Annotated in this window: 238 protein-coding genes, 7 tRNA genes, 3 rRNA genes, 3 pseudogenes, 1 riboswitch and 2 other annotated features (2 of these 254 cut by a window edge); of the genes and pseudogenes, 54 read left to right on the top strand and 197 right to left on the bottom strand. The window is 42.4% G+C overall.

What is annotated here, in order from left to right:
- From pruA to NST39_RS01855, 3 genes are all read right to left on the bottom strand, one after another.
- Positions 1–477, bottom strand: the 5' portion of a protein-coding gene (gene pruA, locus NST39_RS01865; protein WP_341026678.1) for an L-glutamate gamma-semialdehyde dehydrogenase. Its footprint begins 1071 nt before the window's first position; only the first 477 of its 1548 coding nucleotides appear in the window; its start codon is at positions 475–477; its stop codon lies beyond the left edge, outside the window.
- A 23-nt stretch (positions 478–500) separates the two neighbouring features.
- Positions 501–1418, bottom strand: coding sequence for a proline dehydrogenase family protein (locus NST39_RS01860; protein ID WP_113768523.1), 918 nt, complete (start codon positions 1416–1418; stop codon positions 501–503).
- Positions 1419–1578: 160 nt separating this feature from the next.
- Positions 1579–2382, bottom strand: coding sequence for a nucleotidyltransferase domain-containing protein (locus tag NST39_RS01855; protein WP_283924136.1), 804 nt, complete (start codon positions 2380–2382; stop codon positions 1579–1581).
- 60 nt (positions 2383–2442) lie between these two features.
- On the opposite strand from NST39_RS01855, the gene NST39_RS01850 reads away from it, so the two are divergent.
- The gene (locus NST39_RS01850; protein ID WP_113768521.1) at positions 2443–2757 is read left to right on the top strand and encodes a hypothetical protein; all 315 of its coding nucleotides are present in this window, start codon (positions 2443–2445) and stop codon (positions 2755–2757) included.
- 35 nt (positions 2758–2792) lie between these two features.
- On the opposite strand, the gene NST39_RS01845 is transcribed toward NST39_RS01850, so the two are convergent.
- Complete coding sequence (locus NST39_RS01845) at positions 2793–3749, bottom strand: acetylxylan esterase (RefSeq protein ID WP_341026673.1); 957 nt, start codon at positions 3747–3749, stop codon at positions 2793–2795.
- Positions 3750–3984: 235 nt separating this feature from the next.
- On the opposite strand from NST39_RS01845, the gene NST39_RS01840 reads away from it, so the two are divergent.
- Complete coding sequence (locus tag NST39_RS01840; RefSeq protein ID WP_113768519.1) at positions 3985–4770, top strand: carbon-nitrogen family hydrolase; 786 nt, start codon at positions 3985–3987, stop codon at positions 4768–4770.
- A 45-nt stretch (positions 4771–4815) separates the two neighbouring features.
- Here the strand turns inward: NST39_RS01840 and NST39_RS01835 are convergent, their stop codons facing one another.
- The gene (locus tag NST39_RS01835) at positions 4816–5721 is read right to left on the bottom strand and encodes a LysR family transcriptional regulator (RefSeq protein ID WP_268453468.1); all 906 of its coding nucleotides are present in this window, start codon (positions 5719–5721) and stop codon (positions 4816–4818) included.
- Between the two features lie 117 nt (positions 5722–5838).
- Here NST39_RS01835 and NST39_RS01830 point away from each other — a divergent pair, with 117 nt between their 5' ends.
- Entirely contained in the window at positions 5839–6051 is a 213-nt protein-coding gene (locus NST39_RS01830) for a hypothetical protein (protein ID WP_341026670.1), read from the top strand.
- An 83-nt stretch (positions 6052–6134) separates the two neighbouring features.
- On the opposite strand, the gene NST39_RS01825 is transcribed toward NST39_RS01830, so the two are convergent.
- The 5 genes from NST39_RS01825 to NST39_RS01805 form a co-directional block, all read right to left on the bottom strand.
- The gene (locus NST39_RS01825) at positions 6135–7511 is read right to left on the bottom strand and encodes an MFS transporter (protein ID WP_113768516.1); all 1377 of its coding nucleotides are present in this window, start codon (positions 7509–7511) and stop codon (positions 6135–6137) included.
- A 120-nt stretch (positions 7512–7631) separates the two neighbouring features.
- Complete coding sequence (locus NST39_RS01820) at positions 7632–8639, bottom strand: LacI family DNA-binding transcriptional regulator (RefSeq protein WP_003213988.1); 1008 nt, start codon at positions 8637–8639, stop codon at positions 7632–7634.
- A 77-nt stretch (positions 8640–8716) separates the two neighbouring features.
- Positions 8717–9664: a dihydrodipicolinate synthase family protein gene (locus NST39_RS01815; protein WP_341026667.1), complete on the bottom strand. Its 948-nt coding sequence runs from the start codon at positions 9662–9664 to the stop codon at positions 8717–8719.
- Between the two features lie 396 nt (positions 9665–10060).
- The gene (locus tag NST39_RS01810; RefSeq protein ID WP_106066515.1) at positions 10061–10618 is read right to left on the bottom strand and encodes a shikimate kinase; all 558 of its coding nucleotides are present in this window, start codon (positions 10616–10618) and stop codon (positions 10061–10063) included.
- Between the two features lie 85 nt (positions 10619–10703).
- Positions 10704–11477 (bottom strand): IclR family transcriptional regulator, encoded by a 774-nt coding sequence (locus NST39_RS01805; protein WP_341026665.1) that lies wholly within the window; start codon positions 11475–11477, stop codon positions 10704–10706.
- Between the two features lie 148 nt (positions 11478–11625).
- Between NST39_RS01805 and NST39_RS01800 the strand changes: the two genes are divergently transcribed.
- Entirely contained in the window at positions 11626–12984 is a 1359-nt protein-coding gene (locus NST39_RS01800) for a hypothetical protein (RefSeq protein ID WP_341026663.1), read from the top strand.
- Positions 12985–13029: 45 nt separating this feature from the next.
- On the opposite strand, the gene NST39_RS01795 is transcribed toward NST39_RS01800, so the two are convergent.
- From NST39_RS01795 to NST39_RS01755, 9 genes are all read right to left on the bottom strand, one after another.
- On the bottom strand, positions 13030–14346 hold the full coding sequence (locus tag NST39_RS01795) for an MFS transporter (RefSeq protein WP_341026661.1): 1317 nt from the start codon (positions 14344–14346) through the stop codon (positions 13030–13032).
- A 45-nt stretch (positions 14347–14391) separates the two neighbouring features.
- Positions 14392–15594: a CaiB/BaiF CoA transferase family protein gene (locus NST39_RS01790; protein WP_341026659.1), complete on the bottom strand. Its 1203-nt coding sequence runs from the start codon at positions 15592–15594 to the stop codon at positions 14392–14394.
- Positions 15595–15718: 124 nt separating this feature from the next.
- Positions 15719–16099 (bottom strand): cupin domain-containing protein, encoded by a 381-nt coding sequence (locus NST39_RS01785; RefSeq protein WP_268484864.1) that lies wholly within the window; start codon positions 16097–16099, stop codon positions 15719–15721.
- A gap of 22 nt (positions 16100–16121) precedes the next feature.
- On the bottom strand, positions 16122–17882 hold the full coding sequence (locus NST39_RS01780; RefSeq protein WP_003217143.1) for a thiamine pyrophosphate-binding protein: 1761 nt from the start codon (positions 17880–17882) through the stop codon (positions 16122–16124).
- A 34-nt stretch (positions 17883–17916) separates the two neighbouring features.
- A complete protein-coding gene (gene aroD, locus NST39_RS01775; RefSeq protein ID WP_341026655.1) occupies positions 17917–18693 on the bottom strand; it encodes a type I 3-dehydroquinate dehydratase in 777 nt (258 codons plus the stop codon).
- Positions 18694–18702: 9 nt separating this feature from the next.
- Positions 18703–20136, bottom strand: coding sequence for an aldehyde dehydrogenase family protein (locus NST39_RS01770; RefSeq protein ID WP_341026653.1), 1434 nt, complete (start codon positions 20134–20136; stop codon positions 18703–18705).
- Positions 20133–20990, bottom strand: coding sequence for a citryl-CoA lyase (locus NST39_RS01765; protein ID WP_341026652.1), 858 nt, complete (start codon positions 20988–20990; stop codon positions 20133–20135). The genes NST39_RS01770 and NST39_RS01765 overlap by 4 nt, the downstream gene beginning before the upstream one ends.
- Positions 20991–21514: 524 nt before the next feature.
- Positions 21515–22336 (bottom strand): ammonia-dependent NAD(+) synthetase, encoded by an 822-nt coding sequence (gene nadE / locus NST39_RS01760; protein WP_341026651.1) that lies wholly within the window; start codon positions 22334–22336, stop codon positions 21515–21517.
- Between the two features lie 196 nt (positions 22337–22532).
- Entirely contained in the window at positions 22533–23129 is a 597-nt protein-coding gene (locus NST39_RS01755) for a DUF1989 domain-containing protein (protein WP_106066523.1), read from the bottom strand.
- 79 nt (positions 23130–23208) lie between these two features.
- Between NST39_RS01755 and NST39_RS01750 the strand changes: the two genes are divergently transcribed.
- A complete protein-coding gene (locus NST39_RS01750; protein WP_044139264.1) occupies positions 23209–24561 on the top strand; it encodes an amino acid permease in 1353 nt (450 codons plus the stop codon).
- Here the strand turns inward: NST39_RS01750 and NST39_RS01745 are convergent.
- From NST39_RS01745 to NST39_RS01715, 7 genes are all read right to left on the bottom strand, one after another.
- On the bottom strand, positions 24556–25314 hold the full coding sequence (locus tag NST39_RS01745) for a YqcI/YcgG family protein (protein ID WP_003216950.1): 759 nt from the start codon (positions 25312–25314) through the stop codon (positions 24556–24558). The two genes, NST39_RS01750 and NST39_RS01745, sit on opposite strands and share 6 nt — an antisense overlap.
- A 179-nt stretch (positions 25315–25493) precedes the next feature.
- Entirely contained in the window at positions 25494–25877 is a 384-nt protein-coding gene (locus tag NST39_RS01740) for a UPF0715 family protein (protein WP_341026650.1), read from the bottom strand.
- Between the two features lie 100 nt (positions 25878–25977).
- Positions 25978–26607, bottom strand: coding sequence for a LysE family translocator (locus tag NST39_RS01735; protein ID WP_003217164.1), 630 nt, complete (start codon positions 26605–26607; stop codon positions 25978–25980).
- Between the two features lie 112 nt (positions 26608–26719).
- The gene (locus tag NST39_RS01730; protein ID WP_065098751.1) at positions 26720–27907 is read right to left on the bottom strand and encodes an MFS transporter; all 1188 of its coding nucleotides are present in this window, start codon (positions 27905–27907) and stop codon (positions 26720–26722) included.
- 54 nt (positions 27908–27961) lie between these two features.
- Complete coding sequence (locus NST39_RS01725) at positions 27962–29008, bottom strand: Gfo/Idh/MocA family protein (RefSeq protein WP_126741576.1); 1047 nt, start codon at positions 29006–29008, stop codon at positions 27962–27964.
- Positions 29005–29871, bottom strand: coding sequence for an HAD-IIB family hydrolase (locus NST39_RS01720; RefSeq protein ID WP_341026646.1), 867 nt, complete (start codon positions 29869–29871; stop codon positions 29005–29007). Before NST39_RS01720 ends, NST39_RS01725 begins: the two co-directional genes overlap by 4 nt.
- Complete coding sequence (locus NST39_RS01715; protein WP_341026643.1) at positions 29846–31171, bottom strand: DegT/DnrJ/EryC1/StrS family aminotransferase; 1326 nt, start codon at positions 31169–31171, stop codon at positions 29846–29848. Before NST39_RS01715 ends, NST39_RS01720 begins: the two co-directional genes overlap by 26 nt.
- 109 nt (positions 31172–31280) lie before the next feature.
- On the opposite strand from NST39_RS01715, the gene NST39_RS01710 reads away from it, so the two are divergent.
- Complete coding sequence (locus NST39_RS01710; RefSeq protein ID WP_065098747.1) at positions 31281–32270, top strand: LacI family DNA-binding transcriptional regulator; 990 nt, start codon at positions 31281–31283, stop codon at positions 32268–32270.
- A 39-nt stretch (positions 32271–32309) separates the two neighbouring features.
- Here the strand turns inward: NST39_RS01710 and NST39_RS01705 are convergent, their stop codons facing one another.
- The 3 genes from NST39_RS01705 to NST39_RS01695 form a co-directional block, all read right to left on the bottom strand.
- Entirely contained in the window at positions 32310–33932 is a 1623-nt protein-coding gene (locus tag NST39_RS01705) for an L-lactate permease (protein WP_065098746.1), read from the bottom strand.
- Between the two features lie 39 nt (positions 33933–33971).
- A complete protein-coding gene (locus NST39_RS01700) occupies positions 33972–34919 on the bottom strand; it encodes an L-lactate dehydrogenase (protein ID WP_003217251.1) in 948 nt (315 codons plus the stop codon).
- 216 nt (positions 34920–35135) lie between these two features.
- Positions 35136–36566: a YfcC family protein gene (locus tag NST39_RS01695; protein ID WP_113386686.1), complete on the bottom strand. Its 1431-nt coding sequence runs from the start codon at positions 36564–36566 to the stop codon at positions 35136–35138.
- 153 nt (positions 36567–36719) lie between these two features.
- On the opposite strand from NST39_RS01695, the gene NST39_RS01690 reads away from it, so the two are divergent.
- Entirely contained in the window at positions 36720–37847 is a 1128-nt protein-coding gene (locus tag NST39_RS01690) for a M20 peptidase aminoacylase family protein (RefSeq protein ID WP_113768663.1), read from the top strand.
- A 47-nt stretch (positions 37848–37894) separates the two neighbouring features.
- Here NST39_RS01690 and NST39_RS01685 read toward each other — a convergent pair whose 3' ends face one another.
- The 15 genes from NST39_RS01685 to NST39_RS01615 all read right to left on the bottom strand — a co-directional run bounded on the left by NST39_RS01685 (position 37895) and on the right by NST39_RS01615 (position 53073).
- Positions 37895–38617 (bottom strand): SDR family oxidoreductase, encoded by a 723-nt coding sequence (locus NST39_RS01685; protein WP_050943293.1) that lies wholly within the window; start codon positions 38615–38617, stop codon positions 37895–37897.
- Between the two features lie 119 nt (positions 38618–38736).
- Positions 38737–39495, bottom strand: a complete 759-nt coding sequence (locus NST39_RS01680) for an alpha/beta fold hydrolase (RefSeq protein WP_341026639.1) — start codon at positions 39493–39495, stop codon at positions 38737–38739.
- Positions 39496–39604: 109 nt separating this feature from the next.
- The gene (locus NST39_RS01675; RefSeq protein ID WP_341026637.1) at positions 39605–40486 is read right to left on the bottom strand and encodes a glycine betaine ABC transporter substrate-binding protein; all 882 of its coding nucleotides are present in this window, start codon (positions 40484–40486) and stop codon (positions 39605–39607) included.
- On the bottom strand, positions 40486–41331 hold the full coding sequence (opuAB, locus tag NST39_RS01670) for a glycine/proline betaine ABC transporter permease subunit OpuAB (RefSeq protein WP_044139281.1): 846 nt from the start codon (positions 41329–41331) through the stop codon (positions 40486–40488). The genes NST39_RS01675 and opuAB overlap by 1 nt, the downstream gene beginning before the upstream one ends.
- 10 nt (positions 41332–41341) lie before the next feature.
- Entirely contained in the window at positions 41342–42610 is a 1269-nt protein-coding gene (gene opuAA / locus NST39_RS01665) for a glycine/proline betaine ABC transporter ATP-binding protein OpuAA (protein ID WP_044139249.1), read from the bottom strand.
- A gap of 401 nt (positions 42611–43011) precedes the next feature.
- Entirely contained in the window at positions 43012–44106 is a 1095-nt protein-coding gene (locus tag NST39_RS01660) for a toxic anion resistance protein (RefSeq protein ID WP_044139248.1), read from the bottom strand.
- Positions 44107–44120: 14 nt separating this feature from the next.
- Positions 44121–45737, bottom strand: coding sequence for a YceG family protein (locus NST39_RS01655; RefSeq protein ID WP_113768660.1), 1617 nt, complete (start codon positions 45735–45737; stop codon positions 44121–44123).
- Between the two features lie 70 nt (positions 45738–45807).
- Entirely contained in the window at positions 45808–46623 is an 816-nt protein-coding gene (locus NST39_RS01650) for an HAD family hydrolase (protein ID WP_113768659.1), read from the bottom strand.
- Entirely contained in the window at positions 46620–47729 is a 1110-nt protein-coding gene (locus tag NST39_RS01645; protein ID WP_113768658.1) for a cysteine protease StiP family protein, read from the bottom strand. Before NST39_RS01645 ends, NST39_RS01650 begins: the two co-directional genes overlap by 4 nt.
- Positions 47722–49053 (bottom strand): phosphoribosyltransferase family protein, encoded by a 1332-nt coding sequence (locus tag NST39_RS01640; RefSeq protein ID WP_113768657.1) that lies wholly within the window; start codon positions 49051–49053, stop codon positions 47722–47724. Before NST39_RS01640 ends, NST39_RS01645 begins: the two co-directional genes overlap by 8 nt.
- Positions 49043–50233 (bottom strand): HpcH/HpaI aldolase/citrate lyase family protein, encoded by a 1191-nt coding sequence (locus tag NST39_RS01635; RefSeq protein WP_044139242.1) that lies wholly within the window; start codon positions 50231–50233, stop codon positions 49043–49045. Before NST39_RS01635 ends, NST39_RS01640 begins: the two co-directional genes overlap by 11 nt.
- 98 nt (positions 50234–50331) lie before the next feature.
- Positions 50332–51111, bottom strand: a complete 780-nt coding sequence (locus NST39_RS01630; protein ID WP_111912406.1) for a TerC family protein — start codon at positions 51109–51111, stop codon at positions 50332–50334.
- Between the two features lie 137 nt (positions 51112–51248).
- Positions 51249–51827, bottom strand: coding sequence for a TerD family protein (locus tag NST39_RS01625; RefSeq protein WP_003216935.1), 579 nt, complete (start codon positions 51825–51827; stop codon positions 51249–51251).
- A gap of 41 nt (positions 51828–51868) precedes the next feature.
- Positions 51869–52450 (bottom strand): TerD family protein, encoded by a 582-nt coding sequence (locus NST39_RS01620; protein WP_034664247.1) that lies wholly within the window; start codon positions 52448–52450, stop codon positions 51869–51871.
- Positions 52451–52470: 20 nt separating this feature from the next.
- Positions 52471–53073, bottom strand: coding sequence for a TerD family protein (locus NST39_RS01615; RefSeq protein ID WP_044139240.1), 603 nt, complete (start codon positions 53071–53073; stop codon positions 52471–52473).
- A gap of 421 nt (positions 53074–53494) precedes the next feature.
- On the opposite strand from NST39_RS01615, the gene NST39_RS01610 reads away from it, so the two are divergent.
- Complete coding sequence (locus NST39_RS01610; protein WP_341026632.1) at positions 53495–54487, top strand: LLM class flavin-dependent oxidoreductase; 993 nt, start codon at positions 53495–53497, stop codon at positions 54485–54487.
- A gap of 184 nt (positions 54488–54671) precedes the next feature.
- Complete coding sequence (locus tag NST39_RS01605) at positions 54672–55712, top strand: acyltransferase family protein (protein ID WP_341026630.1); 1041 nt, start codon at positions 54672–54674, stop codon at positions 55710–55712.
- A gap of 21 nt (positions 55713–55733) precedes the next feature.
- Here NST39_RS01605 and NST39_RS01600 read toward each other — a convergent pair whose 3' ends face one another.
- Together NST39_RS01600 and NST39_RS01595 are read right to left on the bottom strand one after the other, a co-directional pair.
- Positions 55734–56513 carry a glucose 1-dehydrogenase gene (locus NST39_RS01600; protein ID WP_111912412.1) on the bottom strand — a complete coding sequence of 260 codons (780 nt, stop codon included), beginning with the start codon at positions 56511–56513 and terminating at the stop codon, positions 55734–55736.
- 119 nt (positions 56514–56632) lie between these two features.
- Positions 56633–57061, bottom strand: a complete 429-nt coding sequence (locus NST39_RS01595) for a cell wall hydrolase (protein ID WP_003217242.1) — start codon at positions 57059–57061, stop codon at positions 56633–56635.
- Positions 57062–57598: 537 nt separating this feature from the next.
- Between NST39_RS01595 and NST39_RS01590 the strand changes: the two genes are divergently transcribed.
- From NST39_RS01590 to NST39_RS01575, 4 genes are all read left to right on the top strand, one after another.
- Entirely contained in the window at positions 57599–58660 is a 1062-nt protein-coding gene (locus tag NST39_RS01590; protein ID WP_341026627.1) for a DUF4352 domain-containing protein, read from the top strand.
- Between the two features lie 733 nt (positions 58661–59393).
- Entirely contained in the window at positions 59394–60281 is an 888-nt protein-coding gene (locus NST39_RS01585; RefSeq protein ID WP_341026626.1) for a S8 family peptidase, read from the top strand.
- Positions 60282–60295: 14 nt separating this feature from the next.
- Positions 60296–61165 (top strand): SAR2788 family putative toxin, encoded by an 870-nt coding sequence (locus NST39_RS01580; RefSeq protein WP_341026625.1) that lies wholly within the window; start codon positions 60296–60298, stop codon positions 61163–61165.
- A gap of 16 nt (positions 61166–61181) precedes the next feature.
- The gene (locus NST39_RS01575) at positions 61182–61733 is read left to right on the top strand and encodes a hypothetical protein (RefSeq protein ID WP_341026624.1); all 552 of its coding nucleotides are present in this window, start codon (positions 61182–61184) and stop codon (positions 61731–61733) included.
- A gap of 56 nt (positions 61734–61789) precedes the next feature.
- On the opposite strand, the gene NST39_RS01570 is transcribed toward NST39_RS01575, so the two are convergent.
- Complete coding sequence (locus tag NST39_RS01570; protein WP_341026621.1) at positions 61790–62965, bottom strand: ABC transporter permease; 1176 nt, start codon at positions 62963–62965, stop codon at positions 61790–61792.
- The gene (locus tag NST39_RS01565; RefSeq protein WP_044139233.1) at positions 62965–63705 is read right to left on the bottom strand and encodes an ATP-binding cassette domain-containing protein; all 741 of its coding nucleotides are present in this window, start codon (positions 63703–63705) and stop codon (positions 62965–62967) included. Before NST39_RS01565 ends, NST39_RS01570 begins: the two co-directional genes overlap by 1 nt.
- Positions 63706–63865: 160 nt before the next feature.
- Between NST39_RS01565 and NST39_RS01560 the strand changes: the two genes are divergently transcribed.
- On the top strand, positions 63866–64567 hold the full coding sequence (locus NST39_RS01560; RefSeq protein WP_044139232.1) for a LytR/AlgR family response regulator transcription factor: 702 nt from the start codon (positions 63866–63868) through the stop codon (positions 64565–64567).
- An 11-nt stretch (positions 64568–64578) separates the two neighbouring features.
- A complete protein-coding gene (locus NST39_RS01555; protein WP_341026620.1) occupies positions 64579–65544 on the top strand; it encodes an ATP-binding protein in 966 nt (321 codons plus the stop codon).
- 30 nt (positions 65545–65574) lie between these two features.
- On the opposite strand, the gene NST39_RS01550 is transcribed toward NST39_RS01555, so the two are convergent.
- On the bottom strand, positions 65575–66504 hold the full coding sequence (locus NST39_RS01550) for an aldo/keto reductase (protein ID WP_341026619.1): 930 nt from the start codon (positions 66502–66504) through the stop codon (positions 65575–65577).
- A 396-nt stretch (positions 66505–66900) separates the two neighbouring features.
- On the opposite strand from NST39_RS01550, the gene NST39_RS01545 reads away from it, so the two are divergent.
- The gene (locus NST39_RS01545) at positions 66901–67941 is read left to right on the top strand and encodes a DUF4352 domain-containing protein (protein ID WP_044139229.1); all 1041 of its coding nucleotides are present in this window, start codon (positions 66901–66903) and stop codon (positions 67939–67941) included.
- A 53-nt stretch (positions 67942–67994) separates the two neighbouring features.
- On the opposite strand, the gene NST39_RS01540 is transcribed toward NST39_RS01545, so the two are convergent.
- The 3 genes from NST39_RS01540 to NST39_RS01530 all read right to left on the bottom strand — a co-directional run bounded on the left by NST39_RS01540 (position 67995) and on the right by NST39_RS01530 (position 71504).
- Complete coding sequence (locus tag NST39_RS01540) at positions 67995–69080, bottom strand: SEC-C metal-binding domain-containing protein (RefSeq protein ID WP_113768649.1); 1086 nt, start codon at positions 69078–69080, stop codon at positions 67995–67997.
- Between the two features lie 191 nt (positions 69081–69271).
- Positions 69272–70213 (bottom strand): response regulator, encoded by a 942-nt coding sequence (locus NST39_RS01535; RefSeq protein WP_113768648.1) that lies wholly within the window; start codon positions 70211–70213, stop codon positions 69272–69274.
- A 4-nt stretch (positions 70214–70217) separates the two neighbouring features.
- Positions 70218–71504 carry an ATP-binding protein gene (locus NST39_RS01530; protein WP_113768647.1) on the bottom strand — a complete coding sequence of 429 codons (1287 nt, stop codon included), beginning with the start codon at positions 71502–71504 and terminating at the stop codon, positions 70218–70220.
- 518 nt (positions 71505–72022) lie between these two features.
- On the opposite strand from NST39_RS01530, the gene NST39_RS01525 reads away from it, so the two are divergent.
- Together NST39_RS01525 and NST39_RS01520 are read left to right on the top strand one after the other, a co-directional pair.
- Complete coding sequence (locus NST39_RS01525; protein ID WP_185108594.1) at positions 72023–73003, top strand: glutaminase; 981 nt, start codon at positions 72023–72025, stop codon at positions 73001–73003.
- Between the two features lie 33 nt (positions 73004–73036).
- Complete coding sequence (locus NST39_RS01520; protein WP_065098724.1) at positions 73037–74464, top strand: alanine/glycine:cation symporter family protein; 1428 nt, start codon at positions 73037–73039, stop codon at positions 74462–74464.
- 39 nt (positions 74465–74503) lie between these two features.
- On the opposite strand, the gene NST39_RS01515 is transcribed toward NST39_RS01520, so the two are convergent.
- The 4 genes from NST39_RS01515 to NST39_RS01500 form a co-directional block, all read right to left on the bottom strand.
- A complete protein-coding gene (locus tag NST39_RS01515; protein WP_106029660.1) occupies positions 74504–75364 on the bottom strand; it encodes an alpha/beta fold hydrolase in 861 nt (286 codons plus the stop codon).
- Between the two features lie 309 nt (positions 75365–75673).
- Positions 75674–76039: a VOC family protein gene (locus NST39_RS01510; protein ID WP_065098723.1), complete on the bottom strand. Its 366-nt coding sequence runs from the start codon at positions 76037–76039 to the stop codon at positions 75674–75676.
- A gap of 100 nt (positions 76040–76139) precedes the next feature.
- Positions 76140–77522, bottom strand: a complete 1383-nt coding sequence (locus tag NST39_RS01505) for an amino acid permease (RefSeq protein ID WP_044139222.1) — start codon at positions 77520–77522, stop codon at positions 76140–76142.
- Positions 77523–77588: 66 nt separating this feature from the next.
- Positions 77589–79097 (bottom strand): class I adenylate-forming enzyme family protein, encoded by a 1509-nt coding sequence (locus tag NST39_RS01500; RefSeq protein WP_341026616.1) that lies wholly within the window; start codon positions 79095–79097, stop codon positions 77589–77591.
- 261 nt (positions 79098–79358) lie between these two features.
- Between NST39_RS01500 and NST39_RS01495 the strand changes: the two genes are divergently transcribed.
- A complete protein-coding gene (locus NST39_RS01495) occupies positions 79359–79796 on the top strand; it encodes a MarR family winged helix-turn-helix transcriptional regulator (protein WP_044139220.1) in 438 nt (145 codons plus the stop codon).
- 177 nt (positions 79797–79973) lie between these two features.
- Here the strand turns inward: NST39_RS01495 and NST39_RS01490 are convergent, their stop codons facing one another.
- The 4 genes from NST39_RS01490 to NST39_RS01475 form a co-directional block, all read right to left on the bottom strand.
- A complete protein-coding gene (locus NST39_RS01490) occupies positions 79974–81107 on the bottom strand; it encodes a zinc-dependent alcohol dehydrogenase (RefSeq protein ID WP_341026615.1) in 1134 nt (377 codons plus the stop codon).
- Between the two features lie 149 nt (positions 81108–81256).
- Complete coding sequence (locus NST39_RS01485; protein ID WP_340960257.1) at positions 81257–82279, bottom strand: quercetin 2,3-dioxygenase; 1023 nt, start codon at positions 82277–82279, stop codon at positions 81257–81259.
- Positions 82280–82359: 80 nt separating this feature from the next.
- Positions 82360–82923 (bottom strand): TetR/AcrR family transcriptional regulator, encoded by a 564-nt coding sequence (locus tag NST39_RS01480; protein ID WP_003217172.1) that lies wholly within the window; start codon positions 82921–82923, stop codon positions 82360–82362.
- A 37-nt stretch (positions 82924–82960) separates the two neighbouring features.
- Positions 82961–84442 carry an amidase gene (locus NST39_RS01475; RefSeq protein ID WP_340962276.1) on the bottom strand — a complete coding sequence of 494 codons (1482 nt, stop codon included), beginning with the start codon at positions 84440–84442 and terminating at the stop codon, positions 82961–82963.
- A 168-nt stretch (positions 84443–84610) separates the two neighbouring features.
- Here NST39_RS01475 and NST39_RS01470 point away from each other — a divergent pair, with 168 nt between their 5' ends.
- The gene (locus NST39_RS01470) at positions 84611–86242 is read left to right on the top strand and encodes a S8 family serine peptidase (protein WP_445662374.1); all 1632 of its coding nucleotides are present in this window, start codon (positions 84611–84613) and stop codon (positions 86240–86242) included.
- 37 nt (positions 86243–86279) lie between these two features.
- Here NST39_RS01470 and NST39_RS01465 read toward each other — a convergent pair whose 3' ends face one another.
- Entirely contained in the window at positions 86280–86819 is a 540-nt protein-coding gene (locus NST39_RS01465; RefSeq protein WP_181462025.1) for a DUF402 domain-containing protein, read from the bottom strand.
- Positions 86820–86934: 115 nt separating this feature from the next.
- On the opposite strand from NST39_RS01465, the gene NST39_RS01460 reads away from it, so the two are divergent.
- Complete coding sequence (locus NST39_RS01460) at positions 86935–87138, top strand: hypothetical protein (RefSeq protein ID WP_044139216.1); 204 nt, start codon at positions 86935–86937, stop codon at positions 87136–87138.
- Between the two features lie 47 nt (positions 87139–87185).
- On the opposite strand, the gene NST39_RS01455 is transcribed toward NST39_RS01460, so the two are convergent.
- Positions 87186–87734, bottom strand: coding sequence for a GNAT family N-acetyltransferase (locus NST39_RS01455; protein WP_044139215.1), 549 nt, complete (start codon positions 87732–87734; stop codon positions 87186–87188).
- Positions 87735–87947: 213 nt separating this feature from the next.
- Between NST39_RS01455 and NST39_RS01450 the strand changes: the two genes are divergently transcribed.
- Positions 87948–89165 (top strand): multidrug effflux MFS transporter, encoded by a 1218-nt coding sequence (locus NST39_RS01450; protein ID WP_065098717.1) that lies wholly within the window; start codon positions 87948–87950, stop codon positions 89163–89165.
- Between the two features lie 62 nt (positions 89166–89227).
- On the opposite strand, the gene NST39_RS01445 is transcribed toward NST39_RS01450, so the two are convergent.
- The 4 genes from NST39_RS01445 to NST39_RS01430 form a co-directional block, all read right to left on the bottom strand.
- Positions 89228–89398, bottom strand: coding sequence for a hypothetical protein (locus NST39_RS01445; protein ID WP_181462024.1), 171 nt, complete (start codon positions 89396–89398; stop codon positions 89228–89230).
- On the bottom strand, positions 89395–89982 hold the full coding sequence (locus tag NST39_RS01440) for a DUF1700 domain-containing protein (protein ID WP_065098716.1): 588 nt from the start codon (positions 89980–89982) through the stop codon (positions 89395–89397). Before NST39_RS01440 ends, NST39_RS01445 begins: the two co-directional genes overlap by 4 nt.
- Positions 89975–90292, bottom strand: a complete 318-nt coding sequence (locus NST39_RS01435) for a PadR family transcriptional regulator (protein WP_003217253.1) — start codon at positions 90290–90292, stop codon at positions 89975–89977. The genes NST39_RS01440 and NST39_RS01435 overlap by 8 nt, the downstream gene beginning before the upstream one ends.
- Before the next feature lie 103 nt (positions 90293–90395).
- Positions 90396–91226 (bottom strand): YitT family protein, encoded by an 831-nt coding sequence (locus NST39_RS01430; protein ID WP_034320763.1) that lies wholly within the window; start codon positions 91224–91226, stop codon positions 90396–90398.
- Positions 91227–91558: 332 nt separating this feature from the next.
- Between NST39_RS01430 and mmuM the strand changes: the two genes are divergently transcribed.
- The 4 genes from mmuM to NST39_RS01410 all read left to right on the top strand — a co-directional run bounded on the left by mmuM (position 91559) and on the right by NST39_RS01410 (position 96437).
- Entirely contained in the window at positions 91559–92497 is a 939-nt protein-coding gene (mmuM, locus tag NST39_RS01425) for a homocysteine S-methyltransferase (protein ID WP_340960254.1), read from the top strand.
- A 46-nt stretch (positions 92498–92543) separates the two neighbouring features.
- The gene (mmuP, locus tag NST39_RS01420; protein ID WP_044139211.1) at positions 92544–93947 is read left to right on the top strand and encodes an S-methylmethionine permease; all 1404 of its coding nucleotides are present in this window, start codon (positions 92544–92546) and stop codon (positions 93945–93947) included.
- A 123-nt stretch (positions 93948–94070) separates the two neighbouring features.
- Complete coding sequence (locus NST39_RS01415) at positions 94071–94691, top strand: hypothetical protein (RefSeq protein WP_044139210.1); 621 nt, start codon at positions 94071–94073, stop codon at positions 94689–94691.
- Between the two features lie 393 nt (positions 94692–95084).
- The gene (locus NST39_RS01410; protein ID WP_341026608.1) at positions 95085–96437 is read left to right on the top strand and encodes an IS1182 family transposase; all 1353 of its coding nucleotides are present in this window, start codon (positions 95085–95087) and stop codon (positions 96435–96437) included.
- A gap of 170 nt (positions 96438–96607) precedes the next feature.
- Here the strand turns inward: NST39_RS01410 and NST39_RS01405 are convergent, their stop codons facing one another.
- Complete coding sequence (locus tag NST39_RS01405) at positions 96608–97090, bottom strand: hypothetical protein (protein WP_044139209.1); 483 nt, start codon at positions 97088–97090, stop codon at positions 96608–96610.
- A 106-nt stretch (positions 97091–97196) separates the two neighbouring features.
- A complete protein-coding gene (locus tag NST39_RS01400; protein ID WP_341026606.1) occupies positions 97197–99866 on the bottom strand; it encodes a S8 family peptidase in 2670 nt (889 codons plus the stop codon).
- 242 nt (positions 99867–100108) lie between these two features.
- Between NST39_RS01400 and NST39_RS01395 the strand changes: the two genes are divergently transcribed.
- The 6 genes from NST39_RS01395 to NST39_RS01370 are packed head-to-tail and all read left to right on the top strand — an operon-like array spanning position 100109 to position 107598.
- Entirely contained in the window at positions 100109–100567 is a 459-nt protein-coding gene (locus tag NST39_RS01395) for a PTS sugar transporter subunit IIA (RefSeq protein ID WP_044139206.1), read from the top strand.
- Positions 100564–100893: a PTS fructose transporter subunit IIB gene (locus NST39_RS01390; RefSeq protein WP_034620720.1), complete on the top strand. Its 330-nt coding sequence runs from the start codon at positions 100564–100566 to the stop codon at positions 100891–100893. The genes NST39_RS01395 and NST39_RS01390 overlap by 4 nt, the downstream gene beginning before the upstream one ends.
- 36 nt (positions 100894–100929) lie before the next feature.
- Entirely contained in the window at positions 100930–102048 is a 1119-nt protein-coding gene (locus NST39_RS01385) for a PTS fructose transporter subunit IIC (RefSeq protein WP_003217114.1), read from the top strand.
- A 28-nt stretch (positions 102049–102076) separates the two neighbouring features.
- Positions 102077–104740 carry a mannosylglycerate hydrolase gene (gene mngB / locus NST39_RS01380; RefSeq protein ID WP_341026604.1) on the top strand — a complete coding sequence of 888 codons (2664 nt, stop codon included), beginning with the start codon at positions 102077–102079 and terminating at the stop codon, positions 104738–104740.
- 57 nt (positions 104741–104797) lie between these two features.
- Positions 104798–105682, top strand: a complete 885-nt coding sequence (locus NST39_RS01375; protein WP_044139204.1) for an ROK family protein — start codon at positions 104798–104800, stop codon at positions 105680–105682.
- A complete protein-coding gene (locus tag NST39_RS01370; RefSeq protein WP_341026602.1) occupies positions 105679–107598 on the top strand; it encodes a BglG family transcription antiterminator in 1920 nt (639 codons plus the stop codon). The genes NST39_RS01375 and NST39_RS01370 overlap by 4 nt, the downstream gene beginning before the upstream one ends.
- Before the next feature lie 58 nt (positions 107599–107656).
- Here the strand turns inward: NST39_RS01370 and arr are convergent, their stop codons facing one another.
- A complete protein-coding gene (gene arr / locus NST39_RS01365; protein ID WP_341026600.1) occupies positions 107657–108073 on the bottom strand; it encodes an NAD(+)--rifampin ADP-ribosyltransferase in 417 nt (138 codons plus the stop codon).
- A 436-nt stretch (positions 108074–108509) separates the two neighbouring features.
- Here arr and NST39_RS01360 point away from each other — a divergent pair, with 436 nt between their 5' ends.
- Entirely contained in the window at positions 108510–108851 is a 342-nt protein-coding gene (locus tag NST39_RS01360) for a hypothetical protein (RefSeq protein WP_341026598.1), read from the top strand.
- A 15-nt stretch (positions 108852–108866) separates the two neighbouring features.
- Here the strand turns inward: NST39_RS01360 and NST39_RS01355 are convergent, their stop codons facing one another.
- Positions 108867–109604, bottom strand: coding sequence for a hypothetical protein (locus NST39_RS01355; protein ID WP_341026596.1), 738 nt, complete (start codon positions 109602–109604; stop codon positions 108867–108869).
- Between the two features lie 676 nt (positions 109605–110280).
- On the opposite strand from NST39_RS01355, the gene NST39_RS01350 reads away from it, so the two are divergent.
- Positions 110281–111431 (top strand): IS3 family transposase gene (locus NST39_RS01350; RefSeq protein WP_341026593.1). Its coding sequence is split into 2 segments (ribosomal slippage): positions 110281–110554 and positions 110554–111431, totalling 1152 coding nucleotides; the frame shifts between segments, so codons are not numbered across the junction.
- 62 nt (positions 111432–111493) lie between these two features.
- Here NST39_RS01350 and NST39_RS01345 read toward each other — a convergent pair.
- From NST39_RS01345 to licT, 3 genes are all read right to left on the bottom strand, one after another.
- Complete coding sequence (locus tag NST39_RS01345; RefSeq protein WP_341026590.1) at positions 111494–112915, bottom strand: glycoside hydrolase family 1 protein; 1422 nt, start codon at positions 112913–112915, stop codon at positions 111494–111496.
- A gap of 19 nt (positions 112916–112934) precedes the next feature.
- Entirely contained in the window at positions 112935–114794 is a 1860-nt protein-coding gene (locus tag NST39_RS01340) for a beta-glucoside-specific PTS transporter subunit IIABC (protein ID WP_283924109.1), read from the bottom strand.
- Between the two features lie 233 nt (positions 114795–115027).
- The gene (gene licT / locus NST39_RS01335) at positions 115028–115864 is read right to left on the bottom strand and encodes a BglG family transcription antiterminator LicT (RefSeq protein WP_034664343.1); all 837 of its coding nucleotides are present in this window, start codon (positions 115862–115864) and stop codon (positions 115028–115030) included.
- A 185-nt stretch (positions 115865–116049) separates the two neighbouring features.
- On the opposite strand from licT, the gene NST39_RS01330 reads away from it, so the two are divergent.
- Entirely contained in the window at positions 116050–116250 is a 201-nt protein-coding gene (locus NST39_RS01330) for a hypothetical protein (RefSeq protein ID WP_268454156.1), read from the top strand.
- A gap of 34 nt (positions 116251–116284) precedes the next feature.
- Here the strand turns inward: NST39_RS01330 and NST39_RS01325 are convergent, their stop codons facing one another.
- Both NST39_RS01325 and trhO read right to left on the bottom strand, forming a co-directional pair.
- Entirely contained in the window at positions 116285–117904 is a 1620-nt protein-coding gene (locus NST39_RS01325; RefSeq protein ID WP_106066569.1) for an APC family permease, read from the bottom strand.
- Positions 117905–118247: 343 nt separating this feature from the next.
- Positions 118248–119216 carry an oxygen-dependent tRNA uridine(34) hydroxylase TrhO gene (gene trhO / locus NST39_RS01320; protein WP_126741729.1) on the bottom strand — a complete coding sequence of 323 codons (969 nt, stop codon included), beginning with the start codon at positions 119214–119216 and terminating at the stop codon, positions 118248–118250.
- Positions 119217–119405: 189 nt separating this feature from the next.
- Between trhO and NST39_RS01315 the strand changes: the two genes are divergently transcribed.
- Positions 119406–120479 (top strand): iron-containing alcohol dehydrogenase family protein, encoded by a 1074-nt coding sequence (locus tag NST39_RS01315; protein ID WP_065098834.1) that lies wholly within the window; start codon positions 119406–119408, stop codon positions 120477–120479.
- 50 nt (positions 120480–120529) lie between these two features.
- On the opposite strand, the gene NST39_RS01310 is transcribed toward NST39_RS01315, so the two are convergent.
- The 5 genes from NST39_RS01310 to NST39_RS01290 form a co-directional block, all read right to left on the bottom strand.
- The gene (locus NST39_RS01310) at positions 120530–121357 is read right to left on the bottom strand and encodes an aldo/keto reductase (protein ID WP_341026583.1); all 828 of its coding nucleotides are present in this window, start codon (positions 121355–121357) and stop codon (positions 120530–120532) included.
- An 81-nt stretch (positions 121358–121438) separates the two neighbouring features.
- Positions 121439–121789, bottom strand: a complete 351-nt coding sequence (locus NST39_RS01305; protein ID WP_341026579.1) for a DUF5301 domain-containing protein — start codon at positions 121787–121789, stop codon at positions 121439–121441.
- Positions 121790–121883: 94 nt separating this feature from the next.
- A complete protein-coding gene (locus NST39_RS01300; protein ID WP_341026577.1) occupies positions 121884–122345 on the bottom strand; it encodes a DUF523 domain-containing protein in 462 nt (153 codons plus the stop codon).
- Entirely contained in the window at positions 122342–122587 is a 246-nt protein-coding gene (locus NST39_RS01295; protein WP_217013224.1) for a hypothetical protein, read from the bottom strand. Before NST39_RS01295 ends, NST39_RS01300 begins: the two co-directional genes overlap by 4 nt.
- A gap of 111 nt (positions 122588–122698) precedes the next feature.
- Positions 122699–123157, bottom strand: a complete 459-nt coding sequence (locus tag NST39_RS01290) for a MarR family transcriptional regulator (RefSeq protein ID WP_044139189.1) — start codon at positions 123155–123157, stop codon at positions 122699–122701.
- A gap of 216 nt (positions 123158–123373) precedes the next feature.
- On the opposite strand from NST39_RS01290, the gene NST39_RS01285 reads away from it, so the two are divergent.
- Positions 123374–124141, top strand: coding sequence for a GNAT family N-acetyltransferase (locus tag NST39_RS01285; protein WP_065098833.1), 768 nt, complete (start codon positions 123374–123376; stop codon positions 124139–124141).
- A gap of 42 nt (positions 124142–124183) precedes the next feature.
- On the opposite strand, the gene NST39_RS01280 is transcribed toward NST39_RS01285, so the two are convergent.
- Positions 124184–125356, bottom strand: a complete 1173-nt coding sequence (locus tag NST39_RS01280) for an MFS transporter (RefSeq protein WP_003217034.1) — start codon at positions 125354–125356, stop codon at positions 124184–124186.
- Between the two features lie 77 nt (positions 125357–125433).
- Positions 125434–125533: riboswitch (purine riboswitch) on the bottom strand.
- A 394-nt stretch (positions 125534–125927) separates the two neighbouring features.
- Here NST39_RS01280 and proS point away from each other — a divergent pair.
- Together proS and NST39_RS01270 are read left to right on the top strand one after the other, a co-directional pair.
- Positions 125928–127361: a proline--tRNA ligase gene (gene proS, locus NST39_RS01275; RefSeq protein ID WP_113768624.1), complete on the top strand. Its 1434-nt coding sequence runs from the start codon at positions 125928–125930 to the stop codon at positions 127359–127361.
- A gap of 143 nt (positions 127362–127504) precedes the next feature.
- Positions 127505–127681: a hypothetical protein gene (locus NST39_RS01270; protein WP_167331440.1), complete on the top strand. Its 177-nt coding sequence runs from the start codon at positions 127505–127507 to the stop codon at positions 127679–127681.
- A gap of 51 nt (positions 127682–127732) precedes the next feature.
- On the opposite strand, the gene NST39_RS01265 is transcribed toward NST39_RS01270, so the two are convergent.
- The 7 genes from NST39_RS01265 to NST39_RS01235 form a co-directional block, all read right to left on the bottom strand.
- Complete coding sequence (locus NST39_RS01265) at positions 127733–128509, bottom strand: sulfite exporter TauE/SafE family protein (protein ID WP_113768623.1); 777 nt, start codon at positions 128507–128509, stop codon at positions 127733–127735.
- Between the two features lie 58 nt (positions 128510–128567).
- Positions 128568–128798, bottom strand: coding sequence for a sulfurtransferase TusA family protein (locus tag NST39_RS01260; protein ID WP_003216954.1), 231 nt, complete (start codon positions 128796–128798; stop codon positions 128568–128570).
- Positions 128799–128831: 33 nt separating this feature from the next.
- On the bottom strand, positions 128832–129959 hold the full coding sequence (locus NST39_RS01255; RefSeq protein WP_113768622.1) for an MBL fold metallo-hydrolase: 1128 nt from the start codon (positions 129957–129959) through the stop codon (positions 128832–128834).
- 14 nt (positions 129960–129973) lie between these two features.
- Positions 129974–130534, bottom strand: coding sequence for a sulfurtransferase TusA family protein (locus tag NST39_RS01250; RefSeq protein ID WP_341026563.1), 561 nt, complete (start codon positions 130532–130534; stop codon positions 129974–129976).
- A gap of 47 nt (positions 130535–130581) precedes the next feature.
- Positions 130582–130935, bottom strand: coding sequence for a rhodanese-like domain-containing protein (locus NST39_RS01245; RefSeq protein WP_113768620.1), 354 nt, complete (start codon positions 130933–130935; stop codon positions 130582–130584).
- Between the two features lie 14 nt (positions 130936–130949).
- Positions 130950–131432: a DsrE/DsrF/DrsH-like family protein gene (locus tag NST39_RS01240; RefSeq protein ID WP_113768619.1), complete on the bottom strand. Its 483-nt coding sequence runs from the start codon at positions 131430–131432 to the stop codon at positions 130950–130952.
- Between the two features lie 123 nt (positions 131433–131555).
- Positions 131556–131816, bottom strand: a complete 261-nt coding sequence (locus NST39_RS01235; protein WP_003217059.1) for a metal-sensitive transcriptional regulator — start codon at positions 131814–131816, stop codon at positions 131556–131558.
- Between the two features lie 173 nt (positions 131817–131989).
- Between NST39_RS01235 and NST39_RS01230 the strand changes: the two genes are divergently transcribed.
- Positions 131990–132496, top strand: a complete 507-nt coding sequence (locus NST39_RS01230) for a hypothetical protein (RefSeq protein WP_268484242.1) — start codon at positions 131990–131992, stop codon at positions 132494–132496.
- A 141-nt stretch (positions 132497–132637) separates the two neighbouring features.
- On the opposite strand, the pseudogene NST39_RS01225 reads toward NST39_RS01230, so the two are convergent.
- A pseudogene (locus NST39_RS01225) lies at positions 132638–132846 on the bottom strand (hypothetical protein).
- Between the two features lie 418 nt (positions 132847–133264).
- Between NST39_RS01225 and NST39_RS01220 the strand changes: the two are divergent.
- From NST39_RS01220 to NST39_RS01200, 5 genes and pseudogenes are all read left to right on the top strand, one after another.
- Positions 133265–133756, top strand: a pseudogene (locus NST39_RS01220) (thioredoxin domain-containing protein); the annotation flags it as partial.
- An 84-nt stretch (positions 133757–133840) separates the two neighbouring features.
- Entirely contained in the window at positions 133841–135328 is a 1488-nt protein-coding gene (locus NST39_RS01215; RefSeq protein ID WP_341029924.1) for a thioredoxin domain-containing protein, read from the top strand.
- A gap of 152 nt (positions 135329–135480) precedes the next feature.
- Positions 135481–136251: a SurA N-terminal domain-containing protein gene (locus NST39_RS01210; protein ID WP_065097715.1), complete on the top strand. Its 771-nt coding sequence runs from the start codon at positions 135481–135483 to the stop codon at positions 136249–136251.
- 225 nt (positions 136252–136476) lie between these two features.
- Entirely contained in the window at positions 136477–137811 is a 1335-nt protein-coding gene (gene glpT, locus NST39_RS01205; RefSeq protein WP_050943401.1) for a glycerol-3-phosphate transporter, read from the top strand.
- Between the two features lie 92 nt (positions 137812–137903).
- Entirely contained in the window at positions 137904–138785 is an 882-nt protein-coding gene (locus NST39_RS01200; protein ID WP_268454125.1) for a glycerophosphodiester phosphodiesterase, read from the top strand.
- Positions 138786–138825: 40 nt separating this feature from the next.
- Here NST39_RS01200 and NST39_RS01195 read toward each other — a convergent pair whose 3' ends face one another.
- The 33 genes from NST39_RS01195 to NST39_RS01035 all read right to left on the bottom strand — a co-directional run bounded on the left by NST39_RS01195 (position 138826) and on the right by NST39_RS01035 (position 163398).
- Complete coding sequence (locus tag NST39_RS01195; protein WP_268454124.1) at positions 138826–140214, bottom strand: amino acid permease; 1389 nt, start codon at positions 140212–140214, stop codon at positions 138826–138828.
- A gap of 218 nt (positions 140215–140432) precedes the next feature.
- Positions 140433–141191: a DUF4097 family beta strand repeat-containing protein gene (locus NST39_RS01190; RefSeq protein WP_341026555.1), complete on the bottom strand. Its 759-nt coding sequence runs from the start codon at positions 141189–141191 to the stop codon at positions 140433–140435.
- A 24-nt stretch (positions 141192–141215) separates the two neighbouring features.
- Entirely contained in the window at positions 141216–141899 is a 684-nt protein-coding gene (locus NST39_RS01185) for a bacitracin ABC transporter permease (protein WP_341026553.1), read from the bottom strand.
- A 50-nt stretch (positions 141900–141949) separates the two neighbouring features.
- Entirely contained in the window at positions 141950–142612 is a 663-nt protein-coding gene (locus NST39_RS01180; protein ID WP_341026549.1) for a TetR/AcrR family transcriptional regulator, read from the bottom strand.
- 204 nt (positions 142613–142816) lie between these two features.
- Positions 142817–143764, bottom strand: coding sequence for an alpha/beta fold hydrolase (locus tag NST39_RS01175; RefSeq protein ID WP_185108642.1), 948 nt, complete (start codon positions 143762–143764; stop codon positions 142817–142819).
- A 55-nt stretch (positions 143765–143819) separates the two neighbouring features.
- Positions 143820–144119 (bottom strand): hypothetical protein, encoded by a 300-nt coding sequence (locus NST39_RS01170; protein ID WP_003217102.1) that lies wholly within the window; start codon positions 144117–144119, stop codon positions 143820–143822.
- Positions 144116–144331, bottom strand: coding sequence for a helix-turn-helix transcriptional regulator (locus NST39_RS01165; protein WP_003217221.1), 216 nt, complete (start codon positions 144329–144331; stop codon positions 144116–144118). Before NST39_RS01165 ends, NST39_RS01170 begins: the two co-directional genes overlap by 4 nt.
- Before the next feature lie 188 nt (positions 144332–144519).
- Complete coding sequence (locus tag NST39_RS01160; RefSeq protein ID WP_126741718.1) at positions 144520–145125, bottom strand: ABC-2 transporter permease; 606 nt, start codon at positions 145123–145125, stop codon at positions 144520–144522.
- Positions 145109–145984, bottom strand: a complete 876-nt coding sequence (locus NST39_RS01155; RefSeq protein ID WP_003216953.1) for an ABC transporter ATP-binding protein — start codon at positions 145982–145984, stop codon at positions 145109–145111. Before NST39_RS01155 ends, NST39_RS01160 begins: the two co-directional genes overlap by 17 nt.
- 5 nt (positions 145985–145989) lie before the next feature.
- The gene (locus tag NST39_RS01150) at positions 145990–146361 is read right to left on the bottom strand and encodes a GntR family transcriptional regulator (RefSeq protein ID WP_003217079.1); all 372 of its coding nucleotides are present in this window, start codon (positions 146359–146361) and stop codon (positions 145990–145992) included.
- A gap of 162 nt (positions 146362–146523) precedes the next feature.
- Complete coding sequence (locus tag NST39_RS01145; RefSeq protein ID WP_341026544.1) at positions 146524–147651, bottom strand: DUF418 domain-containing protein; 1128 nt, start codon at positions 147649–147651, stop codon at positions 146524–146526.
- Positions 147652–147786: 135 nt separating this feature from the next.
- Positions 147787–147984: a hypothetical protein gene (locus tag NST39_RS01140; protein WP_341026543.1), complete on the bottom strand. Its 198-nt coding sequence runs from the start codon at positions 147982–147984 to the stop codon at positions 147787–147789.
- Positions 147985–148158: 174 nt separating this feature from the next.
- The gene (locus NST39_RS01135) at positions 148159–148674 is read right to left on the bottom strand and encodes a HEAT repeat domain-containing protein (protein ID WP_050943428.1); all 516 of its coding nucleotides are present in this window, start codon (positions 148672–148674) and stop codon (positions 148159–148161) included.
- 19 nt (positions 148675–148693) lie between these two features.
- A complete protein-coding gene (skfF, locus tag NST39_RS01130) occupies positions 148694–150115 on the bottom strand; it encodes a sporulation killing factor system integral membrane protein (RefSeq protein WP_341026541.1) in 1422 nt (473 codons plus the stop codon).
- Positions 150108–150830: an ABC transporter ATP-binding protein gene (locus NST39_RS01125; RefSeq protein ID WP_126741715.1), complete on the bottom strand. Its 723-nt coding sequence runs from the start codon at positions 150828–150830 to the stop codon at positions 150108–150110. Before NST39_RS01125 ends, skfF begins: the two co-directional genes overlap by 8 nt.
- 200 nt (positions 150831–151030) lie before the next feature.
- Complete coding sequence (locus NST39_RS01120) at positions 151031–151420, bottom strand: RidA family protein (protein ID WP_341026538.1); 390 nt, start codon at positions 151418–151420, stop codon at positions 151031–151033.
- Positions 151421–151535: 115 nt separating this feature from the next.
- Positions 151536–152300, bottom strand: a complete 765-nt coding sequence (locus NST39_RS01115; RefSeq protein ID WP_341026537.1) for an ABC transporter permease — start codon at positions 152298–152300, stop codon at positions 151536–151538.
- Positions 152297–153214 (bottom strand): ABC transporter ATP-binding protein, encoded by a 918-nt coding sequence (locus NST39_RS01110; protein WP_326848228.1) that lies wholly within the window; start codon positions 153212–153214, stop codon positions 152297–152299. The genes NST39_RS01115 and NST39_RS01110 overlap by 4 nt, the downstream gene beginning before the upstream one ends.
- A 14-nt stretch (positions 153215–153228) precedes the next feature.
- Positions 153229–153420 carry a PLD nuclease N-terminal domain-containing protein gene (locus tag NST39_RS01105; RefSeq protein WP_341026533.1) on the bottom strand — a complete coding sequence of 64 codons (192 nt, stop codon included), beginning with the start codon at positions 153418–153420 and terminating at the stop codon, positions 153229–153231.
- Positions 153421–153585: 165 nt separating this feature from the next.
- Positions 153586–153942 carry a DUF2200 domain-containing protein gene (locus tag NST39_RS01100; protein ID WP_341026530.1) on the bottom strand — a complete coding sequence of 119 codons (357 nt, stop codon included), beginning with the start codon at positions 153940–153942 and terminating at the stop codon, positions 153586–153588.
- On the bottom strand, positions 153929–154288 hold the full coding sequence (locus NST39_RS01095) for a hypothetical protein (RefSeq protein WP_341026529.1): 360 nt from the start codon (positions 154286–154288) through the stop codon (positions 153929–153931). Before NST39_RS01095 ends, NST39_RS01100 begins: the two co-directional genes overlap by 14 nt.
- A 61-nt stretch (positions 154289–154349) precedes the next feature.
- Positions 154350–156152 (bottom strand): glutamine--fructose-6-phosphate transaminase (isomerizing), encoded by a 1803-nt coding sequence (gene glmS, locus NST39_RS01090; protein WP_185108656.1) that lies wholly within the window; start codon positions 156150–156152, stop codon positions 154350–154352.
- Positions 156153–156727: 575 nt separating this feature from the next.
- On the bottom strand, positions 156728–158074 hold the full coding sequence (glmM, locus tag NST39_RS01085) for a phosphoglucosamine mutase (protein WP_044139154.1): 1347 nt from the start codon (positions 158072–158074) through the stop codon (positions 156728–156730).
- 25 nt (positions 158075–158099) lie between these two features.
- A complete protein-coding gene (locus NST39_RS01080; protein WP_341026527.1) occupies positions 158100–159509 on the bottom strand; it encodes a CdaR family protein in 1410 nt (469 codons plus the stop codon).
- Positions 159502–160323, bottom strand: coding sequence for a diadenylate cyclase CdaA (gene cdaA, locus NST39_RS01075; RefSeq protein WP_003217057.1), 822 nt, complete (start codon positions 160321–160323; stop codon positions 159502–159504). The genes NST39_RS01080 and cdaA overlap by 8 nt, the downstream gene beginning before the upstream one ends.
- A 216-nt stretch (positions 160324–160539) precedes the next feature.
- Positions 160540–161166, bottom strand: a complete 627-nt coding sequence (gene rsiW / locus NST39_RS01070; RefSeq protein WP_034664492.1) for an anti-sigma-W factor RsiW — start codon at positions 161164–161166, stop codon at positions 160540–160542.
- Between the two features lie 14 nt (positions 161167–161180).
- Positions 161181–161744 carry an RNA polymerase sigma factor SigW gene (sigW, locus tag NST39_RS01065; RefSeq protein WP_003217112.1) on the bottom strand — a complete coding sequence of 188 codons (564 nt, stop codon included), beginning with the start codon at positions 161742–161744 and terminating at the stop codon, positions 161181–161183.
- Between the two features lie 183 nt (positions 161745–161927).
- Positions 161928–162839 (bottom strand): arginase, encoded by a 912-nt coding sequence (gene rocF / locus NST39_RS01060; RefSeq protein WP_341026524.1) that lies wholly within the window; start codon positions 162837–162839, stop codon positions 161928–161930.
- 136 nt (positions 162840–162975) lie between these two features.
- Positions 162976–163047: transfer RNA gene (locus NST39_RS01055), tRNA-Gln, on the bottom strand.
- 4 nt (positions 163048–163051) lie between these two features.
- A tRNA-Tyr gene (locus NST39_RS01050) sits at positions 163052–163136 on the bottom strand.
- A 28-nt stretch (positions 163137–163164) separates the two neighbouring features.
- Positions 163165–163237 (bottom strand) — tRNA-Thr (locus tag NST39_RS01045).
- 3 nt (positions 163238–163240) lie between these two features.
- Positions 163241–163316: transfer RNA gene (locus NST39_RS01040), tRNA-Val, on the bottom strand.
- A gap of 7 nt (positions 163317–163323) precedes the next feature.
- Positions 163324–163398: transfer RNA gene (locus tag NST39_RS01035), tRNA-Glu, on the bottom strand.
- 221 nt (positions 163399–163619) lie between these two features.
- On the opposite strand from NST39_RS01035, the gene murQ reads away from it, so the two are divergent.
- Genes murQ through NST39_RS01005 form a run of 6 tightly spaced genes read left to right on the top strand, consistent with a single transcriptional unit; the run spans position 163620 to position 171352 of the window.
- Entirely contained in the window at positions 163620–164531 is a 912-nt protein-coding gene (gene murQ, locus NST39_RS01030; RefSeq protein ID WP_341026521.1) for an N-acetylmuramic acid 6-phosphate etherase, read from the top strand.
- A 14-nt stretch (positions 164532–164545) separates the two neighbouring features.
- Positions 164546–165415, top strand: a complete 870-nt coding sequence (locus NST39_RS01025) for a MurR/RpiR family transcriptional regulator (RefSeq protein WP_341026520.1) — start codon at positions 164546–164548, stop codon at positions 165413–165415.
- Positions 165412–166785 (top strand): PTS transporter subunit EIIC, encoded by a 1374-nt coding sequence (locus NST39_RS01020; RefSeq protein ID WP_341026517.1) that lies wholly within the window; start codon positions 165412–165414, stop codon positions 166783–166785. Before NST39_RS01025 ends, NST39_RS01020 begins: the two co-directional genes overlap by 4 nt.
- 19 nt (positions 166786–166804) lie before the next feature.
- Positions 166805–168160, top strand: coding sequence for a penicillin binding protein PBP4B (pbp4b, locus tag NST39_RS01015; protein ID WP_341026516.1), 1356 nt, complete (start codon positions 166805–166807; stop codon positions 168158–168160).
- A 13-nt stretch (positions 168161–168173) separates the two neighbouring features.
- On the top strand, positions 168174–170093 hold the full coding sequence (locus NST39_RS01010) for a glycoside hydrolase family 3 protein (RefSeq protein ID WP_341026514.1): 1920 nt from the start codon (positions 168174–168176) through the stop codon (positions 170091–170093).
- A gap of 50 nt (positions 170094–170143) precedes the next feature.
- Positions 170144–171352, top strand: a complete 1209-nt coding sequence (locus NST39_RS01005) for an exo-beta-N-acetylmuramidase NamZ family protein (protein ID WP_445662389.1) — start codon at positions 170144–170146, stop codon at positions 171350–171352.
- Between the two features lie 39 nt (positions 171353–171391).
- On the opposite strand, the gene NST39_RS01000 is transcribed toward NST39_RS01005, so the two are convergent.
- From NST39_RS01000 to NST39_RS00970, 7 genes are all read right to left on the bottom strand, one after another.
- Entirely contained in the window at positions 171392–172357 is a 966-nt protein-coding gene (locus NST39_RS01000; protein ID WP_044139145.1) for a bile acid:sodium symporter family protein, read from the bottom strand.
- A gap of 57 nt (positions 172358–172414) precedes the next feature.
- Positions 172415–173857, bottom strand: a complete 1443-nt coding sequence (locus NST39_RS00995; RefSeq protein WP_341026510.1) for a SulP family inorganic anion transporter — start codon at positions 173855–173857, stop codon at positions 172415–172417.
- Positions 173858–174212: 355 nt separating this feature from the next.
- A tRNA-Thr gene (locus NST39_RS00990) sits at positions 174213–174285 on the bottom strand.
- 1 nt (position 174286) lies between these two features.
- Positions 174287–174361 (bottom strand) — tRNA-Asn (locus NST39_RS00985).
- Positions 174362–174403: 42 nt separating this feature from the next.
- Positions 174404–174519, bottom strand: a 5S ribosomal RNA gene (gene rrf / locus NST39_RS00980).
- 61 nt (positions 174520–174580) lie between these two features.
- A 23S ribosomal RNA gene (locus NST39_RS00975) occupies positions 174581–177511 on the bottom strand.
- 182 nt (positions 177512–177693) lie between these two features.
- A 16S ribosomal RNA gene (locus NST39_RS00970) occupies positions 177694–179242 on the bottom strand.
- The 16S, 23S and 5S rRNA genes sit together here with 2 tRNA genes alongside, the layout of an rRNA operon.
- Positions 179243–179666: 424 nt before the next feature.
- Here NST39_RS00970 and pdaB point away from each other — a divergent pair.
- On the top strand, positions 179667–180431 hold the full coding sequence (gene pdaB, locus NST39_RS00965; protein WP_341026508.1) for a polysaccharide deacetylase family sporulation protein PdaB: 765 nt from the start codon (positions 179667–179669) through the stop codon (positions 180429–180431).
- Here pdaB and NST39_RS00960 read toward each other — a convergent pair.
- Positions 180424–181026, bottom strand: coding sequence for a KinB-signaling pathway activation protein (locus NST39_RS00960; RefSeq protein ID WP_341026506.1), 603 nt, complete (start codon positions 181024–181026; stop codon positions 180424–180426). The genes pdaB and NST39_RS00960 overlap by 8 nt on opposite strands.
- A gap of 90 nt (positions 181027–181116) precedes the next feature.
- On the opposite strand from NST39_RS00960, the gene gerD reads away from it, so the two are divergent.
- A complete protein-coding gene (gene gerD, locus NST39_RS00955; protein ID WP_003217144.1) occupies positions 181117–181701 on the top strand; it encodes a spore germination lipoprotein GerD in 585 nt (194 codons plus the stop codon).
- A gap of 38 nt (positions 181702–181739) precedes the next feature.
- Here gerD and NST39_RS00950 read toward each other — a convergent pair whose 3' ends face one another.
- From NST39_RS00950 to NST39_RS00940, 3 genes are all read right to left on the bottom strand, one after another.
- Positions 181740–182798: an Mrp/NBP35 family ATP-binding protein gene (locus NST39_RS00950; protein WP_044140732.1), complete on the bottom strand. Its 1059-nt coding sequence runs from the start codon at positions 182796–182798 to the stop codon at positions 181740–181742.
- A gap of 103 nt (positions 182799–182901) precedes the next feature.
- Complete coding sequence (gene cwlD, locus NST39_RS00945; protein WP_065097629.1) at positions 182902–183615, bottom strand: N-acetylmuramoyl-L-alanine amidase CwlD; 714 nt, start codon at positions 183613–183615, stop codon at positions 182902–182904.
- A 58-nt stretch (positions 183616–183673) separates the two neighbouring features.
- The gene (locus NST39_RS00940; protein WP_319610839.1) at positions 183674–184117 is read right to left on the bottom strand and encodes a YbaK family protein; all 444 of its coding nucleotides are present in this window, start codon (positions 184115–184117) and stop codon (positions 183674–183676) included.
- 147 nt (positions 184118–184264) lie between these two features.
- Here NST39_RS00940 and NST39_RS00935 point away from each other — a divergent pair, with 147 nt between their 5' ends.
- On the top strand, positions 184265–184834 hold the full coding sequence (locus NST39_RS00935; RefSeq protein WP_341026503.1) for a DUF4825 domain-containing protein: 570 nt from the start codon (positions 184265–184267) through the stop codon (positions 184832–184834).
- A gap of 37 nt (positions 184835–184871) precedes the next feature.
- On the opposite strand, the gene NST39_RS00930 is transcribed toward NST39_RS00935, so the two are convergent.
- From NST39_RS00930 to gltX, 64 genes and pseudogenes are all read right to left on the bottom strand, one after another.
- A complete protein-coding gene (locus NST39_RS00930; protein ID WP_341026501.1) occupies positions 184872–185870 on the bottom strand; it encodes a serine hydrolase in 999 nt (332 codons plus the stop codon).
- Positions 185871–185980: 110 nt separating this feature from the next.
- A complete protein-coding gene (locus NST39_RS00925; RefSeq protein ID WP_341026500.1) occupies positions 185981–186454 on the bottom strand; it encodes a GNAT family N-acetyltransferase in 474 nt (157 codons plus the stop codon).
- 20 nt (positions 186455–186474) lie between these two features.
- Positions 186475–187221: an amidohydrolase family protein gene (locus tag NST39_RS00920; RefSeq protein ID WP_341026498.1), complete on the bottom strand. Its 747-nt coding sequence runs from the start codon at positions 187219–187221 to the stop codon at positions 186475–186477.
- 97 nt (positions 187222–187318) lie between these two features.
- Complete coding sequence (locus NST39_RS00915; RefSeq protein WP_106066803.1) at positions 187319–187834, bottom strand: GNAT family N-acetyltransferase; 516 nt, start codon at positions 187832–187834, stop codon at positions 187319–187321.
- A 188-nt stretch (positions 187835–188022) separates the two neighbouring features.
- Positions 188023–188415 (bottom strand): 30S ribosomal protein S9, encoded by a 393-nt coding sequence (gene rpsI, locus NST39_RS00910; protein WP_003217273.1) that lies wholly within the window; start codon positions 188413–188415, stop codon positions 188023–188025.
- A gap of 20 nt (positions 188416–188435) precedes the next feature.
- Positions 188436–188873, bottom strand: a complete 438-nt coding sequence (rplM, locus tag NST39_RS00905; protein ID WP_003217042.1) for a 50S ribosomal protein L13 — start codon at positions 188871–188873, stop codon at positions 188436–188438.
- Positions 188874–189039: 166 nt separating this feature from the next.
- Positions 189040–189783, bottom strand: a complete 744-nt coding sequence (gene truA, locus NST39_RS00900) for a tRNA pseudouridine(38-40) synthase TruA (protein WP_341026497.1) — start codon at positions 189781–189783, stop codon at positions 189040–189042.
- 11 nt (positions 189784–189794) lie between these two features.
- Positions 189795–190592 carry an energy-coupling factor transporter transmembrane component T family protein gene (locus NST39_RS00895; RefSeq protein ID WP_044139647.1) on the bottom strand — a complete coding sequence of 266 codons (798 nt, stop codon included), beginning with the start codon at positions 190590–190592 and terminating at the stop codon, positions 189795–189797.
- Entirely contained in the window at positions 190589–191458 is an 870-nt protein-coding gene (locus tag NST39_RS00890; protein WP_065097637.1) for an energy-coupling factor ABC transporter ATP-binding protein, read from the bottom strand. The genes NST39_RS00895 and NST39_RS00890 overlap by 4 nt, the downstream gene beginning before the upstream one ends.
- Complete coding sequence (locus tag NST39_RS00885) at positions 191434–192276, bottom strand: energy-coupling factor ABC transporter ATP-binding protein (protein WP_008356549.1); 843 nt, start codon at positions 192274–192276, stop codon at positions 191434–191436. Before NST39_RS00885 ends, NST39_RS00890 begins: the two co-directional genes overlap by 25 nt.
- Before the next feature lie 124 nt (positions 192277–192400).
- The gene (gene rplQ, locus NST39_RS00880) at positions 192401–192763 is read right to left on the bottom strand and encodes a 50S ribosomal protein L17 (protein ID WP_003216944.1); all 363 of its coding nucleotides are present in this window, start codon (positions 192761–192763) and stop codon (positions 192401–192403) included.
- Between the two features lie 76 nt (positions 192764–192839).
- Positions 192840–193784 (bottom strand): DNA-directed RNA polymerase subunit alpha, encoded by a 945-nt coding sequence (locus NST39_RS00875; protein WP_003217009.1) that lies wholly within the window; start codon positions 193782–193784, stop codon positions 192840–192842.
- Positions 193785–193959: 175 nt separating this feature from the next.
- Positions 193960–194355, bottom strand: a complete 396-nt coding sequence (gene rpsK / locus NST39_RS00870) for a 30S ribosomal protein S11 (protein ID WP_003217231.1) — start codon at positions 194353–194355, stop codon at positions 193960–193962.
- Positions 194356–194375: 20 nt separating this feature from the next.
- A complete protein-coding gene (gene rpsM, locus NST39_RS00865) occupies positions 194376–194741 on the bottom strand; it encodes a 30S ribosomal protein S13 (protein ID WP_003217023.1) in 366 nt (121 codons plus the stop codon).
- A gap of 21 nt (positions 194742–194762) precedes the next feature.
- Positions 194763–194876, bottom strand: coding sequence for a 50S ribosomal protein L36 (gene rpmJ, locus NST39_RS00860; protein ID WP_003156543.1), 114 nt, complete (start codon positions 194874–194876; stop codon positions 194763–194765).
- A 31-nt stretch (positions 194877–194907) separates the two neighbouring features.
- A complete protein-coding gene (gene infA / locus NST39_RS00855; protein ID WP_003217190.1) occupies positions 194908–195126 on the bottom strand; it encodes a translation initiation factor IF-1 in 219 nt (72 codons plus the stop codon).
- Positions 195113–195411, bottom strand: a pseudogene (locus NST39_RS00850) (KOW domain-containing RNA-binding protein). The gene infA and the pseudogene NST39_RS00850 overlap by 14 nt, the downstream one beginning before the upstream one ends.
- Positions 195412–195438: 27 nt before the next feature.
- On the bottom strand, positions 195439–196185 hold the full coding sequence (gene map, locus NST39_RS00845; RefSeq protein ID WP_003217210.1) for a type I methionyl aminopeptidase: 747 nt from the start codon (positions 196183–196185) through the stop codon (positions 195439–195441).
- Positions 196182–196835 carry an adenylate kinase gene (locus tag NST39_RS00840; RefSeq protein WP_341026493.1) on the bottom strand — a complete coding sequence of 218 codons (654 nt, stop codon included), beginning with the start codon at positions 196833–196835 and terminating at the stop codon, positions 196182–196184. Before NST39_RS00840 ends, map begins: the two co-directional genes overlap by 4 nt.
- Positions 196836–196890: 55 nt before the next feature.
- Positions 196891–198183, bottom strand: coding sequence for a preprotein translocase subunit SecY (gene secY, locus NST39_RS00835; RefSeq protein ID WP_044139651.1), 1293 nt, complete (start codon positions 198181–198183; stop codon positions 196891–196893).
- 1 nt (position 198184) lies between these two features.
- On the bottom strand, positions 198185–198625 hold the full coding sequence (gene rplO / locus NST39_RS00830; protein ID WP_003216888.1) for a 50S ribosomal protein L15: 441 nt from the start codon (positions 198623–198625) through the stop codon (positions 198185–198187).
- Between the two features lie 30 nt (positions 198626–198655).
- On the bottom strand, positions 198656–198838 hold the full coding sequence (gene rpmD / locus NST39_RS00825; RefSeq protein WP_003217067.1) for a 50S ribosomal protein L30: 183 nt from the start codon (positions 198836–198838) through the stop codon (positions 198656–198658).
- Between the two features lie 13 nt (positions 198839–198851).
- Entirely contained in the window at positions 198852–199352 is a 501-nt protein-coding gene (gene rpsE / locus NST39_RS00820) for a 30S ribosomal protein S5 (RefSeq protein ID WP_003217179.1), read from the bottom strand.
- Positions 199353–199376: 24 nt separating this feature from the next.
- The gene (rplR, locus tag NST39_RS00815) at positions 199377–199739 is read right to left on the bottom strand and encodes a 50S ribosomal protein L18 (RefSeq protein ID WP_012008708.1); all 363 of its coding nucleotides are present in this window, start codon (positions 199737–199739) and stop codon (positions 199377–199379) included.
- Between the two features lie 32 nt (positions 199740–199771).
- Positions 199772–200308, bottom strand: coding sequence for a 50S ribosomal protein L6 (gene rplF / locus NST39_RS00810; protein ID WP_126741734.1), 537 nt, complete (start codon positions 200306–200308; stop codon positions 199772–199774).
- Positions 200309–200339: 31 nt separating this feature from the next.
- A complete protein-coding gene (gene rpsH, locus NST39_RS00805) occupies positions 200340–200738 on the bottom strand; it encodes a 30S ribosomal protein S8 (RefSeq protein ID WP_003217040.1) in 399 nt (132 codons plus the stop codon).
- Between the two features lie 31 nt (positions 200739–200769).
- Entirely contained in the window at positions 200770–200955 is a 186-nt protein-coding gene (gene rpsN / locus NST39_RS00800; RefSeq protein ID WP_008356542.1) for a 30S ribosomal protein S14, read from the bottom strand.
- Positions 200956–200977: 22 nt separating this feature from the next.
- Positions 200978–201517: a 50S ribosomal protein L5 gene (rplE, locus tag NST39_RS00795; RefSeq protein WP_003217159.1), complete on the bottom strand. Its 540-nt coding sequence runs from the start codon at positions 201515–201517 to the stop codon at positions 200978–200980.
- Positions 201518–201542: 25 nt separating this feature from the next.
- On the bottom strand, positions 201543–201854 hold the full coding sequence (rplX, locus tag NST39_RS00790) for a 50S ribosomal protein L24 (protein WP_003217151.1): 312 nt from the start codon (positions 201852–201854) through the stop codon (positions 201543–201545).
- Between the two features lie 35 nt (positions 201855–201889).
- The gene (rplN, locus tag NST39_RS00785) at positions 201890–202258 is read right to left on the bottom strand and encodes a 50S ribosomal protein L14 (protein WP_003216882.1); all 369 of its coding nucleotides are present in this window, start codon (positions 202256–202258) and stop codon (positions 201890–201892) included.
- A gap of 39 nt (positions 202259–202297) precedes the next feature.
- Positions 202298–202561 carry a 30S ribosomal protein S17 gene (rpsQ, locus tag NST39_RS00780; protein WP_003216906.1) on the bottom strand — a complete coding sequence of 88 codons (264 nt, stop codon included), beginning with the start codon at positions 202559–202561 and terminating at the stop codon, positions 202298–202300.
- 25 nt (positions 202562–202586) lie between these two features.
- A complete protein-coding gene (gene rpmC / locus NST39_RS00775) occupies positions 202587–202787 on the bottom strand; it encodes a 50S ribosomal protein L29 (protein ID WP_003217155.1) in 201 nt (66 codons plus the stop codon).
- Positions 202777–203211 carry a 50S ribosomal protein L16 gene (gene rplP, locus NST39_RS00770; protein WP_003217039.1) on the bottom strand — a complete coding sequence of 145 codons (435 nt, stop codon included), beginning with the start codon at positions 203209–203211 and terminating at the stop codon, positions 202777–202779. The genes rpmC and rplP overlap by 11 nt, the downstream gene beginning before the upstream one ends.
- A gap of 1 nt (position 203212) precedes the next feature.
- A complete protein-coding gene (rpsC, locus tag NST39_RS00765; RefSeq protein ID WP_003217241.1) occupies positions 203213–203869 on the bottom strand; it encodes a 30S ribosomal protein S3 in 657 nt (218 codons plus the stop codon).
- A 3-nt stretch (positions 203870–203872) separates the two neighbouring features.
- A complete protein-coding gene (gene rplV, locus NST39_RS00760; protein ID WP_007496316.1) occupies positions 203873–204214 on the bottom strand; it encodes a 50S ribosomal protein L22 in 342 nt (113 codons plus the stop codon).
- Between the two features lie 17 nt (positions 204215–204231).
- On the bottom strand, positions 204232–204510 hold the full coding sequence (gene rpsS / locus NST39_RS00755; protein WP_003216920.1) for a 30S ribosomal protein S19: 279 nt from the start codon (positions 204508–204510) through the stop codon (positions 204232–204234).
- 57 nt (positions 204511–204567) lie between these two features.
- Positions 204568–205401: a 50S ribosomal protein L2 gene (gene rplB / locus NST39_RS00750; RefSeq protein WP_003217065.1), complete on the bottom strand. Its 834-nt coding sequence runs from the start codon at positions 205399–205401 to the stop codon at positions 204568–204570.
- A gap of 28 nt (positions 205402–205429) precedes the next feature.
- Positions 205430–205717, bottom strand: coding sequence for a 50S ribosomal protein L23 (rplW, locus tag NST39_RS00745; RefSeq protein ID WP_003217016.1), 288 nt, complete (start codon positions 205715–205717; stop codon positions 205430–205432).
- The gene (gene rplD / locus NST39_RS00740; protein ID WP_003217216.1) at positions 205717–206340 is read right to left on the bottom strand and encodes a 50S ribosomal protein L4; all 624 of its coding nucleotides are present in this window, start codon (positions 206338–206340) and stop codon (positions 205717–205719) included. The genes rplW and rplD overlap by 1 nt, the downstream gene beginning before the upstream one ends.
- Before the next feature lie 27 nt (positions 206341–206367).
- Entirely contained in the window at positions 206368–206997 is a 630-nt protein-coding gene (rplC, locus tag NST39_RS00735) for a 50S ribosomal protein L3 (protein ID WP_113768750.1), read from the bottom strand.
- A gap of 37 nt (positions 206998–207034) precedes the next feature.
- Entirely contained in the window at positions 207035–207343 is a 309-nt protein-coding gene (rpsJ, locus tag NST39_RS00730) for a 30S ribosomal protein S10 (RefSeq protein WP_003156464.1), read from the bottom strand.
- 218 nt (positions 207344–207561) lie between these two features.
- Entirely contained in the window at positions 207562–208521 is a 960-nt protein-coding gene (locus tag NST39_RS00725) for an alpha/beta fold hydrolase (RefSeq protein ID WP_044139652.1), read from the bottom strand.
- A gap of 111 nt (positions 208522–208632) precedes the next feature.
- Positions 208633–209823 (bottom strand): elongation factor Tu, encoded by a 1191-nt coding sequence (gene tuf / locus NST39_RS00720; RefSeq protein WP_044139653.1) that lies wholly within the window; start codon positions 209821–209823, stop codon positions 208633–208635.
- 118 nt (positions 209824–209941) lie between these two features.
- Positions 209942–212020, bottom strand: a complete 2079-nt coding sequence (gene fusA / locus NST39_RS00715; protein ID WP_319610844.1) for an elongation factor G — start codon at positions 212018–212020, stop codon at positions 209942–209944.
- A 54-nt stretch (positions 212021–212074) separates the two neighbouring features.
- Positions 212075–212545 carry a 30S ribosomal protein S7 gene (gene rpsG, locus NST39_RS00710; protein ID WP_003216884.1) on the bottom strand — a complete coding sequence of 157 codons (471 nt, stop codon included), beginning with the start codon at positions 212543–212545 and terminating at the stop codon, positions 212075–212077.
- Positions 212546–212665: 120 nt separating this feature from the next.
- The gene (gene rpsL, locus NST39_RS00705; RefSeq protein WP_003216962.1) at positions 212666–213085 is read right to left on the bottom strand and encodes a 30S ribosomal protein S12; all 420 of its coding nucleotides are present in this window, start codon (positions 213083–213085) and stop codon (positions 212666–212668) included.
- A 112-nt stretch (positions 213086–213197) separates the two neighbouring features.
- On the bottom strand, positions 213198–213446 hold the full coding sequence (locus NST39_RS00700; RefSeq protein ID WP_003216985.1) for a 50S ribosomal protein L7ae-like protein: 249 nt from the start codon (positions 213444–213446) through the stop codon (positions 213198–213200).
- A 145-nt stretch (positions 213447–213591) separates the two neighbouring features.
- Positions 213592–217191, bottom strand: coding sequence for a DNA-directed RNA polymerase subunit beta' (rpoC, locus tag NST39_RS00695; RefSeq protein ID WP_044139655.1), 3600 nt, complete (start codon positions 217189–217191; stop codon positions 213592–213594).
- A 61-nt stretch (positions 217192–217252) separates the two neighbouring features.
- Entirely contained in the window at positions 217253–220834 is a 3582-nt protein-coding gene (gene rpoB / locus NST39_RS00690; RefSeq protein WP_341026489.1) for a DNA-directed RNA polymerase subunit beta, read from the bottom strand.
- Between the two features lie 255 nt (positions 220835–221089).
- The gene (locus tag NST39_RS00685) at positions 221090–221695 is read right to left on the bottom strand and encodes a class I SAM-dependent methyltransferase (protein ID WP_341026488.1); all 606 of its coding nucleotides are present in this window, start codon (positions 221693–221695) and stop codon (positions 221090–221092) included.
- Positions 221696–221791: 96 nt separating this feature from the next.
- On the bottom strand, positions 221792–222157 hold the full coding sequence (gene rplL, locus NST39_RS00680) for a 50S ribosomal protein L7/L12 (RefSeq protein ID WP_341026487.1): 366 nt from the start codon (positions 222155–222157) through the stop codon (positions 221792–221794).
- Between the two features lie 41 nt (positions 222158–222198).
- Entirely contained in the window at positions 222199–222699 is a 501-nt protein-coding gene (rplJ, locus tag NST39_RS00675; protein ID WP_003217048.1) for a 50S ribosomal protein L10, read from the bottom strand.
- Between the two features lie 69 nt (positions 222700–222768).
- Positions 222769–222909 (bottom strand) — a sequence feature (ribosomal protein L10 leader region).
- A 48-nt stretch (positions 222910–222957) separates the two neighbouring features.
- On the bottom strand, positions 222958–223656 hold the full coding sequence (gene rplA, locus NST39_RS00670) for a 50S ribosomal protein L1 (protein ID WP_065097642.1): 699 nt from the start codon (positions 223654–223656) through the stop codon (positions 222958–222960).
- A 99-nt stretch (positions 223657–223755) separates the two neighbouring features.
- The gene (gene rplK, locus NST39_RS00665; RefSeq protein ID WP_003216956.1) at positions 223756–224181 is read right to left on the bottom strand and encodes a 50S ribosomal protein L11; all 426 of its coding nucleotides are present in this window, start codon (positions 224179–224181) and stop codon (positions 223756–223758) included.
- A gap of 171 nt (positions 224182–224352) precedes the next feature.
- A complete protein-coding gene (gene nusG, locus NST39_RS00660) occupies positions 224353–224886 on the bottom strand; it encodes a transcription termination/antitermination protein NusG (RefSeq protein WP_034323246.1) in 534 nt (177 codons plus the stop codon).
- 170 nt (positions 224887–225056) lie between these two features.
- Positions 225057–225233 (bottom strand): preprotein translocase subunit SecE, encoded by a 177-nt coding sequence (gene secE, locus NST39_RS00655; protein WP_003216942.1) that lies wholly within the window; start codon positions 225231–225233, stop codon positions 225057–225059.
- A 35-nt stretch (positions 225234–225268) separates the two neighbouring features.
- The gene (gene rpmG / locus NST39_RS00650) at positions 225269–225418 is read right to left on the bottom strand and encodes a 50S ribosomal protein L33 (RefSeq protein WP_012008694.1); all 150 of its coding nucleotides are present in this window, start codon (positions 225416–225418) and stop codon (positions 225269–225271) included.
- A gap of 76 nt (positions 225419–225494) precedes the next feature.
- Positions 225495–226151, bottom strand: coding sequence for an RNA polymerase sporulation sigma factor SigH (gene sigH / locus NST39_RS00645; protein ID WP_341026484.1), 657 nt, complete (start codon positions 226149–226151; stop codon positions 225495–225497).
- A 63-nt stretch (positions 226152–226214) separates the two neighbouring features.
- Complete coding sequence (rae1, locus tag NST39_RS00640; RefSeq protein WP_044139659.1) at positions 226215–226727, bottom strand: ribosome-dependent mRNA decay endonuclease Rae1/YacP; 513 nt, start codon at positions 226725–226727, stop codon at positions 226215–226217.
- Between the two features lie 2 nt (positions 226728–226729).
- Complete coding sequence (rlmB, locus tag NST39_RS00635) at positions 226730–227479, bottom strand: 23S rRNA (guanosine(2251)-2'-O)-methyltransferase RlmB (protein WP_003217141.1); 750 nt, start codon at positions 227477–227479, stop codon at positions 226730–226732.
- Positions 227463–227894 carry a Mini-ribonuclease 3 gene (locus tag NST39_RS00630; protein ID WP_003217007.1) on the bottom strand — a complete coding sequence of 144 codons (432 nt, stop codon included), beginning with the start codon at positions 227892–227894 and terminating at the stop codon, positions 227463–227465. Before NST39_RS00630 ends, rlmB begins: the two co-directional genes overlap by 17 nt.
- A gap of 3 nt (positions 227895–227897) precedes the next feature.
- Positions 227898–229298, bottom strand: a complete 1401-nt coding sequence (cysS, locus tag NST39_RS00625) for a cysteine--tRNA ligase (RefSeq protein WP_065097643.1) — start codon at positions 229296–229298, stop codon at positions 227898–227900.
- Entirely contained in the window at positions 229295–229948 is a 654-nt protein-coding gene (cysE, locus tag NST39_RS00620) for a serine O-acetyltransferase (RefSeq protein WP_012008691.1), read from the bottom strand. The genes cysS and cysE overlap by 4 nt, the downstream gene beginning before the upstream one ends.
- Positions 229949–230029: 81 nt before the next feature.
- Positions 230030–230261: a binding site (T-box leader), on the bottom strand.
- A protein-coding gene (gltX, locus tag NST39_RS00615) for a glutamate--tRNA ligase (protein WP_044139661.1) crosses the window boundary here: on the bottom strand, positions 230261–230686 show its final stretch. The gene runs 1026 nt beyond the window's last position; the window shows 426 of its 1452 coding nt (coding positions 1027–1452); its start codon lies off the right edge, out of view; the stop codon is at positions 230261–230263. It overlaps the preceding feature by 1 nt.

The raw sequence follows: 230686 nt of genomic DNA, 5'->3' as shown, positions 1-230686 counted from the left end.
GCTGTTCACTGGTTTGCCTTTCGCCAGCTCCAGCATTTGACGAGCATAATATTCAAGGAAGTCGATCGCTTCTGCTGTATCTGCGTCCGCTTCATTCCAAGGCTTACCTGCTTCTTTGACAAGAAGGGCTGAATACTCATGCTTTTTACGGCGAATGCTTGCCGCAGCACGGAAGATGACGCTGGCTCTTTCTTCTGGAGACGTATAGCGCCAAGTTTCAAATGCTTTCGCCGCAGCCTGAACCGCTTGTTCTGCCTCTTCTTTTCCGGCCTTTGATACGGTTCCAACAACTTCATCCTTTTTCGCTGGATTGATCGAGACAATTTGATCTTTCGTTTCGATTCTTTCTCCATTAATCACGAGCGGATAGGTTTGACCCAGTGATTCTGTTACCTTTGCTAATGCTTGTTCAAACGCTTTACGATTTTCTTCCTGGCTAAAATCCGTGAATGGTTCATGTTTGTAAGGTGTTGTCATTTTTGTCACGCTCCCGTTTCAAATTATTTTCTCGTCATCCCTTTTAAAGCAAAGGCAATGTTTGCCGGCCGTTCTGCAAGACGTCTCATGTAGTAGCCATACCACTCTCGTCCATATGGGGTATAGACCCTCATTTGATAGCCCTCTTTCACAAGTGCCTGCTGCGTTTCTGACCTCATGCCATACAGCATTTGAAATTCGAACTGACTTGTCGGTATATTGTGTTTTTTCACAATATTTTTCGTAAACTCGATCATATGATCGTCATGTGTCGCAATGGCTGTATAGTTCCCTGTGAGTAATTGCTTTTCGATCAGTTTCTTGTAATTCTGATCAACATCTTTTTTGTTTGGATACGCCACTTCGGCGGATTCCTTATAGGCACCCTTTACAAGTCGTAAAAATGGTTGCAGCTCATTGAGGTCATCAAGATCCTTTTCTGTTCTGTACAAATACGCCTGCAGGACCGTACTGACATACTCATATTGAGATTTCATCTCTTTAAAAATGTCCAGCGTTTTTTGACAGCGCTGTTCATCCTCCATATCGATTGTCACCATGATACGGTGTTTTTCTGCCGTATCTAAAATACGTTTCATATTGCGATACACAAGGTCATCGTCAATATCCAGGCCGAGTGATGTCATTTTGAGTGACACGTGGGAATTGAGTCCCGCCTCAGCAATCCGCTGAATGGTTTGAATACACTCATCCGTCCGCTCATTTGCAATCTCTGCCTTTGTGACAAACTCACCAAGGTGATCGACTGTTACAGCCATTCCTTGATCATTTAATCGTTTAATGACAGAGATAGCGCTCTCAAAATCTTTCCCACCGATGATTTTCTTAGATGCAACAGCACTTCCCCAATTACGAGCAATATGGTTCAAGAGACTGCTTTTTGACAAAAACAAGAAGAAATTTCTTGTGACCGACTCCATAAAGGGCACCTCCCACTCTTTGTAAGCTATGTCTTTATTGTAAGGCTCATAAGCTGTCCGCTACAATATTTGAAGATGACAAAAATTCTGACTTTTTTTGTGGTTTTATCACAATAAGAGAAAAAAAAGAGCCTGCCGCTATCCGGCTGGCTCTTCCCTCCTACGCCCACACCTCATCAAGGGTAGACTGCAGCAGCTCATTTAATTCTTGTATCAGATTGTCTTTCGGCTGATTGTAGCTTTTCACCAATTCATCAAAACGCGCCAGTTCTTTATCAATAAATGGATGGACATGAGCGAGACGGTTCTCTACATTCATTTCTTCTCCATCCATTTTACGTTTGAGCAGTTCGTGAATTTCTGCTAAAAGCGGGCCTTCCTCCACTAGCTCCTTGAGCAATTCATGAAAGTCCATTGGTGGAACTGTTCGGTAACGTTCAATCCACTGACAGGCAAGAAGCGGACGAAGCACATAGAAATACTTCTTGATTTGCACCTGCTCTCCTCGTAAATGCCGGCTCTCATTCCGCTTCGCCATATTGAGGTAATGATACATCAAAGCCGCAGGGTAAAACGCTCGATCCTTTAATTCTCTTAGCTGCTTTGCCAAAGAGAAAGATTCAGCATAGATAATATCAGAAGACAGCCATTCCATAATGGATGGATTTGATTTATTGAATAAGCGAAGTGCCTTTCTAAGCTCCCAGCCGCTGATATCAAGCACGTCATCAATCGGTCGTTCAATGACATCACGATGCTCTGCCATCGCCCAATACCATTCTTTCCGGGGAACATATAAAAAACGAACATCATAATCACTATCGGTCGAGGGAAATCCCCATGCCCTACTGCCTGATTCGACGGCAAGACAAATCTTTACGTCATACGTTTCTTCGATGATTTTCAGCTCTTCCTTAATACTCTCTCTCAAGCGTCCATCAACTCTTTCTATAGAATTCTGCATGACTTCTTCACGTTTTGGGAAAATACGAATAAGACATATATGAAAAAGGAGTTGGATCTGATGTCTATATCTCGCATTATGAAATGGATCACTGGGATTTTTGAAGCTTGCCTTGCCATCCCTGTGATCGGAGGTCTATTCGTTATCAGCAATGGCTATTCACCGCTTATGGTCATGCTTATTCTGCATATTATCACACTCGTCTTATCGAGGCGAGACCAGGGACCAATGATTGGAAGCATCATTGGAATTGTCACATCCTGCCTTGCATGGATTCCGATTCTCGGATTCATTCTTCATATCATCACTGCCCTTGCCCTGATTATCACCGCGTTAGTGCATGATGAAAAAACGAGACAGAATACGAGCTATTAAAAAAGAGGCCCTCCTAGAGAGGCCTCTTTGTTCTGTTAATTCGTTAAATGCTTTTGTAAGAAGGCAAGCTTCTCTGTTTGAAAAGCCGGGATGTACTCGTGTCCAAAGTAGCGATACACCTTTAAATCTTTATCTGTTTCTAAATGGTTATATACCGCAAACACAGTAGATGGCGGGGTGATTTGATCGATCAAACCGATGGCCATCAATGTGGGCTGTTTCACCCATCCGGCTAAATTGATCAAATCAAAATAGCTTAACGTCTCAAATACCTTTTTTTCCGCTTCTGGATCGCTGTTTCTGCGAAAGTATGAATTGATTTCTAAATAAGGCTGCTCCAATGCCACATCTACTGCACGTTCAAAATTCGATAAGTACGGATAATCTGCCACGACGACCTTCGGAATGTCTGAAAGTGCTGCAGCTGCAACCGCTAATGCACCATCCTGGCTCCCGCCCACCACGCCGACCCGGTGTTCATCCACTTCCGGGAAGGACTGAATCACGGCGAGCGCTCGAACCGCATCTAAATAAACACCCCGATAATAGTAGGTCTCTTTCGATAAAATGCCTTTTGTCATCCACCCCAAAGCCTGCGCACCTGGTGTCACTGTCTTATCTTCACTGCCGCCTTGACCGCGGACGAGCATACCAAATGTCGCATAGCCATGCAGTGCCCAGTTGACGATGTCATGAATGCCGCCGTCATAGCTGGCATTATAGCCATGAAAATGAACGAGTGCTGGATGTGGACCTGTTTGATCTGGTACTGCATACCAGCCTTCAATTCGAGAATGACCAAAGCTTTGATACGTCAGGCGGTACACCTTCACTCCCTTTACTGGATAATCATAAGGTTCAAGTGCTGGCTCTGCCTCCACTTGGTTCAGTTCTTCAAGCGATGCCTTCCAAAAGTCTGAGAAATCAGGACGTGCTGTTTTCTTCGGTTTATACTTTTTTAGCTCATCTAATGGTAAATCAAACAATTGCATATCCTACTATCCCCCTTTGTTTTATTAGTTGTGTGTATCATATCACTGTTTTCTTGACGAAGAAAGCCATTTTCTACACAAAAGACAAAACCTTCTGACATTTCTATTGGCAAAGAAGTTTGAAACCTTTATGATAAAGAAACTGGCTTGAAAACTAGAGATTCTCAGACAAAAAAATCGATCGATCCATTCATGGATTTCATATTTGCAATCATCGAATAAAGGAGGAACCTGTATGAAAATCGCCCTTGTCCAGATGGACGTACAAATTGGAGAACCTGATGTGAACTTTCAAAAAGCAGAAGCATTTTTAGAAGAAGCGATCAGCGAGCAGCCCGATCTGATCATTTTACCCGAAATGTGGAATACCGGTTACGCTCTTGAACAAGCCGATCAGCTTGCAGATGTAAATGGTGAACGCACAAAACAGCTTTTCTCTTCCTTTGCCCGTAAGCACCAAGTAGTTCTCATTGCAGGAAGTGTATTGAACAAGCGCTCAGAAAGTGACAACATCACCAACACGATGTATGTCTTTAACCGCCAAGGTGAGCTTTTAGTCGATTATGATAAAATTCATTTATTCCGCTTAATGGATGAGCACAACTATTTAACCGCTGGTGATCAGCTTGGTTTATTTGACTATGATGAGGATGTGAAGATCGGGGCCATGATCTGCTATGACCTTCGCTTTCCGCAGCTTTCCAGAACACTTGTCAACAAAGGGGCGAAGGTGCTTATCAATACGGCGCAATGGCCTTCAGCAAGAGTGGATCATTGGCGCAGCTTGCTCATCGCAAGAGCAATTGAAAATCAGTCATTTATGATTGCTGTTAACAGAACAGGCACAAGTAGAGACACTGAATTCCCTGGCCACTCCATGGTGATTGATCCACTTGGCCGTATTTTACTTGAAACAAACCATGAGGAAGATATTTATTATGCGGACATTGATCTTGAGCTAGTGGATGAAGTGAGACAGCAGATTCCTGTGATGACAGATCAGCGGCTGGATATTTATTAAAAAGCAGGGTGCTCCCCTGCTTTTTGCATTTAATTAAACGTTTGTTTAAGCTTTTTCTTGATTTTGATAAAGGTCCATTAGGGCTTGAGCGGCTTTCGTTAAATACCTTTCTTCCACATATGCAAACACAAGTGTGCGGGTTGGACTTGAATCAATTTTCAAATAAGCGACTTCGTTCCTTTCCTCTTGTGCCACCATTTTCGGCACAACTGTCACACCTAGCCCATTTTTGACCAATGCCTGCGCTGTTTGAATATGACTTGTTTCAAAGGTTATCTTCGGCTGAAAACTATGATGATGACAGAGTTCTGTGACCACTTGCCGAAAGCCATATCCCTCTTTCAGCATAATAAATGCGGCATCTTCCAGAAGGCGAAACGGAACAGTCCCTTTCTGATCTGCTTGATTGATGATATCGTTCAATTCCGCCTGTAACCAAGGTTGAGCAGATGGCGGAACTGCAAGAAGAAGCGGCTCTGTCAGCATGTGTTTCGTTTTCAATGATTCATGCTCGACCGGCATAGATAAAATAGCCAAATCCAGCTGACCAGCCAATAGAAGTTTTTCTAGCTCACGAGGTGATTCTTCTATTAGTTGAACGTGAACATGAGGATACGTTTGACAAAAGGTTTTTAATAAACCGGGTAAGACATATCCCCCTGTGACGGCTGGCGCTCCAACGTTCAGCTCTTTCCCCACCTCATAAGCTGCTTCTCCCATTTCACGCAGCAAATCATCTCTTTCCTTCAAAATGTTCTCAGCCCTTTTAATGAACCGAATCCCTTGAGGTGTGGGTGTGACTTGTCCATACTTTCGAATAAATAGGGGGGTGTCTAATTCCTCTTCCAGCTTCTTTATTTGTTGGCTTAAAGAAGGCTGTGCAATGTGAAGCTGATCCGCTGCTTTTGTAAAACTTTTCTGCCGGTACACTTCCATGACATATTCCATCATCCGTATATCCACTTTCATCACCTCATAGGTTTTAACTATTCAAGTCATATCTTTTATGTCTTAGACAAATAACAAAAGGAATTCTACGATAAAGAGACAATAAAAGGGGGAGAAGAAATGTATCCATATACGAAAGCCGAAAACCAATTCTCACAAAATGCTGAGAACTATCGCGATTCACCTATATTTGCAGCCGGAGAAGAGTTGGAATGGATAAAAGCGGCAGCAAATACGAAGGGTCACGAGTATTTACTTGATATCGGTTGCGGAGCTGGACATACCGTTTTTTCCTTTTCAGACATCATTTCTAAAGGAATCGGCATAGATTAGGCATTTTAAAAATTGTACATAGATCCTCTGAATAAAAAAAGAACCTACCCTCTTTAGAATAAGTTCTTCACTGCGTGCGTAAATCACGGTGCAATATCCTCTAATACTTTCTCGCGCGTTTCGATCATTTTAAAAGCAAGAATTGCTCCCACTACAGTCACACTTGCAAAAAGAATAAAAATAGTTGAAACACCGCTTACCTCTAAAATAAAGCCTATCATAATAGGAGCGATCGCTGAGGCCAGCCTAAGCCATGCTGTAGCAAATGCCGTTCCAATCACCCTCATACGTGTTGGATAAATTTCAGGTGTATATAGATAGAGAAGAACTGTAATCGTCCCCATCATTCCGTAAGCAGCGGACCCTAAATATATCACACTTTCTGGAGAACTCGCTCCGCTGATCCATAAAGCAGTTAATAAAGCACCTGTTACGATAAATGCAATGGTTGCCCAGCGCTTTCGTCCTACTTTATCAATTAAAAATGCACAAGCGAATACCCCTATGGTCTGTAAAATATTTGTGAGAGAGGCTGCCCTTAATGAATCTCCAACTGGCAAATTGTAAACCGTATTATAAAGACTTGGTAACCAGTTATTTAAACCATTTGATACAAAGTAGGCAGAAAACCATAGTCCCCATACAATCAGTGTTCTTTTACGGTAGAAAGTTGAAAAAAGCTCTTTCCAGTCGCCCTTTTCAGTACTGCTAAATACTTGCTTTGCTACAGGCATTCGTTTGTCGGTACTAGCTTCAATTTCTTCAATAATTCTTTCGGCCTCATCTAACCTGCCTTTCGAAATAAGCCACCTTGGAGATTCACGTAACATAAAAAAGAATACAAAGACGATTAAACCTCCAATGCCTCCAATCAAAAACATCCACTTCCACCCAAAGCTAGGTACAACAAATGCGCCGATTTGAGCTGAGATCATTAAACCTAAAGGAAAAATCATCTCATAAAGCATAAAAAATCTGCCTCTCCCTTGAGCCCGGGACAGCTCATTGATATATGAAGCCGCTACCGGCACCTCTCCTCCTACCCCAATCCCTTGTATAAAACGAAAAATAAACAGTGCCATAAAATTACCTGAAAACACACATGCAATACTCATGACGGACATGAGGAGTATAGTCCACTTTGCACTAAAAACACGGCCACGCCTTTCTGCTAACCATCCAAAGAAAATGGCACCAATCGCTTGTCCTATATAACCAGACCCAATAAGAAGACCAATTTGAGCAGGTGATAAACTCCACATGCCGATGAGAACTGGGAGAACAAACGCTAAAGACAGAGCATCAAAAGCATCAAAAAAGGTGGCAGATCCCATAATGATACGAGGCTTTAAATGCCATCTAGAAAAAGGTACACTTTCCATTCTCGTCAATAGTTGTGAAGCTCTATCAACAACTTGCCCATCATGAGAATTTGAATTTCCGCTGACTTCTAACGTCATGATATCTCCTCCTTATTAGAGGAAATGATGCAAAAGTACATGCCGAAGAGCGCTAAAGAAATCGCTTACATTTCAAATCAAGAGACATTCTAAAGCGTTCATACGAGTTTTCAGCATCTATCATTTCTTTTTTGGCGTTCCCGTGGTGCCCCGATCTATGTAGTACATAGGGAAGATATGTTCCATCGCCTCTAACTGTTCTCCTTCTAATACCTGTGTTAATAAAGAAACAGCTTTTCTCCCCATTCCAACTAAATCTACATGAACTGAAGATAAAGAAGGGGTTAGAAAACTTGCAATGGGCACATCATCGGCACCAACGACTGACAAGTCATGAGGTATGGACACATTTGCGTGATCTGCAGCTTTCATGACCCCCATCGCCAAAAAATCTGAAGAGCAAACAACTCCAGTCATGTGCTGGTTTCCTTGGAGAAATTGAGAAACCACTTCTACTACTTTTCCCCCATCAAATTCATCTAACTCAAACACAAGTTCTTTGTTCATTGTTAACCCTAAATTTTTAAGTGTGCGCTCATATCCCTTGTAGTACCTCACACTATGCATCGAACTCATTGGACCATTGACCAGCCCAATGGTTCGATGACCTTTCTCAAATAAGGCCGTTACGGATTGACACACACCTTCTTCATCATCTGGCCTGACACATGGGAAAGGAGAATCCTCTAAGTAACTTCCAACAACAATAATGGGAATAGCTAAACTTTTTAACCAATCCATACTCAATTCTTCATTTCTTGGAGAAAATAAAATGGCACCATCTACAGCCTGTGTTTCAAGTAATCGCTGCTGCTGTATAGATGTAAATGACATCAACATATTGAATTCAGTTTCATCTAATTCCTTCGCAATACCATCTAAAATCGTCGAAAAAAATGGATTATTCAAAATATATGAACCACGCGGAACCACGACAGCTATATTGCCAGTCTTTCTTTTAACGAGCCCTCTAGCTCCTAAATTAGGGCGATAGCCTAACTCATCAATCACTTGTTTGATTCTTTCAGCCGTTTGAGCACCTACTCCTGGTTTACCACTTAATACTCTGGAAACAGAGGCGATAGACACTCCAGCTTTCAATGCGACATCTTTAATACTTACTGACACATTTCATACCTCCGGGAGTCTGTTGTTTTATACACTATTATAACCTGACTCACCTTCATCATGAAATCAATGGTCTGTTATCTACCGACGTTTTCCTTAAACAAACCAACACTTTGAAGGCCCTGACGAATTTCTTCTTTCTCCTCATCAGTTAAAGGTAGTACCGGCTTCCTAGCAAGCGAACTACTGATCAAACCTCGCTGATACATCGCTTCCTTCATGCGCAGATGAGAAGTAGATGAAGGTTCATCCATTTTATACACAGCATGCTTTAATTCGAATATTCTATCGTAAACTTTATTGGCCGCTACAAGGTCTTTTTCTTCCACACATTTCACAAGTTCAGCGATCAAATCTGGCACGAAACAGCCGAAACCTACAAGTGCTCCATCAATGCCTTGAACCAATGTTGGCAATAAATATTCATCATGACATGTGAGTAACGATACATCTGGTGCATGTTTTTTCAATGCCCGTACATCGACCTCGTATTGTGCCATGTCTCTTTGACCAATTTTAAACGAAACAACATTCTCAATTTCCGACATTTCTAGTAATTGACTGGTTGTATATGAGGTTTTTGTCCATGTTGGATATTGATGGACAATGATTGAAATATCAATCGCTTCTGCAACATCTTTAAAGAATTGGACAGGTGATTCAGGCTGCATACCGAATCTTAGCCATGAATGTGGCGGCATGAGAAGTATACCTTCACCACCAGCTTCTTCAACGGCTTTTGCATGCTGGATTGCTTCAATTGTCCCTTCAGCAGAAACCCCAGAAATGACAGGTACTTCCCCTTTTAATTCGTCGGCTGCAATGCGCACAGCCTCAGCTCGTTCATGTGGCAGTAAGGTCATAATCTCGCCAGTATGTCCATTGACAACGATCCCGTTAATCCCTTTGTGGTCCGCCACCCAACGGACAAGCTTACGAAAAGCAGGTTCATCAATTGAATAGTCATCTTTAAAAGGAATTAAGACAGCCGGGAATACACCGCTCCATTTTTCTTTATTTTTCATAAACAAATTCCTCTCCATTCGGTTATAGTAAACGTTTACGGTAAGCGTTTACGTAAACAATCATAGAATGATATTGTGAATGATGTCAACATTATTTTTTAATAATTACAATAATTCAAAAAACTCTTGTTGAATTTTAGATACTATTTTATTTTTCCAAAAAAGAAAATGAGGGATATATTTTGTTTACCACATCAACCAAAAAACCTCATCTTTGTAAGTATTATACTTCTTTTTCCAAACGGCAACATACCAAAAAAAGGATAAATAAATTTTTATGGTCAAAACATCAAAAGGTTTTCTATCACGCTGAAAAGAAAGAAGACAAAGGGCTAAAATAAAGATCATTTTAGCCCTTTGTCAACAATCTGAGTCTACCCTAAACGGTAGACTTTTTTATTTCGAATATAAATCCCAGCCAAGCTTGAGTGTGTCCACAATATAATTGGCGACTTCCTCAGCCTCTAAATGATCTGTTTCCACTCTGGAGTTATGAAGAGAATAAATCTCCCGGCGTTCTTCAAACAGCTCTTTCATTTCATCAAGCGTCCGGTTGTGAAGAACAGGACGGTTTTCAATTAGAATATCAAGTCGCTGCTTCCAATTCTCCCAAGATAGGTCAAGGAAAAGAACCGTACAATGCTTCAAGCAGGCACGTTTGATTTCTTCCTGTTTGAAAGCACCGCCTCCAAGTGAGACGATCTTGAGCTGTGTATGTTCACATAAATCGACGATATAATCCTTTTCAGCCTGCCTGAAGAATGCTTCTCCTTTATGCTGAAACATCTCTGGAATCGTCATGTTGTATTTTTTCTCAATCTCCTGATCGACATCAATAAAATCTCGATATAGCTTTTTGGCAACCAGCTGCCCAATGGTTGTTTTCCCAACACCCATAAAGCCAATGAGAACAATATTCCGCTGTCTTACAGGGATTTCTCTATTGATTTTCATGATCTTGACACGTCCTCCTTACGACAAGGAATGCTACATAATGTTTCTATTATATGATAAATGGAGCGCGAAAAGATAGGCAATCTTAAAAATTGTGTTTGACGACGTAGCCGAGCTGTTCAGAAAGCCTCTGTGCCTGTTCTTTCACTTTTTGCTGCAGCAGGGGAATGACTTCTTCAGTAAACCGGTGGGTTGGACCAGATATGGATAAACAAGCCTTCACTTCCCCATGAATGTTAAAGACTGGTGCCGCTACTGCCGCAGATCCTACCTCTCGTTCATCGATGCTGCAAGAAGTATACGTGTCAAGAATATGTTTACATTCCTTTTGCCAGTCATCTCTCATCACATGATCAGCCTCAGACGCTAATACTTTTTGTTGAAATTCTTCACTTTGAAATGCCAATAATACCTTTCCGCCTGCACCTGCGTATAACGGCAGCTTCTCACCAACCTTGACAAGATGTCGAATCGATTGCAGCCCTTCCGCCTGTTCAATACAGACCCTGCTTGTTGCATCCAGTACATACAGGTTGACGGTTTCTTTTGTTTCATCACGAAGTGCGTACATGAGTGGTTTAGCCAGTTCTCTCAATTTAATGGACTTCCCTGCAATGTATCCAAGGAGATAAAGTCTTTGACCCAATCGGTATTTCATTGTGTCTGGATTCTTTTCCACAAAATGATTCATTTCAAGTGCCTTGAGCAGTCTCGTTGTAGTAGACATTGCTAAATTCATCTCTTTTGAAATATCCGTTAGCGTCAGCTCTTGACGTTCTTCACTAAAACAATAAAGAATATCCAAAGCGCGCTGAACTGTGCGCAGTCCTGATTCTTCTTTTGACTTCTTATCAGCCATGTTCAGTTTCTCCTTTTCCCCTTTGATTTCTTATCGACATAAACGATCGATTTTGCTATAATCCATTTTAAACGTTCCACTAAAAGAAAACAAATTCCACCAGTCGGAATAAAATCGATTGGAGATGTTTGATGGAGGAGATATTTGAATGTACCTGCTCGTTTTTACACTTCTTATTAGCCTATATATTGTTCATCAACTATTTCCCGCTCCCATACTCTCCTATTTTGTTGGTCTGCTGGCCGCTGCTTCGCTCATCATTTCTTTTAAGAAAGCAAGTGGGCTTTATTTGAAAACAGGTGCTATGTTTCTCATGATTGGCTTAATCTTATTTTTCTTATCCGACGAGCCATTGCACACGTTGTTTCTTCACTTTCATTCCATGCTAGGTTTGCTTTCTCTATTTTTCATGCTGCCTTTTATTCATTCTCTCATACATGTTGGACATTTCGATACACAATTAAATAAACTACTCACACTGCATACAACGAGCACAAACCAGCTTTATCGCAAGAGTTCATTTGTCACTCATATTCTTGGCATGTTTTTAAATATCGCGACGATCCCCTTACTATATACATCGCTCAAACCGTCGCTGGATTCCCTAAAAGAACAAGTGAAACAACATCTTTATACACGCAACCTTTTAAGGTCATATGCATTATGTTTAAGCTGGAGCCCTGTTGAAGTGCTCGTAAGCGTCACCATTGATGCAACCAAACTCAAATATTATCAAATCGCACCCGTTACTTTTGGTTTAATGGTCATCGTGCTGGCGACAGATTGGATGCTCTTTTCTCGTCAAAGCAAACGACACCCAAACATCATTCAGTTCGCAGAAACAAACTCCAATCCTCGTCGAATTAAGCGAAAAACCCTTCAGCTTGCTTTCATGCTGCTGAGTTTTATGACAGCCGTCTCACTTGTCGATGCATGGATTGGGAAAGGCTATTTATTCGCTGTTGTGCTAACCATTATTCCATTTGCTCTATTATTCTCTTCTGTCATCAAAAAAAGAAAACAATATATAGCCGTCTCTGTCCCTCATTGGAAAGAAAGAACCCGTCAGCTCTCCAACTATATGTGTCTATTTTTAAGTGCTGGCTTCTTTGTCGATATGCTGCTTGCCACAAACAGTATGCAGCCGATTCAAGCATTTATTGTCAGTATATCAGACCATGCCATTTTGGTTTATTGTGTCATTGGGTTATATTTTCTGATCACCGCTCTTTGCGGTTTTCACCCGCTCGTCTCGCTTGCTTTGTTAGTCAGCATGATGGCACCTGTCATCCAAGAACTTCCTGCTCTTCCCATTGCAATCATGCTTATCGTTGCTGGAACATCAACTGTCATGTTTAGTCCTTTTAATGTTTCTGTCTCCCTGTTAGCTGATTTGATGAAGGTCAACCCTTACCGTATCACTCGCTGGAATATATGGTTTGCTGGCTTTTATATCAGCATGGGTATCGCATGTGCAACGATCATCACCGTTATCTTTTATTCATAAAAAAGAGAACTCATCTTGGTTTGAGTTCTCTTTTGCTTCGCTTTCTCACTCTGGTTTTAATTGAATACGTTCAATTTTCCCTACGATAAAAATGTACGACAATGCCCCGCCTAATGCGACTAAACTGACGAACAAAATCCCCCCGTTGTAAGAGCCTGTCGCCGACACGATGAATCCGATAATAAGCGGAGTGATGATCCCAGCTAAATTAGCAAAAAAGTTAAATACACCGCCAGCCAGCCCAACCATTTCCCTTGGTGCCACTTCAGACAGCATCGTCCAAGAGATATTAGACAGTCCTTGTGCAAATGAAGCGATGGATAAAATGGTCAGCACAAGCGGAATATTCGTTGTAAAGTTCGCTAAAACAATGGTACTCGTCAAAAGCAAGCCAACCACTACCGGCAGCTTCCTCGCTACATTAACGGATACGCCCTTTTTAAGCAGCCAATCAGACACATAACCTCCAAACAATACCCCAAAGAATGCAGCAATATAAGGAAGAGAAGCCGCAAAACCTACCTTAAGAAATGCCATATTTTTCGCCTCTGCCAAATAGGTCGGAAACCATGTTAAAAAGAAAAAAAGTGTAGACGCTACAGAGAATTGGCCAATATAGAGCCCAATCAATTTACGATATTTTAGAAGGGCGGCAAAGTCTGCCCATTTCAGCTTCCCCTGTGATGCTACTGTCAGTCCATCGCCTTGCCGAATCAATTCTAACTCCTCTTCATTCATCTTCGGATGCTCTTTCGGTTCGTGATAATACTTGTACCAAAAGAAAGCAAATATGATACCGAGCGCACCTGCCGTAATAAAGACGGTTCTCCAATCGAAAGTCGTCATGATCCAAAAAAGAAGAGGTGTCGCAAATGCAAGACCCACATACTCTCCAGCAGTATAAACACCTGTTGCAAAAGCCCGTTCCCGCCTTGGAAACCATGTGGTGACAATGCGGTTATTCGCAGGAAATGCGGGAGATTCTGTAATCCCAATAAACAAACGACAGCCGAATAAAAAGGCAAAGCTGTTCGCAAACGCCTGCACGCCTGTGAAAATAGACCAGGTAATGAGTGATATCCCATACGTTACCTTTGAGCCAAATTTATCGAGAATAAAACCGCCTGGTATTTGCATCGCTGTATATGTCCAGCTAAATGCTGAAAAAATGAGGCCTAATAAGGCAGGATTTAATTGCAATGAAGATTGAATAGCAGGTGCAACAATGGATACACTGGCTCGATCAATATAATTAATGGCGGTAATAAAAAACAACAGAATCAATATGCCAAAACGGGCTTTCGTTGGCTTTATATAAGCGGGCCGCAATTCATTCCCCTTCAGTTCTGAATGCACTTTCATAACCATCCTCCTTTGTTTCCGCAGCGTGCGCTTCGGTTGAGTGTCTTAAATAACCCCTTTTTCTTCCAATCGTTTACACTCTTCTTCTGTTAAGCCAAGCATATTTGTTAAAATCTCATAATTATGTTCGCCTAAATCAGGTGCAATGTGCCGGATACTTCCGGGTGTCTTTTCAAACTTTGGAATGATCCCGGGCACCTTTACTTTTCCAAGACGAGGGTGATGCACCTCGACGATATTCTCTCGTGCTTTAAATTGCGGATGCTCGAAAATATCCTGAATACTTAAAATTGGGCTCACAGGAACGCCATGAGTATCTAGAATTTCTAATACGTCATCCCTTGTTTTCGACGCGATCCATTGAGAGACGATCGCATCCATCTCTTGGTTATGCTTCAGCCTAGATGCATTGACCGCGAATTTTTCATTCTCTAATAAATCTAAGCGATTCATCGCCTCTGCCAATCTATTGAAGGTCGAATCCGTACTCGTCACAAGAACCAAATAATGCCCATCCTTTGTCACATAGGTGCCGGCAGGGCTTGAATGACCGCTTAACCCCGGTGAACGCTCACGCACCTTCCCAAGCTTGTCATATTCTGCAACCAAAAATTCTAACATACGAAACACAGATTCATAGAGGGCCAAATCCACCATTTGCCCAGTTCCTTCTGAATGTGTATCTCTGTAATACATCGCTGTCACAGTAGCAAACGCCACATATATGCCTGCAATATAATCAGTTAAAGAAAAGGAAGGACTGACTGGATGCCGGTCTGGAAACCCTTGAATATATGTAAATCCGCTAAACGCCGTCGCAGGTGTTCCAAATCCGGCCTTGTCCTTAAACGGACCCGTTTGTCCATAACCCGATACACGAATCATAATTAATTGAGGGTTGATTTCTTTTAATACGTCGTACCCTACGCCCCATTTTTCGAGTGTTCCAGGGCGGAAATTTTCAATCAACACATCGACCTGACCTGCAAGCTTTTTAAAAATGTCTTTTGCTTCGTCTTTGTGCAGATCCAGTGTTAGAGATTTCTTATTCCGTGAGAGACCTGACCATCTAAGTGGTTCACCTTCTGCAAAAGGGCCAACATGCCGCAGCGTATCGCCTTTACCAGGAATCTCGACTTTGATGACCTCTGCACCAAAATCCCCTAGAAGCACCGCGCCATAGGGTGCAGCGATCATCGTAGAGACGTCTAATATTTTCATTCCTTCGAGCGGTGTATTCATATTCATTGCTTGACTCCCTTTCATTCAAGTGATGAAGGGCTAAATAACTTTCTATTTTAGCCCTTGTCATCTTTCTGATTGACCCGGAAGACCCTGATGATTCAAAAGGAGGGCTTACCGGAGCAGTTTGTTAATCCTTCGGAAGCTGCCCTTGCGGTGTGTAAAGCCAAATGAGCCATAAAGGTTCATCTCCTGTATTTACATGCTGGTGCGAGACACCGTCTGGAATGAACATAAAATCATTTTGTTTAAAGGGCTGCCTTTCTCCATCACAAATGACTTCGCCAGATCCTTTAATCACATAATCAAATTCCTCTGAACCTGGGTGATTGTGCACTGAACTTGCTTCTCCCGGTTCAAAAATGGTGAGACCTGCCATCATATGCTCTGACCCAACAGTATCTGGTGTAATGGTTTGAAATACCTTTCGAATCATTTGCTCCTCTGGATGATCTAAACCTAACCATAATGGGTTCCCATCTTGAAACGGATTCAATACTTTAATTTTCATTGTTACTTCCTCCTCGTTATGTTTAATTCACGCTGACATGTGAGCGTTTTGAATTTGGTGAATAAATATCATTAATATTCCAATGTCCATCTGTAGGGACAGGATCATTTTTCATTGCTACATCAATGACGCAAGGCTCTTGAGATGCAATGGCTTCAGCTAAAGCTTCTTTGAATTCAGAGGCAGAGGTGATTTTAATCCCCTTCATCCCGTAACCTCTTGCAATGGCAGCAAAATCCGGAGAATAGCTTTCTCCACCTTTTCTGAAAACAGTACCGTACGTCGTTTCATAGTGCGCCATTTGCAAGCCAGCTATTGTTCCAAATGCACTGTTATTCATCACAATCCACACAACAGGAATGTTCTCTTCAACGGCTGTTGCGAGAACGGATGGATTTTGACCGAATCCGCCGTCCCCAACGAGTGACACAACGACACGGTCAGGCTGGGCAATCTTTGCCCCAAGCGCGGCAGGGGCTCCAAATCCCATCGTTGCAAAGCCTCCCGGAGTTAGAATGGTCCCTGGCGTGAGCACAGGAAATTGCTGTCCGACCCCATTTTTATTCCAGCCAACATCCGTTGTAATAAAGGCATCTGGTGGTAATACTTCCCGCACTTCCTGCAAAATACGCTGCGGCTTCATTGGGAAGGATTCATCTTGAATGTTCGTCAGGTTGCTCGCCTGAAACTCCTTACGATATGCCGCAATTTCCTTTTTCAATTCAGGTCGATTCAGCCCTTCTGGCAATCTTTCTCTCGCCACTCGATTGAGTACAGTCAAGGCCTGCTTCAGATCGGCTACTGCTCCAATGTCAACAGGATAGTTACGTCCAATTTCATTCGGATCAATGTCAATATGAATGAGCTTGGTTGACGGGAAACGGAACGTATATTCTGATTCCCACGAACTCGCATCAGCTTCAGCAAAACGGGTGCCTAAAGCCAATATATAGTCCGCCGCTTTGCACTGATCATTGATAAATTTTGTCCCCCAAAATCCTGTCATTCCAAGGGTCATTGGGTGATCATCTGGCATGGCTCCTTTCCCCATCAAAGAATGGGCGACAGGGATACTTAGATGATCAGAGAATGCCTTTAATTCTTCAGCTGCATCAGCTAGTAAAATGCCTCCCCCTACATATAAAAGCGGCCTTTCTGCCTGCAGCAATCGATCTAATATCCGATTGGCCGTTTGATCATCAATTGAAGGTTTTTCAATGGTCTGTGTATGATGGTTGATTTGTTCAAACAAGGACACATCTAGGTCTTTTGAGAACACATCCATTGGAACAGATATCAGTACTGGGCCAGGACGGCCGCTTTCAGCTAACTGAAATGCTTTTGATAAAATCTCTGGAAATAATTCTGGAATATCGACTCGCCATGCTCTCTTCACAAACGGCCGGTAAATTTCGTATTGAGAGGCATCGGAATGAAGATTGATCTCTTGATGTGGGTGCTTTCCGTAGTAATGACTCGGGACATCTCCTGCAATGACAACCATTGGAATGGAATCAAGTGCTGCATTCGCTACCCCTGTTGCCGCATTGGTGAGTCCAGGACCTAGATGACTGAGAACAACAGCTGTCTGTTTCTTTGCTCGCGCATAACCATCTGCTGCATGTGCCGCTATCTGTTCATGTCTGACATTTACAAATTGAATCGAGCTTTTTTCAAGCGCTGATAAAAAAGCAATATTCGTATGACCGCAGAGACCAAAAATATGCTCGACTCCCCGATTCTCTAAATACTGAATAACCTGTGTAGAAATATTCTTCTTCATGTTTCTCTCCTCTCACGGTGCAGCTATGAATCTGCTACTCACTTATTCTTTGAAAAACAATCGATAGAACGCTGTTCAAATCCTGTATCGCCACTTGCCCGGGAGCTGAGCTTTCTTTCCCTACAGCAAAGGTCATGACAGATCCAAAAAGTCCACCAACCATTCTTGTAAAAGCCCCATATTCCCCCATTGCCATCGAAATAACGGGAATCGACAGCTGCTTGTTCGCATGGCTGGTCGCCGAGAGCAGTGTTAATGCATCCTCATAGGAATGCGGCATCACTGCAATCTTTGCGATGTCGGCGCCGACTGATTCTGCATTGACGAATAGCTGCACGAGACGATCCAACTCAGGGGTACGCAGGAAATCGTGATACGAAACAATCAAGGTGACCCCATTACTTTTAGCCGCCTGACTGACTTGCTGTAAATGTGTCACATCATGCATCAATTCATAATCAACGGCGTCCACAAGCTGTGTGGAACAAAGCTCGACAAGCAAAGAAACCTTCTCATTTTCTGAGAGTGATATACTTTCGCCGCCCTCCTTTTCAGAGCGGATAGTGAATAAAAATGGTATGTCCTTTGCCTTTTCTACCATTCCCTTAAGGGTTTCTATGACTTGTTCCTTGTCATGAAGGTGATGAAAAAAATCCGCCCGCCACTCTATCACATCAGGCTTCTTCTCAGTTAATACCTCGATCTCATGAAACAATTCTTCCTTTGTTTGCCCGATGAGCGGCGTACAAATCATTGGCTGACCGCCTGTCTGCACACTTTTTACCTTTTGCTGAAATGCATTCACATCCATACGCCCCTTTCACAGACCCTGTGGAAGCACGATCATTTTGGTTTCGGTCATCTCCTCGATAGCGAAACGCGGACCTTCTCTTCCAAGACCACTTCGCTTAATTCCTCCATAAGGCCAATGATCTAATCTAAAATTTGATGTCCCATTGATAACAACACCGCCAGTTTCAAGCTCTTTTGCTGCGTGCAGTGCAACATCCAGCTGATTCGTAAAGATTCCTGCCTGCAAACCATATCGACTATCATTTGCTTCTTTAATTGCCTCTTCCAGCTCCGCATAAGGGAGAATGCTGACAACTGGGCCAAACACTTCCTCACAGACGACCTTGGCCTGTTTCGGAGGGTTCAGCAAAATAGCCGGTGTGATGCTCGCTCCATTTCTTTTTCCTCCACACAAAAGCTGTGCCCCCATACTCTCTGCCTCTTGTATCCATGTCTCAACTCGCTGCGCGGCCTGTACATCGACCATACAGCCGATATCACTCTCACTGGACAGCGGATCTCCAACAACAAGCTGCTCTACTTTTTGTTTTAATACCTCAGTAAACGACGGCATTATTTCCTGGTGGACATAAATTCTTTGAACAGAAATACAGCTTTGACCAGAATTACTAAAGCCTGTCTTGGCACAAAGGGATGCGGCTTGTTCAATATCAGCATCGTGATGAACAATCGTCGCGCCATTCCCTCCGAGTTCGAGCAATACTTTTTTTAATCCCGCAGAAGTTGTAATATGCTCTCCTCCGGCAGCCCCGCCGGTAAAAGAGATGAGATTTGTTCTTTCATCAGTGACTAACTGTTTCCCAGCGTCGACCCCGCCAATCACAAGCTGCAAACTCGCCTCAGGAAACCCTGCTTCGAGAAGGAGTTTGACAAACGCTGAGGCAACAGCTGATGTTTGCGGTGCAGGCTTCAAAATAATGACATTCCCTCCCGCAAAAGCTGGACCAACTTTGTGACAAATTAAGTTGAGCGGTGCATTAAAAGGGGTAATCGCCAGCACAACTCCGACTGGTACTTTAAATGTCATGGCCATTGCTCCCTGCCCACGCGATGATACATTGCCTGGAATGGTCTCACCTACTAATCGATTCGCTTCTTCCGCCGACTGCGCTAGCGTCTCAATTGATCGTGAAACTTCATCTCTTGTATTTTTAAGCGGTTTGCCTAGTTCTAACGAAATCAGTTTTGCGAAATGGTCTTTTTGTTCTTCAAGCAAGGTGGCTGCTTTCGTTAGAAGCTTTGAGCGTTCGATTGCCGATATTCCCGCTATTTGTTTTTTAGCATGCTGCGCAATAGAAAGTGCCTGTTCTATGTCTTCTGATGAGGCGAGATATGATGTACCGATCCTTTCTCCTGAGTAAGGATTGATGATATCTGTTTTCACACGATCGGTATCCATCCACTCGCCGTCTATATATGATAACGCTTTCAAGCTACTCAAATTTTCTCTCCCTCCTTTAGGTGCCGCGTTCCATGTCCTGCATAACGAACCAATCTTTCTTCGTTCGGACAAGGTCCCTTCACGAGGGCTCCCTTTGTCAGCTCCTCATATGCATGCGCCACGATGCCCATTCCTCTGGATAAGGAAAAAATGCCTTTTGCTGCTTCTGCTGGAATGTTTAATTCACATTGGATTGCAGCAGATACACCGTCTATATTCATCGTGATTTTCTTCCCTTTCAGGTGTTCAAGCTCATGTCTAATCGCTTCGGCTAACCGTAAATATATCCCACTGATAAGACCTTGCTGGACATATGTGTGACTCAGCTCATATAGACGTCTCACCCTCGGATCATCATCATGAAGCTGATGGCCGATCCCCGGAATTTTTTCCTTACGAGTTAACCATGTGTGACATACTTGCTTGGCCGCAGACTGTATATCCTTTTGATCATCGTAGATCGCTTTGGCTTCGTATAACATACGCATGGCCTTCTCACCGGCTCCGCCATGAATATCACCTAATAGATTCACCCCTGTTGCAACAGAGGAATTAAACGAAATGCCGCAAGTCACTGCCATTCTGGCTGCTGCAATAGATGGCGCTCTTGGTCCATGGTCCGCACCTGCGACAAGAACACTTTCAAAAAGAGTTGCTTTTGAATCATCCAATAATTCACCAACAAGCAGTAAATAAAGCATTTGTGGATACGACAGTTCGCCAATCAGTTCTTCAATCGGATAACCTCGAAGTTCAATTGAATTTTTTTGAATATGACTAATCTCAGTTTCCCACCAAGCGCCTCCCTCTTTGTAAATTTCCAGTGCACTTCGATTTTTCATTGTGTCAATCATTCCTTTAGCTTCTTATTTGGAGGTGAACCACCCCTTTATTCCATCCAGTGGAACCTAATTTCACTTTTCGGAATGTGATTTCATTGTAAGCGCATTCTTTTTCTTCGTCAATCATTTTTTCTGAAAATACTGTAAATAGCAGTGAAATTAAGTGAATCGAACTAATTATGCTTGCTTTTTTTGATCAAAAAAATCTTTATTTAGTTAAATGGACTTAAGTAGATCGTTCTACTAATTTAATGAATTTTTGGTTATTTTGTCAAACCCACTTAAAAATTCAACATAAATAAACCTCTCCGTCTACTGGAGAGGTCTCTGATTGTTGACAAAGGGCTAAAATGATGTTTATTTTAGCCCTTTTTTTTTTCAGCGTGATAGAAAACCTTTGCAGCCCTAGGAAGGGTGAGCACCGGAGCGGAGCGAATTTGACATTCGTTCGTGAGCACTGGAGCGCAGACCTGACAACGAATGCGAGGATTTGTCTACACGCTGAAACCTCTCCATCTTCTGGAGAGGTCGCTTTTTTATTTCCACCAGTCATCAAACATGGAAGCGGGTACTTGGCGTTTATGCTCTGATTGAACATAGCGCTTTTCAATCGCTTCTGCTGCTTGTTCTGACACGGGGTTACCTTCTAAGTAATCATCAATTTCATTGTACGTAATGCCTAGTTCTGTTTCATCCGTTTGCTGAGGTTTGTCATCAAGCAAATCAGCTGTCGGTTTCTTTAAATATAAGCGCTCTGGTGCTTGCAGCGCTTCTAGCAGCGCCCGGCCTTGGCGTTTCGTCAGACCTGTGAGCGGGAGAACGTCTGCACCGCCGTCACCATACTTCGTGAAGAACCCAGTGACTGCTTCGGCTGCATGATCTGTACCAATGACAAGTAATCCTTCTTCTCCTCCGACAGCATATTGCGCGATCATTCTCATACGTGCTTTGACATTCCCTTTATTAAAGTCAGACAACGGTCCGCCTGTGTCTTTTTGATATTGTTCACTGAATGCTGTCACGGCAGGCGCAATATCATATTTCCACGACTTGTCCGGCTGAATAAATGATAAAGCGAGCTGTGCATCATCTTCATCCTGCTGTACACCATGCGGGAGACGCACCGCAATAAAGACTGCCTCTTCCTTTCCTTCTTGACGCAGTTCAGATGCAGCGAGCTGTGCAAGACGGCCAGCGAGCGTTGAATCCTGTCCGCCGCTAATGCCGAGAACGAATCCTTTCGCGCCGGTTTTTTTCAAGTATTCCTTTAAAAATCCAACCCGTTTTTCAATCTCCTGCTTCGGGTCAATTGAGGGCTGCACATGCAACTCTTGGCTGATCTTTTTTTGCAAACTCATACACTTTTCCTCCTAAGCATCCTCTACATGAAGAGAACAGGTTTTACTCTAAATTCATTGATTTGACAACGTTTTTTGAATCTTCATTATACCATGTTTTCAGTAAGAACATTTTGTAAGACGTTCCCCTATTTCATCAATGATCAAACATTCACAAATGAAAAAGACCCTGTCTATAAGGACTGGCCCTTTTTTTTCAATCAATTTCTACCCGTATAGATGTACAGCTTGCGCCATTACACTTCCCAATATCAGCAGGGCATGCGGATACGGCCACAATGAGATCCATTTCGGCTCGCAGACGAATGTAATCACCAGGAAGCGATTTTGGCTGCTCCACAGACAGCTTTCCTTTTTCATCAATGACTGTATTCATAAAGGCATTAAAAGGATAGTACATATCCTCCTTCGGAATCCCAAATGGTTCGAAGGCAGTCCTTAAATTATCGTAGCATGTATGCATGACCTCTAAATGCGTCCGTCCGTATAAAAGCTGGTACATTTCTTGGCGGCAGGCGGGCATATATAAATCATGGCACTCGACTGTATCTTCAATGACCGTAAACATCGGTTTGTATAAATTAGAATAGAGCTTATCGCCTTTTTTCACTTTGGACGAAAATAGGCTGTCCATTGTCGCGCCTTGGTCAAATTTTTCATAAAAATCCTTTTCGTGATAGGCCATGACATCTGCTACTTGCTGGCCTTCAACATCAACCACCCGCATACATTGGCCTTTTCCTAAACGAAAGCCATGTCCATCCTTTGGTAAAATCACGTATTCTCCGTTCAACACATGCACTCCTTTCCTTAACAGTATGCCCAAAACGTCCCCTTGATCATGTATAAAAAAAGGAGCCAGTCACAAGCTAATGTCATTGAAACAGAAAGGTGTTGCACATGCATTGAAAGAAGAACAATCTTTATCTTGGTGGCAGCTTTCTCTCATCGGAGTAGGCTGTACAATTGGTACCGGTTTCTTCCTTGGTTCCAGCATCGCCATTACAAAGTCCGGTTATTCCGTCTGCATTTCTTTTTTGCTTGCTGCGGTTGGAACCTATCTCGTCTTTAAACATTTGGCTGCGATGACGGCTGATAACCCTGATAAAGGGTCGTTTTGCTCCTATGCTCGTAAAGCATATGGACGCTGGGCAGGGTTTAGCAATGGCTGGGTGTATTGGTTCGCAGAAATGCTGATTACAGGAAGTCAGTTAACAGCGATTTCTCTTTTTACCCGCCACTGGTTTCCATCTGTGCCGCTCTGGGTGTTTTCTGCAATTTATTCCGCTCTTGCCCTGCTCGTGATTATCATAGGGCTTTCTTCTTTTCAAAAGACAGAAAATGTCCTTGCGGTACTGAAGACAGCGGCGATTTTTCTATTTATGATCCTTGCTGTGCTTGTGTTATTCGGTATTCTGACAGATCATAAACCGACCCTGCATCTCCCAAACAAAGATCACGAATGGATGCCGCTCGGTCCGCTTGGTCTTTGGAATGGATTGATTTATGCGTTTTATGCATTTGGGGGAATAGAAGTCATGGGGCTGATGGCGGTTCATTTAAAGGACCCGAAGGATGCAGCAAAGTCTGGACGCGTCATGCTGATCATTCTAGCGGTCATCTATATCGTCTCAATTGGACTTGCTCTCTTGCTTGTCCCAGTGACAGCCTTTAATGAGAACAGCAGTCCATTTATTACATCATTAGAGCCATTTCATTTATCAATCTTTCTTCATATCTTTAATGGCATTTTCATTATTGCCGGCTTTTCGACATTGGTTGCCTCACTCTATGCAGTCACGACGCTGCTTGGCACGATGTCGGAGCATCAAGATGCACCTGCTTGTTTTAAACAAAAAGACCCATCTCATGTCGGATGGCCTTCGATTATTTTAACTGCTGCTGGATTAATTGTCTCGATTTTGCTTGCACTCTTTTTGTCCAAACACATCTACGAGCATCTCACAACAGCAGCCGGTCTTACCCTTCTGTACACGTGGGTCTTCATTCTGTTCTCAAGTAAAAAGCTATCAAAGCCATCCACTCGCCAAACGTGCGAAATGTTTCTTGCACTTCTCCTGATTGGAGCCGCCATTTCAGGCACTTTAACAGAGGCAAGCGGACGACCTGGCTTTTTTATCAGCCTTGGGATCATTGCAGTGATTGCCATCATGGTGCTATTTATGAGGAAAAAGTGGAAGCAGCAGGATCAGACCGCATCATAATTTCATCATGTTTCTTAATGCAGTAAAAGGACATTTGGCGGAGGCTGGTTTCTCCGCCTCTTCATCTGGGAGAAAGTATTGCTTCCATTCATGATTGGTCGGATCACCGTACCATTTTAATGATGGATGAACGCCGACCTCATCATACGCTTTGAGCCGCTTGCGAACGAGCTGGCTCATTTTTTGACCAAACTTGGTCGATCCATTCAATTTCTCAAACACCCATCTAGGCTGAAATGCCATTAAGACATAAGGAAAGTGGCGGCTTTTTCTGAGCTTATGAGCCGGTGTGGAGCATAAAATAAAATACGCTTCCCCGTGAAAGCAATACTCCCACTCATGATGATGAGCATCTAGCGGAATATCCTCAGGCCATGGCACTTCATCTTTCTGGTGCAGTCGTTGAAGCAATGACCAAAACTGCTGCTCAAGCTCTTCAAGCGAACTTTCCTTTAAATCCTGCGGTGTTTCAAAAAAGCATATAAATGAAGCATATTGACCCGTTTCTTTCGCACAGCTTTGATATTCTCTCAGTAGCTGCGCTAATTCCTCAACAGCTTCCTCTTTTCTCGGATCACCCACAAACCCATAGCGTAAATGATCGAGAAAAAACCCCTGTCTTCCTGGTACACAAGGGAATGTATCTGCCTCATCTCCTACCATCTCTCCAAATAGCGTAAAAGCATCCTGCTTCCATTCTTCTAGTGATCGTAGATTTTGATCAAGGCAACTTTTTGCATACAACTGGGCCATTTCCTTCCACCTCGTTTTAGCGTCTTCTCCATAGCCTATGAGAAAAAAAGGCTGTGGTGACTGTCCCTAAGCGACTTTCCTTGCGCATTCCAGAGGTGGATGTTCTCGTTCAAATTCAGCATGTATGTGCGTCTTTCACTCCATGCTGCTTCTTTTAATAGAGCGCTTTTGTATCTTCCCTATGATCGGTTCTTCATCAAAAAGACAGAATTGAGCACCCAATAAATGAGGGCTGAGCAAAAACTAAACAGATAGACTTTGTAGCTAATGAACACAACCAGTCCATAATCAATCCATAACGCTAACGCAGAGCAAATCACCCACGCCGCAAGAAAATAAACAAGTAAGTCACGGCCTCGAAACCTTCTAGGATGCCTGTGTAAAACAAGCTGAATCGGTGCAGCAAACACTACATAAGCGATTAAAATCAGCAGACTTGTCATCTCCACATAACCAAAGCCTGATTCAGTCGGGATAAATAGCATGGTATATACGAATGTTGCTGTGATGACTGATAAGATCAGCATGCACAAATAGTTGAATACTGGAAGAAAAATACGCATGGCAAAGCTCCTTGAATCCATTTTATATCTCACCATTATTCAAGAATGTGTTATGTCTGTCAATCCTTACAAAAAAGCAGACTGACATGAGTCTGCTTTTCTACCCAATCAACGCCATGATCCCTTGATACCCAAAATAAGCGCCGAAACCAAGTAAAGATAAGCCTGCAAGCACGGATAAGCCATGTAAGACACGTTCACTTAAATAGCGCCTAAACGAACTAGCAAGCAGTGCCATGCTGAAATCCCAGATCAACATGCCGATAAAAATAGCCAAGCTGTACATCAGCATTTGAGATGCTCCATACTTTTCGATCGTATTGGCCAAAATACTGCCGTAGATACCAAGCCAAAATAAAATACTGAGCGGATTGGAAAGAGAAATGAAAAACCCCGTCATAAATGACTGACCCATCGAAGTGTTTCCAACATCCTTTTTCGGGCTCTCCTGCAAATTGATTTTACGTAGGCTCTCAATGCCGGTATAGGTCAAAACAAAAAAGCCGAATAGCCACAAAAAGGTTTTCACAAGAGGTGCGGTCAAAAGCTGGGCGACACCAAAATAGATGAGGAGCATATAGACAATATCCGCAGCCATTGCCCCCACACCAAAAATCCACGCGTGCCAAAATCCACTTTTAATCCCTCTGTCGATTTGAGCTGCATTGACTGGCCCAACAGGCGCTGAAAGTGACAACCCTAAAAAGATATAACCAAAAAACACCGCCACATAGACGTCCTCCTTTTGATGCTGACTTGTACATATTATTCAAACGTTCTATGGTTTAGTACAAGTCCTTTGCCATCTTTTCAGGTGGACTCAAGGAGACATTGGATATTGCTTAACGATCGGCTTTCAGCGCCGATTGTTGCGGCAAGACCGTTTCCTTTTTCGTAGCACGTTTCATTTGAATCGCAGCTGCAAACAGAAGAACAGCTAAGAAGGCGAAAACAAAGACGGCACTTGCTGCTCCTGCCCATTCAAGACTAAAGCCGATCAAGAAGGACAAGCAGGCTCCGCCTAAACTTGCGGCTGCAATAAAGTAGCTTGTGGCCTCGTCGATGGCATTTTCAATCATTAATGCAGATGCAGTCAGTGCGATTGGGAACATACCAGCTGCGCACAAGCCGATGAAAAAGATGAGAAGCAGCTGGGCGGCAATGTGGGTTGTCATGGCAAAGACCACGAGCAGCAGAATCATGAGTGCTGCACTTAGCTTTAAAAAACGCAGCGGGTGCAGCTGATCTGCTTTTCTCGCAATGACAGTTCTGCCGATGACAATTGCTGTCCAGAAAGTGGAGACTGCAAAGAGACCCCAATTGTCTCCCCCCTTCTCCAGCATGATCGACGGCAAAAAATTCGCAAAGTTCGTTTCAATCCCTGCGTAGAAAAAGGCAAAGCAAATCATGATCACCACAATGATTCGATTGTTTCGATCAACAAGTAAGGACGGTTTTCTCACCCCATTGGAGGAAGAAGTCATCTGTCCACGAGGCAATTTGTTCATAAAGGCAAGCCAGAGCATCAGGAAGAAAGTCAGTGCACCGACTTGAAATAAAAACACATAGTGCCACGTCTGTTCATTGACAGTCAGTAAAATCACAAGTGGAAACAGCAGCGCTCCTAACCCAAAGAAGACCTCCATGATACTGATTCGCTTCGCACTGTTTGCCATCGAAATCACATACGCTCCGGCTGTTGTCTCAAGACTGCCTGCCCCGTTCCCAAGAAAAAAACCTGCCAGCACAAGTGTTGACCAGCCAGGAACCAAAAGCCCAAGCAGAAGTGATCCGATCATCAGCAAAAGACCCATAGTCAGAACAGCGCCATAGCCTTTTTTCCTCACAAGGATGGGTGATAACAGAACCCCTGTCAAAAAACCAATAAACTGAAAAAAGATTAAAGAAGATAATTCCCCAGGACCCTTATCGTAACTAGACAGTAAATAAGGAGTTAAGCTGCCAAAAAACACATGAATGGTCCCAATAAAAAAATAAAAGACACAGCCAAAATAAAATATTTTTTTCATCTTTTCACTTCCTCTAAAAAGGAGCGGAGTTTTGACATCCTCCGCTCCACCTCTTTAATATGCCCGGGCAGACTCGACAGCCTCTTCCCTCTCGAAGCATGTATTAAGCGCAGCCTGTGCGCGATACCCGTCTACAAAATCAGCAACTTTCATATGAGATGGATATGGATCTGTATTCACCCAGTGCATCAGCTGATCACGGAACGTATCAGACCATCCGTAAAATTCATTTGGCGGATCTGTCAGCAAGGTTTGCGGCATTTGATGACGCTCCACACACAAGCCATCGCTGATCTCATATTCGTTTTGCATGTTCGTATGGTATTTGAATACCTTGTCATGACCAACGACTTCTACACTAAATCCGCATTCCTCAGGCTGCGTGCTTTTGGATGTGACCAAGTGAAAGAACACTTGATTCTCCATCTGACCGAAAATTTCGGTATGATCATCCACCTGTACCTTTTTCTCTTCCTTTTCCTTTACATGCGTCAGCATCTTGGTATTAAGTGATTCTTTCTTCATTTCACTGCCAAATAAGTACCACAGCATATCAATTAAATGAATGCCCAGATCCCCTAATGCACCGCTCGTACGCAGACTCTCACCGCTGTCTCTCCATGAAAATGTCTTTCTTCTGAGGGCACTGTTTTTCTTAAAATGAGTCCTGACAGTCAAAATCCGGCCTAATTCACCATTGGCAATCAAGTTCTTCAAAATATTCACAAAGGATAAGTAACGATAGTTAAAGCCCATACTGGCTTGAACCTGGAACTGTTTGGCTGTCTCCACCATTTCCTTCGCTTCCTTCAGCGACACAGCCATTGGCTTTTCACATAAAATGGGCTGTCCTGCTCTTAGTGCCTGAAGGGCATGGTCTTTGTGACAAAAATTAGGGGAGGCAATGATCAACCCATCAGATGCATCTGCTAAAGTTTCGATACTTGAATACACGCGTCCGCCGTACTGTTTAATGAATCCCTGTGCAACTGACTCGTGTAAATCATAGACACCGGATAACTCTGCACCTTTGATCGTTGATAATGCTCTTGCATGTGCTTCTGCAATATTCCCTGCTCCAACAATTCCAATTTTCTTCATGAATGTGCCTCCTCATGTTTATACATCACTGTTTTCAGTGTTTCATAGATTCCTTTTGCATACCCATGATGACAAATTTGATGATGGTGCCGCTTGGCTTCGGCCGTCGCATTTTGGACGAGGAAACCGTGCGTGACGGATTGAAGCATCCGCAAATCGTTCCCACTATCTCCAAAGGCAAAGCCTTGATCTTTCGATAAATCATATTGGTTCAGCATAAAGCGGACAATTTCATCCTTCCCAGTGCCGACTGGTAAAAAATCAACATCATAGCAATCAGCAGGGTCTCCTGCAAGCGGATTGCATTTGTTGATGTTGACCGCCACCCCGCGCTCTTTGGCAAGTGTTTGGATAAATGATAACTGATGAAGATCTGTCCGTTCATCCTGCTCCTGATAATAGAAATTCTTCTTATACCCTGAACTTCCCAGCTGCGTTTGCGGTCTGAGATGAATTCCCTTTTCACGTATAGTTTCGAGGATGTCTTCAATTTTTTCATCTGAGAAGCCCTGCGCATCCAGCCGCTTCATCCACTCCGCATCTGGCTGTCCAAAATGAGCATCTGATGTATACACAATCTCAGTCCCTAAGTTCGACGCAATGAAATGCGGGAATTGATGAAAACCATCTTTTTCCATTTTACTTGTCACAGAATCAAGGCTGCTTCCCGTCACCCAGCCAAGCATAAGCTGTCCTGCTTCACTCTTTTCTGCCACAAAGGCTTCCAGCCGCTTGACATCCTCTCTCTGCTCATCGGTCATTCCGTGAGAATAATAGGTTTCATCAAAGTCACAGAAGACGATCCACTTCGGATTATTCGGCTGATTCAGCAGCTTTTTATTGAATGGAAGACTTGATAACATGATGAACCCCCTCGATGACCTTCTCCTGATCTTGCAGCGGCATGCCTGGATACAGCGGCAAGTGAAGTAATTCCTGTGCTGCTTTTTCCGTTTGTGGAAGTGTCGTTTGTTTATACTTTTGAGAAACAAGATTTGTTTGATGCTGATGCGATAGAATCGGGTAATAAACATCCGTTTCTATGCCCATTTTCAGCAATTTCGTTGCAAGCTTATCTCGTTCTCCCTTCAGCACTCTGATCGGGAACAGATGCCAGACATGATCATCCGTCAGCTTCGGAAGCTTCAAGTATCCTTCATCCTCAAGCGTTTGCAGCTGGTCAATGTATCGCTTTGCTAAGTAAAAGCGTTTAAAGTTTTGTAATCCTAAATACTTCATGCGTTCGAGTCCGATCGCTGCCTGCAAATTATCAATTTTCGAATTAAAGCCGTAGTCACTGCGTTTGACATTTTTCTTTCCTACTTCAAAGCCGTGATAGCTGATCTCCATGCATTTTTCTGCTAAGGCTTCATCATTTGTCGCGATGGCTCCTGCCTTGCCGCAGACACCAAGATTTTTGTATGGATTAAAGCTGAGAACAAGCCCATCTCCATATGCTCCAAGGTCAGTGCTACCGATCGCCTGACAGCCATCTTCAATGATTTTCAGCCCATGCTTTTTCGCAATCGCCGAAATGGCCTTCATATCCGCTTGTTTTCCATATAAATGAACCGGAAGAATGCATGCCGTTTGATCTGTGATATGCTTCTCTATTTCACTCGGTGCCAAGCAGTAAGTATCTGGATCAATATCGGCATAGACAGGAACAGCCCCAATCGCAAGCACTGCATTTTCTGTTGCAGCAAAGCTATTCGCTGGCAAAATGACCTCATCTCCTGGAGTGACGCCTGCTGATATAAGGCTGATCATTAGAGCATCTGTTCCACTTGACGTGGCAATGACATATTTCTTCCCTAAGTACTCAGCGAGCTGCTTTTCAAACGTCGGGATATATGGCCCTGAAGTAAAACGGCCAGAACTCAATACTTCTTTCAACACCTGCATAATATCATCGATTTCATCCTCTGAAATCAGTCTATCAACTGGCAGAAACGGTATCTTTTTTTCCTTATTTTGTTTATAATGGAAGAGAATTTTTTCCAATCCTGTGTGCCCTATATCTTGCTCGAGGAACGTCACCAGCTTTTCATTTGCTAGGTGCTTCTCAACTGAATCAGACTTTACTTGAACACCTTGATTGATCATATCCAGCAAAGGTAGATAATCCTTGCTTTTACCTGATATCTTCGTCAATATTTGCATTCCATTCCCTCCAATTAATCAATTCCATTTGTTAATATTTAACTTGTTTCACATTGTAAATGATGTTATCGATTTCAGAACAATAACTTTGTGTAAAGGATTTGTTAATATGTGTACAATTTATGAAATTGCCAAACGCTGCGGGGTTTCAACCACCACCGTTTCCAGAGTGCTGAATCATCATCCATATGTGTCAGAGGAAAAGCGCCAGCTCATTTTACAGGTGATGAAAGAAATGGAATATACACCGAGTTCAGCGGCTCGCACCCTTCGTTCACATCAGACAAAAACCATTGCTGTGTCTGTCCCGGCTGTGGACCATCCTTTTTTTGCACAATTCATTAAAGGAATTTCAAAAGAAGCACTGGATCAAGGCTATAAAGCCATCGTGCTTCAGACGTTTTATCAGGAATCATTAGAGCTTGAAGGGCTTCAATTATTAAAAAGAAGAGAAGTAGATGGGGTCATATTAGGGGCATTAGAAAATCCGTGGGGAAAGATCGAGCCATTTTTAACGAACGGCCCTATTGTCATGGCGAATGAATATCATCAAACAGCAGACATCCCGATTATTGGATACGACGAGCGGGAAGCTGCCTATAAAGCAGTTGACTACTTGATTCAGTCGGGGCGGAAATCGATCGGGTTTTGCTTTGATACAGAAAGCAGTGAAGCACAGAAACAAAGGAAACAGGGCTATCTCGACGCTCTTTCTGCACACGGCTTGCCGCTGCATGACGATTGGCTGTTCGGCGAGGCCTTCACCATTGAAGACGGTTTTCGCTTAATGGATGTCATCCATGACATGAAGAATGCACCTGATGCCATTTTCACCGGTAATGACCAAGTCGCAGCAGGGCTCATTAAACAGGCCATTTCATATGGTTATCAAATTCCTAAGGATCTAGCGGTGATTGGCTATGACAATCAAGACATTTGCGAGGTGACGGCTCCAACGATCACCACAATCGACATCCCGATCGTAGAGCTTGGCCAGCGGTCTGTGCAGCAAATAATCGAGATCCTGCAAGACCAAAAACCATTACAGCGTGAACATATCCAGCTGCCTACCCGGCTCGTAACAAGGGAATCGACATAAACAAAAAAAGACTGAGAGCTGTCCAGTCTTTTTTTAAACCTATATAAATTGAGCAAGAATGAATGTCCATACACACACTATGCCGAGCAGGATGAAGCTGTACTTCACAGTCTTTTGGAAGAGCTCAGATTCTTTACCTGTTTCTCCAACTGCTGCTGTAGCAATGGCGATAGATTGTGGAGAAATTAATTTCGCCATGACCCCGCCTGTTGTATTTGCTCCGATTAACAAACCTGCTTGTGAGCCGATTTGAGAAGCAGTGACCGCTTGAAGGTTACCGAATAAGGCGTTGTTACTCACGACAGATCCTGTAATAAACACCCCGATCCAGCCAAGCACTGGGCTGACAAGCGGGAACAAATCGCCTGTTTTGGCAAGTGCAAGCCCAATGGCTGAACTTAGTCCAGCGAAGTTCGCCAAGTTGGCAAAGCCCATGACAAAACAAATGGTGAGAACTGGTACCCAAAGCTCTTTCACTGATGCTTTTAAGCAGGCAGCGCCTTCTGTTAATGTAATATGTCTGCTAAACAAACCTGTCAGCATCACCGCAATCAGAATGGCAGTACCCGTTGCACTGATCACATCAATTTTAAAGATCGCATCAATAGGTGTTGCTGTTTGTGCAATTGGTGGTAATTTCACAATTTGCTGATGCAAAAATGGCATTTTCACTAAAATGGTTGTCCAGTTGAGCGGGCCTCCTACAGCAAACAATGCTTTAAATGCTGGCAGACTCCATACCGTAATCACGGCAGTTAAAATATAGAACGGAGACCATGCTTTCAGCACTTCAACGCCGCGATACGTTTGTTTCTGTTCAATGGCTGGTGCTCCTTCTTCACGATAAATATGTTTCGGCTGCCATTTTCGAAGAAATAAAGCCAAAATCCCCATACTTGCTAAAGCTGAAATAATATTGGCAAGCTCAGGACCCATTGTCACCATTGTGACAGCTTGCAAAATGGCATAGCTTCCACTCACAACAAGCAAGGCAGGGAGCGTTTCTTTAATCCCTTTGAATCCGTCCACAATGAGAATGAGTAGGAACGGAATACAGAATGAAATAAATGGAATCGTAAACACAAGGGTTTGAGATAACGCAAGCGGCGTCATATTGCCCATTTGCGCCCCTGTAATGACTGGGATACCCACAGCACCAAATGCGCCAGACGCAGCATTGGCAATTAAGCAGAGCATCGCAGCTTTCAGCGGTTTAAACCCAAGCTCTGTTAAGAGAGCGGCACTAATCGCAATCGGTACACCAAACCCAGCGGCTCCCTCTAAAAATGCGTTAAAACTAAAACCAATTAATAAGAGCTGAAGACGTTGATCTTGAGAGATTCCTGCAATACTAGAACGAATAACATCGAATTTACCAGATTTCACAGCAATTTTATAGAGCCACACCGCCATGATGACGATATATCCAATCGGCCACAGCCCATTAGATATACCGAGCAGCACAGCAGATAATGCTTTTTCAATTGGCATATGAAAGAAGAAAACCGCTGTTACAAAGCTGACGATTAAGGTAAAACAAGCGGCTAAAACACCTTTTAACTTAAATACGGTTAATGCAAGTAGGAAAAACAAAATTGGAAGCATTGCTACCAACGCACTCACGAACTCATTACCAAACGGATTATATATTTGCTGCCACATAGTGATTCATCCTTTTCTGCTCAGATAGGTTGCTTTTGATTAAAAATGAGGAGCCAAAATCTCTTTTAACACATTCACACTGTGCGCGAATTGTTCTTTTTCTGTATCATTCAGTGCAAGCTCTATCACTTCTGTTGCGCCATTTCGATTCACAAGGGCAGGTACACCAATGTAGACATCTTCTGCTCCGTACTCTCCATCTAAGTAAGTGCTGACAGTCAAAATACTGTTTTCATTGTGCAGAATCGCTCTTGTTATGCGGGCCAAACTCATCGCTACGCCGTAGTAAGTAGCGCCTTTTTTCTCAATGATTTGATAAGCGGCATGACGGACATTTTCCATCATCTCATCTAAATCTTCTTGTTTGTATTGATCATTTTTCTTCATTAATTCTGTAATCGGTACACTTCCGATATTCGCATGACTCCAAACAGCAAGCTCTGTATCGCCATGCTCTCCAATGATATACGCATGCACATTGTGTGCCGCTGCGTCAAAGTACTCACTAAGCATGTATCTAAACCTTGCAGTATCAAGTGTAGTTCCGCTGCCGATCACTCGTTCTTTTGGCAGTCCACTGAATTTCCAAGTCGCATATGTTAAAATATCAACAGGGTTTGTGGCGACTAAGAAAATACCATCGAATCCACTTTTCATCACATTGTCTACAATGCCTTTAAATATATTTAAGTTTTTTTCAACAAGGTCAAGTCTCGTTTCACCTGGCTTTTGGTTCGCTCCAGCACAGATACACACAATGTCCGCATCCTTACAATCCTCATAATCTCCATACCATGTGTTCACCGGATGCGGAGCAAATGCTTTCCCGTGGTTTAAATCCATGACGTCACCCATTGCTTTATCTTGATTCAAATCGATGACAACCAATTCATCTGTGATCACTTGATTTATTAATGTAAAGGCATAACTGCTACCTACAAAACCTGCTCCAATAAGTGCTACTTTGTTTACTTTTTCGTTTGTCATTTATCTCATCCTCCTGAGTAAAACTAGGTTGTTTTTCTTATGTGAAGTATTTCACATTCTTATTGTGCAATACTTCACAAACTTTTGCAAGGGGGTTTCGGAAAAAAAATATGTAGCGAATTTGTGAACACACTTATTGTGCTTTCAAAGAGCTGTATCCATGCATATTTCCACAAGAAAAAAGCTGCCAAGCCATTGTCAGCAGCTTTATACATGTTAATAAGGTCCCCAATTGATCATCACGCCGATACAAATAAAGACAAGGCCAATGACAAACCAAATGAGCGCAAGTGGCACCATAAAACGAAGCCACTTCACATAAGGAATACCACTTGCAGCAAGCACAGCCATGAGCACACCTGACGTCGGATTGATACAGTTAACCACCCCTTCGCCAAGCATCACCGCTTCTACAGCGACCTGTCTTGTGATGCCCATTAAATCAGCCAGCGGCGCAAGAATTGGAATAAAGACAACCGCTTCTCCTGAACCTGATGAAATCAAAAAGTGAAGAAGTGCACTCGCAATATACATCCCGATCGCACCAGCAATTGGACTAAATCCTGTCAGCATACTCGCCAAGCCATTAACCACGGTATCAAGCAGCTTACCATTTTCCAAAATGACAGAAATGCAGCGTGCCATTCCGACAATGAGTGCGCCGTAAACAAGGCTTTGACAGCCGACAATAAACGTTTTCGCAATATCATTGGCTGCTAATCCGCCAAGCAATCCAGCAGCAATCGCCATGAAAATGAAGACTCCTGCCATTTCCTTATCGGTCCAGCCAAGCTGAAGCGCGCCATATAAGAAGCCCCCAAGAGACAATCCACACACTGCTAAAATCAGCTTATGTCTGCCCGTAAATGCAGGCTTGTCCACAGATTCTGCATCAGATCCGCCAAGCCCCTTCGCAGGAAACCATTGATCACCAAGAAGACTTCCCTTTTCTTTATTCTTTAGGCGTCTTGTATATAAATAGATGTACACAATACTAGATATAAGAAAACAAAGATAAATAATGACACGCAGGCCAATGCCAGAAAAAATCGGCAGCTCTGCAATCGTCTGAGATAACCCCAGTGGAGATGGAGACAATATGGTTGCGTTAAACCCGGCATAACAGCCGATGTAAATCACCGCCGCTCCTGCCACAGCATCCCATTTCAAGGATCTTGCCACAATGATCCCGATTGGAATAAATCCTATAACAGAGTTCACGACAATTCCGGTCGTTCCAAGCACTGAAAATAATCCTCCAACGATACAAATAAACAATAATTGCTTTGTTTGAAACCTGCTGATGACATGGTGAATCATTCCGTTAATGGCACCTGTTTTCTCCAAAATGGCTATGGTTCCACCAGTAAATAGAATGAGAAAAATAATAGAAGAAGACCCTACCATCCCTTCCTGAATGGCTGTAAAAAAGCCCACTGGACTTACGGGTGATTGATCAATGCGATGATAGCTGCCAGGAACAGCTGTTGTAATTTCCCCTGACGTCTTTCGGTCAAATTCACCTGCTGGCACAAAATACGTTGCAACGGTACAAATGAGCGCAATGATAAATAAGAGAACATACGCATCTGGCATTTGAAGTTTTCTTTTTTGTTTCTCTGGTGGTAATACTGCTGCTGTTTTCATGTGTCAAAACCCCTTTGTCCCGATCGAGATTTCACTTAATTTTCTGAATAATCAAATGATGTGTTATATTATAAACACTGATGATATTTAAGATCAATATTATTTCACTAAAAGAATATTTTGACAGGTTTTCTGTCAGCAAGGAGGCTATTCATGACAACTTTGACAAACGACATGCAGCAAACGGTGAAAGACATCTTTGATCACCTGCACGCCCACCCTGAAATCAGCTGGGAAGAAACGAATACGACGGCTTATCTTGAGGACTTATTAAAGAAAATGGGCTGTCAAACTCGAACATTTGACGACTGTACAGGAGTGATCGGTGAAATGGGAGAAGGTTCACCAGTGGTCGCTGTAAGAGCCGATATTGATGCACTTTGGCAGGAAGTAGGTGGTGAGTTTCAAGCCAATCATTCATGTGGTCACGATGCACACATGACAATGGCTCTCGGCACCTTCATGGCATTAAAAGAAAAGGAACTTCCAAACGGCACCATCCGGTTCATTTTTCAGCCTGCTGAGGAAAAAGGCGGCGGTGCGCTGAAAATGATTGAAAAAGATGTGCTAGCAGACGTTGATTACTTATATGGAGTGCATGTGCGTCCAATTCAAGAAACATTAAACGGACGCTGCGCACCTGCGATCTTGCATGGATCGAGTAATCATTACATCGGCACAATTATTGGTGAGGAAGCCCACGGTGCACGCCCGCACCTAGGGGTCAACGTCATTGAAGTGGCTTCTACCCTCGTGCAAAGACTCGCGCATATTCATGTCGACCCAAGAGTTGCACATTCTGTGAAAATGACCAACCTACATGCTGGCGGAGGCAGTTCAAACATCATCCCTGGCAAAGCTTCTTTTACATTAGATGTCAGAGCACAAACAAATGAAGTGATGGATGAACTAGAAAAAGAAATTGAAAGAGCCGTACATGCTGTAGCGGATGCCTTTGGTGCTTCCATTACACTTTCAACAGATCATCGTCTGCCTGCCGCCACCTTAAATGAAGAAGCCGTTCAGATGATGTCTCAAGCCATTGAAAAGGTTTTAGGCAAAGAGCAGCTCGATCCTCCGCTCGTAACGACAGGTGGAGAGGATTTTCACTTTTATGCAGCAAAGGTTCCGCATATCAAATCGACGATGCTTGGTTTAGGCTGTGACTTAAAGCCCGGTCTACATCATCCGTATATGACATTCGACCGCTCTGCTATTTTTACCGGCATTGAGATTTTGACTGAAGCTGTTTATCAAACGCTTCAGCAGCATTCATCATAAAATCAAAAAACCACCCGTTTTTTCTTTAAACGGGTGGTCTGATTGTATTACGCATTCAAATCTGTCATTGCTGGGACGTTGATTTCTTTTACACAGGATACCCTTGATAAATGAATCACACATCTCGCAAGTTCTACTATATCCTGTACAGGAATTCTCGTTTCATCATATAGAGCGATGGCTTTTTCGGCACCATCTTCATATGGTACCTCCGCTGCCAGCTCTCCTGGATTGATACAGGTGACAGATATTTTATCTTTTCTCACATGCTCTCTTAGTGCATTCACAATTCCGCGCAGGCCAAATTTAGATGCAACAAAAGAAACTTGCGGTAGGTTTGTATGATCGAGTCCCGCCGTTGAACCAATCACGATGATTTTTCCATTCTCCGATTTTCTTACGTGCGGAAGCAGTGCTTGGATGTAAGTAATCGTAGACGTGACATTCACATTGATTAAATGAGCGATATCCTCTGGCTGATCGTGATCAAATGAATAATCATCTTCAAAGCCTCGTTTTTCCCATAAGCCGACGTTATAGATGAGGACATCAATGGTTTTGTCCCCCAATGCTTCGATCATGTATGGGATATGAGATTGGCTTGATAAATCAATTTTCAGCCAAATTCTATGTACACCGTCATCTAATTTCAAACTGCTCGGTTCACTTCGAGACACAATCCAAACTGTATCTCCGCTTGAAGGAAGACCTTTAACAAAAGCATCCCCTAATCCTTGACTTGCACCGAATATGATATAGTTTTTACTCATAGCTCCTCCTTCTACGTCTCATGAGCTTTCAGTCAGACAGTAGCTCATCTGTAAGCGTTTTATACCTCTATCATATAGGTTCTAAGATTTGGCTGCCTCTTTTATGCCTGTCTTTACTTTCAGTTACTTGATTCCTTTAATTCCACTGGTAATGTGCGTTCCTCTATAAAGCATTGAACCATATCCATAAACAGTTCTTTCTTCTCAAACGTAAATGTATGTCCAATAGCGGGAACGACGACACCTGCTGCCTGCGGATGTGAATTCGTTATTTTCTTTGCTGACCGTTTCATGATGCCTTTTTCCTTTTCCCCCACTGTGACAAGAATTCGTGCCTTCGCTTGTTGAAACGTGTCTGGGAGCTTGTAATGGAGATTTTCTTGAAACATCGTCAGAAGGGTTTTCTTCTGCAAATTCTTCGAATCCGCCACATAGTGATTGAGTACATCGTTTGGAAGCCCCATTTTTTCAGCTTGGAGCTCGATAAACCAATCTTTCTTTAATAATGGATACGTAAGAGGTAAAAGAGGTCTCACCATCAAGTAAAGCCATGGCAGCGGCATCACAAGAGCGCTATTGATGACGGCTATGTCTACGATGTCAGGCTCTTTTGATAACACCTCAACGGCAACCTGTGCACCTAGAGAGAAGCCAATAAGTATCACTTTACGTCCATGCGTATGCTGCTTGATCCACGAGATGACTTCAAGAGCACTTTCTCTCATGGAAAATGACTGTTCATCTGCTCTAGTCCCGTGACCAATGAGATCAGGCGTATAGCATTCATACGCTTCCTTGAATGTTTTTATCTGCTCCTGCCACATCCAGCTACTTACTCCTCCACCATGCAGGAAAATCATGATCGGCTTAACCATCATCGACAACTCGTCCACCTTCCTTATATATAAGAAAAAAAGCAGCCGCTTTTTGAGCAGACTGCTTTTTCATATGCTCCCTTCTATTATAAGGGAATCTCATCATAATTGGCTATTTTTTCAAATCCTCAATCGAGTTGACGTTCTTCATATATGTCGGAACAACTAGACCCATGCGAAGACCTTTCATACTTGTGCCTAGATCATCATATTTCCCTTTAAACTTCGCTGCATACGTTTTATGCGTATTTGGTAGCCAAGCAGATAACGAGGCATCCGCACTTCCAGTTGCAATTGCTGTCCACATTGGACCTGCTTCCACCTGAGTCAAGGTTACTTTAAATCCGAGCTCACGCAGTACTTCTGCAGCAACATTGGTACTTGCAATCTCACTATCCCACGCAACGTAGGCAAGATTGACTTTGTCACCATTCGACTTTTTCACGCCTTTTGTCCATTTCGCTACTTGGTCTTTATGTTTCTTCACATATTTAACGGCGGCATCCTTTGGATTGATACCATCTTGGATATCCATCATGACTTCGCCCATGTCATCTTGAGACCATTTAAACTGACCAAGCATTTTGGCTGCATCCGGCTGATCCTTTGCAAACCCTTTACGTGAAATCGTATGAATCTCTTCCGCTTCACCGTAAGATTTCTTTGGATCATCTAAATATTTTAAATCATAGCGAGAAAACATCCAGTGTGGATTCCAGCCAGTGATGATGATTGGCTTTTTACGGTCGTAAGATTTTTTGAGAGTTGCAGTCATGGCTGCACTTGATGCAGACACAACCGTCCAATCCTCTAAGCCGTAATCCTTTTTCGCTTGATCCGTTAGCGCCATAATTCCTGAACCGGGATCAATGCCGATAATGGTTTTATTCACCTGCTGTGCTGCACTCGCATTTGAGTCCGACTTTGTGCCACAAGCGGCTAGTAAAAAGACAAGCAGGGCGGTCATCCCAATGTAGAGAGACTTTTTCCACATTAAGCATTCCCCCTGGTTTTTTTCGTTTTAATGTTTTGTGTAATACGGTCAAGTGTAATTGCCACAATGACAATGGCAATACCTGCTTCAAATCCAATTCCTGTTTTCAGCTGCGTTACCGCACTATATACTTCTGAACCAAGTCCTGGTGCACCTACCATTGCCGCAATGACGACCATTGATAGAGCAAGCATGATACTTTGGTTAATACCAGCTAGGATGGTTTTTGTTGCAAGTGGAAGCTGAACTTTGAACAAACGCTGGAATGTCGTTGAACCAAATGCTTCTGTTGCTTCAATTAAATCAGCTGGTACTTGTTTAATACCGAGAATCGTCATACGAATCGTTGGCGGCATAGAGAAAATAACCGATGCCACAACTCCAGGCACAACGCCAATGTTAAAGAAGAAGATGGCTGGTAATAGATAAACGAATGCAGGCATTGTCTGCATTAAATCTAAGATAGGTGTCACAATTTTACGCACAGTTTCCTTCTGTGATGCCCAAATACCGATCGGAACCCCGATTACGATGGAAATGACCACAGCTGTTAAAACGAGCGCAAGTGTTTGAAGCATTGGATGCCAGTAGCCTAAATAGTCAATCAGCAAGAATCCAATAAGTGTAAAAAGAGCAATTCCTCTTGTACTGATCCACCAAGCAATGCCTGCAAAAATAAGGGTTAAAATAATGGATGGAATCACACCAAGTACTGCCACAATTCCATTTACTGTACCTGCTAATCCATTTGTGATCCCATCAAAGAAACCACCAAAGGTTAATGTTAACCAGTCAACAAATCGATCGATATAATCCGCGAACGGAATTCTAGGTAAATCACTCATACTAAACATCTTATTCTACCTCCTGTGCAGAAGGCTCTTGTGTTTTAATTTCCTCAAGCTTGTTAGAAGACATGTTGATATACTCATCATTTCCTGATAACGCACCAATTAATGCACCTCTGACCACAATACCCTTCATTCTGTTTTTCTCATCGACAACGGCAATTGGAATGTTTGCCGCATCAGACACCGCATCAAAGATTTCTGTCAAATACGTTGATTCCAATACTGTCGTGAATTCTTTATCAAGAACAGTTTCAAGCGATGCTCCCATTTCTGCCGCCTTTTTCGCTGCTTGTGCAGAAATAACACCTAATAAATGCTTTTTCTTATCGACTGCATAGATTGACGAAATTCCAAGGTTTTTCATGAGCGTAAGTGCAACACGAGCCCCTTTGTCGATCTGAACTGTTTCTGCACGTTTCATAATATGACCAGCGGTTAATACTTTAGAAAGGTCGACATCTTCAACGAAACGTTCAACATATTCATTCGATGGGTTCATCAAAATTTCTTCTGGTGTTCCGATTTGGACGATATTCCCGTCCTTCATGAGCACAATGCGGTCGCCAATCCGAAGCGCCTCATCTAAATCATGGGTAATGAAAATGATCGTTTTTCCTACAGATGTGTGAAGCTCAAGCAATTCATCCTGCATGTCTTTACGAATTAATGGATCGAGTGCGCTGAATGCTTCATCCATTAATAAAATGTCAGGATCATTTGCTAATGCACGTGCCAATCCAACACGCTGCTGCATCCCACCACTTAATTGGTTTGGATATTGCTCTTCAAAGCCTTCAAGTCCAACAAGCTTTAAAGATTCAAGCGCTTTTGAGTGGCGCTCTTCTTTGTCTACACCTTGTAATTCAAGACCATACTCTGTGTTCTCAAGAATGGTGCGGTGCGGGAACAATGCGAAGTTTTGGAAGACCATGCTGATCTTTTTCCGTCTAACTTCACGCAATTGATCCTTTGACATATTTGTTATCATATCCCCATCAATATATATTTCGCCGGAGGTTGGTTCGATTAACCTGTTTAGCAGCCGCACAAGTGTGGACTTTCCGCTCCCTGATAGCCCCATGATGACAAATATCTCGCCGTCATACACATCAAAATTTGCTCGATTGACACCAACTGTTGCGCCGGTCTCTTTTAGGATCTCTCTTTTTGTTTTCCCTTTTTCAAGCATTTGAGTTGCTTTTTTAGCATTTTTACCGAAAATTTTAGATACATTATTTATCTTGATTTTGATATTTCTCTCTTCAGAATTCATATTTTCCCTCCAAATTAGCATCTTTATAACCGTAACATAAGCGTTATGATGCGAACAATCTTTAGAATTCGCTTATTTCTGCACAATATGTATGAATTCCCTATAAGAGGTCTGGTGATTAGAGTTTATACGCCGTATTACTCGTAAATCCTATAGAATGCTTCATAAACAACATAATTTACGGGGTATTTCCTCTCATCAGACAATATTTTACTGGAAATTCCTAATTGTGCTAAAAAATAACTCAAATCCTCACCATAGCGAACTTTTTCAAACATGGGTGAACCATTCCTCTGAACAGGATTTACCCGAAAATGGTCACATAGAAACCTTTTTCATTCAAATTTTAATTAAAATATTAAAAAACTGCCTGCAACTTTAGTTACAGACAGCTTATTTTTTTAGGACTCTAGGGCAGCTCGCTTAATATTATCTTGCAATTCAAGCATACGCTTTGTTCCATCTTCGCGTAATCGTTTGTTTTCTTCTTCGATCTGTTTTGTCTCTTTCATCCCTTGTACAATCGTATTAAAGGAAGATTCGATCGTTTCAATGTCGATACTTGGACGTCCAGACAATTTGGCAATCTCCACACTTTGGCTTGAGATGTTTTCAGCATTTCGTTTCAGCATTTCATTTGTTCTTCTATCCAGCTCACTCATTGAATCAGCCACAAGCTTTTGTCTTTTCGCTGTCACAGCTTGAATGATGCCATTTTTAAAGATCGGAATCGTGATAATGAACGCTGAGTTGATTTTACCGATTAGTTTCGTATTCCCACGCTGCAGCAAACGAATTTGCGGTGCTGTTTGAAGAGCCACCATCCGTGCCATATCAAGGTCATATACACGCTCTTCCAACGCTTGAATGCCGTTACGAAGTGTATCAAGCTCCATTTGTGCGAGCTGGTTTCCACTAGCTGCTTTTTCTTCATAAGAAGGAACCAATTGCTTTAATTCCTCGATTTTCATTTGACCTGCAACGACATACTTTTCAAGCTCCATATAGTATTGAATGTTATGCTCATACATTTCTTCAAGCGTCACAGTCGATTTGGTCATTTCGTCTTTATATTTACTGATTTCCACATTAATTTTTTCAATCTCTGCACCGAGCGTTTGATATTTACTGAAAATCTTTTCAATCATGCTGCCGCCGCGTTTAAAGATTTTTGACAGTAAACCACCCTTTGGCTCGTCAAAATCATTTTTATCAAAACGATCCATAATTTTTCCAAGCTGCGTCAGCATCGTTCCTGAGTCAGTGACACTAGTTGAACGCATCATCGAAAGAATACGATCAGAGAACTTAGAGATTTCAACGGCCGGCTGTTTTCCGTATTCAAGCAGATCCAGCTGATTTTTCGCATCGATCTGTCTTGCAATATTTTGCACTTCTGGTTCATTTCGAAGCTGAACGCGAATATCGTCTGCCTTCTCAATGGAAATTTCCTCTTTATCAATTGAAATGATGTCATTTCCGTTTGTATTTGTCATAAGCTTTGATCTCCTTATCGGTTTTTAATGGATTGAAATAATTTTCTTACGATGGACGGCTCTTTAAACTCCTGGTTCATAACCATCTCATCAAGCCAATGGGTATCAAATAATTGGTCATCTATATACCGCTCGATACACTGGTATCCCGCCGGATGATACACGAAGAGATCCACACCCATTTCATTTAGGAAAATGAGGGCAGCCGCATCAGAACGAGTCAGCTCACCATTATATTCCGTATGATATAAAATCACTTTCGGTACAGTTTGTGCATAATCAAAGGTTTGAATGAGTTCAATGAGCTCCTGGCCGATATGCAGTACCTGTTTGAATAAATAAATACGGACATCTAATTCAGTCTCATTGCCTTCTTTTAATAGCTTCGGATGCTGACAGATTCGAGATATCGCCTCTGCTATCGCACGCTGCGTCCCCTCATATAGATGAGAAAACTGCCACACGTTGCTTTTCATTAATAATTCAGGATCAATCTCTCCAGCAGAAGAAAGGGCATGCTGATAATGAAATTGATAATTCGAAGACACTTCTTTCGTAAAAGGAAAATGGCGAATGGTCTTCGTCTCTTTCCATTCCATTAACGTGTGGATACGATCCCAGTATTCACGCTTGTCTCGAGTGACCCCCATCATTTTCGCAAAGAGATTCGGGATCTGTATCGTGTCGCGGTCTGCTTGAAAATTAGGGCGGATAAAGGAACGTTCCTTTGCAATTAAAAACAACTCATCATACGTTGTCTTCAGCGTAATAGAATGAGGAGTATGATCTCTGAATTGCCAAGGCTTATACAGCATTGAATCTTCCGTGTGGAGCACCTCTTCAAGCTCTCTTGTCGAGCGGTACGCCACCGTTGACTTCCTCTCAGGCTTTTCAGTAGGGAACGGTTCCAGCTTTGAAGTCCCCGGATACTGATCAATAAAAGTCAGCTTTTCTTCTGGATCTAGTTCGCGGAACGAATCCTCGCCCTCTGGATGAAATAGCACAACATCACAGCCAATCAGCATGACATAGTAAAGAAAATAAAGCTGACTTTTATTCGCCTCTCCATACCAAATGACAGCCGGCATTTTTTCTTCTATATTGACTTCCTTCAGCCATGGACCTAGATGATTATTTGAGAACTTTACTACATCCAGCAAAACCCGGCGGAAATCGGGATGCTGAAATCCCCCTTCATGCAGCTGTTTGAAATGCTCAAACACCTTGATCAATGAAAGGCGGATATGCCGGTTCATTATAGGGTTTGGATGGCGTACAATCAGCTGTTCACCATCTAAGAAAGCCACAAAGCGATTCACAGATAATCCTTTTTCTTCTTGGTTAATCAAATGAATGCGTTGAAGCGCTTGAAAATGCTCCGGCTCAATATGACGATTGAGCGTTTCACTTAAAATATGAATGCCATCTGTTTCATATAATTCATGTAAATAAATAAAATAATCGGTTGCATCATGCGGAGTTCCAAGGACCCGGGCGGCGAGACGCGGCAAGGACAATGTATGCTCGTCCTTGACATAACCGTCTCTTTCAGGGAGCGGCTTTTTCAGCACGTTTTTCCAGGCTTCCTGCTCCGCCCGTGTTTGGTTAACATTGATTTCTTTATAACTCACGCCGCTCCTTCCCTTCTCCTATATTTTCTCGAAAGCTACTACTATCATATCATTCACCCTTCTACTTCTGCTATCGAATCGAAGGCTTTTTTGCGGTCGTCATCTGCTTCATGACACAAGCGGTGATTTCATCTGCTGCTGCCATGCCAGATGCTGCTGTCGGCTCAAGTAATGAATCAAAGTCGAGCACTTCTCCATGCCTTGGGGCAAAGCCCATATCTGCCTGACGAATGAGACCTGCATCTAAGAGGGAATCACCCGCACCGTATACATATTCAAGCTCCAGCCGTTCCTTTAGAAAAGCAACAGCATCCCACTTATTGAGCGGTTCCGGAATAAAGTAAAGCTTCCGTCCTTGTAGAGACACCTGCCAGCCTCTCTCCTCGCCCCACTGCTTCAATTCAGCAAGTGGAATGCGAGACAGATACTCATCTTTCATAATCAAATAAAGAAATCTTCCCTCTGCTGTCCGGGTACGCTTCACCCATGCCGCAACTGGAAGTTCGGAGATGGCTCTTAGCATCTCTCTGACTGACATACACGCTTTGAGCCTCTCATCAACGATGACCTGCCAATCCTCAAGCGGCTTGCCGCGATGAAGGATACATCCCCCATTTGTCGTGATAGCATACTCCGGTTTGAGCTCTTGCTGAAAGAAGGTGATCCGTTCATACTGAGCGGTCGTTCTTGTCGTCACTGGAATGAACCAGCCCAATTGATGAATCGTCTGCAAAGACTTCTTCGTTTCAACCGACATATAGGAAAGCGGACGTTCATCCAGCATTTCAACTAAAGCATAATCTCCTTCATACGTATACTGATCCAGCACTCGATGTGAGTAAATCAGTGTGCGGTCTAAATCACTGGCAAACGCACTTGTCTTCATGACGTCTGCTCCAGCGGACGAATGAGTCCACAGCACGTATAGGACATATTGGCATATTCAATGACAGGAACGCCTCTGTCCTCTGCCAGAAGCAAAATATGCTTTAGCTTCTCCTGAGACCCAGGCTGTATCAAGATTTTCCAAGGGATTCTTCTCAGCAGCACACGGGTCGTCTCACCAACACCCGGCTTAATCAAATGGGTATTTTCAATTTGAAACTCCTCACCGATCGCTTCAATGGACGCCATCCCCCGCCAATCCGCAGGCATTCCTTGCGCGAGGATGGTCTCTGCTTTCTCTTCTACATTTGGTTCGAGGCTAGAAAATGCTTCTTCGATTGTATCCACATACAGATTGGACACATCCTCTTCAAGCAGCTCTTCATAATATTTTGCCCCATGGAAATCATCGGCATTGATCCAGCGGTTGTTTAGTACCGTACGACTAACAAGTCCAGATACAGTCGAATTCAGGCAAGCACTTGGAATGAGAAAGTCCTCTCTCGTTCCGTAGACATGTGTACAATAGCCAGGATCAGCGAGTACAGCTAGTTCACTAGAAAGACGAATACCGTACTTTCTTTCAAAATCAATCACCGCTTTTTGGAGCTCTCTCGAAATCGCACCTTTTCCGGTCCATCCATCAATAAAGGCAATCTCATAGCCCGGATGTTCCTTGAGCATATAATGTAGCGCATTCTCATCTATTCCTCGATCACGAATAATCGAGATGCTGTAATGAGGCAGTTCAAGACCATATGTCTTTCGAATATATCGTTTGATGAGTACCCCGATCGGCGTTCCCGCTCTAGCCAAACTGCAAAGCACCGTTTGGAAGCCTCGCTTTTTCACAATCTGTTCTGCTACAACAGCTACCGCTTCTGCTACCTTCTCCTTACTTTCTTTCAGAGATTCATAGAATAAATCCATATAAGATTCGGTTGGTTTATATTCAATCGGCAGCATTTCTGAATAATGCGCACCACTCTGAATCGAACGTTCCCGCTCCTCTGTACTTTTCTCCATCTCAATGGATGATAAATCTTTGAGTAAGAAGGTTACATCCTGCTCTGGATAGCTTCCCATCTTTGTATACACATTAGCCATTCACCTTCACCTCGTCTGATAAAGTCACAATATGCACATGCTTCACATGCCGCTCGGCAAATAAATGAACAAGCGGAAGCAATGCCTCCTGAGAGACCTTTTTCTCAAAGAAGAGAAATACATCATCGTATTGACCTTTTGGTATGTTGTACACGTAGTGCTGAATTCGAGCATCCTCTGGACTCACAAAGGTGAACCCATTTTGAACAGCGTATCCATCCTTTTCAACGGGATGAATTGGGCTTCTCGTCGTTGAATGAAAGAGAACACCTTCTCCCATATGTGCAGCCACTCTCATCGGTACATACATCAGTTCACCTGTTCCTAAACAAAGTGTCTGCTTTCCTTTGCGTTCCTTCTTCAGTTTCAGTCCAGCCTCTGCAGCTGCTTGGTCGATGGCTGCCGTATCTGCTGCGTTTAAACCAAAACGACCCGTTTCATGTATATATGGCGAATGACCAGCCGAATTGGTTGCATGAGAACGTGCATACGGCTTTTGCTGAAAGAAGGATTGAAGGGAGTGAACAGAGAGACTTGGCAGATCCTTTTGCTCAGCTATCTTATACGAATAAGCTGGTTCATCCAGCGTTTTGCCTCGAAAGACCATTTGCCCTTTTAATAAAGACAATGAGGTGATGTGAATACCAAGCTCCTTTTCAAGCTCACACATGGCTTTCTCGTGCTCCTCTGTCCGCCAGTCTAAAATAGAAAGAATCGTGTAAGAATGCCGTGGGTGCTTTGCATGAAGGTCCCGAATGATATTGATATTCGTACGGCCTGTCGTGACTTCATCATCTACTAGCACGATGGGACGGTCTGTGCGAAGTAATGCTTCGTCTGCATAACAAAGCTGATCCGTTGCATGCGAATGCTCTTCTTCAAATACCAATGAAGGATCAAGATCCAGCAGCTGTTCACGTGTCGTATGAATGTAAGATGCTCCTTCTAATACGTCATACACACCGTGACCAAGAGCTGTGGCTGTTTCTGCAAAGCCGATCACGATCGGCTGTTTTCCTATTGAAAGCTTCTCTTTTTTGAGCGCTTCGTAGGCTTTAGTTAATACCGTGTGGTCATCCGTCTTGAGTGCTTCTACTAAAAGCTCTTGATGCGGAAACGTCTTGCCTGTTTGCTCTTTGGCATACGCCATGGCTAAAAGACCCGAGACAAGGAGCGGTTTTACTGGATGAACAGGAATGTGCTTACCGAGCACCTTACTAACGAATAAAAAGGCTCTTTTTTTGTTCACCCTTGCTGCCATGTCAAAGAGATGCTCTTTTTCTAGCTGAAGCGCACCTTCTTTGAGAACAAGCTCAACTTCCATATGTTCCAAGATGCTCAGCGTATGCGGCTTCTGCTTCTGTGAGTATGTCGATATAGCTTCTATTTTCATGAAACACCCCGTAAATATCTGACTTCATTATAATGTGCTCTGCCCATCTGTAATGGGGCTTCGTTTCATTCATTTTATTAGAGAAGGTACTCTTCATTACGCCAACTGTGCCGTCTGCATGTTCAAGAATGCTTAATGCATCCATATACTCTTCCTTCGTTACAACATACATGCTTTGAACCGGCTTGAGATGTGTTGGATGAATGACCGTCTTTCCATGAATGCCGTTAGCCACATCGAGTTTTGTCTCCTTGAGTAAACCTTGTACGTCATCAAATTCAGATGAAGACGATTCACCACTCTTATGAGAAAGTGCCCGGATGAATGGCTTTTGTTCCTTTCGTGCAGGGCCAAAATGCTCCCACACAGCACCTGATACCACAAAGGAACGGCCAAAATAATTGGTGATATCTGTGATCAAATCAGCAATCAAATTAATCTCATAAATGGTCGTGTTACGATCACGGCGAATTCCGTACAAACCGCAAAGATCCGTTGCCCCAATGCGAATATTCAAAATATATTCTTCGTCATTCAGCAAGATCTGCTTTAACTCTGACAACACCGTATATCTTGTTTCTTTTTCTAGTAAATCGGGTGTTTCCAAAATGGGCATCCCATAAAGGGTTGTCTGCGTTTGGGACGATGCCTGTTTCAGACTGTCCAAATAATCCTTCGCATTATGAACCGAGCACTTCGGGAACACAAAACCGGTAAGTAATTGAAGAGAGGAACCGAGCAAGTCTGCCATTTTGAGCAGCTGTTTCGGCGAACGAACGCGAATAAATATAAGAGGCAAATGTTCAGCCGTTTCAGGCGCATGCGTGACTTTCTCTTTGAGACTGGCCAATTGTGCCACTAGATTCTGTTCAGCCATGTCCACTTCTTGATCACCGATGGCATCCTCCAAGCAAAATACAACAGAGCAAAGCGCTTCATATTTCTGCGACAGCAGCATATCTGCTATATCTTGTCTTGTCGCAGGCATATACAAAGTAGCACCTAATGCATGCGCAAGTACATGCCTCGGTGTCAGTGAATGCATCGCCCCCGGCCGCTTGAAAAAAAGATCGTGCTGCATCGCCTCTGATAAAAATCGAAAATACCGCATGCTGTGCCACCTCCTGTTGTTTAGAGAAAATCAATAACCTGATGATTCAAAAAAGATGGAGCCGCTAGTCAACTCCATTCCTTTTTGATCGTCCTATTCTATTCTTCTTTTGAAGCCGCAGCTTCGTTTGTCACATCTTGATGTTTCTTCTTATTGATTTTATGAACAATAAACGTTCCGATAAACGCTAGAATAATAATCGCAAAGAATGCAAGATGCGGAATTTCAATAAGAGCAGCACTTAAGCCCATTTTGATGGCAATAATCCCGATGAGAATAAACGCGGTATTCTCAAGCTCTGGAATACGGTCAATGAGGACAAGGAATAACTGTGCCACTGTACGCATCATGAGAATGCCAAGCATTCCGCCTAATAGAAGAATCCATACTTCCTCAGATACAGCGAATGCCGCAAGAATACTGTCCACCGAGAAGGCAAGGTCCATAATTTCCACAGAAATAACGGTTGCCCAGAACACGCCAAATACGCGAATCATCCAGCCTTCTTTTTTCAATTCCTTCGCTTCATCATCGCCGTCACCTAACCAGAAATGCTTAATGACAAGCCATGCTAAATATGCAGCTCCGAGAACCTTAATCCACCAAAACTTAATAAGCAGCATCCCTACGCCAATGAATAGAAAACGGAAGAAATAAGCGCCAATTAATCCGTAGGTTAATGCCTTTTTACGCTGCTTTTCTGGTAAATGTTTCACCATGACAGCTAATACAAGTGCGTTATCTGCTGATAACAATCCTTCAAGCACAACAAGGGTCCCAATGAGCCCCCAAGAGACAGGGTTTGTTAATACCTCTGCCCACATATGCCAATCAAAAAACGAGGCATACGTGTCCAACATATGTTTCAAAATATCCAACTGGTTTTCCTCCTATAAGTGTAGAAGCATCAGCAGGCTTTCGCCTGCTGTTATTCTTGATCGCTGTTTCTTTCTCACTTTGGAAAAGGCCCTCATATGAGTCATTGGCAGCGCCTCTTGAATTTTGTTTCTCTCGTTTATACTTCTAACCCATAATTTTGACAAAGAGCTGCAAGTCCGCCAGAGAATCCGCTTCCGATCGCGTTAAACTTCCAATCGCTTTCGTGTCGGTACAATTCACACACTACGACAGCCGTTTCAATTGAGAAGTCTTCCCCTAAATCAAAGCGAATCAATTCTTCCCCGCCCTCTTCATTTACAACACGAACAAATGCATTCGAGACTTGTCCAAAATTCTGGCTGCGCGTCTCTGCATCATGAATCGTCACTGTAATTCCGATACGATCAATGTTAGCAGGAATTTTTGAGAAATCAACGAGAATTTGCTCGTCATCTCCATCTCCTTCACCTGTCCGGTTATCACCTGTATGAGTGACACTGCCGCTTGGGTGCTGAAGGTTATTATAGAAAACAAAATCTGTGTCTTGCTGACAACGATTGTTTGCATCCACTAAGAATGCCGAAGCGTCCAAATCAAATTCGGCTCCGCCAGAATATTTATTCGTATCCCAGCCAAGACCAATCATCACTTTCGTCAGCCCTGGGTTGGTTTTTGTTAAATCGACACGTTGTCCTTTTGAAAGCTGAATCGCCATATTCGTCCCTCTCCTGTCTCCTGAAAATATAAAACTAGCCGTTACCCGATATCTAAACCGAAGTCCGTTGCAATGCGGGCAAGTCCGCCTTGATAACCCGATCCGACAGCTGAGAATTTCCATTCCCCGCCATGACGGTATAATTCACCTACAATAATCGCTGTCTCGATGGAGAAGTCCTCTGCCAAATCGTAGCGAATCAGTTCTTCATTTGATGCCGCATTTAAAATACGTACATATGCGTTCGTGACTTGTCCGAAATTTTGACTGCGCGCTTCCGCATCATGAATCGTAATGACAAATGAAATCTTCTCAATACTCGCTGGTACAGCTGATAAGTCGATATTGACCTGCTCGTCATCTCCGTCGCCTTCACCAGTGCGGTTATCGCCTGTATGTACGACACTGCCGCCTCCGCCAGTTGTTTGATTGTAAAAGACAAAATCCGATGGAGAGCTTGCCTTACCTGCCGCATCTAAAAGAAATACACTTGCGTCTAGATCAAAGTCATGTCCGCCGTCATACTTATTGACGTCCCAGCCAAGACCTACGACCACTTTCGTTAAACCTGGATTCGTTTTTGTTAAATCAATTTTTTGACCTTTCGCTAAAGAAATTCCCACTAGGAACCTCTCCCTTCTAATTAAATGTAGTTTCTCGTAATATCGGCAAGCTTCGCATCATTTGTACCGTCCCCAACAGCCGCAAACTTCCACTCATTCTCGTGACGATAAAGCTCTCCGACGATTAATGATGTTTTCCCTGCATACTCATCTTTTAAATTATACTTCACTAATTCTTGATTGTTTGAACGATCAACGATGCGAATGTACGCATTTTGAATCATACCAAAATGCTGATTTCTTCTAAGTGCATCATAGATGTTCACAACAAACACCAATTTATTCACATTGCCTGGCACCTTGCTCAAGTTGACGAGAACTTGTTCATCATCTCCGTCTCCTTCACCAGTCAGGTTGTCACCTGTATGCTCGACACTGCCGCATTTGCTTTTCAAGTTGCCAAAATAAATCAAATCTTTATTTTCCGTAAATTTATCATTTTTCAGCATGAGCACTGAAGCATCACAATCAATATCAGCGCCGCCTCCGCCGCCAAACAGCTTTCCTAAAAATCCGCCGCCTTGTGATACAGGGTCCCAGCCAAGTCCAACAAGAATATTCGTTAGCCCTGCTTTGCCTTTTGTTAAATCAATACGTTGACCTTTTTCTAATGTAATCGCCAAATCAATCACTCCTCCAGCATAATAAAAATCTATTTATTAAGCGATGGACCCTATTAAAATCATCATACATGAAAATTCGACAAAATTCATGAAATGACATTGGAGCCTCTTACTCTTTTTTCTATTTACTAGTATATACGATCTACGTTCAAGATAGGTTTCAAACAAATGATATTTTTTTAACGAAAGATCCATGTAGAAAATGGTTCATGTCGTAAATGAAGTGTTTCATGTGAAACATTGTCGAAAATTCTCGTCCACAGAACTTGCTGATAAATAACGTATTGATGTGTTTTCGTATGTTGATATAGAAAAGATAAAGCATGAAATCAAAGGATAAACCCTTTCGTTTCCTTCTATTCAAGGATTTCTTTATACTGAAATGAAGAACATTGACCGTGTAAATGAAAGGATGTTGATGATGCCATCACTTCACATATTAGATCAAGTCGCTATTCCTAAAGGTCAGACAGCGCAAGAGACATTGATTCACACAACACAGCTAGCTCAGCTTGCGGAAACTCTTGGATATGAGCGTTATTGGTTTGCTGAACACCACAGCACAAGAGGGCTCGCTAGTACAGCACCTGAAATATTAATGGCACATATCGCCGCTCATACATCGACCTTACGTACCGGGTCTGGCGGCATTTTACTTCCGCAGTACAGCCCCTTTAAAGTAGCAGAGGTCACGCGGCAGCTTGAGGCTCTGTATCCTGGACGAATTGAAATCGGTGTCGGCAAATCTCCGGGCGGGATTGAAAGGACGAGACTTGCTTTGACAGACGGCGTGCATAAAGATCTATCTCAGTTTGACCGACAGCTGAAGGATCTTCTATTTTACTTATCAGACAGCCTGCCTTCTAGGCACCCGCATGCAGGAGTCAAAGCTTCTCCGCTTGTTGATGCTCATCCGCCAGTTTGGCTACTTGGTCTCGGAGAAAATAGTGCCGTGCAGGCAGCGGAACTTGGGATCAACTATATTTTTGGTCACTTTATCCACCCAGCGCGCGGCAAACAAGCATTTGAGACGTATCGGTCTCACTTTTCTCCATCTGTCTTTTCCACGCAGCCGCACGCTATGTTTGCTGTGTTTGTCATTTGTGGTGAAACCGATGAAGAGGCCGAACGGATCGCCAGCAGTACAGATTTATGGCTGCTGCGTGTTGAAAAAGGACTGGACAGCCGCGTCCCTTCTATAGAAGAAGCCAGTACCTATCACTACACCTCGCAGGAAAAGAAAAAAGTGTTACAAAACCGCCAGCGGATGATCGTCGGCTCAAAGGCAACGGTGAAAGAGCAATTACTTAGCTTGATGGAACGCTATCAAACGGATGACATCATGATTCTAAACAATTCATTTGATCCGATAGAAAAACAGCGCTCCTTCAAACGAATCGCCGAATTATTTTGAAGCCAAAGGGCTGAAATGGGAAATGTAACATCAAGATGTCAAAATCCTTCCGCCTGTCATCTGATCGCAAATGTGTCTTCTAATCGTTAGCGAACTGTAAACGCATAAGGGGTGTACCTTTTATATAGTAGAGGTACATATAAAAGAACCGTTTACGACGCTAGAAGGAAGGAGATGACAGGCCATGAATAAGAGACTCGAATGGGTCGATGCTGCTAAAGGGATCGGGATTCTGCTCGTGGTCATGGCGCATGTGCCCATTCCAGATCCGCTCAAGCAATTCATTTACTCTTTTCATATGCCGCTTTTCTTTTTACTATCCGGCATGATGTTTCGATCATCCTCACGCCCTGCTCTGTCATTTATTCAGAAGAAAGCCAAAAGCTTACTCTTGCCCTATCTCTATTTCTCCATCATTTCGTATGTTTTCTGGTTCACCGTTACTCGTTTTTTTGCCTTTAAGGGACAAACGGATATTGACCCTTTCGTTCCGTTTACAGGTATTTTTATATCCAATGCAGATGGAGCTAGACTCACGCATAACCCAGCCATCTGGTTTTTAACGACACTCTTTTTAGTGGAAATGATCTTTTTCTTTATGCACCGTCTGACAAAAGGGAAACCTGCTGTCTTGATCTTACTGACCGTCCTTTGCGGAGGTGCTGGATATGCCTCTACCTTGCTTTTAGACCAAAGTCTACCGTGGAATGCCAATGTCGCCTTGACGGCTGTTGTGTTTTATTCAATTGGATTTTTGGCAAAGCAATGGTTTGTGGAATTAAAGACAGACCCAACCCTTCTTCTATGTACAGGTCTGCTTATACTGACGGCTTACATGCAAAGCTTTAATTCACGTGTCGATATGCGCGTGAACGACTATGGTGATCTTTTTCTTTTTTATGCATGTGCACTGCTCGGTTCAGCTGCCGTGATTTATTTAAGTTTTAAATTCAAAACGTCCCCTATTTTGACGTATCTCGGTCGAAATTCCATTGTGATTCTCGTCTTACAGTTTGCCGGCATCGATATCATGAAAGCATTTGTTTATTATGGACTTGGCATCAATATTGCAGATACAGCGCAGCTCTCTTGGACTCTCTTTTACACGATCGGAACATTGCTGCTCATGGTGCCATGTATCTCCTTCCTAAGCAAATACCCGATGCTACTCGGCAAACCAGCCAAAGCCGCACACCGCTATGAACAAAAAACATCCGCCGGCTAATTGGGCGGATGTTTTTTTGGATTAATCATTGATTTGAGAAGGGTAAAGCGTCATTCCTCCATCTACAAATAAAGTGGTGCCTGTGATATACGAAGCTTCCTTAGATACGAGGAATGCAGCGGCTGACCCAATCTCCTTCGGTTTACCAAATGCTCTCATCGGAATCTTTTCAAGCTGCTTTTGTTTTTTCTGTTCATCCTGCAAATCATCATTCGATTCGGTCGCCATTGTACCTGGTGCAATCGCATTGATCCGAATACCTGCTTCCGCATAATCAAGAGCCAGCGTTTTTGTCATCATGTTCATTCCGCCTTTGGAAGTGGAATAGTGAACATTGAACGGGCGCGGTATTTCCTGATGGACACTGGATATATTTAAAATCGATCCTTTGATGTCATGCTCCATCATATAGGCGATTGCAGCCTTTGCCCCTAAAAAGGCGCCTGTAATATTCACATCAATGACTTTTTGCCATTGCTCGAGCGTCATCTCATGCGGCATCGCTTCTTCGCCATTAAAGCCTGAATTATTGACGAACACATCGACTGTTCCGAAATGCTCCAGTGCTGTCTCCATGATGGATTGAATTCCTTCCTCTTCGGAGACATCTGCGTGTACTTTCACCGCTTGCCCTCCGCTCTGCTGAATGGCTTGGACCGTTTCTTCAGCACCCTCTTCATCACCTTTATAGTTCACAACCACATTCATCTGCTCTTCTCCAAATCGTAATGCGATGGCTTGTCCGATTCCTTTTGAAGAACCTGTGACAATGGCTGTTTTTCCTTTTAAATCTTGATACATCTTTATTTCCTCCTATCACGTGCTTCATCTAGTTGATACACAATGGTTACCCATTTTGAAAAAAAGAAAAACACAATCCTCTGCAATCGTTGACTAAGAGGATTGTGCTGTTCATCAAACTAAAAGGTGTTATAGACATTTTCACATGTTTCAGCGGTTGGTTGATAAAAGCAATGAGACTTATACCTTGCCACAAACGGCTGATTGTACCAAGTCGGTGGACAATTACCAGGCGGCTTAAAATACCAAAGGCTGAATTTTGCTGGCCAAAATCGTTCTCCGTTAATATTCCTCCGTGCAAGTGTTTTTTCTGTTTCTCGTGCTCGTTGATAAAAATAACCATGCGTGACTGCTTCAAATGCATGCTCTTGATAAATCATTTGTGGAATCGTACGCAGCCCTTTAAAGTCAGAGCAGTTGGCACGCAACCGGTTGATGCCCACATTTCCTACGAGCAGCATCCCTTGCTTTCCTTCACCTTCTGCCTCCGCTCTCAGAAGTCTGGCCATGAGATCAATATCAGAGCTTGTTGCTCTTACCACTGCCATACATCCACCTCCATTCGTTTCTCTTTTATTTTATGTAGGGTTTCTGTGTAGATGACTGCCATTTTGACGGGAAAACACACATTCAGTGTCGAGAGCCTGTCTAAATACCTCAACATTTTGCTGGACATGTGTCTCTCTGGCAACAACACACAAACCAAGTGATCATGCACATAACAGGAAAAAATATTCATTACTATAGACTCATTTACAAGTCATAAAAATCCTTCTAATTGCGACACCATTATCAAAAACAGTCATTTGAACCTATTCAACAATCCGACTCAAAACCTTAAAATATAAAATGTTGAGTTTTTATAGGAGACATCAAACAATAAAATACACATTTCTCCTCTCAACTTAGTGTCATTTTTACTATTTGAAGCTAGTCAATCTTTGCAACGCACTGAAGTATTGACAGTACTTTCGCTTCATTCTACAGTAAAAAACATACAGTGTTTTTCTTTTTATGCAAAAAGAACGATATGAACTACAGCTTTTCAATCAAATTCACCATAAACCCGAGGAGGAAAACATGCCATGTTTAAAAAGAAATTATCTCTGTTTCTTCTGATTTTGTGTGTAACTGTTGTCGCTGCTGCTTGTAGTGGTGGTAAAGACAAAACAGCTACGAAAGAAAGCGATACAAAAAAATCCCTTGATGCAGCAGAGGTAAAGGTAGAAAGTGCTGAGTACACATTACCACCTCAATACGATACATCTGTACAGGATGATCAGTATGTACTAAAAGTGAACGTATCTGTAAAAAATATCAGCAAAGAGCCTCTAAATGTTGATAAAAGCAACTTTACGCTTTACCAAGATGACTCACAAGTGTCTACGATCTCTCCAGATGATTACAACGAAGTATTATCTTCTAGCTCTCTAAATGCAGGCAAAGTATCAAAAGGCGGTCTTTTCTTTGTTGTTGACAAAGAAAAAGACTATCAGCTTGTGTACACAGAGCCAGGTAGTGGTTCTAAAAAAGATGACAAAACACTAGAATTCGATATCAAAGGTAAAGACTTAATGAAAAAAGCAGATACACTTCAAGCATCTGCAAAAGCCCTTTCTTCTTATATTGATGTCATGATTTTTGGTAAGAATAACGACGAATTCGAAAAACTAACAGGTGATAACAAATCAACTGTTGTCAACCAATTTGATAAATCATTCAAACAAGGCTACATCACGTCATCAGGTATTTCTTCTAGCTCAGCGAAGGACGAAAACCTTGATAAGCTTCTAAAAGCTGTAAAAGAAACATTAGCTGAAAAATCAAAAGTATCAACAAAAACAAAAGCGATCAGTGGTGATAAAGCTGTTGTGACTGTCACTCTTACACCAATTGATGCAAGCCCGCTTGTCGATCGTTTAAAAGAAAAAGCGACTGAGTTCTACAGCAAAAACCGGTCAGCTTCTTATGATGAAGCACAAAAATATTTACTTTCGATCTACCCAGAAGAGTTCAAAAAATTAGGACCTTCCTCTTCTGAAGAAACAGTAGAAGTCAACATGAAGAAAAATGACATCGACCAATGGAAACTTGATTTGAACGATTACAAAACAAGCTCATTAGTTGAAAAGTTCATCAAGAACTAATGAAAAACCCCCGATGCCGGGGGTTTTTTATTATGATTTATAATCTGTTTTGGGAAACGTGCCCCCTCTATCATAAAAAAACAGAATACAGTCAAGTTATCTTAACCTTGTCAACATTTCTTTCTATGATCAGTGTTCCATTTCTTTAGCTTGATCATTTTTGTACTTAAGATTTTTTCTGCTTTTTTTGTTAAAGATGAAATGTAAACTCGAAGTAAAAAAATGTCCTCCTCATTCTTTATTTCTATTGAACTTTATTATAAATCTAGCCTCTTTCCTAACTCATTATAAAAGAGAACCATCATTTTCATTCACAAACTCTTTTTTCTACTTAAGTTATTTCTCAATAAAACTCTTCGAAGTATAAATAATTCTATTTTCATAAAATATTCAAAAAAAAGGTCCTATATGCTCATTTTAAGGTAATTTTAAACTTTTTATCATTGTTATTATGCTAGAATTAGTAACCACCAAAGAGAAAATTTACCATGAAATCAAATCATTTTTTAAGGTAGTTTCAGTTCTAACTGGATTAATCGTTACTCTATTAACAAAAAAAGAGTGATCTGATGTTGTCGAAAAGATCTTGTTTAGAGGAAAATTAGTGAGATCTTTCATGAAAATTCAGAAACATACCAAGACTTATTGGGAGGAATCATGGATTATTATTAAAAAAAATCATAATCTGAATAAAGAATGTAGGAGGAAATGATTATTGAAAGAGTGAGAAAATATGACTGATAAAATTCTAAAGTTAAAGAAATGGTTCATTTTATTTGTTTTGATAATTGTGGTTTTATACTTTGGAGTGTTTAGTTTTTTGCTAAAAGGTGATTTAAAAAATGAAACTATTAGTACGAGAGAATTAAATGAAAAAATTAAAGTCGCGGTTTTAGATAGTGGAATTAATAAGAATCATAAAGATTTAAAAGGTAAGATTGTAAAAGAATTTAATCCGATAGATTCTTCCATCGAGTCTGAAAATAAATTAAGTCATGGTACATCAATCGCAGGAATTATTACAGCAAACAATACAAACAGTGAAGTTACTGGGGTTACACAAAATGTCGAACTATATTCTGTTAAAGTGATCAAAAATGATGGAAAGATTGAAAGACAGGGTTTTATAGATGGTTTTAAGTGGGCTATATCCCAAAATGTAGATATAATTAATTTAAGTTTAGGTTTTCAAAAGGATTTTCCCGAATTAAGGGAGTTAGTGGCCAATGCCGTAAATAAAGGAATTATTATTGTTGCTGCTAGCGGTAATACTTATGGTTTAAATAGTCAATTTCCAGCTCGATACGATAATGTTATTTCTGTCGGGGCAATTGATTCAAAGAATAAAGTACCACAATTCTCTGCTATAGGAAAAGTTGATTTTTTTGCACCCGGTGTTAATGTTTTATCGTTAAATAATAAAGGAGGAAAATCTGTTTATACAGGATCTTCTTATTCAGTAGCTTACATAACAGGTGTAATTGCCAATTTTCTATATAAAGAGAAAATGAATAAAGATGAAAAGAGCTTTTCACAGGTTTATACCTATCTGGAGAGTTCATCTACGAAAATGCTGGATAATAAAAATAAGATTATTCAGGGTTTCAATTTTAAAAAATAGCGGAGGGATTTTATATGTGGTTAAAAGTTAAAAGTAAAATGATAATATTACTGGTGTTTTTATTAGTTGCTAGTCTATTTCCAAACAATCATACCAAGGCTGAAGAAATTGATAATAATATGATTGTTGATGAAGAAGTAGTTTCAGAGATGTTAGAAGATCGTTTATCTGAAGAAAATATTTCTGTTGATAATTTTGAAGTATCAAGTGATGAATTGGTATTAGATACTTCAATGAACGACGCGGAAGGAAATAAGGTTGAAGCGACTCTCAGTGTAGAACCTGGTGCAGATAGTTTTAATTTAACTACAAGAGAATTCAATGAAGTCGGTGAAGAAATATCAAAGGAATATGAAATAAAAGTTAATCAATTTAAAGACGATGAGTTTGAAGCGACTTTTGAAGATGTTGAAACAGAGGAAGTTTTCACCTATAATTCAGAGGAAGGTACAGCTTCATTCGCCTTTTTAATACCGGTGGGAATAGCAATATCACCTGCAGTTATGGCTGCTTTATTTCATACTGGTGCGGTGATTGTTGTAGCAGGAACTGGTTATGTAATTGCTACCCAAGCCAACAAGCACAGGTCTAAAAACAAAAAAAAATATAATCATTTTCAAGCTGTTATCAAAAAAGGCGGAGTATATGTTGGAAAAGGACTAAGTAAATCGCAAGCAATCGCTAGAATGAAATCAAAAAAGGATATTTGGTCTATTTCTTATAATCAGGCAAAAGGTGTTGCAGCTGGAGCTAATCGAAATGGCAAACCAATACATGAAGTAGATTTGAACAAGGGTAAGCCGAAGAAAGGTTATTATTATCACTGGCATCCCTATAAAAGAACTCCAAAAGCTCATTCATTCTACGGAGGTCCTGTTAAATAATTAATAGAGGTGAATCATGTATAATTACGAAAAGCTATATAAACAGTATTTATATAAAAAAGATCAATTGATTTTTACTAAAGAACGAGTTGCTGAGATTATAACGTCTAAATTTAAAGCTAGAGAATTTTCAAAAACAAAAATTTTAGATTTAGTAAATGATGATCACTTTGAATATAATAAGATATATAAATGTTTTGTCATAGATGATCCGAGTATATTGATTCAATTGTTTTCAAATGAGGAAAAAAAGAATCATCGTGAAGAAATACTTGATAATCGTGAACATCCCTTAAACCCCAAGAGAGTCAAAGAATGGGAGTATAATCATTTATTGCTTGATGAACAAGAAGGTAGAAGAATTGATATCATTTTAGAAAGTAAAGATGGGTTATATGTTTCAGAATTTAAAGTAAGAGATAGTTGTGAAAAACTTAATAGGTATATAAATGCTTTAATTGTAGGTGCACTTATTGAAAATGGGTTAGAAGAATATCCAGATGGTATTCATGACGAGTATTTTCAATTTTATTTAGAGAACTTGGATATATTCGGTTTTTTAAACTGAAAAATACGGTGATCGGCATTTACTTGAAAACGCCCTCTGTCAAAGAGGGCGTTTCTTTATTTTGCAAGCATCCATTTTTCTTTCATAAACAAGCTTCTCACGATGACAAACAAGATGACGACTGCGAGGGCTGAGGAGCCGAGTGTCAGAGTGACGGCCATCGGATCGATGATGCCAAACATCAATTGCTTACAGAGCGCATGAATATTAAGGAATGGGATCGCAAAGTAATACGTATCTAGCTGCGTAGCACCTGCTCTCATGGTAAAGAACATTGGAAGCACACCTAGTGTAATGATCATGGACATGTACGACTGTGCCTCTTTGACTGAGCCCGAAATGACGCTGAGCAGCAATTCAATCATGGATACCATGAAGGAGAAGATGATAAGCGCCGCAAACATGACGGCGATAATGCTCCACATTTGATCACCAAAGTTCAGTGCTTGTTTTAGCTTTTCTGTAAAGAGCAGCGTGGATAAAAGCAGCATGCCGATCGCCACAATTCCACTTAAAATCCCGAACATGGAGACAGCCAGCCATTTTCCGATGAGAATTTGGAGTCTGCTGGCAGGTGTCAGGAACAACGCTTCAATGGATTTTCGGTCTTTCTCACCCGCTACAATATCAAGCGCAGCTGGCAAAGCACCTGAGATGACGGAGGTCACCAAAATCATTGGAAGAAGAATCGACAAAAGCATAGAGGTCATGCCATTTTCTCCTTCTTCGCCCTCTTCTACATCAACAGCCTGCACCTGAAATGGGTGAACAACAGATGTATTGATTTGATCAGCGGCTAAACGCTTTTCTACGACTTGGTTTTGATACTGCTCCAGTAAGGATTGTAGCATTTGAACCGCGATGACCGAATCATCATCTGTTGTATACCCATGAATCTTAATTGCAAATGATTTTTGATGCTGAAGCATGTCGTCTGCCTCTTTCGGCATTTCCAGGTAAGCATTCGCCTTTCCATCTTTGACAGCTTGCTGCGGGTCATCAAATGTTTCAAGTGTGAGGTTTTTAACCTCTTTGATCATTTGATTCATTTCAGTTGGAAGCTGTTCATTCACTGCGACCGTATAGGTTTCATCTCCTGGATCTGCAATCATGCTTTCATAAAAGAACACCAATCCAAGCATCGTCAAAAGAGGAATCAGCACTGTTAAGAGTAGCGTTTTTCGGTCTCTTAGCGCATCTGTCATTTCTTTTAAAAATACGGTTTTCCACATTATGAAATCCCCCTAGCGAGCTTCGACATAAAGATATAGTTCAAGTCATCACTTTGTTCCTGTGTATATAATTCTGGAAGTGTCCCTTTATACACAAGCTCTCCTTGATGAATCATCATGACACTGTCACAAAGCTGGCTGACTTCTTCCATGATGTGGCTTGAAAAAAGGATGGTTTTATTTTGCTGCTTGAGCTGATGAATAAAGTCTCTGAAAATATTACTTGATGTAATATCCAAGCCTGTTGTCGGCTCATCAAATAAAATAATGTCAGGATCATGAATCAAGGTTCTGGCAATCGCCACCTTTTGTTTCATTCCTCTTGAGAATCCTTTCACCTTTCGATCCATATATTGTCTCATCCCAAAACGCTTTGCCAAATCCTCTATTCTTGCTTTGATTTCATGCTGATCTAAGCCATACAATTTGCCAAAGTATTCAAGGTTTTCTCGTGCCGTCAAACGATCGTAAAGCCCCGTCTCACCGCCAAACAAGACACCAATTCGCTTTTTCACTTCTGTTGATTCTTTCACCGTATCAAAGCCTGCGACAGTGACTGTTCCGTGCGTAGGTTCTAATAATGTGGCTACGGCGCGTAATAATGTGGTTTTCCCTGCACCATTTTCTCCTAGGATGCCAACGACTTCCCCTTCCTTCACGGAAAACGTCATATGTTTCATCGCTTTTACAACCTTTTTCTTATCTTTAAACCAGCAGCTGCAATCGCTGAGAGTAATCATGTGGTTCGCCCCTTTCAACTTTCTAAGTCTATGATAGAAAAAATGACGCTTCCTTGACATAAAAATGTCGCGAAACGTCCTTTTTCTGTCTTGAAATGATCTATTTTAAAAAACAAATGGTAAAATAGACAAATAATAAGAAGAGTCATAGGTGATTTTTATGATAAAAGTAGGTCTCGTTGATGATTACCGAGTAGATTTAGAAAAGCTGCATGCCATTGTAGGCAGAATGGAGGCTGTGGAGATTGTCTTTGTCACGCAGTCAGCAGAGGATGCCTATGAGAAGGTCAAACAAGGAGACATTGATCTGTTGTTTGCAGACATTGAAATGCCCGGAATGTCCGGTTATGAACTAGCGGACCTCATTCACTCTCACGCACTGAATGTCGATGTTGTATTTGTGACAGGAAACAGCGGATATGCGGTCCATGCGTTTGATTTGAATGTACATGATTATATTATGAAGCCCTACCATGCCGATCGAATCGCCAAATCCTTAGAGCGCTACAAGTCAACCAAGCAGGAGAAAAGCATTCATGGACGGCTTCTCATTAAGCAGCAGTCAGATATTCATGTGCTGCAAAAGAAGGATGTCATTTTTGTTGAGCGAACAGGCAGGTCAACCACCATTGTCACAACAACAGGAGATATCCAGACATATCAGACATTAAACGAGTTAAAGGGCGATCTAGCTGAAAAAGATTTTATCCGCTCTCACCGATCGTTTATCATCAATATTCATTACATTAAGAACTTCTCGGCGTATGCTAAAAATTCATTTATCGTATCTTTTGAAGGTACAGATAAAAAAGCCATGATGACCAAGCAGCAATTAGAATACTTTAAGAAATATTATTTTTAAGGAGAACGAACGTGAACGCTTTCTATCTTGGTTTCCGCATGTATGCTCTCATATGGCTAGGTCTTGCGTTTCATGCAGCAGCTGAAGCTTTTCTGCCGCTATCATCAGGAGTACTGTGGCTCCTCACTTTTTGTCTGATTTGTCTTTATACATTTTTCATATACAAAAGGTTTTTGCCTCATGTGAGTGGTTATGTGATGTTGGGCGCTTTTGTGCTCTTTACCTGTGCAGGTCTTTCCCTTTTTCTGACGCAAGGAAATGGATGGAGCTCTCTTTTGGCTTTTGTGATCATCATGACAACAGATATCCTTTCATTGAAGATGATGCGGACGGAGAGACGATTAAATGGGCGGCTTCAAGAGCTGATCAACGCAGAATCAAGAACCAATGAACTGCTGCTTGAGCTGCGCAGTAAACATCATGAAACAGCTAGACATTTAAATGCCTTTTCCGCGTCAAACGAAGAGCATGAGATCAAGGATTTGATTCAGCAATACGTGAAACATTTCCCTTGGATGAAAGGAGAAAATGCTTATTTGGCCTCAACCCTGCATTCCTTTTTCCAACGGGCTGAAAAAGAGGACATTGCCCTTTCTCTAGACCTTCAAGCACCTTTTTCATCGCTTCCCTTTTCTAAGGCGGATCAGGTTAGTTTCACTGGCAACCTGCTTGATAATGCCCTAGACGCAGCGATTGAAGCGAAGCAAGCCGGAAAAGAGGGCAGCATCTCAATTGCGACCTCTATTCGGAGCGGGCTCTTTTTAATCCATTGTGAAAACAGCACAAAAGGAATGGAAAAACACGTGTTAGACCATTTGTTCAAAAACTTTGGCCGCTCGACAAAAGGCGGAGATCATCAAGGAATGGGTACGTATATCATTCATCAGCTTGTTGAAAAGGCAGACGGTACTCTTGATTTCACATACCGTTCTCCACATTTGCGGCTTGTCATCAAAATCCCCCTCACGATGTCATAAAAAAAAGGTGCAGCTAAGCACCTTTTTTTATTAAGAGAAAATGTGGTCAATTTGATTGATTTCCTCTTTTGTTAATTGAACTTCGTTTGTTTTTAAGTTTTGCTGAACTTGCTCAGCTCGTTTTGCACCTGGAATAATGGCGTCGATGCCGTCCTGTGCTAAAAGCCAAGCGAGTGCGACGTGTGCCGTTTCGGCGTTCTTTGATTGTGCAATTACCTTTAGCTTGTCTACTTTTTCGAGGTTTTGAAGGAACGCCTCGCCTTGGAAAAGCGGATCTTTTGCTCGAATATCATCAAATGTCGCTTCCTTCGTAAATTTCCCAGTCAACAAGCCTGATGCCAATGGGAAATACGGAATAAAGGAAATACGATGCTCGACGCAGTATGGGAGAAGATCCTTCTCTGCCTCACGTTTCAGCAAAGAATACTCCGACTGAAGCACATCTAAGTAGCCATCTCGATTAAAGACTTGAAGCTGTTCAAAATCAAGGTTAGATGCACCAATGGCCCTGATTTTCCCTTCATCCTTCAATTCCTTTAATGTGCCTGCTACTTCTTCCAGCGGCGTCCGGCCGTCTGGGAAATGCATATAGTATAAATCAATATAATCTGTTTGCAGTCGTTTCAGGCTATGTTCGACCTGCTCTCTTAAAAAGTCCCGGCTGTTATCCAGCTCAATTTGTCCGTTTACTTCTTTATGAGCCCCCTTTGTCGCAAGGACGAGGTTCTCTCTACCGCCTCTTTTGGCAATAATCTCACCGATCAATTCCTCTGAACGGCCCAGCCCATAAATAAAAGCAGAATCTAAGAAATTGACACCTTGATCAAGAGCTGTCTCCACAAGCTCTCGTCCGGCATCTTCACTCAGGTTGGGGAACAAATTATGTCCACCTACCGCATTCGTACCAAGCCCTATCGGATTCACCTGTAAATTAGTTCGTCCAAGCGTTACCTTTTTCAAAAGCTCATCTCCCTTATCTGCTTAATCATCCTTATTTTCCCATGAAACCTTTTCAACATTCAAGTATCCTGCTCTCTGAAGCACAAACACCCTCACTTCAAGATTTTTACGTAAAAAACATTTAAAACCGATAATAAATCTACAAATTGATTCTTATTGACCGGTATATTAGACTCACAAATTTCCTTTTATTATTGATTTTTGTGTAAATTTCTTTCAAAGATAGGGACTAAAACCTATTCCTCATCATGATCGAATTTCGATAGAATGAAAAGTACAAATCGTCATAAGGAGATTTTCCCCTGTAACACCCGAATATACCATTCTATCTGTTTCTTTTTTCATAGTCAGATAGCGGGAATGAAATGACGAAAGAAAAGCAAAGGAGCATCAACTGTGAATCTTAAAAAAATAAGCGCACTCCTCATGATTTCATTCGTGATGATCATCTCTGCAGCTTGCCAGAGCTCAGCCAAATCAAGCAACGCTGATCAAAAATCAACAAAAACAGCAGAGGTAAAAGTCGATAGCTACGAATATACGTTACCAGAAGACTCAGCAACTACGCTTAGAGACAATGAATTGGTGCTAAAAGTCAACCTGACGATTACAAATAAAGGTGACAAAGCTCTATCATTATATAGCTCTGACTTCTCCCTTTATCAGGATGATGCCAAAGTATCTGATTTAAAATTTTACGGAAGTAAAGACCGTCTTGACCTCGGTTCATTGAACAAAGGCAAATCTCAATCAGGTGCTCTTTATTTCCTTGTAGACAAAGGGAAAAGATATCAGTTCGTGTACCAAGACAGCATCAAGAAAAACAGTGATTCGATCGAAATCGACCTAGATGGAAACAAAATACTTGATACAGCGAAAAAGCTGGATAACCCTGCAAAGGCGCTTTCCGCTTATACTGATATCATTGTCTTTGACAAAAAGAACGATCAATTTGCAGATTTAACGGGCGACAACCAATCCGATGTCGTGAATAAATACCACGACATGTTCGTAAAAGACTTCAAAAGAAGCGCCGGAATGTACGGCAATGAAGTAAGTGACCGTGATATTCTGTCTATGTACAAACGGATTCAAGACACCATGAAGGATAAAACCAAAGTAGAAACAAGTGTAAAAACCATCTCTAATGACGAAGCGAAGGTTGTCGCTCAAGTAACAGGCATTGATGCTTCTAACTTAAAAGACAAGCTAGACAAGCAAAGAGATGAGTTTTACAACGGCAAGATCCGCTCTAAAGAAGAATTGTATAAGAAAAGCTTAAACTTGTACGCATCTGAATTCGAGAAGCTTCCTCCAGTCTCCAGCCCGGCTGAATACGAAGTGAAAATGAAACGTAATGGGGATGGTCAGTGGAAAATTGACCTTAACGATTACAATACATCGCAGTACATGAGCGGTTTTATTAAAACAAGATAATCATGAACTAAAAAAGACGCTGGCCCAATGAAGGTGCCGCGTCTTTTCTTATGCTATACAGTCGCCTCTTGCTCTTCTTTCACCGCTTTTTCAATATCTTTAAAACGGCTCGATACAGTAGACGCACTAATGCCATACTTTTTCGCTATTTGCGCTTGAGAAAGCGGGGCATCGCTTGCAAGTGAATGAATGTAGTATTCGATTCCCGCAGCAAATGATGCTGCTTTACGGATCACAGGTGATTTCTGATCACAATAGGCTTTCCACACAGTTAAAGCGCCATCAGTCAAGCTTTGGTCCCCGTGTTCCTTCATTCCGTCTTCAATCAGCTTAGCTGTTTCCAGTTGAACGTCATTTGCCCAGTCCATGCGATCTGCTGTTAGACCTGTATCGCCTTCTGTTTGAGCAGATGTTTCTGATTCTTCTACTTCTTGCTTCGCAAACATGCACTCCAACACGTCAGGGAATGATTCTCTCATAAATGTGCTGCGCGTTCCTCCATTTGCCTCATATGCTTCAACAAGCTGACGAACTTGAAGAAGAAGCGTATCTGTAAACTCCTTCGCAAACATCGTATATTGAATGAAAAACTCTGCTTTTTCTTCAAATTGAACAGGGAATCCAAGTACGAGACTTCCCTTTTCAGGCAGCACTGTTTGATCCGGTTTTACATCTACTTCAACCTTTTCAGCTGTCACCATATTCTCAAAGTAAAGAGACTCGTCCGTTTTTTCATTTAATAAAAGCAAAGAAGGCTCCATGTCTGTCCATGATTGAACCACTTGTTTTGTTTTCGGACGGGTAATATCCTCCGCTTTCTTTGTCAGGAATTCTTGGAAGATGGTTTCTTTCTGATCCGTTAATGGACGGAAGAAGATACCCCATACACTCAAATGAAAGACTGAGATTTGTTGCGTTTCTTTATCCATATCTGCAAGAAAAGAAAACTCATTAATGAATTGATTGATGGCTCTCTGATGTTTAGAGAATGCGTAATTCATTAAATCCTTTTGAACTTGTACAGCTTCCTTAAACACAAGCTCAGACGTTTGTTCTCCGCCTGACTTTTGACCACAGCAATGTTTATATTTTTTTCCGCTCCCACAAGGGCAGAGCGCATTTCGTTTAATTTTTCCCAAAATAAAACCTCCGACATTCTAGTCTAACCTCACTATTTTAACAAACGATTGCACAAGAGAGTTTTATTTTCAAGAAAAAAGAAAAATCAGAATGATCAGTTAAATAATAAAGATACTTGAAGATCACGACAAATCATAGGAATAGCGGTCTTTTTCTGTTTATTTTCTCCAATCATTCCAATAGATTTTCTTCAGCTCATTCCCTCAAATAACTGCTTTGCCTCAAAATAAAAGATTTGAACAAACTTCTTCGTATTGACTCTGCCCGTTGATCCTGCGGATGATGAGGTCTTCTGCATTTCTTTCATTCTTTGGCTGACATCGGTAAAGTCAAAAAACTTCGACGCATAGTGCTCAAACTTAGGATTCGAGAAATCTGTTAATCCTAGTGAAGCAAAATGATTCAAGGAATGATGAATAGCGCGTCTAATCCGCTGCTCTGCCGCTTTCACTTCCCTCATCACTTCGACATCGGTTGCCCCATGATCCAGCTTCCTCTCCGCTGTTTTGATAAAGAGCTGCTTTAGCGGCGGGAAATTAACCTCATGAGAATTGGCTGACTGAGTTTCATGTAAGTAGATCAGTATCTCAAGTAAATCCTTAGAACCGCTCTCTCCGACAATTCCTAGTTCTGATAAGAGAAATTCCCCCGCCTCTTTCATCGTCCTTTTCTTCAATCCATTGCCCGTTGTATTATGAGAAATCACAGGCTCTAACGGCAGCACATGGCGAAGGGAAGCTTGAATATCGCAAATCGATTTCTCGAGTTTGATCCGCTCTATGACTTTTCGAATCACACTGACGATCTCAATTCGATTGACAGGTTTATGAATATAATATTCGATCCCTAATTCATAGGCTTCTGCCATCATCTCTTTCGCCTCTACTTGGGAAATCATCATGATTTTACCTTTGAATTCAGGGTGAATATGACGAATGGTTTGAATGCCATCTCTAGCAGGCATCAAAAGGTCAATCAGAAGGATGTCTATTTTTTTTAGATTCAATGAATGGGCTTCTAATCCAACACCGTCATCGGCTTCATCCACGACCTCTCCCAAATCTTCATCCTCAATGATTTGTCCTAAAATCGAGCGTATTGCACGATCATCATCTGCAATGAAAAATCGCATACACTCACCCTCTCTGTATTAAATTTTGTATAGGAAGGAGTAGCTGAAAAGCTGTTCCCTTTGTTTCTCTTTGTTCGATTTTAATTGTACCGCCAAGCTCTTTAACCAGCTCTTTCACATAGGATAAGCCAATCCCAGTTGATGGTGTTCCATATGCATCAAATTTAGAAGTATAGCCTGGATCAAATACTATTTCTCTCATTTTTTCAGGAATCCCCGGGCCATCATCTTCAATCCGAATCTCTATTTTATCATGACTTCCTTTCAATACGAGTGAGATCATTCCGTTATCCTTTATGGCTTCAACCGCATTTGCCATTAAATTATTAATGAGCGATAAAAAAATGAACACATGATAATCATGCAAATGAATGCCTCTTATATCAGATATAAAGGAGATGTTTTTCCCTAGAGAGAACGCATACTTTTCTTGAATGCGGAGTACAATTTGAACGAGTTCTTCTGCCTTCATATAGTCTTGCATATTTTCCTTAGAAATTAGCTTCGAAAGCCCAGCATATATACGCTGATTATCCTTTTTCACTTCATGGATTTCTCCTGCAAGCTTCAATAGCTCCTGACTCACTTTCTTCCCTGCTTCGTGTTCATGCAAGAGACGATAAAGCCTGTATGATTCTTGCGTAATGTGCTCTGTATGTTTTAACGTTTTCTTTAAATGAACCGTTTCTTCGTATAAATTTGAAATGACCATCATCATATGCTCATTTTGTTTCATGATTTGCTTCTCTCTTGATTGTGCCTCATATAGCTTCATCATATTAAAAAAGCTGATTACGACAAAGCTGTGAGCAAATGCAATGAGAAACATATCACTCAGCTTTGATAGCGTCATCGTCGTATCAAACACTAAAAATTGTACAAAGAGCTCAACAAAATCAGCCACTAATTCAATCATGAGACCAATGATGCCAATAAAAATAGAGCGCTGTTTAAAACGTCCCGTACGGACGGCAAAGAACAGGAATGCATATGTAAAATAGAAAAAGAAACTTGGGAATTGCTGATAAAATGATGCAGCGAGATCAGCATGATGCTGCATCAGATCTAAACCTACTCGAAAAAGCACAATGGCTGCGCCTGTTAAAAACCCGGGCAAGAACGGTCTAGATTTCCTTAAGAGTAATAAACAAAAGAAAAACGCAGGTGCCCCAAAGCTGATCCGGAACGTCTCATTCACAGGATAAAACTTCAGTTCTCCTGCAAGCGGCACAATCACCACCATAAAAATTAATATGAATGCGTCTTTTTTAACAAGCTGGTTTAAACTCAAATGACTGACACCCCTTCCCCTTTTTGCATAGCCACAGTATACAAGGAGACTCTTTTCTTCACAACGTACAAAAAAATAATTTTCACAGCTCCTTCTTTCCTCAAAATCCTTTTTTATGACTATTCACCGAGACGGCATGGTGACCTTTCAGCTATTCAGCATTTTGGATATTGTCTACAATAATGGGAATTGTTTAGACAATAAGCGACAAACCGATTTTTTATTTGTAAGTTTTTCTGTAGATTTTCGTCAGATTGTGTAGTTTCCAAGATAAATTGAATGAACAATTTTAGTGAAACTATATGTAAGCGTTTTCTGAATTTTCACTAAAAACCCTTTTTGTTTTTTCGCCGCCAAAGCCTTCATTTGAACATATATTTAGGTGTAAAGGAGTGGTACAAGCAGCGCATGACAAGTTCTTTGAAGATGTGTAACATGTTTTCGTGCCTATTTGATCGCATTTTTTGTCATCCGCCAATTCAATAGGGTACTTTTTGATTTTTGATTGGAGGAATCGTATGAAAACAGCAATTTCTAATAATATACAACACGCATGCCAGTCTTCTGTTGATCAATGGGCAGAAGAAATTCGTCCGTATTACAAAAATGGACAAAACGCTGGCTATATTCCAGCACTCGGAAAAGTGAATTCCTCTCAACTTGGTATCAGCGTGATAGGCCCAGATGGATCATCTGTACGATATGGTGATTGGGACGTTCCCTTTACCCTGCAAAGTATCTCAAAAGTCATCAGCTTTATAGCTGCCTGTTTAGGAAGAGGCGTTCCTTACGTCTTGGACCGGGTAGATGTAGAGCCAACTGGTGATGCATTTAATTCCATCTATCGTCTTGAGATGCATAAACCAGGGAAGCCCTTTAATCCAATGATTAATGCTGGAGCTATTACCGTATCCTCCATCCTTCCCGGAAAGACTTCTACAGAAAAGCTAGCATATATTTTCGATTTAATCGAAAACTTAATAGGAAAGCGTCCATCTGTCAATGAAGAGGTTTATCAATCAGAATGGGCAACTGCGCACCGCAACCGTGCTCTTGCTTATTACTTAAAAGAAACCAATTATTTAGAATCAGATGTCGAGGACACATTAGAAGTGTACTTAAAGCAATGTTCCATCGAGGTTACAACAGAGGACATCGCCTTGATTGGGCTGATTATATCAAGTGATGGCTATCATCCCTTTAAACAGGTCCAAGTCATTCCAAAAGATATCGCAAGACTAACAAAGGCATTGATGCTGACATGCGGCATGTATAATGCGTCTGGTAATTTTGCTGCTTTCGTAGGCGTTCCAGCCAAAAGTGGTGTGTCTGGAGGAATTATGGCTTGCGTTCCGCCAAGCGCAAGAAGAGAATTTCCATTTCAGACAGGCTGCGGAATCGGTATTTATGGTCCCGCCATTGACGATTGCGGAAATAGTATTACCGGTGTCATGATGCTGAAAAAGCTCGCAAAAGAGTGGGATCTCAGTATTTTTTAAAATGAACAGTCATGAATTCGAAGAGGTGATGTTATGAACGAAAAAGCTTTGCTATCTTATTTAACACATACAAATGATTTTATTTGGACTTATATTGTCATTGCTCTGTTACTTGGAGTTGGGGTCTACTTCACATATAGAACACGCTTCCTGCAAGTGAGAATGATTAAAGAAATGGTGCGTGTCCTGAAAGAAGGAAGAAAAGAAAAAGAAGGGATATCACCGTTCCAAGCATTTGCCATCAGTATGGCGGCACGTGTAGGAACAGGAAATATCACAGGGATTGCCATCGCCATTGCAATTGGTGGACCTGGGGCAATCTTTTGGATGTGGATCGTAGCGATTATCGGTTCTGCCTCAAGCTTTGTTGAAAGTACGTTAGCCCAGGTGTATAAAGTGAAAGATAAAACAGGATTCCGCGGTGGACCTGCTTATTACATGGAAAAAGGGTTAAACAAGCGCTGGATGGGAATTTTATTTGCGATTCTGATTACAATTTCTTTTGGAATCGTCTTTAATGCGGTGCAATCAAATACAATCACTGTCGCTTTTGAAAACTCCTTTGGATTAGACCGTTTAACAGTCGGTATTGTGATGGCTGTTATTTTTGCAGCAATTATTTTCAAGGGAATCCAAGCCATTGCAAAAGCTTCTGAATACATTGTCGTTGTGCTGGCTCTAGCTTATATCGGAATTGCATTCTTTGTTATTGTGACAAATATCACTGAACTTCCTGGTGTCATCAGTACGATTGTGAAACACGCCTTCGGGTTTGAACAGTTCGCTGGTGGAACATTAGGCGGCGCATTATTACAAGGGATTAAACGCGGTCTTTTCTCGAATGAGGCTGGTATGGGTAGTGCACCTAACGCAGCAGCAACAGCTGTGACAAGTCACCCTGTAAAACAAGGATTAATCCAGGCGTTTGGCGTGTTAACAGATACATTAATTATTTGTACAAGCACAGCCTTCCTTGTCCTGTTCTCTGATGCATACAAAACAACGAACCTGCAAGGAATTGAATTAACACAGGCTTCACTCAGTCAGCACATTGGACCATGGGCCTCTGGATTCCTTGCTATCATGATTTTCCTATTCGCCTTTAGTACATTAATCGGTAACTATTACTACGGTGAAACGAACATTGAATTCCTTGGAGCCAACAAAGTTTGGCTTAACATCTATCGAATTGCCGTTATTGGAATGGTTCTTTTCGGTGCAGTTGCTACTGTTCCTCTCGTGTGGGGTCTAGCCGATCTCTTCATGGGACTCATGGTCATCGTCAATCTCATCGCCATTACCATGCTGTCTAAGGTCGCCTTTGCAGCATTGAAGGATTATACGAGACAGAAAAAAGAAGGCAAGGATCCTGTCTTCTATAAAAATGCCGTTCCAAACAATGAGAAAATTGAATGCTGGGACGACGAACCTGCTTCGTTGAAAAAGAATCATATTGGGTAAATCACAAAAGCTCTGGTCCTCTGACCAGAGCTTTTTTCTTTAGTTCAAAAATTCGAGTATAAGTTTGTTCACCACTTCTGGTTTTTCATGATTGATCCAATGAGAGGCATCATCGACAAAAATCAGCTGACCATTTGGGCAAATCTTCATCGTTTCCTTCGCCAGCTTTCTGCTTAAAAACTTGTCCTCCATCCCCCAGATCATGCGAACAGGTACTAGAATGCGCTTTGATATCGGCTTTTCAAAGCCACCCTTTTTGATGGCGCGGTACCAATTCAGCATTGAGGTCATGGCCCCTGGCTGCGTCCAAGCCAACTTATAGCTTGATACATCTTCCTTCGTGAACAAATGGGGTCTTGCAGTCAGCCCAATGGCTTCATCCAGCTTTTGAAAGTGATTTTCCTGGAGAGCTGCCTCTGGCACATTCGGGAGCTGAAAGAATGCGATATAGGAGCTCTTCTTCCACTGCGGGGGATAAAATGGAAGAACCTTCATCATGACCCGCGGATGCGGCATGTTGACAATGATTAGTTTCTCTACATATTGAGAACGTGTGGATGCCAAATGCCATGCAACTGCCCCGCCCCAATCATGACCACCCACAATCGCCTTTTGATTCGGACTAAGCGTCTTAATCAGCCCTACGATATCATCTCTCAGTTGATCTAATACATAGGATTCGATTCCTTCTGGCTTATCACTTAGATGGTAGCCTCTTTGATCAGGAACGACGACACGATAGCCTGCCTCAGCCAGGGGCATAATTTGGTTCTTCCAGCCGTACCAGAACTCAGGAAATCCATGCAGCAGTATAAGTAGCGGGCCATCCTCAGGTCCAGCCATTGCTGTGTGAAGTGTTACACCATTTGTTTGGATTGATTGAAATTCAATTTGCTCCATCCCTTTGCCACCTTTCTCCTTGTTCTTTTATTCTTCCAACATAGCATATTTTCCATTTTTCAGAAAATAAAAGCACTCCCAAAAAAACCTTCACAATGGTGAAGGTCTAGATTGTTGACAAAGTGCTAAAATGATGTTTATTTTAGCACTTTGTCTTCTTTTCAGCGTGATAGAAAACCTTTGAAGTCTAGGAAGGGCAGCTACTTTTGCGGAGCGAATTGAACATTCGTGAGCACCAGCGCGCAGACCTGCCAACGAATGCGAGGGTTTGTCTACACGCTGAACCTTCACAATGGTGAAGGTCTTCGTCTATTTCATATAATTCAGCACCCAGATCAACCCATTTTTGCGGTCCTGTACTTGTCCGTGAAGTGCCCCAAAGAACGTATCCTGTAATTCGACCAGTACATCTCCATCAGCTTCTAGCGCTTCATATACAGCCTTTAGTTCTTCTTCATTGTCAAACTGCATAATCAATCTGAGATGTTCAGGCTTTGGTGTTTGGTCAAACGTATCTGAAAAGTGAAGCAGCGATTCTCCAAGGTGCAGTTCTGCATGCAGCACACGGTCTTGATGTTCATTTAAAATATGAATATCACCGCCAAAAATCCCTTGATAATATTGAAGAGATTCCTTCACATCGTCTACCACAATATAAGGACTAACACTAATCATACCCCTCATCCTCCTCTTATTCCGTCCATCTTCTCTTTTATAGCTTATCCCAAATCGTATGAAAAAAGGCACAAACCGTCAACGGATTTGCACCTTTTTCTCATGAAGATTTCGCTAATTCACTATGTTTGTTTGAATACGCTGCGTACATGACAACACCGATTAACAGCCAAACTCCAAAGTAAAGCCACGTCCGGCCTGGTAAGTTGAGCATAAGGAACAAGCAGCAGCCCATTGAAATAATAGGTAAGACCGGCACAAATGGAACCCGGAATCCCCTCTCAAGCTGCTGATGTGTCTTTCTCAAAATGAGCACAGATAAACTCACCATTGCAAACGTCAATAAAGCACCGATATTCGCTAAATTGGACAAGTCCTTTAAATCAATAAACCCTGAAATAACAGCTGTCATGCCGCCAATCATCCATATGCTTGCAACAGGCGTATCGCTTTTGTTTGTTTTCGAAAACACTTTCGGCAAAAGACCATCTCGTCCCATCGCATAGGCAATTCGAGTTGCTGCATAATTATTGGCGAAAATCACAGCCATCAATCCAATGACCGCACCGACAGAAATAATACCGGCTACGCTATTTTGATGTACACTTTGCAAGACATAGGACATAGCCTCTGTGACATTCAGTTTTGTATAGTGCACCATACCTGTCATAATCAAACAAACGACAATGTAAATGATCGTGCAAATGAGTAATGAGCCAATAATGCCAATTGGCAGGTTCCGCTGCGGATTTTTCACCTCTTCTGCAGAAGCAGAAATCGCATCAAATCCTAAGAAGGCAAAAAACACAGCAGCAGCACCGGCAATGACGCCTTCTGCACCAAACGGCATGAACGGCTGCCAATTAGATGGCTGTACATAAAACCCGCCTACTACAATGAAAAGAACAATAATACCGAGTTTCACAAACACCATGATATTATTGAATTTTTTACTTTCTTTCGTTCCTCTTGATAAGATCCACGCAATCAGTAAGGCAATGATAATAGCTGGCAGATTCATATATCCGCCTTGTTCCGGTCCCGCTAAAAATTGATGGGGGATTGAAATCCCAAACCCCTCAAGCAAGCTGTTGAAATAGCTCGACCAGCCACTGGCGACAGCTGAAGCAGTCAGCATATAAACGGACAATAACGTCCATCCCATTAGATGCCCGACAAGCTCACCCATCGTTGTATATGAATAAATGTACGCACTGCCGAATACAGGCAGCGCTGAAGCCATTTCTGCATAGCAAAGTGCTGCCAAACTGCACACAATCGCTGCGATAGCAAAGGAAAAAATGACAGCCGGCCCTGCATCCTTAGCCGCTGTAATTCCGGTTAACACCATGACCCCCGTGCCGATCACTGCCCCTATACCAAGGAGCGTGAGATCGAGCCCGCCCAGCGTTTTCTTTACCTTTTGCTGCCTGCTCTGTTCTAACAAATCGTGAATGTGTTTCTTACGTAGAATATGTCGCAAACCCTTTCCCTCCAAAACGTTAGAAAAACAAAAAATCATTCAAATTTCATTATAGCAGAATAGGCACTACGCATTCACAACCAATTCACGTAAATCTTTCTTCATGATTTTACCAAGCTTATTTTTTGGCAGCTCCTGTGTGAAATGAATGGAGGGCACTTTGTAATCTGCCAAACGTTCCTGGCAATAGTTCACCACATCTTCTTCGCAAAAATCGACGGAATCGTCTTTTACGATATACGCACTTGGCACTTCACCATATAATTCGTCCGGTACCCCAATGACAGCTGATTCAATCACACCTGGAATTTGATCAATGACTTCTTCTACTTGGTCAGGATAGATATTATCCCCGCCGTACAGAATCACATCTTTGTATCTCCCTGTGATGAAAAGAAAACCGTCTTCATCTAGATACCCTGCATCCCCCATATGGAACCAGCCATCTTTCAGCACCTTCTCTGTAGCGTCAGGCTGATGATAGTAGCCTAGGAAATAAAATGGGCTTCTCATAACGACTTCGCCAATTTCTCCAGCTGGCAATGTCTCCTCTGTCTCAGGGTGCATGATTTTCACTTCTACATCCGGATCCACTTTACCTGCAGAGCCCATTTTATCCTCGCCCATCGCTGGATGCCACGCACTCACAACCCATGCTTCGGTACTTCCATAGCCATGCATCATCTGAATGCCTGCTTCTTTGTAATCTTTAATTAAGCGTACCGGCACCTTCGTACCGCCAGAAATCGCAATTTCAAAAGATGAGAGATCGTACGAACCTCGTTTCATTTCTTCTAGCATGTACGTGTAAGCTGATGGGAAAGCCATCATGAACGTAATTCTTTCTTTCTCAATCGTTCCTAAAATGCGCTTCGGTGTTGCATCATGTAAGAAGACGAGCGTATACCCTTCAATCGCAGCTGCGATCAGGTGATTAATCGAACTCATATGATACAGAGGGTGACTCGCCAAGTACCGTTTTCCTTTCAGATCGAATCCTCGATTCCCATGTCTTGTTAAAAATTGATAGATTCGTCCATGTCCGACCATACAGCCCTTTGGATTCCCCGTTGTCCCAGAGGTAAATAAAATCATCGCTAGATCCTCTTCTGATACCTCTTCAGCAAGGTTACTTCCATCATTTGAAGCCAAAATGTCTTCAAACAGCTGTGTTGTTTTCGCATTGACACCGGATTCCACCATCAGGCAATCTTCTAAAGACACATTCACTGCCGCAATGATGTCACGGAATTCACGGTCAAAAAATAAAGCCTTTGGCTCTGCTTTTTTCAAAATACCTTCCAGCTCAAAGGAAGTAAGCTGCCAGCTAAGCGGAACAGCGACTGCACCTGCTTTAATGGTTGCCAGCATAATCGTTGAAAAGTGATGATGGTTTTGACAAATAAAGCAAACACGGTCCCCTTTTCGAATCCCCTTTTGATGTAAGTAATGAGCGAGCTGGTCAATGCGTTTTGCATATTCTTCAAATGTATAAGACACACCCCCGCCAGTTACCGCTTCAATTTGTGAAGAGCGTTCCATTCTGTCGTTAAGTAATGCCTGTAATGTATTCAATATCTTCATCTCCAAACGTTTGATTTACAAAAGCCAATTTCCAGTGAATGGGTTGGCAGATTTTATCTCATTCACATTCTAAAATAAAACCAGCTGAAAGTAAAATCATTTCAATTTGGAATTGTTCTTTATGTTAATTGATAATATAGGTAATTTTATAGCCGTCTTCCATTTTGGTTTAAATGATGATAACTATTATGATAAGATAGACCTAGTAATTGATCGGAAAATGCGAATGCAATAGGAAAAGAGGTATGGAGAATGCAACATTTCGAGCTAGAGGCAAGTTTATTAGACCATGCGCTGACAAAGTATTTAAAGGCGACGAAACAAATAGATGAAGAGAACATCCCGAAAAACGTCACGAATGTGAAAGGGTTTATTTTACGCATTATTTATCGTCATCAATCATGTACTGTGAAAAATATTCTGCAGGAAGTTTCATTATCTCCCTCTGCAACAACAACCGCTCTCAATCACTTAGAAGATGAAGGGCTGATTATCCGCTCTCGAAATAATAATGACCGCCGTACTGTATGGATTGAACTCTCTGAATCTGGTGAACAAATTGCAAAACAAATGATCGACAACCGCCAGCTGCTTGTCAATCAGCTGTTCGACCACCTTTCAGAAGAAGATAAAAAAACATTTTTTGAATTAATCGAAAAAATGATGGACGAGCACACATTAAAGGCTTAGGAAAATTCCTAAGCCTTTGTCCTCTTTTCAGCGTGATAGAAAACCTTTGCAGTCTAGGAAGGACGAGTACCGGAGCGGAGCGAATTTAGATTCGTGAGCACCGGAACGCAGACCTGACACCGAATGCGAGGGTTTGTCTACACGCTGAGGCTTAGGGATAAACCTAAGCCTTCTTTTTTATGGCTTTAAAATGACCTTTATACAATCATCCTTCTTATCATTAAATATGTGATACGCATGAGCGGCATCATCTAACGGCAATTGATGTGTGATGATTGCTCTAGGATCAATTTCACCGGTTGTCACTTTTTGATAAAGCTTTGACATGTACCCTCTTGCTGGGGCCTGCCCCATTTTCAGCGTGACGTTTCTTGCGAAAAAAGCGCCTAATGGAAACATATTGTACAGCCCCCCATACACACCAGTCAGCTGAACCGTTCCACATTTCCGAACAGCTTTTGTAGCAATTTGAATCGGTCCAATTGTTCCGCCTTGCAGCTTGAGTTTCTGCTCAATTTTTTCAAGCGGCGATTTCTTCCCGTCCATTCCCACACAATCGATCACAACATCGGCTCCACCCTTGGTGAGCTCCTTTAACGTTTCTCCCATGTCTGGGTCTTCTGTAAAATCAAATACTTCTACGCCGCTCATCCGCTTTGCATGTCGCAGACGGTAATCAATGTAATCGACCGCAATCACACGTTCTGCCCCTTTTTGCCATGCAAATTGCTGTGCCATTAACCCAACAGGTCCACAGCCTAACACAATGACCGTATCACCTTTTTTCACACCGGCGTGCTCCACGCTCCAATAAGCAGTTGGAAGAACATCCGATAAGAACAGCAGTTGTTCATCCTCAAGCTCACAATCACCTGGGATCTTAAACGGGGTGTAATTTCCAAAAGGCACGCGTAAATATTCTGCCTGTCCTCCAGGGTAGTTCCCATATTTCTCACTATATCCAAAAAGTCCACCCGAATCGTAGTGCGGGTTTGAGTTGTCGCATTGGCTTTCTAAGTGGTGATGACAATATTGGCATTGACCACATGCAACGGTAAATGGAATAACGACACGGTCTCCCTTTTTCACTGCCGTGACATTCGGTCCAACTTCCTCCACAATCCCCATTGGCTCATGCCCAATCACATAGCCGATTGGAAGTGGGAAATTACCCTGATACAAATGTAAATCAGATCCACAAATTGCTGTTGATGTCATTCGGATAATCACATCTTCCCGATCTTGAATAGATGGCGCATCTACTTTCTTCACTGCAATGCTATTTTTCCCCTGATAAGTAACAGCTCTCACATGCATTTCCTCCTTTAGCGAAAATCATCTGTACATAGCTTCACCTTGAATGGATGGTTCATGCATCAGATCAGGATTATTAAAAAACAAAAAAGCCCGTCGATCGGTTCGACAGGCGCTTATTCAATCATGTGTAACGCGTTACATATTTATCCTTTTTCGATAAAGACCAAATCATATTGAGAGGAATTCTCTCGATCAATCATCAAGTTCCCTTCTTGAATAAAATAAGGACATATACTCGGGCTTTGTGATTCTTCAAATTGCTCATACAACTGCTCAATCTTTCCAGGGAGCAGTAAAAGCAAAAATTTATTAGAATGGGACACGAATTCATAAGAGTGAATTGTATCCGGCGGTATATAGGCAAAGTCACCCGGCATCAGGCATATATCCTCTCCGTTCAATTGAAGATTCATTTTTCCCTCAACGCAATAAAGTGCTTCTGTATGTACTTGATGATAATGCGGAGGAAAATACTTTCCCTTCGCGCCTTCAATCACAAAATGACTGAATCCGCCTCCAGTTGTTTCTGTTGTTGCGATCAGCTCATGAAGCTGACCATCAATAATGTATTGCTTCCCTTCACCAGCCTCTAATACGTAGGGCTGCACCGCCTGAGGGAGCTGACTATGAAATAATACGGAGGGCTTAGTTGTATTTGACAGCTGCCTGATACCATGCATCAATATGAGATCGCTTTCTTTTTCAGCTTGTTCAAAGCTGTCTGCATCGAAAGCATGATCGGTCATCGGCCATTCGTTCCGCTGAAGCCTTTTCCCAATTTGCTGATAGACATCTGTCATTTGTCCGCCCAACGTATATGAAATAAATCTTGTTTTGTGACTATGCATTCTGTAGCCATGGATCGTTTTGGGTGGGATATGAATATAATCGAAGGCTGTGACCATATATTTTTTACCGTCCAAGATCACTTCAAGCTTTCCTTCCAGCACAAAAATGGTTTCAAATAAGTGCTCATGACAGTGAAGTGGAAAATAAGCTCCTTTCCCACCTGTGATTAAGACAAGCTCAAACAGCTGATTCGTTTGATTTACTTCTGCCAGCACATGAACAAGCTGATTTTCCAGCCCATACAGTTTCCCTGAACCAGACACGGTATAAAAAGAGGTTCCTTCGGATTGCTTGATCGATTGCGGTTGCTCCGACATCCCATCACTCCTCATGACTAATTGACTATCTTTATTATATAGACCAATTGATATAATAGATAGACAATATGCGAGAGATTTTACTCTTCTCGCATAAATAAGTGTCTAAGGTAACATTTCACATGTTCTAACGGGGTCGTTTGTTTGAGTGCGGTGGTCATCGATAGACCCCCAATCACCATTGAATGAAGGAGAGAAGCCAGCTCATCCGCTTTGTTTTCTTCATATCCGCTGTTCATGAGCTTTTCTTTCACAAGCTTTTGCCAGCGGATCATTTCTTGTTTACATGCAGTATGAAGCTGCGTATGTTCTGGCTTGGATTCTGCCGCCAGCAAGACAATCGGAATCCCTCTTTCATTTTCTTGCTCCGTAAATCCCCGGATGATGTTTGTCATAAAGCGGTCGATGGCGATATAAGGATCATCCGAATAGGCAAAGCTTTCTTCAATTCGATTGATGACCTTTTGACTAATATATTCAACGGCTGCTATGGCTAGCTCTTCTTTTCCGTTTGGAAAATAATAATAAAGAGATCCTTTAGGCGTGCCGCTCTCTCTAATGATTTGATTCAATCCTGTCGCATGATACCCCTGTTTGCGTAAAAGAAGTGCGGCCGTTTGAATAATTCTATCCTTCGTACTCACGTGTGACACTCCTTTCCCTCCATAGACCAATGTCGTTTCAACGTATGAGTTGATTTGTTCCTTTCCAAATCGAGGATGTCTCCATCTCTGCTGCAAGCCGAAGCAGCCAATCCTCTTTCCCCTTAGGTGCTGTTACCTGTACCCCTAAAGGCATGCCCGCCTTAGTGAGATGAACAGGAACGCTCATAGAAGGCTGACCCGTTAAGTTGGCAAGCTGTGTAAATGGTGTGTAGGTCAGACTCTTTAAGAACATGTCATAAATGAGATCCTGCTGCGCTTGCATTGAGAGAGATGACACACGTAAAAGTTCAGTGATTTCTTCTTTCGAATGCATCAACTCACCAACCTTAGGAGCAGAATAGGCAGTCGCTGGTGTCACAAAGAGATCATAGGTTTGATGAAATGACGCCATTTGTGCAGCTGCCATATCCCATGCATCAAGACTTTCTGTGTAAGCAGCTGCGGTTACATTTTTGCCAGCCTCCGCCAACACCCATGCCACGATGTCTGTTTCCTCCGGATTGACTGGACGTCCTAATGAACGATTCAAGGACATGAATAGTGCAGACATTTCTCCGCTGTTCATGACGTAGTATTGCTGCATGAGATGAATCCCATCGATTGCAGGCCCTGCTTCTTCTACTTGGTGCCCTTGATCACTCAGCCATTTCACTGTTTGCTGCACCGCCTGCTTCGCTTCCTCACTGACCTTCGTACCAACTGGAGATTCTACACTGTAAGCAATTCGCATAGAAGATGTACGTTTCACTAGATCTTCTTGATAGCTGCCGTCGTATAATGGCGTTTGGAAAGCTGCTTCAGGCTGAATGACTTGAAGCAGATCAAGAAGAGCTGCACTGTCCCGCACTGTTTTTGTAAGTGTAAAGTCAATGGATGCCCCTTGCCACTGCCTTCCTACGCCTGGTCCTACCGGCGTTCTTCCTCTTGTTGGCTTGAGACCGAACAAACCTGTAAAGGATGCTGGAATCCGAATGGAACCTCCACCATCACTTGCTCCACCAGCAGGTACGATGCCGCTTGCAACAGCTGCTGCCGTCCCGCCGCTTGAACCGCCAGGGGAATAGTCAGGATGCCAAGGGTTCCTCGTTGGACCATGTAAAGCAGGTTCTGTTACATTCCTTAATCCAAATTCTGGTGTGTTTGTATGTCCCATCATGAGAAATCCAGCCTGCTTCAATCGCTGGACAAAGTGGGAGTCCGTTTTTGCCTTTACATCCTTTAACAAAGCAGCACCAGCTGTCAGCGGTTCATTTTCCAGTCCTTGCGATATATTTTTCAGTACAAGTGGAACGCCTGCAAACGGCTGATTCGTATGTAATGTCTTGATTTCTTTTAATACTTGATCTTGTCTTGTCTGAATCAACGCATTTAGTTCAGGATTGACCTCATTCAATCTAGCAAATGCAGCTTGTACAAGCTCATCTGGTGTTACCTGCTTATTCCGTACAAGTGCTGCCAAGCCTGTCGCATCATACGTCATATACTCTTTTACGTTCATCAGCATATCCTACTTTCTCTTATTATGATCTCTCTATTGTCTACTAGATTTGTATGAATTTCAATTTCAGGTTACTTGTAAAAAAACTTTCTGACAAACAATATGATTCTTCTAACCATCCTTCTCATTTCTCCGATATAATAGAGAAAAAAAGACGGAGGTCATCGTATGCAAGGGGCTATCGCCTTGAAAAAGAAAATCGTCGTAGTCATCGCGTTTCTTCTTGCGTTGACAACTGCCTTGCCTTACCATTCGCAGGCAGCTGCACCGCCAAAAGAAACAGATGTCATCATCGTCTATAAAAACCAAAAAGGAAAGCAAACAGCTATTGAAGAAAGTGAAAAAGTGAACGCACAGTACATACATCTTCCCGCTGTCGCTGTGATAGCAGATGAACAAGCGGTCACGTCACTCAAAAAAGATCCCAACATCGCGTATGTCTCAAAAAACATAAAGGTCAAACTCGCTTCTTCTAAGATTAAAAAAACCGCTGCCTCTACGAATCAGGATGCATTGGTTCAAAAATCTTACAACCTGCAAAAGCTGAATGTAAAGCAAGCGATAAAAGAAGGCGTCACGGGGAAAAATGTGAAGGTAGCCGTTTTAGATACTGGAATTTCTCCACATGAGGATTTAAAGATATCCGGCGGTAAATCATTTGTGAAGTACACAACTTCCTATAAAGATGATCAAGGGCATGGCACACATGTAGCAGGCACGATTGGTGCGCTCAATAACGATTATGGCACAGTCGGCGTCGCTTCTGGTGCGAAGCTATATGCTGTAAAAGTGTTAGATAAAAAGGGAGAAGGCGACTTGTACAGCCTGCTTCGAGGAATCGATTGGGCCATTAGCAACAAGATGGATATTATGAATTTAAGTCTAGGTTTTGAAGACAATATCCCTATTTTGCGTTCAGCAGTGGATGAAGCATACAAAAGAGGACTGCTTGTGGTCGCTGCAAGCGGGAATGATGGGAAGAAGAATCATATCAGCTACCCTGCCGCGTACAATAGCGTCATTGCCGTTTCTGCCACGACGGACAAAGACAAACTCGCATCTATCTCAAATACAGGGAAAGGTATTGAATTTTCTGCCCCTGGTCAGAACGTCATCAGCACTTATTTAAAAAATGAATATTGGTATGCAACAGGTACATCACAAGCCACGCCGCATGTCACAGGCATGCTGGCACTGTTGAAGCAGCTTCACCCGAAGAAAACAAATGTTCAGCTTCGCACCTTATTACGCAGCTATACAGTGGATCTTGGCGCAAAAGGAAAGGATCCACAATTCGGCTATGGCCGCGTGCAATATATAGCACAATCAAGCTTTTTGAAGGCTGCGACTAGCGCTGTCAAAACAGCCGAAACTTCTAAAAAGCAGGCAGATGTCAATCAAGCCAAAACGAGAATTGGCCGACTCACTGCAAGTAAACAAAAAACAGCACTCACTGAACGGGTGAAAAAGGTACAAGGAACCATTGATATCCGCTTGGCACGTGCAAAGGTTCAAACAGCCGAAAAAAGCAAAACACAAGGCGCCATTAAAAGCGCACAAGCGGCCATCAAAAAGTTAAACAAAGGCAAAGAAAAAACAAGCCTGCAAAATCGGCTCGACAAAGTCAAAAAACAGGTCGCCTATCAAAAGAAAGTGACAGACGCCAAACAAAAGGTCAAAAAAGCGGAAACCAAACGAACGAAGAAAACAAAAGCAGCAGCGCAAACCGCTGTCAAACAGCTAAAAGCTTCTAAAACGAAAACCAGTTTACAAAAACGATTAAACCGTATCAAGGTGTAACAGAAAAAACGATTCCTCGCTGAAAGGAATCGTTTTTTTATTTCAACAGCGGCGCAAACAAGCTGTGATGATATTTCCCTTCGACATCTGCCCTCACTTGATCGAGTATGCTTTCTAACGAAGCCATCACACCCTCTAATGCCCGGCGCACTGAACCTTGTTCAAAATCTGCTAAACTCTCCGGCAACTCATCTTCATCCAATACAAAAAAATCACCATTCGGAAGAACGAGAAGATCAACAATGAGGTCTTCAAACATGACCAGCTGGCCGTTGAACCATGTATTCCCTACAATATTAAAATAAGACCCAAGTTCCTTCCCTTGATCATCCCTCCAGAAGTAAATATTGTAAGGTCGATCCTTCCAATAATAGGCGGTCGTATAGCTCCCTTTTGGAATGGTCAGACTACCATCGCCTGCCCTCATCGTAAACGTGTCTTCAATCTTGTGAAAAAGTACAGCCTGCTGTCCCTGAACATCTAACAGCTGACACGTATGTTCCACAACCTTCTGATCGTATTTGATTTTTCTCTCGATTACTTCATCCCACCGATCCGCATGTAGCGAAAACACCATGTCACAACTCCCTCTTGCATCTAGTTTCTCTCTTTCCAGTATACACCGATTTTTTTTTGAAAAAATAAAGGGTTGCTGCATTCACATATGGAAGACCTATGATGAGGTGAAATAAATGAACGGAATCTCGATTCTTGAGAACCTTACACAGCTTGGACAAATCATCCTCATTTTTTGCGGCTATGCCCTTTATTGGCGGCTGGTGAAAACAAAGCGAGAACGAAAGCTATCTCCTTATGAGCACATGTTAAAATTCTTTGTTATGTTCGGTTTAATCTCGTGGTTGGTATCATATTGGGCGCTTGTACTGTGGGCGTAAATTGAAAAAAGGAAGAGCTGTCCATTGGGGACGTGCTCTTCCTTTTATTACGCGTGATGTGATGAACCAGCCGGCTGTTCTTTTTGGATGACATATTGATAGCTTTTGACATGCGTCCCATTTTGATTCACAAATTCTTTATCTAGTGCACGCTCAAAGCCCATTCTTTCATATAGACGAATGGCAGCCTGCATTTTATCAGATGTATGAAGGTACAGAACATTTTCGCCCCATGATTGCGTGAGTTCAATACTTTTACGTAACAATGACTCTGCAATTCCTTTTCCCCTGACATCGGGATCTACTCCTAAAAACCGGACGATGGCTGATGTAATGCCCATTTCGGGTTTGTCATACGCTTGCTCTGATGACCGGAACATTTGAAGCGTCCCCACGACCTTACCTTCAAGCTCCGCCACAAGCATCAGCTCCATGTTCGGATTATCTACAGCTGCTGCAAGCGCAGCAGAATAATTTTGCCAGCCTTCCTCTGTAAATTGAGGTTCATATTGCGAATAGGACTTGATTAGTACTTGTCTGATCGCTTCATGATCTTCTTTGACTGCTTGACGAATGATCAGCTCTTGCTGCTCCATGTCAGCACCTCCTGCTCTCTATTGCTAGATATACGTATCATGCAAATACTGCATGTCGATGACCTTGTTCTTTTCTCTACTCATTCAATGTAAAGAGTCTCATTCGAAAGATCAATCATTTTGCACGGAATCCTCTTTGAAAATTTCCATTGAAAAGGAGCGCTTGATTCATTATGCTATTTTGAGGAAGTATACGAGGAGTGTAATGATCATATGAGTTCTTTATCTTATCCCCAAGAATCGAAAAAAAACCGATTTCTCCTTGCTGCATTGCTTGGGTCTTTAACAGCCCTTGCACCGCTTGCAATGGATATGTATTTACCTGCTTTACCTAATATTGCACGTGATTTTGAAGCGAGCACGGCTTTGTCCCAATTAAGTCTGATGGCTTGTCTGATTGGACTGGCGCTTGGACAGCTGATTGCAGGCCCTATCAGTGATACGATCGGCAGAAGAAAACCGCTGATGATCGGCTTAATCATTTTTATCGCCGCATCCCTTTTATGTACGGTGGTCACGTCGATTTGGACGTTCATCCTCTTAAGATTGATTCAAGGGCTCGCTGGTTCAGCAGGCATTGTCATTGCACGAGCCATTGTGCGTGATCATTATGAAGGCTCAGAAATGACGAAATTCTTTGCACTGCTCATGTTGGTCAACGGGGTTGCTCCGGCAGCTGCACCTATCGTGGGCGGACAGATGTTACGCTTTACCACATGGCAGGGTGTATTTGTTCTATTAGGAATTCTCGGGGCCTTGATGCTGCTGAGATCCATTTTTTCACTTCAAGAAAGTTTACCTGCGGAGCGCAGACAGACAGGAGGCTTTCAACAGATTGTTGGTGCCATGAAAATTTTAGCGAGTGATCGTCTCTTTGTTGGGTATGCCCTCTCCCAAGGTCTTGTATTCGCAGCGATGTTTGCTTATATTTCTGGCTCACCGTTTGTGCTTCAGGAGCTTTTTCACCTTTCTCCACAAGGATTCAGTGCTGCCTTTGCGGTGAATAGTCTCGGGATCATCACGGCTGGACAAGTATTTGCCCGCGTCGCTGCTAAAATCGGCGAAGAGAAGGTTCTTCGCATTGGATTGCTGATAGCTGCCTTAGGCGGCGTCACCTTATTTTTGATGATCTCCATTGATGCAGGGTTGTATGGTATTCTCATTCCGCTCTTTTTTGTGGTCTCAAGCGTTGGAATTGTCGGCACCTCTGCCCCGTCTCTTGCGATGCAGCATCACGGCGCACATGCAGGAAGTGCAGCCGCACTCATTGGTGTGGCACAAATGCTGCTAGGCGCCTGCATGACGCCTCTTGTCGGACTAGCCGGAAGCCAAACAGCCTTTCCAATGGGTCTGATTATTATGCTTTGTGAACTAGGTGCACTTTGCTGTTATTTCTTCTTTGTGATTCGAGCGAAAAAAAGACCCGCATAAGCGGGTCTCAGATTGTTGACAAAGGGCTAAAATGATCTTGATTTTAGCCCTTTGTCTTCTTTTTATGGCTTGCTCCAATTGATGGTGCGGAACACATTGTTCTGGTCATTGTTGTGATATGCATCTAGGTCAAAGCCTGATAGTCCAAAACCAATTACCATTACAATTCCCCCGACAACGGTGAAGATGATCCCCCATTTGATGCATTGCTTTTTTAAATCATTCACATTCATATTCTCACGACCTTCTTTTTAAACATTCCCATGAATGCCTTAGTGGTTTGAACAGTCATTTGAACAAATAGCTTTGTCAAATACACCGTGCCCATGCCGCATAATAATCCGACACCTAATAGAAGAATACCAACGCCAATCTGCGTCACTACCACATGCAAACCGTCCTGAAAGATAAATGGAGAACCAATGATGCTCCAAAAACCTCCGAGCAGACCAACTAGCGTCATTGTACCTGTCACGAGCGGAATGCACCAAATCACCATATACACAGAAAGAATCAGCAGGAAGACTGTTGCTAGAATACTACCCCATAACGGAAAGCCTAAAATGAGGATGGAGAGCCTTGTGGCTTTTTCTCCAAACGTCGGCACCTGAACGGTTTTGATTCCTTGTTCCTTCAAAATCCCTTCAGCGATGATGGTAGGCTGCCCGACTTGATCGACCGCTTCCTGTTCACTGTATCCATCTTCCTGATAATCCTCGATCATTTCATCGTAATACTCGATGAACCGATCACTTTCTTTTTCGCCTAGACGATGCAGGTGCTTCTCTAAGCTGGCTAAAAATTCTTTTTTATTCATTGCCCTGTCCTCCAGAAATAAAGTCGTAAATCGCCATCACTTGATCCCATTCCGCTAAAAACTGCGCCATATGCTCACGGCCGCTTTTTGTCATCCGGTAGTATTTTCTTAATCGACTATTGTGTTCTTGGGAATAGGTCTCTACATAATTGTTTTGTTCTAACCGTTTTAATATCGGATATAATGTCGATTCTGAAATCTCAATACAATGGGACATATCTTTAATCATTTGATAACCATAGGAATCGCCTTTCTTTAATACCGCCAGTACACAGAATTCCAGCAACCCTTTTTTTAATTGTGCATTCATGATTACAACTCCTAACCATTTATACTATACATTACATAGTATCATGTGACAAGGGGTATCAAGTATAAAAAAAAGACCCTAATGGAATGGGGTCTTCTCGTTTTTATATATTCACAAATCCTTCTCCGAACACATCACGCACGTCATGGACAACAACGAATGCATCCCGATCAATTTTCTTGATGATTTTCTTTAGGCGCATAAGCTCTTGCTTTTGAATGACTGCATAGAGAATTTCCTTCGATTCCTTTGAATAATGACCGCGGCCGTTTAAAATCGTCACGCCTCGATCCAAGGTGTGATTGATTTCTTCGGCAATATCATCTTTGCATGAAGAAATAATCGTTACTGCCTTTTTCGTGTTAAGCCCTTCTATCACGAAGTCCATCACCTTTGTTGCCACGTACAGCATCACAATCGTGAACATTAATTTTTCCGCACCAATAATAAAGTAGGAAGCAAATACGACGATCAGATCAAAGAACAAGATGGCGTAGCTCACGTTCCAGTCTAAATACTTGTTGGCAATTCTCCCGAGTATGGCAGAACCCGCCGTTGTACCGCCTGCTCTTAGCACAAGACCAATCCCAATTCCGATAATGATTCCTGCGAAAATGGCTCCAATGATCAATTCGTGAACATTCACGACCCATGTTGTGGTCAGGTGTAAAAATAGGGAGTTACTCGCGACGGCAACCACAGTATAAATCGTCGTCTTCTTGTCCAAATATTTATACCCCACAAGCAGCAGGATGGCATTAAACACTAGGTTCGTCAGCCATGGTGCAATTTCAAACAAATAATAGAAAATGATGGACAGCCCCGTTACACCGCCTTCACCAAATTCAAGCGGAATGACAAACATGTTCACTGCGGCGGCAAATAAAAAAGAACCAATTAGAATCATTGCGATATCTTTTACACATTTTTTCAATTTCTTCTTTCCTCCTTTTTTAAGCATATAAAAAACCCTCTTTCTGCACGAAAGAAGACAGTCGTTGAACAAAAAAAATCAAAAGACAGCGCCTTTTGACGAAGCTTTCTGAAATGAACCTTTCCATAATATATATCTCTTTTTAGAGGCTGTCAATGACTTGGTTTTCTATTATTTTGACTGCATGTTTATGCATGTAAACCCGCATGTTTTCAGGGTTTTTCCGCGGTCACATGCTTTTTCCTCTCCTTGACAAAAACACTTTAGTCATTTAAACTACTGCCTCATATCATATCCATCATTTCCGACTAAAAAGGAGGGTGTTCAATTCGATGAATCCTATTCAAAGCCGTTTACAGGCTCACGCACCTTTAATTTTAGACGGTGCACTTGCAACAGAGCTTGAACGAAAGGGCTGCAATTTAAACGACAGTTTATGGTCAGCCAAAATACTTATTGAACAGCCAGAATTGATTCAGCAAGTACACTTGGATTACTTCCAAGCCGGAGCTGACTGTGCCACAACAGCGAGCTACCAAACAACGATTGATGGCTTCGCTGAAAAAGGCTATTCAAAAGAAGAAGCCATCGAACTAATGAAACGATCTGTCACTTTAGCAAAAGAGGCACGCGATCTTTTTTGGCAGGATGAAGCGCGTCGTAAAGGGCGGACAAAACCACTTGTCGCAGGATCTGTGGGGCCATTCGGCGCTTATTTGTCTGATGGTTCAGAATATAAAGGAAATTACGGACTCACAGAGCAGGCACTCATTGATTTTCATAGACCAAGGATTCAGGCATTAGTAGAAGCTGGTGCAGATATTCTTGCGTGTGAAACGATCCCTTGTCTCATTGAAGCAACGGCCATTGCAAAGCTGCTGCAAGATGAATTCAGTGGTGTATCTGCTTGGATTACATTCAGCGCGAAGGACGACCTTCATATTAGTGAAGGAGATTTGCTTAGAGAATGTGTACAAGCACTGGAACCTTATGAACAGATCGCTGCTGTTGGTGTAAACTGTACGCCGCCGCAATTTATCTCTTCTCTCATTCAAGAGATGAAAAAGGGGACGAGCAAGCCGATTGTCGTGTATCCAAACTCAGGAGAATTATATGATCCTGAAGAAAAGGTATGGAGCGGAGATACGCCTCAGCATACATTTGGTGAATGTGCGCATCAATGGTATCAAGACGGCGCGCATATCATCGGCGGCTGCTGCAGGACAACTCCAGAAGATATTACGGACATCTTAAAACTAACCACATCATAGCATCATGAATCATCACACATACTTCTAAGCAAAAGGGCGGGAAGACATGGAACAAGCAAAAGATGAGTCACAACAATATCAACGAAAAATGACGAGCCGCCACCTGTTCATGCTTTCTTTAGGCGGCGTCATTGGAACAGGGCTCTTTTTAAGCTCTGGGTATACCATCAGTCAGGCCGGGCCTGCGGGAACGATTCTTGCCTATCTTGTCGGGGCATTAATTGTGTACCTCGTGATGCTCTGTTTAGGTGAGCTGTCTGTTGCAATGCCAGTTACAGGGGCATTTCATACGTATGCAACAAAATATATTGGACCCGGCACAGGCTACACAATTGCTTGGCTGTACTGGCTGACATGGACAGTCGCACTCGGATCGGAATTTACAGCGGCAGGGCTTTTAATGCAGCGCTGGTTCCCGGACACATCGGTTTGGATGTGGAGCGGCGTCTTTGCTCTTCTTATCTTTTTACTCAATGCGTTTACAGTTAAGTTTTTTGCAGAATCAGAGTTTTGGTTTTCCAGCATTAAAGTAATGGCTATTATTCTCTTTATTATTCTTGGCGGAGCTGCGATGTTTGGCTTGATTCCGTTAAAAGGCGGTGAGGCCGCTCCATTCTTTTCTAACTTCACCGGGGAAGGTGGACTTTTCCCAAACGGCTTTTTACCAATTTTAATGACGATGCTGGCCGTCAATTTCGCTTTTTCAGGTACGGAGTTAATTGGGATTGCTGCGGGTGAAAGCGTCAATCCTGACGAGACCATTCCAAGAGCGATTCGCACAACCGTACTGCGTCTTGTCTTGTTTTTCGTTGGAACAATCGTGGTCTTAGCCGGCTTGATCCCAGTGGAAGAAGCCGGGGTGATCAAAAGTCCATTTGTTGTGGTGTTTGATCGCATCGGGATCCCATATGCCGCAGATTTCATGAATTTTGTCATTTTGACAGCGATCTTATCTGCCGCAAACTCTGGACTATACGCTTCATCCCGTATGCTCTGGTCACTTTCTGAGGAACGGACACTGCCTAAAAAATTGGCGAAGCTGACATCAAAAGGAATTCCTTTGAATGCACTGATTTTAAGTATGATCGGCGGGATTCTTTCTTTGTTATCAAGTGTCATCGCACCAGAAACGGTATACCTTGTCCTTGTTTCGATCTCAGGACTTGCCGTTGTGATCGTGTGGATGGGGATTGCTGCCTCACAATTTATGTTTCGGAAACGTTTTTTACAAGAAGGCGGACAGCTCCATGATCTTTCCTTTCGAACCCCGCTCTATCCAGTGGTTCCGATTGCTGCCTTCTTCCTGTGTCTTGCCTCTGTGATCGGCATTGCCTTTGATCCAAATCAGCGGATTGCCCTTATCTGCGGCATCCCTTTCATCGCGCTCTGCTATGCTGCCTATTATGTGACAACTTGGATTCAGAAAAAACGTGAAGAACCTGGTGTATAACGCCAGGTTTTTTTCTATCAAAAACAATTTGACAAAAAAGGATATCGCTAGTAAAAGAAACACACTTTGGTATATGATAGGAATCTATGATTTTCAGGATGAACCAAGGGAGTTGTCACTAATATGGAAATGACCATTACAAGAGCATTAAGTGAACTGAAAATGTTAGACAAGAGAATCAACCGAACCGTTGATGAAGCCGTACTTGGTGGATTGATGATCGGGAAACATATACAGCACGGGTTTCAACATCAAGAAGACATCGAAAAGAAGGCGAAGGCTGATGACCAATCGATTCAAGCATTAATCAAACGCCGGAATGCCATCAAATCAGCCATCGTTGTGTCGAATGCGACGACAACGATTGATGTTGCGGGTGTCAGCATGACGGTGGCAGAAGCAATTGAACGGAAGACGTCGATAGAATACGATATTCGTTATTTACGGAAATTGAAAAAGGTGTACACAGAGCTAGTAGACAAAGCAGAACAAACCAATGAAGATGTGAAGAAGAGGCTCGACCAGCATTTAGAAACCCTATTTGGAAAAGACGGAAAAACACAAGCGGCTGCCAACCAAGAGATCGTCAAGTCGTTCCTCGCTGAAAATGAGGCGACGATCATCGATCCGCTTCGTCTTCGAGTGAAGATTGAAAAGCTTTCGACCGAGATTGAGGATTTTCAAATGGAAGTTGATTTTTCCTTGTCAGAAAGCAATACACTAACGAAAATACAGATCAATTAATAGATTTTGTTAGTGAGCCGAAAATCGATAGAACTAAACACCTCCGAGGGAAAGGTCATTCCCTCCTCATCTGATCATCTCTGGATGATCCTTGATAAAAGCTCAAAGCTGAAGGTTCAAGGATCAACGTTCAAGTGTAAAAGTTCTTATCCATCAAAGCTCAAAACTAAAAGGTAAACGCTCGATCGAATCTGGGAGTCACGGCTCATGAGTGTTTGTTTATCGACTCTTTCGGTTGCCGCCCAGCAGGTTTGCTAACAAAAAGAAAAGGATGTCACATGATGACATCCTCAGGCTGTCGAGAAAATCTCGACAGCTTTATTTTTTCCCTTAAAGTTTCCATTCCCCCGTTTTATAATAGAGAAAAGCATACTAAAGGAAGGTGTTTTTCTCATGTTCCACACTAGAAATTCTTCTCAGCACGAAGCCGAATTTGTATTGCTAGATCAACTGGTCGAAGAGGATCACCTGCTTCGTAAAATTGATCAGTACATTGATTTTTCATTTATTGTAGATAAAGTAAAACCGTATTATAGCGAGAATAAAGGTCGCCCTTCTCTTGATCCACTTATTTTGTTCAAAATGATGTTTATCGGTTACCTGTACGGTATCCGTTCTGAAAGACAACTTGAAAAAGAAATTTACTATAACATGGCGTATAGATGGTTTTTAGGTTTGAACATCAATGACCCCGTTCCCCACCACTCGACCATTAGCTGGAATCGTCGTACTCGATTCAAAGATACAACGATTTTTCAAGACATTTTTGATGAAATTGTGCTTCAAGCCATCAATCATGATATGGTAGGAGGCCGCGTTCTTTTTACTGATTCGACTCATCTTAAAGCCAATGCCAATAAACATAAATATACGAGAAAAACGATTGAACAAGATACCCAAAGCTATATAAATGAATTAGAAGAAGCGGTCCAAGAAGATCGGGTGGCACACGGAAAAAAGCCCTTAAAGGTAAAAGAGGAGGTGCAAACGAAAAAAGACATTCGCCAAAGTACGACTGATCCTGAAAGTGGCTATCTTTATCGTGAAAACAAGCCAGAAGGCTTTTTCTACCTAGACCACCGTACAACGGATATGAAGTACAATATCATCACGGATGCCCATGTCACGCCCGGCAATATCCATGACTCTGTTCCGTATCTTGATCGATTGGATCACCAAATCGCCCGATTTGGTTTTCAAGTAGAAGCGGTTGCCCTTGATTCTGGTTATTTGACAACGCCAATCTGTAAAGGTTTATCCGATCGCCGTATTTTTGGTGTCATCGCACATAGACGCTTTCATCCAACAAGAGGATTATTTGAGAAGTGGAAATTTCAGTATGACTCTGAACATGATCACTACATATGCCCAAATGGTGAGAAACTATTATATACAACAACTGATCGAAAAGGTTATCGGTTCTACAAATCAGACCCTAAAAAATGCGTATCGTGTCCTTTCCTAGAGAGCTGTACAAGGTCGAAAAATCATCAAAAAGTGATCTCAAGACATGTATGGGAAGAACATAAAGAAAAGATCAGACAAAATCGTCTGTCTGCTTCTGGAAAAGAGCTATATAAAAAAAGAAAAGAAAAAATAGAGCGAAGCTTTGCAGATTCAAAACAACTGCATGGGCTTCGCTACTGCCGGTTGAGGGGAAAACAAAATGTGAGTGAGCAAGTGCTTCTCACAGCTGCCTGTCAAAACATGAAGAAGATTGCCACACACCTAGCGAAGCTAGGCTAGGTGTGTGGGAGGCCTTTTTCATTAAATCTCATCCATCATCATTACGATGAAAATAAAAAAGATTGTAGAAAAACATGAGTTTCTCTACAATCTGAGGATGTCACATGATGACATCCTTTTTTCTATGAAAAAAACGACAAGGCTTCAGCCAAGTCGTGTCCCCCAGCAGATTAGTTACGTAATGTATATGCCAAATGGTAAACACTTGTGACATTTGATGATAGCTTGATGTCATTTGAAGTGAACGTCACTGGAACGATATCATAGTAATGTGTAGACCAGCCTGCATTATTGTATGTAAGGTAGCCTGCACCTGAAGGAACTTGAATCGTTAGTGAAAATTGTCCATTTACGTCTGTTGTGCCTGTCGCTGTTTGAGCATATGATTTAATTGCTGCTTCAAAATAAAGCTGGATCGGCTGATTGGGCATGAGATTTCCACTTGTATCTTTTAGTGTTCCTTTAAACGTAGCTGGATAATAAGAACCCACGCGATATTTACTGCCATAGCCGTAATTCACTAATCCACTATCGGCTGCGGTGACACTTGTTACTTGAACGGAAGCTGGTACTGCCCCTGTTTCCTCTGCATGTGCAAAGGTTGGGAATACGAGAAGCAATGATAGAAAGAAAGCAAACATGATTTTTTTCATCGATAAATCCTCCTTTTTTTCCTGCTATATTACCATCGACATTAATTGGTGTTTTTCCAGTAACAAGCAAAAAAACTTCCCTTTTTTAGAAAGGGAAGCTCTCCTCTTACTTTTTCACAACAACGACCTTCACCGCTTTGCTTTCTCTTTTTCTCACATCTGAAGCAGTCACATACAAGACTGTTTTGGCTTTTTGCGGTTTTATTTGGGCAGTAAATGCGCCCTTGTTATTTGTTTTTACCGTTTTGATGACTTTCTTTGATTTGTTTTTCACTTTAATGGTCAATCCTGCACCCGCAGTCCCTTTGACCGTTTTACTTTTGACCGTTACTTTGCCCACTTTCGGCTTAGCTGGTGCTTTGCCTTTTTTGACGACTGTTTTGAGCGTTGTAGCGGCCTTTCCTTTTGAAATCTTAATGTGAAGGACTTTGTTTTTATTCTGATGCTTGATCTTCACGCTAAAGGTTCCATTTTTGCCTGCTGTGCCTTTTCCAAGCAGGGTTTTGCCTCTATACACAGAAATAGCAGCGCCTGCCTTTGCTTTACCTGTCACCTTTTGATGCTGATCCTCCACTTTGCTGACAGATGCATTCAGTTCGACAGCACTTAAAGCAGCAAATGCATTCAGTCTGCCATGTCCTGTCATCCAATCGATCCCTGGAATTTTCGGATCGACAATTGGCTCATCGTTTTCATCATAGAAAACGTCATCTGTTCCATCAACAGAAGTAAAGGAGATATTATCGGCTGTGCTTTGCAAGATATTCCTTACTTGATTCGGCTTTAAGGTTGGATTTTTAGAAAGCAGTAATCCTGCTGCCGCTGCCACATATGGTGTCGCCATTGATGTCCCGCTCAGGTATGAGACATTCCCATCTGGCATTAAGCTTGGAATATCAGATCCTGGTGCAGACATGCTCAGTCCTTTACCATAGCTTGAGAATTCAGCGGCAATATCCATACGGTTGCTTGCACCAATGGCCATTGCGTACTTTGATGTCGCAGGATAGCCCATTTCTGGAACGCCATCATTTCCACTCGCCACGACCACTAGTACATTTCTTTGAGCCGCGTAGTTCATTGCATATTCAATTACCCGGCTGTAGTAGCCGCCAAGACTCATGTTGATGACCTTTGCGCCTTTATCCACTGCATGCTTGATTCCAAGTGCAATATGCTCTGTATCTCCAAAACCATAGGCATCCAGCACCTTCACCGGAATGATGCCCGTATGTTGGTTGAGACCTGCCATCGAGTAATAATTATCGGCTTTTGCGGCAATGATGCCAGCTACGTGCGTACCATGTCCATTGTCATCAATCGCATCTTTGTTTCGTCCAATGAGATTCGCACCTAAGTCCGTACGAACAGTCCCGCTTAAATCAGTCAAACGACTGTCTACACCTGTATCCACAACAGCAATCAATGTTTGCTTCATTTTGCTTGTACCAATCAGTGTGTTCATTTGTTCAAACTTCACATCAGCGCCTTTTTTCCCGCTGTTTTGCGCACTGTTTTTCAGGGGCCACTGGTATCCATACTGCACATCATTGCTCAGTGCACGATAGGTTTGAACAGGCTCCGCGAATTCAACATTCGGCATGCTGGACAGCTTTCTTGCAGTGCTTTTGATCACAGCTTTGCCTGCTTTTAAAGTCTTTCCAGCTGATTCTTGCCCTGCTGGCACATCATAGACATACATTCCTTTAAACAAAGGACTGACTGACTGCGATGTCACACGGTTTTCTTGGATTCCATAGCTTTTCATCTTCTTTTTCGCAGATTGAAGCGTGTGGCCATCCTTTAATTTAAAAATGATCTTATTCGTCTTCACTTTCTCTTCTTTTACAAGCTTTTGCTTCTCTAATACATAACCGATCGATTTTCCTTCAAGCTGATCGATTCCGATACGTTGACTCACTGCTTCTAATTCCTTTTTTAAATAGGCAGGACTTGCCCCTTTGAGCATATCAAAAAGGGAACGGATCGCCTGTTGTTCTTTCTTTGTTACAATATGACCGCTAAATGCACCATTTTTCTCTACGTCATTTAGCAGTGACTTTAATGTCAGCAGATGATTGTATACCTTTTGCTGCTCATTTTTTTGTTTGATGAGCTTCGATTTGAGAAATGGCTTTGTTTTTTGAAGCACACGGCTCAGCTTCTGACCATTTGGTGTTTCATTAAACCGTTTATCTTCGATTGTACGAATCGATTGGAGAATTTCTCGCCCGTACTTTTTCTCAATAATAATGATGACAGGCTCATCGTCTTCAGGGAAAACGGGTTCAGAAGGCGGAAGGTTAGCTCCTTTATACCCGATTGTATAGGCCGCATCCTCTTCCTCATCACGGCTGTCTTCCTCCGACCCTAAATAGAGCACTTTGACAAAGTAAGGACCTGACCATGCATGAGGGAAGTCGATCTCTGTCTCTCCACTTGCAGTGTCCACACGATATCTCGAATAAGTGTCATCCTTCATCGCTCTGTCTTTACTTGGATAGACCGATACGGATAACATTTGTTTACTTTTGACAGAAATTTTCATATGTGTATGTTTTGCCACCTCTTGTGCTGATGGCGTGATTTGGTACCATGACTCTTCCATTTCATTCTGTAATGTACCTGAGATGACTTCACCATTTTTTAACCCAATGGCTTCATTGACATTTGTTCCTTTACTGGCAGCTGCTGCCTCGTATCCAGGTAATACCGCCATACAGAGAATGATGGCCATGAGTACGACCACACAAGATTTGACCTGCTTTTTGAACATGAAAAGACCCCCTTATCTTTTGTAATACCTTGGAAGAATATCACAGAAATGCATTTAGTAGAATCTGTTTTTTACATAATTAAACTCGTTTTAAGCTAGGATTTGAGATATACAGACAGCAAGACAAATAGCTTCATAAACTTTTTGCCATTTCAAACGGAAAATGATGCTATTTAACCATGTCGAAAAGTACATTACAATCAATTTGTAAGCGCTTAACAAACAAGAGAGAAGGGATCAGCTTGTTCCAAAAAGATCATGTTTTCACACAAGTAAACGGACGATCGAAGAATGAGATTTTACAATACATTGCCGAGAAAGCTGAAGACCTTCAGATTACAAACGATCAGGCGGGGTTATTATCAGATTTGTTGATTCGCGAAGACGAAGTCTCAACAGGACTTCAACAAGGCTTCGCCATTCCTCATACAAAAAGCTCCGCTGTACAAACGGCTTCACTTCTTTTTTTAGAGCTAGAACAACCGATTGAATGGGGAAGCTTTGACGATTTACCCACAAGTTATTTATTTACACTGCTCGTTCCATTAGAAGAAGCAAATGTCACACACCTGAAATTACTGTCAGGGATTGCGACCAGCCTCATGGAACCGGCTTTCATCGAAAAAATACAACCAGGTCAAACCACTGACTACTATTACGAAGTCATTGAACAACAATTGAAAGAGGGGATTACACAATGAAAATTGTCGGTGTCACTTCATGTCCAGCAGGGTTAGCTCATACACCAATGGCAGCAAAGGCGTTAGAAAATGCGGGTAAACAGCTCGGTCACGAGATCAAAATCGAGCAGCAAGGGATTATGGGACAGGTAAATGGCATTACACCAGAGGAAGCAAGACAGGCAGACCTTTGTATCATTGCCTCCAATCAGCATATCAACGATGCGGAACGTTTCTCAGGCATTCCCACAGTTCGTGTCGAGATTGGACGCGCCTTAAAAAATGCCGAGCAAATCATCACAAAAGCTGTAGCACTTGTTGAAAAGAAAAAATCTGAATCTCAATAAACGTGAGCAATGCCATATAGAAAGGAGCAAAGCAAAATGAAAGCAAAATTAAAAGTCATTGAAGGCCATCTCATGACCGGTATTTCTTATATTCTTCCTGTAATCATCGGTGCCTCCCTTATCGTTGGTTTAGCAAAACTAGTCGGATTAGGGTTTGGTGTTTCAGATTTAAACGCCTATAAGGATGCTGGCGGCATACTGCACGGCGCCTATTTAATGGAACAAGTTGGCTGGACAGGGATTGGCTTAATGAACGTCCTGCTCGCTGGATTTATCGCCTATTCGATTGCGGATAAATCAGGGCTTTCGGCCGGTTTCATCGGTGGTGCCCTTGCCAGCTCAACGAATGCTGGATTTATCGGTGCCGTTATTGCAGGCTTCTTCGCAGGATATGTCGCTCTTTTTGTGAAACGAAAAATTCAAATTAAAGGCTCCGCAGCCGGACTTGTTCCTCTGCTCATCTTACCGCTTATTACCGTTGGCTTAACTGGACTTCTCATGTCCGTTCTGCTGGGCGGACCATTAGGCGCTTTGAACACGGCATTAATTGAATGGATCAAAGGTATGGTCGCTGATGGGACAAGCACACTCGCACTCGCTCTCATTCTAGGTGCGATGATTGGCTTTGACCTTGGCGGACCAGTGAATAAATCTGCTTGGATGGCCGGTAACGCGCTCTTCCTATCAGGCGTCTACCTCCCTGCCATTCTCGTCAATATTGCGATTGTCATTCCGCCGCTTGGATACGGGCTTGCAACACTGATTCGAAAACGCAACTTCTCTCCAACCTTTAGAGAAGCCGGACGTGGCGGCCTTGTCATGGGCATTATCGGTATTACAGAAGGAGCGATCCCTTTTACCCTTGTCAATCCTTTGAAATTGATTCCACTGAATGTCGTCGCTTGTGCTGCTGGAAGTGGGGTCGCTGCATTATTAGGTGTTCATGACATCATGCCGCCAATTGGTGGACTATATGGCTTCTTCTCAGTTGGAAACTGGTGGGCTTATTTAATCGGTGCCCTTACTGGCGCACTCGTCATCGGTATTGGTGCCAACCTGCTTGTGAATTTCTCTGAGAAAAAAGAACCAAAAACACCTGAGCATGATCAGAAGCAGAAAGAAGAAGACGATTTTGACCTTGTACTAGAAGGATAATTTGCACATAGAAAGGTGTCGTTGATCAATGACTGTCAATGTACATGTGATTCCACATACTCACTGGGACCGGGAATGGTATTTCACCACCTCCCGCTCCCGTATCTACTTAATGAAAAGCGTAATGGACATTTTAGACACCCTTGAAACAGATGACAGGTTCCATTACTTCATGCTCGATGCTCAGGCATCCTTATTGGATGATTACTTGAAATGGCGTCCTGAGGATGAGAGTCGAATCAAAAAGCTCGTCACAGCCAAACGTCTCATCATCGGCCCATGGTATACCCAAACCGACCAGCTCGTCATTTCAGGTGAATCGATTGTACGGAACCTGCAATATGGGATTGAACGCTGTCAGCAGTTCGGTCATGTGATGAAAGTCGGCTATGTCCCTGATTCCTTCGGTCAATCCGCGCAAATGCCTCAAATTTACCGCGGATTCGGCATTGTGGATACAGCTTTTTGGCGCGGCGTTTCAGACCATATGACGAATCACACTGAATTCAATTGGCAAGGTGCTGACGGCAGTGAAGTCTTTGCGGTCAACCTGCCGTTTGGCTACTACTACGGTGGAAATATTCCTGAAAAGGATGAGGACTTACAAGCCTTTTTATCTGAAAAAATCGGTGCGTTGCAAGCAAAGGCAACCACAAAGAATGTCTATTTCCCAAATGGCTTTGACCAGGCACCGATCCGCAAAAACCTGCCTGACTTATTAGAAAAAGCCAATGAACTGGACGAGCACCACTATCAAATCAGCAGTTTAGAAGATTACATTGCAGCAGTGAAAAAAGAGCGGACGTCTTTTGAAACTTTAAAAGGAGAGCTCATTCATGCGAAGCATATGCGGATTCACAAATCTATTTTTTCAACACGAGCTGATTTAAAAATCTTAAACAATCAAATTGAAAACTATCTCGTCAATGTGATGGAGCCTATCCTCACGATCAGCTATTCACTCGGACACGACTATCCGCATGATACGGTTCGTGATATTTGGTACCTCATGTTTGAAAATGCAGCGCATGACAGCATTGGCGGATGTAATAGTGATACGACGAATCAAGATGTCTTCTTCCGCTACAAGCAGGCAAAGGAAATTGCTGAGAACCTTGTGGACTTACACATGCGCCTCATCGCCATTCGACTGCAAACAGAGCAAGAAATCACGTTTACTTTATTTAATACACTGCCTTCAAAGCGTTCTGAAGTTATTGAAGTTGAAACCTTTATCACAGAACGTCCTTTTACACTAAAAGATGCCAATGGAAAAACGCTTCAGTACACAGTGAAAAACAAAACCGATGTCACAGATTATGTGCTGGCACAGCAAATTTCTCTTAACCCAAGTAAAGATGTATACATGCCAAAACAAGTATGGAAAGCCGTTCTGCTGATTGAAGCCGCCGACTTACCGTCCGTTGGTTATACACAAGTCAGCATGGTTTTCGATGAATCAAGCGAATCTGTATGGGAACAAACAGAAGAACACGCGATTGAAAATACGTATTACCGCATTGCGGCAAATGACAACGGATCACTGGAGATCACAGATAAACGAACAGGCCGGACATTCTCTGAGCAAATGATCTTTGAAGACAATGGAGACGACGGGGATTCCTACAACTATTCACCACCGCGTGAGGATCTGTATGTGTCATCCAAGGATCTTTCTTCGGCAGACATCACAGTGTCTAAAAGCGGCTTGCAAGAAGAGCTCACTGTCCAGCTTACTCTTAATGTCCCTTATGACTTAGAAGAGCGCTCTCAGCAATCAGTCACGACTTCACTCCCAATCACAGCGAAGGTAGCATTAAACAAAGATGAGCCTGTCATCCGTTTTCATGTCGATGTCGACAATCATGCGTTAGACCATCGTCTGCGTGTTCTCTTTGATACAGGCATCGCATCAAAGGTATCACTGAGCGATCAGCAGTTTGGAACCATCGAACGCCCAACAGAGCTCACGCAAGAGCTTGAATGGTGGAGCAATGAACATTGGGAAGAAAAACCGATCACCATTGAACCGATGCAATCCTTTACTGCACTTCGTGATGAAGCATACGGTGTCGCTCTGTTGACGGACTGCGTGAGAGAATATCAGATCACAGGAGAAGGCTACACAACGATTGCGTATACGCTTTTCCGTTGTTTCGGAAAAATGGGGAAAGAAAATCTTCTTTACCGTCCAGGACGCGCATCTGGCGAAAAAATTGTTGAGACACCTGACGCTCAGCTACAAGGTGCACTGTCGTTCTCATTTGGCATGCACTATAGCAAGGATGCTGTCAGCGAGGGGCACTTAGCGCAGCTTGCCAAGCGGTATACAACCCCAGTTCAATGCTACGAACGGGCAGACTTTTTAAACGGTCGTTTAATTTTCTCTTTCCGAGATGAAAAAGAAGACTTACAATCTACTTATAGCCTGCTTGACATTGAGACAGACGGAGCCATTCTAAGCGCTCTGAAAAAAGAAGAGCATGGAACAGGCATTGTCATCCGTCTCTTCAATCCATATTTAACGCGTCAAACAGCCGCTTCAATCAATAGTTCATCTCTACATCACGGAGAAACAGCGAATTTAGGCGAAACACCTGAAGGACATATACTCAAAGCACAACATGGATCATTACACATTGAACCGCTCACACCTTGTCAGGTACAAACCTACATTGTAAAGAAAAAATGAACATGTAGGGGCGGGATCCATTTGGATTCCGCCCCTCTTTAATGGAGGGCATTGATCATGCGAATTGGAGGCATTGAAGCAGGCGGAACAAAATTTGTCTGCGGCTACGGAACAACAGATGGAACGATTGAACACATGACTTCCTTTGCAACAGGAAACCCAATTGAAACATGCCGGCAAGTGATCGATTACTTTACAAAGCATCCTGTCGATGCCATTGGCATTGGGGCATTCGGGCCTGTCGATGTAAAAGAACAAAGTCCAAGCTATGGGACGATTTTAGAGACACCCAAAACAGCCTGGCGCCAATTCCCTTTACTTTCTACTTTAAAACAAGCCCTTGGGCTCCCGATGAAGCTTGATACCGATGTGAACTGTGCAGCACTCGGAGAAGCCCGCTTTTCAGTTGAAGCAGAAAAACCGGCATCTTTGGTCTATATCACTGTTGGAACTGGAATAGGCGGCGGTGCCTATATTGAACACCGCCTCATTCACGGGTTGCTGCATCCAGAAATGGGTCATATCACAGTGCAGCGGCACCCTCATGATTCCTTTGGTGGCTGCTGCCCTATACATCATGATTGTTTAGAGGGACTGGCATCTGGACCTGCCATAGAAGGACGCTATCATACACTGGCACCCATGCTGCCAGAGGATCATCCTGCCTGGTCACTTCATGCCTACTATCTCGGGCAGATGACCGCCAATTTATTACTCACCCTTTCGCCAGAGCGCATCATTCTCGGCGGAGGTGTGATGAAACAGCCCGCTATGCTGCCGCTCATTCTTGATGAAACAGAAAAACGGCTTCATGGGTATTTGCAACTGCCAAAGCCTTTAAATGAAATTATCACCAAGCCATCCTTTGATGGATTATCAGGTTTAATGGGCGCTATCGCTCTTGGTAATGATGCCTTACAGGCGCAAGGAGCCGCGCAATGATGATGACGGCAGATCCTCGAACCTATCAGCTGATTCAGCGGCTATTTGAAACGAAAGGGTTCGTGAAGCTGGAGGAGCTTACTGCCTCTTTTCGCTTATCTGACCGCTCCATCCGCAATTTAATTAAAGAAGCAAATGAGCAGTTAAAGGAAGCTGGAGCCAAGATTAAAACGATCCGCGGAAAGGGATACATCCTATTAACGAGTGATCAAGACGCCTTCCTGCTTTGGCTTCATCAACAAAAGCTTCCTGCCCGCTCTCTCGTCCCCGTCATGCCAGAAGAGCGTGTACGATTTACGATGAGAAAGCTATTGCTTCAACCGGATTACTTAAAAATTGACCAGCTGGCTGAAGAACTATTCATCAGCCGCATGACGGTCAGCAGTGATTTGAAAAAAGGACGAGAGCTGTTAGCCCGTTACGGTATGACCCTTGTGTCAAAGCCTGGATTTGGCTTGAAAATTGAGGGAGACGAGTTGCAAAAAAGAACATGCTATGCAGACTTACTCCTTGAAGAAGAGCCCGCACTTTCTCATATCACCGAGCGGGAGCAGCTCCATTTTCCCGATATTTCTCTTGAAACCATTCGATCTATTGTCCTGACGAACCTGCATCAAGAGTCATTGCTCATTAAAGACATTGCTTTAAAGAACTTAGTCATTCACTTAGCAATTGCGATTCAGCAAACACGAAAAAACCAGCGAATATCGGCGAGTACCACTCGTACACAACGATCACCAGTCTTGATGAGAATTGCCCAAAAGATCATACAGCAGGTGAGTGACACCTTTCATGTCACCTTATCAGAGGATGAAACAGATTACTTAGTCATGCATCTATTGGCAAATCAAACGTGGAAAGAAACCGCCCAGCATCAGACGACAGTGGAAGTTCAGCAGGCGGTTGCGGTCTTTCTACAGCACATTGAGAAAATGAGCGGACATCGATTTGCAGATGACAACATCCTGCAGCAAGACTTGATGCTTCATATGAAGCCATTATTAAATCGAATCCAATATGGCGTATCCTTACAAAATCCGCTTTTGCATGAGATCAAAGCGTCCTATCCATACCCGTTTGATTTGGCTGTCAGCGGGCTGAATGCCTTACAGCTGGTGCGGACGCCAAATGAAGATGAGGCAGCATATGTTGCCCTGCATATCGCCGCTTCATTTGAAAGAAGTCAGCTCGATACCTCGCAAAAAAAGAAAGCCATTATCGTGTGCGGGTCTGGATTAGGGACGGCAAGACTACTTGAAATTAAATTAAAGGCAGCCTTTCAGCACGAGCTGGACATCGTCGAGCTGTATTCCTATCAGGATTATCTCATGAGCACCACCCTGCCCTGTGATGTCATCATTACAACCGTCCCACTCGCATCAAAGGGAAAACCAGTGATACAGGTCAGCGCCTTTTTTGAACATCATGATGTACAGCGGGTGAATGAAGTCATTCATTTATTAAATGGACACGGGACTCCCTCGCAAGAACTGATGGCGTTTTTTCAAGAACGATTGACCTTATTGAACGCTGACCTATCCAGTAAGGACGAGGTATTAGACACACTATGCAGCCATTTAGAAACGTATCAGCTAGTATCGTCATCTTTTCGGTCCTCGGTGCTTGAGCGGGAGCAAATGTCGTCTACCTACCTTGGAAAAGGAATTGCCATGCCGCACCCGCTCATCACAAATGAAGGCACATCCTGCGTAGCCATCGCACACTTAAAACAGCCGATTGACTGGCAGGGAAACCAAGTATCACTTGTCTTTTTATTAGCCATTCATAAGGATGATGCAGCCTGCATGAATCAATTCTTTGAACAAGCCGTTGATTTACTGGATAATCCAAACCGCATTCACTCCCTGAATCAATCAAAAACATTCGATGAGCTGATGAATGCGTTGTTTCAATAAGATCGAACAAAAGGCCGCCCAGCTGTTGATGAGGCGGCCTTCGTGTGATTGAGAATCATCAATCGTATATGACATTTTTCCCTTCTTCACTTAATTTCTTTAAAGAGCTCAGCATATGATCGATTTCTTCATCGGAATGTCTTTTCCATGAACCTAATTCTGCGACGATTTTCAAAGGGGATTTCGACCGATAAGAACGTGTGGGGTTACCCGGAAATTTTTTGTCAGTCAAATTCGGATCATTTTCAAACTCGCCTAACGGTTCTACAACATAAATTCTCTCTTTCGCATCAGATCTTGCTAATTCAGCACCCCACTTGGCTGCGTTTAATGTTCCGGTGAAATAGATATGGTTTGATTTTTGATCCTGATAATTCGATAAATACTGCGGTTCAAGCAGATCGCCAATCTTCAATTCCGCTTTCGTCCCATGAAAAAACGGGCCAGGATCTAAAACCTGCTCATTGTCATTCATACAGCCACGCCCCTTATCGTTTTTGACTTGCGTATAACAGTATACGGCCTGACCTGGGCGGAAAACAGTCTATAAATGAGATTACATTCGGGGTATAATGATAGTAGAGAGTAAGATGTGATTTGTAAACTCCAGCAAGTTGAAAAAATAGCAAGAATACATACAAAGCAGTCTTATTAAAAGAGATAAAAAGCTATTAGAAGCCATAAGAGAAACAAGAAACTAAAAAATTAATTGCGACAACGGAGCAGAAGGAAAAAAGGGCAAAAAAATGTTGGTGACAGTTTTGGAAATAGCGTATTGATGCCTAGGAAGAATCTCTGAGCAGGATTGAAGAAGATGAGGATAAAGTAGCCAATGAGACGTTTGAGGTCTTGGCATGTTGGCATCAATAATTATATAATTAACTAAATTTTACTTTGGAGGTGCTTTTTGTATGTCTATTCAAGTGGATGATGATGATGATGATGTTTTAGAGATGTGTAATATATATGCTCAAGAAACTCATCATAGAGAAGCATTGATTTTAGGAAACAGGAAAGGTCTATTGGAATTAAAAAATGCGATAGATCAGGCTTTAAAAACTGGTAGTGCTGTTGCAAATTTATACCCATCTGATTTTGAAGGATATGAAACTTGTATTGCTTTAGTAGATGATGAAAATAAGTTTGAGAAGTTGATGACTCCTTATGTAGAGCAATATGTACAAGATGATGATGCAATTGATCCAATTGAAATTATTAAAGATTACGATGCTAAAAAAGAAAAGCCCTCCTAATAGGGCTTTTCTTTTTTAGTGGAGTATTGTTCTACCTTTTACAGCTTTGTGTTTACTTGGTACTGATGCTCTCAGAGCATGGTGTATATGAATTTTTGGAGCTACATGAAAATGCCAGTACCAGTTTGATGATCCTGGTTTTAGTGGTATGACTCCGTTATCAACTGCAAATACTCGTATTTTCTTTTTTCCTTTTTTATGGAACACTTTTACAAGACTCTCGACTTTTCCTTTTCTATTTTTTACATACCAATCGATATGATAGTTCTTCCCAAAACCTTTTATTCTGTTTTTCAAATACTTCAGTGCAACTTTTGCGCCTTTTGATCTTATGGCCCATAAAGCAACTCTTCCTACGGTCATTGCAATTGGTACGAAGAATATTGGTAGTGCTTGTGTTGTGATTTCACTCTGACTACTTTTGGAGTCAAGTTGTTTCATTCGGTTTTCTAAAGCTAAAAATTCTTCATTGTTGAAATATTGATCGATCACTTTATTTTGTTCTGACTCTGTCATGTTTTCAAATTCTTTTTCTGTAAATGGAAGGTTTTCTATGTATTCCCCCATTTTCATTTCAAGTTCGTCTAATTCTTTGTTAGCTTGTTCATTTTGTAGAACCGTCGGTGTTACTAACGCTTTTAATTCTTGTGAATTGATAGAGTGTGCTTCTGCTGATGCTTCTGATGAAAATGGAGACCATATTGATATGACAAGAGCTAGGGTAATTAGGATTAAGAGTGTTTTTTTGAACATTTTGTTTATATTCCTCCTTTTGTATTAAATTCCAAAATTAAGGTTATCAAATCAAAATGAGTCTATCAATGTATTTAAGATAGATTTAAGAAAATTACTTTTTTGGTTGCGGTGTCCGCAATCATTTTTTATTTTTTAGAACTTCGTTTTGATGAAAATTTCTGTGGTAGACAAATGACACAAGCCGAAATGCATATGTTCCTAAACAATGGTGCACGATATTCCCACCACAATCTAAAGAAGCCCAAACTAATCAAACTAAAAATATCGTCACTACAATAGCAAAAAAACTTGCTGTTCAGGCTCTTCACAAGTCAGGCACATATTTAGAAAAACCCTTTATCGAAAGTAATAGACAAGAAATATGCAAAGAAAGTGAAATCAGGTTTTTACAAAGTAGCGCAATTTTTATACAGGCAAGCCTTCCACCTGATGTAGCATTCGAAACAGCAAAATTTCTTTGGATTATAAAAGAAAGTAGTTTATTAGGCTGTTAAAATCAGGCTATCTTTTTAAAACAACTTGAACAATATCATCTTGCCAATAGAGTGAACGAAGAAAAGCCAACCGCCCGCATAAGGGGGACTGACCCCATAAGATGAGACAAATAAAAAACACCTTCAAGTTTGAAAATGGATCGTTGTGATCCGAAATAAAACATGGAGGTGTTTTTTCTATGGGGACAAGAGTGAGTTATCCGGTTGAAGTCAAACAGAAGGCTGTAGAAATGAGATTGGCAGGCGTACCTATGAAAGAGATCATGCAGAAATTGAATATCAAGAATAAGACGCAGGTTCAGACATGGGTGAGGTGGCATAAGGCTGGGGATACACACCGGTTCGAACAGCCTGTTGGAAAACAATATACCTATGGAAAGGGTCCCGAGTACTCTTCCGAATTAGAGAGACTGCAGGCAGAAAATCGCTATTTGAGTCAACAGAATGAAGTTTTAAAAAAGTACAACGAATTGGAAAGGAAGTTGATAAGGAAACGTCAATCAAACTGGTAGAAGAATTTCACAAAACGATGACGGTACTGGACATCTGTGTCCATTTAGGCGTCTCACGCGCTTCGTATTATAGATGGAAAAAGAATCTGACTCAGAATCATTCTAAAAGACAACTAGAGAAACAGATCGGCACGTTGTGCCGAAAGCACAAATATCGATATGGTTATCGAAAAATCACAGCCATACTAAAAAGGAGAATGCATATTAACCATAAAACTGTTCAACGTATCATGCAGAAAAACCAGTGGCAATGCCGGGTTAAAATGAAAAAGCGTAAGAAGAATGGGCAGCCCTATGCCGTGGCCGGTAATATACTGGATCGGAACTTTCAGTCTGATCGCCCTCTTGAAAAACTAGTAACGGACATCACGTATTTGCCTTATGGACAGAAACAATTGTACCTTTCCAGTATATTGGATTTATATAATGGAGAAGTGATTGCTTTTACGATTGGTGATAAGCAGGACACAGACTTTATCTTAAACACACTTAATCAGCTCCCAGCACTGCCTGAGAATTGCGTGTTACATAGCGATCAAGGTTCTGTGTATACATCTTACGAGTATCAGAAAGCTGTTCATATAAAAGGCATTACCATGAGCATGTCCCGTAAAGGGACGCCCGCTGATAATGCCTCCATCGAATCGTTTCATTCCTCACTAAAGTCTGAAACGTTCTATCTTAACAGGATTGACCGCACTACGACCAGCATCGTAGAACGCACTGTCAAAGAATACATTTATTATTATAACAACATTCGTATTCAAACGAAACTAAACAACCAATCACCGATAAACTATCGGCAATTGGCTGTATAAAGGTGTTTTGATCCCTGTCTTAAAAACGGGGGTCAGTCCCAAGGTGATTGGCTTTTTTATCGTTATTTCCCGATGTTCTCTCCATTTTGCTGAATCAAGGTTTCATACCAGTAAGAGCTCTTTTTACGAATTCTCTTCAGGTCTTTTAGGTCAAATTCGTCGCGGTTGACGTAGATGAATCCGTAGCGCTTGGAGCATCCTTGGTGTGTGCTGATTAAATCGATTGCAGACCACGGGCAGTATCCGAAGACCTCGACGCCGTCTGTGATCGCCCATTTGATTTGTTCGATATGCTTTTCTAAATAGTCAATTCGATAATCATCTTGAATCGATCCATCTTCTTCTAATTTGTCGAAAGCACCCAATCCGTTTTCCGTGATAATAAGAGGCAGCTGATAACGGTCGTAAATCTCACGCATCGTTGATCGGAAGCCGACAGGGTCAATCTCCCAACCAAACGCATTTTTACTTAGGAACGGGTTGTTGCCACCTTTGTATACACCGTCTTCACCAGATTTCAAATGCTGATCTCCGCCGCGTGCAAATTCATCCTTGCCATCTCCTTTACTCGCTTCAACCGTTTGAGAGGTGTAGTAGTTAAAGGCAATGAAGTCCGGCTTCGCACTTTTCAAAATATCCATATCTCCCTCTTCGATGACAGGAAGAATGTCTTTTTCCTTCATGTATGCCCACGCAAGGTTGTTATAACGGCCGAAGACTGCCATATCAAGATAAAGCCAGTTGCGGATCGCATTGTAATTCGCCGCAGCAAGCACATCCTCAGGCTTTGGAGAAGCCGGATAAATGAGCGCGATGTTTGGCGCTGGTCCAATTTTCGCTTCGGGCAACATTTGATGACAAAGCGTCATGGCTTTCGCCTGAGCGACGAGCATATGATGGTTCTGCTGATACAGTTCTTTTTTCGGATTTTCTAAATTTGGATCAAGTGTACCGAGCGCAGATCCATGTAAGATCATCATGTTTTGTTCATTAATGGTCAGCCAATAGTTTACCTTCTGACCATACTCCTGAAATAGAACCTTTGCATACCGTTCAAACGCATCTACTGTCGCACGATTTGACCAACCGCCTTTTACTTGAAGTGCATGAGGCAGATCAAAATGATACATCGTCACGATTGGTTCAATATCATAGCGGCGCAGTTCATCGATGAGAGAATGATAGAATTCAATCCCCTTTTGATTGATCTCCCCATCTCCATTTGGAATGATCCGTGTCCATGCAATAGAGAAGCGATAAGCCTTCAAACCCATTTCTGCAAACATCTTCACATCCTCTTTATAGCGGTGATAGTGATCGCTTGCGACTTTAAAATCTGTTGTTCCTTCAGGGTAACTTGCTCTCATATCAATGACAGATGGTCCTTTGCCATCCTCGTTCCACGCACCTTCTACTTGATAGGCGGAAGTAGATCCGCCCCAGAAAAAGTCCTTTGGAAATGGTGCTAGTGTTGAATATCTCATAGTTTCTTCCTCCTCTTGATTAAACGAGATGTAAAAATGATTGTCCTGGTGTGATTTGTTTTTCTTCTGTTTCTATGATATCGCTAAACTCACCTGAATTGGTAATAATCACTGGTGTTGTGACGGACAGGCCGGAAGCTTGGATGGCTTCAATATCAAACTCCGCAAGCAATTCGCCCTCAGTGATGGTTTGCCCCTGTACGACCTTCGGGGTAAAATGCTGACCGCCTAATTGTACGGTATCAAGTCCAATGTGAATGAGCACTTCTGCTCCGCTTTCAGAAGTAAGACCGTACGCATGTCCTGTTGGGAACACCGTTGTCACAACTCCTGATACTGGTGCAAACAGCTTGCCTTCTGATGGAATGATGGCTGCGCCCTTTCCTAGTGCACCAGATGAGAATGCCTTATCCTGTACTTCCTCTAGCTTGATCACCTCACCCTTTAAAGGACTTTTCACATGAGCTGCTTTGACCCCATGTTCGTTTTCCATTGTTGGTGCGGCAACCGGTGCTGGCGTTTCATCTTCATCTACTGGATCCTTAAATCCAATCAAGTAAGTCAAGACGATGGATAGAACAAACGATACCGAGATTCCGATGATGAACCCTGTAAACCCTTGTCCGTAGAAAATCGGAAGTGTCAGTAAACTTGGAAGTCCTGACGCAATCGCAATACTTTGTGAATAACCGATGATCGCACCGCCGACTCCAGCAGAGATAACGGCAGCAATAAATGGTTTTTTCAAACGAAGCGTGACCCCATATACAGCTGGCTCTGTGATCCCAAACACGGCAGAAACCGCTGTCGATCCAGCCAATGATTTCAGCTTTTTATTCTTTGTTTTCAGCATAACACCAATGGAAGCACCGGCTTGTGAAAATACAGCTGGCGCAGTCGCCGGCTTGATATGATCTTTTCCATGGACGGCAATATTATTTAAAATCACTGGCACTAGACCCCAGTGGATACCGAAGATCACAAGAACCTGCCATGCCATCGCAATTAAAGCACCTGCAAGTGTAGGACTAAAGGAGAATACTTTCAGCAAGACAGCGGCAATGCCGTTCCCTGCATACACACCAAATGGTCCGAATACAATGAGTGTCAGTGGAACAACCGTGACAAGTAAAATCAGTGGAGTAATAAAGTTTTTGACACTTTCATGAATGACTTTGTTAAAGAAACGTTCGATATATCCCATGACAAACACTGCCAAAATGATTGGAATAACCGTTGATGTATAAGACATTAAGACGACCGGAATACCGAAGAAGGTCACATCTCCGCCGCCTTTTGACAACTCTTGAATGGTTGGGTAAATGAGTGCACCAGCAATCGTCACAGCGACAAATGGATTCGCTTTAAACTTCCTCGCCGAAGTGAATGCGAGCAGTAATGGCAGGAAGTAGAACAAGCTGTCAGACGCAGCAAATAAAATTTGATACGACGTATCTTCAGGTGATAACCATTTTGCATTGATACAGATCCCTAATAGACCTTTTAAAATACCAGCACCTGCCATGACACCGAGAAGTGGTGTGAAAATACCAGAGACAATGTCGACGAATTTTCCGAAAAGACTCGTGCTCTCTCCACCTGATTTTGCAGATGAAGAAGTGGACTCCTCTAATAGATTTGTAAACTCCCCAATCTCTCGATAAACCTCTGGTACAGTATTGCCAATGACTACTTGAAATTGGCCGCCGCTTTCCATAACAGTTACAACGCCATTTAATTTTTCAATGGCTGCTTTGTCTGCTTTTGATCGGTCATTTAATGTGAAGCGAAGTCTTGTAGCGCAATGGACCAGTGAATGAACGTTTTTCTCTGTGCCAATGAGTTTGATAATGTCTTCTGCTAATTGACGATAACTCATACAAAAACCCCCTTTTTTTCAAAAAAATACGTTTTTGGGCAAAATAAAAACCTAAACGGGCACCAAAAATAGTCGCAACTGCTATTGCGCTTTTTCAGTGAACGTTTAGGTTTTGCCTGCCGAACAGTCACAATCCTCTAAGACGATCATTGTGAAACCGTATTCTTTTATGTTTATGAGCAAATAGTACCACTCTGCTTTTCTTATGTCAACGCTTTCTTTTAAAACTACCTTTATTTTTCTCGTTTGATCAATCGATTCAAATGAATAGATAGATACAGCATCTCCTCTGATGTGAGATCTCGGTGATAGGTTTGATAGACATATTCTGCGATTTTCTTTGCACATTCGTATGCCTTCGGATATTTTACCTTGATAAGCTGATACAAGTCATGATCTTCGCTGACAAGCATTGTTTCGTTCATCAGACGCTGGACGAAAAAGCGTAAATGCGTGAGAAAACGATAAAAGTTGAGCGAATCTTCATCAAATTCCATATTGAGATGATATTTCACAATGGTGAGAATGGCGTTTACTTCTTTTGTGATATTGACCGTTGTATTCATGTCCTCATTGAGCTCTGCATTAATGATATGCATAGCAATAAAGCCTGCTTCATCCTCAGGCAATTCAATATGTAGACGCTCTTCAATCATCTCAAGGCAGTCCTTTGCCACAAGAAATTCATCTTTGTATAAGCGTTTAATCTCCCAAATGAGCGAATTCTCAATGAGGTGATTTTTCTTCAATCGTTCGATGGCGTAATGAATATGGTCTGCGAGTGATACATGCAGACTTTCGTTTAATCTTCGGTTCAGCTTTGTATGTGCATATTGAATCATTTCTTCGGTTACCTTGACCACATCATACGGAACTTCCAGAAGCAGCATTTTCATCCGCTCATGAACGGAATGATCCTCTAGTCGAAAGACTTTATCGATTAACGACTCGTCTACCGGGTCCCCGGGTCGCCGCTTGAACGCGATACCTCTCCCCATGACGACGATTTCTTTCCCTTGTTCATCTATCACACTAATGACATTATTGTTTAGAACTTTTTGTATCTGCAACCCCAAACACCTCCGTCTATGAACCACAATCTTCTCTCAAAATATGCTCTCATCTTAACATAACTGTCAAATCACTTGGTGTTTTTATCTGACTTTTGCAATAGATTTCACCATCATTCTCCCCCGTCATAGCTGGTCTGATCCTTCAATTGCCTGCATACAATACTCCGAGGAGGTGACCTTCAGTGAAGGCTTTTTTCTGGTCTGCATCATTTCTTTTCATGCTTGTATTCACACTCGTTTTTCTAGGAATCGTGTTTTGGCTTAGTGGACAAGGCATGAATCAGCTTTGGAAGTATATGCTCATCTCATTTGTCACAGCAGCCGTTTTGCGCGGTGTCACCACTTGGCTGAGGCAGCATGTGATGCATCATTTATCAAAATAAAACGGCTGCCCGTAATATTCAGGCAGCCGTTCCTTTATTCTTTGGATGATGCGGCTTCTTGCGAAGAAGTACGCAGCTCATCATTGATTTTTTTCGCATCCTCTAGAAATTCTGTTTCAAATCCACTTTTGAGTGCCCACATATAAAATAGCAGAGCAACCACTGTAATAAGAGCCATGTCCCAGCCATAATGAATGACGTTATAGCCGCCGAATTTGTCACTGCCAAGGCAGGAAATCGTCATCATCACAAGTAAGTACACGACCATCCAAGCACCCGCCTTGAAGTTGCGGCCGAAGCCTTTCCACTTCGCTTTTGCTTGATAATAAAAATAGATCGGAAGACCGATGAGAATAATGAATAGCACCTGACCTGTTAACGGCCATCTCGCCCAATACAGCGTCAATGACGCAAAGACAAAACCGAGAGGAGCAATAATGCTGAGTCCTTTTATTCGAAGGGGACGATATAAATCTGTCCCTGTCTTTCTCAGTGTCATGACAGTCACTGGGCCTGTCAAATAAGAAATAAGTGTCGCAACAGAAATGATTTCCGCAAGTACACCCCAGCCTCTAAACAAAAACAGAAAGATAAACGATACGGCTAAGTTAAAAAACATCGCTGGACGAGGCACGCCATAAATAGGGTGCAGACGACCAAGTACACTTGGCATGTATTTGTTTTTTTCCATTCCATAAATCATACGGGATGTCGTCGCCGTATACGTAATGCCTGTACCAGAAGGTGATACAAACGCATCTGCATATAAAATCAGAACCAGCCAGTTAATCCCAAGCGCAATGGCAAGGTCAGCAAATGGCGAGTTAAAATTCAAATGTCCCCATCCATTCACAATCATGGACGGATCGACAGCACCGATAAAGGCGATTTGTAAAAGAACATAAATCACAGTCGCAATCAAAATGGATCCAACAATAGCAATCGGAATTGAACGGCCTGGATTTTTCGCCTCACCCGCCATATTAATCGGGCTTTGGAAGCCATTGAAGGCAAACACAATTCCTGATGTCGCAACAGCTGTCAGCACACTCGCCCAGCCGTTAGGGGCAATACTTGTTCCAGAAGTAAAATTCTCACTATGAAAACCTACGAATAAGAGCGCACCAATTGTTAATCCTGGAATGACAATTTTAAACACGGTAATGAATGTATTGGCTTTTGAAAATAACCCTACTGTCCAATAATTGAGCAGAAAGTAAATCACAAGAAGCACACTGGCGACCATGAGCCCTTCTGTCGTCAACACCCCTTTTGTGACCAAATGGCTTGTCCACTTTGCCCATTCCCAAGGCCATGAACTCATATACTGGACAGAAGCCACCGCCTCAACCGGAATGACGGAGACAATTGCGATCCAGTTTGCCCAAGCGGCAATAAACCCGATAAAAGAGCCGTGTGAATATTGCGTATATTTCACCATTCCCCCTGCCTCTGGAAACATCGATCCGAGTTCACTATAAGACAAAGCGATAAATAAAATCACAACCATCCCAATCAACCAGGATAAAATAGCAGCAGGACCTGCAATTTGAGCGGCACGCCAAGCACCGAATAGCCATCCTGAACCAATGATTGAGCCAAGACCTACCATCATTAAAGCGAAAGTTCCCATTCTACGATGTAAATGATTCATGTTCATAACACCTTTCGATTAAATTACAAAGCATGTGCCCAAGTAAGCACCTTTCTTTCATTGCAGCTCACTTTTCATTCAATTGACAAATATTTCTTCAACTAAATCTTTACCCTTGTTCATTTTTTCGCCTGTTTTATTATCTCTCAATTCTCCATTTTCTGAAATAGTCGAACATGCTTATTTCTTAAGAAAGCGCTTTTTCAATGCTTCAATCTATTAGACTGAATAACTACCTTTACCCTTATTTTGAAAAAAACAAAACAAAAAAGAAAGAGGAAATGAACCCCTCTTTCTTCTGAGCCCTATCATGTATAGAAAAAAGGATAAAGGGGGTTTCCCTCTATCCTTGTGAGATTGCTTGTTCTTGTTCAATCACAGCTAGTCTTTCTTGCACTTCTTCTTCAGACAGGTTGTGCTGTTTCACATAAAGGTTACGTTCACTCGTACGACATTCATGGCTGCAGCTGCGCATATACTTATGCTCGCTTTCTTCTGTTGCAATCATTTTACGGTTACATGCAGGGTTTGCACAGTTCACATAACGCTCGCAAGGCTCACCAGTGAAGAAATCTTTTCCGACAACCACATGCTCTGTTTGATTCACGGGCACTGTTAAGCGAGTATCAAACACATAGCATTGACCATCCCAAAGCTTCCCTTGAACTTCTGGATCTTTTCCATACGTGACTATTCCGCCGTCAAGCTGAGAGACATCTTCAAAGCCTTCACGCTTTAACCAGCCAGAGAATTTCTCACAGCGTACGCCGCCTGTGCAATACGTCAGGATTTTTTTCCCTTCAAGAATCTCTTTATTGTCACGAATCCACTCCGGTAATTCGCGGAATGTCTCAATATCAGGACGAACTGCCCCTCTAAAGTGGCCGACATCAAACTCGTAATCATTACGTGCATCTATCACAACGGTATCAGGTGATTGCATTTGCTCGTAAAACTCGACCGGGCTAAGATGTTTACCTGTTAGTTCTAACGGATTCACGTCATCTTCAAGGCTCAGATTCACTAGTTCATTCCGATGGCGGACGTGCATTTTTTTAAACGCATGACCTTCTGTTTCATCAATTTTGATCGGCATAGACGCAAAGCGCGGATCTTCTTTTAAGGCTTGCATGTACTTGTCCGTTTGCTCAAGAGTTCCTGAAACCGTTCCGTTTATACCTTCTGATGAAACAAGGATACGGCCTAACAAACCAAGCTCCTTACAGAATGCTAGATGCTCTGCTGTAAACGTCTCTGGATCCTCAATGGGGACATATTGATAGTAAAGTAAGACACGATATTGTTTTTCCATATATATAAACACCTCTTAAATTTAATGAGAACATACCGTTCTTTATCATACAGGAAATACATACCTAAAGGCAATGACAGCGGCTCAATTCCATAAAACGGAAGGGTCTTTCTTCTCATATTTGACAGAACTTTCAGTAAAATGAGATGATTTATGAAATATGATGTTGTAAAGGAGCAGAACGCAATGATCCAGCCAGAAGATATCGTCAGAAGCGGTCCAAACCAATTTATTTCTCAAAAAGGCATTTATCATGAACTCGATTCACTTGTTTCTCCATCCTTCCAGTCGCCCGCTGTCGTGACGGGATATGATTCATTTCATGCTTTTTCACAGTATACAAAGCTTCCGCCATATTGGCCTGTTGTTCAGCACCAAGGATACAGTTCACCCAATGCAATCACTCGAATTGCAGAAGAACTGAAAGAGGCAGATGTGGTGATTGGGATTGGAGGCGGCACGATTTTAGACACCGCCAAGTCAGTAGCAGAAGCTCTTCAAATTGAAGTGATCATGGTTCCAACCATCCCGGGGACATGTGCTGCATCTACACCGCTTAGCGTCATTTATGATGACAAGGGGAATTTCATGAGAGTCGATTACCATAAACGGTCCAGCTACCTCACGCTCATTGATCATACATTTTTGCTCTCGTCTCCTCTTTCCTACCTTCAAAGTGGGATTGGAGATACGCTGGCCAAATGGTATGAAGCGGAAGCCATTATTCGAAATGCAAAGGATTCCTTGCCGCTCATGGTGCATGCAGCACTAAAACAGGCGGTATACGTGAGGGATATTCTTGTTTCCCATAGCGAAGAAGCTATCCACAGCTTGCAAACGGGTCAGCTTTCGCAAGCATTTGCAGATGTAACGGATACCATTATTACATTAGCTGGCACGGTCGGCGGCTACGGAGGACGCTACGGAAGAATGGCAGGAGCCCACGCCATCCATAACGGATTGACGTTTATTGAGGAAACGCACCATATGTTACATGGTCAAAAAGTGGCTTATGGCATTCTTGTTCAGCTTGCCGCAGAAAATCGAATGAGCGAAGTAGAAGAATTACTTGAGCTTTATGAAACACTCGGATTACCTAGAAATATGCGTGAGCTTGGCATCACAGCTCAGCTGGAAGAAGCCGCAGAAACAGTGGCAAGCCATGCTGCACGTGCAGACGAAACCTTTTGCCTGATTGGAGAGTATTCCAAAGAGCAAATTGTCGGCGCCATTCAAGTCATTGAAAACGTATCAGCCTCATAAAATCGTTCAATAAGAAAAGCACAGGCATCCCACCTGTGCTTTCCTTTCGATTAAAAATCAAAGTTATCTGGATCTGGACCTGTGCGCTCATCTTCATTGAGCTGATCGATGACTTCCATCTCATGTGCGGACAGCTCGAAATCGAAGACTTGTGTGTTTTCGATGATTCGACTCTTCGTCACAGATTTTGGAATGGTGATAATACCATGCTGCAAGTCCCAGCGAAGAATGACTTGAGCCACGGATTTGTCATGTTTTTTCGCAATATCCTGAAGAACAGGATGGTTCAGCAGCTTCCCGCTGCCTAATGGTGACCACGCTTCTACATGAATCCCTTTCTCCTTGCAGTAGTCTCGTAAAGGCTCCTGCGTCAGCTTGGGATGCAGCTCGATTTGATTAACCATTGGCACAACTTCTGCTTCTTCTAATAGATCATCTAGATGGTGCTGATGGAAGTTACACACACCGATGGCTCGAACGCGTCCATCCTTATACAGCTTCTCTAGTGCTTTCCAAGTATCTTTATATTTACCTTCAACTGGCCAATGAATTAAATAAAGGTCTAATACATCTAACCCTAGCTTGTTCATACTTGTTTCAAAGGCTTCAAGTGTTGATTCATAGCCTTGATCACGATTCCACACCTTTGTCGTAATAAACAGCTCATCGCGAGAGATGCCTGATTGCTGAATGGCTTTGCCTACCCCTTCTTCATTTTGATAGGCAGCTGCTGTATCAATGCTGCGGTAGCCCGCTTCAAGAGCGTCTGTGACTGCATTTACAGCCTCATCCCCATCTTTTACTTGCCATACACCGAAGCCTAGCTTCGGCATTTTTACTCCGTTTGCTAATGTGACTGTATCTGTTAATCCACTCATCAAACAAACCTCCGCTTCATTTTTGCTTACCAAGGACTATACCCAAATTTTTGATTGATCATGCATGAATTTTCGCTGGTGTTATTTGATATATTGTCCTATATCGACTTGATTGGCGTCAACGATTTGGTATTCGCTTGTTTGATCTTTCTTTTTAGAAAAATCATATGTCATTAAAAATGCCTGATCATAGAAAGTCAGACCGTATGTTTCCTTCTTATTCTCATACACCCTGATCCAATAAGAATCTTTTGTGGTTTTTGTGGCTTCATTGGTTTTCTTTAATGTCACATCTGAAAGTTCCTTCAACAGCTTTTGAATGTCTTCTTTCTTGTCAAAAACAACACGTTTATCATCATGCTCAATTTGAATCGAAGTCACCTTATTTTGATCAATCGAGACCACATCATCGAATTGAGTATGTTTTGGCATTGATCATAAAATAAATACCAATTCCTATTAAAACTACTACAACTACACCAATGATCCACTTTTTCAACCTAACTCCTCCTTCTATTCGCCACACCTATTGAAACAACGACATCCAATCCTCCTCCTCAGAGAACACTTCAATCCCGTGCTGTTTCAGCAAGGCGGACGTCACACCATCTCCCGCTTTTGTCTTACCGTTAAAATCTCCCAGATAAATCATCCGACTCCCGCAAGAAGGGCTGTACTCTTTTAGCACAACCGCTGTTGCTTTCAGAGACTGAACCTGTTCCAGCGTCGCTTTCGCACCTTTGACATACATCTCTGTGACATCAGTTCCATGCACATCAACAACAGCAGCCTGCCCCCGTAAAACATCATGTCCATCTCCGTCAATGATTTCTGCGGGAGGTCTAGGCGTAGAGAAGCCGCCAAGCAGTTCAGGACAAACTGCCACAGCCTTTCCTTCCTGCACAAGCTCTTCGATTCGCTGATCTAATCGATGGCTGCCATTATACCGGACCTTCAACCCAGCAAGACAAGAGCTGACCACAATCATGAATGTTCCTCATTTTTATGGATTGAACGTTTTTTACTAACTTTAAAATAAATACATACAGGCAGATAGAAGATCGTGTACCCTAAAAAGGGCAAGGCACAATACAAAGCAGACGCCCAAACAGGTTCTTCAACTCCTGTGATGCCAAAAAAGTAAACAAATAATAGCAAGCTGACAAACAATCCCACGAACGGCATGATGGTTGCGGACTTTTTAAAATTTTCCATCATTTCTTTCCCCAAAGAAACTCCCTCCCTTTCAACAAAACCACGAATAACGTCAATATATGTTAATTTTACCATATAAAAAACCGAAATCATCTCATTTTCTACGATGGTTTCGGTTTTTTAAATCTATATTTTTTCTTTCCATGCCTTCAAAAAGCGCTCAATCACTTGTAATTCATCTTCATGAAACTGCTGGAGAAATTCTAAGTAGGACGCGACAGCTTTCTCATGTAATTCATCATGCAGTGCCGCCAATTGCGTGCCTTTCTCTGTCAATGAATAGTAGACAGATTTTTTATCCCCTTGCCGGTGGCAATAGTCCACCATGCCTTTATCGATTAGTTTTTTCACAGCTTTTGTAATAGCGGGCTTTGATAGTTTCAGTTGTTGAGAAAGAAATGTATTATTTGATTCGTTTGGATTGGCTTGAATCATTGATAAAATGTGAAGCTGTGTGAGTGTCCAATCTTGCTTGAGTGTATCAGTCGTGGTAATCAGTGGATCTGTTGGATCATTCCTTCTCTTTTCTCTATGAATCATCAGATCTTGAATCGCTTTTAATACAATCTGCTCTTTAGTCTCCATCTGAACCTCCACTCTTAACTGGTTAATAAAATGGTACTAATAATTAAGATAGGAGTCAAAAGAAATGTCAGTGTGATAAAAAGAACAGGCCATCAGACCTGAAAATGGTGTATGTACTTTTCTACTAGATGACCTATGATGTCCCATCTCCTCTTTCTTTTATTTGCTATCATTCATAGGGGATGTCATCCAATTTTTGATGAAAAAGGTGAGCTAATGAAAACCGAACAAAAAATCGCCATTCGCCAGTTAGAAGAAAAAATACGCCTGTTTTCTTCAGCTGTGAACGGAACCTTCCTCGCAACGGACGATTTCGTACTATCCAATACTCACATATCGACAGACACATTCAATTTGCTATTACCGACATCAGCGCAAATCAAAGATCCGCAAAAAGTAAAAACGACCATCGAACACTTGCAATCACAGAAACAATCATTCAGTACGTGGGTGGATCACCGCTTACTTCATCCTGATTGGACTGATTTACTAAAGGAATATCAGCTTGAAGAGGTTGAACGTAATACCATCATGATGCTTGAGCAGACAGAAGACATGGACCCATTCACACCTTCATCGCTTACAATCAAAGAAGTATTCGATGAGCAGACACTACTTGATTACAAAAATATCTTTATCGAGCTATTCAAAGAGTCACCGGAGGCCATCGCCTTAGATAACTATTTCCAGCGTTTTTCGCTTGAAGCTATACACTCACGCGCTCGCATGTTCGTCGGATATGCAGACCACAAGCCGGTCACAACAGGCTTATTACTCGAAGCAACCGATAGCTACGGTATTTATGATGTCATCACAAGGGCAGAGCACCGCGGAAAGGGACTTGGCAGTGACATGTTTCATTATCTTCTGACACAGACAGAGAACAAACAAAAATGCGTCCTGTTACAAGCATCAGCTGACGGCAAAAATATTTACCAACGTGCCGGCTTTCAACCAATCGGCGAAATGGTTGTTTTTGAATAGAACATAAAAAAAGCTGCCTATCATAGGCAGCTTCATAGGCAGCTATTCAGCACGATGCTGACGATCCATATAAAGTGGTGGTCTTTTCAACGAAATCACCGCACAGCTAAACGCAATCAGCACAAACACTGCACCGAACTTCGCCAGATCAACAGATGAACCGGTCATCGTAAATAGGACACCGCCAACCGCTGATCCAATTGAGATACCAATTTGCAAGGCCGATGTATTTAAGCTTTGCTGAATATCAGACGTCACAGGATCTGTTTGAATCAAATAGCTCTGCAAGGCAGGCGTTAATGCCCAGCTAAGCGCTCCCCATAGGACAACCATGATCATAAAGAGGACAAACACACCCGCTGTATAAGGAATGATAAACAACACAACCGCAAACGCGATTGTCACCAGCAAAATGGCTTTCCCTGAACCCAGCTTGTCACTAAGCCAGCCGCCTAACCCATTCCCGCCAATAGATGCAAGCCCGAAGACCAAATAACAAATACTAATCCAGAACGGGGTCATATGCAGAACTTCCATTAAAAACGGAGTGAAATAAGAATAAAGCATATAATGACCTGCAAGCATAAACAAACTGATCAAATGTGCACTAAAAATTTTCGGATGCCCTAAAGCACGAATTTGCTCTCTAAGAGGTGTCACTTTTTCAACAGGCATTTTCTCCAATAGGAAATAAATTAGCACCATCGATATCGCTGATAAAATACTGATTCCTAAAAACATCACTCTCCAGCCAAAGCTCTCTGTAATAAAAATACCGATCGGTACACCGAGAACAAGTGAAGAACTAATCCCAATAAAAATCAGCCCTAATGCCTTCGCACGATGCGCTGGTTCCACCAACTTAGCAGTGATCGTCAGTGACAACACCACCACTAGCGCTGTACTCATTGCGATCAATACCCTAGAGATCATGACAAGGGCAAAGGTCGAACTAAAATATGTGAATACATTCCCTATTGTAAACACCAATAACGCGATTAAATAAAGACGCTTTCGTTCAATTTTAGCTGTGGCAGTCAGCAGCACAGGTGCTGAAATGGCATACACAATGGCAAATACGGTGATAAGCTGCCCAGCTGTCGCAAGAGATACATTCAAATCCTCTGCAAGGCTTGGCAAAATGCCTCCGACCACAAGCTCAACTAATCCAACCGCAAAAGTAGAAACGGCTAATAAATATACTCTCCAGTTCATGTCTAACATCCCTTCTCTATATCATCGCTTTCACTTTTGATACAGGGTGAAGACAAACAAAAAAACCCTGATTACAAAAAAGGAAAGCACGCTTTTGTAATCAGGATTTATCGGATCCTGGTAGAAACCCTCAAACCATATTATTGAGGTTATACAAGTCTATTTTTCTTCAAATATAGTAGCATATGCTTACATAACTGGCAAGCTATAAAAATAGGAAATGACTGCAAATTCACGATCAAACAAAGCACTCTGAACAGCATGAAAAGAAACCCCAGTACAACTTGCTTTCTCCTGCATTTACAGGTAAACTGATGAAAAATCAACGAACATTGATCAACGTAGATCTGGAATAGTAGCTTGAATTGACCTTTAACAGAGAGGGAACGGTGCTGAGAAGTTCCTACTGACATCTTCAAGTGAACCTGCCGATTTAGTTCTGTTTCATACAGCGGTTCATACCGTTATCATGGTCGAGTGTAAAGCTGTGCTTTAAATTAGGGTGGTACCACCAGGAATGGTCCCTAACTTAAAGCACAGCTTTTTTGTTTTTTAAAAGGAGGAATATGCAATGTCAAAGAAACAATTTGTTGAAAAAATCACAAGCATGGAAGACGACTTTGCCCAGTGGTATACAGATGTTGTCACAAAGGCGCGCCTCGTCGATTATTCAAGCGTCAGAGGCAGTATGATCATTCAGCCATACGGCTTTAAAATTTGGGAGAATATTCGGGACGAACTGGACCGCCAAATCAAAGAAACAGGGCATGAGAATGTGTATATGCCGCTCTTTATCCCAGAAAGTCTGCTGCAGCAGGAAAAAGACCATATCGAAGGCTTCGCTCCTGAAGTGGCGTGGGTCACACATGGCGGTGAATCCGAATTACAGGAAAGGCTCTGCGTCAGACCGACCTCTGAAGTACTGTTCGCTGAGCATTACAAAAACATCATTCATTCCTACCGTGATTTACCGAAGCTTTATAACCAATGGGCGAATGTCGTCCGCTGGGAAAAGACCACACGTCCATTCCTTAGAACGCTTGAATTCCTATGGCAGGAAGGACACACATGCCATGAGACGGAGCAAGAAGCGATTGAGGAGACAGAAAGAATGCTTCACATCTACGCTTCTCTTTGCGAAGAGCTCCTTGCCATTCCTGTCATTAAAGGGAGAAAAACAGAGAAGGAAAAATTCGCTGGTGCCCGCTTCACCTATACGGTTGAAAGCCTGATGCATGATGGAAAAGCGCTGCAAACGGCCACTTCTCACTTCTTTGGAAACGGCTTTGCCAAAGCATTTGGCATTGAATTCTTAAACCGCGAAGGAAAGCTAGAGCATGTCCAGCAAACCTCTTGGGGCTTCACCACAAGAATCATCGGTGCCATGATCATGGTGCACGGCGATGACAGAGGACTCGTCCTTCCGCCAAACATTGCGCCAACCCAAGTGCGAATCGTGCCAATCGCCTCTCATAAAGAAGGTGTACTCGATCATGCCTACGAGTTGAAAGATCGACTCACCCGCATCGCACGTGCTGACATTGATGCAAGCGATAAACAGCCAGGCTGGAAGTTCAACGAATGTGAAATGCAGGGCATCCCTCTACGTGTCGAAGTAGGACCAAAGGACATCGAAAAAGGACAGGTGATGCTCGCAAGACGAGACACTGGTGAAAAGCAAGCTGTCACATTAGATGCACTTGAACAAACCATCACATCCACGCTTGAAGATATTCAACGGACGATGTACGAAAAGGCGAAAGAACGATTACATGAAAAAACATCAAAAGCTCACACCATCGAAGACATTGAGCACATTCTTTCAGAAGAAAACCGATTGATTAAAGCCATGTGGTGTGGTGACGAAGCCTGTGAGAACGACATTAAAGAAAGAACAGGGGCGACCTCACGCTGTATCCCATTTGAACAGGAATCTGTTTCAGACACATGTGTCTGCTGCGGAAAACCTGCATCTGATATGGTTTTCTGGGCAAAAGCTTATTGAGAATAGAAACGAAAAAGAAGCATCCTTCATGATGCTTCCTTTTTGTTAAAAAGATCCAAACACCCATTGACCTCACCTACACGATCCCCTATAATTCATATTAATATAATCGGTTTTTAAGACTTTAACTGGAGTGGTGATGTATGAAGCGCTGGCCCTCACTATTTGCCGAACGTTGCCCAAAATGTAAAACAGCATTAGAAGTCTCTAAGTCCAATGCCCTGCAAGGCAAAGTCGTGAAAACATGCCCCAACCTTCATTATCAAAAAGAGTACCACCCAGCACTTGAAACGTATATCGAGCACGATGACGTCAAATAAAAAAGACCAACACGTGTGAAGCAGCTGCTGCTTTCTCTGTTGGTTTTTTCTTCAAAATAGATCCAGCCAAATTTTTATCGCTGTCGCTGTAATCATCACGGCAAGTAGCCATTGCAAGTAGACGGCATTGATTTTCTGACCGACCTTTGCACCAATCGGAGCGGCAATCAAACTTGCCGCCATTAACACAACAGCAGGAAGGAGCATGACTTGACCCGTCAATACCTTTCCAGTAGATGCACCGATGGCAGAAAGAAACGTAATCGCAAGTGACGACGCAATGGTCATCCGTACAGGAATTTTTAAAATAGACAGCATCACCGGCACCAAGATAAATGCTCCTCCTGCGCCTAAAACCCCTGAAACACTGCCGATCACAAAGGCAATACCAGCGGCCAGCCCTTTATGAAAAGTCACTTCTCCCTCTGCGTCTGCACGCTGCCCTTTTTTCGGAATCAGCATGAGGATAACGGCTACAATGGCGAGCAATCCATAGACGAGATTCATCCCTTTCTCCGGCATGAAGTGTGATATATAACTGCCTAATAAGCTGCCTGCCAATATACTGCTTCCCATATATAAAATCAACGAGCGATGTAAAAATCCACTTTTCCGATACGCCAGTACACCACCGAGCGTCGAAAAAAGCACTTGAATGGCGCCAATTCCTGATACCTCATGTGCCGATAGTGCCATCACACCGACCAGTGGCGGGATATAAAGCAGCATAGGATAGTTGATCACAGATCCCCCGATCCCCACCATTCCTGATAAGAAGGAACCAATACATCCGATGATAAAAAGTGTAATCAAAAACGCAAAATCCACGCTGGTCTCCTCCTTTGCAAAAGGAAAAGGGGATCTTCAGCAGATACCCCTACATCCTTTAGGACCCTTTTCTCACCCAGAACTTCAGCACATCTCCTTCATCCGTCTGCGTGATCAATTCATGTCCGCTTGACTTCGCCCATGCTGCTAAGTCAGCTTTAGCCCCTTTATCTGTTGCATGTATTTCTAACACTTGACCCTCCGTCAAGTCATTCATTTTTTTCTTCGTCCGAATAATCGGCATTGGGCATGCAAGCCCTGTGACGTCTAATATTTGATCTGATGTCATTTGATTGTTCCTCTCTTCTTATTTTATTGGACATTACCGAATCGCACAACGGTTTGGACCAATTTCCATTTCACGCTTCGCTTCATCATCTGGACTCAGCTTCCCCATATTGGTTTGACGAATGTCTTGATAGGCGTTTGGCTGTGCAGGCAGATTCTTCGTGACCATTTGTCTAAATACGTCATCATCTTCAATATTCAGTCCATGATTTTCTTCAAATAGAACGCCTAGCTCCTTCCAAACGCTTCCGTCTTCATTGACTTCATCCATGATCATGAAATGCGCTGGCAAAACAATGAATTCTTTCGAAAGTGCTCTATATCGGTCATAGAGTGTTTCTCTCAAATCACCTACCCAGTCCTCCGCCATTCCAGCGAGGTCAGGTCTTCCAATCGAATCAACGAACAAAATATCACCTGAAAGAAGATATTGATGATCCACGATAAAGGATGTTGACCCAATCGTATGCCCCGGTGAGTAAAGGGGATGAATGTCAATGGTAGCCGCTCCTATCGTGATGCGCTGCCCTTCTTCAAGTCGGTGATACTCAAAGATCACTTCTTCTGCATCTTTTGGCGGCAGCCAGTAGTTGGCACCAGTCTGTTCAGCCAGTTTTTTCCCGCCAGAAATATGATCTGCATGAAGATGAGTATCCAACACTTGCGTTATAGAGACATGATGCTTTTTAGCAAAACGAATATAAACATCCGTCATTCTAGCTGCATCTACAATTGCGGCTTCTCCATTCGACATGATCATATAAGACAGACATCCCTTGCCCATTCGCACAAATTGATACAGCCCTCCACCGCCGCTTAAATCACCGATCTTCACTGGCTCTAGATGCTCACTCCACGCCTTCATGCCGCCTTCTAAATAATGGACCGTTCTACCCGCCTCTGACAGCATCTCCGCGACCATGATAGAGGAGCCTTCCTTGGCACAAACCACCAACACTTCACGATCATGAGGAATGTCATGCAAAATGCCCTCTACTCCTTCAAGGAGATCAAAATAAGGCACATTCATATGAACGATTGCTTCCCCTTCGATCTTCCAATCCTGAACATCCGTTTGATTTCGCACATCTAGCAAAAAGAGCGGTTCCTTGCTCACGATCTTTTTTGTTAACTGCTCTGCGTTCATCGCTGTTACTGTCATGTTTCATTCAGCTCCTATTTTTCAATCGCTCCTGTCCAGCTATTCATGCCTGGCACGATATTCATCAATTGATGAAATCCTTTTTCTTTTAACTTTTGCGCAACTAATTCACTTCTTCTGCCTGAATGACAGATCAGGTAAATGTCCGTCTCTCGGCTCAATTCCTCTGCACGTTGTTCAACCTCACCAAGAGGAATATGAACAGCTCCTGGAATATGCCCCGCCTCGTATTCATCAAGCTCTCGCACATCTAAAATAAACAAAGATGGATCTTCTTTTACTTTCTGTTGAAAAGTCTCCAAAGACATTTCCGAAATCATGGACTTCCCTTCTTTCTCTTGTTCTCCGCCCTTACGAATCAAATGATGAAGCACCTGACCTTCTACTGTTGTTCCTAAAAATTCGTGACCGGCACTTTTTGACCATGCCGCTAGATCCGCTGCTGATCCTTTATCGGTAGCTTGCACTTCCAGTACGTCTCCTGGTAAAAGCTCATTCATTTGTTTTTTTGTTTTCACAATCGGCATCGGGCATGCCAATCCTTTTGCATCTAAAATGACAGTTGGTTGCTGCATGTCTTATCCTCCTTCATATAGGGGTGGGGGTATATTTTATTGCGCATTTAATGCCAAGTATTCATGCCACCCTTGATGTTTGTAATCTGAGTAAATCCTTGCTTCTTCAATATTTTCGCCGCCTGCATACTTCTCATCCCGCTTTGACATATCACATAAACCTCTTCATTTTTCTCAAGCTGAGAAGCTCGTTTCTTCAAATGAGACAACGGGATGTTTTGAAAGCCATTGATATGATTTGTTTGAAATTCACTAGGAGAGCGTACATCAATGAGCTGTTGACCTTTGCTTTTCAGCTTCTTTTTCATATGAGCTGCATCCATTTGCTTCACACCTCGAACCGGCAGAAAGCGGCTCACGATTAACCCAATCACCATGATGAGTAAAATCGTTTGTACCATCCTGCATCACCTCACTAGATAAATAAATTCACACGTCCAATTTCAGCCTCTGCTAAATATGCCGCTACACCAGCATATTGAATGTCATTTAATAATTCTTTCTCCTGTAATCCTAAAAGATCCATCGTCATTGTACATGCCACGAGGTTAATATCCTGCTCCTTCGCCATCTCAATAAGCTGCGGCAAGGTCATGGCGTTGTGCTTTTTGATCACATGCTTGATCATTTTCGACCCCATTCCTGCAAAGTTCATCTTGGACAGCCCCATACGATCAGCCCCGCGCGGCATCATTTTGCCGAACATTTTTTCTAAAAAGCCTTTTTTCATCGGTACCATCTCATCCTTACGTAAGGCGTTCAGCCCCCAAAACGTATGGAAAATGGTCACCTCATGATCATAGGCTGCTGCACCATTGGCAATAATGTAAGCTGCCATCGCTTTATCATAATCTCCACTAAATAACACAATCGTCGTGCGTTTTTTCTGTTCTTCCATTCTGCTCCTCCTTCAACAATTACCTATGGGGGTATATAAAAATAAAAAATATATACATATACCGGTAAGGGTATATTACATCAAGTAAAAAAATCCGTCAACCTCCAAAGGCTGAGGAATTTCTTACCGGCTTTTCACCAATAGCTCAACTGCCTCTTTCACAAGCCCTTCCGTATCCTTGCCTTGTTCAAGACTTTCACGAACACATTGCTCAAGATTTGTACTCACAATCACACCCATTGCCCGATCAATGGCATTACGTGATGCAGACAGCTGCGTGACCACCTCACGGCAATCCTTGCCCTGCTCCATCATCGCAAGAACCCCTTTAATCTGCCCCTCAATCCGGCGAAGACGATTCTTCATCTGTTGATTATATTCCATGAATAAGCACTCCTTTCTATGACAGATAGTATACCCTAATAGGTATTTAGTCAAACGACTTGCCCTTTTCTTTTGTAGAAAACGAATGTGAAAAGAATTGCACATTCCACCATTTATTGATAAAAAGTAAATAATCAACGAACAAGAAATTATTGAAGAAAAGAGGGCAACCCATGACTTTACAGCATTATATTGGATCAAACAAAGAACTGCCGCTTGGGACCATTGGTCAAAATCCTACCTATAAACCACTCTCTGAACTCAATATCAAATTGTTTGATAAAATACAAAAAAAGCACAAAACCTATCAAAAAGAAGATCCTTTGATAGAAGTATTTGAAACAGAAGAGGATTTCGAAGGCATTCACATTGATTATCTAGATCCTGTCTATGAAGCGGTAAGAAACAAATTCACGCATCCTTTTGTTTATGAATTAGAAATCATTCATTCTCTTCGTGCACTTTTTCAATTCATTGAAAAAGTGCTGTCAAAAGGAGAAACCATCGAAATCTATTCTTGTCTAGATGAACTCGAAACGAAAGAAAAGGATGATCAATTGGATGTAGAAATTGACCTAAGCAAAAAACGGTTTGGGAAACATATCGTTTTTAAAGACATTGATGAACTGATCGCTATGTTTGAATTAGAACACCTACAATATGTGTTAGTGAAGAAATAGAGGAGAATTGACAAGTTACATCAAAATGCTGTGTTATTAGAGATTGTAGAAACGTAACCTTGGTTAAGCAAAGATCAATTGAAGTTATTAATAGAAAAGCGAATATAAATGTAACAGGTAGTTGAAGGAACCAAAATCCCCTCAATTACCTCTTTGCAGATCATCGTAAACTTTTTCAAAAATCTCTATTGGTATTGAATTCTTCGTTGTTTTATCATTACGGTAATTAACCACTATATCAATATGATGTTGCTTTTTTCAAATTCAATAATTGAATTCTCCCATCTATCTCTAACGGAAATAACACAATTACCGTTTTTCTTTTCCTTTTTCTGATAAACATAATCCATTTCATCTCTCCGTTCTCATTATTTTGTATTAGATAAGCGAATAGATGTCGCGTCTCAATTAGAGATACCCAAGAAACATGAATATAAAGAAACTAAATGTCGTGAGCAAGTTTAAAAACGTATAAAGATAATTTCTACCATAAATACTTAATATAATACCAACTGGACCTAAGACATAATTCATTAACCATATTCCGCTTCCATATCCAAATATCCAATTAGGGACCCAAAGTAGAACACCTATTACAAAGCATAGTAATGATAAATGGCTCATTGTTTTTTTAGACATCAGAACTCCCCACATTCTAAAATAGCAACCTATATTTTAACAAAATGATACACTCAAATTCTGACTTAGTCTCTACCCCTTAAGAAATTTAAGATGAAATTAAACTAATTATGAAAAAGCAGGTGACCCATGTCAAACAACCAAACACCCAACACACTCATCACTGAAAAATCACCATACCTCCTTCAGCACGCCCACAACCCAGTTCACTGGTACCCGTGGGGGCAAGAAGCCTTTGACAAAGCCAAGCGTGAAAATAAGCCAGTGCTTGTCAGCATCGGTTACGCCACTTGTCACTGGTGCCATGTCATGGCACACGAAAGCTTTGAAGATCAACAAGTCGCTGACATCTTAAATGAGCATTTCATTTCGATCAAAGTCGATCGTGAGGAGCGTCCAGATATCGACTCGATGTATATGTCTGTTTGTCAGATGATGACGGGGCAAGGCGGCTGGCCGCTCAATGTGTTTGTCACGCCTGATCAAAAGCCTTTTTATGCGGGGACGTATTTTCCAAAGAGAAGTGCTTACGGGCGTCCTGGCTTCATCGAGGCACTGACACAGTTGCGGGACGCATATCACAACGACCGCGATCATATCGAATCATTGGCAGAGAAGGCGACAAATAATCTACGAATCAAAGCAGCAGGGCAGACAGAAAGTACGCTCACTCAAGAGGCGATCCACAAAGCCTATTATCAGCTCATGAGCAGCTTTGATACGCTGCACGGCGGATTCGGCTCCGCGCCAAAATTTCCTGCACCTCATATGCTTTCATTCTTGATGCGCTATTACGAATGGACTGGGCAGGAAAATGCGCTATATGCAGTCATGAAAACGTTAGATGGAATGGCAAATGGCGGTATATACGACCATGTCGGTTCAGGTTTTTCTCGTTATTCAACAGACGAAAAATGGCTTGTGCCTCATTTCGAAAAGATGCTGTATGATAACGCCTTGCTGATGGAAGCTTACACAGAAGCGTATCAGCTCACTCAACAACCTGAATACGAAAAGCTTGTCCACCGCCTGATCCACTTTATCAAGCGAGATATGATGAATCCGGGCGGCTCCTTTTATTCAGCGATAGATGCAGATTCTGAAGGGAAAGAAGGACAATATTACGTTTGGTCAAAAGATGAGATCATGACTCATTTAGGCGAGGACCTCGGCGCATTATTCTGCGCTATCTATCACATCACAGAAGAGGGGAACTTTGAAGGGGCGAACATCCCTCATACCATTTCCACCTCTTTTGATGACATCAAAGCCTCTTTTTCGATTGATGACCATGCGCTTCAGTCTAAGCTGCAAGAGGCACGGCACATTTTACAATCTGTCAGACAGCAGCGACCCGCACCGCTTGTCGATGACAAGGTACTCACATCATGGAATGCACTGATGATCTCATCTCTCGCCAAAGCAGGAAGGGTATTTGGTGCAGAGGAAGCCATCCGTATGGCGAAACAGGCGATGTCTTTTCTAGAAACACACCTCGTCCAACATGATCGTCTCATGGTCCGATATAGAGAAGGTGACGTAAAGCACCTAGGCTTTATCGAGGATTATGCTCATATGCTAAAAGCGTATATGTCTTTATACGAAGCGACCTTTGAATTAGCATGGCTGGAAAAAGCGACAGCCATTGCCAAGAACATGTTTGAGCTGTTTTGGGACAAGGAAAAAGGGGGCTTTTTCTTCTCAGGATCAGATGCGGAAGCGCTCATCGTTCGAGAAAAAGAAGTGTACGACGGCGCCATGCCTTCTGGTAACAGCACCGCACTCAAGCAGCTTCTCATGCTAAGCAGACTGACCGGACGTCAGGATTGGCTGGACACATTAGAGCAGATGTTCAAAGCCTTTTATGTCGATGTCTCTTCCTATCCAAGCGGGCACACAGCGTTTCTGCAAGGGCTCCTCGCTCAATATGCAACGAAAAGAGAAATCATCATTCTCGGAAAAAACGGCGACCCTCAAAAAGAACAGCTTTTACAGGCGCTTCAAAAACGCTTCATGCCATTTGATATCATATTGACTGCCGAAACAGGGGAGGAATTAGCAAAACTCGCGCCCTTTACAAAAGATTACAAAACGATCGATGGCAAAACCACCGTGTATATTTGTGAAAACTACAGCTGCCGCCAGCCAATCACCAATATCGACGAAGCGATGGAACAATTATTCCACGATTGAGTCTGTCACAAGATGACTATGAGAAGACAAAATGAGGACAAACAGATAAAAAACATGTCAATCCGCTAACAAATTGTCTGTACGGTTTTATTTTTCCTAAAAAACGGTTAGAATGCGCACTAGATGTTCTCATACCGAAGGGAGAGAAAATGATGAAAAAGGTATCATACACACTCATCGCTTGTTTGTTATCTGTTGGGCTTGCAGCCTGCTCGTCAAACGATGCCAAACAAGATAAGCAAAACGATTCAGCCAAAAGCAAGGAGACAACACAGGCTGACCAAAAAGAACAGCAAAAGCAAATGGAAGAGATGCAAAAGAAATTAGACGCACAAAAAATCGATGATCAAAAGGTCGTTGCGACCGTCAACCAAGACAAAATCACAGGTAATGAATATAATAGCGCTTTATCGACTATTCAAGGACAGCTTCAGCAATCTGGTCAGGATCCAACATCTAAAGAAGGCGCAAAAGCAGTCAAGAAACAAACCATTGATGCGCTCGTAGGTCAAGAGCTCATCCTGCAAGAAGCTGAGAAGAAGGGCATCAAAGCCTCTGACAAGCAGGTAGATAAACAGCTAAAAGAAGAAAAGAAACAATTCAAAGACAATGCTCAATTTGAAGAAGCCCTTAAGAAAAGTGGACTCACCATGGATCAGCTGAAAAGTGACATTGCCGACAGCATCAAATATAGCCAGTATGTCGACAAAGAAATCAAATCAGCGTCCGTCTCTGAAAAGGACGTTAAAGCGTACTATGATCAATACGCTGATGAAATGAAAAAACAAAAGCAAAAAGCACCAGAGTACAAAGAGGTTAAATCACAAATTAAAAAACAGCTAGAATCTCAAGAAAAGCAGAAAGAAGTACAAAAAGAAATTGATAAACTAAAGAAATCTGCGAAAATTAATGTGTCTCTGTAACAGCTAAGAAAAAATCCGCCATTGTGCGGATTTTTTTCGTTATTTGATGAACTGTTTTTCCAAAATTATGACAAAAGCCTCATCATAAACGTCTCTTCCATCCGATATGATGGGAGTACAAAAGAAAGCGTTATCAATTCTTTTGTCTCTTAAAAAGTACAAGATCAAACGCTGATCTCGTACTTTTGCTTCAGTCAATCGGACAACGACAAGAGGAGGATCTTTATGTTCAAATGGTTTAAACCCGCTCCGCATATCGACAGGCTCGATGATGCCAAAACAGACGAGACGTATAAGCGGCTACGGCTGCAAGTCTTTTTAGGCATCTTTATCGGGTATGCGGGCTACTATTTGCTGCGGAAAAATTTCGCTTTTGCTATTCCGTATCTACAGGAAGAAGGGTTCACGAAAAGTGAATTAGGCTTTGTACTCGCAGCTGTCTCCATCGCTTATGGCTTTAGTAAATTCATCATGGGGATGATCTCAGACCGCTGTAACCCAAGATACTTTTTAGCCACTGGACTCTTTCTATCAGCCCTTATCAATATCCTATTTGTCTCATTTCCATGGGTGACGTCAAGTGTATGGATCATGTTCTTATTCATGTTTTTAAACGGCTGGTTCCAAGGCATGGGGTGGCCGCCATGCGGACGGACGATGGCGCATTGGTTTTCGGTTAGTGAACGCGGAACGAAAATGTCCATATGGAACGTCGCTCACAATATCGGCGGGGGAATTCTTGCACCGCTCATCACCTTAGGGATTGTGCTGTTTGCGACGTGGAAAAGCATCTTTTTCTTCCCTGCCATCATTGCCATTATCGTCTCCTTCGTGATCATTCTTCTCGTCCGGGATACCCCGCAATCCGCTGGTCTTCCGCCAATCGAGGAATATCGCAATGACTATCCGGCACAGCAGTATGAAGATCAAGAAAAAGAATTAACAGTGAAAGAGATTTTATTTAAGTATGTACTCAACAATAAATTCCTTTGGTATATCGCCATTGCCAACGTCTTTGTGTACTTCGTCCGTTACGGTGTCGTGGACTGGGCGCCGACCTACTTAACAGAAGCAAAGGGCTTTTCACCAGAGCATTCACGCTGGTCATATTTTCTTTATGAATATGCAGGCATTCCCGGCACATTATTGTGCGGCTGGATCAGCGACCGCTTCTTTAGAAGCCGCCGTGCACCAGCAGGCGTCCTCTTTATGGCTGGGGTGTTAATTGCGGTGCTTGTTTACTGGTTAAACCCTGCTGGCAATCCAATGGTCGATAACATTGCCCTCATCAGCATCGGCTTTTTAATTTACGGACCTGTCATGCTCATTGGACTTCAAGCCATTGACCTCGCTCCTAAAAAAGCGGCTGGCACTGCGGCTGGACTCACAGGCTTCTTCGGTTATATTGGCGGCTCTGCCTTCGCCAATGCGATGATGGGCGTCGTCGTGGATCATTACGACTGGACAGGAGGCTTCATTTTATTGGTTGGTTCTTGTGTGCTTGCAATTGTCTTCCTAGCGATGACTTGGAATACAGGGAAGCGCGTAGAGCAAGCTTAATGAAAATCACATAAAAGATTCATATCCGCCCAACATGCCCTTTACATCTATTCCTTATGATGGAGGCAGTTACCGTAAAAGGAGGATAAAATATGAAGAAAAGTAGATTACTTGCTTTCGTGTTGCTCTCTTTTGCTTTACTGTCTATTGCTTGGGTGCCGACCACCGTATCAGCACATGAACATCTTTTATCTCCAGATCGTATTCTAACCGTTGCACATCGCGGAGCATCAGGGTATGCACCAGAGCATACCCTGGCTTCTTACAAACTCGCCACAAAGATGAATGCGGATTACCTCGAACTCGACCTTCAAATGACAAAGGATGGACATCTCATCGTCATGCACGATGAAACCGTTGACCGCACCACAAACGGAACGGGCTGGATCAAAGACCTCACACTTGCCGAAATCAAACAGCTTGATGCTGGTACTTGGTTTAATGAAGTCAATCCCGACAGACAAAACGCCAACTATATCGGACAGCGAGTCCTCACATTAGATGAAGTGCTGCGCTATTTCGGTAAACGAGAAAATTATTATATTGAAACAAAAAAACCAGACATCTATCCGCAAATGGAAGAAAAACTATTGGCGACCCTAAAAAAACATCATCTTCTCGGGAAACACACAAGAAAAGGGCAGGTCATTATCCAATCCTTTAGTCAAGACAGCCTGCTAAAACTACAGAAATTAGATCCACGCCTTCCAAAAGTACAGCTATTAGACAGAACTCAAATGACGTCCATCACAGATGATCAGCTCGATTTCATCAAATCTTATGCAGTGGGTGTCGGACCGAATTTTAGAGCATTGACGCTTGAAAACGTACAGCAGGTCAGAAGTCACGGACTCCTCCTCCACCCATATACGGTAAATAGCGAAGCAGATATGACCCGTCTACTGCAATACGGCGTCACCGGTCTTTTCACCAACTTTCCAGATGTCTTTAACCGTGTAAAAGCTTCACTCTAAACAAAAAAAGCCTTGCGGTCCCATCCCGCAAGGCCTTTGATTATTTTACCGTTTGATCAGAAGAAGCTGTTTCGATCGGTTTCCGTTTCCCGATCCCAAAGACATAAAAGCTAAGCGCTACTACAATTAAGAACCCAATTGCCACAATCAGAGAAATACGCGTATCCTGATTAATGAACATAAATACAAGCACCATTAGTAAGAAACCAATTGTAAGATAATTAGAAAACGGCGCTAGCGGCATTTTGAATGGATGCTGATCAAGCGCAGATCCCTTCGCCTTTCTAAAGCCGATATGACTAATCAAAATCACAAACCATGGCACCATACCAGGAAGTACACTCGCACTATACACATAGACGAAAATGTTTGGTGGCGCAACATAATTGAGGACAACTCCTACCGCTAGACCAATCAGCACAGCGAATGTCCCAAAATACGGCACACCATTCTTTGAAATTTTGGTGAAGAAAGCAGGCGCCTGTCCATTCACACCTAATGTATAAAGCATACGTCCCGCACTGAAAATCCCACTATTACAGCCGGACATCGCTGCTGTAATGACGACAAAGTTAATAATACCAGCGGCTGCTGTAATCCCAATTTTCGCAAACGTCGCCACAAATGGACTGCCAAGGGTATTCAGCTGATCCCAAGGATACACTGTCACAATGACAAAGATCGCACCGATATAGAAAATCAAAATACGCCAGATGATACTTTTGATGGCATTGGTCAGCGTCTTTTCTGGATTTTGCGCTTCACCTGCTGTAATCCCAATCAGCTCTACACCCTGATAGGCAGCAATGACGAGCGACAATGCAAACAAGAATCCGGTAAATCCACCTGTAAAGAACCCGCCGTGCGCCCACAGATTAGACAAGCCAATAGGCGTCCCGCCATTTCCAAATCCAAAGAAAATAATGCCTAGACCTGCAATGATCATTAAAATAATCGTCACAATCTTGATCATTGCAAACCAAAATTCGAACTCACCGAACGATTTAACCGAAATCAAGTTGGCCGCTCCCAAAATAATCATCGCAATTAATCCTGGAATCCACGCTGGCAGCTCCGGAAACCAATATTTCATATAAGCGCCTACGGCAATAATTTCCGACATCCCGACAATGACCCACTGGAACCAGTTACTCCAAGCTGTCATATACCCCGCAAGCGGATGAATATATTGATGACCAAATGTAGCAAATGAACCTGTACTCGGTTCAACGTATAACATTTCTCCCATCGCACGCATAATAAAAAAGATAAAGATACCACATACTGCGTACGCGAGAAGAACCGATGGACCTGTCCATTGAATGGCCTTGGCTGACCCCATAAATAAGCCAACACCAATCGTGCCGCCAAGTGCGATCATTTGAATATGGCGGGCACTTAACCCTCTCTTTAATTCCTTTTGAGCCACTTTTCTTCCCCCTCATCAACAAACAACATAAAAAATAAAAATCAGAATGTTCATTCTGATTGAGAAACATCAATCTTTCGATGTATATTATCATAATAAATCTACCCTTAAAATACAATTGTTTTTTTGAGGGAAACACTATTATCAAAATATTCCGACATAAAGAGATGCTCAAATTGTTTTATATTGATATATTGAACCAAGGGGTGAAAGTCACTTCAAAGCTGATGACTTAATAAAAACTGACCGCCTCTTATATCAACCTCAAAGAATCGCAGTCCATTTTTATGCACCATTTTGTCCTTCTCTCGATGACAAGAAAAGTCATTCCGGAAAGCGCCGGATCTTTTCTTTACATAACAAGTAAATCCATCATTTTCCGGTATCGCCACTTTGACATTTGCTCCAGTTGAAGTAGATTTAAGTGAATTTAGCATGTTTGTAGAATGAATCTGCATCCTTCTACCTGTTACATGCAGATCAACGTCCGAAAAGGCACCCGTTAACTCAACTTTTGACGATGTGGCGTGCAGTAATAATCTTTGTGCGGTCAGTTGCCGACTAGAAATAAGCCCACCTACTGTCTCTAAATGGAGATGCTTGATGTCACCTGATAGCACCGTTTTCCCGGAAGTTAAATGACAAGAGACATTTTCCGCCTTCAGTCTCTCTGCCTGAAGATTTGCTCCTTTACAACGAATGGAAATGGACTGTAATTGTCGTTTAGGGAGAAAAATAGCGACATCAGTTTTATAAAATTGAAGCCCAAAGCTGAGTATTTTTTTCCGTCTATCTTGAATGAACAATCGTCCATCTTTTACCTGATGATGCATCAAATAACGCTTTGGAAACACTTGATTGGCCGTTTGACGAATGATGAAATAAGGATGATCATGGTATTGAATACACACCTCTCCGAGCAACCAATCCAACGATAATTCTACGACTGATTCTTCAATTTGAATCGTATGCTCCATATGTCTCCCTCCTTGTATACTCGCTTATTTCGCTTGAAGCCGGGTCATGCGGCCCCATAATTCCAAGATCACTATGAGGACAGCTATCATCATGACTCCTGACAAAATGACATTCATTTGATCATTTCCATAAACAGCGATTAATACGTTTCCTAAAACAGCACATAGAACAATCGCAGTCAGTATGGTCATGAAAGTAGACCTTTTCATTACCCCCACTCTCATCGCAATCATGCCAATACCATTGATACAGCAAGTAAACACTAGGTACGTTTTGATCACAGTGAGCATCACATCCGCTGTCAGCGCATCTTGAACAATAGGGAAGAATGTTTCAGTGACACTAAACACAACAAATGACGGAATGATACTACACAGCATGACAATTGTAGAAAAGCACAGCATCCAAACCATTCTCGAAAGGAGGGATGACTTCATACTTAATGAATGAGATTCATGTTCTTTCAATGCGGTCACTATTACTCGACAATACATCATGGCTGTGACGATCGAAAAAAAGATCATCCATACTATACTCGTCAACAAATAGATATTCGGATATTGCTGAAAACCTATTTCCTGTTCAACCTGTGCAACAAACGCGACAAAATAAATAAACACCAGCAGTACAATACTGATAATCATACTAGCTTGAATATAATGTTTCATATGACTTTTTCTTAGCTCAAGTTTTACGAAGTGAAGCATAAGGGATCCTCCTATGAAATGAATTTTGCTTTTGACTCTTTTCTGGCCATTTAGGTTCCAGGCTGATCATATCCACCAATCCCAGCATAATGCGCTGTGACCTTTTGAATAAATAGATCACTCACCACATCCACTCCGAGACCTTTCATCATCTGTTGTAAAAACAGTAAACGCTGACTAGTTTCCTGCTCATCACGAGCAAATAGCGTTGGGTTCAGCCATATATTGACGAGAAGCATAAACACTTCTGCCACTTCACCAGGAAATGCAGTCTTTATCGAACCATCCTCAATTCCTTCAAGAATAAGATGTTTGATTTTTAGCGCATCCTGATTTACGCCTGCCTTCATTCCCTCAACCACAAATTTCGGATTTTTGATCTGGTCAACCAAGATCCCATCAATCGAATGAGATTTTGGATCTGCCACTAGCTGCTCTAAAATACGTTGCAACTTCTCTTTTGCATGCGCTGCCTCTGTATGCTTAATCAGATCTTCAAGCTTCTCAGTCGCATGACGAAATTGCCTCTCCATCACGGCACGTAATATTTCTTCCTTCGATTTAAAATGATGATAAATAGCCCCTTTAGACATGTTCAATTCTTGGATGATATCCTGCAAACTCGTCTTTTCAAATCCTTTTTCCTGAAACAGCTTCGTCGACACATCTAAAATTTGCTTGATTGTCTTTTCCGGATATTTATTTCTGGCCAAATAAAACGCCCCCTTTTACATACCGACCATCGGTATGTATATTTGTATTTTTCATTATAAACTGTTCTTAAAGATTTGTATAGAATAAAAAAAAGACCGCTCACACGGTCTCTTCAAGTACAAATTGTAAATTTTTCAACACTAGAAAATGAAAATATTGTTCGATAAACTTGAGTAACTAGATGATGCGGGGAAGGTATATTACTAACGGTGACTCTCGATGTTAGATAAAAATTCTCTAAAATCAGCTGCGATTTCCTTCGATTTCGTATGATGCAAATAATGGCCGCCTTTGAAAGTAACTACTTTTCCGTGATCTACATTTTTCAGTAGATCTTCATGCATTGGTTTCCAGCTTGGTGTTTCTTCCTCCGTTTGATCCGCTAGATAGAAAACAACGGGGAGATTCTTAGGCAAATGTAATCGTTGAGCGTTTTTAAAATTGTTTCTAAAGTTTTCTGCCTCACTAGCTTGGCTTTCATTCAAGAAATTTTGAAAGGTCAGCATTTTGATCTGATCTTTCGTTTGATCATCCACTTTAGGCATCAACAGTTGATCTGGATTCATTTTCACTATCAATCTGTAAAAGCCGGATTGATGAAGCAGCTGTAAGCTGGAGACTGGCAATTCATCTGCATCCTCCTGCTTAGGAACACTGCTGTCAATTCCAACAAACGCTTGGACTTCTTTTTCATATTGATTCACATATTCTAATCCATAAATGCCAGAGATCGAATGACCCATCAACGTATACTTTTTAATGTTAAGCTTCTGCAAACATTCATGAATCTCATCTACAATGTTTTGACTTGTCCGTACTTTATCTGTATCGTCACTTAAACCATATCCAAATGGTTCAATCACTACGACTCTATAATAAGGTGATAATTCATCTACTAGAGGCTTGAAATCTAGCACTGGTGAAGCAGTTCCATAGCCTGGGAGAAGTACAATCGTTTCTTTCCCATCGCCTTGAATGAGCACATTCATTTGCTTCCCATCCACCAAGACCTTTTGCCCATAAGCTTCTATTTTCCCCTTCTCCCGTTCATTACTAATGAGGTTTACAAAATAAACAGTAGCTAGAAAAACAACCATGACCGTGATAATGGTGCCTATGGAGATCAGCATGATTCTCAATATTTTTTTCATTGGTTTTCTCTTCCCTTCATGATGAAGAACTCTAGCCTACATCCCTCGATGAAAATTAATATTTTCTTTCACAATAGATGATGCCGATTGTATTTGCGCAAACACTTGATACATACATAAAAGTAATCGCTATATAAAACCATTCTGTTGGAGATGAAAATTGATGGACTAAAGATTGAATGATAACAACTAATAGATAAGCTAAAGCAACACCTACAATAGAAAAACTTCCTGCTTTCGCTAAAATAAATTGACCTCGTTCATCATGTTTATATTCACGGTTTTTCTTAAATTGAAAGGCCGTGCTTAAAATAGAAAGGATAATCAAAGAATAAAGAATGATCGTCGTCATCATTGTGGTTCCTCCTTGTCGACCTCTTGAAATACGTCATACAAATCAACTTCAAATGTCCTAGCAATTTGAAAGGCTAATTTTAAAGACAAAGAATATTTACCATTTTCAATCGCTGCCACAGTTTGACGAGTCACACCTAACTTCTCTGCCAAATCCTTTTGTGTCCAGTCTCTTTCTGCCCGTAATACCTTAATTCGATTTTTAATCTCCATTTGAAATCCCTTTCTTAAAGGATGATTTATTTAACAATATGTTAAAAATTATTAACATTATGTTAATTAATAATAACCTCTTTTCTTCTGTATGTCAATTTCACCAGATGCAAAAAAATAAGAATCATCCATTTTGAAAGTCTTACCTCAAAATGAATGATTCTCTAAAAATGATGTGATCATCTGAATTAGAACACTTTCCTCTGGTAAATCGCAGTAGAAAGTCCCCAAGACAGCAAGTAGATGAGCATAATCAGCACAGTTGATCCCGTATATAAAATAGGGATCGATAAATTCATCATAAAATCAGTGATTCCACTGAATTGCTCTGCTAAATAGAGAACAACTGGCGGTCCCATAGCAGATAATAGGATAAAGCCAATGAGCACTGCCGTTGTGATATAACCAGGCTTTAAGATATAAAACAATGGAAACGTACACGCCGCGAACAATAAAAACAACCCGCTGCCAAGAGCAATATCCGTCATCGAAAACAGCTTCCCAAAACTAAATAAAGCAACACTTGTCAGCCCGATCGCAATGACCATATAAAAAACGGCACCAAGATAACGAGATGCAATAATTTCATTCCGTGTATAAGGCAAAGAATTTAATAGAATATTCGTTTCTGCCTTCTCATCATAAGCGTATGTGTTAAATGGAATGAAGACACTAGCGACTAGAAACGTCAATACTGGATGGACATCCATGAAAATAAAAAATAAGATAAACGGAATAAAAATAAGTAACTGCTTCTTTTGCAAAATCACATCACGCTTAATTAAATGAAACATGCGCAACCCCGCCTTTCAAATAAAACATGATATCCTCAAGCGACGCCGGTTCAATCACAACAGCATCCCCAAAAATAAGTTTCACCTCATCAATCCGATCTGTTAATGCTTCAAATCCGGCTGCCGTACGCTGAATATGGATAAACGCCTTTTCTGTGTCTCGATCCAATAAATCCAGGCTCCCCTTCACCAGCGCATAATTCTCCGCCACCTCATGAATCGACTGTTGAAAAACCAATCTTCCATTTTGTATAAACGCAATATAATCTGCAATGCGATCTAAATCAGTCGTCATATGCGTCGAGAAAAAAATCGTTCGATTTCCATCAATCATCAATTCTTGTAACGTGCCGAGTAGCTCTCTTCTAAAGACCGGATCCAACCCAGCAGTTGGTTCATCCATGATAATCAGCTCGGCATGATGCGACAGCGCAATCGCAAGTGACGCCTTCATCTGCATCCCTTTTGAAAATGTTTTGATCGCTTTATTCAACGGCAGACCAAACTGTTCAATATATTGATAAAAAAGCTGGTCATCCCAGCGTTTATAGGCAGGTGCCACAATTCGTTTAATGTCCTTTAAATTCAATCCTGGGAAAAAAACGTTAGCATCGTAAACAAAGCCGATTCGTTCCTTAATCTCTTTTTCATGGGTGCGGTAATCTAATCCGAAGATTTTAATCTCACCCGAATCTGGTTTTAATAAATTCATAATCATTTTAATCGTAGTCGACTTACCAGCGCCATTTTCTCCAATAAACCCTGTAACAAAGCCTTTTTTGACCTGTAAATCAAGATTCTGAACAGAAAAGTCCTTGAATCGTTTTGATACTCCTTTGAATTCAATCACGTGCTCCACTCATCTCACTCCTCATACAAGAACTTTAATAACTGCTGCAATTCATCAAAAGATAAGCCTAATTCCTTGCCGTTTGTAACAACTGCTCCAAGCTGTTCCTCAATCACCTTCAATTTCTTCTCTCTCATGACCTCTAGGTTTTGCTCGGCAACAAACGATCCCTTACCGACAATCGAATAAATAAATCCTGCCTTCTCTAACTCTTCATATGCCCGCTTTGTTGTGATGACGCTGATTTGCAAATCCTTCGCCAGCTTTCGAATAGACGGTAGTGCCGCGCCTTCCGCCAGCTCACCCGTTAAAATCATCGATTTAATTTGATTCGTAATTTGCTCATAGATGGGCTCCTTAGAGTGGTTTGAAATCGTAATTTGCATATAAAAACCTCTTTTTTTCTGTACTGGTGTTTGGAACGAAATATTGTATATACACTATATATACATTATATACACACTGAAAGAATAATCAACCATTTTTTGATTGCAACTCAACTAAAAAACCGCACAGCTTTTCAGCTATGCGGCCTTCCCCAACAAAATTTATCTCCAATACACCCATTTTCCCATCATCCACTCCACCGGACCTCTTCTCCATTTTTTCAAATAGAGATAGCTGATGAACAGCTGTGCTGTATACAGTCCGACAGCGAGCAGCAGTCCAAACATTGACCCCATCTGTCCAAATAGACCAAGTCCATAAGAATAGAAAATCGTTGTACAAATGATAGATTGAGCCAAATAGTTTGATAAAGACAATCTGCCAAGTCCTGCAAGCAGACGTTTCAACCCTTGAGCAGCCTTTGAATAGTAAAAAACAATAAAGGCTTGAATATAACCGATCGTCAGAACATAGGCACCTAACGTCATCACCATTTCACTCCAAGGAGCATCAATGAACGTCGCACACTTTAAGGCGAGCCCGATGATAATCATCCCAACCCAGCCTTTACGATAAGCCATGCCTCGATCTACTTCTGTCAAATGACCTTTTTTCCCAATAGCCATGCCAAGCAGTGCAAATGGACCCACCATGATCGTACCGAATAGAAAACCTAGGATTGGCATCAGCGTAATGGTCACGATCGCCATAATAATGGTCACAATCATCATATCGTCTTCAATCGTAATCCGGCTCAATAAAATATCACCGTATGCACCCTTCGCATACACATCAGTTAACAAATCATCATTTCCATAAACAAAGGTCATCAGATATGGCAAAACCACCAATGACAATGCACCTAACACACCCGACCAAATCAGCATTGTTTTGATCCGGCTGCTCATAAACATCATCAAGAAAAGCATACAAGCTCCATAATAAAGAAGAATGTCACCATTCCAAATAAAGATGTAATGCAGCATTCCAAGCACAATCAGACCAAAACCACGGCGGACGACAATGGCATTCGTATTTAGTCCCTTAGCTTTCGTAGATTCAATCAGCTTGATAAAAGAATATCCAAACAAAAAGGAGAAAATCGGATAAAACGACCCCTGGAACAAAATTTCCGTTACATAAACGCCAAATTCCTGCCCCCAAAAACTCGAATCAAACATTTTCTCAAAATCATAATCATATTGAAAATTAAGCATATTCACGATCAAAATACCTAATAAACTAAAACCACGCAAACTATCAATTATCTCAACCCTAGACCCCTTCAACTCGACAGCTCCTTCGGAAAATATAAAAGCATATTTATCCTACCACACTTTTAAAAAATTGGTCTCTACACCCATGTAAAAACATGCGTTTTAAGGTAAATTTAATAAAAAAACCCAGAATATATATTCTAGGTATCATAATGAATGATGACTTTCTTCTTTCCTCATCACACGCTTCACATAAAACAAAATCCCCAATCCGAATAAAATCAACGTCAACTCCCAGTCTGCAGAAATCGGAAACCATTTCAATATCATTAAAATCAACAAAACCGCTCCAATCCCTGCGAAAAAAATGACGTTTCTTTTTAATTCTTTATTTGATTGAAACAACACTCTCTCCTCCCTGATACTTACTAACTAATTGAATGTTTTTCTAACTTTTTCAATATTTTTCCAATCAGCTATCTCCCATTTTCCGATCTATTAAATTTCCCTAAAAACTCCTTTGATCTGAAGGAAAAATCCAAGGGAGGTGCTCAGGCCAATTGAGTTTTTGCGTTTCCACTATTCATCCCCCTTTTCCTTTAGCTGAAAAGCAATAATCTTCCCTAATGCTTCCTCTGCAGCAAAAGGAGTGACGCTGCCTGTTGGATTTTCTTGTTCTTGTTTTAAGCACTCGTACATGTTTTTTTCAATTTTTGATGGATCAATCCAAGAGATACACCATGATGCCCAGAAACAAGTAGGTCCCTCATAACGTTTAGCCAGTGCCAGAAGGAATGGCAAGCTAGGCTGTCCAATCCTCATGAGTGACATGGCAGCGGCCATTCTTGTATCCTCTTCTTCACTTTCTAATAGCTGTGCTAGTGGCTCAGCTGCTTCTCCCGCATCTGCTCCAAATTCACCAAGTACAGCTGCTGCAATGTTCCGCAGAGATCCTTTTTCTTTTAAAGCCTCAACAAGGACGGGTACTGCATCTTTTCCGAACTTTCTCAATTCCCCTATTGCTTGAACGATCGTTACTTCATTTGTATTTGCCAATTGTTGAACTGATTGAGACAGCTTATTTTCTGGTTTCATTGACAATCAACTCCTCTGTTTAATGAACCGCACGGTATCGATAACAAAGCACATAAAATCCTGCTCCAGCCACTAGGGATACAATTGTTGTCAACAAGCCATCAGTGATTAGATGAATGCTAATCATAACCATAGCACTGATCACAGACGCAAATAGCAATGATCGATAATAGGCGGCCAAAGCAAAACTCCTTTCTCTTCTCAGAGGCTGCATAAAGGCAAAGAGCCGTATGGCCAAAAACCATATATAAACTCCTCCACCAAATAAGGTCCAATACAATACATCCTGAATCTCAATTAAATAAAGAGAAATCAAGTAGAACGCATACAGCCAAAAGGTTTGAAACACTTCTAACAGAATGATTTTTTGATATAAAGCACCTGGAAAAAGATAGAGCACTCCTGTTTGTGCGTGTCTTACAATCCCAGCATAATATGAACTAAAAAGAACGGATGAAGCGATGACGATTAAGAATAGATTCAGCCAATCAGAAAAATAAGTAAGGACGACATAGTAAGTACCAATTAACAGCATGGTAGATAACAAATGAAAGGCAGCATACTTTTTTACCAGCAATAATTCAATCCAAAGAAAAGCCCAGCTACCCGTTAATGACGAAAGCCCCCACCACGTCTTGACCTTTTTTTGAACGATTGGACTTGATTGAATATGTTTCCCCTCAAATTCTTCCCAAAATACTGCCTCTTTGACTAAAGACTCCTTCATCTCTAAACGATGACTAGCCCTATACATCATGATGAAAGATAGGAACATTACTCCAATAAAGATGAAGAAAGAAAGAATGGAGAACTCTTCGATCATACGTCCAGCTTGAAACATCAAAGAATCAGCAATGTTCATCAAGAAGGGCTGTTTCATCATGAATTGATTCAAAACCAGCAGTGCAAAGAAGCCAAACATCAATACAAAACCGAGTATGAGCAGGCGCTTATATACTCGAATGGTTCTAGCACAAGACATCGCAATCATCCAAGTTTCAGCCAAACATAACAGCCCTGTCAGGATGAGTGATTTTCCAAGCAGAAACGGGTACTGCTGCGTCATAAAAAACAGAAGTAGATCCGCAGCCACAGCAGAAACAATGAGAAGAGCCCCTCGCCAAAAAATGTGATATAACCATACACTGATGACAACTGTCCATAGAGAAGCGCCATTTCCATATAACCAAATGATATCGTTCATTTGACTAGGCAGCCGATTTGTAAACAAGCCAAACCCCGCATAGAGAACAAACAAACAGACAATGATCCACCCAGCTGCAACGGCATTCCAATCACCCATACTTGAAACTGCGCTTAGCTGAAAACCAATAGCCGCAATGAAAAGAAGTAAGATCAGAAAAGGCATTTTCTTTTCTTGATTTTTACTGATCAAGCGTCTTTGAGATTTCATCCATAAAAGGGAGAGTGTGTTATTCACTTGACCACTCCCCCAGAAGTTGAATGACTTCTGCCCTCCACTCACTCTGTTCTTCCTTTAATTGAGGAACATCCATATTTTTCATGATGGCGCCGTCTCGTATCAATACCACCCTACTGGCCGTATCGAGAACGAACTCCAGACTATGAGTCGACACAAAGACCGACCCACCTTGACTGCTTTTTTGTCTCAGCCAATCCGCCAGCCACTGTTTTGACGGAATATCTAACCCGACAGTCGGTTCATCTAATATAAAAAGGGAGGCATCTTGAACAATGGCCCCTGCTAAGACGACACGCTGCTTTTGGCCTCTTGACAGCCTTCCGCACAGTTCGTTCATCTTTTTTTCCATATGTACTTCTTTCAACGCTCCATATACCTTTTCCTTGATCTGTTTTAAGCCTTTATGATATCCACGAGCACGGAATTGAACATGTTCAGCAGCCGTTAAGTCTGGATACAAATACGGCTGATCAGGAATAAGAGCTACTTGTTTTTGGACATGGGCATGACCAGGCGGGAAACCCTCAATGAGAATTTCCCCTCCATCTGGTTTATATAGCCCCGTTAAACACCGAATCGTTGTCGTCTTCCCGGCACCATTAGGCCCGAGTAGCGCCACAACCTCACCTGCTTCGATGGAAAATGACAGACCCTCTATCCCATCACCATTGCTATATCGTTTGCTTATATTCTGAACCTCCATGAATGGCATCAAATCTCTCCCTTACTATTAGAGTGATGTATGCTTATCAATGGTGTTTTTTTACGATGACATGTAAATGTAATTAGACCCACTCAATATTTACCCTGATATTACCATACAGACAATAACAAGATAAGGGTATAGAGGTAATTTCTTAAAATTTCACAAAACAAAAAAGATTGAGCATCAACCACCCAATCTTTTACCGATTAAATCTCCTGACACGCCCAAGCATCCACCTCTACCTTAAGATCAGGTGAAGCCAATGCCACCACATAAATCATCGTCATACAAGGCCGATGCTCGCCCAAAAACTGCCCCATGATTCGTTTTCTGCTCTCCGCATCGAACTCTCCTACGAGATAAAATACTAATTTCGTTATGTCTTCTACGGCCATGTCTGCCGCTTCTATGTTTCGCTTCACATTCTCTAATGCTAGTTGGAGCTGCTCTAATGGACTCTCTGGAATTGTTCCATCCGTCTCCATCCCTACTTGACCTGATAGGGTTAACCACCGCTGTGGTCCTGTTGTTTCTATTTGATGAGTATATGGTGCAACTGGCGGGTGAATGGCCTCCGGATTACGTGATGTTCGCATTGATAAAAACCCCTTTTCTGAAAATACAGTCAATTTTTATCATCATATCAAACTATCTACCGTATTCAGATTTTTATGCTCATAGTAAACCTGAAGAAACAATCGCAACCGCCTGCTATAATTCTTGTCTTCTAAAAAGAAACCATCCAATAAGAAAAAAGAAACCAATCAATACCGATACACCTAGAAAGCTTGTAAGCGCCTGATCCGAATAAGTTCCTCTATGAATCATCTCCTCAGCCGCACTTGTTACGCCTTTCGGTGCAAACTTTCCTAATGTATCCTCATAAAATGAAGGAACAGTAAATAAAATAAGGTTGATCAAAAGCGATACACCGCCAGCTGTGACAGAACGTTGAAAGAACGCCGAAGCACAAATGGTCGATACCACAATCAGCAATAAATTTGGATAATAAAGAAGTGTTCCTTTTAACACATTGACCCAATCCACATGCCCAAATTGGATGTCCACATAATAAACGGAGGCAAGCACCGCCACCACCAAACTAAACAAGGTCAAACAAGCATAGGTGCATATTTTCGAGACATAGTAACTCATTCGACTGATCGGTTTCACCATAATCATCGCCGTCACCCCAGAGGCACGCTCTCCTGCGATCGTCCCCATCACAATCATAATGAGAATAAAAACGCCAAGCGAATCGAACTTACTCAATGCACTCGCTAAAGCCTCTCCAGCGCTAGGCTCTGGTATATAAAATGTGGACCCTTCAGGTAGATTCGCTGATTTCGACAAAAGATCTGGCAGCATTTTGAGCGTAATAGGCTGTGTGATCATTAAAATCGTAAAAATAATCGGCACAAATAACATTTTATAACTAGTGAATAACTCCCTAAATTCCTTTTTAAACATCATCACGCCGTCACAACCTTCATGAAAATATCTTCAAGCGTCAGCTTAGATAGTCGATAATGGAGGAGAACACCGCCAGCTTCAGTGATGAGACGAGGCAGCTCCTTCAATGCCATTTGTTGATCGTTGACTCGCACCTGATAAGCGTCTCCTGTTTCAATGCATTCCTCCACCCAATCCCGCTCCTTTAACAAAGCCACTAGTTTCGTATTCTGTTCTTCTAATTGAAATTCAATCACTGGCTGGATATAGTCTTCTTTGATCTGTTTCATCGAAGAGGACATCTCAATTTTGCCGCTGTTGATCATAATAATATGATCCGCCACTCGTTCAATGTCGTCTAAAATATGGGTCGACATAAAGATCAACATCTCATGCTTTAGACGCTCAATCAAAGTCAGGACATCTTTCCTTCCCATTGGATCAAGTGCAGACACAGGCTCATCTAGAATAAGAACCTTCGGGCTGTTGATGAGCGCTTGTGCAATGGCGAGCCTTTGCTTCATCCCTCCGCTATAGCTGCCAATGGCTCGATCCTTCGCCTCGTATATGCGGCAAAGCTTCAACAATTCATCTGTTTTGGATCGAATGATGTTTTTCTCTAATTGAAATAACCCACCAACCCAATGCATCCACTCCTGCCCCGTCATATCTTGATAAAATGCAGGCTGTTGCGGACAATAGCCAATCACATGACTGATGTCATCCATGTCCTTCGTCACATCCATACCCGCCACCTTCACGACACCAGACGTAGGACGAGCAAGCCCCGTCAAAATCCGAATCGTCGTTGTCTTCCCCGCACCATTGGCTCCTAAAAAGCCGACACATCCAACCTCCCCAACAGAAAACGAAACATTTTTTAAAATTTCATGCCGACCATACGATTTCGTCAGCCCATGACACTCCAACATATTCAAACGAATTCCCCCTACTAAGATTGTTTACGACCAAAAATGAAATACGCAATAGGACCGACACTCGCCACAAACACAATCACCAAAGCCCAAACCCACTTCACCTCTCCTTTGATCCTCGATGGATCTCTTTTCAGCAAATCGAACAAACCAATCACCATCAAAATCGCTTGCAGTAAAATAAGAGGTAATATCATCTTCATATCCATCCACGCCACTCCCTTTTCAAACACCAATTTTTTTGATATCACTTCTTTTGACGACATGAAGGGTGACTTCGTTCAAATGGATTTTATTTTTATCGATCGAGTGGTCTATAAGATATAAAAAAGCCCAGTGAAGGCACCTTCACTGGGCTTACGTGTTATAGATGTTTATGATGAACCTCGCAAAATCTTTTCCATCTTCTTTCCTTTCGCTAATTCATCAATTAGCTTATCCAGATAACGAATGTTTTTCATGGTTTCTTCCTCAATATCCTCCACTCGAACACCACAAATGACCCCTTTGATTAAACTGCGGGAAGGATGAAGCTCAGGGGCCTCAGCAAAAAAAGTTTCAACGTCTGTCTGTTTGTCCACCCGTTCCTGCAACTCTTCCGGACTGTACCCTGTTAACCAACAAATAATCGTATCGACTTCAGCTTTCGTTCGTCCTTTTCTCTCTGCCTTTTCGATATAGAGAGGATAGACTTTTGCAAAGCTCATTGTATAGATTTTAGGTTTGGTCATGTGTTTTTCTCTCTTTCTTTTTAAAATATTCAAGCTGTATGGCCTTCTCTATATGCTGCTCTCTTAGTATGCCTATTCTCTTTTTATTACCTGCATCTTTTTTGAAAGATCTATATTTATGAAATTGAACGAAACAGAATCCTAGAAATACACAAATCGGTCCTTCGACGGTAGCAGGACCGCCAATCAACACATAAGAGCTTATAAACAATGCGATATAAACGATGAAGAAAAAAATAATTCCCCGTTTTTCCTTTTTTAAATAATCACTCATAATGATTCCGCTCCCTTGAACATATACGATCTTATCGAATATATCTTTCATTTTAATTAGTTCTTTAGACACAAAAATACCCCTTTAGACAATTATATCTAAAGGGGTATCAAAAATCCGATTTTATTTAACCCTACTCCACCGTCACACTCTTCGCAAGGTTACGTGGTTTATCCACATCACACCCGCGGTGAAGGGCTGCGTAGTAAGCGATTAGCTGTAATGGAACAACAGATGCAAGTGGTGCAAGTGCTGGGTGTACAGCTGGAAGGACGAAACGGTCGCCTTCGTCTTCTAGGCCTTTTAGTGAAATGACACATGGGTTTGCGCCACGTGCAACGACTTCTTTGACGTTACCGCGAATGCTGAGGTTCACGTGCTCTTGTGTTGCAAGGGCAATGACCGGTGTGCCTTCTTCAATTAAAGCAATCGTGCCGTGTTTGAGTTCTCCGCCAGCAAATCCTTCTGCTTGGATGTAAGAGATCTCTTTTAGTTTTAGTGAACCTTCAAGGCACACATAGTAATCAAGTCCTCTTCCGATAAAGAATGCGTTACGTGTCACTGTGAAGAAGTCACGAGCGATTTGTTCCATTTCATCCTTTTGATCGACAAGGGCTTCCATTGCGTTTGCCACAATACCAAGCTCTTTCACAAGATCAAAGTCAAGAGATTGACCATTTAATTCAGCTGCAACGGATGCAAGGATCGCAAGTACAGCGATTTGTGCTGTGTAGGCTTTTGTTGAAGCCACTGCGATTTCTGGTCCTGCATGAAGAAGCAATGTGAAGTCCGCTTCACGAGAAAGCGTAGATCCTGGTACGTTTGTGATCGTTAATGCTTTATGACCAAGCTCTTTGACTTGAACAAGTACAGCACGGCTGTCCGCAGTCTCCCCAGATTGAGAAAGGAAGATGAACAACGGCTTTTTCGATAGAAGCGGCATGTTGTAAGAGAATTCACTTGCTACATGGACTTCTACAGGTACTTTCGCCCAGTCTTCAATGTATTGTTTACCGACAAGTCCAGCATGGTAGCTCGTTCCACAAGCCACAATGTAAATGCGGTCTGCTTCTGCTACTGCGCTTGCGATATCGCCAGCGACTGACAGCTTGCCGTTTTCGTCTTGATATTCTTGGATGATTTTGCGCATAACAAGCGGCTGCTCATCCGTTTCTTTTAACATGTAGTGAGGATATGTGCCTTTCTCGATGTCGCTTGCATCTAGCTCAGCGATATAAGAAGGACGTGTCATGATATCACCGTCAAGGTTTTTGATGATCACCTCGTCTTTTGTGACAATGACCATTTCTTTATCCATTAATTCCGCATATTCGTTTGTTACTTGAAGCATCGCCATTGCGTCAGAAGCGACAACGTTGAAATCTTCTCCGAAACCAACCAATAATGGGCTTTTGTTTTTCGCCACATAGATTGTTTCTTTGTTTTCGTTATCGAAAAGGGCAATTGCGTAAGAGCCTTTTAGTTGAAGAAGCGTTTGACGGAAAGCTTCCTCTGTATCAAGACCTCTATTCACAAATTGTTCGATGACTTGAACAACAACCTCTGTATCTGTGTCGCTTTTTAGTGGGACATCTTGTAAATATTCGCGTGTCAATTGTACATAGTTCTCGATGACACCGTTATGAACAAGCGTAAAACGGCCAGAAGCACTTTGATGCGGATGCGCATTTAGATGGCTTGGTACACCGTGTGTTGCCCAGCGTGTATGTCCGATTCCAGCTGAAGATGCTACGTTTGCATCAACAACTTCACGAAGCTCAGCGATACGTCCTTTTTCTTTGAACACATGCACGCCTTCTTCGTTTGCCACAGCGATACCTGCTGAGTCATACCCACGGTACTCAAGCTTCTCTAAACCTTTTAATAAGATTTCCTTCGCATCATTCTGACCAATATAACCTACGATTCCACACATAAATATTCTTCCTCCCGATCATGTGAAAGGGACAAAGAAAGCCTACTAAAATAGAAGGGACATTTCTTCGTCCCTCTCTACATGTTTAATTTGGGAGATCATGTGTATTCCCTTTGTACAAAGAGTCACCTCTTTGCTTTAAAGAAACACTTACGGCTGTGATCTCTTTTCTGATCAGCCGGGAGGCATCCGCCGAAAATTCGATAACCTCCATCCTCGTCAACTAAGCATCTTTCGTCCGATCGCTTAGTTCGGGCGCTATAATTATAAGAGAGTTGCTGAACATCTACCCTGCCTTTCCTGATAGAATAAAAATCCAGTAACACAAGGATGATTGTACTATAAGGTCTGACCTCCGTCAATCACAATTTAGCAGGTGATCCCTTCCTTTAAGTAAGGGAGACCTCCATACACTATATGCGATGAGGCTTGTCACGTTCTACCTTTGATGTGCTCTCCTATGTATGAAGACAACAGGAAATTGCCCTCGCCTATAAGATTCGTACAAATCCATCCATTTATGACGTTTATTCGAAAAAAAGCAAACCGCTGCTAGCGATTTGCTTTGATATCTATTACTCAATACCCATTTCTTCCTTCACAACAGCGGTAATTCGAGTCACATATTCATCACATAGCTCTTTTGTTTTCGCCTCTGCCATGACACGTACAAGCGGCTCTGTTCCAGATGGACGAACAAGAATACGGCCGTCACCGTTCATCTCTTTTTCAACCTCTTGAATCACTGCTTTTACTTTTTCATTTTCTTCTACTTTATATTTATCAGACACTTTCACATTCACTAGAAGCTGCGGGAATTTTTCCATTTCAGCGGCAAGCTCTGACAATGTTTTTCCTGTTGCTTTGAGTGTATTGACAAGCATGATTGCAGAAAGCATGCCATCACCTGTCGTATTGTAATCAAGGAAAATCAAGTGGCCTGATTGCTCACCGCCGACATTATACCCATCCTTTTTCATCGCTTCAACCACATAGCGGTCACCAACAGCGGTTTGAATGCTCTTAATGCCTTGTTTCTCGAGCGCTTTATAGAAACCTAGGTTACTCATGACCGTGGATACGACAGTGTCATCCTTTAATCGGCCTTCGCCCTTCAAATAACGTGCACATATGTACATAATTTGATCGCCGTCTACAATATCACCTTTTTCATCGACAGCAATCAGACGGTCACCGTCACCATCAAACGCAAGACCAATATCTGCACCTTTCTCCTTCATAAAAGCAGAAAGTGCCTCTGGATGAGTTGAGCCTACACCATCATTGATATTCAATCCGTTTGGTGATGTTCCCATTGTGGACACATCCGCATCTAAATCCGCAAATAAATGTGTCGCTAGAGAAGAGGTTGCACCGTGTGCACAGTCAAGCGCCACGTGAATACCTGTGAAATCCTCGTCTGCTGTCTGCTTCAAGAATTGCAAGTATTTCTGACCGCCTTCAAAGTAGTCATTGACCGTTCCAAGATCCGCTCCAACTGGGCGTGGCAATTGGTCGACCGGCTGATCCATCAGCTGCTCAATTTCATTCTCCTGTTCATCAGACAGCTTAAAGCCGTCACCACCGAAGAATTTAATTCCGTTATCTTGAACTGGGTTGTGAGAAGCAGAGATCATGACACCCGCTTCTGCGTCCATTGCCTTCGTTAAATAAGACACTCCAGGTGTTGAAATCACACCTAAACGCATTACTTCAGCCCCAATTGAAAGTAAGCCTGCTACGAGCGCTCCTTCTAACATATGACCAGATACACGTGTGTCTCGCCCAACGAGTACCTTTGGACGTTCTTTATCCTTCGTGAGCACATAGCCGCCAAATCTCCCAATTTTAAATGCGAGCTCTGGCGTTAATTCGCTATTCGCCACACCCCTTACACCATCAGTTCCAAAGTACTTGCCCATGTTTCAATCGCTCCTTTTTTACCATTCAAGAGGACGCTTCGTCCTCTTTTTTATCTTCTTTGATCCTCTGTCTTTGACTTGATTCTTTCTTTGCTTTATCTTGCGTGGATTCTTCTTTACTCTTCTCTTCCTGATCATCGTCATCAGAAGATGGCTTCTTCTGATCATTTGTAGACGCTGGCTGATCTTCTGTCTCAGTAGAAGTCAGTTTCACTTTGACCTTTGAACTCGATAATGTCCACGTCACATTTTGAGGACCGTTCACTTGAATTGTGACCACATGTGTTCCTTCGTTCAAGTCCCCAACATTGATATAGGCTTCAACATCTGAAGCCTTTAGTTTATCAATCGCACTTTTTGATCCCTTTGCTGTTAACTTGAGTCGTCCAGAAGATGGGCTCACAAAATCAGAGGTGAGATCCTTGCTCAGACCTACGACAGAAATTGGTACATTATCGATCTTTTTTTCTTGCGCTGTTGCAACCTTCACTTTAATCTTCACCGTTTCGGGCGATACCTTTTTCACACCATCTGGCAGGGGAATGTCGGCATCAATCTCCGTATCATCTTTGATCTTGCTTAGGTCCAACTTGACACCATCAATAAAATCAAGCGAATCCAGCACTTTTTGAGAGCCGTACACTGTGACCTCACTCGGGCTTGTCTCAATGCTTGAGATACTGATCCCTTCCGGCAAACTGCCAGTCCGCTCTATTTTAAACGGAACCTTTTTGCTTGGACTTGAGATGGGAACTGTAATATTCACCACAGACGGACTCAATTCGACTGGCAGCTCATTCCCGCTGCTATCATACACAGTGAGCTTCGCTTCCTTTTCAATTTGCTGATCGACATCCTCTAGGTTCACAAATGCTTTAATGACAGAAATTTTGTCGATCACGTCTTTTGAACCTGTGACTGTGACTTTTTTCGGATTCACAATAGGCTGTTCAGGTGAATAGCCGTCTTTGATTTTATTTTGATTATAAAATTCGGTTTCAACAGGAAATTCTGCTGTTGTTTTTTCTTGTATCGTCACCGTCGTCACAGATGGATTGATCGATAGCGTGAGTCCCTTTGATACATCTCTTGCCTTCAGCTCCACTTTATGAGTACCTGTGGATAAATTCTGCATATCTGCATATATTTCAAAGTTCTTTGTTTGTCTTGCTGTTTTCACAGCACTCGTTGACCCTTTAATCGTCACATTAACTGTTTGCGGCACACCAGTAACGACGTACTTCTCGTCATCATAATACGCTTTAACAGGAATGTCAGTTAGGGTTGCTTCATCTGTCGTCGATGTTGGGAAAAAGGATTCACCGATTTTTTTCGGCGTGGGCGCTTGCGCTGAATTGACTGCACCATACAGCAATAAAGCGAAGACCAATGCAAAAAGCTTTACGGCCCAGCGATTATTCAAAATCTTATCCATTTTTCTTGCCCCTCCAATACCATTTGGTCGAGGAAGCATCTTTGCTGTTCTTACTAAATTCAGCAATCAGCATTTCTTCAAGCGCTTCTTCTGTCAATTCTCGGTGGAGATCACCATTTCTCGCGACAGAAATGCCGCCTGTCTCCTCAGAAACGATGACGGTCAAGCTGTCTGTCACTTCGCTAATTCCGACTGCCGCCCGGTGACGCGTCCCAAGTTCCTTAGAGATAAAAGGACTTTCTGACAGCGGTAAATAACAAGCGGCAGCTGCAATTTCATCACGCTTCATAATGACAGCACCGTCATGAAGCGGTGTATTTGGAATGAAAATATTAATGAGCAGCTCTGAACTCACCTTTGCATTCAAAGGAATTCCAGTCTCTATGTAATCATTCATCCCAGTATCACGCTCAATTGTCAGCAGCGCGCCGATTCTGCGTTTTGCCATATAGTTAATTGCTTTTGTAATTGCCTCGATCGTTTTCTGCTGCTGTTCCTCTACAGGTGTCCCGCTTCTTGAGAAGAAACGGCCGCGCCCAAGCTGCTCAAGCGCTCTCCTTAGCTCTGGCTGAAAAATAATAATGATCGCAAGGAATCCCCACGTAATCGCTTGATCCATCAGCCATTGAAGTGTGTTAAGACCGAGATACGCACTTCCCATCCTGACGAGAACAATGACCACAATTCCCTTTAAAAGCTGAACCGCTTTTGTTCCGCGGATGACCATCATTAATTTATATATCACATACCAAACAACGAGAATATCAACAGCATTACCGAGGTACTGCAAAATAGGAATATCCCCTAAAGCCATTTCCTCGTCCTCCAGAATTTTCAGTTATTCTTCGTTTGATGCATTTTTGATAAAAAAAGAGCCTATGTGTAAATACATAGCGTGGCTATTATATCACATTTTGTTTCAGCAAGGAAAACAGTTGCCATATATGGCTAGCGTGCTAGCTCGCATACATTCTGACCTATAATATAGAAAAAGAGCAGCCCCTAAAGAGACTGCTCTCGACCCGTATAATTACTTTTGCTCCTCTGGTCCAATGACCCGCATCACATTTTGTGCTGTAGATTTCATTTTGTACCAGATCCAATCAAACACTTCATTAATTTCATTAATTTGACCAGTGACTTGTCCGGCAGAAGCAGTCAGCTGTTCCCCATTGACGACGGTGACATTTCCATCAACCTTGCCTTCTACAATCAGCTTGCCATTTTTGACAGTGACATCACCTTTTACGGTTTCCCCTTTAGGTACGGTCACTGTATCATTTACAACAACGAGATTCGGCTGCTTCGACACACTGAAATTATGATCGGTATTCCAGCTTGTAAACAGACTGCCTCCCATCAAAATGAGAAAGAGGGCAGCGGCCACCATCAGCGGATGAGCTTTGATCCATCTTTGAACCGACACACGCTTTTTTTCCTTTGGAAGACCTGCCATCACCTTTGCAGTGAAATCAGTTGGTGCTTCTATATGAGATGTACTCTGCACAAGCGCGATGGATTTCTCAATTTGTTGAAAATGAGTACGGCACTCCTCACACGATTGCAGATGGCTTTTTAATTCTTTTTCGTCTTGGGGCTCAATGTCCCCGTCTAAATACTGATGCATAAGCAGGACGATTTTTTCCTGACAGCTCATCAAAATCACCTCACTCAAAGGTCTCTCAACTGTTTCCGGAGAGCCTCTCTACCCCTGTGTATTCTCGTTTTCACCGTACCAACAGGTATATTTAGAATCTCACTAATTTCTTTTAACGAGAGTTCATCAATATACTTTAATACGATGACCGAACGATATTTATCGGGTAATCTTAGAATTTTTTGCTGAATGGTACTCGATAATTCAAGAGACACCACCTCTTCCTCTGGCAAAATGCCATCAGCAGCAATTTGAGAATACATATTCAATCCTTCTGTTCCTGCCACCTCTGCATCTAAATAATAATCCGGCTTTTTTTTGCGAATACGATCGATGGTCAGGTTGGTTGCAATGCGGTACAGCCACGTAGAAAACTTACGATTCACATCAAAGCTTTCGATATTCACATAGGCACGAATAAACGCCTCCTGTGCAATATCCTCTGCTTCGTGTGCATTCCCAAGCATACGGTAGCACAGCTGATAAATTTTGTCTTTATACAGGTCTACGATGTCTGCAAATGCGTTCTGGTCGCCTTTTTTTAATTGCTTAATTCTCTTTTTAATCATTGTGTCCATAGTATATTCAACCTCTGCCTTCACCGGTCTTTATGTATACGAACCTCTTTCCAAAAGGTTTCATTCTCCTCTAAAAAATAGTGTAACAAATTTTTGACAGCGTGTTACGCATATCCACTGGTAAAAACCTTAATATATCCTTAAATTTTCCGAAAATAAAAAAGAACGGGAACAAATCCCGCTCTACAATAGCTTTTCGCCCATTAACGATCCAATTAATGCAACAGCTGCTTCGGCTGTTTTATTTTTTTCATCCAAAACCGGGTTCACCTCAACAAATTCAGATGAAGTCAAAATATCGGCTTCTTCTAAAAGCTCCATAGCAAGATGACTCTCCCGGTAGCTAATGCCGCCTGCCACAGGAGTTCCTACACCAGGACACTCGGCTGGATCTAATCCATCTAAATCAAGCGACAGGTGGACACCATCTGTTCTTTCCTTTAAATATACAATCGCTTCCTCCATCACCCTTGTCATCCCTAAACGATCTATTTCATGCATCGTATACACTTTAATGCCCTTCTCTCTAATCAACGCCCGCTCTCCTTCATCTAAGGATCGAGCACCGATTAAAACAACATTCTCAGGCTTCAATTTTGGAGAATAGCCGCCAATGTTCGTTAAATCGGCATGGCCAAGGCCAAGACTGACTGCAAGCGGCATACCATGTATATTTCCAGAAGGAGAAGTTTCCTCTGTATTTAAATCACCGTGAGCATCATACCAAATGACACCTAAGTTTTCATAATGCTTGGATACACCAGCAAGTGTGCCAATGGCAATGCTGTGATCACCGCCTAAAATGAGCGGGAATGAGCCTGATTGCACAATACTGTCAACCTTCTCAGCCAGCAGCTGATTCGCACCAGCATTCTCCGTTAAATTTTTTAGCTTTTCACTTGTATATAAACCTTTTTCATCATCTCTTTGTTCAACCGGAATATCCCCGAGATCCTCCATATCAAATGAAAGCGATTCCAATTTTTCTTTTACGCCTGCACACCGAATCGCACTCGGTCCCATATCGACGCCCCTTCTCATTTGACCCAAATCCATCGGAACCCCGACAAGCGTGACCTTCTTTTGATCTCCCATATGTACATCCCCTTTCTGTTCATGCTTATATTTTACTTTTTCGGTGCCTTCTGACTCAACTCAACAATATTTTGAATAGTTATACATTCCGCCTGCCAACATAAAAAAAGACACCTTTTTGAAAAAGGTGTCTTAACTGGGCTAGCTGGATTCGAACCAACGCATGACGGAGTCAAAGTCCGTTGCCTTACCGCTTGGCTATAGCCCAAAAATGGTGGAGGGGGGCGGATTCGAACCGCCGAACCCGGAGGGAGCGGATTTACAGTCCGCCGCGTTTAGCCACTTCGCTACCCCTCCACATATGGAATTGATAAAGAAAAAACAGTGCCGGCAAGAGGACTTGAACCCCCAACCTACTGATTACAAGTCAGTTGCTCTACCAGTTGAGCTACACCGGCATATGGTGGAGGATGACGGGCTCGAACCGCCGACCCTCTGCTTGTAAGGCAGATGCTCTCCCAGCTGAGCTAATCCTCCACATCAATGGTGACCCGTACGGGATTCGAACCCGTGTTACCGCCGTGAAAGGGCGGTGTCTTAACCGCTTGACCAACGGGCCAATTTGTCAAGTTTGACTGTTTCCGTGAAGCTGACAAAAGTTATTATATACAGGTTGTCCCCCTTTTGTAAAGGGGATTTTTATTTTTTTTATTTTCTAACTATTCACCTTCAATTAGCACCACTTTTTGATTGAAATATAATTTCAGTATTTAAATATAATGTTGAAATTTTATATCATACTGAATATACTGAAAATGAAGAAATAAGGAGGAATGTCGCATGCAGCCATCTCAATTGCGTTCTTTGACAACAGAATCAAGAAATCCTAACACAATGGGAATATCACAAGCAAATCCACTCGAAATGCTCCAAATGATTAATGAAGAAGATATGAAGGTCGCTCAAGCAGTCAACCGTGTCCTACCACATGTCAAAACAGCAAGTGACTTCGCCTATGAATCCATCTCAAATGGGGGCAGACTCGTTTATTTAGGAGCCGGGACAAGCGGCAGACTTGGCGTGATGGATGCTGTCGAATGTCCCCCTACCTATAGCGTCTCACCTGATGTGATTGTCGGCATCATGGCAGGCGGAGACTCTGCTTTTTCACATGCTGCCGAAGATGTGGAAGACAGTGAAGAAGCCGGCAAACAGGATTTAGTACACATTCACCTGACATCAAAAGATACAATCGTCGGTATCGCCGCCAGCGGTAGGACACCCTACATCATCGGCGCTTTAAACTACGCTAAATCCATCGGCGCAAAAACAGTAGCCCTCAGCTGTAATGAACAAGCAAAAATTAGCGAACTGGCAGACTGCGCCATTGAAGTCATTGTAGGACCAGAAGCCATCACAGGGTCAACACGAATGAAAGCCGCATCCGCTCATAAAATGATTTTAAATATGCTTTCCACCTCTGTCATGATCAGACAAGGGAAAGTATATGAAAACCTGATGGTTGATGTAAAAGTCAGCAATCATAAATTAAAAGAACGCGCCATCACCATCATTCAACATGTGACAAACGCTTCCTACGAACAAGCCGTGAAAACGCTTGAAGCGGCAGACTTAGAAGTCAAAACCGCCATCGTCATGCTTCAAACAAACACAGACAAGAAAACAGCCAAGGATTTACTCAACAAAACGAATGGTCATATCGACAAAGCCATCGCACATCATCAATCCTAAAGGAGGCAGTGCTCATGTCAGCAGGTGGACTCACCCTACTACACACAATGAAAGCAAAGCTCCCCCAATCTGAAAAAATCATTGCAGACTATATCCTTGCCCATCCTGACAAAGTCATTAAGAGCACAGTACACGAGATCAGTCAGGCAGCCGGTGCAAGCAGCTCTGCAGTCATCCGCCTTTGTAAATCTCTCGGGCTAGATGGCTATCACGATTTAAAAATGCGAATCGCTGGAGACTTGATGTATAGCGATAAACAAGGCTACCGTGATATCGAACAAGATGAACCGCTTCAATCCATTATTCAAAAAACAGCAGGAAACTCGATTCAATCGATTAAGGACACCGCTTCTATTTTAAATGCAGAGGCATTAGAAAAGGCTGTTCAATTACTGCTGCGTGCAAATCAAATCCATTTCATCGGCGTCGGTGCATCTGGCATCGTCGCAGCGGATGCCCAGCAGAAATTTCTCAGAATCAATTATGCAGCGACTGCCTTCACTGACATGCACATCGCATCAACGGTCATCGCAAATGCAGGAAAGAATGACATCGTGTTCGGTATATCCTTTTCAGGAGAAACGTTAGATATCATTCAAGCCCTTCAGCTCGCAAAAGACAATCAAGTGAAGACCATTGCTTTGACGCATCCAGGTCAAACAAGCGTTTCTGCCTTATGTGACGTTCACCTATCGACGTCCGGTTCCAATGAAGCACCTTTTCGCAGTGCAGCCACTTCCTCTAGAATGGCACAGCTCTACTTAATTGATGTCTTGTTCCTCAGCTTAGCTTCCCGTCAATATGAAGAGACGGCGCAATATATTGACAAAACAAGACATGCCATCCGCTCCATGAAACGAAAAACAAAGGGGGATTCAACATGAGTCATCAAACGAAATATCAGCAGTTGGCGAAAGACATTCTTTCTCTCTGTGGTGGTTCTGAAAACATTGCTTCCCATACACATTGTATGACGCGTCTCCGAATTACACCAATTGACAATGAACAAGTTCAGATCAATGCAATCAAAGAACTCGATGGCGTCATTGGAGTCGTTGAGGCAGAAACGCTGCAAATTATTTTAGGTACTGGTGTTGTCAACCAAGTATCAAGTGCGTTTGAACAACTGCTAAATGACTCTGGCTCCTATGATTTAAACAACGAAGCACAAAAAAACAAGCAAGCCATTTCACAAAAGAACCGCACACCGTTCAAGCTGTTCTTACGACGAATAGCCAGCATTTTCATTCCTATCATTCCGGCACTCGTTGCATCAGGTCTTATTACAGGGATTACAAAAGCAATCGTGCAAGCAGGCTGGCTTGATGGAAAGTCTCAAGCAGCGATCATTTTAACCGTTATTGGTTCAGGCCTGTTCGCATATCTCGGTATATTAGTCGGAACAAATGCTGCAAAGGAGTTTGGGGGCTCTCCTGCATTAGGCGCATTAGCTGGTATCCTCATTATTAACCCAGCCTCCGCAGACATTATGCTATTTGGCACAAATATTCTACCAGGCAGAGGCGGGCTTATTGGTGTTCTTCTAGCTGCCATCTTTATGGCGCTTGTGGAAACAAGAATCAGACGATTCGTCCCGCAATCACTTGATATCATCGTCACACCAACCATCACACTACTCATTACAGGCATTTTTACGTACGTTGTCTTCATGCCAGTCGGCGGATTTATATCGGATGCCATTACCTCAGGATTAACTTATCTATTAAATATGGGCGGGATCTTCGCTGGATTTATTCTTGGTGCGACCTTCCTTCCACTTGTTGTAACAGGACTTCACCAAGGACTGACACCGATTCATATGGAACTCATTAATTCCATAGGAGATGACCCGCTTTTGCCGATTCTCGCTATGGGCGGTGCAGGACAGGTAGGTGCGGCATTCGCCATTTATATGAAAACAAAAAAGAAAAAACTCAAAAGAGCCATCGCAGGTGGACTTCCTTCAGGGATGCTTGGCATTGGTGAACCACTCATTTTCGGTGTCACACTCCCGCTGGGACGACCATTTCTCACCGCTTGTCTTGGCGCTGGAATCGGCGGAGCATTTCAAGCCTACTTCCAAATTGCAACGAAGGCGATTGGTGTATCAGGTCTCCCATTAACCTTTATTGTTCACGCACATCAAATGCTTCTTTACTTAATCGGACTCTTTATTGCATATGTCGCTGGATTTATCTTCACATACTTATTTGGTTTTCATGATGATATGGCTGTTGAATTTGAGGAAAAATAAGCAATAGGAGGACTAACTCTTGAAGAAATACTTTCTCTTAATGACAAGTCTGCTCATGCTCCTTGGATTACCAGCACAAACATTTGCAACTAGCTCCCATCCTGTATCGTCTTTGTCTAAAACAGCACCTGAAGAATATCCCGTCTTAAAAAAGGCAAAACGACCGGAACAAGTTGGTTTTTCTTCTAGGCAGCTTAGGAAGGTTGATCACATGATTCAAAACGATATCAAAGCAGGATTTCCAGGAGCCGCACTCATCATTATCAAAGACGGAAAAATCGTCCATCAAAAAGCCTATGGCTACAGGCAAAAATACGAAGGAACAACCGAACTCAAATCCTATAAGAAAATGAAAAAGAATACACTGTTCGACTTAGCATCCAACACCAAAATGTACGCGACGAACTATGCCCTGCAAAAGCTTGTCTACGAGAAAAAACTGGATGTGAACGAAAAAATACAAGCCATCCTGCCAGATTTTAAAGATGAACCAGATGCAAAGGTAACCGGCAAAGATCAGCTCCATGTAAGAGATCTTCTGACCCATTCTGCCGGACTCCCTTCCAGTGTCTTATTTTATAGCAAAGAAGCAGCCGGCACCTTTTATTCTCAAGATAGAAAGACAACGATGAAATGGCTGCCGAAGGTGCCTCTGCAATACAAACCAGGCACCCAGCACATTTATAGTGACATTGATTACATGCTGTTAGGCATGATCATTGAGAAAAAAACAGGTATGCCTCTTGATCAATATGTAGAGTCGACAATCTATCGGCCGCTAGGTCTCAAACACACAATGTTCAATCCACTGCAAAAAGGATTTAAGCCGAAGCATTTTGCAGCAACCGAACGTTTAGGTAATTCGCGAGATGGTGTCATTGATTTTGAAAACATTCGCAGGTACACCCTGCTAGGCGAAGTCCATGATGAAAAAGCATTTTACTCAATGGCAGGAATCTCTGGTCATGCTGGACTTTTCTCTAACATATCAGACATGGCCGTGCTGCTCCAGCTCATGCTGAACAAAGGAGGCTATGGAAAAACCACCATCTTTGATCAAGCTTCTATCGATCTCTTTACAGCCTCTTCTGATACAAACCCAACATACGGGCTAGGCTGGCGTAAAAACGGTCATACTGACATGGAATGGATGTTTGGAAAATATGCAAGTAACGAAGCCTATGGGCATACCGGCTGGACCGGAACGATGACATTGATTGATCCAAAACATAATCTAGGTATCGTCTTGCTGACAAATAAGAAACATTCGCCTGTCGTTTCACCTGAAACCAACCCAAATCAATTTGAAGGTGACCTTTTCCCAACTGGCACTTATGGAAGCATCATGACCGCCATCTACAAATCTTTTAAGTAAAAGGAGGAATTCGATGTTAAAAGCACTTTTCCCCGCTGCTTTGGTTTTAGCTCTGCTAACCCCTTCCATTCCAACGGAAAAGGTTAGCTCTGCCCCTCTTCCAACCGCAAAACAAATGGTACAAAACATGTCTTTGGATGAAAAGATAGGTCAAATGCTTATGCCAGACTTTCGTAATTGGCAAACAAAAGATGAATCCGCACCTACAGGCTTAACAAAGATGAATAAAGAAGTATCCCATCTTGTAGAAAAATATCATCTAGGTGGTGTCATCTTATTTGCGGAGAATGTCGTTGATACGAAACAAACCGTCAAACTCACCCATGAATTTCAAAAAGCATCACCAAAGATTCCATTACTCATTTCAATTGATCAAGAAGGTGGAATCGTCACAAGATTACAAAAGGGAACACATTTCCCAGGAAATATGTCGATTGGTGCCTCTAGAAGCACGAAAAATGCATACGACACAGGGAAAATCATCGGCAAAGAATTAAACGCACTAGGGATCAATACAAACTTCTCTCCTGTGCTAGATGTGAATAATAACCCAAACAACCCCGTCATTGGTGTCCGTTCCTTTAGCTCTGATCCTGCTCTTGTCACTAGGCTTGGCCTTCAAACCATGAAGGGACTTCAAAAGGAGAAGACTATTTCGACACTCAAGCATTTCCCGGGACATGGTGATACAGCCGTCGATAGTCACTACGGCTTGCCGCTCGTAGAACATGACCTAGATCGTCTTAAAAAGGTGGAGCTGTATCCGTTTCAACAAGCGATCAACGCTGGTGCGGATATGGTCATGACCGCTCATGTTCAATTTCCTGCCATTGATAATACAACATATAAAAGCAAAAAAGATGGCGAGGACATTATGGTTCCAGCAACCTTATCGAAAAAAGTCATCACACACTTATTAAAAGGAGAGATGGGCTTTCAAGGAGTTGTCGTAACAGACGCCCTAAATATGAAAGCGATTGCAGATAACTTCGGACAGGAAGAAGCCGTAGTGATGGCCATTAAGGCTGGCGTCGACATCGCCCTCATGCCAGCACCAGTCACCTCTCTTAAAACTGAGAAAAACCTTGAGAATGTGTTCAATGCTGTAAAACAGGCAATTGTAAAGAAAGAAATTCCGATGTCTCAAATCAACGAATCTGTTGAAAAAATTCTTCAATTGAAGATCAAACGAGGCATCATTTCTTCCAAAAAACCTATTACCCTTGAGAAAAAAATCAAAAAAGCCACTCAAGTCGTTGGGAAAAAGTCGCACCGGAACGCAGAACAAAAAATGGCGCGTGAAGGGATCACCCTGCTTAAAAACAACGATAAGACCCTACCCTTCAAGCCTAAAAAGAATGATAAAATCTTGGTCATGGCACCTTACGAAGATCAAACAAAAGCCATGTCTGTCACAATTGATTCTCTGATCAAACAAAAAAAGATCAAACCTGTACGTATCCAATCATATGCTTTTGCGGATAAGACTTTCACCAAAGAAACAGCCAAAATGCTTCAAGATGCTGACTATGTGATTACCGGCTCTTACGTTGTCCAAAATGACCCAGCTGTGAATGATGGTGTGATTGATGACAATGTACAGGACCCGAAAAAATGGGCTACTGCTTTCCCGCGTGCTGTCATGAAAGAAGCTGCAGCACAAAAGAAAAAAATGGTCATCATGAGCCTAAGAAACCCTTACGATGCTGCAAATTTTGAGGAGGCGGATGCCTTACTAGCTGTTTACGGTTTTAAGGGCTACTCAAACGGACAATTCAACCAGCCAAATATTCCTGCTGGGTTAGAAGTCATATTTGGCACTGCATTACCTAAAGGCAAACTGCCTGTAGATATCCCATCTGTCACTCATCCAAATCAAACCCTGTATCCATTCGGCTATGGACTCAACTTGAAAGGGAAACAGATCAAATAGGAGGGATTCTCTTGAAAAAAACAGCAAGCTTCATACTCGCAAGCATTCTCATGATGAGCACATTGACCGCCGCCTCCCCCGCAAACCAAGAACGAACAGATACAAAAGGAAAAAAAGCAACAGTCAAAACAGGGATTGAAACACTACTCTCAGGCAACCTTTCATGGTTAAAAGGGAAAAGGGTCGGCCTCATTACGAACCCAACTGGTATTGATGCAAATATGAAAAGCAGTGTCGATCTTCTATTTGAGCATCCAAATATCAAGCTTACTGCTCTATATGGACCTGAACATGGTGTGCGCGGCGATGCACAGGCAGGAGAAGGCGTCGAATCCTATACCGATGAAAAAACGGGTCTTCCTGTTTACTCTCTCTATGGAAAAACAAGAAAACCAACCCCTGACATGCTCAAAAATGTAGATGTCTTGCTGTTTGATATTCAAGATGTTGGCGCTCGTTATTACACCTATATTTACACGATGGCCTATGCGATGGAGGCTGCGAAAGAAAACAACATTCCCTTTGTTGTCCTAGACCGTCCAAACCCCATTGGCGGACTAAAAGTAGAAGGCCCTGTCTTAGAACCTGAGCACGCTTCATTTGTAGGGCTCTATCCAATACCATTAAGACATGGGATGACCACTGGTGAACTAGCAAAATTCTTTAACAAAGAGTTTCATATCAATGCTGATGTCACAGTCATCAAAATGAAAAATTGGAAGCGTTCCATGACGTTTGATGACACGAAGCTGCCGTTCGTCCTTCCTTCACCTAACATGCCAACAGTGGATAGTACCTTTGTATATCCCGCCACAGGATTAATTGAAGGCACAAATGTCTCTGAAGGCAGAGGAACAACAAAACCGTTCGAGCTCATTGGCGCTCCGTATATCAATAGCAATGAGCTAGCAGATTATTTAAATCAATTAAAACTAAAGGGTGTGAAATTTAGACCCGTATCATTCACCCCCACTTTTTCTAAACATGCAGGGAAGCTATCACACGGTGTGCAGCTATACGTCACAGACCGCTCTTCATTCGAAGCGGTAAAAACAGGGTTATCCATCATCAAAGCCATACATGATCTATATCCAAAAGACTTTCAGTTCCTTCAAACAGATAGCTTTGATAAACTCATCGGAAATGGTTGGATCAAAGAAGAAATCAATCAAGGTACTCACGTCAAACACATCATGAAGCGCTATCATCACGACCTCAAATCATTTGAAAAGAAACGGAAGAAATATCTCATCTATTAATTCGCAAAAAGACCTCCATCTCATAAAATGGAGGTCTTTTCATGATAAAGATTTAGTCACAGCAGGCGCTTTCAGCTCAAAACGATTGAGTAAGAAACCAAACAAGGCAGCAAGTACTTGCTGAAACAGCATACCAATCACAACAGGGACAGCAACAGCAGGCGGAAAAAAGCTAATAGCAAGCACAGCTCCGGCACTAATATTTCTCATGCCGCCCGTATACACAATGGCCACAATCTCCCCTTGAGTACATTTCATTACCTTTCCAATCAACCATGCAAAAGCATACCCACTCATCGCAATGAAAAAGACAGTCGCTGCTTTGCTAAAAAATGCAGCATCCAGTTCACGCAAATATGGGGCGACAACAGAACTGTTAATCGATACGACAACAAACAAGCCTAATTTTGAAAAAGGAGCCAAGGTCTGACTAATTGTTTTCGTCACAGATGGCTTTGCATACTGACGAACGAGCATCCCTAAAATAGAGGGCAGCACCACCATACCAAACAGCCCTTTCATGATCGCAACCATGTCCATATGGACCTGTGTACCGACGAAGAGTGACAAGCTTACTGGCACAATCAATGGCGAAAGCAATGTATCAATTAAAATGATAGATAACGTTAACCCGACATTCCCTTTATACATCGCCGCCCATATTAAACTAGACACACCTGTTGGAATCACCATCGCAAGAGTCAAACCGGTGATCGTCATAGAATCGCCCGCAAATATCAAATGCCCCGCTGACCAAGCATAAAGAGGCATCAGCACATGCAAAATCATAAACGATAAAATCAAAGGCAATGGATGCATCACCGTATGCTTTAAAGCTGAAAAAGTAGATGACAAGCTCCCTGAAAATGTCATAATGGCAAATACCCAAGGCACCATAAACGTAAAATCTTTTAAATAGGCCGCCAATAAAACACCAAGTAGCACACTAATAGGCGTAATAAGCGGCATCATCCGGCCGAGCACTTGGTTCAAACGCACAAGCATGCCGGCCACCTCCATCCTTCACTTTCTACCCTTTCTATTGTAACAAACAGAAAAAACTCATGAAGAACCATTCACCTGTTTCACAAGATTTCGACTTGATGTATCCATTCCAACTACGTCTACTTGTACGCCAGCTGCTTGATACTTTTCCTTTACACGTTCTATCGCTGCCACACCCGATTCATCCCATATACGCGCTTCAGATAGATCAATCACAATGGCTTGGAGATCTTTTCCCTGATGGAACGCTTGGATGAAATCAGTCACAGAAGCAAAGAAAATTTGCCCTTTAATTCGATAAATCCAAGTACCTGCTTGGCTTTCTGTAGAGGAAATATGGAGCTTCGATATTTTTGCTACAAAGAATACCGCACTTAGCAGCACACCTGCAAAAACACCTTTTGATAAATCATGAGTTAACACTACCGTCACGACCGTGACAATCATCACAATAGAATCTGTTATCGGATTCTTTCGTAACTGCTGAAAAGAACTCCAATCAAATGTCCCAACGGAGACCATAATCATGACAGCTACAAGAGCAGCCATCGGAATCTGAACAACAACATCACCAAGTACAAAAATGAGAACCATTAAAAAGGCACCCGCTACAAAGGTAGAAAGACGGCCACGCCCGCCTGCCTTCGTATTAATCACTGATTGACCAATCATCGCACAACCAGCCATACCACCAAAGAACCCTGCAACCACATTGGCAATCCCTTGACCTCTCGCTTCCTTGTTCTTACGACTAGACGTCTCCGTCATATCATCAACAATCTGTGCAGTTAAAAGAGACTCAAGTAAACCAACCATCGCTAGTGCTAAAGAATAAGGAAAAATGATAGCAAGTGTCTCCCAGCTAAACGGTACTTGAGGAATCAGAAAAGCAGGCAAAGAACTAGGAAGCTCTCCCATATCTCCAACCGTTCTCACATCAATATGTCCAAATACAGCAATGATCGTCATGACAATAATCGCAATGAGAGGAGAAGGTATCACTTTTATCACCCTCGGCAATAAATAAATGATCAGCAAGGCGCCGCCTGTCATTGTATACATGGCCAACGATTCCCCTACGAAATGTGGAAGCTGAGCCATGAAGATCATAATAGCCAACGCATTCACAAAACCAACCATTACGGATTTCGGAATAAACTTCATCAGACGAGACACTCGGCAAAGTCCAAACACAATTTGAATCAGACCTGTTAAAATCGTAGCCGCAAACAAATACTGCAATCCATGATCGGCTACCAAATCAACCATAACCAGAGCCATAGCCCCTGTAGCAGCCGAAATCATACCTGGCCGTCCACCAACAAACGAAATGACAATGGCAATACAAAACGAAGCATACAATCCAATCTTCGGATCAACGCCCGCAATAATCGAAAATGCAATCGCCTCAGGAATTAAAGCCAGAGCCACTAAAATACCCGCCAGCACATCCTGACGCACATTTCCAAACCATTCTTGCTTTACAAATAAATCTTTCAAACCATCTACTCCTTTTTATACACATACCGCACACAGAAAAGAAGATCAATCAAACCTGGAGATAAAGAAAGGAAAATAAACAATGCTTCACTTTCGGGGAAAAAGAGGAACGTACAGAGTCTTTTGTTAGAGAGGGTAATCATCACTTTAGTAAGAATATAAGAAAGGAACTAAGGAATCAAGCACAAAAAGAAGGAATGTGTAGAAAATTGATACAAAGCTTCCTTACCAATCGATTTATTCCATTTTCATGATTCTATATGTCACTGAGCAAGTCCAACATTTTTAAAACAAACAAAAAAAGCCTTCTCATCATCGAGAAACCTTAAACATTAATCATTATAATTTAGAGGAAAGCTTCCAAGCGGGCTCGAACCGCTGACCTCTTCCTTACCATGGAAGTGCTCTACCTACTGAGCTATGGAAGCATGGCTCCGCAGGTAGGACTCGAACCTACGACCGATCGGTTAACAGCCGATAGCTCTACCACTGAGCTACTGCGGAATGATAAAGTAACTTCTTCCATTGGAAGGATATAAACAAAAAGCTTGGCGGCGTCCTACTCTCACAGGGGGAGACCCCCAACTACCATCGGCGCTGAAGAGCTTAACTTCCGTGTTCGGTATGGGAACGGGTGTGACCTCTTCGCTATCGCCACCAAACCTGATGGAGAGAATGTTCTCTCAAAACTAGATAACAATGTTCAAGCTTCACATTAGAATATAGGTTAAGTCCTCGATCTATTAGTATCTGTCAGCTCCACGTGTCACCACGCTTCCACCTCAGACCTATCAACCTGATCATCTTTCAGGGATCTTACTTCCTTGCGGAATGGGAAATCTCATCTTGAGGGGGGCTTCATGCTTAGATGCTTTCAGCACTTATCCCGTCCGCACATAGCTACCCAGCGATGCCCTTGGCAGAACAACTGGTACACCAGCGGTGCGTCCATCCCGGTCCTCTCGTACTAAGGACAGCTCCTCTCAAATTTCCTGCGCCCGCGACGGATAGGGACCGAACTGTCTCACGACGTTCTGAACCCAGCTCGCGTACCGCTTTAATGGGCGAACAGCCCAACCCTTGGGACCGACTACAGCCCCAGGATGCGATGAGCCGACATCGAGGTGCCAAACCTCCCCGTCGATGTGGACTCTTGGGGGAGATAAGCCTGTTATCCCCGGGGTAGCTTTTATCCGTTGAGCGATGGCCCTTCCATGCGGAACCACCGGATCACTAAGCCCGACTTTCGTCCCTGCTCGACTTGTAGGTCTCGCAGTCAAGCTCCCTTGTGCCTTTACACTCTGCGAATGATTTCCAACCATTCTGAGGGAACCTTTGGGCGCCTCCGTTACATTTTAGGAGGCGACCGCCCCAGTCAAACTGCCCACCTGACACTGTCTCCCTGCCCGATAAGGGCAGCGGGTTAGAAGGTCAATACAGCCAGGGTAGTATCCCACCGATGCCTCCACCGAAGCTAGCGCTCCGGTTTCCAAGGCTCCTACCTATCCTGTACAAGCTGTACCAACATTCAATATCAGGCTGCAGTAAAGCTCCACGGGGTCTTTCCGTCCTGTCGCGGGTAACCTGCATCTTCACAGGTACTATAATTTCACCGAGTCTCTCGTTGAGACAGTGCCCAGATCGTTGCGCCTTTCGTGCGGGTCGGAACTTACCCGACAAGGAATTTCGCTACCTTAGGACCGTTATAGTTACGGCCGCCGTTTACTGGGGCTTCAATTCGCACCTTCGCTTACGCTAAGCGCTCCTCTTAACCTTCCAGCACCGGGCAGGCGTCAGCCCCTATACTTCGCCTTACGGCTTCGCAGAGACCTGTGTTTTTGCTAAACAGTCGCCTGGGCCTATTCACTGCGGCTTCTCGGGGCTTTAACACCCTAAGAAGCACCCCTTCTCCCGAAGTTACGGGGTCATTTTGCCGAGTTCCTTAACGAGAGTTCTCTCGATCACCTTAGGATTCTCTCCTCGCCTACCTGTGTCGGTTTGCGGTACGGGCACCTCTCACCTCGCTAGAGGCTTTTCTTGGCAGTGTGGAATCAGGAACTTCGCTACTAAATTTCGCTCGCCATCACAGCTCAGCCTTTACGGGAAACGGATTTGCCTATTTCCCAGCCTAACTGCTTGGACGCGGATATCCAATACCGCGCTTACCCTATCCTCCTGCGTCCCCCCATTGCTCAAATGGTGAGGAGGTGGTACAGGAATATCAACCTGTTGTCCATCGCCTACGCCTTTCGGCCTCGGCTTAGGTCCCGACTAACCCTGAGCGGACGAGCCTTCCTCAGGAAACCTTAGGCATTCGGTGGACGGGATTCTCACCCGTCTTTCGCTACTCATACCGGCATTCTCACTTCTAAGCGCTCCACCAGTCCTTCCGGTCTGACTTCACAGCACTTAGAACGCTCTCCTACCACTGTTCGTAAGAACAGTCCGCAGCTTCGGTGATACGTTTAGCCCCGGTACATTTTCGGCGCAGAGTCACTCGACCAGTGAGCTATTACGCACTCTTTAAATGGTGGCTGCTTCTAAGCCAACATCCTGGTTGTCTAAGCAACTCCACATCCTTTTCCACTTAACGTATACTTTGGGACCTTAGCTGGCGGTCTGGGCTGTTTCCCTTTCGACTACGGATCTTATCACTCGCAGTCTGACTCCCAAGGATAAGTCATCGGCATTCGGAGTTTGACTGAATTCGGTAACCCGGTAGGGGCCCCTAGTCCAATCAGTGCTCTACCTCCGAGACTCTTACCTTGAGGCTAGCCCTAAAGCTATTTCGGAGAGAACCAGCTATCTCCAGGTTCGATTGGCATTTCACCCCTACCCACACCTCATCCCCGCACTTTTCAACGTGCGTGGGTTCGGGCCTCCATTCAGTGTTACCTGAACTTCACCCTGGACATGGGTAGATCACCTGGTTTCGGGTCTACGACCACGTACTCATGCGCCCTATTCAGACTCGCTTTCGCTGCGGCTCCGCATCTTCTGCTTAACCTTGCACGGGATCGTAACTCGCCGGTTCATTCTACAAAAGGCACGCCATCACCCTTTAACGGGCTCTGACTACTTGTAGGCACACGGTTTCAGGATCTATTTCACTCCCCTTCCGGGGTGCTTTTCACCTTTCCCTCACGGTACTGGTTCACTATCGGTCACTAGGGAGTATTTAGCCTTGGGAGATGGTCCTCCCGGATTCCGACGGAATTTCACGTGTTCCGCCGTACTCAGGATCCACTCTGGAGAGAACAACATTTCAGTTACAGGGCTGTTACCTTCTTTGGCGGGCCTTTCCAGACCTCTTCGCTTATATCGTTCCTTTGTAACTCCGTATAGAGTGTCCTACAACCCCAAGAGGCAAGCCTCTTGGTTTGGGCTGTTCCCGTTTCGCTCGCCGCTACTCAGGGAATCGCATTTGCTTTCTCTTCCTCCGGGTACTTAGATGTTTCAGTTCCCCGGGTATGCCTTCTCATACTCTATGTATTCAAGTATGGATACTACTCCATTACGAGCAGTGGGTTTCCCCATTCGGAAATCTCCGGATCAAAGCTTGCTTACAGCTCCCCGAAGCATATCGGTGTTCGTCCCGTCCTTCATCGGCTCCTAGTGCCAAGGCATCCACCGTGCGCCCTTTCTAACTTAACCATTTCTTACTTTAGAAAGAATCACTATGTGTGATGAACTTTGCATTGCATTCAATGTGAATGTATTACTTATTGTTATCTAGTTTTCAAAGAACAATCCTGTCTCGCTAGAGACATGTCTTGAAGGAATGATCCTTCAAAACTAAACAAGACGAAAACGCACGCTGCTCCATATATCCTTAGAAAGGAGGTGATCCAGCCGCACCTTCCGATACGGCTACCTTGTTACGACTTCACCCCAATCATCTGCCCCACCTTCGGCGGCTGGCTCCATAAAGGTTACCTCACCGACTTCGGGTGTTGCAAACTCTCGTGGTGTGACGGGCGGTGTGTACAAGGCCCGGGAACGTATTCACCGCGGCATGCTGATCCGCGATTACTAGCGATTCCAGCTTCACGCAGTCGAGTTGCAGACTGCGATCCGAACTGAGAACAGATTTATGGGATTGGCTAAACCTTGCGGTCTCGCAGCCCTTTGTTCTGTCCATTGTAGCACGTGTGTAGCCCAGGTCATAAGGGGCATGATGATTTGACGTCATCCCCACCTTCCTCCGGTTTGTCACCGGCAGTCACCTTAGAGTGCCCAACTAAATGCTGGCAACTAAGATCAAGGGTTGCGCTCGTTGCGGGACTTAACCCAACATCTCACGACACGAGCTGACGACAACCATGCACCACCTGTCACTCTGTCCCCGAAGGGAAAGCCCTATCTCTAGGGTTGTCAGAGGATGTCAAGACCTGGTAAGGTTCTTCGCGTTGCTTCGAATTAAACCACATGCTCCACCGCTTGTGCGGGCCCCCGTCAATTCCTTTGAGTTTCAGTCTTGCGACCGTACTCCCCAGGCGGAGTGCTTAATGCGTTAGCTGCAGCACTAAGGGGCGGAAACCCCCTAACACTTAGCACTCATCGTTTACGGCGTGGACTACCAGGGTATCTAATCCTGTTCGCTCCCCACGCTTTCGCTCCTCAGCGTCAGTTACAGACCAGAGAGTCGCCTTCGCCACTGGTGTTCCTCCACATCTCTACGCATTTCACCGCTACACGTGGAATTCCACTCTCCTCTTCTGCACTCAAGTTTCCCAGTTTCCAATGACCCTCCCCGGTTGAGCCGGGGGCTTTCACATCAGACTTAAGAAACCGCCTGCGAGCCCTTTACGCCCAATAATTCCGGACAACGCTTGCCACCTACGTATTACCGCGGCTGCTGGCACGTAGTTAGCCGTGGCTTTCTGGTTAGGTACCGTCAAGGTGCGAGCAGTTACTCTCGCACTTGTTCTTCCCTAACAACAGAGCTTTACGATCCGAAAACCTTCATCACTCACGCGGCGTTGCTCCGTCAGACTTTCGTCCATTGCGGAAGATTCCCTACTGCTGCCTCCCGTAGGAGTCTGGGCCGTGTCTCAGTCCCAGTGTGGCCGATCACCCTCTCAGGTCGGCTACGCATCGTCGCCTTGGTGAGCCATTACCCCACCAACTAGCTAATGCGCCGCGGGTCCATCTGTAAGTGACAGCCGAAACCGTCTTTCATCCTTGAACCATGCGGTTCAAGGAACTATCCGGTATTAGCTCCGGTTTCCCGGAGTTATCCCAGTCTTACAGGCAGGTTACCCACGTGTTACTCACCCGTCCGCCGCTAACATCCGGGAGCAAGCTCCCTTCTGTTCGCTCGACTTGCATGTATTAGGCACGCCGCCAGCGTTCGTCCTGAGCCAGGATCAAACTCTCCGAGGTATGCAGGATGCATATCACACATGCGTTGCTACACGATGTAGCGAACTTAGCATGTGATCATTTCCTGCCTCGTCAGCGTTTGACTGACTACCTATGATATAACATAGGATTTTTTTATAAATACTCGAATTAACAGGTACGTTTTGTCTTGTTTAGTTTTCAAAGATCATCTTCGCCGTTCTTAGCGGCTTTAATAATGTAACATTTCGCTTCATCTTATGTCAACAACTTTTTTTAAAGTTTATTTCCCGAAGCGTTTTGTCTTTGTCACCGTGTGTCAGCGACGATTAATAATATATCACGAAAACTTTCTATTGGTCAACGCCTTTTCAAAACTTTTTTTGAAATAGTTTTATTGTGCATCTCAAACCCTTGTCCTGCATACAATCAAGTAACAATCTTGGACAAGGCAGGAGTGTTTGAATTGAGTCGATTATATGTGTTGCCTATTAAACGGCTGAAGCAAGTTGTCATTATTCTTGTAGCAGCCCTTGCAGCTGCAACGTTTTTTTATGTACAAAAGGCACCGCCGCTGTCGGTATTTAAAACAGAACACGGACCACGAGCCATTTATAAAGGCGAGACTTCCTCAAAACATGTCTCCCTCACATTTAATATCGGCTGGGGAGATGAGAAGGCTGTTCCTATTTTAAATGTCCTTCGAGAGTACGATATAAAGAACGCTACTTTCTTTCTGTCTGCTTCTTGGGCTGAGCGTCATCCTGATATCGTCAAACAAATTAGAGAGGACGGTCACCAAATCGGCAGCCTTGGCTATGCTTATAAAAATTATAGCCAGCTTGAAGATAGTGAAATCAAGCAAGATCTTGTTCGGGCACAAAATTCATTTCAAAAGCTTGGACTAGATGACATTCAACTATTAAGACCGCCAACTGGGCAATTTAACGAAAAAGCATTGAAAATTGCCACACAGTACGGTTATACCGTTGTACATTACAGCGTCAATTCACAGGATTGGCTGAATCCGGGCGTCGATCAGATTGTTCAGAATGTAAATGATCGAATGAAAAGTGGAGACATTGTTCTCCTCCATGCCTCAGATTCAGCAACCCAAACCGCTCAAGCCTTACCAGCTATTTTGAAACAAATGAAAGAAAAGAATTTAAAAAATGTGACGGTTGGCGAACTGATCTCCAATACCAAAACAAAGTCATCAGAAGTTAAGTAGCTTTCGCCTTTGAAAAACGCGGCATAGCTAATAACTGAAACGCATTACAGCCTAATAGCGGGAATAGCATTAAATACAGCCAGTCCTCTTCATTGACTCTGAGCGCCGGGAACCATTCTAGCGACGTAATGACGACCATGAGAAACATTGCGGAAACAAATGTGTTCTTAGAGGACTGCTGTTGTTTAAAGTAAGCCACGATCAATGCGAACACACCAATAAAGACAGGCAGCCATAGGTATGGAAGAAATGATTCACTCTCCCCGAAAAACAAAAATCGCAAGTAAGCTAAATCAAACAGTACAAAGATCACCAGAAACAGCTGAATGGTATTCCATAAAGAATGTGACCGGAATATCTCTAGCGCAAACCGGTGAACCGTCAAAAAGACAACAAACCCCATCTGACTAATGACACTAAAAATCATCCCCACACCAATGAACCAAAATAACACAGATGCGATTTCTAGTATTTCAAATGATATAAAAAGCTTCTGATATTTCCCCCACTCCAGCGCAAAGCCTACCACGCTTGTCATGACCGCTCCAACAGCTAGCACAGAGAAGAAAAAACGAACTAAATCCCGACTTTTCATTGAATTGACCCAACCCCTATTTTTGTTATGTATAAATTTATGTGAAACATTCATATTAAAAGTAAGACATGTAACGAAAGGAGCCACAGTATGTCAAAAGGCATCTTGCGTATAATGAGCTGTTTTCTCCTTTTATCTCTAACAGCTTGTGCTCCCAAAACCCAATCCTCATCTAATATGGACTATGACGAAACAAAGAAAATGGTCGTCGATATATTGAAGACAGATGACGGTAAAAAGGCCATTCAACAGTTATTAAATGACGAGGCAATGAATGAAGCTTTGGTAATGGATGAACAAACTGTGAAAAAAACGATAGAGAAAACACTGACTTCTGATAAAGGCAAAGAGTTCTGGAAGAAGGTCTTTGAGGATTCTAAATTTGCCGAGACTTTCGCAAAATCCATGCAGCAACAGCATGAAAAGATGTTAAAACAGTTAATGAAGGACCCTGACTATCAGCAATTGATGATGGATATTCTCAAGGATCCTGAAATGGAAAAGAAATACGGTGAACTGGTGAAAAGCAAAGAGTTCAGAAAGCACTTAGAAAAAGTTATTACGGAAACATTAAGCAGTCCTCTTTATAAGAAGAAATTCGAAGATGAGCTTAAAAAAGCAGCATCTGAAAGCAGTGATTCCGGATCAAAAGGCAGCGAAGAAAGCGGCAGTTAAACATCACCCGAGTGGACATACATCCACTCGAGCTTTCATTATGCTTTTACTGCTAATTGTTCAATGACTTTATTCGCAATGTGTTGATACACTTCTCCCGTTGGATGACTCGCATCATAGACAGATGGAGCAAAATCATCTTCATTCCAATCAGGCTGCCTTAAAGGAATTTGACCAAGGACCGATACTCGCAGCTCTTCTGCCAGCTTGTCCCCGCCCCCTTTTCCAAAGACATATTCTTTCTCACCTGTTTTTTTGCTTTCATAATAGCTCATATTCTCAACGACCCCTAGCACTTCGTGATCTGTTTGCAGTGCCATTGCGCCTGCTCTAGCAGCAACGAAGGCAGCTGTAGGATGCGGTGTTGTGACAATGATTTCTTTACAGCTTGGAAGCATTGTATGAATATCAAGTGCCACATCTCCCGTTCCAGGCGGAAGGTCTAATAGTAAGTAATCTAATTCTCCCCACTCGACTTCGTGGAAGAAGTTATTTAGCATTTTACCAAGCATCGGTCCTCTCCATATGACCGGTGCATTTTCTTCAACAAAAAAGCCCATTGAAATCACTTTGACACCAAAGCGTTCCACAGGTATGATTTTTTCCCCTTTAACCGTTGGTCTGACAGTGATTCCCATCATATCCGGTACACTAAAGCCATAAATATCTGCATCAATCAGTCCGACTTTTTTTCCTAGACGAGCCAGTGCTACAGCAAGGTTGACAGAAACGGTGGATTTCCCAACGCCTCCCTTTCCACTCGCAATCGCTAAGAACTCAGGCGGATTTTTAGAGTTGAGCAAATTTTCTTCCTCATCTTGTGACGGCATAAACCTTTCAAGTGTTTCCTGAGGCAGTTCTTCAAAACGAAGACCTACTGTGTTAGCACCCTCTGCTTTCAAGGCTTTTACGATGTCTTGCTGAAGCTTCATCTGCTCAGCAGTGCCCGTTTTGGCAATAGCCACCTTTAAGCTCACATGTTCTTTTTCAGGCTTTAGGCTGATTTCCTTGATGGCATCCAGCTCACCAAGCGGTATATGAAGGAAAGGTTCGTCCATCTTCCCAACTAGTTTTCTCACATCATCTTGTCCGATCATAGCAGAACCTCACCCTTTATTGAATTCGTTTACAATCCAAGTATATCATACATATCCTTACAATGTCTGTCCTGTTTGCCTGCGTTCAAAAGGAAAAAGCCCCTTATTCAGGCGGCTCTTTTTGCTCTGTTAAATATCTTAAAATGCCTTTATAAATGGATGCGGCTATTTGATCTTGATATTTAGGTGTTGCCAGCTGACCGGCCTCTTTCGGATTGGAGAGAAACCCAATCTCCACAAGAGCTCCTGGTTTTGTCACATTTTGCATTAAATAAATGCCATTGATCCGTTTTGCCTTTCGATCTGTGTTTTCAAGATTATTGCGTAATTCATCTTGTATGAACTTCGCTGCCTTTTCATTTTCTTCATACCTTCCGTAAAAAAACGTCTGTGCGCCGCTCCATTTGTTCGATGGGATCGCATTTAAATGAATACTTAAATAGAGATCGGCTTCAGACTCATTGATGGCTTTTACACGGTTTCTTAAATCCTCTGCTTTCTTCCGGGCATATCCCTTTGTGTTCTTTGATGATAAATCAGAATCATCCTCGCGGGTCATAAGAACAAGCGCTCCCTGCTCCTGTAAATAGTCACGTATCTTCATGGATACATCCAGTGCAATCTCTTTTTCAAGCAGCTCTCCTCCTACAGCCCCGCCATCTGGACCGCCATGACCCGGATCTAAATAGATGATCTTGCCGCTCAGAGGCAAGTTCCACGATTTCCACGAATCATCATTTAGAAATTGAAACCTGAATAAGAATAAGAGGACAATAAACCCGATTAAAAACCCTGTCCATTTCAGCTTTCTTTTCATCCCTGTCCCTCCCATACACCATTATTTTATAGATATGGGACAAGGGCTGGAAATATGCTTAGTGCAGTCGAAGCTTATGCCTTTTTTCTGATTCTCGAAAGCCTTCCTGCCACCACATGCTTAAAAACTCCTTCGCAAATGGATACAGACACGACATCCTCCGCTCCATTCGGAACATATTCCCCCACGATTGCAAACACCCTGCTAGCTCCTCAACTAGCTCATCTTCTTCATGAACTGACCGCTTCTTTATATCATCGAACGATTCACCGTACTTGCTCGACTCACCGTATCTCCCACCTGCTAAAAAAGCTTCAATGGCGAAATCGATGCAGCCATCACTCATAATCCCAGCTGGATCGTCTGCAAATGGGAACAGCTTCTTCGTGAATTTCTCGGAAGCGACCGTCACCTGTTGAAGAGACAATGTACGCAACAGCTTCTTTTCAAGCGTGACATCTCGTTTTGTTTTCAATTGATAAAATGAAAGAACTTCTGCCATGGACTGAACTCCTTTTTTTCTTTGTATTGTTCGTTGGTTTGAACAAAACATGCAGTTCAGTAAATGGAAATCAATGAGCTAATGGATTGGAAAATTGTGATAAGATGAACATTTATATATAGAAAGAATGGAAAAGGGGCAAAATCAATGAAGAAATGGATGTATATCCTGCTGCTACTAACAGTCGTCTTATCTGGATGCAGCAGTCAAGCGACCAAGCAGAAGAGCGACATAAAAGGAATAGAAGACATATCCTTAAAACAGCTTTCCAAGCACAAAAATTCTTACATTGGAGACAACGGAGCAATCGGCGCTATTTTATCAGATCTTCCAGGTAACGTGATTCGCGAGTATGAAATCGTAGATGAAAAAGCGCTAAAAGTGACATATGGCGTGAAGGAAAATGCCACTTATACAGAAGAACAATTTGATGCATTTTGGTTTGATAAGAAGGATACCATTGAAAAAAACTACTTATATAATGCATTGGCACTTTTTATTCTTATCGATAACGTAAAGCAAGTAACACTTAATATGAGCTCTAAAGACGAGCCGTCCGTCACGTTTAAAAGAAAACAGCTAGAAAAACAGCTCCCTCACTCTTTTAAAGTGTACAAAGACGATACAGCGCTTTGGCAAAAGGAATTGGTTGATGGAGTTGTGAAGTCAAAAGAGAAACGTCAAGATGTATACAAAGCGTTTCCCATCAAGAAATAATAAAAACAGAGGGGCGTCACCCTCTGTTTTTTTTTAATTATGTAGTAAAAGCTTGAATCAATCGTTGTCGAAAGTTTTGATCTGCTACTACGGTAAGTATAAATTCATCGAACACTTCCCCCATCCAGTGAGAATTCTCCGCTTTCAGGTCGTTGATGAATAGAGAAATCGATATAGTTGATGTATCCGTTTTTCGATATAAAGCAGCAGTGACAACAAACAACGTCGATCCCCCTTTATACCAAATATATTGATCTGTTTCCGTCTTCAATGTTTCTCCCAGCACAATTTGGCTAAAAAGACGCTTTTCTTCTGTTGTTAACAGCTCATCCTGTAGACGTTTCATAAAATGTGCATATTGATTCGTTGTAGACCTTGTCATCTTTTGCGTCAGTAATGATTGAATACGCAAGCTTAACAAGTTCTTTTTCATCAATTTTTCTTCTAACGCCTTTTTTTGCTCTAGGTCATTTTTCATGATATTAAAAATCTCAATCATCAGAGATTTGTATTGTTCATCAGTTACATCGCTCATTTGCTTTAATGCATCCTGCTCATGATCAGATACATAGGCTGGCCACAACAGCTTGGGTGTCAGCGGCATGAGTTCATCATGTTCTGTAAGACCTGCTTGTTTCATCTGATCATTGATCTTTTCTAAGTCGAGCAAGTCAATCAAATAATCAGTACAAGCATTCGAACTGAATTGCATCATCCCTTTGGCAACATCTAATAAAGTTGCATGCTCAGAAAAATCGTTGACCTCCAGCCAGTATGTGTGAGCACCGCCATCGGTTCTATCAATATAAAACCGCTCTATATCAGACAATGTCACTTTTTCATCTAGCTTGATGTCACCGCTAGAGACGGTTTTAACAAAATGAAACAAAACCATTAATTTCACCGTACTTGCAAGTGGTGTTTTTTGATTACCATTCCAATCTAATACCACATCTTCATTTTCAATGATTGTCACTGATACGTCCTTTTTGTTTTTTGTGACAAATGTCAAAAGATCTTTCTTTGTTTTATTCAAATGTTTCTCCTTTCCCAACCACTATAGATTCTCATCTTCAATATAACAAATATTTGAAACAAAGGCACAAAAAAGCAAAGGATTGTGAATACCTTTGCTTCTTTCTGTGTTTATTGACGATGAAGTTGCAGCTTCATCCCATCATGCGTGGCTTCAAAGCCCAACATTTCGTAAAAACGGCGTGCATCCGGCCTCTGTTTGTCTGTTGTTAGCTGAACCATATGACAGCCTCGGTCGCTAGCGCGTTGAATCGCCCATTTTATGAGCAGCGTGCCAACTCCTTTTCCTCTATGAGTAGAAGCCGTACGAACTCCTTCTATTGATGCTCTCCATCCTCCTTGATGTGTAAGAAATGGCGTCATGGTTAATTGGAGAACACCTACAGCTTCTTCCTGATCACACGCAACAATGAGTTCAATATTTGGATCAGCATCTATTGAATGAAAGACTTCGATATAGCTTTCTAACAATGGTTGCATGTAACGCTCTCTTTTTTGACCTAACATATCATCCGCGAGCATGAAGACGATTTTATCGAGATCATCCAGCTTGGCTTCTCTGAACGTCAGTTGACTGAACCTCATTGAACACACCTCCTATGAAATTATTGACCAAAATACCATTGATGTGCGTTCTTATATAAGATGTGATCAGCTGCTTTTTCCTCAAATAGCTGTTGAATCAACTCAACATCACCGTATTCAAATGGGCGCTTCGCTCTTGTGGATGGAAGGTCTGTACCAAACATCAGTGCATCAGGATTCGTTTGATAAATTGATGTCAATGAATGTTCAACGTTTAAATCGACTCGTCCAAAACCAGTTGCTTTTACCCGAACTCCTTTATCAACCAGCTTGAGCAAATGCGGCAAGCCTTCTTCCGATAAGCCTAAATGATCAATCGAAACGGCCGGCAGCTGTTCAAGCGTAGATGAGATGTCAGGGAGATGCTTAGCGTCTATGTAGAGCTCACTATGCCATCCCGCCAGCTCATACACCCTTCTCGCAAAATAATCGAGCTTCGAAATATCCTCCGAACCGCCCCGCTTCACATTAAAACGTAATGCCTTTACCCCATGTTGACCCAAATGAACAATTTCATCATCAGTTGCTGTAAAAGGTAATTGAGTCACACCGCAAAAAGCCGGACCCAGTTCATCTAGCGCTTTCAACAAATAGCCTTGATCAAAGCCTTGAAATGACCCTGAGACGATTGCTCCACCTAAAATCCCTAGATCAGCCGTCTCTCTCTTATAATCATCCACCACATAACTAGGCGGTGTATACCCTTGGTTTTCCTGAATGGGAAAATTAAAATCAATGATATGAAAATGTGCATCAAAGATCCTCATGCCCGCGCCCCTCTTCTGCTTATTTGAGCTGATTATATCAATAGCGAAAGCCAAGGGATATTTGGAATGACGAATTACTTCATATCATGAAAACTTATCAAGTTTTCCATTCCTCTCGTAAGATGGCATAATAAAACTCATCCCACCACTCACTTTCCTGTGGTATACACTTTTTAAAATAACCCTCTTTTCTCATCCCCATTTTCTCCATCACTCTCCACGATGGCACATTTTCAGGCTGACAAGTGGCAATGATCCGATGTAAATTCATTGTGTGAAAGCCATGATGCAGTACAGCATACGCCGTTTCAGAAGCATAGCCTTTGTTTTGATATGCAGGATTGAAGACCCAGCCAATTTCATACGTGTGATCACCAAAGTAAGGATAAAATGCGATATGCCCGATGCATGTTTGATCTTCTTTTAATACAACAGCGACATACTTAGCATCTTCATGACGATTATTTTTGACAAATTCCTTCGCATCTTCTTTAGAAAATACATCTTCCGGAATATACTTCATCACTACCGGATCAGATGTATAAGCATAGACATCCTGCCAATCATCATCCGTAAATGGTCGAATGAGACATCTTTCTGTCGTTAGATTCATAGGACAACCTCCATCTTTTTTAACAGAAAACTTCTATACTCATATTTTATACGTATTCAAGAGGAAGAGACCAGTCATGATTATCACATAAAACGCACAAAAAAAAGCACCAGCACGAAGCTGATGCTTTTTTTATAAGGTTTGTTTGTAACAAACCTTTGTAAAACGTCCATACAATATAAAATTGATTAACGTTTTGAGAACTGAGGTGCGCGACGTGCGCCTTTAAGACCGTATTTCTTACGCTCTTTCATACGTGGGTCACGAGTAAGAAGTCCAGCACGTTTAAGTGATGTACGGTACTCAGGATCTACTTCTAGAAGAGCACGAGAGATACCGTGACGAATTGCTCCAGCTTGACCAGAGAATCCACCACCGTGAACAGTTACAAGAACATCGTAGCTGTTAGCTGTTTCTGTGATGTTCAAAGGCTGTTTCACGTCTTCGATTAAAGCAGCGAATGGAATGTATTCAGTAATTTCACGATTATTAACGACGATACGGCCTTCACCTGGAACTAAGCGAACGCGCGCTACAGAACTTTTACGACGACCTGTACCGTAATATTGAACCTGTGCCAAATTGTTAACCTCCCTTATAATTAACCGCGAAGTTCGTAAACTTCAGGTTGTTGTGCTTGATGTGGATGCTCAGAACCACGGTACACATTTAATTTTTTGAACATTTGACGGCCTAATGGACCCTTTGGAAGCATACCTTTGATAGCAAGCTCCAACATTTTTTCAGGGTAGTTTGTACGCATCTCAAGAGCAGTTCTTTGTTTCAAACCACCTGGGTGCATAGTGTGACGGTAGTAAATTTTGTCCGTCAATTTCTTACCTGTTAATTCGATTTTCTCAGCATTGATGATGATGACGTGATCACCTGTATCAACGTGTGGTGTATAAGTTGGTTTGTGCTTACCGCGCAAAAGTGATGCTACTTCAGTAGAAAGACGACCTAGAGTCTTGCCTGCCGCATCAACAACTAGCCATTTGCGCTCAATTGTGCTTGCGTTCGCCATTGGTGTTGTACGCATGAGTTTCCCTCCTAAATAAATCAATAATTTTTCCTTGAATCAAATGCTACGTTCTATTTCAAAACACAAGATAAGTCTTCCGGGGCTTATTTGTGGGGTTGAAATACATACCATATGATATCTTATAACTTTCTGCTTCCTGTGTCAAGAACATGTTACACCTGGTTTAGTTGTCATAGAAAACTTCCCATAAATACAGTCCGTGACTAGGCGCAGTCTTGCCTGCCGCTTCGCGATTTCGGGCGGCAAGCATGGCTTTTATCTCATCAGGGTGAAATTTACCAGATCCGATTTCAAGTAACGTTCCAGCGATAATTCGCACCATGTTGTATAAAAAGCCATTTCCTTTCACACGCATTTCAAGCCCGTCTGAGACGTTTTTCCACTCGAGGGTGTAAATATCCCTCACCTTGTCCTGAACCTCTGTATTGGCCGCACAAAAGCTTGTGAAGTCGTGTGTGCCAATGAGGTGTCCAGCAGCTTCTCTCATTTTGTCTGCATCCAGCCGGTAAGGGAAGTGGCAGGCATACTGTCTCGTGAACACATTTTGGTGCGTTTCCGTTGAGACCTTATAACGGTACTCCTTCGAAACGACACTAAAACGTGCATGAAACGACTCATCCACTTCCTCAGCCTTTAGAACTCTGATGTCATCCGGCAGGAGACTATTGAGGGCAAAAGGCCATCTTTCCATCGGAATCGAAAGCGGCGTGTCGAAATGGATGACCTGCCTCTTCGCATGGACGCCGCTGTCCGTCCGGCCAGAAGCCACAATCGGAATCAGTTCATCCTGTTTGTGCATTCTTGCAAGAGCCGACTCGATCTCCATCTGAACAGTTCGCTGCCCAGGCTGCACCTGATAGCCTTTAAAATGTGTTCCATCGTAGGATACGGTACATTTGACCTTCATCTAGGAATCACCTAATTTCTCAGAAGCACAAGGAGTGCTGTTAACAGGATGAATAGGAGCAGTGTGAACGTGTCTTTCATGCCCCAGACAAGCTGACGGTATTTCGTCCGCCCTTCTCCTCCGCGGTAGCCTCTCGCTTCCATAGCGGTCGCCAGTTCCTCTGCACGCTTAAACGCACTGACGAAAAGCGGGACAAGTAAAGGAACGATGGCTTTCATGCGATCTTTAAGAGGTCCGCTTGTAAAATCAACACCTCTTGCCATTTGCGCCTTCATGATTTTGTCCGTCTCTTCTAGTAAAGTTGGAATAAACCGAAGAGAGATGGACATCATGAGAGCAAGCTCATGAACGGGCAGTTTGATTTTACGGAATGGGTGAAGTAGCTTTTCCATACCGTCTGTCACTTCTATAGGCGTTGTGGTTAACGTCAGAAGTGTCGTCATCATGATGAGATAGACAAAACGGAGTGAAATGAAAATCCCCTGCTTTAGACCTTCTTCATAAATATTTAAAAAACCAAAGTGAAATAGCAAGGCGCCATCCTTTGTCATAAAAATATGCAGAATGAAGGTAAACAGGACAATCCATAGGATCGGCTTCATTCCTTTGAGAATAAAGTATAGCGGCACCTGAGAAACCATCACCACAAGAAGGGTAAAGACACCTAAAAGCCCGTAAGTGATGTAATTATTAGCAAAAAAGACAATAAAGACAAAAAAGAAAATTGATAACAGCTTTGTCCTCGGATCAAGACGATGGACAAAGGATGAACCTGGCACATATTTGCCGATAATCATACTATCCATCATAATGTCGTGTCCTCCTGATAAAGAGCTGTTAAAGCTTCTGCCATTTCATCCATGGTCAGAAGCGGCCTTGGAAACGTAATGCCCAGCTTTTCTTCTACAGTCTGCTGGAATTTAATCGTTTCTGGGAGGTCGAGACCAAACGAAGACATATCTGTACGATTGGCAAACAATTCTCTCGGCGTACCTGTCGCCTTCACCGTTCCTTTATGCATCACAATCATTTGATCCGCATAATGAGCGGCGTCCTCCATACTGTGTGTAACCAGAATCGTGGTGAGGTTTGCCTTTTGATGAAGCTCATAGAACATGTCCATGATTTCCTTTCGTCCGCGTGGATCTAACCCTGCAGTCGGCTCATCCAGCACAAGCACTTCTGGCTCCATCGCTAGAACACCTGCAATCGCCACACGTCTCATTTGACCGCCGCTTAGTTCAAAGGGAGATCGAGATAATAGGGATTCAGGAAGACCAACTAGCTTCAGCATTTCCTTCGCCTTTGCTTCTGCCTTTTCCTGAGGAACACCGAAATTCATCGGACCAAAGCAGATATCCTTAAGGATCGTTTCTTCAAAGAGCTGATGCTCAGGAAACTGAAACACGATGCCTACTTTTTTCCGGAGGGACTTTAAATCCTTCTGCTTTTTATTGGCTTGTAAGACGGTATCTCCAAGCGCAATGCTCCCCTTCGTTGGTTTGAGCAAGCCATTTAAATGCTGCAACAACGTGGACTTGCCAGAGCCCGTATGACCAATGACAGCGACATAGCTGCCCTCTTGGATGGAAGCATTGACATCATACAAAGCGAGACGCTCAAACGGCGTTTTCATTTGATAACGATGCTCTAATTCTTTGATCGTAATGTCCATAGCTCTTTCACCAATCCTTCTTGTGTCAAATGGGCATTTGCAAGCGGTACACCTTGCTGCTTCAATTGTTTGCTCAACCGATAGGAAAATGGCAGATCAAGTCCAATTTGAACTAGCTGTTCGTCTAGTTCAAATACTTCCTCTGGGGTTCCCTCGGCAAATTTTTTCCCGCCATTCATGACAATGACCCGGTCTGCCTTGGCGGCCTCGTCTAAATCATGTGTGATGGAAATGACTGTGACCGTCCCTTGTTCCTTCAATAGTCTAACAGTCTCTAACACTTCTTCACGGCCAATCGGATCAAGCATCGATGTTGCTTCATCCAAGATCATGATGTCAGGGCTTGCGGCAAGTACACCTGCAATGGCGACTCTCTGCTTTTGCCCGCCTGATAGATGGTGCGGCTCTTGATCAAGAAACTCCTGCATATTGACCTGTTTGACAGCCCAATCTACACGTTCTATCATCAATTCCCGCTCAACCCCGTTATTTTCTAAACCAAAAGCCACATCATCACGAACCGTTGAGCCAACGAATTGGTTATCTGGGTTTTGAAAGACCATTCCGACCTTTTTGCGAATATCCCAGACACTCTCTTCTTTCAGCTCAATCTCTCCAACCTTGACCGTTCCAGCATCCGGTAAAATGAGCCCATTCAGTACACGGGCAAGTGTGGATTTACCTGAACCGTTATGACCAACAATGGCGAGCCATTCATTTTGATTCACATGCAATGACACTTGATCTAAAGCGGGCTTGTCCGCATCCTTGTGATAACGAAATACAATGTCCTTTACGTCAATTAATGTCTTCCCCATCTCTACCGGACCTCCTCTCAGCTCAACCTCTTCTTTGCTTATTGTTAAAAAGCCGTAGTATCTAAAAAAGGGCATAGATCCAGTTATGAACTGTCCCGCCCTTTCTTAGATACACGCTATGTGATTAAACTAATTCAATGACAGCCATTGGTGCGCCATCGCCGCGACGAGGTCCAAGCTTCATGATACGAGTGTATCCACCTTGGCGATCTTCGTAGCGAGTTGCAACGTCAGCGAATAATTTTTGAAGTGCATCTTGGTTTGTTTCAGCGTTAGCTACTTCATTACGAATGTAAGCTGCAGCTTGACGGCGAGCATGAAGATCTCCGCGTTTGCCAAGAGTGATCATTTTTTCAACTACAGAGCGAAGTTCTTTCGCACGTGTTTCAGTTGTTTCGATGCGTTCGTTGATGATCAAATCAGTCGTTAGGTCACGAAGCATTGCTTTACGTTGTGCACTAGTGCGTCCTAGCTTTCTGTATGCCATGTGATGTCCCCTCCTTAGTTAGAGAATGCTGTATGAATAAAAAACACACGAAAATCCTAGTTCACAATGAAACTAGTCAATCGTCTTTACGAAGACCCAGTCCAAGTTCTTCTAGTTTCGCTTTCACTTCTTCAAGAGATTTACGTCCAAGGTTACGAACTTTCATCATATCCTCTTCTGTCTTGTTAGCAAGCTCTTGAACAGTGTTAATACCCGCACGCTTCAAACAGTTGTAAGAACGAACAGAAAGATCAAGCTCTTCAATTGTCATTTCAAGCACTTTTTCTTTTTGGTCTTCTTCTTTCTCAACCATAATTTCAGCATGCTGAGCTTCGTCAGTTAACCCAACGAAAATATTCAGGTGTTCAGTTAAAATCTTAGAACCTAGAGCGATCGCTTCTTTCGGTCCTGTGCTTCCATCAGTCCATACATCTAGTGTTAATTTATCATAGTTTGTGATTTGCCCAACACGGGTGTTCTCCACTTGATAAGTCACACGAGATACAGGTGTATAGATTGAGTCGATCGGAATCACACCGATTGGCTGATCGTCTCTTTTGTTTGCATCAGCAGGATTATACCCGCGACCTCTTTGTGCAGTTAAGCGAACACGGAAGCTCGCATTCTTGCCAAGAGTTGCGATGTGGAGATCTGGATTTAAGATTTCAATATCGCTGTCGTGTGTAATATCAGCAGCTGTTACAGTACCTTCATCTTGTACATCAATTTCAAGCGTCTTCTCTTCTTCAGAGTAGATTTTGAGTGCAAGCTTTTTAATGTTTAAGATAATCGTTGTAACATCTTCAACCACGCCTTCGATCGTTGAGAATTCGTGTAAGACACCATCTATCTGGATCGATGTTACAGCTGCACCAGGAAGTGAGGATAAAAGGATACGACGAAGGGAGTTCCCTAAAGTGGTACCATATCCACGCTCAAGTGGCTCTACGACAAACTTGCCATACTTGGCATCGTCGCTGATTTCAACCGTTTCGATTTTTGGTTTTTCAATTTCGATCATCTAATAAAACCCTCCTTCAAAACGTCGAAACCTCGAATAGAATCATATGAGATTCCATCCGAAATTCCTCATTGTTTAGTCCCGTATGTGCTCAGGCAACGAGTCGTGTATTCGTCTCATAAATAACTGTATCATAACCCATTATTGACAGGGACACAAAATCTATACAAACAAATTACACGCGGCGACGTTTTGGTGGACGGCATCCGTTATGAGGAACTGGAGTTACGTCTCTGATTGCAGTAACTTCAAGACCTGCAGCTTGAAGTGCACGAATTGCAGCTTCACGACCAGAACCAGGACCTTTAACAGTTACTTCAAGTGTTTTAAGACCATGTTCGATAGAACCTTTAGCAGCAGTTTCAGCAGCCATTTGTGCAGCGAAAGGAGTAGATTTACGAGAACCTCTGAATCCTAATGCACCAGCACTTGACCAAGAAATTGCGTTTCCATGAACATCAGTAATCGTTACAATCGTGTTGTTGAAAGTGGAACGAATATGAGCGATTCCAGCTTCAATATTCTTTTTCACGCGACGTTTACGCGTATTTTGTTTACGAGCAGCAGCCATTCTTTAACTACCTCCTTTACTTATTTTTTCTTGTTAGCTACAGTACGACGCGGACCTTTACGAGTACGCGCGTTGTTTTTTGTGTTTTGTCCACGAACAGGAAGTCCTCTACGATGACGGATTCCGCGGTAGCTTCCGATTTCAATTAGACGCTTAATGTTAAGTGAAACTTCACGACGAAGGTCACCTTCTACTTTAAGTTTGTCAATGATATCACGGATTTTACCAAGTTCGTCTTCAGTTAGATCGCGAACGCGAGTGTCTTCAGAAACACCTGCTTCTTTAAGGACTTGTTGCGCAGTCGTACGACCAATTCCAAAAACATATGTTAAAGAAATGACAACACGTTTATCACGTGGAATATCTACACCAGCAATACGAGCCATGATTTGGGCACCTCCTTGTTATTAGCCTTGTTTTTGTTTATGTTTTGGGTTTTCACAGATCACCATTACTTTTCCTTTTCTGCGAATAACTTTACATTTTTCACAGATAGGTTTAACAGATGGTCTCACTTTCATGTGTTTCCAACCTCCTTCTTCCGGAGTTGCTTTATTTGTAACGGTACGTAATTCTACCACGAGTTAAGTCATATGGAGATAATTCTACCGTAACTTTGTCTCCAGGTAAAATGCGAATGAAGTGCATACGGATTTTTCCTGATACATGAGCCAAAACTGTATGACCATTCTCTAGTTCAACTTTGAACATTGCATTTGGCAAAGTTTCTGCTACAGTACCTTCCACTTCAATTACATCATCTTTCGCCATTCAAGTGTTCTCCCTTCTTCAAATCAGTAATTTGCTCTCTGACAAATGTCCAAATGAGTACATCTCAATTGTCCATCTATCACCCGACCTGTTTTGAATATACTGTTCTGAACTTCCGGAGATACGCAACCATAAAAGGTTATATGATTGATATTTTTTCTTAGGAGAATGAAATTTACGCTTTTCTCCGTCTGCGATTAGTACATGGCAGCCACCGAACATGCCGATGACACCTGTATACTGATCTTGTTCTTTCCTTTGGACTATACAGACAACCTGCCCGATTTGGGCCTGAAAGGCTTCAGTGAAGACCTAAATCTTAGTCAGTATATCAAAACCTGTATCTGTAATCGCAATCGTATGCTCAAAGTGAGCACACTTTTTCCCATCAACCGTTACAACCGTCCAGTTATCAGCCAATGTTTTCACATATCGGCTGCCTGCGTTCACCATCGGTTCGATGGCCAACACCATTCCAGGTTTTAGCCGCGGGCCTTTGTTGGGCGGACCATAATGAGGAATTTGAGGGTCCTCATGAAGATCCTGTCCGACCCCATGTCCAACATATTCTCTAACAACTGAGAAATTCTCGTTTTCTACATACGTTTGTATGGCATGGGAAATGTTCGACAGACGTTCGCCTGGCTTTGCTTCCTGTAAGCCTTTATATAGAGATTCCTCTGTGACTTCCAGTAGTTTGCGGTCTTCATCACTGATTACCCCAACTGGATAAGTCCAAGCAGAGTCACCATGATAGCCATTTAACTTTGCGCCAATATCGATACTAATGATGTCACCATCACGTAAAACCCGTTTACCAGGAATACCGTGAACGAGTTCTTCATTCACCGAAACGCAAATGCTCCCGCGAAAACCATTATACCCTTTAAAAGATGGGATTGCACCCTGCTTTGTAATAAAACGTTCGGCAATTTGATCCAATTCTTTTGTCGAAATACCTGGTTTTATATGTTTCTTCAGCTCTTCATGAGTCAGTGCGACAATGCGTCCAGCTTCTCTCATAATCTCAAGCTCGCGAGGAGTTTTACAGATAATCATTTATTTAATCCCCCAAGCAGGTCCTTGATATCTGCATATACATCGTTAATGTGTTTTGCACCATCAATGTTTGCAAGATATCCTTTTTCTGAATAAAAGTTCAGTAAAGGTTCAGTCTGCTTTAAGTTTACTTCAAGTCTAGTCGAAACGGTTTCTACATTATCATCTGCACGTTGATAAAGCTCGCCTCCACACTTATCGCAAACATTTTCTTTCGCAGGTGGATTGAATACTAAATGATAGGTTGCTCCGCAATTTTTGCAAATTCTTCGGCCAGTCAGACGCTCCATCAAAGCATCTTTATCGACTTTAATATTAATGACATAATCAATCGTTCTGCCAAGGTCCTTTAGAATGTCTTCTAAAGCTTCAGCCTGAGCGACTGTTCGCGGAAATCCGTCCAGAAGAAAACCTTGTTCACAATCATTTTTGCCAAGTCTTTCTCTAACAATACCGATTGTGACCTCATCAGGAACAAGCTCTCCTTTATCGATAAAGGATTTTGCTTCGAGCCCAAGTTGTGTCTCCTCTTTCATAGCAGCGCGGAACATATCTCCTGTTGAGATATGAGGGATCCCATAATCATCAACAATTCGTTCTGCCTGAGTGCCTTTACCAGCACCCGGAAGCCCCATTAAGACTAAGTTCATTTCGGATTTCCCCTTCCTTACTTAGAGAGGTTGGGCAGGAGCCCAGCCCTCTGTTTTATTTCATAAATCCACGGTAGTTTCGTTTCACTAATTGGCTTTCAAGCTGTTTCATTGTTTCAAGTGCAACACCTACAACAATGAGAAGACTTGTGCCACCAATTTGTGCAGCGGAAGGTAATCCAGCGAATTGAATGAAAAAGATAGGAAGTATTGAAATCACGGCTAAGAAAATGGCGCCCACGAACGTGAGTCGGTACAAAATGCTCGTAATTCTATCTTGAGTCATTTTCCCTGGACGAACTCCCGGGATATAGCCACCCTGCTTTTGCAGATTTTCAGCCATTTGTTCAGGATTCACTTGGACAAAGGCATAAAAATATGTGAAAGCAACAATCAGTGCTACATAAATCGTCATACCGATTGGCTTAGTATAGTCAAAGTTGTTGGTTATCCAAGTTGTCACATTATTGGTTCCGAAGAACGATGCGACCGTCTGCGGAGTAATAATGAATGAAACGGCAAAGATGACTGGAATCACCCCTGCTGGATTCACTTTCAATGGAAGGTGCGTTGCTTGACTAGCAGACATTTGTGCACGGCCAGTTCCTTTTGAATATTGAATCGCAATCTTTCTCACTGCCATTTGAATGTAAATAACACCGACAACAATGACAAGAATAGCAATGACAATAAGGGCAATTTTCAGGATTTGCATGAACAGCTGTCCATCTCCACCTACAAATTGCTGAGCGTACACTTGTTTTAATGTTTGAGGTATACCTGCGATGATACCGGCAAAGATAATAATCGAAATACCGTTACCAACACCGTGAGCAGTAATCTGCTCTCCCAGCCACATTAAAAATGCTGTTCCCGCAGTGAGTACGACCGCAATTAAGAGGTACGTTGAAACACCTGGGTTTTCAATCAGCATGCCTCCTGCCATATTGTTGAATCCATATGACATTCCTAACGCCTGGATAAAACCTAGAACAATTGTAAAATACCTTGTGAATTGTGCTAATTTTCGGCGGCCAACCTCTCCTTGCTTTGACCACTCAGTGAACTTCGGAACAACATCCATCTGCAAGAGCTGAATGATGATCGAAGCAGTGATATACGGCATAATCCCCATTGCAAGAATGGAGAATTGGAAAAGTGCCCCGCCCCCAAACGTGTTGAGGATCCCGAAAACACTCATTTGATCCTGTGCCTGGAGAACTTCGGCGTTCACATTAGGCACAGGGATGAAAGCACCTATACGAAAGACGATTAACATTAAAAGAGTGAATATAATCTTATTCCGTATATCTTTCACGCGCATAAAATTGGAGATTGTCTTAAACAAGTTAGATCACCTCGGCTGTACCGCCAGCAGCTTCAATCGCTTCTTTAGCAGAAGCAGAGAATTTATTGGCTTTTACAGTTAATTTTTTTTCTAATTTACCGTTGCCAAGAATTTTTACTCCTGCTTTTAACTTGCTTATTGCACCAGTCTCTAGAAGAAGTTCAGGAGTTACTTCCGTTCCTTCGTCAAAACTGTTTAATCTGTCTAAGTTGATTACCGCGTAATCTTTACGGTTGATGTTTGTAAAACCACGTTTTGGAAGACGTTGGAATAAAGGCATCTGACCACCTTCGAAACCAGGGCGTACACCGCCGCCAGAACGAGCGTTTTGACCTTTATGACCTTTACCAGAAGTTTTACCGTTACCTGATCCAATACCACGACCAACACGGTTGCGTACTTTACGTGAACCTTCTGAAGGCTTCAATTCATGAAGTTTCATTTGGGCACCTCCTTATCGATTAAAAATGTTTTATTGTTCTTTAACAGAAACTAAATGAGACACCTTGTTAATCATGCCGCGGATCGCTGCATTGTCTTCATGTACGACTGTTTGGTTTGTTTTCTTAAGACCAAGAGTACGAACAGTGACACGCTGATCTTCTGGGCGACCGATTACACTGCGTTTGAGGGTAATTTCTAATTTATTTGCCATTAATGTTCCCTCCTTATCCTAACAGGTCTTCTACAGATTTTCCACGAAGCTTCGCAACGTCTTCAGCACGTTTAAGTTCACTTAAACCCTGAAGTGTTGCGCGGATCATGTTGATCGGTGTATTAGAACCTAGAGATTTAGAAAGGATATCAGCTAGACCAGCAAGCTCAAGAACCGCACGCACTGGGCCTCCAGCGATAACTCCTGTACCTTCTGAAGCAGGCTTCAATAGAACGTTTCCTGCACCGAATCGACCGATGATTTCATGTGGAATTGTAGTTCCAACCATTGGTACTTCAATTAAATTCTTTTTCGCATCTTCAACAGCTTTGCGGATCGCTTCTGGTACTTCTTGTGCTTTACCAGTACCGAAACCTACATGACCGTTTTTGTCACCGACAACAACTAAAGCTGCAAAACGGAAACGACGTCCACCTTTAACAACTTTCGCTACGCGGTTAACCGTAACTAAGCGTTCTTCTAACTCTAATTTGCTTTGGTCAATACGACTCATTCGGATGTGTCCCTCCTTCTTTTATTAAAATTTAAGTCCAGCCTCACGAGCAGCTTCAGCTAGAGCTTTTACACGTCCATGATATAAGTATCCTCCGCGGTCAAATACCACGTTAGAGATTCCTTTTTCAACAGCACGTTTTGCAACAAGTTCGCCAACTTTAGTAGCAGCTGCAGCGTCAGAACTATTCTCGATCTTTAAATCTTTATCAAGAGTAGAAGCACTTACAAGTGTTACACCGTTAACATCATCAATTACTTGAGCGTAGATGTTCTTGTTAGAACGGAAAACGTTAAGGCGAGGTCTTTCAGCAGTACCTGAAAGTTTCGCACGAACACGAGCGTGTCTTTTAAGACGAGTAGCGTTTTTACTAGTTTTCGTAATCATCCGAGTCACTCCTTTCTTCACATTAAGCGATCTTACTTACCAGTTTTTCCTTCTTTACGGCGAACGAATTCACCTTCGTAACGAATTCCTTTACCTTTGTAAGGCTCTGGAGAACGGACAGCGCGGATGTTAGAAGCTAGAGCTCCCACACGCTCTTTATCGATACCTTTAATGACTACTTTCGTTTGAGATGGAACTTCGACTTCAACTCCATCCTCAGGAACGATTTCAACTGGATGAGAGTATCCAACGTTAAGAACAAGTTTGTTTCCAGATTTAGCTGCACGGTAACCGACACCGATAAGTTCTAAACCTCTTTCGAAACCTTTAGATACACCTTCAACCATGTTTGCAATTAAGCTACGTGTTGTACCATGTAATGCACGGTGTTCTTTATGATCAGACGGACGGCTTACAGTTAAGACGCTGTCCTCAATTTTAATTTCCATATCAGGGTGAAATGTACGAGTTAGTTCACCTTTTGGTCCCTTTACTGTCACTGTGTTATCGTTGTTTGTCACAGTAACTCCTGAAGGGATCTCGATTAGTTTTTTACCTATACGAGACATACCAAGCACCTCCATTCATCTTAAACTTTTTTTACCATACGTAAGCAAGTACTTCTCCACCAGCTTGTTTAGCACGGGCTTCTTTGTCCGATAAAACACCTTGTGATGTAGAAATAATTGCGATTCCAAGTCCGTTAAGTACACGTGGTACTTCATTTGATTTCGCATATACACGTAAACCAGGTTTACTGATTCTTTTTAGACCAGTGATAACACGTTCGTTGTTTTGGCCATATTTAAGGAACATACGAATAATTCCTTGTTTGCTGTCTTCAACATATTCAACGTCACGGATAAAACCTTCACGCTTTAAGATTTCAGCAATTTCTCTTTTGATTTTGGAAGCCGGTACTTCTAGCTTCTCATGACGTACCATGTTCGCATTGCGAATACGAGTCAGCAAATCTGCAATCGGATCTGTCATAACCATTATTTAATAACCTCCTTCCCATTTATGGGGATTACCAGCTGGCTTTTTTAACGCCAGGAATTTGTCCTTTATATGCAAGTTCGCGGAAACAAATACGGCAAAGTTTAAACTTGCGAATTACTGAATGTGGACGTCCACAACGTTCGCAGCGCGTATACTCTTGAACTTTAAACTTTTGTTTGCGTTGTTGTTTCGCAATCATAGACTTTTTAGCCACGATTTCGCCTCCCTTTCATTGATTATTTCTGGAACGGCATACCTACTTGAGTTAATAACTCACGTGCTTCTTCGTCCGTATTGGCAGTCGTAACGATAACGATATCCATACCGCGGACTTTTGTTACTTTATCGTAATCAATTTCTGGGAAGATTAACTGTTCTTTAATACCAAGCGTGTAGTTTCCACGACCGTCGAAAGATTTCTTAGAAATCCCGCGGAAGTCACGTACACGTGGTAAAGAAACAGAAATAAGTTTATCAAGGAAATCGTACATGCGCTCTCCGCGAAGTGTTACTTTCGCACCGATTGGCATTCCTTCACGTAGACGGAATCCAGCAATAGACTTCTTCGCACGAGTAACGACAGGTTTTTGACCAGCTATAAACGTTAATTCTTCAACAGCAGTATCGATTGCTTTAGCGTTTTGAACGGCGTCACCAACACCCATGTTGATCACGATTTTTTCGATTTTTGGCACTTGCATTACTGATTTGTATTCAAACTTAGAAACTAATGCAGGTGTAATTTCTTTTACATACTTTTCTTTAAGGCGGTTCATGAGAAAGACCTCCCTTCCTTATTTACTATTTATCTAGAACTTGCCCAGATTTTTTCGCTACACGGACTTTCTTTCCGTCCTCAACTTTATACCCAACACGTGTCACTTCACCCGTTTTAGGATCAAGCGGCATTACGTTTGATACGTGGATCGGCGCTTCTTGTTCAGAAATTCCGCCCTGAGGGTTAGCTTGGGTTGGTTTAGAGTGTTTTTTCACAAGGTTAATACCTTCTACTAAAACACGGTCATTCTTAGGGAAAGCAGCAAGGATGACTCCTTGTTTACCTTTATCTTTACCAGAGATAACCACTACTTTATCGCCCTTTTTAACATGCATTTAATCGCACCTCCTTGAGTCGCGGATTGTATTCATTAAAGTACTTCTGGTGCTAGAGAAACAATTTTCATATAGTTGTTTTCACGAAGTTCACGTGCTACTGGTCCGAAGATACGAGTTCCACGCGGGCTCTTGTCGTCACGGATAATGACACATGCATTTTCATCGAAGCTGATGTAAGATCCATCGTTTCTGCGAGCTCCGCTCTTTGTACGAACGATAACTGCTTTCACAACTTCACCTTTTTTGACAACGCCTCCTGGTGTTGCTTGTTTAACCGTACAAACAATGACATCACCGATGTTAGCCGTCTTACGTCCAGAGCCACCAAGAACTTTAATCGTTAGTACTTCGCGTGCGCCAGAGTTGTCAGCTACTTTTAAACGAGTCTCCTGTTGAATCATTAATGTTACCTCCTTTCGGAAAAAGAAATCCGAACTTTATTAGATAATAACGGCTTCTTCGACAACTTCAACTAGACGAAAGCGTTTAGTCGCAGATAAAGGACGAGTTTCCATGACCTTTACGATGTCTCCGATTTTTGCTTGGTTGTTTTCATCATGTGCTTTGAACTTCTTAGAGTATCTTACACGTTTGCCATAAAGTGAATGCTTTTTGTATGTTTCAACTACAACAGTGATGGTTTTATCCATTTTGTCAGAAACAACACGACCTTGATACACTTTACGTTGGTTACGTTCGCTCATGTTTGCGGGGCCTCCCCTCTAATTATTATTTATTAGCAGCGATTTCTCTTTGACGAATCACAGTTTTCATGCGTGCGATTGATTTACGCACTTCACGAATGCGAGCAGTGTTTTCAAGCTGCCCAGTCGCTAATTGGAAACGAAGATTGAAAAGTTCTTCTTTAAGAGACTTTACTTTTTGTTCAATTTCAGCAGTGGTAAGGTCACGAATTTCATTAGCTTTCATTTGATTCACCACCAATTTCTTCACGTTTTACGAACTTCGTTTTAATTGGCAATTTGTGAGATGCAAGACGAAGAGCTTCACGCGCAACTTCTTCAGACACACCAGAAATTTCAAATAAAACTTTGCCTGGTTTTACTACAGCTACCCATCCTTCTGGAGCACCTTTACCGGAACCCATGCGGACCTCTAGAGGTTTAGCTGTGTATGGCTTAGAAGGGAAAATTTTAATCCAAACTTTACCGCCACGTTTCATGTAACGAGTCATAGCAATACGAGCAGCTTCGATTTGGCGGTTCGTGATCCAAGAAGCTTCTTGAGCTTGGATACCGTACTCACCGAAATGTACTTCAGTACCACCTTTTGCACGACCACGCATTTTTCCACGATGTTCTCTGCGATACTTCACGCGTTTTGGCAATAACATATTATTTTCCTCCTTCCGCAGTATTCTTCTTAGTTGGAAGGACTTCTCCACGATAGATCCATACTTTTACGCCAAGCTTACCATAAGTAGTGTCAGCTTCAGCAGTAGCATAGTCGATGTCAGCACGAAGTGTGTGCAACGGAACAGTACCTTCACTGTAATATTCAGAACGAGCAATATCTGCACCGCCAAGACGACCAGAAACCATTGTTTTGATTCCTTGTGCTCCAGCACGCATTGTGCGTTGGATTGTTTGTTTTTGTGCACGACGGAATGAAATACGATTTTCAAGTTGACGAGCGATGTTTTCAGCAACTAGCTGAGCATCAAGATCTGCTCTTTTGATTTCAAGGATGTTGATGTGTACACGTTTGCCAGTTAGGCTGTTAAGAGCTTTACGAAGTGCTTCAACTTCAGATCCGCCTTTACCAATTACCATACCTGGTTTAGCCGTGTGGATTGTGATATTTACGCGGTTTGCAGCACGTTCGATTTCTACTTTAGAAACAGACGCGTCAGACAAACGCTTGCTGATGAATTCACGGATTTTCAAGTCTTCATGTAAGAAGTCAGCGTAATCTTTTCCTGCGAACCATTTAGATTCCCAATCACGAATGACGCCAATACGAAGACCTACTGGATTTACCTTTTGACCCACGGATTATCCCTCCTTCTTTTCTGATACAACGATTGTAATGTGGCTAGTACGTTTGTTAATTGCGCTCGCACGACCCATAGCACGTGGACGGAATCTCTTAAGTGTTGGACCTTCGTCAACGAATGCTTGAGTAATCACTAGGCTGTTAGCGTCCAACTCGTAGTTGTGCTCAGCATTTGCGATAGCAGATTTTAATACTTTTTCAATAATTGGTGAAGCAGCCTTAGGTGTAAGGTTTAAAATAGAAACTGCTTCTCCTACTTGCTTACCTCGGATCAGGTCCATTACTAGACGTGCTTTACGAGGAGCAATACGGACTGTTCTTGCGACAGCTTTAGCTTGCATTTAAAAGCCTCCTCTCATTAGCGTCTTGTTTTTTTATCGTCACTAGCATGACCTTTGTAAGTACGGCTTGGTGCGAATTCGCCCAATTTGTGACCTACCATATCTTCAGAAATGAAAACAGGTACATGTTTGCGTCCGTCATAGACAGCGATTGTGTGACCGATGAATTGTGGGAAAATTGTAGAACGACGAGACCAAGTTTTTACGACTTGCTTTTTGTCAGTTTCATTCAATTTCTCGACTTTAGCCATCAAATGATCATCAACAAATGGTCCTTTTTTTAAGCTGCGAGCCATTGTGGAACCTCCCTTCGTGATTGAACTACGGTCCTAAATGAACCGTAGACAACCCCGTTACTTGTTTTTACGACGACGTACAATGAATTTATCAGACTTGTTGGTTTTCTTACGAGTCTTGAATCCAAGAGTCGGTTTGCCCCATGGAGACATTGGTGATTTACGTCCGATTGGAGCGCGTCCTTCACCACCACCGTGTGGGTGATCGTTAGGGTTCATTACAGAACCACGAACTGTTGGGCGTACGCCTTTCCAGCGTGAACGTCCAGCTTTACCGATGTTAATTAATTCGTGTTGCTCGTTTCCAACTTGACCGATAGTCGCACGGCAAGCAGAAAGAATCATACGAACTTCTCCTGAGTTCAAACGTACAAGAACGTATTTACCTTCTTTACCAAGAACTTGAGCAGAAGTACCAGCAGAACGAACTAATTGTCCACCTTTACCTGGTTTTAATTCAATGTTATGCACAACTGTACCAACTGGGATGTTGATAAGTGGAAGAGCATTACCTGGTTTGATGTCAGATTCTGGTCCAGAAGTAACTTCAGTACCAACTTGGATTCCTTTAGGAGCAAGAATGTAACGTTTCTCACCATCTGCATAGTTTACAAGAGCGATGTTCGCTGAACGGTTTGGATCATACTCGATTGTAGCAACGCGTCCAGGTATACCGTCTTTATCACGTTTAAAGTCAATGATACGGTATTGACGTTTATGACCGCCACCTTGATGACGAACAGTCATTCTACCTTGGTTGTTACGTCCGCCTTTTCTGTGAAGCGGCGCAAGCAACGATTTTTCTGGTTTGTCAGTCGTGATTTCAGCAAAATCTGAAGTAGTCATGCCACGACGACCATTACTGGTTGGTTTATACTTTTTAATCGCCATTTTGAATTTCCCTCCTTCTTTTTAAGATTTACGCTTCAAAAATTTCGATTTCTTTGCTGTCAGCAGTTAATTTTACGATCGCTTTTCTGCGACGGCTAGTCATACCAGTGTAGCGTCCAACGCGTTTAGATTTTCCTTTGTAATTTTGAACGTTGACTTTCTCAACTTTCACTCCAAAGATTTCTTCAACAGCGTCTTTCACTTCTGTTTTGTTAGCTCTGACATCAACTTCGAACGTATACTTCTTCTCTGTCATTAGATCAGCAGAACGTTCAGTAATGATAGGGCGCTTTAGAACATCACGAGGATCTTTCATTATGCAAGTCCCTCCTCTACTTTTTCAACCGCTGCTTTAGTGATCAGAAGTTTCTCGTGGTTGACAACGTCAAGAACGTTGATACCGTTAGCTTCAACAACTGTTACTCCAGGGATGTTACGAGCAGATAAAGCAACTGTTTCGTTTGCATCCGCAGTGACGATTAACGCTTTCTTCTCGACAGATAATCCTTTTAGGATGCCTGCGAATTCTTTCGTTTTCACTGCATCAAGAGTCAGATCTTCAAGAACGATGATGTTGTTGTCGATTACTTTAGAAGACAATACTGACTTGATAGCCAAGCGGCGAACTTTTTTAGGTAATTTATAAGAATAGCTGCGTGGTGTTGGACCGAATACGATACCGCCTCCGCGCCATTGTGGTGAACGGATAGAACCTTGACGAGCACGACCAGTACCCTTCTGTCTCCAAGGCTTACGACCTCCGCCACGTACTTCAGAACGAGTTTTTACTTTGTGAGTTCCTTGACGTAAGGAAGCTCTTTGCATAAGAATAGCATCGAATACTACGCTTTCGTTTGGCTCAATTCCAAACACAGAAGCGTTTAATTCGATTTCACCGTTAGTAGAACCGTTTTGGTTAAATAATGCTACTTTTGGCATGACTTGTTTCCTCCTTTCCTAAGAGAGTTATTTAGATTTAACTGCACTCTTTACAGTTACTAGAGATTTTTTAGCTCCTGGTACATTTCCTTTGATCAATAGAAGATTGCGTTCTGCATCAACTTTAACGATCTCAAGGTTTTGGACAGTGATTTGCTCTCCGCCCATACGACCTGGAAGAAGTTTACCTTTGAATACTCGGTTTGGATCAACAGGTCCCATTGAACCAGGACGACGGTGGTAACGTGAACCGTGAGTCATTGGTCCGCGTGATTGTCCGTGGCGCTTGATAGCCCCTTGGAATCCTTTACCTTTTGATGTTCCTGTTACATCTACGATATCTCCACTTGCGAAAATATCAACTTTGACTTCCTGACCAACTTCATACGCATCTAACTCCGCACCGCGTAATTCTTTTACGAAGCGCTTAGGAGCAGTTTCCGCTTTAGCAACGTGGCCCTTCTCTGGTTTGTTAGAAAGCTTTTCACGTTTGTCGTCAAAACCGATTTGGATTGCTTCATAGCCATCCGTGTCAGCAGTCTTCTTTTGAAGAACAACGTTAGCAGCAGCCTCAACAACAGTTACAGGGATAAGATCACCGTTTTCTGCGAATACTTGCGTCATACCAATTTTTCTACCTAAGATTCCTTTGGTCATTAGTCACACCTCCTATAATATGTGTTTTCTATTTGAATTAAAGTTTGATTTCGATATCTACACCAGATGGTAAATCTAAACGCATAAGTGCATCAACTGTTTGTGGAGTTGGATTCACGATGTCGATTAGACGTTTGTGAGTACGCATCTCAAATTGCTCACGAGAATCTTTGTACTTATGCACCGCACGAAGGATTGTGTAAACTGATTTTTCAGTTGGAAGCGGGATTGGACCAGATACACTAGCACCAGAACGCTTAGCCGTTTCAACAATCTTCTCAGCAGATTGATCAAGAATTCTATGATCATATGCTTTTAAACGAATACGAATTTTTTGTTTTGCCATTATTTTCCCTCCTTTTCGCCTACTTACGTTAGACAGTTCTCCGTGAGAAAAACCTGATCACCTTGCCATGGCAAAGCGGCCGGGTGTGTCAGCAACCTCTCACTTCATCGCAGTCAAAGACCAACATGCACCATTGTACCAAATTGGCCTGCGTGTTGCAATAATAAATCGGATAAATTTATGATTTGCACACTTTTCATATTATACAGGGGTTCAGCCTATAAATCAAGCTTTCCCTGAAGATGATGTACAGCCGTCTTTTTTATGGTACGGATAAATTCTTCTGGCTCTTCTAGATGCGGGGAATGTGCAGATTCTTTAAAGGTGAACCATTCTTTGACTGGTGCTGTTAATTGCTCAACATAAGGTTTTGATACAGCAGCTGGTGTAATCATGTCATATTCACCAATGATAAAGTAACAAGGTATTAATATAGTAGAAACTCGGTATTCAATGCTCTCATTCATCAATTCATCCCATAGAATGTCCTGACTAAGCATCTGTCCTTTAAGGAAATTCCACTTATCTTTGAGCTGATATTCCTTACTAAAAAGAAACCCGCGCAGCATTTGAATAAGCGGCTTCCACCTATGTGTGAGACCTACGCTTCCTAGCTCTTTATATAGAGAGAACAGAGCATGAGCTGATATTCGTTTCCACGGAGGAGGCGTCAGTAATCGCAGGCACCAAGTAAACAACCGATTTCTTTCGTATTTCTCCAAAAGAAGCTCGTACGACACACTATCTTCTTTTATTACATCTACTACCTGACTAATTCCATAGTAAGCATGATATAGATCTGGGCGCTTATGTACTGCTTGTATGGCGATTAATGACCCCCATGAATATCCGGCGATGTACAATTTTGATTGACCTAGATATGAAAGGACTTTCTCTGTCAGTTCAATCGTATCTTCAATAAATTGCCGAATGGTCATGGAAGTATCGGAGGGATTCTTTTGATAGGAGAGTCCCGCGCCACGCTGATCCCAATGAACAACTGTAAAATCGTGATTAAGTTCCTCATGAAATGAGTCGATATAGCTGATTTGAGCGGAACCGGGCCCACCGTGTAAAAATAAAAGAACAGGCTTCGCTTCACTAGTGTGATCTTCTTTGATCATAATCCATTGGTCAACCCCGCCGATTAACCATTTCTTCAAATATGTCTTCGCCATTCCAGTGATCCTCTCGGTTCCATTTAGATTCTATAGCTTATAGTAGCCGTTCTGATCTGGAAAAGCAAAAAAAAAGAGACCCTTTTGCAAGGAGTCTCTTTTATATGTTTATTACTTAATGATATTTGAAACGACGCCAGAACCTACAGTACGTCCACCCTCACGGATAGAGAAACGAGTTCCTTCTTCGATAGCGATAGTAGAGATAAGTTCAACTTCCATCTCAGTGTTATCGCCAGGCATTACCATTTCAGTACCTTCTGGAAGATGTACGATACCAGTTACGTCAGTTGTACGGAAGTAGAACTGCGGACGGTAGTTAGCGAAGAATGGAGTATGACGTCCACCCTCTTCTTTAGAAAGTACATAAACTTCAGCTTTGAAACGGCTATGTGGAGTGATTGTACCTGGTTTAGCAAGTACTTGACCACGTTGGATATCTTCACGAGATACACCACGAAGTAGTGCACCGATGTTGTCACCAGCTTCAGCATAGTCAAGAAGCTTACGGAACATTTCAACACCTGTAACAGTTGTTTTACCATTGTCTTCTTGAAGACCGATAATTTCAACTTCGTCACCGACTTTAACTTGTCCACGCTCAACACGACCAGTAGCAACAGTTCCACGACCAGTGATTGAGAATACATCCTCAACTGGCATCATGAATGGCTTCTCAGTGTCACGTTCTGGAGTTGGGATGTACTCATCAACCGCATCCATAAGTTCAAAGATTTTTGCTTCGTAATCAGCATCTCCTTCAAGAGCTTTAAGAGCAGAACCTTTGATAACTGGTACATCATCACCAGGGAAGTCATAGTCAGAAAGAAGGTCACGAACTTCCATTTCAACAAGTTCAAGTAACTCTTCATCGTCAACCATGTCACATTTGTTAAGGAATACTACGATGTATGGAACACCTACGTTACGAGAAAGTAGGATGTGCTCACGTGTTTGTGGCATTGGACCATCAGCAGCAGATACTACTAAGATCGCGCCGTCCATTTGAGCAGCACCAGTGATCATGTTTTTAACGTAGTCAGCGTGTCCTGGGCAGTCTACGTGTGCATAGTGACGAGTGTCTGTTTCATACTCGACGTGTGAAGTTGAGATTGTGATTCCACGCTCGCGCTCTTCTGGAGCACCATCGATTTGGTCATATCCCATAGCTGATCCTTTACCAGACTTCTTATGAAGAACTGTTGAGATAGCAGCAGTTAGAGTTGTTTTACCATGGTCAACGTGTCCAATTGTACCAATGTTAGCATGCGATTTGGAACGGTCGAATTTTTCTTTAGCCATTCTAAAAATCCTCCTTAAAGGTTCATTGTATTTGGTATAGAGTGATAGAAAGTGAAGAGTTATCTCTCACTTTCTGATCTTCAATAGTAGTTATACTTTAGTTTAAAGGCAAAATCAATTATTCACCTTTATTTTTTTTGATGATTTCTTCACTGATGCTCTTAGGCACTTCTTCGTAGTGATCCATATGCATAGTGAAAGTACCGCGTCCTTGTGTGTTAGAACGGAGTGAAGTTGCATATCCGAACATTTCAGAAAGTGGAACCATTGCGCGAACAACTTGAGCGTTACCGCGAGCTTCCATACCTTCTACACGTCCACGACGAGATGTGATATCACCCATGATGTCTCCCATGTATTCTTCAGGGATAACGACTTCCACTTTCATCATTGGCTCAAGTAGAACTGGGTTACATTTGCTGACAGCATTTTTCAATGCCATAGATGCAGCAATTTTAAACGCCATTTCGTTCGAGTCAACATCGTGGTAAGATCCATCAAATAATTTTGCTTTGATGTCGATTAATGGGAATCCAGCTAATACACCATTTTCAAGTGAATCTTCAAGACCTGCTTGAATTGCTGGAATGTATTCACGTGGAACAACCCCACCGACGATTGCATTTTGGAATTCGAAGCCTGCGCCTTCTTCGTTTGGTTCGAATTCGATCCAAACGTGTCCGAACTGACCACGTCCACCAGACTGACGTACGAATTTACCTTCAACTTTTGCACCAGAACGGAATGTTTCACGGTACGCAACTTGAGGAGCACCTACGTTAGCTTCCACCTTGAACTCACGCTTCATACGGTCAACAATGATATCAAGGTGAAGCTCACCCATACCAGAGATGATCGTTTGACCAGTTTCAGGGTTTGTTTGTGTACGGAATGTTGGATCCTCTTCAGCTAGTTTAGCTAAAGCGATACCCATTTTATCTTGGTCAGCCTTTGATTTAGGCTCGATGGCTACATCGATAACTGGCTCTGGGAATTCCATAGACTCAAGGATAACAGTATCTTTCTCGTCACAAAGAGTGTCACCAGTAGATGTATCTTTAAGACCAACAGCTGCTGCGATATCCCCTGCATATACAGTAGAGATTTCTTCACGGCTGTTTGCGTGCATTTGAAGGATACGTCCAACACGCTCACGCTTGTTCTTAGAAGAGTTCTTCACGTATGAACCTGAAGCAAGTGTTCCAGAGTATACGCGGAAGAAAGTTAGTTTCCCAACATAAGGGTCAGTCATAACTTTAAATGCAAGAGCTGAGAATGGTGCGTCATCAGTAGACTCACGAACAACCTCTTCATTTGAATCTGGCAGGATACCTTTAATTGCAGCAACATCAGTTGGTGCAGGAAGGTAATCAAGCACAGCATCAAGTACAAGCTGAACACCTTTGTTTTTGAAAGCAGATCCAACAAGAACTGGGTAGAATTCAACATTCAACGTTCCTTTACGGATTGCAGCTTTCAATTCAGGAATTGTAATTTCTTCACCCTCAAGGTATTTTTCCATAAGCTCTTCATCAAACTCAGCGACAGCCTCAATAAGGCTGTTGCGAAGCTCTTCAGCTTTGTCTTTATACTCAGCAGGGATTTCTTGTGCATCAGAGCGAGTTCCAAGGTCATCTTCGTAGAAGTATGCTACGTTATCTACAAGGTCGATGATTCCTTCGAATTGATCTTCAGCGCCGATCGGCAATTGAATTGCATGAGCGTTCGCTTGAAGACGATCTCTTAATGTGCTTACAGAGTAAAGGAAGTCCGCACCGGTTTTATCCATTTTGTTAACGAATACGATACGAGGTACTCCGTAAGTTGTTGCTTGGCGCCAAACTGTTTCAGTTTGTGGCTCTACACCTGATTGTGCATCAAGAACTGCTACCGCACCATCAAGTACACGTAAAGAACGTTCAACTTCAACAGTGAAGTCTACGTGTCCTGGTGTATCGATGATGTTTACACGGTAACCTTTCCATTGTGCTGTAGTAGCAGCAGAAGTGATTGTAATACCACGTTCTTGCTCCTGCTCCATCCAGTCCATTTGGGAAGCTCCTTCGTGAGTTTCACCAATTTTATGGATACGACCAGTGTAGTATAAGATACGCTCAGTCGTTGTCGTTTTACCAGCATCGATGTGAGCCATGATACCAATATTACGAGTTTTGTCTAAGGAGAACTCTCTTGCCATTGGGTAATTTCTCCTTCCTTATTAGGGAATAGTTTTTTTAGTTTGGTATAAATCCTACCAGCGGTAGTGAGCGAATGCTTTGTTCGCTTCTGCCATTTTGTGTGTATCTTCACGTTTCTTAACAGCAGCACCAGTGTTGTTAGCTGCGTCAAGGATTTCGTTAGCAAGACGCTCTTCCATCGTTTTTTCTCCACGAAGACGAGCGTAGTTTACTAACCAGCGAAGACCTAAAGTAGTACGACGGTCTGGGCGAACTTCTACAGGAACTTGGTAGTTAGCTCCACCTACACGACGTGCTTTAACTTCAAGAACTGGCATGATGTTTTTCAAGGCTTGTTCGAAAACCTCCATCGCTTCATTACCAGTACGTTCTTTGATGATATCAAATGACTTGTAGAGAATTGTTTGTGACTTTCCTCTTTTACCGTCGATCATCATTTTGTTGATCAAACGAGATACAAGTTTAGAATTGTAAATTGGATCTGGCAATACGTCTCTTTTTGCTACAGGACCTTTACGTGGCATCTGATAGCCTCCCTTCTCATTTAAAAGGATTTCTATCTGTCTCTCATCTCAATATCATTGTCAGTTGCCTGACTCCACTGATCTGATATCAACTTCTAAAAACCCTTATGTTTGTTTGTATTATTTGCTTTGTTTAGGGCGTTTTGTTCCGTATTTAGAACGTCCTTGCATACGACCGTCAACTCCGGCAGTATCAAGCGCACCACGAACGATGTGGTAACGTACACCCGGTAAGTCTTTTACACGTCCGCCACGGATAAGTACTACACTGTGCTCTTGTAGATTATGTCCGATACCAGGAATGTAAGCTGTTACCTCAATCAGGTTAGACAAACGTACACGAGCATATTTACGTAGTGCTGAGTTTGGTTTTTTCGGTGTCATTGTGCCGACACGAGTACAAACCCCGCGCTTCTGTGGAGATGTTACGTTAGTGTGCTCTTTTTTGAAACTGTTGTATCCTTTGTTAAGTGCAGGAGACTTTGAGTTTTCAACTTTACTCACGCGTCCTTTGCGTATTAGCTGATTAATTGTAGGCATGTTGTTATTCCTCCCTTCGTTGCTTTTTTTATAACCCACATACCCAGGTGGTTCATTAAAAGGCAAAAAACAATGCTTTTGCATTTACACATGCAAAAACAAAACAAGTACGCTATAACATAATGGCAACAGCTGCTGCCCCAACTTCAATTCCGCAGGCTTTGCCGAGCTTTTTCATGGAATCTACCACTAAAATGTCTACACCCTTCTCTTGCGCTAGTTTTGTTACACTAGCTGTTAAAGCAGGATCAGCATCTTTCGCTACGACGATTTCCTTTACTGAATCTCGTTTCAGAGCTTTTACTGTTTGCTTCGTACCAATAATAATGGATTGGGCCTGTGATACTTTATCATAAGACATCGAATATCCTCCAAAGTAACAGGTTTTATTTTGAGCACCTTGGTTATATTATCATCATGGCAGAAGGATGTCAATATCATATGACAGATTATCTTGACATCCTTCACCATTTTTTGATGATTTTATAGGAATCTCACGAGAAAGATTACTCTACAGGAACCATATCGTCAGACGGCTGCACTTGTGAAACCGGCTTAACTTTACGGTAGTTTGGCATTCCTGTTCCAGCTGGAACAAGTTTACCGATGATCACATTCTCTTTCAAGCCAAGCAGTTCATCACGTTTTCCTTTGATCGCCGCATCTGTTAGGACACGAGTCGTTTCTTGGAAGGATGCCGCAGACAAGAATGAGTCTGTTTCAAGCGATGCTTTTGTAATACCAAGAAGAACTGGGCGGCCTGTTGCAGGACGCTTGCCTTCGAATAGTACTTTTTTGTTCGCTTCAGTGAATTGATGTACATCAAGAAGTGTGCCTGGTAATACATCTGTATCCCCTGCATCAGCGACACGCACTTTACGAAGCATTTGGCGAACCATTACCTCAACGTGCTTATCTCCGATCTCTACCCCTTGCATACGGTATACTTTTTGTACTTCATGAAGCAGATATTCTTGAACAGCTGTCATATCAGTCACTTTAAGAAGTTCTTTCGGATCGATCGAACCTTCTGTCAGTACTTGACCACGAGTGACTTTGTCACCTTCAACAACTTTCAGACGTGCATTGTAAGGAGCTGTGTAAGAACGAGTTTCAACGTCGCCTTGAACCACAATTTCCTGCTGCTTGTCACGAACATCGTTAATTTCAGCAACGACACCATCAATTTCAGAAATCGTCGCTTGCCCTTTCGGATTACGCGCTTCAAATAGCTCTTGGATACGAGGTAAACCTTGTGTAATATCGTCTCCTGCTACCCCACCGGTGTGGAACGTACGCATTGTAAGCTGTGTTCCTGGCTCACCGATTGATTGAGCAGCGATGATTCCAACTGCTTCACCGACTTCAACGTCAGTGCCAGTTGCAAGGTTACGGCCGTAGCATCGTTTACATACACCATGAGGCGTGTTACATGTAAATGCAGAACGGATCCATACTTCCTCAACCCCTGCTTCAACTACTTCAAGTGCTTTATCTTCATCAATTAGCTCGTTTTCGTCGACCATGACTTCGCCCGTTTCAGGATGAACAATTGGTTTTCTTGCAAAACGTCCGATAAGACGTTCTTCAAGTTTCTCAATAATTTCATTTCCTTCTCTAATGGACTTCGCCAAGATTCCACGGTCTGTACCGCAATCTGTTTCACGGATGATGACATCCTGTGCAACGTCAACGAGACGACGCGTGAGGTAACCTGAGTCAGCTGTTTTAAGAGCTGTATCGGCAAGACCTTTACGCGCTCCGTGAGTGGAAATAAAGTATTCTAATACGGTTAAACCTTCACGGAAACTAGATTTGATCGGAAGTTCAATGATACGTCCAGCCGGGTTGGCCATCAGACCACGCATACCAGCCAGCTGAGTGAAGTTAGATGCGTTACCACGCGCTCCAGAGTCACTCATCATGTAGATTGGGTTGACTTCATCAAGGGACTTCATCAGTTTACCTTGGATGACATCTTTAGAAGAACTCCAGATCGAAATGACTCTCTCGTAACGCTCTTCTTCAGTAATCAAACCACGTCTGAATTGCTTCATGACGTTATCTACTTTTGCTTGCGCTTCTTCGAGGATCTTCTGTTTATCATCTAATACGACGATATCAGACACCCCAACCGTAATACCCGCTTTAGTAGAGTATTTGAAACCAAGATTTTTCATGCGGTCAAGCATTTTAGATGTCTCAGTGATATGGAATCTCTTAAAGATTTCCGCAATGATTTTACCTAAAATACCTTTTTTGAACGGCGCATTGATTTCTTGTTTCTCAATCGCAGCTTTGACATCTTCACCTTTTTCAAGGAAGAAGCGGTCAGGCGTTTTTTCTTCAATATTGCTCTTTGTCGGCTCATTCATGTAAGGGAATGATTCCGGTAAGATTTCGTTAAAGATTAGTTTTCCAACTGTTGTAATCAACAATTTAGAACGCTGTTCATCAGTGAATGTCACATTCTTCAACGAGTTAGCTGCAACAGCTACACGTGTATGAAGATGCACATACCCATTTTGATAAGCTATAAGGGCTTCGTTAGTATCTTTGAAGACCATACCTTCTCCGATAGCACCTTTACGCTCAAGTGTAAGGTAGTAGTTACCAAGCACCATATCCTGAGATGGCGTAACAACAGGTTTTCCATCTTTCGGGTTCAAAATGTTTTGAGCAGCAAGCATTAAGATACGAGCTTCAGCTTGAGCCTCAGCAGATAATGGTACGTGAACCGCCATTTGGTCACCGTCAAAGTCAGCGTTGTAGGCTGTACATACAAGTGGATGCAGACGAATTGCGCGTCCTTCCACAAGTGTAGGTTCAAACGCTTGAATACCAAGTCTGTGAAGAGTCGGTGCACGGTTTAGTAAGACTGGGTGCTCGCGAATCACTGATTCTAAAACATCCCATACTTCCGGCTGCACGCGCTCAATTTTACGCTTCGCACTCTTGATGTTGTGAGCTAAACCTTTTTCAACAAGCTCCTTCATCACGAATGGTTTGAATAATTCAAGAGCCATTTCTTTCGGAAGTCCACACTGATACATTTTCAAATGTGGTCCTACGACGATAACGGAACGTCCAGAATAGTCAACACGTTTACCAAGCAAGTTTTGACGGAAACGTCCTTGTTTCCCTTTCAGCATATGAGAAAGAGATTTCAATGGTCTGTTTCCTGGTCCTGTTACTGGTCGGCCTCTACGTCCATTATCAATCAAGGCATCGACAGCTTCTTGAAGCATACGCTTCTCGTTCTGAACGATGATGCTTGGCGCGCCAAGATCTAATAAACGTTTCAGACGATTGTTACGGTTGATGACACGACGATAAAGGTCGTTTAAGTCAGAAGTAGCAAAACGTCCACCATCAAGCTGAACCATTGGACGTAATTCTGGCGGAATAACCGGAAGTACATCAAGAATCATCCATGATGGTTTGTTTCCTGAGTTACGGAAGGCTTCTAGCACTTCAAGGCGTTTAATCGCACGTGTACGACGCTGTCCTTGAGCAGTTTTCAGCTCTTCTTTCAGTGCATCTACTTCTTTTACAAGATCGATATCTTGAAGAAGTTTATTGATTGCTTCTGCACCCATAGCTGCTTGGAATGTATTACCGTATTTATCTAAATAAGCACGGAATTCCTTCTCAGAAAGAAGTTGTTTCTTCTCAAGCGGTGTGTTGCCCGGATCTGTCACAACGTATGAAGCGAAGTAAATCACTTCTTCTAATGCACGTGGTGACATATCAAGAACAAGACCCATACGGCTTGGGATACCTTTGAAATACCAAATGTGGGAAACTGGGGCAGCCAGTTCGATATGCCCCATTCTCTCACGACGGACTTTTGCCCGTGTTACTTCTACACCACAACGGTCACATACAACACCCTTATAACGAACGCGTTTATACTTTCCACAATGACATTCCCAGTCTTTTTGCGGTCCGAAGATACGTTCACAAAAGAGACCATCTTTTTCAGGTTTCAGTGTACGATAGTTAATCGTTTCAGGCTTTTTCACTTCACCAAAAGACCAAGAACGGATTTTATCAGGTGATGCGAGACCGATGTTCATATACTCAAAATTGTTCACATCTAGCAAGGGGCCTACCTCCCTTTTAATCTTCGGGTTATACCCTAGTCACTTGCTCTAATCGTTTCTGCTATTCTTTTGTGACTGCGTCACGTTCAAGATCGACAGGTGCGAGGTCTGCAGCATCTTCGTCATTAGATAACGCTAATCCGTCTGCTTTCTTCGTTTCCTCATCGTCTTCTAAATCTCTCATTTCTATCTCTTCTTCATCGCCAGATAGGATTTTGACATCCATACCTAAACTTTGAAGTTCTTTGATTAACACTTTGAATGATTCAGGGACACCTGGTTCAGGGACGTTATCCCCTTTGACGATGGCTTCGTATGTTTTCACACGACCCACCACGTCATCCGATTTAACTGTTAAGATCTCTTGAAGTGTGTATGCTGCACCGTAAGCTTCAAGTGCCCATACTTCCATCTCTCCGAAACGCTGACCACCAAACTGTGCTTTACCGCCAAGTGGCTGCTGCGTAACAAGTGAGTATGGTCCAGTTGAACGAGCGTGAAGTTTGTCGTCAACCATGTGAGCCAGTTTGATCATGTACATGATTCCGACTGATACACGGTTATCGAATGGTTCACCAGTTCGACCGTCATAAAGGACTGTTTTCGCATCACGGGACATACCTGCTTCTTCAAGCGTTTCCCAAACATCTTCCTCACGCGCACCATCAAATACTGGTGACGCAATGTGGATGCCAAGGTAACGTGCAGCCATACCCATATGAAGCTCAAGTACCTGACCGATGTTCATACGAGATGGTACCCCTAGAGGGTTTAACATGATATCAATCGGTGTTCCATCTGGAAGATACGGCATATCTTCTTCTGGAAGGATTTTAGAGATAACCCCTTTGTTACCATGTCGTCCAGCCATTTTGTCACCTTCAGAAATTTTACGCTTCTGAACGATGTATACGCGGACTAACTGGTTAACACCCGGAGGTAATTCATCTCCATCTTCACGGTTAAAGACTTTGACGTCGTGGATAATTCCGCCGCCGCCGTGTGGAACACGTAGAGATGTATCACGTACTTCACGAGCCTTTTCACCGAAGATTGCATGTAATAGACGTTCTTCAGCTGTTAGTTCTGTTACACCTTTAGGTGTTACTTTCCCTACAAGAAGGTCTCCGTCTTTTACTTCTGCACCAATACGGATGATTCCACGCTCGTCAAGGTTGCGTAAAGCATCTTCCCCAACGTTTGGAATATCACGAGTGATTTCTTCCGGTCCAAGCTTTGTATCACGAGCTTCTGATTCATATTCTTCAATATGAATAGATGTGTAGACGTCATCTTTTACAAGGCGCTCACTCATGATGATCGCATCCTCGTAGTTATAACCGTCCCAAGTCATGAAGCCGACCATGACGTTACGTCCTAGAGCCAATTCACCTTTTTCCATTGAAGGACCGTCTGCAAGGATTTCTCCTTTTACGACTTCATCTCCAACACTTACGATTGGACGCTGGTTGTAGCAAGTCCCTTGGTTAGAGCGGACAAATTTCAGCAAGCTGTATTTGTCTAGGTTTCCTTTGACTTGTTGTCCGTCGACATCTTCATAGCGGCGAACCCAAATATTTTTTGCTTCAACACGTTCTACAACACCTGGGTAACGGCAGATGACAGCAGCACCAGAGTCTTTACCTGATACATACTCCATACCTGTACCAACAATTGGTGATTCCGGCTGCATCAAAGGCACAGCCTGACGTTGCATGTTCGCTCCCATTAGAGCACGGTTAGAGTCATCGTTTTCTAAGAATGGGATACATGCTGTTGCTGCAGAAACAACCTGCTTTGGCGAAACGTCCATGTAGTCAACACGGTTTCGAGGAACAACGGTGTTTTCCCCTCTGAAACGAGCAATGATATTATCATCGATAAACGAACCATCTTCACCTAATATAGCATTCGCTTGTGCTACAACGTAGTTATCCTCTTCATCAGCAGTTAAGTAATCGATTCTCGGTGTCACTTTACCTGTTTCAGGATCAACCCGGCGGTAAGGTGTTTCAATAAAGCCGAAACGATTCACTTTTGCAAATGAAGATAGAGAGTTGATCAAACCAATGTTTGGACCCTCTGGTGTTTCAATCGGACACATACGGCCATAGTGAGAGTAGTGAACGTCACGAACTTCCATTCCTGCACGCTCACGTGTCAAACCACCAGGCCCAAGCGCTGACAGACGACGTTTGTGCGTCAATTCAGCAAGCGGGTTTGTTTGATCCATGAACTGAGAAAGCTGAGAGCTACCAAAGAACTCTTTGATAGAAGCGATTACAGGACGGATGTTGATCAGTTGCTGAGGTGTGATCGTGTTTGTGTCTTGGATCGACATTCTTTCACGAACAACACGCTCCATTCTGCTTAAACCAATACGGAATTGGTTTTGCAGAAGCTCACCTACAGAACGCAGGCGACGGTTACCAAGGTGATCGATATCATCTGTGTCACCTACACCATGAAGAAGGTTGAAGAAGTAACTGATCGATGCAATGATGTCAGAAGGCGTGATGTTTTTCACAGTTTCCTCTACGTATGCATTCCCGATCACGTTGATCACTTGCTCGCCTTCTTGATCAGACGGTGCATAAATCTTAATAGATTGAAGTTCTACTTCATCTTCTACTACGCCACCATTTGGATAAAGCTTTCTAAATCCGATGCCGTTTTCTAAGTATGGAAGAACTTTATCAAGAACTCTTCTGTCTAAAATTTGACCTTTTTCTGCTAGAATTTCACCTGTTTCAGGGTCAACTAACGTTTCAGCCAATTTTTGATTGAACAGTCTATTTTTAATATGAAGCTTTTTATTAATCTTGTAGCGTCCAACATTTGCTAGGTCATATCTCTTCGGATCGAAGAAGCGAGAGTCTAGCAGGCTTTTCGCATTTTCAACAGTTGGCGGCTCTCCAGGACGGAGGCGCTCGTAGATTTCGAGAAGTGCTTTATCCGCATTCTCTGTATTGTCTTTTTCCAGCGTGTTGCGTAAGTATTCATTCTCGCCAATGAGGTCAAGAATCTCTTGATCAGAGCTGAAGCCGAGAGCACGCAAAAGAACCGTAACCGGCAACTTACGTGTGCGATCGATGCGTACATAGACTACATCCTTCGCATCAGTTTCGTATTCTAACCATGCGCCACGGTTTGGAATGACAGTCGCAGTAAAACCTTTTTTACCGTTTTTGTCTACTTTACCACTGAAATATACACTTGGAGAACGTACTAACTGAGAAACGATTACACGTTCCGCACCGTTAATGATAAAAGTACCTGTGTCTGTCATGATTGGGAAATCACCCATGAACACATCTTGGTCTTTTACTTCTCCAGTTTCTTTGTTAATTAAACGAACTTTTACTCTTAGTGGAGCAGAGTAAGTTACATCACGTTCTTTTGATTCTGCTACAGGATACTTAGGATCCCCTAGGCTGTAATCAATGAATTCAAGAGAAAGGTTACCAGTAAAATCCTCAATTGGGGATATATCTTGAAACATCTCTCTAAGACCCTCATCAAGAAACCACTGATAAGAAGAGGTTTGAATTTCAATGAGATTTGGTAATTCTAACACTTCGCTTATGCGTGCGTAGCTTCTGCGCTGGCGGTGTCGTCCATACTGAACTAGTTGACCTGTCAACTGATTCACCCCTCAAATCATGCGTATTATATGTGTAAAAAGTATTTCAGCCTTTCAAATGTCAGTAAAGAAATACTTTTACAAGACAAAAGAAAAAAGGGTTTCTAAAATAAGAAAACCACATCCAAAAACAAATACCGATTTTATTAGTTTTCCCAAATATGCATAATTTATACAAAATAGTTGTTTTTTAAGCCTATCAAGCAAAATATACACATTGGCATTTTATAATGTTAACACAGCTAGGAAACTGCGTCAAACTTTTTTAGCTTTGATAATATAGTAGCCCTTTTTTTTCAATGCAACTTCGACTTCTCCAAAGAGCTGTTCTAATTTCTCAATCGCAGATGGTCCGCCCTGCTTTTTCTGAATAACCACCCACAACTCACCTTCCGGCAATAAATGATCAGCACTTTTTTCAAAGATCGCATGCACAACTTTCTTCCCTGCCCGTATTGGGGGATTGGTCAGTATAGAGGCAAAAGCAGCTGATGAATGAACATTCGAGAACAAATCACTTTGATAGATGCGGACATTATCAATGCGATTATGTTTAGCGTTTTCCTTTGAAAGTTCGACTGCTCTTTCGTTCACATCAATCATATGAATGGTGCGGCTCGTCATTTCGTTTGCTAACGATAAGCCAATCGGTCCATAACCGCAACCGACATCTAAGACATCGCCATCCACGTCAGGTTCTTCAAAAGCTTCAATTAAAAGCCTCGAACCAAAGTCGACTTCTTTCTTAGAAAACACTCCACTGTCACTTGTAAAAGTAAAGGTACGGTTTCTCAAGGTGAAGTCCCATGTCTGTTTATTGCTTTTCACTGATGGCTTTTCCGTATAATAGTGGTCACTCATGGTGAATGGACCTCCTCTGGATTCAATCGTTTCAGGAGAATAGAAAAGAAAAAGCTCGCCAGTAAAAGCGAGCTTTCCCAAAAGATTAGGCGAAGATTACTTAACTTCTACAGAAGCGCCAACTTCTTCAAGCTTAGCTTTAAGTTCTTCAGCTTCTTCTTTAGCAATACCTTCTTTAAGTGGTTTTGGAGTGTTGTCAACAAGTTCTTTAGCTTCTTTCAAGCCAAGACCAGTGATTTCACGAACCACTTTGATAACTTTGATTTTTTGGTCTCCAGCACCAGCAAGTACTAGATCAAAATCAGTTTTCTCTTCAGCAACGGCACCACCAGCTGCAGCTACAGCTACAGGAGCAGCAGCAGTTACGCCAAATTCTTCTTCGATTGCTTTTACTAAGTCGTTTAACTCAAGTACAGTTGCTTCTTTAACTGAAGCAATGATTTCTTCGATATTTAAAGCCATTTGTAATTCCTCCATTTTAAGTTTTTTACGTTAAGTACGCATTAAGCGCCTTGTTCTTCTTTTTGATCTGCAACTGCTTTAGTAGCAAGAGCAAGGTTACGAACTGGAGCTTGAAGAACGCTAAGCAACATAGATAGTAAGCCTTCGCGAGACGGAAGTTCCGCAAGAGCCTTCACTTCTTCTACAGTCGCTACGTTTCCTTCGATGACACCAGCTTTGATTTCTAAAGCTTCGTGGCTTTTCGCAAATTCGTTGATGATTTTCGCAGGTGCGATAACATCTTCGTTACTGAATGCGATAGCGTTTGGACCTGTTAAGAAATCGTTTAAACCTGTTAGTTCAACTTGTTCAACTGCACGGCGAGTCAAAGTGTTTTTGTAAACTTTGAATTCTACGCCAGCGTCACGAAGCTGTTTACGAAGTTCAGTCACTTCAGAAACTGAAAGACCGCGGTAATCTACAATTACAGTAGACATACTATCTTTAAATTTAGAAGTAATTTCATCAACGACAACTTTTTTTGTATCGATTGCATTGCTCATGGTTACACCTCCTGTACATTGTTTGTGTAACACTTATACCGATCAGGCCATCACGTTCCTAACGAACGGTTCTCCATATAAAAAGCCTCCATTAAGACATGGAGGCTGTATATACAAGCATACGTTAACGTAAGACTGTGACATATACACCTCGGCGGGTTAATTAAGCCATAAGGCCCCTGCTGTCTACGGTATAAATGGACATATTCTATTTTACAACATTTTGATATTATCAAAATGATTGTGATAAGTCAAGATTTATTTTGCAGAGAAAGAAGATGGATCCACTTTCACGCCAGGGCCCATAGTAGATGTAACAGAAACGTTTTTCACGTATACACCTTTAGCCGCTGCAGGTTTTGCTTTAAGGATTGTGTCATAGATTGTTGCAAAGTTCTCAACAAGCTTTTCGTCCTCGAAAGAAACCTTTCCGATTGGCGCGTGGATGTTACCAGCTTTATCAACGCGGTATTCTACTTTACCAGCTTTGATTTCATTGATTGCTTTTTCTACTTCGAATGTAACAGTTCCTGTTTTAGGGTTTGGCATAAGACCTTTTGGTCCAAGTACACGACCGATCTTACCAACTTCACCCATCATGTCAGGTGTTGCAACGATTACATCGAAATCGAACCAGCCTTGTTGGATTTTAGCGATGTAATCAGAATCTCCAACATAGTCTGCTCCAGCAGCTTCTGCTTCTTTTGCTTTTTCGCCTTTAGCGAACACAAGAACGCGTTGAGTTTTACCAGTTCCGTTAGGAAGTACAACTGCACCGCGGATTTGTTGGTCGTTTTTACGAGGGTCTACGCCCAAACGAAAAGCAACTTCTACAGTCGCATCAAATTTCGCTGTATTTGCTTTTTTTGTAAGAGAAACAGCTTCAGCTACATCATACGCTTTAGTACGTTCGATTAGCTTAGCAGCTTCTACATACTTTTTACCTTTTTTAGCCATTATAAAAATCCTCCTTATGTGGTTTTAGCGGAATAACCTCCCACGAATAAGGGTTGCGAACTTGTCAAAACCAAACTCGCAACCCAACAAGACAATAAATTAATCTTCGATGACAATACCCATACTGCGTGCAGTACCTTCAACCATGCGCATAGCTGATTCAACGCTAGCAGCGTTTAAGTCAGGCATTTTTGTTTCCGCGATTTCGCGTACTTTATCACGCTTAACAGTTGCCACTTTATTACGGTTAGGTTCACCAGAACCAGACTCAATACCAGCTGCTTTTTTAAGTAAAACTGCAGCAGGTGGAGTTTTAGTAATAAATGTAAATGAACGGTCTTCAAAAACCGAAATTTCAACAGGAATGATAAGACCAGCTTGGTCAGCTGTACGAGCATTAAACTCCTTACAGAATCCCATGATATTAACACCGGCTTGACCTAGTGCAGGTCCAACTGGTGGAGCTGGGTTAGCTTTTCCAGCAGGAATTTGCAATTTAACAACTTTAACTACTTTTTTAGCCACGAGACACACCTCCTTAAAGTCCGTGATGTGGTAATAGGGGAATCCCCCTCCCACTCAACAACTTCATTCTTTATATGAATGACGAAATAACTAGCTAGCGATCTTGAGCGAACTCAAGACGTACCTTTGCTATATTACCACTTCTATACACTCATTTCAAGCTCTTTTGAATTACAATTTATCGATCTGCGTGAACTCAAGTTCCACGGGTGTTTCTCTACCAAACATATTAACGAATACTTTGACTTTGCTTTTATCGTAATCAATCTCTTCGATAGAGCCTGTGAAGTTCGCAAATGGTCCGTCGATGACCTTGACTGTTTCTTTCAATTCAAAGTCGATTTCTGTTTTGCGTTCTTCAAGACCCATTCTCTTAAGAATGGTTTCAGCTTCGCCTGGCAAAAGCGCAGTCGGCTTTGAGCCTGATCCAGCTGATCCAACGAATCCTGTGACACCTGGTGTATTACGAACAACATACCAAGAGTCGTCTGTCATGACGATTTCCACTAGGACATAGCCAGGGAACACTTTCTTTTTGACCACTTTTTTCTTACCGTTTTTAAAATCAGTTTCTTCTTCTTCTGGTACGACTACGCGGAAGATTTTATCCTGCATGCCCATTGATTCAACACGCTTTTCCAAGTTCGCTTTTACTTTGTTTTCATAGCCAGAGTACGTATGCACAACATACCAATTCTTTTCCATTTCGTTCAGGACTATTTAGTCCTTCCCTCCCCACATTTCGTAATGTCTATTTGACGAATCTCGAGTACCGGTAAATATTTTCAAGCAATTGAAAAAACCCGTAAAACGGGTTTTTTGGCAAGTCATATTATGATCTATTATAGCACGTTCAGCAGACCATTATTCAAGTATTAATGAATTAATTCGATTAATTGTGAGATTCCTATATCAAGAAAAGAGAAAAAGATTGCAAAGAATACGACTGTTAAAATAACAGTGATTGTGTAACGAATCATTTCGTTTTTCTTTGGCCAGCTGACCTTCTTCATTTCTTTCCCGACACTTTTTAAGAAACTGATAATACGCATTGTAAAAGACCTCCACAGATTAAAGAACGCAAATCTTACTTCGTTTCTAAATGTGTTTTATGTGAATTACAAGTCTTGCAATATTTCTTAACTTCTAATCTTTCAGCTGCTGAAGCATCACTTTTCATTGTCGTATAATTGCGGCTTCCGCAGTCTTTACAGGCTAGAGTAATCTTTTTCCTCATATTTACACCTATTTTCTCGACATCATTTCCTTAGTACCTTATCACAGTGTCGAAAAAGCTGTCAATATAGGTTTGATTAGAGACTAATCTCGCGAAGCTCTAAATATTTCTCTAATTTTCTCTTTACTCTTTGGAGTGCGTTATCAATTGATTTCACATGACGGTTTAAATCTTCAGAAATCTCTTGATAGGATCTGCCATCAAGGTAAAGCACAAGAACCTTTCTTTCCAGCTCGCTTAGTAGTTCACCCATCTTCATTTCGATATCATCAAATTCTTCTTTGCTAATGATTAAATCTTCTGGGTTAAGCGCTTTAGCACCGGAAATGACGTCCAACAATGTTCTGTCTGATTCTTCATCATATATTGGCTTATCTAATGATACATAGGAATTTAACGGGATATGTTTTTGGCGAGTAGCTGTTTTAATTGCGGTGATAATTTGGCGGGTAATACATAATTCTGCAAAAGCCTTAAATGAAGTAAGCTTGTCCTCTCTGAAATCGCGGATAGACTTATAAAGTCCGATCATCCCCTCTTGGACAATGTCCTCTCGATCCGCTCCAATCAAGAAATAAGATCTTGCTTTTGCACGTACAAAATTGCGGTATTTTGTTATTAAGTAATCTAGCGCATCACTATCTCCGACATGAACCCTTTCAATGACTTGTTCATCTTCCAACTGGAAAAATTGCTCTCTGATGGATTTATCCTTGCTGTTGTTTAGATTCACTTCGATCCCCCCGACCGCACCTAGATAGAAATATTATACATTAATGGTTGAAATATCGTCAAGCTATTCTAGATTCCCACGCCGCCATTTTTCAAACGTTTTCAATACATCTTCTGACAATTCAATCTTAGATGCTGGTTTATCAGAAGTAATCTTTTTGACTCTCGTTTCAATCTTTCGTTCGATCACTTCAATCTCTCTTAAAAGCTCTCGAGCCGACTTTCGAAGAGCTCCTTGTCCAAAGATTGCCCATTGTTCTGTAAAGTCTGAGGTCGCCACATGAATCTGCGTCCGAATATTATTCAAATCCTGGGCAAGCTTTTCAATCCGCTCATCAGCTGTTTCATTCTCTCTTGTAAAGATGACCTCTACTCGGTGATTGATCCGCTTTTTTTCGATTCCTTTGACCATATGGGCATCGAATACGACAATGACCCGATACCCTGTGTATGCTTGATATTCTGCTAAATGTTGAATCAGTATGTCTCTGGCTTCTTCAAAGCTGTTTTCCTTTAAGTGCTGCAGCCGTGGCCAAGCACCTATCATGTTGTATCCATCGACTAAGAGGATGTCCATCTCTATTCTCCTAACGGATAACGTTTTCGATACACTTCATACATCAATAGACTAGCGGCAACTGATGCGTTTAACGAAGTGACCTTTCCGGCCATAGGCAGCTTAATCAGAAAATCACACTTTTCTTTGATCAATCGGCCAATCCCTTTTCCTTCACTGCCAATCACGAGAGCAAGTGGCATCGTGCCATCAAATTGTCTATAATCCTGTTTGGCAGACGCATCTGTTCCTGCGACCCAGATTCCTCTTTCTTTCATCTCATCAAGAGCTCTTGAAAGATTGGTGACTTTGGCAACAGGAATATGTTCAATTGCCCCAGTGGATGCTTTGGCAACGGTTGTCGTTAAGCCGACCGCTCTCCTTTTCGGAATCACAATCCCGTGTGCACCTACAGCATCTGCTGTACGCATAATGGAACCTAAATTATGCGGGTCTTCAATTTCATCTAAGATAAGAAAGAATGGCTGTTCATTCCGCTGTTCAGCGATTTGATATAGATCGTCCAATTCTGCATATTCATATGCTGCTACTTGTGCAACGATTCCCTGGTGCTGACCTGTGACCATTTGATCAAGCTTTTTCCTCGGAACATACTGAATGGTGATATTTTGTTTTTTTGCGAGTTCAATGACCTGCTGGGCTTGTCCTTTTACAGTGTTTTCTGCCATCCAGAGCTTGTATAACTCCCGATCTGACTTCAGTGTTTCAATCACTGCATTTTTCCCAATCACATAATCATGTTGCTGACTCATTTGTCTTCCTCCCTGACGTTCCGATTTCAATCGCCTGACTAATCAGCTCTTCTAAGCGTTCGTCCTGCTTTTCAATAAATAAATAACCCATGAGCGCTTCAAACGCCGTGCTATAACGATACGTTTGCACGTCTGTGTTTTTAGGCACTGTGCCTGATTTTGCATTTCTTCCTCTTTTCAGCACCGCTTCTTCTGCTTCAGTGAAAAAGCCTTGCTGCTGAAGCGTAAATAAAATAGCTGCCTGAGATTTAGCTGAAACAATTTTGCTTGCTCGTTTGTGCAACTCATTTGGTTTTGTCGCCCCCGTTTGGAGGAGGTGATGCCTCACGTAGACTTCAAAAATGGCATCACCCATATAAGCAAGCGCAAGTCCATTCAACTGTTTACCGTCTTTCAGCTTTTCAAAATTCAACATGACCTATTCTCCTCTTTTCCAGCGAGTACCTTGAGGAGTGTCCTCCAATACAATATTCATGCTCTTTAACTGGTCACGAATTTGATCAGATAGCGCAAAATCACGATTTCTTCTAGCCTCATTGCGTTTTTCAATTAACGCTTCTACTTCTTCGTCAAGCGTATGCTTTTCTTCTAATGAGAAGCCAAGAACAGACGTGATTTCTTGGAACAAGCCGATAAATGCCTTGATCACTTCCTCCGAAGTATGATCATTTTCCATATAATAATTCGCCTGTTTCGCAAGTTCGAATAAAACAGAGATCGCATTTGCCGTATTGAAGTCATCATTCATTTCAGAAATAAATGTCGCTCGCTGCTCTTCCACCTTCGCCAGCCATTCAGCATTGTCTTCTGTCATATTCGTGCTGCTTTCAAGGCGATGATGTAAATTAGCATACGACGTTTTGAGTCGGTTAAACGCACTCTTTGTGCTCTCTAGTAAGTCCATTGAATAGTTAATTGGATGTCGGTAGTGAACCGACAACATAAAGAATCGAAGTACATCAGGATCTTGTTCTTTCACAATGTCGTGCACGAGCACAAAGTTGCCAAGTGATTTTGACATTTTTTCATTCTCAATATTAATATATCCGTTATGCATCCAATACTTTGCAAAAGGTTTCCCTGTCAAAGCCTCAGATTGAGCGATTTCATTTTCATGGTGAGGGAAGGTTAAATCCTGTCCGCCTGCATGGATATCGATCGTATCACCTAAATATTTTTTAACCATGGCCGAGCATTCGATGTGCCAGCCTGGGCGTCCTTCGCCCCACGGGCTATCCCATGAGATTTCTTGGTCCTTTGCAGCCTTCCATAAAGCAAAGTCAAGCGCATCTCGTTTCTTCTCACCTACACGAATACGGGCACCTGTCTTCAGTTCATCAATCGACTGGTGAGAAAGCTTTCCGTAGCCTTCAAATGAGCGTGTGCTGTAATACACGTCACCATCTGCTTCATATGCGTAGCCTTTTTCAATCAATGTCGCAATAAATGCAATGATATCATCCATATTTTCCGTCACTCGCGGGTGAAGGTCAGCTTTTTTGCAGCCTAGTGCACTGACGTCTTCAAAGTAGGCTTGAATAAAACGGTCAGCAATCGTCGGGACATCTTCCCCGAGTTCATTGGCTGCTTTGATGAGTTTATCATCCACATCTGTAAAGTTTGAGACAAAGTTCACATCATAGCCGCTGTATTCTAAATACTTACGTACAGTGTCATAAACAATAGCAGGCCTTGCATTCCCGATATGAATGTAGTTATAAACGGTTGGTCCGCACACATACATCTTGACCTTTCCTGGCTCAAGCGGGACAAATTCTTCCTTCTTACGTGTCAATGTATTATAAATATTGATTGTCATGATTGTTCTTCCTTTCTGCTCAATGAAGCCAGCTCACCTTTTAGCTTTTCCATTTCTCGTTCCAATTCTTTGAAACGATCGGAAATTGGATCTGGCAAATCTTGATGATTGAGATCACGATTGATTTTCTTACCATTTTGAACGACGACTCGCCCAGGTATACCGACAACGGTGGAATGGTCGGGTACGTCCTTTAACACGACCGATCCCGCTCCAATCTTGGCTCCTTTTCCGACTGTAATGGAACCAAGCACCTTTGCACCTGTCGCAATGAGCGCATCGTCTAAAATGGTCGGGTGCCGCTTTCCCTTTTCTTTCCCTGTTCCCCCTAATGTCACGCCTTGGAAAACAGTGACGTTGTCTCCAATTTCACATGTTTCCCCAATCACCACTCCCATGCCGTGGTCAATGAAGAAGCGCCTGCCAATGGTTGCCGCAGGGTGAATTTCCACCCCTGTGAAAAACCGGCTGACCTGAGAAATGATCCGCGCAAGAAAGTACAGCTTCCGCTTATAAAATGCATGCGCGATACGATGAGCCCAAATCGCATGAAGCCCTGAATAGGTTAGCACTACTTCAATATAGCTTCTAGCAGCAGGATCTTGATCAAACACAGTATCAATATCTTCTTTCAGCATTTTGAAAAACACATGCTCCCCCCGTTCTTCCCCATCAATCTCTCTTCGGACTTGCTCTCTTTTTTGGACAAATAAAAAACGCCTCTGCCATATGACAGAGACGTTTTGAAAACGCGGTTCCACTCTGTTTAGAAAGCCCTCATTTCGCAGCCTTCTCAACTTAATCCCATAACGGAGGGTACCGCCCTTGCATACTAACGTACTCGTGTTCCTCAAGGGTCTTGAGGGTGCATTTCCAACATCTGCCCATAAGTCTCTTTCAGCCAGTGAAGACTCTTTCTGTGATGGACGAAAACATTGTACTTCTCCCTCGCAACGATTTCCTTATATTTGTTTAATGCGGTTTAATACCGTTTCTTTACCTAGTAGTTCAATACTTTGCGGAAGTTCTGGGCCATGCGTTTGTCCTGTGACAGCCACACGAATTGGCATGAATAGTTTCTTGCCTTTATGCCCTGTTTCTTTTTGTACCGCTTTAATAGCAGCCTTGATTTCATCAGGTGTGAAAGATTCAAGTCGTTCAAGCTGACCAGCAAAAGATGCCATGACTTCTGGTACTTGCTCCTCTGCTAGAACTTCCTTTGCCTCTTGATTATACTCAATTTGCTCCTTAAAGAACAACTCTGTTAACTCAACAATTTCTGCTCCATAGCTTAATTGTTCGTGATACAGAGCAATCAGCTTGCGCACCCACGTGTTTTCTTCATCTGATAGCTGCTCGCTTACCTTGCCTGCCTTTTGAAGATGCGG

The organism is Bacillus sp. FSL W8-0645 (genome assembly GCF_038007905.1).
Classification (GTDB): Bacteria; Bacillota; Bacilli; order Bacillales; family Bacillaceae; genus Bacillus; species Bacillus pumilus.
The sequence above is the reverse complement of the archived record's forward strand: the minus strand, read 5'-3'. Positions and strand labels throughout refer to the sequence as shown.

Excerpts from the sequence above, each read along its gene's own strand:
- NST39_RS01860 (WP_113768523.1), bottom strand. The coding sequence starts at position 1,418 with ATGGAGTCGGTCACAAGAAATTTCTTCTTGTTTTTGTCAAAAAGCAGT.
- NST39_RS01855 (WP_283924136.1), bottom strand. The coding sequence starts at position 2,382 with ATGCAGAATTCTATAGAAAGAGTTGATGGACGCTTGAGAGAGAGTATT.
- NST39_RS01850 (WP_113768521.1), top strand. The coding sequence starts at position 2,443 with ATGTCTATATCTCGCATTATGAAATGGATCACTGGGATTTTTGAAGCT.
- NST39_RS01845 (WP_341026673.1), bottom strand. The coding sequence starts at position 3,749 with ATGCAATTGTTTGATTTACCATTAGATGAGCTAAAAAAGTATAAACCG.
- NST39_RS01840 (WP_113768519.1), top strand. The coding sequence starts at position 3,985 with ATGAAAATCGCCCTTGTCCAGATGGACGTACAAATTGGAGAACCTGAT.
- NST39_RS01835 (WP_268453468.1), bottom strand. The coding sequence starts at position 5,721 with ATGATGGAATATGTCATGGAAGTGTACCGGCAGAAAAGTTTTACAAAA.
- NST39_RS01830 (WP_341026670.1), top strand. The coding sequence starts at position 5,839 with ATGTATCCATATACGAAAGCCGAAAACCAATTCTCACAAAATGCTGAG.
- NST39_RS01825 (WP_113768516.1), bottom strand. The coding sequence starts at position 7,511 with ATGACGTTAGAAGTCAGCGGAAATTCAAATTCTCATGATGGGCAAGTT.
- NST39_RS01815 (WP_341026667.1), bottom strand. The coding sequence starts at position 9,664 with ATGAAAAATAAAGAAAAATGGAGCGGTGTATTCCCGGCTGTCTTAATT.
- NST39_RS01810 (WP_106066515.1), bottom strand. The coding sequence starts at position 10,618 with ATGAAAATCAATAGAGAAATCCCTGTAAGACAGCGGAATATTGTTCTC.
- NST39_RS01805 (WP_341026665.1), bottom strand. The coding sequence starts at position 11,477 with ATGGCTGATAAGAAGTCAAAAGAAGAATCAGGACTGCGCACAGTTCAG.
- NST39_RS01800 (WP_341026663.1), top strand. The coding sequence starts at position 11,626 with ATGTACCTGCTCGTTTTTACACTTCTTATTAGCCTATATATTGTTCAT.
- NST39_RS01795 (WP_341026661.1), bottom strand. The coding sequence starts at position 14,346 with ATGAAAGTGCATTCAGAACTGAAGGGGAATGAATTGCGGCCCGCTTAT.
- NST39_RS01790 (WP_341026659.1), bottom strand. The coding sequence starts at position 15,594 with ATGAATATGAATACACCGCTCGAAGGAATGAAAATATTAGACGTCTCT.
- NST39_RS01785 (WP_268484864.1), bottom strand. The coding sequence starts at position 16,099 with ATGAAAATTAAAGTATTGAATCCGTTTCAAGATGGGAACCCATTATGG.
- NST39_RS01780 (WP_003217143.1), bottom strand. The coding sequence starts at position 17,882 with ATGAAGAAGAATATTTCTACACAGGTTATTCAGTATTTAGAGAATCGG.
- aroD (WP_341026655.1), bottom strand. The coding sequence starts at position 18,693 with ATGGATGTGAATGCATTTCAGCAAAAGGTAAAAAGTGTGCAGACAGGC.
- NST39_RS01765 (WP_341026652.1), bottom strand. The coding sequence starts at position 20,990 with ATGATTGACACAATGAAAAATCGAAGTGCACTGGAAATTTACAAAGAG.
- nadE (WP_341026651.1), bottom strand. The coding sequence starts at position 22,336 with ATGAGTTTGCAAAAAAAGATCAGCCAAGAGTTGCATGTGCAGCCCTCA.
- NST39_RS01750 (WP_044139264.1), top strand. The coding sequence starts at position 23,209 with ATGTCATTGAAACAGAAAGGTGTTGCACATGCATTGAAAGAAGAACAA.
- NST39_RS01745 (WP_003216950.1), bottom strand. The coding sequence starts at position 25,314 with ATGGCCCAGTTGTATGCAAAAAGTTGCCTTGATCAAAATCTACGATCA.
- NST39_RS01740 (WP_341026650.1), bottom strand. The coding sequence starts at position 25,877 with ATGCGTATTTTTCTTCCAGTATTCAACTATTTGTGCATGCTGATCTTA.
- NST39_RS01730 (WP_065098751.1), bottom strand. The coding sequence starts at position 27,907 with ATGAAAAAAATATTTTATTTTGGCTGTGTCTTTTATTTTTTTATTGGG.
- NST39_RS01725 (WP_126741576.1), bottom strand. The coding sequence starts at position 29,008 with ATGAAGAAAATTGGAATTGTTGGAGCAGGGAATATTGCAGAAGCACAT.
- NST39_RS01720 (WP_341026646.1), bottom strand. The coding sequence starts at position 29,871 with ATGTTATCAAGTCTTCCATTCAATAAAAAGCTGCTGAATCAGCCGAAT.
- NST39_RS01715 (WP_341026643.1), bottom strand. The coding sequence starts at position 31,171 with ATGCAAATATTGACGAAGATATCAGGTAAAAGCAAGGATTATCTACCT.
- NST39_RS01710 (WP_065098747.1), top strand. The coding sequence starts at position 31,281 with ATGTGTACAATTTATGAAATTGCCAAACGCTGCGGGGTTTCAACCACC.
- NST39_RS01705 (WP_065098746.1), bottom strand. The coding sequence starts at position 33,932 with ATGTGGCAGCAAATATATAATCCGTTTGGTAATGAGTTCGTGAGTGCG.
- NST39_RS01700 (WP_003217251.1), bottom strand. The coding sequence starts at position 34,919 with ATGACAAACGAAAAAGTAAACAAAGTAGCACTTATTGGAGCAGGTTTT.
- NST39_RS01695 (WP_113386686.1), bottom strand. The coding sequence starts at position 36,566 with ATGAAAACAGCAGCAGTATTACCACCAGAGAAACAAAAAAGAAAACTT.
- NST39_RS01690 (WP_113768663.1), top strand. The coding sequence starts at position 36,720 with ATGACAACTTTGACAAACGACATGCAGCAAACGGTGAAAGACATCTTT.
- NST39_RS01685 (WP_050943293.1), bottom strand. The coding sequence starts at position 38,617 with ATGAGTAAAAACTATATCATATTCGGTGCAAGTCAAGGATTAGGGGAT.
- NST39_RS01680 (WP_341026639.1), bottom strand. The coding sequence starts at position 39,495 with ATGATGGTTAAGCCGATCATGATTTTCCTGCATGGTGGAGGAGTAAGT.
- NST39_RS01675 (WP_341026637.1), bottom strand. The coding sequence starts at position 40,486 with ATGTGGAAAAAGTCTCTCTACATTGGGATGACCGCCCTGCTTGTCTTT.
- opuAB (WP_044139281.1), bottom strand. The coding sequence starts at position 41,331 with ATGAGTGATTTACCTAGAATTCCGTTCGCGGATTATATCGATCGATTT.
- opuAA (WP_044139249.1), bottom strand. The coding sequence starts at position 42,610 with ATGAATTCTGAAGAGAGAAATATCAAAATCAAGATAAATAATGTATCT.
- NST39_RS01660 (WP_044139248.1), bottom strand. The coding sequence starts at position 44,106 with ATGACAAATACAAACGGAAATGACATCATTTCAATTGATAAAGAGGAA.
- NST39_RS01650 (WP_113768659.1), bottom strand. The coding sequence starts at position 46,623 with ATGAAGACAAGTGCGTTTGCCAGTGATTTAGACCGCACACTGATTTAC.
- NST39_RS01645 (WP_113768658.1), bottom strand. The coding sequence starts at position 47,729 with ATGGCTAATGTGTATACAAAGATGGGAAGCTATCCAGAGCAGGATGTA.
- NST39_RS01640 (WP_113768657.1), bottom strand. The coding sequence starts at position 49,053 with ATGGAAGTTGAGCTTGTTCTCAAAGAAGGTGCGCTTCAGCTAGAAAAA.
- NST39_RS01635 (WP_044139242.1), bottom strand. The coding sequence starts at position 50,233 with ATGCGGTATTTTCGATTTTTATCAGAGGCGATGCAGCACGATCTTTTT.
- NST39_RS01625 (WP_003216935.1), bottom strand. The coding sequence starts at position 51,827 with ATGGCGATTCAGCTTTCAAAAGGACAACGTGTCGATTTAACAAAAACC.
- NST39_RS01610 (WP_341026632.1), top strand. The coding sequence starts at position 53,495 with ATGCCATCACTTCACATATTAGATCAAGTCGCTATTCCTAAAGGTCAG.
- NST39_RS01605 (WP_341026630.1), top strand. The coding sequence starts at position 54,672 with ATGAATAAGAGACTCGAATGGGTCGATGCTGCTAAAGGGATCGGGATT.
- NST39_RS01600 (WP_111912412.1), bottom strand. The coding sequence starts at position 56,513 with ATGTATCAAGATTTAAAAGGAAAAACAGCCATTGTCACAGGTTCTTCA.
- NST39_RS01595 (WP_003217242.1), bottom strand. The coding sequence starts at position 57,061 with ATGGCAGTGGTAAGAGCAACAAGCTCTGATATTGATCTCATGGCCAGA.
- NST39_RS01590 (WP_341026627.1), top strand. The coding sequence starts at position 57,599 with ATGTTTAAAAAGAAATTATCTCTGTTTCTTCTGATTTTGTGTGTAACT.
- NST39_RS01585 (WP_341026626.1), top strand. The coding sequence starts at position 59,394 with ATGACTGATAAAATTCTAAAGTTAAAGAAATGGTTCATTTTATTTGTT.
- NST39_RS01580 (WP_341026625.1), top strand. The coding sequence starts at position 60,296 with ATGTGGTTAAAAGTTAAAAGTAAAATGATAATATTACTGGTGTTTTTA.
- NST39_RS01575 (WP_341026624.1), top strand. The coding sequence starts at position 61,182 with ATGTATAATTACGAAAAGCTATATAAACAGTATTTATATAAAAAAGAT.
- NST39_RS01570 (WP_341026621.1), bottom strand. The coding sequence starts at position 62,965 with ATGTGGAAAACCGTATTTTTAAAAGAAATGACAGATGCGCTAAGAGAC.
- NST39_RS01565 (WP_044139233.1), bottom strand. The coding sequence starts at position 63,705 with ATGATTACTCTCAGCGATTGCAGCTGCTGGTTTAAAGATAAGAAAAAG.
- NST39_RS01560 (WP_044139232.1), top strand. The coding sequence starts at position 63,866 with ATGATAAAAGTAGGTCTCGTTGATGATTACCGAGTAGATTTAGAAAAG.
- NST39_RS01535 (WP_113768648.1), bottom strand. The coding sequence starts at position 70,213 with ATGCGATTTTTCATTGCAGATGATGATCGTGCAATACGCTCGATTTTA.
- NST39_RS01525 (WP_185108594.1), top strand. The coding sequence starts at position 72,023 with ATGAAAACAGCAATTTCTAATAATATACAACACGCATGCCAGTCTTCT.
- NST39_RS01520 (WP_065098724.1), top strand. The coding sequence starts at position 73,037 with ATGAACGAAAAAGCTTTGCTATCTTATTTAACACATACAAATGATTTT.
- NST39_RS01515 (WP_106029660.1), bottom strand. The coding sequence starts at position 75,364 with ATGGAGCAAATTGAATTTCAATCAATCCAAACAAATGGTGTAACACTT.
- NST39_RS01510 (WP_065098723.1), bottom strand. The coding sequence starts at position 76,039 with ATGATTAGTGTTAGTCCTTATATTGTGGTAGACGATGTGAAGGAATCT.
- NST39_RS01495 (WP_044139220.1), top strand. The coding sequence starts at position 79,359 with ATGCAACATTTCGAGCTAGAGGCAAGTTTATTAGACCATGCGCTGACA.
- NST39_RS01485 (WP_340960257.1), bottom strand. The coding sequence starts at position 82,279 with ATGTCGGAGCAACCGCAATCGATCAAGCAATCCGAAGGAACCTCTTTT.
- NST39_RS01475 (WP_340962276.1), bottom strand. The coding sequence starts at position 84,442 with ATGAACGTAAAAGAGTATATGACGTATGATGCGACAGGCTTGGCAGCA.
- NST39_RS01470 (WP_445662374.1), top strand. The coding sequence starts at position 84,611 with ATGCAAGGGGCTATCGCCTTGAAAAAGAAAATCGTCGTAGTCATCGCG.
- NST39_RS01465 (WP_181462025.1), bottom strand. The coding sequence starts at position 86,819 with ATGGTGTTTTCGCTACATGCGGATCGGTGGGATGAAGTAATCGAGAGA.
- NST39_RS01460 (WP_044139216.1), top strand. The coding sequence starts at position 86,935 with ATGAACGGAATCTCGATTCTTGAGAACCTTACACAGCTTGGACAAATC.
- NST39_RS01455 (WP_044139215.1), bottom strand. The coding sequence starts at position 87,734 with ATGGAGCAGCAAGAGCTGATCATTCGTCAAGCAGTCAAAGAAGATCAT.
- NST39_RS01450 (WP_065098717.1), top strand. The coding sequence starts at position 87,948 with ATGAGTTCTTTATCTTATCCCCAAGAATCGAAAAAAAACCGATTTCTC.
- NST39_RS01445 (WP_181462024.1), bottom strand. The coding sequence starts at position 89,398 with ATGAATGTGAATGATTTAAAAAAGCAATGCATCAAATGGGGGATCATC.
- NST39_RS01440 (WP_065098716.1), bottom strand. The coding sequence starts at position 89,982 with ATGAATAAAAAAGAATTTTTAGCCAGCTTAGAGAAGCACCTGCATCGT.
- NST39_RS01435 (WP_003217253.1), bottom strand. The coding sequence starts at position 90,292 with ATGAATGCACAATTAAAAAAAGGGTTGCTGGAATTCTGTGTACTGGCG.
- mmuM (WP_340960254.1), top strand. The coding sequence starts at position 91,559 with ATGAATCCTATTCAAAGCCGTTTACAGGCTCACGCACCTTTAATTTTA.
- mmuP (WP_044139211.1), top strand. The coding sequence starts at position 92,544 with ATGGAACAAGCAAAAGATGAGTCACAACAATATCAACGAAAAATGACG.
- NST39_RS01415 (WP_044139210.1), top strand. The coding sequence starts at position 94,071 with ATGGAAATGACCATTACAAGAGCATTAAGTGAACTGAAAATGTTAGAC.
- NST39_RS01410 (WP_341026608.1), top strand. The coding sequence starts at position 95,085 with ATGTTCCACACTAGAAATTCTTCTCAGCACGAAGCCGAATTTGTATTG.
- NST39_RS01405 (WP_044139209.1), bottom strand. The coding sequence starts at position 97,090 with ATGAAAAAAATCATGTTTGCTTTCTTTCTATCATTGCTTCTCGTATTC.
- NST39_RS01400 (WP_341026606.1), bottom strand. The coding sequence starts at position 99,866 with ATGTTCAAAAAGCAGGTCAAATCTTGTGTGGTCGTACTCATGGCCATC.
- NST39_RS01390 (WP_034620720.1), top strand. The coding sequence starts at position 100,564 with ATGAAAATTGTCGGTGTCACTTCATGTCCAGCAGGGTTAGCTCATACA.
- NST39_RS01385 (WP_003217114.1), top strand. The coding sequence starts at position 100,930 with ATGAAAGCAAAATTAAAAGTCATTGAAGGCCATCTCATGACCGGTATT.
- mngB (WP_341026604.1), top strand. The coding sequence starts at position 102,077 with ATGACTGTCAATGTACATGTGATTCCACATACTCACTGGGACCGGGAA.
- NST39_RS01375 (WP_044139204.1), top strand. The coding sequence starts at position 104,798 with ATGCGAATTGGAGGCATTGAAGCAGGCGGAACAAAATTTGTCTGCGGC.
- NST39_RS01370 (WP_341026602.1), top strand. The coding sequence starts at position 105,679 with ATGATGATGACGGCAGATCCTCGAACCTATCAGCTGATTCAGCGGCTA.
- arr (WP_341026600.1), bottom strand. The coding sequence starts at position 108,073 with ATGAATGACAATGAGCAGGTTTTAGATCCTGGCCCGTTTTTTCATGGG.
- NST39_RS01360 (WP_341026598.1), top strand. The coding sequence starts at position 108,510 with ATGTCTATTCAAGTGGATGATGATGATGATGATGTTTTAGAGATGTGT.
- NST39_RS01355 (WP_341026596.1), bottom strand. The coding sequence starts at position 109,604 with ATGTTCAAAAAAACACTCTTAATCCTAATTACCCTAGCTCTTGTCATA.
- NST39_RS01345 (WP_341026590.1), bottom strand. The coding sequence starts at position 112,915 with ATGAGATATTCAACACTAGCACCATTTCCAAAGGACTTTTTCTGGGGC.
- NST39_RS01340 (WP_283924109.1), bottom strand. The coding sequence starts at position 114,794 with ATGAGTTATCGTCAATTAGCAGAAGACATTATCAAACTCATTGGCACA.
- NST39_RS01325 (WP_106066569.1), bottom strand. The coding sequence starts at position 117,904 with ATGAATCATTTACATCGTAGAATGGGAACTTTCGCTTTAATGATGGTA.
- trhO (WP_126741729.1), bottom strand. The coding sequence starts at position 119,216 with ATGGAAAAACAATATCGTGTCTTACTTTACTATCAATATGTCCCCATT.
- NST39_RS01310 (WP_341026583.1), bottom strand. The coding sequence starts at position 121,357 with ATGAGTGGATTAACAGATACAGTCACATTAGCAAACGGAGTAAAAATG.
- NST39_RS01305 (WP_341026579.1), bottom strand. The coding sequence starts at position 121,789 with ATGCCAAAACATACTCAATTCGATGATGTGGTCTCGATTGATCAAAAT.
- NST39_RS01300 (WP_341026577.1), bottom strand. The coding sequence starts at position 122,345 with ATGATTGTGGTCAGCTCTTGTCTTGCTGGGTTGAAGGTCCGGTATAAT.
- NST39_RS01290 (WP_044139189.1), bottom strand. The coding sequence starts at position 123,157 with ATGGAGACTAAAGAGCAGATTGTATTAAAAGCGATTCAAGATCTGATG.
- NST39_RS01285 (WP_065098833.1), top strand. The coding sequence starts at position 123,374 with ATGAAAACCGAACAAAAAATCGCCATTCGCCAGTTAGAAGAAAAAATA.
- NST39_RS01280 (WP_003217034.1), bottom strand. The coding sequence starts at position 125,356 with ATGAACTGGAGAGTATATTTATTAGCCGTTTCTACTTTTGCGGTTGGA.
- proS (WP_113768624.1), top strand. The coding sequence starts at position 125,928 with ATGTCAAAGAAACAATTTGTTGAAAAAATCACAAGCATGGAAGACGAC.
- NST39_RS01270 (WP_167331440.1), top strand. The coding sequence starts at position 127,505 with ATGAAGCGCTGGCCCTCACTATTTGCCGAACGTTGCCCAAAATGTAAA.
- NST39_RS01260 (WP_003216954.1), bottom strand. The coding sequence starts at position 128,798 with ATGACATCAGATCAAATATTAGACGTCACAGGGCTTGCATGCCCAATG.
- NST39_RS01255 (WP_113768622.1), bottom strand. The coding sequence starts at position 129,959 with ATGACAGTAACAGCGATGAACGCAGAGCAGTTAACAAAAAAGATCGTG.
- NST39_RS01250 (WP_341026563.1), bottom strand. The coding sequence starts at position 130,534 with ATGCAGCAACCAACTGTCATTTTAGATGCAAAAGGATTGGCATGCCCG.
- NST39_RS01245 (WP_113768620.1), bottom strand. The coding sequence starts at position 130,935 with ATGGTACAAACGATTTTACTCATCATGGTGATTGGGTTAATCGTGAGC.
- NST39_RS01240 (WP_113768619.1), bottom strand. The coding sequence starts at position 131,432 with ATGGAAGAACAGAAAAAACGCACGACGATTGTGTTATTTAGTGGAGAT.
- NST39_RS01235 (WP_003217059.1), bottom strand. The coding sequence starts at position 131,816 with ATGGAATATAATCAACAGATGAAGAATCGTCTTCGCCGGATTGAGGGG.
- NST39_RS01230 (WP_268484242.1), top strand. The coding sequence starts at position 131,990 with ATGACTTTACAGCATTATATTGGATCAAACAAAGAACTGCCGCTTGGG.
- NST39_RS01215 (WP_341029924.1), top strand. The coding sequence starts at position 133,841 with ATGAGCAGCTTTGATACGCTGCACGGCGGATTCGGCTCCGCGCCAAAA.
- NST39_RS01210 (WP_065097715.1), top strand. The coding sequence starts at position 135,481 with ATGAAAAAGGTATCATACACACTCATCGCTTGTTTGTTATCTGTTGGG.
- glpT (WP_050943401.1), top strand. The coding sequence starts at position 136,477 with ATGTTCAAATGGTTTAAACCCGCTCCGCATATCGACAGGCTCGATGAT.
- NST39_RS01200 (WP_268454125.1), top strand. The coding sequence starts at position 137,904 with ATGAAGAAAAGTAGATTACTTGCTTTCGTGTTGCTCTCTTTTGCTTTA.
- NST39_RS01190 (WP_341026555.1), bottom strand. The coding sequence starts at position 141,191 with ATGGAGCATACGATTCAAATTGAAGAATCAGTCGTAGAATTATCGTTG.
- NST39_RS01185 (WP_341026553.1), bottom strand. The coding sequence starts at position 141,899 with ATGCTTCACTTCGTAAAACTTGAGCTAAGAAAAAGTCATATGAAACAT.
- NST39_RS01175 (WP_185108642.1), bottom strand. The coding sequence starts at position 143,764 with ATGAAAAAAATATTGAGAATCATGCTGATCTCCATAGGCACCATTATC.
- NST39_RS01170 (WP_003217102.1), bottom strand. The coding sequence starts at position 144,119 with ATGATGACGACGATCATTCTTTATTCTTTGATTATCCTTTCTATTTTA.
- NST39_RS01165 (WP_003217221.1), bottom strand. The coding sequence starts at position 144,331 with ATGGAGATTAAAAATCGAATTAAGGTATTACGGGCAGAAAGAGACTGG.
- NST39_RS01160 (WP_126741718.1), bottom strand. The coding sequence starts at position 145,125 with ATGTTTCATTTAATTAAGCGTGATGTGATTTTGCAAAAGAAGCAGTTA.
- NST39_RS01150 (WP_003217079.1), bottom strand. The coding sequence starts at position 146,361 with ATGCAAATTACGATTTCAAACCACTCTAAGGAGCCCATCTATGAGCAA.
- NST39_RS01135 (WP_050943428.1), bottom strand. The coding sequence starts at position 148,674 with ATGAAACCAGAAAATAAGCTGTCTCAATCAGTTCAACAATTGGCAAAT.
- NST39_RS01125 (WP_126741715.1), bottom strand. The coding sequence starts at position 150,830 with ATGCCATTCATGGAGGTTCAGAATATAAGCAAACGATATAGCAATGGT.
- NST39_RS01120 (WP_341026538.1), bottom strand. The coding sequence starts at position 151,420 with ATGCGAACATCACGTAATCCGGAGGCCATTCACCCGCCAGTTGCACCA.
- NST39_RS01105 (WP_341026533.1), bottom strand. The coding sequence starts at position 153,420 with ATGGATATGAAGATGATATTACCTCTTATTTTACTGCAAGCGATTTTG.
- NST39_RS01100 (WP_341026530.1), bottom strand. The coding sequence starts at position 153,942 with ATGACCAAACCTAAAATCTATACAATGAGCTTTGCAAAAGTCTATCCT.
- glmS (WP_185108656.1), bottom strand. The coding sequence starts at position 156,152 with ATGTGTGGAATCGTAGGTTATATTGGTCAGAATGATGCGAAGGAAATC.
- glmM (WP_044139154.1), bottom strand. The coding sequence starts at position 158,074 with ATGGGCAAGTACTTTGGAACTGATGGTGTAAGGGGTGTGGCGAATAGC.
- NST39_RS01080 (WP_341026527.1), bottom strand. The coding sequence starts at position 159,509 with ATGGATAAGATTTTGAATAATCGCTGGGCCGTAAAGCTTTTTGCATTG.
- cdaA (WP_003217057.1), bottom strand. The coding sequence starts at position 160,323 with ATGGCTTTAGGGGATATTCCTATTTTGCAGTACCTCGGTAATGCTGTT.
- rsiW (WP_034664492.1), bottom strand. The coding sequence starts at position 161,166 with ATGAGCTGTCAGGAAAAAATCGTCCTGCTTATGCATCAGTATTTAGAC.
- sigW (WP_003217112.1), bottom strand. The coding sequence starts at position 161,744 with ATGGACACAATGATTAAAAAGAGAATTAAGCAATTAAAAAAAGGCGAC.
- rocF (WP_341026524.1), bottom strand. The coding sequence starts at position 162,839 with ATGGGAGATCAAAAGAAGGTCACGCTTGTCGGGGTTCCGATGGATTTG.
- murQ (WP_341026521.1), top strand. The coding sequence starts at position 163,620 with ATGCAGCCATCTCAATTGCGTTCTTTGACAACAGAATCAAGAAATCCT.
- NST39_RS01025 (WP_341026520.1), top strand. The coding sequence starts at position 164,546 with ATGTCAGCAGGTGGACTCACCCTACTACACACAATGAAAGCAAAGCTC.
- NST39_RS01020 (WP_341026517.1), top strand. The coding sequence starts at position 165,412 with ATGAGTCATCAAACGAAATATCAGCAGTTGGCGAAAGACATTCTTTCT.
- NST39_RS01010 (WP_341026514.1), top strand. The coding sequence starts at position 168,174 with ATGTTAAAAGCACTTTTCCCCGCTGCTTTGGTTTTAGCTCTGCTAACC.
- NST39_RS01005 (WP_445662389.1), top strand. The coding sequence starts at position 170,144 with ATGATGAGCACATTGACCGCCGCCTCCCCCGCAAACCAAGAACGAACA.
- NST39_RS01000 (WP_044139145.1), bottom strand. The coding sequence starts at position 172,357 with ATGCTTGTGCGTTTGAACCAAGTGCTCGGCCGGATGATGCCGCTTATT.
- NST39_RS00960 (WP_341026506.1), bottom strand. The coding sequence starts at position 181,026 with ATGAAAAGTCGGGATTTAGTTCGTTTTTTCTTCTCTGTGCTAGCTGTT.
- gerD (WP_003217144.1), top strand. The coding sequence starts at position 181,117 with ATGTCAAAAGGCATCTTGCGTATAATGAGCTGTTTTCTCCTTTTATCT.
- NST39_RS00950 (WP_044140732.1), bottom strand. The coding sequence starts at position 182,798 with ATGATCGGACAAGATGATGTGAGAAAACTAGTTGGGAAGATGGACGAA.
- cwlD (WP_065097629.1), bottom strand. The coding sequence starts at position 183,615 with ATGAAAAGAAAGCTGAAATGGACAGGGTTTTTAATCGGGTTTATTGTC.
- NST39_RS00940 (WP_319610839.1), bottom strand. The coding sequence starts at position 184,117 with ATGGCAGAAGTTCTTTCATTTTATCAATTGAAAACAAAACGAGATGTC.
- NST39_RS00935 (WP_341026503.1), top strand. The coding sequence starts at position 184,265 with ATGAAGAAATGGATGTATATCCTGCTGCTACTAACAGTCGTCTTATCT.
- NST39_RS00925 (WP_341026500.1), bottom strand. The coding sequence starts at position 186,454 with ATGAGGTTCAGTCAACTGACGTTCAGAGAAGCCAAGCTGGATGATCTC.
- NST39_RS00920 (WP_341026498.1), bottom strand. The coding sequence starts at position 187,221 with ATGAGGATCTTTGATGCACATTTTCATATCATTGATTTTAATTTTCCC.
- NST39_RS00915 (WP_106066803.1), bottom strand. The coding sequence starts at position 187,834 with ATGAATCTAACGACAGAAAGATGTCTCATTCGACCATTTACGGATGAT.
- rplM (WP_003217042.1), bottom strand. The coding sequence starts at position 188,873 with ATGCGTACAACACCAATGGCGAACGCAAGCACAATTGAGCGCAAATGG.
- truA (WP_341026497.1), bottom strand. The coding sequence starts at position 189,783 with ATGAAGGTCAAATGTACCGTATCCTACGATGGAACACATTTTAAAGGC.
- NST39_RS00895 (WP_044139647.1), bottom strand. The coding sequence starts at position 190,592 with ATGATGGATAGTATGATTATCGGCAAATATGTGCCAGGTTCATCCTTT.
- NST39_RS00890 (WP_065097637.1), bottom strand. The coding sequence starts at position 191,458 with ATGGACATTACGATCAAAGAATTAGAGCATCGTTATCAAATGAAAACG.
- NST39_RS00885 (WP_008356549.1), bottom strand. The coding sequence starts at position 192,276 with ATGGGGAAGACATTAATTGACGTAAAGGACATTGTATTTCGTTATCAC.
- rplQ (WP_003216944.1), bottom strand. The coding sequence starts at position 192,763 with ATGGCATACAGAAAGCTAGGACGCACTAGTGCACAACGTAAAGCAATG.
- NST39_RS00875 (WP_003217009.1), bottom strand. The coding sequence starts at position 193,784 with ATGATCGAAATTGAAAAACCAAAAATCGAAACGGTTGAAATCAGCGAC.
- rpsK (WP_003217231.1), bottom strand. The coding sequence starts at position 194,355 with ATGGCTGCTGCTCGTAAACAAAATACGCGTAAACGTCGCGTGAAAAAG.
- rpsM (WP_003217023.1), bottom strand. The coding sequence starts at position 194,741 with ATGGCTCGTATTGCTGGTGTAGATATTCCACGTGATAAACGTGTTGTC.
- rpmJ (WP_003156543.1), bottom strand. The coding sequence starts at position 194,876 with ATGAAAGTGAGACCATCTGTTAAACCTATCTGTGAAAAATGTAAAGTT.
- infA (WP_003217190.1), bottom strand. The coding sequence starts at position 195,126 with ATGGCGAAAGATGATGTAATTGAAGTGGAAGGTACTGTAGCAGAAACT.
- map (WP_003217210.1), bottom strand. The coding sequence starts at position 196,185 with ATGATTATCTGTAAAACTCCTCGCGAGCTTGAGATTATGAGAGAAGCT.
- NST39_RS00840 (WP_341026493.1), bottom strand. The coding sequence starts at position 196,835 with ATGAACTTAGTCTTAATGGGGCTTCCGGGTGCTGGTAAAGGCACTCAG.
- rplO (WP_003216888.1), bottom strand. The coding sequence starts at position 198,625 with ATGAAACTTCATGAATTGAAGCCTTCAGAAGGTTCACGTAAAGTACGC.
- rpmD (WP_003217067.1), bottom strand. The coding sequence starts at position 198,838 with ATGGCAAATAAATTAGAAATTACCCTCAAACGCAGTGTAATCGGTCGC.
- rpsE (WP_003217179.1), bottom strand. The coding sequence starts at position 199,352 with ATGAGTCGTATTGACCAAAGCAAATTAGAGTTAGAAGAACGCTTAGTT.
- rplR (WP_012008708.1), bottom strand. The coding sequence starts at position 199,739 with ATGATTACGAAAACTAGTAAAAACGCTACTCGTCTTAAAAGACACGCT.
- rplF (WP_126741734.1), bottom strand. The coding sequence starts at position 200,308 with ATGTCTCGTATAGGTAAAAAACTAATCGAGATCCCTTCAGGAGTTACT.
- rpsH (WP_003217040.1), bottom strand. The coding sequence starts at position 200,738 with ATGGTTATGACAGATCCGATTGCAGATTTGCTGACTCGTATTCGCAAT.
- rplE (WP_003217159.1), bottom strand. The coding sequence starts at position 201,517 with ATGAACCGCCTTAAAGAAAAGTATGTAAAAGAAATTACACCTGCATTA.
- rplX (WP_003217151.1), bottom strand. The coding sequence starts at position 201,854 with ATGCATGTTAAAAAGGGCGATAAAGTAGTGGTTATCTCTGGTAAAGAT.
- rplN (WP_003216882.1), bottom strand. The coding sequence starts at position 202,258 with ATGATTCAACAGGAGACTCGTTTAAAAGTAGCTGACAACTCTGGCGCA.
- rpsQ (WP_003216906.1), bottom strand. The coding sequence starts at position 202,561 with ATGAGCGAACGTAACCAACGTAAAGTGTATCAAGGTCGTGTTGTTTCT.
- rpmC (WP_003217155.1), bottom strand. The coding sequence starts at position 202,787 with ATGAAAGCTAATGAAATTCGTGACCTTACCACTGCTGAAATTGAACAA.
- rplP (WP_003217039.1), bottom strand. The coding sequence starts at position 203,211 with ATGTTATTGCCAAAACGCGTGAAGTATCGCAGAGAACATCGTGGAAAA.
- rplV (WP_007496316.1), bottom strand. The coding sequence starts at position 204,214 with ATGCAAGCTAAAGCTGTCGCAAGAACAGTCCGTATTGCTCCTCGTAAA.
- rpsS (WP_003216920.1), bottom strand. The coding sequence starts at position 204,510 with ATGGCTCGCAGCTTAAAAAAAGGACCATTTGTTGATGATCATTTGATG.
- rplB (WP_003217065.1), bottom strand. The coding sequence starts at position 205,401 with ATGGCGATTAAAAAGTATAAACCAACCAGTAATGGTCGTCGTGGCATG.
- rplW (WP_003217016.1), bottom strand. The coding sequence starts at position 205,717 with ATGAAAGATCCTCGTGATGTTCTAAAGCGCCCTATCATTACTGAACGT.
- rplD (WP_003217216.1), bottom strand. The coding sequence starts at position 206,340 with ATGCCAAAAGTAGCATTATTTAACCAAAACGGTTCTACTAACGGTGAA.
- rplC (WP_113768750.1), bottom strand. The coding sequence starts at position 206,997 with ATGACCAAAGGAATCTTAGGTAGAAAAATTGGTATGACGCAAGTATTC.
- rpsJ (WP_003156464.1), bottom strand. The coding sequence starts at position 207,343 with ATGGCAAAACAAAAAATTCGTATTCGTTTAAAAGCATATGATCATAGA.
- NST39_RS00725 (WP_044139652.1), bottom strand. The coding sequence starts at position 208,521 with ATGGCGAAGACATATTTGAAGAAATGGTTAATCGGCGGGGTTGACCAA.
- tuf (WP_044139653.1), bottom strand. The coding sequence starts at position 209,823 with ATGGCTAAAGAAAAATTCGACCGTTCCAAATCGCATGCTAACATTGGT.
- fusA (WP_319610844.1), bottom strand. The coding sequence starts at position 212,020 with ATGGCAAGAGAGTTCTCCTTAGACAAAACTCGTAATATTGGTATCATG.
- rpsG (WP_003216884.1), bottom strand. The coding sequence starts at position 212,545 with ATGCCACGTAAAGGTCCTGTAGCAAAAAGAGACGTATTGCCAGATCCA.
- rpsL (WP_003216962.1), bottom strand. The coding sequence starts at position 213,085 with ATGCCTACAATTAATCAGCTAATACGCAAAGGACGCGTGAGTAAAGTT.
- NST39_RS00700 (WP_003216985.1), bottom strand. The coding sequence starts at position 213,446 with ATGTCTTATGATAAAGTATCACAGGCCCAATCCATTATTATTGGTACG.
- NST39_RS00685 (WP_341026488.1), bottom strand. The coding sequence starts at position 221,695 with ATGAGTGACCACTATTATACGGAAAAGCCATCAGTGAAAAGCAATAAA.
- rplL (WP_341026487.1), bottom strand. The coding sequence starts at position 222,157 with ATGGCTTTAAATATCGAAGAAATCATTGCTTCAGTTAAAGAAGCAACT.
- rplJ (WP_003217048.1), bottom strand. The coding sequence starts at position 222,699 with ATGAGCAATGCAATCGATACAAAAAAAGTTGTCGTTGATGAAATTACT.
- rplA (WP_065097642.1), bottom strand. The coding sequence starts at position 223,656 with ATGGCTAAAAAAGGTAAAAAGTATGTAGAAGCTGCTAAGCTAATCGAA.
- nusG (WP_034323246.1), bottom strand. The coding sequence starts at position 224,886 with ATGGAAAAGAATTGGTATGTTGTGCATACGTACTCTGGCTATGAAAAC.
- secE (WP_003216942.1), bottom strand. The coding sequence starts at position 225,233 with ATGCGTATTATCAGTTTCTTAAAAAGTGTCGGGAAAGAAATGAAGAAG.
- rpmG (WP_012008694.1), bottom strand. The coding sequence starts at position 225,418 with ATGAGGAAAAAGATTACTCTAGCCTGTAAAGACTGCGGAAGCCGCAAT.
- rae1 (WP_044139659.1), bottom strand. The coding sequence starts at position 226,727 with ATGGACATCCTCTTAGTCGATGGATACAACATGATAGGTGCTTGGCCA.
- rlmB (WP_003217141.1), bottom strand. The coding sequence starts at position 227,479 with ATGAGTCAGCAACATGATTATGTGATTGGGAAAAATGCAGTGATTGAA.
- NST39_RS00630 (WP_003217007.1), bottom strand. The coding sequence starts at position 227,894 with ATGTTGAATTTTGAAAAGCTGAAAGACGGTAAACAGTTGAATGGACTT.
- cysS (WP_065097643.1), bottom strand. The coding sequence starts at position 229,298 with ATGACAATCAATATTTATAATACATTGACACGTAAGAAGGAAGAATTT.